This window comes from Pseudomonas sp. 273 (assembly GCF_029201425.1).
Classification (GTDB): domain Bacteria; phylum Pseudomonadota; class Gammaproteobacteria; order Pseudomonadales; family Pseudomonadaceae; genus Pseudomonas; species Pseudomonas delhiensis.
Genome location: NZ_CP116775.1, coordinates 5979152 through 6204642 on the forward strand (window position 1 = coordinate 5979152; position 225491 = coordinate 6204642).

Below are 225491 nucleotides of genomic sequence, written 5' to 3' on the forward strand. Positions count from 1 at the left end.
CCCATCCGCGAGTTGTTCGCCGGGGTGCCGGAAGCCCGCTCGCGCGGCTACGGCCCGGGGCGCTTCTCGTTCAACGTCAAGGGCGGCCGCTGCGAGGCCTGCCAGGGCGATGGCGTGATCAAGGTGGAGATGCACTTCCTGCCGGACATCTACGTACCCTGCGACGTCTGCAAGGGCAAGCGCTACAACCGCGAGACGCTGGAGATCCGCTACAAGGGCAAGAGCATCACCGAGGTGCTGGACATGACCATCGAGGACGCCCGGGCGTTCTTCGACGCCGTTCCGGCCATCGCCCGCAAGCTGCAGACGCTGATCGACGTGGGCCTGTCGTACATCAAGCTGGGGCAGAGCGCGACCACCTTGTCCGGCGGCGAGGCGCAGCGGGTGAAGCTGTCCCGCGAGCTGTCCAAGCGCGATACCGGCAAGACCCTGTACATCCTCGACGAGCCGACCACCGGCCTGCACTTCGCGGACATCCAGCAGTTGCTCGACGTGCTGCACCGCCTGCGCGACCACGGCAACACAGTGGTAGTGATCGAGCACAACCTGGACGTGATCAAGACCGCCGACTGGCTGGTCGACCTCGGCCCCGAAGGCGGCTCCAAGGGTGGCCAGATCATCGCCAGCGGCACGCCGGAGCAGGTGGCGGGGATGGAGGCGTCGCACACCGGGCGCTTCCTCAAGCCGCTGCTGGAGCGCGATCGGGCCTGACAGGAAAAAGCCCCGCCGAACAGACTGTGTGAAAACACGCTGAGAGCAAGGCCAAGCCAACGCCCCGACTGGTTCGGGGCGTTGGCTTTTCTGGGGAACATCAGGCCATCAATTCGATCAAGCGACGAGCACCGAGTACCTGGATCGCACGCTTGAGGTTGTAGGCCTGCACGGCCAGGGCCATTTCCGTGCTGGCGCCCCCTAACTGCCGTAGCAGGAAGCGGCCGTTGCCAAATATCCACTGCTTCAGGTTGCCGAAGGGGTGTTCAACGATGGATCGGCGCTTGGCCATCATGTCCGGTCGGGCCTTCAGGCGTTGCTGCATACGCTCGAAAGCCGACTCATGGGCGTGACGCGGGTGAGATGACGGCGCTTGCTGTTCGTACAGCGCGACTGCAAAGGGCAAGCGCAGCAATCGCCGCTGATCGCGTAAATCCTCTCCATGCCGCGTACCTGCTTGAGGAGGAGCCACTGGCCTGCCGGGCACTGGTAGCGGTCGTGCTCCGCGTCGTAGGTAAAGACGCTGCGATCGAACAGTTCCATGCCCTTGCCGTGGTTGTTGATACCACGGTTCAGCGGCACATACGCGGTGATGCCCGCCTCTTCGCAAGCATGGAACTGCTCGCCATTGGAGTAACCGGCGTCTGCCGTGACCGTCAGCTGTGCCTGCGCCAGCACCGCTTGGCTGGCTTCGGCCATCGGCTGCAGTTGGCGAGTGTCATTGCCGTCCCGGGTCACCTCGTGGTGCAGCACTAGGCAATGCTTGTCATCGACGGCGCTTTGCACGTTGTAGGCGACCCGCGCCCCCTGCTGGGTTCGCATCAACTGGGCATCGGGCTCGCCGATCACGAATTGCTCCAGCCCCTGGGCCTGCATCAGGACCTGGCAGGTCAGGTTGTCAGCATGCCGAGCCTGCAACTGTTCGAGGGCGGTCTTGACGGCCCCCCGGTCGATCCCTTCGCCGGCTTCGGCGCGGTCGGCTTCATCCAGATCGCTCAGATAACGAGCGATCTCGGCCTCCAGTCTGGCTTGCTGACGCTTGAGCCGCGCCAGGCTCAAGTGCTTGCGTCGTGAAGCCACCGCCTGAAACTTGCTGCCATCGATAGCCACCAACTGACCACCGATCAGCCCGACCTGACGGCAGAACTGCACAAAGGCACGGCAGGTTGCCTGGAACGCCACACCGTTGTCTTTACGGAAATCGGCAATGGTCTTGAAGTCCGGTACCAGTTGGCCCAGCAACCACATCACTTCGACATTGCGCTGGCACTCGGCCTCCAGTCGGCGCGAGGAACGGATTCGATGGAAGTAGCCATACAGGTACAGCTTGAGCAAGTCGGCCGGATCATAGGCCGGACGTCCAACCTTGCTAGCTCGCGCCTTGCTGAAGCCCAGTCTGTGCAAATCCAGCCGCGCCACGTAGGCCTCGATCACGCGGACCAGATGTTCTTCGGGGACCAGTTCATCCAGACACACTGGAAACAAGCTGCCCTGATCACGCCCTTCACCGCGGATATAGCCCATAAACGACAATGCCCGTATCGATCGATACGGGCATTGTCTTGGGCTTGCACTCAGACTGCTAGGTTTTCACACAGTCTGCGAAGCGGGGCTTTCTCTTTTCAGCCGACGAACATCAGGCCAGGTCGAAGCGGTCCAGGTTCATCACCTTGGTCCAGGCGGCGACGAAGTCCCTGACGAATTTCTCCTTGGCATCGCTGCTGGCGTAGACCTCGGCCAGCGCACGCAGCACCGAGTGCGAACCGAAGATCAGGTCGGCACGGGTGGCGGTCCACTTCGGTTCGCCGCCCTTGCGGGCGCGGCCTTCGAAGACTTCCGCCGAGCCGTCCACAGGCGCCCAGACGGTGCCCATGTCCAGCAGGTTGACGAAGAAGTCGTTGCTGAGCACGCCGGGCTTGTCGGTGAACACGCCGTGGGCGCTACCATCGTAGTTGGCACCCAGCATGCGCAGGCCGCCGACGAGCACAGTCAGCTCCGGAGCGGTCAGGGTCAGCAGCTGGGCCTTGTCGACCAGCAGTGCCTCGGTGGAGGTACCGGGATTGGCGCTCTTGTAGTTGCGGAAGCCATCTGCGATGGGCTCCAGCACCTCGAAGGATTCGACGTCGGTCTGGTCCTGGCGAGCGTCCACACGGCCCGGTGCGAAGGGCACGTCGACATTCACGCCAGCAGCCCTGGCGGCCTGCTCGACGCCCACGTTGCCGGCCAGCACTATCACGTCGGCCAGCGATGCCTTGCCGGTGCTCCTCTGGATCTCGTCGAGCTTGGCCAGCACCTTGGCGAGTTGCGGCGGGTTGTTGACTTCCCAGTCCTTCTGCGGCGCCAGGCGAATGCGCGCGCCATTGGCACCACCGCGCTTGTCGCCACCGCGGAAGGTGGAGGCCGAGGCCCAGGCGGTGGACACCAGCTCGGCGGTCGACAGGCCGGACTCGGCGATCTTCGCCTTCAGCTCGGCGATGTCCGCGGCGCTGGGGTTGTGCGTGGCCGGCGGCAGCGGGTCTTGCCAGATCAGGTCTTCCTTCGGCACTTCCGGGCCGAGGTAGCGGGCCTTCGGCCCCATGTCGCGGTGGGTCAGCTTGAACCAGGCGCGGGCGAAGGCGTCGGCGAAGGCCTGCGGATCGTTGAGGAAGCGCCGCGAGATCTTTCCGAACTCGGGGTCGAAGCGCAGGGTCAGGTCGGTGGTGAGCATGGTCGGCTTGCGCTTCTTCGACGGGTCGAAGGGATCGGGGATGATCTCCGGCGCGTCCTTGGCGACCCACTGGATGGCCCCGGCGGGCGAGCGGGTCTGCTCCCATTCGTACTTGAACAGGTTCTCGAAGAAGAAGTTGCTCCACTGGGTGGGAGTCTGCGTCCACACCACCTCGATGCCGGAGGTGATGGCGTCGGCACCGCTGCCGGAGCCGTAGCTGCTGGCCCAGCCGATGCCCTGCTGCTCGATGGAGGCGGCTTCGGGTGCCGCGCCCACGTTATCGGCCGGGCCGGCGCCGTGGGTCTTGCCGAGGGTATGGCCACCGGCGATCAGGGCGACGATTTCCTCGTCGTTCATCGCCATGTTGCCGAAGGTCGCACGGATGGCCGGCGCGGCCGAGAGCGGGTCGCCGCTGGCGTTCGGGCCTTCCGGGTTCACGTAGATCAGGCCCATCTCGGTGGCGGCCAGGGGGTTCTTGGCCAGGGCCTCGGGGTCGCGGTGCACCAGCCAGGCTTTCTCGTCCCCCCAGTTGACGTCGGTGTCCGGCTCCCAGACATCGTCACGGCCGGCGCCGAAACCGAAGGTACGGAAACCCATGGTTTCCAGGGCCACGTTGCCGGCGAGCACCATCAGGTCGCCCCAGGAAATCTTCTGCCCATATTTCTGCTTGATCGGCCAGAGCAGGCGCCGCGCCTTGTCCAGGCTGACGTTGTCCGGCCAGGAGTTCAGCGGTGCGAAGCGTTGTTGCGCACGGCCGGCGCCGCCGCGGCCGTCGGCGATGCGGTAGGTCCCGGCGGCGTGCCAGGCCATGCGGATCATCAGGCCGCCGTAGTGGCCCCAGTCGGCCGGCCACCATTCCTGGGAGTCGGTCATCAGGTGTTTCAGGTCGGCCTTCAGGGCCGAGTAGTCGAGTTTCTTGAACTCGTCGCGATAGTTGAACTTCTCACCCAACGGGTTGGATCTTTCCGAATGCTGGTTCAGCACTTCCAGCTTCAGTTGATTCGGCCACCAGTCCTGGTTGGTGGTGCCGCCACCAGCAACATAATGGAACGGGCATTTCGCTTCATTCGACATTGCTTTCTCCTTTGTCCTCATCGGGTCGGTCTGATCGACAGCTTGCCGACGGTGGGTTAAGACTAGTACCGCTCCGCTGGAGGGACCAATTTATGAAAAGCAACGGTGCGATAGTTTTTATCTCTTACCAGAACCGCGCCTGATAGCGTCCCGAACAGCGGCAATACAGCACTGCAATCCTCCCGGCAGCGCGTAGTGGCAACAAAAAAGCCCCTGCGTCCGGCGGGCGCGAGGGGCTTCTTTCAGTGCGGGTGGAACCTCATATCTGCGACTGCAGGTAGTTCTCCAGGCCTATCTTGGCGATCAGCCCGAGTTGCTGCTCCAGCCAGTAGGCATGGTCTTCCTCGGTGTCGGCCAGTTGGGTCTTGAGGATGTCGCGGCTGACGAAATCCTTGTGCTGCTCGCAAAGGGCGATGCCCTTGGCCAGGGCTGCGCGCACCTGGCGCTCCAGCTTGAGGTCGGCCTCGAGCATCTCCGGCACGGTACGGCCCGCGTGGATATCGTCGGGGCGCATGCGCGGCGTGCCCTCCAGCAGCAGGATGCGGCGGATCAGGGCATCGGCGTGCTGGGTTTCCTCTTCCATCTCGTGGTTGAGGCGCTCGTAGAGCTTGGCGAACCCCCAGTCCTCGTACATGCGCGAGTGGATGAAGTACTGGTCACGCGCGGCCAGCTCGCCAGTCAGCAGGGTATTGAGGTAGTCGATTACTTCAGCATGGCCTTGCATCAGTCAGCTCCATGAATCCGATGAGGAATTGAAGAGAATTGGCTCCTCGACGACCATGATCCGCGTCAAGTCGAGGATAGTCCCGACGGCGCGGCAGCGCCTCACCAGGCACGTGGACCATGGGGCCGAAGGGAACGAGATACATTTCCGGCGGGCAATAAAAAACCGGGCCTGGGCCCGGTTTTTCACGAGTGGCTTTCGCCTTACTCGGCAGCTTCAACCGCTTCGCCGCCTACAGCACGATCAACCAGCTCGACGTACGCCATGGGGGCGTTGTCGCCAGCGCGGAAACCGCACTTGAGGATGCGCAGGTAGCCGCCCGGACGGTTGGCGTAGCGCTTGCCCAGCTCGTTGAACAGCTTGCCTACGGCTTCTTTCGAACGAGTACGGTCGAAAGCCAGACGACGGTTGGCGACGCTGTCTTCCTTGGCCAGGGTGATCAGCGGCTCGGCAACGCGGCGCAGTTCCTTGGCTTTGGGCAGGGTGGTTTTGATCAGCTCGTGCTCGAACAGCGACACAGCCATGTTCTGGAACATGGCCTTGCGGTGCGAGCTGGTACGGCTCAGGTGACGACCACTTTTACGATGGCGCATGGTTCAATTCCTTTCCAAACTTTACGTTCGGTAGCTACGACGATCAGGCAGTAGCCTTGTCGTCTTTCTTAAGACTTGCCGGCGGCCAGTTGTCGAGGCGCATACCGAGGGACAGACCGCGAGAGGCCAGGACGTCCTTGATTTCGGTCAGGGACTTCTTGCCCAGGTTCGGAGTTTTCAGCAGCTCTACTTCGGTGCGCTGGATCAGGTCACCGATGTAGTAGATGTTCTCCGCCTTCAGGCAGTTGGCCGAACGAACGGTCAGCTCCAGGTCATCGACCGGACGCAGCAGGATCGGATCGATCTCGTCTTCCTGCTCTTCAACGACGGGCTCGCTGTCGCCCTTGAGGTCCACGAACGCTGCCAGCTGCTGTTGCAGGATGGTAGCGGCGCGACGGATAGCCTCTTCGGGGTCCAGGGTGCCGTTGGTTTCCAGATCGAGGACCAGCTTGTCCAGGTTGGTACGCTGTTCGACACGGGCGTTCTCGACCACGTAGGCAACACGACGTACGGGGCTGAACGAGGCGTCGAGCTGCAGACGGCCGATGCTGCGGCTTTCGTCTTCATCGCTCGAGCGGGCATCAGCCGGCTCGTAGCCACGGCCACGAGCGACTTTCAGCTTCATGTTCAGCGCGCCGTTATCGGCCAGGTGGGCGATAACATGGTCACCGTTGACGATCTCGACATCATGATCCAGCTGAATATCGGCAGCGGTCACCACACCCGAGCCCTTTTTCGCCAGGGTCAGCGTCACTTCGTCACGGCCGTGCAGCTTGATGGCCAGACCTTTCAGGTTGAGCAGGATCTCGATGACATCTTCCTGCACACCTTCGATCGCCGAGTACTCGTGGAGTACGCCGTCGATCTCGGCCTCGACCACTGCGCAGCCAGGCATGGAGGACAACAGGATGCGACGCAGCGCGTTGCCCAGGGTATGGCCGAAGCCACGCTCGAGAGGCTCGAGCGTGATCTTGGCGCGGGTTTGGCTGACCACCTGCACATCGATGTGGCGGGGGGTCAGGAACTCATTTACCGAACTCTGCATGGATGCACCTATTTTCTAGCCCTTACTTGGAGTAGAGCTCGACAATCAGGTTTTCGTTGATGTCGGCGGACAGATCGGCGCGAGCCGGAACACTCTTGAAGGTACCGGACTTCTTGTCGGCGTCCACTTCGACCCATTCAACGCGGCCGCGCTGGGCGCACAGGTCCAGGGCTTGGGCGATACGCAGCTGGTTCTTCGACTTCTCGCGAACAGCAACGACGTCACCGGCCTTGATCTGGTAGGACGGGATGTTGACGGTCTGACCGTTCACGCTGATGGTCTTGTGGGACACCAGCTGACGGGATTCCGAACGGGTGGAACCGAAGCCCATACGGTAGACGACGTTGTCCAGACGGCATTCCAGCAGTTGCAGCAGGTTCTCACCAGTGGAGCCCTTGCGGCGGGAAGCCTCTTGGTAGTAACCACGGAACTGACGCTCCAGAACACCATAGATGCGGCGAACTTTCTGCTTCTCACGCAGCTGCAGACCGTAGTCGGACAGACGGCCACGGCGAGCGCCGTGCTGGCCAGGAACCTGTTCGGCCTTGCACTTGGAGTCCAGAGCGCGAGCGCCGCTCTTCAGGAACAGGTCGGTGCCTTCACGGCGAGACAGTTTGCATTTGGGACCAATGTAACGAGCCATTTCTCACTGTCTCCTATTACACGCGACGCTTTTTCGGCGGGCGGCAGCCGTTGTGCGGGATCGGGGTTACGTCGGTAATGCTGGCGATCTTGTAACCGCAGGCATTCAGCGCACGAACAGCCGATTCGCGACCCGGGCCCGGGCCTTTGACGTTGACGTCAAGGTTCTTCAGACCGTATTCCAGAGCAGCCTGGCCGGCACGCTCGGCCGCTACCTGGGCAGCGAACGGGGTGCTCTTACGCGAGCCGCGGAAACCCGAACCACCGGAAGTGGCCCAGGACAGGGCGTTGCCCTGACGGTCGGTGATGGTAACGATGGTGTTGTTGAAGGACGCGTGGATATGCGCGATCCCGTCAACCACCGTCTTTTTGACTTTCTTACGAGGACGAGCAGCAGGTTTTGCCATGACTATATTCCTAAGCGATTACTTGCGGATCGGCTTACGCGGGCCCTTGCGGGTGCGCGCGTTGGTCTTGGTACGCTGACCGCGAACCGGCAGACCGCGACGATGACGCAGACCGCGGTAGCAACCGAGGTCCATCAGACGCTTGATGTTCATGTTGATTTCGCGGCGCAGGTCACCTTCGGTGGTCAGCTTGGCCACCTCGTTGCGCAGCGAATCGATCTGCTCTTCGCTCAGTTCCTTGATCTTCACTACCGGGCTGATGCCGGTGGCAGCGCAGATGCTCTGTGCGGTGGTGCGACCGACACCATAGATGTAGGTCAGCGAGATAACAGTGTGCTTGTTATCCGGAATGTTTACGCCTGCAATACGGGCCATTCAGAAAAACTCCAATTGACAGCTACCCGGCGCCCAGGAAGCCAAGAAAGGGCGCGGATATTAGCGCTGTAATAACAAATAATCAACCCGGCAGCGCACTAGCTGCCGGGCTATAACGCGTGGTTCACACTCAGCCTTGGCGCTGCTTGTGACGCGGCTCCGCGCTGCAGATCACGCGAACGACGCCTTCGCGACGGATGATCTTGCAGTTGCGGCACAGCTTCTTAACCGATGCACGAACTTTCATCAGTGACTCCTACTAACCTTACGGGCCGGTCAGCGCAGCATGCTGCTGCCGCCATAACCCTTCAGGTTGGCTTTCTTCATGAGGGATTCGTACTGGTGAGAAACGAGGTGCGATTGTACTTGGGCCATAAAGTCCATCACAACCACGACCACGATCAGCAACGAGGTCCCGCCGAGGTAGAACGGAACGTGAGCAGCCACCACCAGGAACTGGGGCAACAGGCACACCGCCGTCATGTACAGGGCACCGAACATGGTCAAACGGGTCAGCACGCCATCGATGTAGCGAGCGGACTGTTCGCCCGGACGAATACCCGGAATAAATGCACCGGACTTCTTGAGGTTTTCCGCCACGTCCTTGGGATTGAACATCAGCGCTGTGTAGAAGAAGCAGAAGAAGATGATCCCTGCACTAAACAGCAGAATGTTCAGCGGCTGCCCCGGCGCGATCGCTTGCGCGACGTCCTGCAGCCAACCCAGGCCCTCCGACTGACCGAACCAGGCGCCCAGGGACGCCGGGAACAGCAGGATGCTGCTGGCGAAGATGGCCGGGATCACGCCCGCCATGTTCACTTTCAGCGGCAGATGGCTGGTTTGCGCGGCAAACACCTTGCGACCTTGCTGGCGCTTGGCGTAATGCACGGCGATGCGGCGCTGACCGCGCTCGATGAACACCACGAACGCGATGATCGCGACGGCCAGCAGGCCTACGGCGATCAGGGCGAAGATGTTGATGTCACCTTGGCGGGCGGACTCGAAGGACTGCCCGATAGCGCGCGGCAGGCCGGCGACGATCCCGGAGAAGATCAGCATGGAGATACCATTGCCGACGCCCCGCTCGGTGATCTGCTCGCCCAGCCACATCATGAACAGCGCACCCGCCACGAAGGTGGTGACTGCCACGAAGTAGAAGCCGAAGTCATTGGAGAAGGCCACGCCCTGGCTGCCCAGACCAACGGCCATGCCGATGGCCTGGACCAGTGCCAGGACGAGCGTTGCGTAGCGGGTGTACTGGCTGATCTTGCGACGCCCAGACTCACCCTCTTTCTTCAACTGCTCCAGCTGCGGGCTGATAGCGGTCATGAGCTGCATGATGATCGATGCCGAGATGTACGGCATGATCCCCAGTGCGAAGATGCTCATGCGCTCCAGCGCGCCGCCGGAAAACATGTTGAAGAGGCTAAGAATGGTCCCCTCGTTCTGCCGGAACAGTGCCGCCAAGCGATCGGGGTTGATGCCCGGAACCGGGATGTGCGCACCTATCCGATAGACGATGATCGCCAGGAACAGGAAACGCAGACGTGCCCAGAGCTCGGACAGACCGCCACCGTTGCTCAGCGCAGAGAGAGCACCTTGCTTAGCCATTTAGTCCTCGATTTTGCCGCCAGCTGCTTCGATAGCCGCACGAGCGCCCTTGGTGGCGCCGATGCCTTTCAGGGTGACCGCGCGGGCAACTTCACCGGACAGCACGACTTTGACGCGCTGTACGTTGCGGTTGATCACGTTGGCATCCTTCAGGGCCTGCACGGTGACGACTTCGCCTTCGACCTTGGCCAGCTCGGAGGTACGAACCTCGGCGCGATCCAGGGCTTTCAGGGACTTGAAGCCGAACTTCGGCAGACGGCGGTGCAGCGGCTGCTGGCCACCCTCGAAGCCCGGGGCGATGGTGCCGCCGGAGCGAGAGGTCTGACCTTTGTGACCACGGCCACCGGTCTTGCCCAGACCGCTACCGATGCCACGGCCCGGACGCAGCTTCTCGCGACGGGCACCCGGCGCGGAACGCAGATCGTTCAGTTGCATGGATTAACCCTCCACACGCAGCAGGTAGTAGGCCTTGTTGATCATGCCGCGGTTCTCAGGAGTGTCCTGAACTTCGACGGTATGATTGATGCGACGCAGGCCCAGGCCTTTGACGCAAGCCTTGTGATTGGCCAGACGGCCGTTCAGGCTTTTGATCAGGGTAACTTTGACAGTTGCCATGGTTAGAGAATCTCCTCGACGCTCTTGCCACGCTTGGCCGCTACCGACTCAGGGGACTGCATGTTCTTCAGGCCCTTGAAGGTGGCGTATACCACGTTGACCGGGTTGGTCGAACCGTAGCACTTGGCCAGAACGTTCTGCACACCGGCCACTTCCAGGACGGCACGCATGGCGCCGCCGGCGATGATGCCGGTACCTTCGGAAGCCGGCTGCATGTACACCTTGGAGGCGCCATGGGCGGACTTGGTCGGGTACTGCAGGGTGGTGCCGTTCAGATCCACCTGGATCATGTTGCGGCGAGCAGCTTCCATGGCCTTCTGGATGGCGGCCGGCACTTCACGTGCCTTGCCACGACCGAAGCCAACACGGCCTTTGCCATCGCCAACCACGGTCAGCGCGGTGAAGGCGAAGATACGGCCACCTTTTACGGTTTTGGCGACGCGGTTAACTTGAACCAGCTTCTCGATGTAGCCTTCGTCGCGCTTTTGATCGTTGTTTGCCATAACTTAGAACTCCAGACCGCCTTCGCGAGCGGCATCAGCCAGGGCCTTGATACGGCCGTGGTACTTGAAGCCAGAACGGTCGAACGCCACCTGAGTGACGCCGGCAGCCTTGGCGCGTTCGGCGACCAGTTGACCAACTTTCTTGGCTGCGTCGACGTTGCCGGTGGCACCTTCGCGCAGTTCCTTGTCCAGGGTCGAGGCGCTGGCCAGGACCTTGCCGCCGTCGGCCGCGATGACCTGGGCGTAAATGTGCTGGGAGGAGCGGTACACGCAAAGGCGTACGGTTTCCAGCTCGCGCATCTTCAGGCGTGCCTTGCGAGCGCGACGCAGACGGGTTTCTTTCTTGACGCTCATTTGCTATGCCCTACTTCTTCTTGGCTTCTTTACGAAGTACGACTTCGTCGGAATACCGCACACCCTTGCCTTTGTAAGGCTCCGGCGGACGGAAGTCGCGAATTTCCGCGGCGACCTGGCCGACCAGCTGCTTGTCGATGCCCTTGATCAGGATATCGGTCTGGCTGGGGGTTTCAGCGATGATGCCGGCGGGCAGTTCGTAATCAACCGGGTGGGAGAAGCCGAGAGCCAGGGACAGCACTTGGCCTTTGGCCTGCGCTTTGTAACCAACGCCGACCAGCTGGAGCTTGCGCTCGAAGCCCTGGCTGACGCCGATCACCATGTTGTTGACCAGGGCGCGGGTGGTACCGGCCATGGCGCGGGTCTGCTGGTCGCCGTTACGGGCGGCGAAACGCAGCTCACCGTTGTCCTGGATGACTTCTACGGACGGATGGACCTTCAGCTCGAGGGAGCCTTTGGAGCCCTTGACCGAGAGTTCCTGGCCAGCCAGCTTGATTTCGACACCGGCGGGCAGCTTGACGGGGTTCTTAGCAACGCGAGACATGCTGATTCCCCTTAGAACACAGTGCAGAGCACTTCGCCACCGACGCCTGCGGCACGGGCGGCACGGTCAGTCATCACACCCTTGTTGGTGGAGACGATCGATACACCCAGACCGCCGCGAACTTTCGGCAGCTGATCTACGGACTTGTACTGGCGGAGGCCAGGACGGCTGATGCGCTTCACTTCTTCGATGACAGGCTTGCCTTCGAAGTACTTCAGCTCGATGGAAAGCTGAGGCTTGGCCTCGGCGCTGACTTGGAAGTCCGCAATGTAGCCTTCGTCCTTGAGGACTTTGGCTACAGCCGCCTTCAGCTTGGAAGACGGCATGCTCACGACGGTCTTTTCAGCCATCTGGGCATTACGGATGCGAGTTAGCATGTCTGCTAACGGGTCCTGCATACTCATGGGCTTAATGCTCCTGATACAAAAGATAAGCCTTAACGAAACTCACCCACAAAAGACCAGGCGAGATAAACCCCTGGCTCGGGGGAGCCGGGTATTCTAGAGATCGCTCAAAAACGAATCAAGCCCCACGAGGGGGCTTGATTCGTTAAGCGATCAACGGAGTCGTTGCCGGCTCCGCTTGCCGACTTACCAGCTGGCTTTCACCAGGCCCGGTACGTCGCCGCGCATGGCGGCTTCACGCAGCTTGTTACGGCTCAGGCCGAACTTGCGGTAGAAGCCGTGCGGACGACCGGTCAGGCGGCAACGGTTACGCAGGCGGCTGGCGCTCGCGTCACGCGGTTGCTTCTGCAGGGCGACCTGCGCATTCCAACGCTCTTCCTGGGAGGAGTTCGGATTAGCGATGATCGCTTTCAGCTCGGCACGCTTCTGGGCGTACTTGGCTACCGTGCGCTGACGCTTCAGCTCACGGTTTTTCATGCTCTCTTTGGCCATGGTCCTACTCCAATCAGTTGCGGAACGGGAAGTTGAAGGCGCGCAGCAGAGCGCGACCTTCATCATCCGTACGGGCGGTGGTGGTCAGAGTGATGTCCATGCCGCGCAGAGCATCGATCTTGTCGTAATCGATTTCCGGGAAGATGATCTGCTCTTTCACGCCCATGCTGTAGTTGCCGCGGCCATCGAAGGACTTGGCATTCAGGCCGCGGAAGTCACGCACGCGCGGCAGCGAGATGGCGAGCAGGCGGTCCAGGAATTCGTACATGCGGTCGCCACGCAGGGTGACCTTCACGCCGATCGGCCAGCCTTCACGGATCTTGAAGCCGGCGATGGACTTACGAGCGTAAGTCACGACCGGCTTTTGGCCTGCGATCTTTTCCAGATCGGCCACGGCGCTCTCGATGACTTTCTTGTCACCGACAGCTTCGCCAAGACCCATGTTCAGGGTGATTTTGGTAACGCGCGGAACTTCCATCACGTTCGCCAGCTGAAGCTCTTGCTTCAGCTTGGGCGCGATTTCCTTCCGGTACAGTTCTTTCAATCGTGCCATGGTATCTACCTACTCCCTCAAGCCTGGACCGGTTTCTGGGTCGACTTGAAGACACGAACCTTCTTACCGTCTTCTACCTTGAAGCCAACGCGGTCAGCCTTGCTGGTTTCCGGGTTGAAGATGGCGACGTTGGAGACGTGCAGAGGCGCCTCCTTCTCGACGATCCCGCCTTGCTGGTTGAGCATGGGGTTGGGCTTGGTGTGGCGCTTGATCAGGTTCACGCCGCCAACGACCAGACGGTCGTCAGCGAGAACTTTCAGCACCTTGCCACGCTTGCCCTTGTCCTTGCCGGCAATGACGATGACTTCGTCGTCACGACGAATTTTTTGCATGACGGCTACTCCTTACAGCACTTCAGGGGCGAGCGAGACGATCTTCATGAACTTCTCGGTACGAAGTTCACGAGTCACGGGCCCGAAGATACGGGTGCCGATCGGCTCCTGCTTGTTGTTCAGCAGGACGGCGGCGTTACCGTCGAAGCGGATGATGGAGCCGTCGGTGCGACGAACGCCGTGCTTGGTGCGAACGACCACGGCAGTCATGACCTGGCCTTTCTTCACCTTGCCGCGCGGAATCGCTTCCTTGACGGTGACTTTGATGATGTCGCCAATGCCGGCGTAGCGACGGTGGGAACCGCCGAGCACCTTGATGCACATTACGCGACGCGCGCCGCTGTTGTCAGCGACATCGAGCATGGATTGAGTCTGAATCATTATCTATCTCCGACCCTTAGACTTCCACCGCGCGCTCGACGATATCAACCAGGGTCCAGGCCTTGGTCTTGGCCAGCGGACGGGTTTCGCGAATGGTGACCAGGTCACCAATGCGGCACTGATTGGTTTCGTCGTGGGCGTGCAGCTTGGTCGAACGCTTCACGTATTTGCCGTAGATCGGGTGCTTGACGCGACGCTCGATCAGAACGGTGACGGTCTTGTCCATCTTGTCGCTGACGACGCGGCCGGTCAGCGTACGGACGGTTTTCTGAGCTTCAGCCATGTTCACTTACCTGCTTGCTGATTGAGCACAGTTTTGACGCGAGCGATGTCGCGCTTCACCTGCGAGAGCAGGTGGGACTGCGCCAACTGGCCAGTTGCCTTCTGCATGCGCAGATTGAACTGGTCGCGCAGCAGGCCGAGCAGTTGCTCGTTCAGCTGCTCCACGGATTTCTCACGAAGTTCATTCGCTTTCATCACATCACCGTCCGCTTAACAAAGGAGGTGGCGAGCGGCAGCTTTGCAGCAGCCAGGGCGAATGCCTCACGCGCCAGCTCTTCGGATACACCCTCGATCTCGTACAGGACCTTGCCCGGTTGAATCTGGGCTACCCAGTACTCGACGCCGCCCTTACCTTTACCCATACGTACTTCCAGGGGCTTCTTGGTAACCGGCTTGTCGGGGAATACGCGGATCCAGATCTTGCCGCCACGTTTTACGTGACGGGTCAGCGCACGACGTGCGGACTCGATCTGACGCGCGGTGAGACGGCCACGGCTGGTCGCCTTGAGAGCGAACTCGCCGAAGCTGACTTTGCTACCGCGATGAGCCAGGCCACGGTTGTGACCGGTCATTTGCTTGCGGAACTTCGTACGCTTAGGTTGCAGCATTTGCGTACTCCTTACTTAGCAGCTTTTTTACGAGGAGCGGGCGCTACCGGCTTGAGCTCTTCCTGGCGGCCACCAATGACCTCGCCCTTGAAGATCCAAACCTTGACACCGATCACACCGTAGGTGGTGTGCGCTTCGTAGGTTGCATAGTCGATATCGGCGCGCAGGGTGTGCAGGGGCACACGACCTTCGCGATACCATTCGGTACGAGCAATTTCAGCGCCGCCCAAACGACCGCTCACCTGGATCTTGATGCCCTTGGCACCAATACGCATGGCGTTCTGTACGGCGCGCTTCATGGCGCGACGGAACATGACGCGGCGTTCCAGCTGCTGAGCTACGCTCTGCGCAACCAGCATGCTATCGAGTTCCGGCTTGCGGATTTCCTCGATGTTGATGTGCACGGGCACACCCATTTGCTTGGTCAGGTCCTGACGCAGCTTCTCGACATCCTCACCTTTCTTGCCGATCACGATACCTGGACGGGCGGTGTGGATGGTGATGCGTGCGGTTTGAGCCGGGCGATGGATATCGATACGGCTTACGGACGCGCTTTTTAGTTTGTCTTGGAGGTACTCACGAACCTTCAGGTCGGCGAACAGATAATCGGCGTAAGTGCGCTTATCTGCGTACCAAACGGAGGTGTGCTCCTTGACGATACCCAGGCGGATGCCATTGGGATGTACTTTCTGACCCATCTGATCGACTCCGTTACTTGTCCGCAACCTTGACAGTGATATGGCAAGACCGCTTGACGATGCGATCAGCACGGCCTTTGGCGCGCGGCATGATGCGCTTGAGCGAACGACCTTCGTTGACGAAGACGGTGGAGACCTTCAGGTCGTCCACATCAGCGCCTTCGTTGTGCTCAGCGTTGGCAACAGCCGACTCCAGCACTTTCTTCATGATCTCGGCGGCTTTCTTACTGCTGAAAGCCAGGAGGTTGAGCGCTTCGCCCACCTTCTTCCCGCGGATCTGGTCGGCGACCAAGCGGGCTTTCTGGGCGGAGATACGAGCGCCCGACAGCTTAGCGGCTACTTCCATCTTCCTTACCCCTTAACGCTTGGCTTTCTTGTCCGCAGCATGCCCACGATAAGTGCGGGTAGCAGCGAACTCGCCGAGTTTGTGACCGACCATGTCTTCGTTGACCAGGACCGGCACGTGTTGACGGCCGTTGTGGACAGCGATGGTCAGACCAACCATATGCGGCAGAATCATCGAACGACGCGACCAGGTCTTGATCGGCTTACGGTCGTTCTTTTCCACCGCCACTTCGACCTTCTTCAGCAGGTGAAGATCGATAAAAGGACCTTTTTTCAGAGAACGCGGCACTGTCGTATCCCTCTATTTACTTGCGGCGACGGACGATCATGTTATCGGTACGCTTGTTCGCGCGAGTCTTCTTACCCTTGGTCTGAAGACCCCACGGCGATACCGGATGACGACCAGCAGAGGTACGACCTTCACCACCACCATGCGGGTGGTCGACCGGGTTCATGGCGACACCACGAACGGTCGGGCGAATGCCGCGCCAGCGCTTGGCACCGGCCTTGCCCAGCGAACGCAGGCTGTGCTCGGAGTTCGAGACTTCACCCAGGGTCGCACGGCAGTCAGCCAGGACTTTGCGCATTTCACCGGAACGCAGACGCACGGTTACGTAAGCGCCTTCACGGGCTACCAGCTGGGCCGAGGCGCCAGCGGAGCGAACCAGCTGGGCGCCTTTGCCCGGCTTCAGCTCGATACCGTGGATGGTGCTACCAACCGGGATGTTGCGCAGCGGCATGTTGTTGCCAGCCCTGATCGGAGCGCCGATACCGGAGATCAGTTGATCGCCAGCCACCACGCCTTTGGGGGCGATGATGTAACGACGCTCGCCGTCCGCGTATTTCAGCAGAGCGATGTGAGCGGTACGGTTCGGATCGTATTCCACGCGCTCGACGATGGCAGGGATGCCATCCTTGTTGCGGCGGAAGTCGACCAGACGGTAGTGCTGCTTGTGACCACCGCCGATGTGGCGGGTGGTGATACGACCGTTGTTGTTACGGCCGCCCGACTTGGACTTCTTCTCGACCAGGCCAGCGAACGGAGCACCCTTGTGCAGGTTCTGGTTCACGACCTTGACGACGAAGCGACGACCAGCGGAAGTCGGTTTGCATTTAACGATTGCCATGATGCACCCCTTTACTCAGCGCCAGCTGCGAAATCGAGATCTTGGCCGGGCTGAAGGGCGATGTACGCCTTCTTCCAGTCGTTACGCTTGCCCAGGCCGCGAACGGTACGCTTGGTCTTGCCCTGAACGTTCAGGGTGGTGACGCGACGTACTTTCACGCCGAACAGGCTTTCGACGGCCTTCTTGATTTCCAGCTTGGTTGCATCAGTGGCAACCTTGAAAACGAATTGGCTCTTGCCGTCCGCAAGCCCGGTGGCTTTCTCGGAAACATGCGGGCCCAGCAGCACTTTGAATACGCGTTCCTGGTTCATGCCAGCAGCTCCTCGAACTTCTTCACGGCGGACACGGTGACGAGCACCTTGTCGTAGGCGATCAGGCTGACCGGGTCGGAACCCTGGACGTCGCGTACATCGACGTGCGCCAGGTTGCGCGCAGCCAGGTACAGGTTTTCATCAACGCCATCGGTGACGATCAGCACGTCTTTCAGGCCCAGGCCGTCCAGCTTGCTGACCAGACCTTTGGTTTTCGGTGCATCGACGGCGAAGTCGGCAACGACAACCAGGCGGTCCAGACGGACCAGCTCGGAGAGGATGGAGCGCAGGGCTGCGCGGTACATCTTCTTGTTGAGCTTCTGGGAGTGATCCTGCGGCTTGGCGGCGAAAGTGGTGCCGCCCCCACGCCAGATGGGGCTGCGGATGGTGCCAGCGCGAGCACGACCGGTGCCCTTCTGACGCCACGGCTTCTTGCCGCCACCGGAAACTTCGGAACGAGTCTTCTGAGCACGGGTGCCCTGACGGCCGCCAGCCATGTAGGCGACGACAGCCTGGTGAACCAGAGTCTCGTTGAATTCGCTGCCAAAGGTACGCTCGGAGACTTCGATAGCCTGAGCGCCGTTCACATTAAGTTGCATCTCAGCTTCCCCTCTTAACCGCGAGCCTTGGCTGCCGGACGCACGAACACGTCACCACCGGTAGCGCCGGGAACGGCACCCTTGACCAGCAGCAGATTACGTTCGGCATCGACACGCACGACCTCAAGGGATTGAACGGTTACGCGCTCAGCACCCATGTGACCGGACATTTTCTTGCCCTTGAACACTCGACCAGGAGTCTGGCACTGGCCGATCGAACCCGGGACGCGGTGGGAAACGGAGTTACCGTGGGTATTGTCCTGACCACGGAAGTTCCAGCGCTTGATGGTACCGGCGTAGCCTTTACCCTTGGACTCGCCGGTAACGTCTACCAGCTGGCCCGCCTGGAACAGATCGACGGAGATGGAATCGCCTGCCTTGAACTCCTCTTCGCCCAGACGGAATTCCCACACGCCGCGACCGGCGGCGACATTCGCCTTGGCAAAGTGACCGGCCTGGGCCTTGGTCACGCGAGAAGCACGACGCTCGCCGGCAGTCACCTGCACAGCGCGATAGCCATCGGTCTCTTCGTTCTTGAACTGGGTGACGCGATTCGGCTCGACCTCAATGACCACGACCGGAATGGAGACACCATCTTCGGTGAAAATGCGGGTCATGCCGCACTTACGACCGACAACACCAATTGTCATCTTAAGAACCTCTTTAGTGTACGGGGCTTTCACCCGCTATGGCCGCCCATTTCAGAGCGTTACACGACCAATGCCGAAGGCATTAGCCGAGGCTGATCTGTACTTCGACGCCAGCAGCAAGGTCGAGCTTCATCAGCGCGTCGACGGTCTTGTCGGTCGGCTGAACGATGTCGAGCACACGCTTGTGGGTACGAATTTCGTACTGGTCACGAGCGTCCTTGTTGACGTGCGGGGAAATCAGCACGGTGTAACGTTCCTTGCGGGTCGGCAGAGGAATCGGACCACGCACCTGAGCGCCAGTACGTTTCGCGGTTTCCACGATTTCCTGGGTAGATTGGTCGATCAGGCGATGGTCAAAAGCCTTCAACCGAATACGGATTTGTTGATTTTGCATTTGACCTCAGACTCCAAGTTGCCATTCCCAACGGGCGGACTCCGCCCGTTAAAAGGAGGCGCAATTGTACGGATGCCCCTGGAGGGTGTCAATATTTAACCAATCCAACGAAAAAGGGGCCCCGAAGGGCCCCTTTTCCTCATGCGCTAGATCAAGGATTACTCGATGATCTTGGCAACCACGCCGGCACCAACGGTACGGCCGCCTTCGCGGATCGCGAAGCGCAGGCCGTCTTCCATGGCGATCGGGGCGATCAGGGTGACGGTCATCTTGACGTTGTCACCCGGCATTACCATCTCGACGCCTTCCGGCAGCTCGCAGTTGCCGGTCACGTCGGTGGTACGGAAGTAGAACTGCGGACGGTAGCCCTTGAAGAACGGGGTGTGACGACCGCCTTCTTCCTTGGACAGCACGTACACTTCGCACTCGAACTTGGTGTGCGGCTTGATGGTGCCCGGCTTGGCCAGAACCTGGCCACGCTCCACGTCTTCACGCTTGGTGCCGCGCAGCAGGACGCCGACGTTCTCGCCAGCACGACCTTCGTCGAGCAGCTTGCGGAACATTTCCACGCCGGTGCAGGTGGTCTTGGTGGTCGGACGGATGCCGACGATTTCCACTTCTTCCTGGACCTTGACGATGCCGCGCTCGACACGACCGGTCACCACGGTGCCACGGCCGGAGATCGAGAACACGTCTTCGATCGGCATCAGGAAGGGCTGGTCGATGGCACGAACCGGCTCGGGGATGTAGGAGTCCAGGGTTTCCACCAGCTTGCGCACGGCGGAAACGCCCATCTCGTTGTCGTCCTGGCCGTTCAGGGCCATCAGCGCGGAACCAATGACGATCGGGGTGTCATCGCCCGGGAAGTCGTAGGTGTTCAGCAGGTCGCGAACTTCCATCTCGACCAGTTCCAGCAGCTCGGCGTCGTCGACCATGTCGGCCTTGTTCAGGAACACGACGATGTAGGGAACGCCTACCTGGCGGGACAGCAGGATGTGCTCGCGGGTCTGCGGCATGGGGCCGTCGGCAGCCGAGCAAACCAGGATCGCGCCGTCCATCTGGGCAGCACCGGTGATCATGTTCTTCACGTAGTCGGCGTGGCCCGGGCAGTCTACGTGAGCGTAGTGGCGTACCGGCGAGTCGTATTCGACGTGCGAAGTGTTGATGGTGATACCACGGGCTTTCTCTTCCGGCGCGTTGTCGATCTGGTCGAAGGCGCGAGCGGAGCCACCCCAGGTCTCGGAGCAGACCTTGGTCAGAGCAGCGGTCAGAGTGGTCTTACCGTGGTCAACGTGACCGATGGTGCCGACGTTGACGTGCGGTTTGTTACGTTCAAATTTTTCCTTAGCCACGACAGTAACCTCTTACTTAAAGGGCTGAATCAAGCTTGTTTTTTAACCAGCGCTTCGACGATGTTCGACGGAGCTTCGGCGTATTTGGAGAATTCCATGGAGTAGCTCGCGCGACCCTGGGACATGGAACGTACGTCGGTCGCATAACCGAACATCTCGCCCAGCGGAACCTCGGCACGGATAACCTTACCGGAAACCGAGTCTTCCATCCCCTGAATCAGACCGCGACGACGGTTCAGGTCGCCCATCACGTCGCCCATGTAGTCCTCAGGAGTCACCACTTCCACCTTCATGATCGGCTCGAGCACCTTGCCGCCGCCCTTCTGGGCCAGCTGCTTGGTCGCCATGGAAGCAGCGATCTTGAACGCCATCTCGTTGGAGTCGACGTCGTGGTAGGAGCCATCGAACACGGTGGCCTTCAGGCCGATGAGCGGATAGCCGGCGACGACGCCGTTCTTCATCTGCTCTTCGATGCCCTTCTGGATCGCCGGGATGTATTCCTTCGGAACCACACCACCCACGACTTCGCTGGTGAACACCAGGCCTTCGGTGATGTTGCCCTTCTCGTCCACATCCGGAGTCGAGAAGCGGATCCAGCAGTGACCGAACTGACCGCGACCACCGGACTGGCGAACGAACTTGCCTTCGATCTCGACGTTGTCCTTGGAGATGGTTTCGCGGTAGGAAACCTGCGGCTTGCCGATGTTGGCCTCGACGCCGAACTCGCGCTTCATGCGGTCGACGAGGATGTCCAGGTGCAGCTCACCCATGCCGGAGATGATGGTCTGGCCGGTTTCTTCGTCGGTCTTGACGCGGAACGACGGGTCTTCCTGGGCCAGCTTGCCGAGGGCGATGCCCATCTTCTCCTGGTCGGCCTTGGTCTTCGGCTCTACAGCTACCGAGATGACCGGCTCCGGGAAGTCCATGCGCTCGAGGATGATCGGCTTCTCGATGTCGCACAGGGTGTCACCGGTGGTGACGTCCTTCATGCCGATCAGAGCCGCGATGTCGCCAGCGCGCACTTCCTTGATCTCGTCACGCTGGTTGGCGTGCATCTGCACCATACGACCAACGCGCTCTTTCTTGCCCTTCACGGAGTTGATGACCGACTGGCCGGACTCCAGGACGCCCGAGTAGACGCGGACGAAGGTCAGGGTACCGACGAACGGGTCGGTAGCGATCTTGAACGCCAGGGCGGAGAACGGAGCGTTGTCGTCAGCCGGACGCTCGTCGTGGATTTCGTTGCCATCAGTGCTGTCCGGGTGGACGCCCTGGATGGCCGGAATCTCGGTCGGAGCAGGCAGGAAGTCGATGACGGCGTCCAGAACCAGGGGCACGCCCTTGTTCTTGAAGGACGAACCGCAGACCGCCGGAACGATTTCGCAGGCGATGGTACGCTGGCGCAGGCCGGCCTTGATCTCTTCGATCGACAGCTCACCTTCTTCCAGGTACTTGTTCATCAGCTCTTCGTTGGCCTCGGCAGCAGCCTCGACCATGTTGTTGCGCCATTCGTTGGCCAGGTCCAGCAGCTCGGCGGGAATCTCTTCCTCGCGGTAGCTGGTGCCCTTGTCGTCTTCGTTCCAGTAGATGGCCTTCATCTTCATCAGGTCGATCTGACCCTGGAAGTCATCTTCTGCACCGATGGCCAGTTGAACCGGAACCGGGGTGTGCCCCAGGCGGTTCTTGATCTGACCGACGACGCGCAGGAAGTTGGCACCGGCGCGGTCCATCTTGTTCACGTAGACGATACGCGGAACGCCGTACTTGTTGGCCTGACGCCATACGGTTTCGGACTGCGGCTCAACGCCGGAGGTGCCGCAGAACACCACGACAGCACCGTCCAGCACGCGCAGGGAACGCTCCACCTCGATGGTGAAGTCCACGTGGCCGGGGGTGTCGATGACGTTTACGCGGTATTTGTCGTACTGGCCGCGCGAACCTTCCCAGAAGGTCGTGATCGCAGCGGAGGTGATGGTGATGCCACGCTCCTGCTCCTGCACCATCCAGTCGGTGGTAGCAGCGCCGTCGTGTACCTCGCCCATCTTGTGGCTGAGACCTGTGTAGAACAGGATCCGCTCGGTAGTGGTGGTCTTGCCCGCGTCGACGTGGGCGCAGATACCAATGTTCCGGTAGCGGTTAATTGCTGTGGTACGAGCCATAAAGCCCTCGCAAAAGAATGGAAGCCGCGATTAGAAGCGGTAGTGGGAGAAGGCCTTGTTGGCTTCAGCCATACGGTGCACGTCTTCACGCTTCTTGACGGCGGCGCCTTTGCCTTCGGCGGCATCCAGCAGTTCGCCGGCGAGGCGCAGGGCCATGGACTTCTCGCCGCGCTTGCGCGCGTAGTCCACCAGCCAGCGCATGGCCAGGGCATTACGACGGGACGGACGTACTTCGACCGGAACCTGGTAGGTAGCACCGCCGACACGGCGGGACTTCACTTCGACCAGCGGAGCGATGGCGTCGAGAGCTTTCTCGAAGAGTTCCAGGGGGTCACCTTTACTGCGCTCTTTGACCTTGTCCAGAGCACCGTAAACGATACGCTCGGCAACGGCTTTCTTGCCGCTTTCCATCACGTGGTTCATGAACTTGGCCAGAATCTGGCTTCCGTATTTCGGATCGGCCAGGATCTCACGTTTGGCCGCTACACGACGTCTTGGCATTGATAAGCCCTCAAACGGTCTTCAGGTTAGCCCGGGACTGCAACACTTTGGTTACGCGCCCGACCTTACTCTTATCGACTCAGCAAATAGGAAAAAACGATTACTTCGGACGCTTGGCGCCGTACTTGGAACGACCCTGCTTACGATCCTTGACACCCGAGGTGTCCAGCGAACCGCGCACGGTGTGGTAACGCACACCCGGAAGGTCCTTTACACGACCGCCACGGATCAGCACTACGCTGTGCTCTTGCAGGTTGTGACCTTCACCACCGATGTACGAAGTGACTTCGTAGCCGTTGGTCAGACGCACACGGCACACTTTACGCAGTGCCGAGTTCGGCTTTTTCGGCGTGGTGGTGTATACGCGGGTGCATACGCCACGACGTTGCGGGCAGTTCTGCAGCGCCGGCACGTCGCTCTTGTCGACCATGCGCTTGCGCGGCTTACGCACCAGCTGGTTGATAGTTGCCATCTATAGCTCCACTGATTGTCTTACGACACTTAAACGAAATGGCAGAGCAAGCGCCCTGCCAATTTTCGGGGTACAAAATACTAAAGAGCTTCCAGCACCCCGTCAAGACAAAGCCCCGGCTGTCAAGACAGCCGGGGCTTCGGTCAAGGCTTAGTTGCCACTCAGGTTGAGCGCTTCGGCCAGTGCTGCTTCGGCTTCGCTGGCGCTCACACGCTGCGGTTTGCCGAGTTCGCGCTGACGCTTGCGCTCGCTGTGGTAGGCCAGGCCGGTACCGGCCGGGATCAGGCGACCGACCACCACGTTTTCCTTCAGGCCGCGCAGGAAGTCGCGCTTGCCGGTGACCGCCGCCTCGGTGAGGACGCGGGTGGTCTCCTGGAAGGAGGCCGCGGAGATGAACGACTCGGTCGACAGAGAGGCCTTGGTGATACCCAGCAGGACGCGCTCGTACTTGGCCGGGAACTTGTCCACGGTGGCCAGCACTTCGTTCTCTTCCAGCACCTGGACCAGTTCGACCTGGTCGCCCTTGATGAAGGAGGAGTCACCCGACTCGGCCACTTCGACCTTGCGCAGCATCTGCCGCAGGATGGTCTCGATGTGCTTGTCGTTGATCTTCACGCCCTGCAGGCGGTACACGTCCTGGATCTCGTTGACGATGTACTTGGCCAGCGAGCTGACGCCGAGCAGACGCAGGATGTCGTGCGGGTTGCTCGGGCCGTCGGAGATCACTTCGCCACGGCTGACCTGTTCACCTTCGAACACGTTCAGGTGACGCCACTTCGGAATCAGCTCCTCGTACGGATCGGTACCGTCGGTGGGCGTGATGACCAGGCGGCGCTTGCCCTTGGTTTCCTTGCCGAAGGAGATGGTGCCGCTGATTTCCGCCAGGATCGAAGGCTCTTTCGGACGACGCGCCTCGAACAGGTCGGCAACGCGCGGCAGACCACCGGTGATGTCGCGGGTCTTCGACGTTTCCTGCGGGATACGCGCGATAACGTCACCGACACGCACCTTGGCACCGTCGTTCAGGTTGACCAGGGCGTTGGCCGGCAGGAAGTACTGGGCCGGTACGTCGGTACCCGGCAGCAGCAGGTCCTTGCCCGCGGCGTCGATCAGTTTCACGGCCGGACGGATGTCCTTGCCCGAAGCCGGGCGATCCTTCGGATCCATCACCTCGATGTTGGTCAGGCCGGTGAGTTCGTCGGTCTGGCGCTTGACGGTGATGTTCTCTTCCATGCCGGCGAAGGCAACGGTACCGTCCATCTCGGTGACGATCGGGTGGGTGTGCGGGTCCCACTTGGCGACGATGGCGCCCGGGTCGACCTTGTCGCCTTCCTTGACCGAAATCACCGCACCGTACGGCAGCTTGTAGCGCTCGCGCTCGCGACCGAAGTCGTCGGCCACGGCCAGCTCGCCGGAACGCGATACCGCCACCAGCGCGCCGTCGGCACGCTCGACGTGCTTCAGGTTGTGCAGGCGGATGGTGCCGCCGTTCTTGACCTGGACGTTGTCCACGGCGGAGGTCCGGCTGGCCGCACCACCGATGTGGAAGGTACGCATGGTCAGCTGGGTACCCGGCTCACCGATGGACTGGGCGGCGATGACGCCGACCGCTTCACCGATGTTGACGCGGTGGCCACGGGCCAGATCGCGGCCGTAGCACATGGCGCAGATGCCATGGCGGGTTTCGCAGGTGATCGGCGAACGCACCACGACTTCGTCGACGCTCATCTGCTCGAGGAAATCGACCCACTTCTCGTCGATCAGGGTGCCGGCCGGCACGATGACGTCATCGCCACCGGGCTTGAACACGTCACGCGCGATCACGCGGCCGAGCACGCGCTCGCCCAGCGGCTCGACGACGTCGCCGCCTTCGATGTGCGGGGACATGACCAGGCCATGCTCGGTGCCGCAGTCGATCTCGGTAACTACCAGGTCCTGGGCCACGTCGACGAGACGACGGGTCAGGTAACCGGAGTTCGCGGTCTTCAGTGCGGTATCCGCCAGACCTTTACGCGCACCGTGGGTGGAGATGAAGTACTGGAGTACGTTCAGGCCTTCACGGAAGTTCGCGGTGATCGGCGTCTCGATGATCGAGCCGTCCGGCTTGGCCATCAGGCCGCGCATGCCGGCCAGCTGACGGATCTGGGCCGCGGAACCCCGCGCACCGGAGTCCGCCATCATGTACATGGAGTTGAAGGACTCCTGGTCGACTTCCTTGCCCTCGCGGTCGATGACCTTCTCTTTCGAGAGGTTGGCCATCATCGCCTTGGACACTTCGTCGTTGGCCTTCGACCAGAGGTCGATCACCTTGTTGTACTTCTCGCCCTGGGTTACCAGGCCGGAGGCGTACTGGCTCTCGATCTCCTTCACTTCCTCGGTGGCGGCGTTGATGATGCGCGCCTTCTCGTCCGGGATGACGAAGTCGTTCACGCCGATCGACACACCGGAGATGGTCGAGTAGGCGAAGCCGGTGTACATCAGCTGGTCGGCGAAGATGACGGTGTCCTTCAGACCCACCACGCGGTAGCAGTGGTTGATCAGCTTGGAGATCGCCTTCTTCTTCATCGGCTGGTTGACCACGTCGTACGGCAGACCTGCCGGCACGACCTGGAACAGCAGGGCACGGCCGACGGTGGAGTCGACGATGCGGGTGTTGGCGACCAGTACGCCGTCCTCACCCTTGACCTTCTCGTTGATGCGCACTTTCACGCGGGCGTGCAGGGACACCTGGCCGCTGCGGTAGGCGCGGTCGACTTCCTGCAGGTCGGCGAAGGCCATGCCCTCGCCCTTCGCGTTCACGGCTTCACGGGTCATGTAGTACAGACCCATCACCACGTCCTGCGACGGCACGATGATCGGCTCGCCGTTGGCGGGCGAGAGGATGTTGTTGGTGGACATCATCAGCGCGCGCGCTTCCAGCTGGGCCTCGAGGGTCAGCGGGACGTGGACGGCCATCTGGTCACCGTCGAAGTCGGCGTTGTAAGCCGCGCAGACCAGCGGGTGCAGCTGGATCGCCTTGCCTTCGATGAGCACCGGCTCGAACGCCTGGATGCCCAGACGGTGCAGGGTCGGTGCGCGGTTCAGCAGCACGGGGTGTTCGCGGATGACTTCGGCGAGAACGTCCCAGACCTCGGGCAGTTCGCGCTCGACCATTTTCTTCGCGGCCTTGATGGTGGTAGCCATGCCACGGGCTTCGAGCTTGCCGAAGATGAACGGCTTGAACAGCTCGAGGGCCATCTTCTTCGGCAGACCGCACTGGTGCAGGCGCAGGGTCGGGCCGACGGTGATTACCGAACGACCGGAGTAGTCCACGCGCTTGCCGAGCAGGTTCTGACGGAAGCGACCTTGCTTGCCCTTGATCATGTCGGCCAGGGACTTCAGCGGGCGCTTGTTCGAGCCGGTGATGGCGCGACCGCGGCGACCGTTGTCCAGCAGGGCGTCGACGGCTTCCTGCAGCATGCGCTTTTCGTTGCGCACGATGATGTCCGGCGCGGCCAGGTCGAGCAGGCGCTTCAGACGGTTGTTACGGTTGATCACCCGGCGGTACAGATCGTTCAGATCCGAAGTCGCGAAGCGGCCGCCATCCAGCGGAACCAGCGGACGCAGGTCCGGCGGCAGCACCGGCAGGACGGTCAGCACCATCCACTCGGGATGGTTGCCGGAGCCCTGGAAGGCTTCCATCAGCTTCAGGCGCTTGGACAGCTTCTTGATCTTGGTTTCCGAGTTGGTCTGCGGAATCTCTTCGCGCAGGCGGCCGATCTCGTGCTCCAGGTCGATCTGGTTGAGCAGCTCGCGAACCGCCTCGGCGCCCATGCGCGCGTCGAAGTCGTCACCGAACTCTTCGAGGGCTTCGAAGTACTGCTCGTCGTTCAGCAGCTGGCCCTTCTCCAGGGTGGTCATGCCCGGGTCGATCACCACGTAGCTCTCGAAATAGAGCACGCGCTCGATGTCACGCAGGGTCATGTCCAGCAGCAGGCCGATACGGGACGGCAGGGACTTCAGGAACCAGATGTGGGCGACCGGCGAGGCCAGCTCGATGTGGCCCATGCGCTCGCGGCGCACCTTGGCCAGCGCGACTTCGACGCCGCACTTCTCGCAGATCACACCGCGGTGTTTCAGGCGCTTGTACTTACCGCACAGGCACTCGTAGTCCTTCACCGGGCCGAAGATCTTGGCGCAGAACAGGCCATCGCGCTCCGGCTTGAAGGTACGGTAGTTGATGGTCTCCGGCTTCTTAACTTCGCCGAACGACCAGGAACGAATCATCTCGGGCGAGGCCAGACCAATACGGATGGCATCGAACTCCTCGATTTGACCCTGGTTTTTCAACAGATTGAGCAAGTCTTTCAAGGCCTTTCCTCCTCACGGACCCGGTGCGGCGGCTAGCCGCCGCACCGTTTATCGTCACGTGTTATTCGGTTTCCAGTTCGATATCGATGCCGAGCGAGCGGATCTCTTTGATCAGCACGTTGAAGGACTCGGGCATGCCGGCCTCCATGCGGTGATCCCCGTCCACGATGTTCTTGTACATCTTGGTACGGCCGTTCACGTCGTCCGACTTCACGGTCAGCATTTCCTGCAGGGTGTAGGCGGCGCCGTAGGCTTCCAGCGCCCAGACCTCCATCTCCCCGAAACGCTGGCCACCGAACTGCGCCTTGCCACCCAGCGGCTGCTGGGTAACCAGGCTGTAGGAGCCGGTGGAACGTGCGTGCATCTTGTCATCGACCAGGTGGTTCAGTTTGAGCATGTACATGTAGCCGACGGTGGTCGGACGCTCGAACTGGTTGCCGGTGCGGCCGTCGAACAGGCGCATCTGGCCGCTCTCCGGCAGGTCGGCCAGCTTCAGCATGGCCTTGATCTCGCGCTCCTTGGCACCGTCGAACACCGGGGTAGCCATGGGCACGCCGCCCTTGAGGTTGTTGGCCAGCGCGACGATCTCGTTATCGGACAGCTCTTCCAGGCTCTCCTGGCGACCACCGATCTCGTTGTAGATCTCGTTCAGGAACTGGCGCAGCTCGGCGATCTTGCGCTGCTCTTCGAGCATGCGGTTGATCTTCTCGCCCAGGCCCTTGGCCGCGAGGCCCAGGTGGGTTTCGAGGATCTGACCGACGTTCATGCGCGAGGGTACGCCCAGCGGGTTCAGGACGATGTCCACCGGGGTGCCGTTGGCGTCGTGCGGCATGTCCTCGACCGGCATGATCACCGAGACCACACCCTTGTTACCGTGACGGCCGGCCATCTTGTCGCCCGGCTGGATGCGGCGCTTGATGGCGAGGTAGACCTTGACGATCTTCAGCACGCCCGGCGCCAGGTCGTCGCCCTGCTGCAGCTTGCGCTTCTTGTCCTCGAACTTGTCGTCGAGCATCTGACGGCGGTCGCTGAGGTAGGCCTGGGCCTTCTCCAGCTGCTCGTTCAGGGCGTCTTCGGCCATGCGCAGCTTGAACCACTGGCCGCGCTCGAGACCGTCGAGGTACTCGTCGGTGATCTCGGTGCCTTTCTTCAGCGCCGGGCCGCCATCGGCGACGGCGCCGACCAGGGCGGAGCGCAGACGCTCGAAGGTGGCGCCTTCGACGATGCGGAACTCTTCGTTGAGGTCCTTGCGGATCTCGTCCAGCTGCATCTTCTCGATGGACAGGGCGCGACTGTCGCGCTCCACGCCGTCACGGGTGAAGACCTGGACGTCGATCACGGTGCCCTTGGTGCCGGTCGGCACGCGCAGGGAGGTGTCCTTCACGTCGGACGCCTTCTCACCGAAGATCGCGCGCAGCAGCTTCTCTTCCGGCGTCAGCTGGGTCTCGCCTTTCGGGGTGACCTTGCCGACCAGGATGTCGCCAGCCTGCACTTCGGCGCCGACGTAGACGATGCCGGCTTCGTCCAGCTTGTTCAGCGCGGCCTCACCCACGTTCGGGATGTCCGCGGTGATTTCCTCTGGGCCGAGCTTGGTGTCACGGGCAACGCAGGTCAGTTCCTGGATGTGGATCGTGGTGAAACGATCTTCCTGGACCACGCGCTCGGACAGGCAGATGGAGTCTTCGAAGTTGAAGCCGTTCCAGGGCATGAACGCGACGCGCATGTTCTGGCCCAGGGCCAGTTCACCCATGTCGGTGGACGGACCGTCGGCGAGGATGTCGCCGCGGGCGATCACGTCACCCTTGCTGACCAGCGGACGCTGGTTGATGCAGGTGTTCTGGTTGGAACGGGTGTACTTGGTCAGGTTGTAGATGTCGACGCCGGCTTCGCCGGTCTCGACTTCGTCGTCCGCCACGCGCACCACGATACGGCTGGCGTCGACCGAGTCGATCACGCCACCGCGGCGAGCCACGACGCAGACACCGGAGTCACGGGCGACGTTGCGCTCCATGCCGGTACCTACCAGCGGCTTGTCGGCGCGCAGGGTCGGAACGGCCTGACGCTGCATGTTCGAACCCATGAGCGCACGGTTGGCGTCGTCGTGCTCGAGGAACGGGATCAGCGAGGCAGCGACGGAAACGACCTGCTTCGGCGAAACGTCCATGAGGGTGACGTCTTCCGGCGCCTTCACGGTGAATTCGTTCAGGTGACGTACGGCGACCAGCTCGTCGATCAGATGGCCCTGCTCGTCCAGGGTCGCGGACGCCTGGGCGATCACGTGGTCGGCCTCTTCGATAGCGGAGAGGAACACGATCTCGTCGCTGACCAGGCCTTCCTTCACCACGCGGTACGGGCTTTCCAGGAAGCCGTACTTGTTGGTGCGGGCGTAGGTCGCCAGGGAGTTGATCAGACCGATGTTCGGACCTTCAGGGGTTTCGATCGGGCACACGCGGCCGTAGTGGGTCGGGTGTACGTCACGAACCTCGAAGCCCGCGCGCTCACGGGTCAGACCGCCCGGGCCGAGTGCGGAGACACGGCGCTTGTGGGTGATCTCGGAGAGCGGGTTGTTCTGGTCCATGAACTGCGACAGCTGGCTGGAGCCGAAGAACTCCTTGATCGCGGCGGCCACCGGCTTGGCGTTGATCAGGTCCTGCGGCATCAGGCCTTCGCTTTCGGCCATGGACAGGCGTTCCTTGACCGCGCGCTCGACACGCACCAGGCCCACGCGGAACTGGTTCTCGGCCATCTCGCCGACGCAACGGACGCGACGGTTGCCCAGGTGGTCGATGTCGTCGACGATGCCCTTGCCGTTACGGATGTCGACCAGGGTACGCAGTACGTCGACGATGTCTTCCTTGCTCAGCACGCCCGGACCTTCGATCTCGCTGCGGCCGATACGGCGGTTGAACTTCATGCGGCCGACGGCGGACAGGTCGTAGCGCTCGGCGCTGAAGAACAGGTTGCCGAACAGGGTCTCGGCGGCTTCCTTGGTCGGCGGCTCGCCCGGGCGCATCATGCGGTAGATCTCGACCAGGGCTTCGAGCTGGTTGCCGGTGGAGTCGATCTTCAGGGTGTCGGAGATGAACGGGCCGCAGTCGATGTCGTTGGTGTACAGGGTTTCCAGGCACACGACCTGGGCCTTGGCGATCTTCGCCAGGACGTCGACGGACAGCTCGGTGTTGCACTCGGCGATGATCTCGCCGGTAGCCGGGTGCACGACAGCCTTGGCCACGGTACGGCCAATGAGGTAGTCGAAGGGCACTTCCAGCTCTTTGATGCCAGCCTTTTCCAGCTGGTTGATGTGGCGTGCGGTGATACGGCGGCCCGCTTCGACGATGACCTTGCCGGCGGCATCCTTGATGTCGAAGCTGGCGATTTCGCCGCGCAGACGCTGCGGCACCAGTTCCAGACGCAGACCTTCGCCTTTGATGTGGTAGACGTTGGTCGCGTAGAAGGCATCGAGGATCTCCTCGGTGCTATAGCCCAGCGCGCGCAGCAGGACGGACGCCGGCAGCTTGCGGCGACGGTCGATACGGACGAACACGCAGTCCTTCGGATCGAACTCGAAGTCCAGCCAGGAACCGCGGTAGGGAATGATGCGCGCGGAGTACAGCAGCTTGCCGGAGCTGTGGGTCTTGCCACGGTCGTGGTCGAAGAACACACCCGGGGAACGGTGCAGCTGGGAAACGATGACGCGCTCGGTACCGTTGATGATGAAGGTACCGTTCTCGGTCATCAGGGGGATTTCCCCCATGTAGACTTCCTGTTCCTTGATGTCCTTGATCGCTTTGCTCGACGACTCTTTGTCGAAGATGATCAGGCGCACTTTCACCCGCAGCGGGACGGCGAAGGTCACACCGCGCAGCACGCACTCCTTGACGTCGAAGGCCGGCTCACCCAGGCGATAACCGACGTATTCCAGGGCAGCATTGCCGGAATAGCTGATAATCGGGAAAACGGACTTGAAGGCCGCATGCAGACCGATGTCGCGGATCTGATCCTTGCTTGCACCTGCCTGCAGGAATTCGCGATAGGAATCCAGCTGGATGGCCAGCAAATACGGCACATCCATGACGTCCGGCAACTTGCTAAAGTCCTTGCGGATACGTTTTTTCTCAGTGTATGAGTAAGCCATCAGCGTTCCCCAGCTTGGTCACCTGCTTGTTTGGCCTCTCCCACGGGAGCAGCCGAAAAATCGTGCAAACCTGGCGTTTGCGCCACCCCTGAGGGTGGGAGTTTTCCGTTATGGGAGGGAGCCTGTCGGCACCCCACCCAGAACGGAAAAAGGCCGGTGGCAAAAGCCACCAGCCATCAGCCTGTCGCTTGACGCTCGGGCTGTAGACGCAAGGGGCGAGCTTACTTGAGCTCGACCTTGGCGCCAGCTTCTTCCAGGGCTTTCTTGGCAGCTTCGGCCTCTTCTTTCGAAGCGCCTTCCTTGACCACGCCCGGGGCGCCGTCAACGACAGCCTTGGCTTCTTTCAGGCCCAGGCCGGTCAGTTCACGAACGACCTTGATCACGTTCACTTTCTTGTCGCCGGCTTCGGCCAGGACGATGGTGAACTCGGTCTGCTCTTCGGCAGCGGCAGCGGCAACAGCCGGGCCAGCGGCAACAGCGGCAGCAGCGGTAACGCCGAACTTCTCTTCCATCGCCTTGATCAGTTCAACGATCTGCATGACGGACATTTCGGATACGGCGTTGATGATGTCTTCGTTGGTCAGAGCCATGACTCTAATTCCTGTATTGGGTGACGGCGCTCGCGCCATCGATTAAACAAAAAAGGTTTGAAAGCTACCGGTTGCCTTAGGCTGCGGCGGCTTCTTTCTGGTCACGAATTGCCGCCAGAGTACGAGCCAGCTTGCTGGTAGCGCCTTGGATCACGCTCATCAGCTGTGCAACGGCTTCGTTGTAGGTCGGCAGGGTTGCCAGAACGTCGATCTGATTGGCTGCGAGGAATTGACCCTCGAACGCGGCCGCCTTGATCTCGAACTTGTCCTGACCCTTGGCGAACTCCTTGAAGATACGAGCGGCAGCGCCCGGATGTTCGTTGGAGAAAGCGATCAGGGTCGGGCCCTTGAACGTGTCGTTGAGCACTTCGAACTGAGTGCCTTCAACGGCGCGCTTGAGCAGGGTGTTGCGTACGACTTTCACGTACACACCAGCTGCGCGGGCCTCTTTACGGAGTCCGGTCATTGCGCCGACGGTCACGCCACGGGCATCAGCCACGACAGCGGACAGACCGGCTTTGGCAGCCTCGTTGACTTCAGCGACGATGGCCTTCTTGTCTTCGAGTTTGATTGCCACGGGTTTACTCCTGGATGTTACCGATACGTCCAGCCGGAGCCGGACGGCGTTTTGGTGTCTGATTCGGTCAACGAATCGGGAGCACCATCTGCGTAGGCTTGTGGTTTAAGGCTTGCGCCGCCTACGGTCTTGGACAGCCCCCGCCAGGCAGGGACCCCAATACCTGCGGGTGATGGGCCAGGCCCACCACCCGACTTTGTCTTATCAGCCTTCCAGGGAAGCCTGATCGATCTGCAGACCCGGGCCCATGGTGGTGCTCAGGGTCACGCGCTGAACGTACACGCCCTTGGAGGAGGCGGGCTTCAGGCGCTTCAGGTCAGCCAGCAGAGCTTCGACGTTCTGCTTCAGCTTGACCGGCTCGAAATCGATCTTGCCAACGGAGGCGTGGATGATGCCGTTCTTGTCGGTACGGAAGCGAACCTGACCAGCCTTGGCGTTCTTCACGGCAGTGGCTACGTCCGGGGTCACGGTACCGACCTTCGGGTTCGGCATCAGGCCGCGCGGGCCGAGAACCTGGCCCAGTTGACCAACGACGCGCATCGCGTCCGGGGAGGCGATGACCACGTCGTAGCTCAGGTCACCAGCCTTCATTTCGGCAGCCAGCTCGTCCATGCCGACCTTGTCGGCGCCTGCAGCCAGAGCGGCTTCGGCAGCCGGGCCCTGGGTGAAGACGGCGACGCGGACGCTCTTGCCGGTGCCGTTCGGCAGAACGGTGGCGCCACGAACGACCTGGTCGGATTTACGCGGATCGACGCCCAGGTTGATGGCGATGTCCACGGACTCCTTGAACTTGATGGTCGACAGCTCGGCCAGCAGTTTGGCGGCGTCTTCGAAACCGTATTGCTTGCCGGCCTCGATTTTCTCGGCGATAGCCTTTTGGCGCTTGGTCAGCTTAGCCATTACACACCCTCCACGTTGAGGCCCATGCTACGCGCGGAACCGGCGATGGTACGCACGGCCGCATCCAGGTCAGCTGCGGTCAGATCGGCCTGCTTGGCCTTGGCGATCTCTTCCAGCTGAGCACGGGTAACGGTGCCCACTTTCTGGCTGTTCGGGCGACTGGAACCGCTGCTGATGCCAGCAGCTTTCTTCAGCAGCACGGAGGCCGGGGTGCTCTTGGTTTCAAAGGTGAAGCTGCGGTCGCTGTAAACGGTGATGATCACCGGAGTCGGCAGACCGGGCTCCATGCCCTGGGTCTTGGCGTTGAACGCCTTGCAGAACTCCATGATGTTCACGCCGTGCTGACCCAGAGCCGGACCAACCGGCGGCGACGGGTTGGCTTGACCAGCCTTGACCTGCAGCTTGATGTAAGCCTGAATTTTCTTAGCCATGTGCTACTCCAGTTACGGGTTCTAGCGCCCCAAGGGCTCCCCGGTTGCTTTCGCGTTTATCCCAATGACGACAAAACCCCGCAGCCTTTGGCTGCGGGGTGGGGGATGCGTTGTGCCGGTCAGACTTTCTCGACCTGGCTGAACTCCAGCTCCACCGGGGTGGAGCGACCGAAAATGAGCACCGCGACCTGGATCCGGCTCTTTTCGTAGTTGACCTCTTCGACCACGCCATTGAAGTCCGCGAAGGGACCGTCGATGACGCGAACGGTTTCGCCCGGCTCGAAGAGCGTCTTCGGCTTGGGCTTGTCGCCACTGTCGGCGACGCGACGCAGGATGGCCTCGGCCTCCTTGTCGGTGATCGGAGCCGGCTTGTCGGCGGTACCGCCGATGAAGCCCATGACGCGAGGAGTGTCCTTGACCAGGTGCCAGGTACCCTCGTTCATCTCCATCTGGACCAGCACATAGCCGGGGAAGAACTTGCGCTCGCTCTTGCGCTTCTGGCCGTTACGCATCTCCACGACTTCTTCCGTGGGAACCAGAATCTCGCCGAACTCGTCTTCCATGCCGGCCAGCTTGACCCGCTCGATCAGCGAGCGCATGACATGCTTCTCGTAACCCGAGTAGGCATGCACAACGTACCAACGCTTAGCCACGGAACACCCTTAACCTACGATCATGGAAACCAACCAACCCAGCAGGGAGTCGAGCCCCCACAGCAGCAGCGCCATAACCAGCACTACCGCGACCACGATCATGGTGGTCTGAGTCGTTTCTTGGCGAGTCGGCCATACGACCTTGCGAATCTCGGCACGCGCTTCTTTCGCCAGGGTGAAGAAGGCACGACCCTTGATGGTCTGCAGCGCCACGAAACCAGCGACAGCCGCCAGAACCAGGATACCGAGCACGCGATAAAGGAGCGGTTGAGCGGAGTAATACTGGTTGGCGACGACGCCGACCACGACAACCACTGCGACCAAGAGCCACTTCAAGATATCGAAACGCGACTCTTTGGCTTCTGCCTTCGCATTCATCTGCTGGGAATCCCGTTGAAGAAATGCCAAATTCCGTCGAGAAATTTGGCAGGCCAGGAGGGAATCGAACCCCCAACCTGCGGTTTTGGAGACCGCCGCTCTGCCAATTGAGCTACTGGCCTAGAACAAAGTCAGGCCGACCATTATGCCGGCCTGAGAGGGAAAGATCAATCGATTATTCGATGATCTTGGCAACCACGCCGGCGCCAACGGTACGGCCGCCTTCGCGAATCGCGAAGCGCAGGCCGTCTTCCATGGCGATCGGGGCGATCAGGGTGACGGTCATCTTGACGTTGTCACCCGGCATTACCATCTCGACGCCTTCCGGCAGTTCGCAGTTGCCGGTCACGTCGGTGGTACGGAAGTAGAACTGCGGACGGTAACCCTTGAAGAACGGGGTGTGACGACCACCTTCTTCCTTGGACAGCACGTACACTTCGCACTCGAACTTGGTGTGCGGCTTGATGGTGCCCGGCTTGGCCAGAACCTGGCCACGCTCTACGTCTTCACGCTTGGTGCCGCGCAGCAGGACGCCGACGTTCTCGCCAGCACGACCTTCGTCGAGCAGCTTGCGGAACATTTCAACGCCGGTGCAGGTGGTCTTGGTGGTCGGACGGATGCCGACGATTTCCACTTCTTCCTGGACCTTGACGATACCGCGCTCGACACGACCGGTCACCACGGTGCCACGGCCGGAGATCGAGAACACGTCTTCGATCGGCATCAGGAAGGGCTGGTCGATGGCACGAACCGGCTCGGGGATGTAGGAGTCCAGGGTTTCTACCAGCTTGCGCACGGCGGAAACGCCCATCTCGTTGTCGTCCTGGCCGTTCAGGGCCATCAGCGCGGAGCCAACGACGATCGGGGTGTCATCGCCCGGGAAGTCGTAGGTGTTCAGCAGGTCGCGAACTTCCATCTCGACCAGTTCCAGCAGCTCGGCGTCGTCGACCATGTCGGCCTTGTTCAGGAACACGACGATGTAGGGAACGCCTACCTGACGGGACAGCAGGATGTGCTCGCGGGTCTGCGGCATGGGGCCGTCGGCAGCCGAGCAAACCAGGATCGCGCCGTCCATCTGGGCAGCACCGGTGATCATGTTCTTCACGTAGTCGGCGTGGCCCGGGCAGTCTACGTGAGCGTAGTGGCGTACCGGCGAGTCGTATTCGACGTGCGAAGTGTTGATGGTGATACCACGAGCTTTCTCTTCCGGCGCGTTATCGATCTGGTCGAAGGCGCGAGCAGAGCCACCCCAGGTCTCGGAGCAGACCTTGGTCAGAGCAGCGGTCAGAGTGGTCTTACCGTGGTCGACGTGGCCGATGGTACCGACGTTGACGTGCGGTTTATTACGTTCAAACTTCTCTTTAGCCATTTTGACCGTCTCCCACTAGGAATTGAGAAAGCCGTATCACCGATAAAACAAAGGCAGATACTTTCATATCTGCCTTTGTTAAGTGGAGCTCATGAGCGGATTTGAACCGCTGACCTCACCCTTACCAAGGGTGTGCTCTACCAGCTGAGCTACATGAGCAAACATAAGCAGCAAGTCTGGAGCGGGTAGCGGGAATCGAACCCGCATCATCAGCTTGGAAGGCTGAGGTTCTACCACTGAACTATACCCGCGGAGCCTGACGCTCACGCTTGAAACTGGTGGAGGGGGAAGGATTCGAACCTTCGAAGTCTGAGACGTCAGATTTACAGTCTGATCCCTTTGGCCGCTCGGGAACCCCTCCGAGTGAGGCGGCATTCTACAGAGTGCCACCGCGTTGTCAACAGTTTTTTCTTTAAAAACTTGAGCTTAGCTCTTCGACAACGGCTTCTAGAAATTCCCCTTTCAGGTCCCCCCTTCGAAGCGGGCGCCATTCTATGCAAACTATTCGGCGGTTGCAACGCTTTTGCACGGCATTGTTTGCCTTTGCAATTCAGGGAAGTCCACGACCAGCTGACGCAGCAGACTGTCGTCCGCCAGGCGCCGACTCTCGGGGGCGACCTGTACCCAGAACTCATGGCGGTTGCGCCCCAACTCCCGCACCAGGGCGTCGTACCCGGCGGCCTTCAGGCGCTCGACGACCCCGTCGGCCGAATCCTTGCGCTGGAATATTCCCAGGGAAATGCCGTCAGCGAGGTCACCCTCGGTGATGATGTAGCTGTCGATCTTGCGCGCCTGCAGTTCGCGCAGCTGCCAGAGCGAGGCCTGGCGCGACGCCAGGGGCGGCAGGTAGACCCAGTAGTCGGTCCCGGCGGCGGCGTCGACCTTCTGCCGGCTCACGTGCATGTCGAGGCTGGTGAGGCGCTGCTCGAGCGCCCTGGCCCGGTTCTCGTCGGAGAAGGGGCCGAAATAGAGGCATGCGCTCTCCTGCGCCGGCGGCGCCGCGGCCGCCTCCGACTGGCGCCGCTGCGCGGACTCCGGCGACTCGCTGAGCAGGCGGATGTTCTTCTGCTCGCTGCGGTACAGGCTCAGGGGCGCGATCTCCTTCGCCCGCAGGGGCGTCTGCTGCTGATGCCAGATGAAGTAGAAGGCGTTCAGCACCAGGAGGAACAGAAAGAACCAACGCATGAGGGGCACTACTCCAGCGGGCAGGCGATGGCCAGCCCGGTAAAGACCAGGTCGGGCAGGATCCGCGCCTGGGGCAGTTCGTCCTTGACCAACTCGGCATCTCCACCGGTGAGGAACACGGCGCAGTCGCCGCCGAGCAGCTCGCGGGCCAGGTGATATTGCTCGCGCACGAAACCACGCAGCATCAGCAGGCAGCCCCGCTCCACCGCCTCGGCGGTCTCACGCCCCGGCGACAGCCCCTGCAGGGCTTCGCGAGCTGCAGCGTCGTCGTAGCGGATACGCCGGGTATGGGTGCGCAACTGGCTGCGCATCAAGGGCATGCCCGGGCAGATATAGCCCCCAGGTGCTGCCCGGCCGCATCCACCAGGTCGGAGGTGACCGCGGTGCCCAGGTCCAGCACTAGGCACGCACCGCCCGCCAGCTTGTAGCCGGCCACCAGGGCCACCCAGCGATCCAGGCCGAGCCGCTGGTATTCGCGATAGCCATTGCGGACGCCGGCCAGGACCTCGGCCGGTTGCGCGATGCTGGCGGCTATGCCGAAAGCGTCATTCAACGCCTGCACGAGCGATGCCGTTTCCTGCTCACTCCGCACGCTGACCAGGCGGCAATGACGCAGCGCGAGCCCCTCGCAGCCACACAGCCGCTCGAGCAGCGCGGCGTCGGAGTCCGCGACGCCGAAGGCTACGGTCGTCAGCCCCGCGACGCGGATCACCCGCCATTTGATCAGGCTATTGCCACAGTCCAGTTCAAGAATCATCAGACAACCTCAGGCTCAACTCGCCCCCGCTGAAGCGGATTTCCACGCCATCGACCTCGAGGCGCAACGCCCCCTGCTCGTCGATCCCCAGCGTACGGCCGACGATACGTTTGGCAGCGGTCGAAAGCACGACATCGCGCCCCTGCCACAGATGGAAGGACTCCCACTCCCGCTGGCTGGCCGCGAAGCCCTGTTCGCGATGACGAGCCAGGTGCCACTCCAGCTCCTTGCTCAGCGCGGCGAGCAGTTCGTTGCGATCCACCGGACGCCCCGCAGCTTCGCGCAAGGACGTCCAGGGCTGGTCGATACCTTCCGCCGCGCGCATGTTCACATTGATGCCGATGCCGATGGCCACGCTGCACAGGTCCGCAGGGTCGCCGGTCAACTCCAGGAGGATGCCGGCCAGCTTCTTGCCGTCGAGCAGAATGTCGTTCGGCCACTTCAGGCCGACACCGGCAATACCGAGCGACTGGATGGCGCGTACCACGGCAAGGCCGACGACCAGGCTCAACCCCTCCAGCTCCTTGGGCCCACCCCTCACGGAGATGCCAAGGGTGCAATAAAGGTTGGCACCGAACGGGCTCACCCAGGCGCGCCCACGCCGCCCCCGCCCCGCCGTCTGCCGCTCGGCCACTATGGCGAAGGGCGTGGCGGCGCCAGCATCCAGGCGGCGCATGACTTCGGCATTGGTCGAGTCGACCGAGAACAGCACGTCCAGCGGCCAGGGTGCCCCCACCCGCTGCGGCTCGATGGCCATCAGCGGCTCCGCCAGGCGATAGCCGCGACCGCGCACGGACTGCACTTCCAGCCCGAACTCGCTCTCCAGGCCCTGCAGGCGCTTCCAGACGGCACTGCGACTGACACCCAGCGCCGCCCCCAGCTCCTCACCGGAATGGAATCGACCATCGCCCAGCAATTTCAGCAATGTCTGCATATCGCGTCCCGCCACAATAAGGCACGCATGATATAGAGGCGCTTTCCGCTTGCCTATGCACTAGCGGCGAGCGAAACGACGGGAGACGCCCGGAATCGGGCAATGGGCCGGATAGAAATCGGAAAGACCGGAAGCAGGAGGAGCCGCTGCTGCTCCTGCAGGGTGAATAACCGTTCGCAGTTATCCGCCGGTGGCGTTGGCGCAGGGGCTCGATGGCGGATAACGCTTGGGGCGTTATGCGCCCTACGATGATTGCCGGCAGCAGCGATATTTCGGTCAGACGTAGGGCGAATAACCGTTCGCGGTTATCCGCCGGTGGACTTGCGGCATCGCCGGCCTGCCGGCCGGATCGCGGACGGAGTCCGCTCCTACGGGCACATGGCGCACAGAGTAACTGTAGGAGCGGGCCCTGCCCGCGATTCGCGCGCAGGGCGCGCTCCTACAGGGGAAGCCGGAGGTGGGCATGGCGTAGGAGCGGACCTTGTCCGCGATTGGTTTTCCCCGCGCCAAAGCAAAACCCCCGACCAGCCAGGCTGATCAGGGGTTTTGGGATAGGTGCTTGACGATGACCTACTCTCACATGGGGAAACCCCACACTACCATCGGCGATGCGTCGTTTCACTACTGAGTTCGGGATGGGATCAGGTGGTTCCAACGCTCTATGGTCGTCAAGCAATTCTTTCGGATGCTCGTGGCTTGCGCTCACGCTCATCCCGATTCGGGTATGTGACAGGTATTTGCGGTTCTCACGAACTTTCGGTTCGTCGACTTCACCGTCCAACACACAAATTGTTTGGGTGTTATATGGTCAAGCCTCACGGGCAATTAGTATCGGTTAGCTCAACGCCTCACAGCGCTTACACACCCGACCTATCAACGTCGTAGTCTTCGACGGCCCTTCAGGGGAATCAAGTTCCCAGTGAGATCTCATCTTGAGGCTAGTTTCCCGCTTAGATGCTTTCAGCGGTTATCTATTCCGAACATAGCTACCCGGCAGTGCCACTGGCGTGACAACCGGAACACCAGAGGTTCGTCCACTCCGGTCCTCTCGTACTAGGAGCAGCCCCTCTCAAATCTCAAACGTCCACGGCAGATAGGGACCGAACTGTCTCACGACGTTCTAAACCCAGCTCGCGTACCACTTTAAATGGCGAACAGCCATACCCTTGGGACCGGCTTCAGCCCCAGGATGTGATGAGCCGACATCGAGGTGCCAAACACCGCCGTCGATATGAACTCTTGGGCGGTATCAGCCTGTTATCCCCGGAGTACCTTTTATCCGTTGAGCGATGGCCCTTCCATACAGAACCACCGGATCACTAAGACCTACTTTCGTACCTGCTCGACGTGTCTGTCTCGCAGTCAAGCGCGCTTTTGCCTTTATACTCTACGACCGATTTCCGACCGGTCTGAGCGCACCTTCGTACTCCTCCGTTACTCTTTAGGAGGAGACCGCCCCAGTCAAACTGCCCACCATACACTGTCCTCGATCCGGATAACGGACCAGAGTTAGAACCTCAAGCATGCCAGGGTGGTATTTCAAGGTTGGCTCCACGCGAACTGGCGTCCACGCTTCAAAGCCTCCCACCTATCCTACACAAGCAGGCTCAAAGTCCAGTGCAAAGCTACAGTAAAGGTTCACGGGGTCTTTCCGTCTAGCCGCGGATACACTGCATCTTCACAGCGATTTCAATTTCACTGAGTCTCGGGTGGAGACAGCGCCGCCATCGTTACGCCATTCGTGCAGGTCGGAACTTACCCGACAAGGAATTTCGCTACCTTAGGACCGTTATAGTTACGGCCGCCGTTTACCGGGGCTTCGATCAAGAGCTTCGCTTTCGCTAACCCCATCAATTAACCTTCCGGCACCGGGCAGGCGTCACACCCTATACGTCCACTTTCGTGTTTGCAGAGTGCTGTGTTTTTAATAAACAGTCGCAGCGGCCTGGTATCTTCGACCGGCGTGGGCTTACGCAGTAAATACTTCACCCTCACCGGCGCACCTTCTCCCGAAGTTACGGTGCCATTTTGCCTAGTTCCTTCACCCGAGTTCTCTCAAGCGCCTTGGTATTCTCTACCCGACCACCTGTGTCGGTTTGGGGTACGGTTCCTAGTTACCTGAAGCTTAGAAGCTTTTCCTGGAAGCATGGCATCAACCACTTCGCTCTCTAAAAGAAAGCTCGTCATCAGCTCTCGGCCTTGAACACCCGGATTTGCCTAAGTGTTCGGCCTACCACCTTAAACTTGGACAACCAACGCCAAGCTGGCCTAGCCTTCTCCGTCCCTCCATCGCAGTAACTAGAAGTACAGGAATATTAACCTGTTTCCCATCGACTACGCTCTTCAGCCTCGCCTTAGGGACCGACTAACCCTGCGTCGATTAACGTTGCGCAGGAACCCTTGGTCTTTCGGCGTGGGAGTTTTTCACTCCCATTGTCGTTACTCATGTCAGCATTCGCACTTCTGATACCTCCAGCAAGCTTCTCAACTCACCTTCACAGGCTTACAGAACGCTCCTCTACCGCGCATCTTGCGATGCACCCGTAGCTTCGGTGTATGGTTTGAGCCCCGTTACATCTTCCGCGCAGGCCGACTCGACTAGTGAGCTATTACGCTTTCTTTAAAGGGTGGCTGCTTCTAAGCCAACCTCCTAGCTGTCTAAGCCTTCCCACATCGTTTACCACTTAACCATAACTTTGGGACCTTAGCTGACGGTCTGGGTTGTTTCCCTTTTCACGACGGACGTTAGCACCCGCCGTGTGTCTCCCACGCTGACACTTCCAGGTATTCGGAGTTTGCATCGGTTTGGTAAGTCGGGATGACCCCCTAGCCGAAACAGTGCTCTACCCCCTGGAGTGATACGTGAGGCGCTACCTAAATAGCTTTCGAGGAGAACCAGCTATCTCCGAGCTTGATTAGCCTTTCACTCCGATCCACAAGTCATCCCCTGCCTTTTCAACGGAAGTGGGTTCGGTCCTCCAGTCAGTGTTACCTAACCTTCAACCTGCTCATGGATAGATCGCCCGGTTTCGGGTCTATACCCAGCGACTAAACGCCCTATTAAGACTCGCTTTCGCTACGCCTCCCCTATTCGGTTAAGCTCGCCACTGAATATAAGTCGCTGACCCATTATACAAAAGGTACGCAGTCACCCAACAACGTGGGCTCCCACTGCTTGTACGCATACGGTTTCAGGTTCTATTTCACTCCCCTCTCCGGGGTTCTTTTCGCCTTTCCCTCACGGTACTGGTTCACTATCGGTCAGTCAGTAGTATTTAGCCTTGGAGGATGGTCCCCCCATGTTCAGACAACGTTTCACGTGCGCCGTCCTACTCGATTTCACTTCCTGGAACCTTTCACATACGGGGCTATCACCCACTATGGCCGCACTTTCCAGAGCGTTCTGTTAGATTCCAAGAAGCTTAAGGGCTAGTCCCCGTTCGCTCGCCACTACTAAGGGAATCTCGGTTGATTTCTGTTCCTCAGGGTACTTAGATGTTTCAGTTCCCCTGGTTCGCCTCACACACCTATGGATTCAGTGTGTGATAACCAGCTTGTGCTGGCTGGGTTCCCCCATTCAGAGATCTCCGGATCACAGTCTGTTTGCCGACTCCCCGAAGCTTATCGCAGGCTACCACGTCTTTCATCGCCTCTGACTGCCAAGGCATCCACCGTATGCGCTTCTTCACTTGACCATATAACCCCAAGCAATCTGGTCATACGTCTCGAACGTGAAGACGACATTCGCCGAAAATTCGCGCTTGAACTCGCAAATTTTACCTTGACTTGAACAATCCCCAGTGAAAGAGATCATTCAGTCTACTTCTATCACATACCCAAATTTTTAAAGAACGGTTCTGGCACAAAGACCAGACATCAATGTTCGCAGCGGAACACTCATGTCTGAGCTTTCGACGATTTCGGAGATGGTGGAGCCAAGGAGGATCGAACTCCTGACCTCCTGCGTGCAAAGCAGGCGCTCTCCCAGCTGAGCTATGGCCCCCTCTTTTCCAACGATTGGTGGGTCTGGGCAGATTCGAACTGCCGACCTCACCCTTATCAGGGGTGCGCTCTAACCGACTGAGCTACAGACCCATATAGGGTTGCCTAACCGTCGCTTACCAGTGAATCAAGCAATTCGTGTGGGAGCTTATGAGAAAGCCGGGATCTTCGATTAAGGAGGTGATCCAGCCGCAGGTTCCCCTACGGCTACCTTGTTACGACTTCACCCCAGTCATGAATCACTCCGTGGTAACCGTCCCCCCGAAGGTTAGACTAGCTACTTCTGGAGCAACCCACTCCCATGGTGTGACGGGCGGTGTGTACAAGGCCCGGGAACGTATTCACCGTGACATTCTGATTCACGATTACTAGCGATTCCGACTTCACGCAGTCGAGTTGCAGACTGCGATCCGGACTACGATCGGTTTTGTGGGATTAGCTCCACCTCGCGGCTTGGCAACCCTCTGTACCGACCATTGTAGCACGTGTGTAGCCCTGGCCGTAAGGGCCATGATGACTTGACGTCATCCCCACCTTCCTCCGGTTTGTCACCGGCAGTCTCCTTAGAGTGCCCGGCATAACCCGCTGGTAACTAAGGACAAGGGTTGCGCTCGTTACGGGACTTAACCCAACATCTCACGACACGAGCTGACGACAGCCATGCAGCACCTGTGTTCCGATTCCCGAAGGCACTCCCGCATCTCTGCAGGATTCCGGACATGTCAAGGCCAGGTAAGGTTCTTCGCGTTGCTTCGAATTAAACCACATGCTCCACCGCTTGTGCGGGCCCCCGTCAATTCATTTGAGTTTTAACCTTGCGGCCGTACTCCCCAGGCGGTCGACTTATCGCGTTAGCTGCGCCACTAAGATCTCAAGGATCCCAACGGCTAGTCGACATCGTTTACGGCGTGGACTACCAGGGTATCTAATCCTGTTTGCTCCCCACGCTTTCGCACCTCAGTGTCAGTATCAGTCCAGGTGGTCGCCTTCGCCACTGGTGTTCCTTCCTATATCTACGCATTTCACCGCTACACAGGAAATTCCACCACCCTCTACCGTACTCTAGTCAGGCAGTTATGGATGCAGTTCCCAGGTTGAGCCCGGGGATTTCACATCCATCTTACCAAACCACCTACGCGCGCTTTACGCCCAGTAATTCCGATTAACGCTTGCACCCTTCGTATTACCGCGGCTGCTGGCACGAAGTTAGCCGGTGCTTATTCTGTTGGTAACGTCAAAACTACAAGGTATTAGCTTGCAGCCCTTCCTCCCAACTTAAAGTGCTTTACAATCCGAAGACCTTCTTCACACACGCGGCATGGCTGGATCAGGCTTTCGCCCATTGTCCAATATTCCCCACTGCTGCCTCCCGTAGGAGTCTGGACCGTGTCTCAGTTCCAGTGTGACTGATCATCCTCTCAGACCAGTTACGGATCGTCGCCTAGGTGAGCCATTACCCCACCTACTAGCTAATCCGACCTAGGCTCATCTGATAGCGTGAGGTCCGAAGATCCCCCACTTTCTCCCGTAGGACGTATGCGGTATTAGCGTCCCTTTCGGAACGTTGTCCCCCACTACCAGGCAGATTCCTAGGCATTACTCACCCGTCCGCCGCTGAATCCGGAAGCAAGCTCCCTTCATCCGCTCGACTTGCATGTGTTAGGCCTGCCGCCAGCGTTCAATCTGAGCCATGATCAAACTCTTCAGTTCAATACTGATCGGGTTTTGAGAAAACCCTAAACTTGGCTCAGCAATCGCAAAAAACTCTCGAATTCACGAGTGTTACTTGTGATGCTGATAATCTTGCGATCACCAGTCTTAGCTCACAAGCACCCACACGAATTGCTTGATTCAACTTGTTAAAGAGCAGTGGTTGATTCTTTCGTCTCAACCGAGGCCGCGCATTCTACGCCAACCTCTTATTCCGTCAAGCGTTATTTTCAGAATTTTTCGTTCCTACTCAACCGCTTGCGCTTTCGATCGGCCGAAGCTTCTCGTCAGCGGGAGGCGCATTCTACAGCGTTCAAAATCGCTGTCAAGCACCTCGGCGATCTTCCTTTTCGGCCCGCTGCCGGAGCAGCTGTTGAACCGAAAGGCGGCAAGTGAATCACCTGCCCGACCACCACTCTCAACTTCGAACCTACTTAAGTGCTTGATTTTCAAGCTCTTTCAGCGCTTCGTCGCTGGGAGTGGTGCGCATTATAGGGACTTCAGAAGGCCCGTCAACACTTTTCTGAAAGTTTTCACTCGGCCAGCAGAGTGACCTTCGCGAACGCCTTCTTGCCAGCCTGCACTATATGAGTAGCGCCTACCTTGAAGACGAAGCTGCGATCCACGGCATGGCCATCGACACGCACGCCGCCGGCGCCCAGCAGGTCGCGCGCCACGGCGGAGTTCTTCACCAGGCCGGCACGGTTCAGCACGGCGCCGATGGGCAGGTCCTCGGTGGCGGCCACCTCCACTTCCGGGATGTCTTCCGGCAGCTCGCCTTCCTTGAGACGATTGCCCGCGGACTTGTGGGCGTTGGCGGCGGCTTCTTCGCCATGGAAGCGGGCGACGATCTCCTCCGCCAGCTTGATCTTGACGTCGCGCGGGTTGGCACCGGCCTCGACGTCCTTGCGCAGGGCATTGATCTCGTCCATCGAACGGAAGCTGAGCAACTCGAAGTAACGCCACATCAGCGTGTCCGGAATGGAAACGAGCTTGCTGTACATGACGCCCGGCGCTTCCTGGATGCCGATGTAGTTGCCCAGGGACTTGGACATCTTCTTCACCCCGTCCAGCCCTTCCAGCAGCGGCATGGTCAGGATGCACTGCGGCTCCTGGTCGTAGGCGCGCTGCAGCTCGCGCCCCATGAGCAGGTTGAACTTCTGGTCGGTACCGCCCAACTCGACGTCGGCGCGCAGCGCTACCGAGTCGTAGCCCTGCACCAGCGGATAGAGGAACTCGTGGATGGCGATGGACTGGTTGCTGGCATAGCGTTTGCTGAAGTCATCGCGCTCGAGCATGCGGGCAACGGTGTACTGGGAGGCGAGACGAATGAAATCGGCCGGAGTCAGCTTGTCCATCCAGGTGGAGTTGAACGCCACCTCGGTCCTGGCCGGGTCGAGGATCTTGAAGACCTGGGACTTGTACGTCTCGGCGTTCTCCAGCACCTGCTCGCGGGTCAGCGGCGGACGGGTGGCGCTCTTGCCGCTGGGGTCGCCGATCATCCCGGTGAAGTCGCCGATGAGGAAGATCACCTGATGACCCAGGTCCTGGAACTGGCGCAGCTTATTGATAAGGACGGTGTGACCGAGGTGCAGGTCCGGCGCGGTCGGGTCGAAGCCCGCCTTGATCCGCAGCGGCTGGCCGCGCTTGAGCTTTTCGACCAGCTCGGCTTCCACCAGGAGTTCATCCGAACCACGCTTGATCAGCGCCAGCTGCTCTTCGACCGACTTCATCACAGTTCCCGTTCCGTTTTTCCGGCAATCAAAAGGGAACCAACCATACAAGATCGGACACTAAAAACAAGTTTTGCCCGGCGTACGGGGAAATGGCGTCAAACCCTGGGCGATAGACTTGCTTCGAGGGGAATTTGGTTATATTTTAGGCAGTTATTTCACATTCCAAAAACACCACTCACGCCATGACGCAATCGAATCAGAAAGCGCCCTACTATCCGAAGAGCCATCTGCTGGCCGCAAGCGGTGTAGCAGCGCTCCTCAGCCTGGCTCTGCTGGTGTTCCCCTCGAGTGAAGTCGAGGCGAAGAAGACCACGCTCAACCTGGAGCTGGACAGCGGTGCCGACCGCATCATTCAGGAAAAAGACGACCTGCGAAGCCCGCAGGTCACCGAGGGCGAAGGCTCCCCCTTCGCCCGGATCGAAGGTCAGAACGAAAACGACAGCGCCGGAAAAGACGCGGAAGAAGAAAAGAAAGAACTCAAGGCTTCCAACGACAGCCAACCCGCCACGCCCGCCGAACCGGCCTGGAAGCGCGTGACCGTGGGCAAGGGCGACACCCTCTCCACCGTCTTCGCCAAGGCGGGCCTGCCGGCCGGCCTGGTGCACGACGTGCTGGCCAGCAGCAAGGACGCCAAGCAGTTCACCCGCCTGGACGTCGGCCATGAAGTCGAGTTCCTGATCAGCCCGCAAGGCGAGCTGCAGAGCCTGCGCATCAAGCAGAGCGACCTGGAGACCATCAGCCTGAACAAGTCCGCCAAGGGCTATGCGTTCAAGCGCGATCTGGTCAAGCCGGACGTGCACACCGCCTACGCCCATGGCCGCATCGACAGCTCGCTGTTCACCGCGGGCAAGGAAGCCGGCCTGTCCCATGACCTGATCATGGCCCTGGCGAACATCTTCGGCTACGACATCGACTTCGCCCTCGACCTGCGCGAAGGCGACCAGTTCGACGTGATCTACGAGAAGAAGGTGGTCAACGGCCGCCAGGTGGACACCGGCAACATCCTCGCCGCGCGCTTCATCAACCGCGGCAAGGAATACACCGCGGTGCGCTTCACCAACAAGACCGGCAACACCAGCTACTACCGCGCCGACGGCACCAGCATGCGCAAGGCGTTCATCCGCACCCCGGTGGACTTCGCCCGCATCAGCTCGCGCTTCTCCATGGGGCGCCTGCACCCGATCCTGAACAAGATCCGCGCACACAAGGGCGTCGACTACGCCGCCCCCATCGGCACGCCGATCAAGGCCACCGGCGACGGCAAGGTGGTCGAGGCCGGGCGCAAGGGCGGCTACGGCAACGCCGTGGTCATCCAGCACGGTTCGACCTACCAGACCGTCTACGGCCACATGAGCCGCTTCGCCAAGGGCATCCGCAGCGGCGTCGCGGTCAAGCAGGGGCAGATCATCGGCTACGTCGGCATGACCGGCCTGGCCACCGGCCCGCACCTGCACTACGAGTTCCATGTGAACGGCCAGTATGTCGACCCGCTGAGCGCCAAGCTGCCGATGGCCGACCCGCTGGCCGGTCCGGACCGCAAGCGTTTCATGGCCCAGACCCAGCCGCTGATGGCACGCATGGACCAGGAGAAGCCCACCTCCCTGGCCATGAACAAGCAGCAAGAGCAGCAGCGCTGAGCCATGGCGCTCTACCTGGGGGTGATGTCCGGCACCAGCCTCGATGGCCTGGACATCGCCCTGGTCGAGCAGGGTGAAAACGCCACCACCCTGCTCGCCTCCCACTACATCCCCATGCCCCCGGACCTGCGCGCCGAACTGCTGGCCCTGTGCGCCAGCGGCCCCGACGAGATAGCCCGCGGCGCCTGCGCCGAGAACGACTGGGTGCGCCTGGCCGCCCAGGGCATCCAGGAACTGCTGCAACGCCAGCGACTGACACCCGCTGCCATCCGCGCCGTCGGCAGCCACGGCCAGACCGTGCGCCACGAACCGCAGCGCGGCTTCACCGTGCAGATCGACAACCCCGCCCTGCTCGCCGAGCTGACCGGCATCGACGTGGTGGCCGACTTCCGCCGCCGCGACGTCGCGGCAGGCGGCCAGGGCGCGCCGCTGGTACCGGCCTTCCACCAGGCGCTGTTCGGCAACGAAAGACAGCGAGCCGTGCTGAACGTCGGCGGCTTCAGCAACGTCTCGCTGCTCGCCCCCGGCGAGCCGGTACGCGGCTTCGACTGCGGCCCGGGCAACGTGCTGCTGGACAGCTGGATCCACGACCAGCGCGGCGACGCCTACGACCGCGACGGCGCCTGGGCGGCCAGCGGCCAGGTGAATGCCGAACTGCTGCAGCGCTTCCTCGCCGACGACTTCTTCGCCACCCGCGGGCCGAAGAGCACCGGTCGCGAACGCTTCAACCTGCCCTGGCTGAAAGCGAAGCTGGCCGAAGGCCCCGCCCTCCCCGCCGAGGACGTGCAGGCCACCCTGCTGGAGCTCAGCGCCCGCAGCATCGCCGAATCCCTGCTGCATGCGCAGCCGGGTTGCGAGGAAGTGCTGGTGTGCGGCGGCGGCGCCTTCAACGGCGCGTTCATGGCGCGGCTGGCGGCGCACCTGCCCAAGGCGAAGGTGGCCAATACCGCGGATTACGGCGTGGCGCCGGAATGGATGGAAGCCATGGCCTTCGCCTGGCTGGCGCACCGCTTCCTCGAGCGCCTGCCCGGCAACCGCCCGGAAGTCACGGGCGCGGCCGGGCCGCGGATACTCGGCGCCCTCTACCCCGCCTGAACAAACGAAAACGCCGCGCAGATGCGCGGCGTTTCGTCGTTACGGCCGACTCAGATCGAGAACGACTGACCGCACCCGCAGGTGGTGGCGGCGTTCGGGTTCTTGATCACGAAGCGCGAACCTTCCAGGCCTTCCTGGTAGTCCACCTCGGCGCCGGCGAGGTACTGGAAGCTCATCGGGTCGACCACCAGGCTGACGCCATCGCGCTCCACCACGGTATCGTCATCCGCGGTGTCCTCGTCGAAGGTGAAGCCGTACTGGAAGCCCGAGCAGCCGCCGCCGGTGACGAAGACGCGCAGTTTCAGACGCGGATTGCCTTCTTCGTCGATCAGCGTCTTCACCTTGTGCGCGGCCCCGTTGGAGAAGATCAGTGGGGTGGGGGTGAAGGTCTCGATGGTCATGTCAGATGTCTCCCGGCCGAGGCCGTACGTTACAACATTGCGGGCTATTATCCGCTTACCCGAGAAAAATGGTCAACTAAGCCAGGTCAATCCTTCGTCGAACATCCCCCGGGGACGGGCTCCCGCAATGGGAGCCCGGGCTCGCCTCAGGGCAGCAGGGCCACGTTGGACAGGCCCAGACGCTCGTCCAGGCCGAAGAGGATGTTCATGTTCTGGATGGCCTGGCCGGAGGCGCCCTTGACCAGGTTGTCGATCACCGACAGCACCACCACCAGGTCGCCGCCCTGCGGGCGGTGCACGGCGATGCGGCAGACGTTGGCGCCGCGCACGCTGCGGGTCTCCGGGTGGCTGCCGGCCGGCATCACGTCGACGAAGGGCTCGTTGGCGTAGCGCTCCTCGAACAGCTTCTGCAGGTCCACGCCACGATCGGCCACCTGGGCGTAGAGGGTGGCGTGGATGCCGCGGATCATCGGCGTCAGGTGCGGGACGAAAGTCAGGCCGACATCACCCCCGGCGGCGCGGCGCAGGCCCTGGCTGATTTCCGGCAGGTGGCGGTGGCCCTTGACCGAGTACGCCATCATGCTCTCGCCGGCCTCGCAGAACAGCGAACCGACCTTGGCGCCACGGCCGGCGCCGCTGACGCCGGACTTGCAGTCGGCGATCAGCCGCGAGGTGTCGGCCAGGCCGGCTTCCAGCAGCGGGATGAAGCCCAGCTGGGCGGCGGTGGGGTAGCAGCCGGGCACGGCAATCAGGCGCGCCGACCTGATCGCCTCGCGGTTGACTTCCGGCAGGCCGTAGACGGCCTCGGGCAGCAGCTGCGGCGCGCCATGGGGCTGGCCGTACCACCTGGCCCATTCCTCGGCATCCTGCAGGCGGAAGTCGGCGGACAGGTCGATGACGCGGGTGCCGGTGGCCAGCAGCTCGCCGGCCAGGGCATGGGCGACACCGTGCGGGGTGGCGAAGAACACCACGTCGCAGGCACCCAGGCGCTGCACGTCCGGCACGCTGAAGGACAGGTAGTCGTAGTGGCCTCGCAGGTTCGGGTACATGTCGGCGACCTTCACGCCCTCCTCGGAGCGCGAGGTGATCACCTCGACGCGCGCCTCGGGATGCTGGGCCAGCAGACGCAGCAGCTCCACACCCGTGTAACCCGTACCACCTACGATACCGACCTTGATCATCTGTCCGTCACTCCGCCAATAAGGGGCTCACTCAGAGCCGCCCATGATAAGAGCGCGGGCCCCGCATGAACAGGCCGAAGCGCCGCGGGCGACGAGTCGCCGGCAGCGGCGTGCGACTTCGCGGGGATGACGCTGGCACGGGGCTGCCACTACTATCAGCGCAACCGTGACCCGAGGAGCTATCGATGCTGTATCTGTGGATAAAGGCCCTGCACATAGTCGCAGTGGTCTGCTGGTTCGCCGGCCTGTTCTACCTGCCGCGCCTGTTCGTCTACCACGCCATGAGCGAGGACGCCGCCAGCCGCGAGCGCTTCCAGGTCATGGAACGCAAGCTGTACCGCGGCATCATGGGCCCGTCGATGGTCCTGACCATCCTGCTCGGCGCCTGGATGCTCTACCTGACCCCGGGCTGGCTGAGCCAGGGCTGGCTGCACGCCAAGCTGACCCTGGTGGTCCTGCTGATCGGCTACCACCACGCCTGCGGCGCCATGCTCAAGCGCTTCGCCCGTGGCGAGAACCGCCGCAGCCACGTGTTCTTCCGCTGGTTCAACGAAGTCCCTGTGCTTTTCCTGCTGGCCATCGTCATTCTGGTAGTGGTCAAACCTTTCTGAATCCTGTCCGGAGCCTCCCATGTCCCTGCCCGCCCTGCTCGACCGCCGTCTGCGCCTGCCCCTGGTGGCGGCGCCCATGTTCCTGGTGTCCAACCCGCAACTGGTGCTGGCCTGCTGCCACAGCGGCATCGTCGGCAGCTTCCCGGCGCTGAACCAGCGCGAGAGCAGCGGCTTCAAGGCCTGGCTGGAAGAGATCGAGGCCAGCCTGGCCGACGCCCCGCAGGCGGCGCCCTACGCCGTGAACCTCATCGTCCACCACAGCAACCCGCGCCTGCAGGCGGACCTGGCGCTGTGCGTGGAGCACCGCGTGCCCATCGTCATCACCAGCCTGGGCGCGGTGCGCGAGGTGGTCGATGCGGTGCACAGCTATGGCGGCCTGGTGTTCCACGACGTGACCACCCGCCGCCATGCGGAGAAGGCGGCCGAAGCCGGGGTCGACGGGCTCATCGCGGTGGCCGCCGGCGCCGGTGGCCATGCCGGCACCTGGAGCCCCTTCGCCCTGGTCGCGGAGATCCGCCAGTTCTTCGACAAGACGCTGCTGCTGGCGGGCTGCATCAACCGCGGGCACGAGATCCTGGCGGCGCAGATACTGGGCGCCGACCTCGCCTACCTGGGCACGCGCTTCATCGCCACCCGCGAGAGCAACGCCTCCACGGCCTACAAGAAGATGCTGCTGGAAGCCCGCGCCGCCGACATCATCCACACCCCGGCGGTCTCCGGCGTGCCGGCCAGCTTCATGCGCCAGAGCCTGGAGGCCGCCGGCTTCGACATGGCGCGCCTGAACGAGAATGGCGAGCTCAACTACGGCGAGAAACTCAAACCGGTCAACGACGAGGCCAAGGCCTGGAAGACCGTCTGGTCCGCCGGCCAGGGCGTGGGCAACATCAGCGACCTGCCGTCGGTGGACGAACTGGTGGCGCGCCTGGACCAGGAGTACCGCGACGCCCTCCAGCGCGGCGGCGCCCTGCCCGGCCTGCTGCGCCCCTGAACGGGGCTCGCAAATCCGCGCATGCTGGCTTGTTGCCCCCAGGGCCTGCGTTTAGGCTGTAGCCAAATGCTGCAGCCCAACCAACCGACAAGGACGCCTCTCGATGGATGAAACGCGCTACAAGATCGTGTTCGACGGCACGTTGATGCCGCAAACGCCGCTGGAAACCGCCAAGGAAAACCTCGCCCGCCTGTTCAAGAGCGACCTGGCGCGCATCGAGGCGCTGTTCAGCGGGCAACTGGTCGTGCTCAAGCGCGACCTTTCCGAGGGCGAGGCCGACAAGTACCTGCAGGCGCTGCACAACGCCGGCGCCCAGGCGCGCAAGGAGTCCGACCTGGTGTCCAGCCTGTCGCTGGTGGAGACCGAGGATCATCCCGGCGCCGCGAGCCTGGCCGCGGCAGCCACGGAACCGGCGGCCGACGCCCAGCGGATGACCTGCCCCAAGTGCGGCCACGAGCAGGCCAAGGCCAGCGAGTGCGGCGCCTGCGGCATCATCATCGACAAGTACCTGGCGCGCCAGGCCGAGCTGGCCGCCACCCAACCCGCGGAGCCGGCCCCCGCCGCGCCGCGCGCCCAGTCGCCCTACGCCACCCCGCAGGCCCCGGTCGGCGAGGCGCTGCCGGAATACGGCGAGCTGCAGTACTTCAGCGTCCAGGGCCGCATCGGCCGGGTGCGCTACCTGGGCTGGAGCATGGCCATGATCCTCGCCCTGATCCCGGCCTTCGCGCTGTTCGCCGCCCTCACCGCGGTGTCCCACACGCTGGGTGGACTGGTGCTGATCGCCGCCTGCGTCGGCATGGCCGTGGTCAGCATCTTCTTCGGCGTGCAGCGCCTGCACGACATCGGCTGGTCCGGCTGGCTGTGGCTGCTCAACTTCGTTCCCGTGGTGGGCAGCGTCATGGCCCTGCTGATGCTGCTGGTGCCGGGCACCACCGGCGCCAACCGCTACGGCCCGCCGCCGCCGCCCAACAGCCGCGGCGTGGTGGCCCTGGCCTGGGCGTCGATCCTGGTGCCCATCGTCGGCATTCTCGCCGCGATCGCCATCCCGGCCTACCAGGGCTATCTCACCCGTGCCCAGGAAGCGGCCTACAGCCAGGATCAGGACTACGACTCGGCGGCGACCGCCGAGCCCCAGGCCGACGACGAGGGCGACGAGGACGCCAGCGCCGTGGATACCGACGAGCCCTCGGAGCAATAGCCCACGGCAATGGGGCGCGCTAGAATCCGCGCCCCATTCCGGAGACCCATCGATGCCACGCTATGCCCTGATCACCGGCGCCTCCAGCGGTATCGGCCTCGCCCTGGCCGAGGCCCTGGCGCGCCGCGGCCAGGCCCTGATCCTGGTGGCGCGCCAGCGCGATGCCCTGGAAAGCATCGCCTATGAGCTGGCCCAGCGCTTCGGCGTGGATGTGCTGTTCCGTATCTGCGACCTGTCCGAGCCGCTGCAGCTGTCCGGGCTGCTGCACGAGCTGGAGCAGTCCGGCCGGCAGATCGAGCTGCTGGTGAACAACGCCGGCTTCGGCAGCGGCGGCGCCTTCGTCGAGCAGGACTGGTCCCGCGAGCAGGAGATGATCGAGCTCAACGTCCTCGCCCTGGCGCGCCTGTGCCACGCCATCGGCGGGCAGATGGCGCGCAGCGGCGGCGGGCAGATACTCAACGTGGCTTCGGTGGTCGGCTTCATGCCCGGCCCGTGGATGAGCAACTACTACGCCAGCAAGGCCTACGTCCTGCACCTGTCCGAGGCGCTGCGCTCCGAGCTCAAGCGCCACGGCGTCAAGGTCTCGGTGCTGTGCCCGGGGCCGACGCGCACGGCCTTCTTCCGCAATGCCAGCGTGGAGGCCACACGCCTGGACGGCAGCAAGCTGATGATGAGCCCCGAGGAAGTGGCGCTGATCACGGTGAAGGCCCTGCAGCGCAACAAGGCCATCATCATCCCCGGCTGGCGCAACCGCCTGATGGCCTGGAGCCCTCGCCTGGCGCCGCGCTGGCTGGTGCGCTGGATCGCCGGGCGGGCCAACCGCTCGGTCCTGCCGTTGCGCTAGGCCGGCCACGGCGGGCTGGGTTCCCCGGGCGCGGCCGGCTAAACTGCGGACCATCGCCCCCTACCGGAGGACATCCCATGGACTGCCTGTTCTGCAAGATCGCCGCGGGGGAAATCCCGGCGCGCAAGCTCTACGAAGATGACCAGGTCATCGCCTTCCACGATATCGGCCCGCAGGCGCCGGTGCATTTCCTGGTGGTGCCCAAGCGCCACATCGCCACCCTCAACGACCTGGAGGAGGCCGACAAGCCGCTGGCCGGGCACATCCTCCTCACCGCCCAGCGCCTGGCCGCCGAGCAGGGCTGCGCGGAAGGCTTCCGGGTGGTGATGAACTGCAACGACCTGGGCGGCCAGACCGTGCACCACATCCACATGCACGTCCTCGGCCAGCGCCAGATGCACTGGCCACCGGGCTGAGCCGCCAGGCGCCGGGCGGCCGCGCAGCCGCCCCGCCGCAAGACCTGTCATCGGCAATCCGTTAAACTGGCCGCTGTTTTCCCTTTCGGAGGTGCGCCATGTCCGCCGACCGTCACTATTCCCCCGCCGACCGCTTCCTGCTGCAGGCCGATGCCGCGTTGCGCACCCTGCTGCCCTTCAGCGGTCACCCGGCGCGCCCGTCGCCGGCCATCGTGCAGCCCGACGCCGAACTCGACGAGGCCGACAGCCGCCACATCGCCGGGCTGATGCGCATCAACCACACCGGCGAGGTCTGCGCCCAGGCGCTGTACCAGGGCCAGGCGCTGACCGCCAAGTTGCCGCAGGTGCGCAAGACCATGGAGGAAGCCGCCGACGAGGAAGTCGACCACCTGGCCTGGTGCGAACAGCGCATCCGCGAACTGGGCAGCCGCCCGAGCCTGCTCAACCCGCTGTTCTACGGCCTGTCCTTCGGCGTCGGCGCGGCGGCGGGGCTGATCAGCGACCGCATCAGCCTGGGCTTCGTCGCGGCCACCGAGGACCAGGTGTGCAAGCACCTCGACGAGCACCTGGAGCAACTGCCGGCCGAAGACCAGAAGAGCCGCGCCATCCTCGAGCAGATGCGCGTGGACGAGGAACACCACGCCAACAGCGCCATCGACGCCGGCGGCGTGCGCTTCCCGGCGCCGGTGAAGTTCGGCATGTCGCTGCTGTCCAAGGTCATGACCAAGACCACCTATCGCATCTAGGCGGCAGGCGGCAGGCAAGAGCGCGAGGGGCGCCCTTCGTAGGAGCGAGCTTGCTCGCGAACGATTCCGCGCCGGAGCCCGGTTCGCTCGCTCCTGCCTGCAGCCTGCCGCCTGAAGCCTGCAGCCGCCTCAGCGCGGCATATTTCGGCCGTAGAAGATCTCCAGCATCTCGTGGCGGACGCGCTCTTCCACCTGCTTGCGCTGCTCCGCCGAGAGGTTGCTGGTAGCGTCGCCGAACAGGTAGTTGTCCAGGTCGAACTGCTTGAGCAGCATCTTGGTGTGGAACAGGTTCTCCTGGTACACGTTCACGTCGGTCATCTGGTAGGCCTCGTACGTGTCGTCGGAGAGGTAGTTCTGGATCGAGTTGATCTCGTGGTCGATGAAGTGCTTCTTGCCCTCCACGTCGCGGGTGAAGCCGCGCACGCGGTAGTCCACGGTGACGATGTCCGAATCGAACTGGTGGATCAGGTAGTTGAGCGCCTTCAGCGGCGAGATCACCCCGCAGGTGGAAACGTCGATGTCCACCCGGAAGGTCGCGATGCCTTCCACCGGATGGATCTCCGGGTAGGTGTGCACGGTGATGTGGCTCTTGTCCAGGTGCGCCAGTATGGTTTCCGGTAGCGGCCCGGGGGACTCCTCGATCTGGCTGTCGGTCGGGGTGACCGGCTGCTCGGAGATCAGGATGGTAACGCTGGCGCCTTGGGGGTCGTAGTCCTGACGGGCAATGTTCAGGATGTTGGCGCCGATGATGTCGACGACATCCGTGAGGATCTGCGTCAGACGCTCGGCATCGTACTCTTCGTCGATGTACTGCACGTAGGCCTGCTGGTCTTCCGGCGTCTCGGCGTAGCAGATGTCGTAGATGTTGAAGCTCAAGGTCTTCGTCAGGTTGTTGAACCCGTGGAGCTTGAGTTTGCTTTTCACCGTGGGGAACTCTCTTCAATGCGGCTCTGCCGCGTGGTTGAGCATGCCCGTCAGATGCATACGGCGCACCTGCGTAGGACGGTTTACACCTCTTCGCGTTGGCGATTGTGGTTGCTTGGTTTGGGGCCTGGCCCCGAAAAAAGGTGGCGCATTATGCAGAGGTCGGGCGACCTCTGCCAGCCTTTACGCCACCGCCATGACGATCACGTGACGAGGGGAATCAGCCGAGCTCGACGATCTCGTAGTCGTGGGTGATCGCCACGCCCGCGCGGCCTAGCATGATCGAGGCCGAGCAGTACTTCTCCGCCGACAGCTCGACGGCGCGCTTGACCTGGGCTTCCTTCAGGCCACGGCCCTTGACCACGAAATGCACATGGATCTTCGTGAACACCTTCGGGTCCTCGTCGGCGCGTTCGGCCTCGAGGAAGGCCTCGCAGCTCTCCACCGGCTGGCGGCCCTTCCTGAGGATGCTTACCACGTCGAAGTTGGTGCAGCCGCCCAGGCCGAGCAGCAGCATTTCCATCGGGCGCACGCCCAGGTTGCGGCCACCGGCATCGGGCGGACCGTCCATCACCACCACATGACCGCTGCCGGATTCACCGAGGAACATGGCCTCGCCGGCCCACTGGATTCTCGCTTTCATGCAAAGGCTTCCGCCGGAAAAAAAAGGGGGCGCCAGCTTACCACAAGGCCTGGAATGCTCAGGCGATGTTGACCAGGTCTCAATTCGAGCCCTGATACCCTAACGTTCTATTATGCTGGCGTCATTTTACTGGCACACTCCTGAGGTTAAATTGACGGCCCGACCAGCTTTCGATTGTCGGCGCCAGGGCGTCTGTTTAAGCTCTTGCCATTAAAAAGACCGCCGGCCATTGTAGCGGCGGCACCGATGCTCGGGGGAGAGCATCGTAAAGTCACGGTAATCCAGCCAAGGACGACACATAACAACTCGACAAAGCGCCTGTCGTGCACAGGGCCATTCTTATAATTTCGGGACTCGGGCATGGTAGCTATTACCCTTACACCCAAACACAAAAACCTCGACAAGTTGCTCGCACACTGTCACCGCCGCCGCTACACCCCCAAGAGCACCATCATCTACGCCGGGGATCGTTGCGAAAGCCTGTTCTTCATCATCAAGGGCTCGGTCACCGTCCTGATCGAGGACGACGACGGCCGCGAAATGATCATCGGCTACCTCAACAGCGGGGACTTCTTCGGCGAGATGGGGCTGTTCGAGAAGGACGGCAGCGCCGCCCAGGAACGCAGCGCCTGGGTTCGCGCCAAGGGCGAGTGCGAGGTGGCGGAAATCAGCTACACCAAGTTCCGCGAACTCTGCCTGCAGGACCCGGAGATTCTCCTCACCCTCGGCAGCCAGATGGCCGAGCGCCTGCGCAAGACCACGCGCAAGGTCGGCGACCTGGCCTTCCTCGACGTCACCGGGCGCGTCGCCCGCACCCTGCTGGACCTGTGCCAGCAGCCGGACGCCATGACACACCCCGACGGCATGCAGATCAAGATCACCCGCCAGGAGATCGGCCGTATCGTCGGCTGCTCGCGGGAGATGGTCGGCCGCGTGCTGAAGAGCCTGGAGGAACAGGGCCTGGTGCACGTGAAGGGCAAGACCATGGTGGTGTTCGGCACCCGCTGAACACCAGATGCGAAAAGGCCGGCGAATCAGGCTGTGTGAAAACCCGAGCGGCTCTTCGAAGAGAGCGTTCCTACGTGAAATCTGAAGAGGCTTGGCTATTCAGCCAATCCAGAATCCGCGTAGAAACGCGAAATCCAGGTTGTTTTTTAACCAGCGGGACCGATCCTGAGGTTTTCACACAGCCTGGAATGCCGGCCTTTTTCATTGCGCGGCGCGCGGGCTCAGTCCGGGTCGGCGCCCAGCACCACGCTGCGGCGCTCGGGGAAGAACAGGCGCTTGAGCTCGACGCCCGGGTCGTCGGCACGCATGAAGGCCTCGCCGACCAGGAAGGCGTAGACCTCGTTGACCTCCATCAGCTCGATGTCGGCGCGGTTGAGGATGCCGCTCTCGGTCACCACCAGGCGATCGCGGGGGATCTCCGGCAGCAGATCGAGGGTGGTGTCCAGGCTGACCTCGAAGGTGTGCAGGTTGCGGTTGTTGATGCCGATCAGCGGGGTGTCCAGGGTCTTCAGCGCGCGCTCCAGCTCATCGCCGTCGTGCACCTCGACCAGTACGTCGAGCTGCTGCTCCCTGGCCACCGCGGCCAGTTCGGCCATGCGCGCGTCGTCCAGCGCGGAGACGATCAGCAGGATGCAGTCGGCGCCGATGGCGCGGGCCTCGACCACCTGGTAGGGGTCGATCATGAAGTCCTTGCGGATCACCGGCAGCGCGCAGGCGGCGCGGGCCTCCTGCAGGTAGGCGTCGCTGCCCATGAAGTAGTCGATGTCGGTCAGCACCGAGAGGCAGGTGGCACCGCCCTCCTGGTAGCTGCGGGCGATGTCCGCGGGCGAGAAGTTCTCGCGCAGCACGCCCTTGCTCGGCGAGGCCTTCTTCACCTCGGCGATCACCGCCGGCTGCTTGCGCTGGGCCTGCGCCAGCAGCGCCGCGGCAAAACCGCGCGGGGCGTCGGCGGCGCGGGCGCGCTGCTCCAGCTCGGCGAAGGAGACGTGCGCACGGCGCTCGGCGACTTCCTCGGCCTTGCGGGCCAGAATCTTCTGCAGAACCGTGGGCACAGTCACTGTGCATTCTCCTCTCGGTAAACGGCGGTAAAGGCGGCCAGTTCGTCCATTTTTTCCCGGGCCAGGCCGGTGTGCAGGGCATCGTGGGCCAGGTGCATGCCCTCGTGCAGCGAACTGGCGAGGTCGGCGGCGTAGAGCGCGGCGCCGGCGTTGAGCACGATCAGCTCCGCGGCCTTCTGCCCGGCCTCGGTCCTGCGCCGGCCGAGGGCGTCGCGGATCAGCTCCAGGGACTGCTGCGGGCTGTCGACGGTGAGGCCGATCAGCGTCTGGCTGCGGATGCCGAAGTCTTCCGGCTTCACTTCGTACTCGCGCACCTCGCCGTCCTTGAGTTCGGCGACGTGGGTGGCGGCGGCCAGGCTGAACTCGTCCAGGCCGTCGCGCGAATGCACCACCAGCACGTGCTCGCTGCCCAGGCGCTTGAGCACCTCGGCCAGCGGCCGGCACAGGGCCTGGTTGAACACGCCGACCACCTGGTGGCGCACGCCCGCCGGGTTGGTCAGCGGGCCGAGCATGTTGAACAGGGTGCGCAGGCCCAGCTCACGCCGCGGGCCCGCGGCGTAGCGCATGGCCTTGTGGTGGACCTGGGCGAACATGAAACCCACGCCGACGCTCTCGATGCAGCGGGCCACCTGCTCGGACTTCAGGTCCAGGTAGATGCCGGCGGCCTCCAGCAGGTCGGCGCTGCCGCTCTTGCCGGACACGGCGCGATTGCCGTGCTTGGCCACCTTGCCCCCGGCGGCGGCGACCACGAAGGCCGAGGCCGAGGAGACGTTGAAGATGTTGGCGCCGTCGCCGCCGGTGCCGACCACGTCGACCACGCGGTCCAGGCTCTGCAGCTTCACGCCGTCGGCCAGCTCGCGCATCACCGAGACCGCGCCGACGATCTCGTCGATGGTCTCGCTCTTCATGCGCATGCCCATGAGGAAGGCGCCGATCTGCGCGTCGGTGCACTGGCCGGTCATGATCTCGCGCATGACCGCCTGCATTTCCTCGGTGGAGAGGTCGAGCTGGTTGACCACGCGGTCGAGGGCTTCCCTGATGTTCATGCGCGCACCCCGCCCTGTTGCTTGAGGAAGTTGGCCAGCATCTCGTGGCCCTGCTCGGAAAGTATGGACTCGGGGTGGAACTGCACTCCCTCGACGTTCAGCGTCTTGTGGCGCAGGCCCATGATCTCGTCCACGGAGCCGTCGTCATGGGCGGTCCAGGCGGTGATCTCCAGGCACTCGGGGAGCGTCTCGCGCTTGACCACCAGGGAGTGGTAGCGCGTCTGCGTCAGCGGGTTGTTCAGGCCGGCGAACACGCCCTGGTCGTTGTGGAACACCGGGCTGGTCTTGCCGTGCATGACCTGGCGCGCGCGCACCACGTCGCCGCCGAAGGCCTGGCCGATGGACTGGTGCCCCAGGCACACGCCCAGCAGCGGCAGCTTGCCGGAGAAATGCCGGATCACCTCCAGGGACACGCCCGCCTCGTTGGGGGTGCAGGGCCCGGGGGAGAGCACGATGCGCTCGGGGTTCAGCGCGGCGATCTGCTCGACGCTCATCTCGTCGTTGCGAATGACGTGGATATCGGCCTTCAACTCGGCGAAGTACTGCACCAGGTTGTAGGTGAAGGAGTCGTAGTTGTCGATCATCAGCAGCATGTCTGCTCGGACCTCAATGATTGCACTGCTTTCGATTCGCGTCGCCGGCGCACCCTGGGCGGCCTGGGCAGGACCTGGCCATTATGCCAGCGGATGGGGGGACGAACGCGGGGAAGGGACCGGCGCGAGGGCCGGGAAAGAAGGAATCAGGCGCGCCAGCGCCAGCGGGCGAATGCCTTGAGGAGGGAGATGAGGATGCTGTTGCGGTGAATCACGGTAGCGATCTCGCCAAATGATTGCCGAACAGTAGCCGATGGCCGCCCGGCAACGCAAGCCGCACGGGCCCGCGCGGCGCCTGAAGCCGGCGGGCGGCTAGCGGCAGGCCTGCAGCGCGGCGCGCAGGCGGGCCTCGTAGCCCAGGTGCTGCTGGCGCTCGGCGAGCAGTGCGCGGACCTTGGCCTGCAGGCCGTCCGCCTTCGCCAGGCCGGTGGTCGCCCAGACCGGTTCGGCGACCATGGGCGCGCGGCAGGGAACCGCGATCGGCACCTCCACCCGCACGCTGCGCGGCTCCGGCGCCGGACGGCTGGAACAGGCCACTAACAGAAGCGCCCCGGCCAACAAGCAGACTCGCATGGCGATGCTTCCTCTTGGGTGCAGGGACAGCGGTGGGTCATTGAGGGGCTGCCGTGGGTACGGCCTGGCTGGCCGTCAGGCAGTCGCCCACCACAGCCCGCATGCGGTGAGATTGATGAGCATGTGAGGGAAGAGCAGCAGTTGGACCGCGCGTAGATGGCTGCGGCTGCGCCAATGGAGATACAGGTAGGAGGCGATCAGGAAGAACGCCACCACGCCGATACCCCAGGTGAGCCTGACACTGGAATGCGCCGCGGCCCAGCCCAGGGCGACCAGGACGGCGACGGCCACCGGGCGCCCGATGAGCAGCCTGAAGAACTCCAGGCTCAGCACCAGCAGCACCGTTTCGATGAGAGGTGCCAACAGGACCACGCTGACCAGGTCGATGGTGGTGGGCGACGAATCGTCGATTTCCGGAACGCTGACGAAGCCGTAGGTCAACATCAGTAGCAAGGAGGAAATCACCATCGCTACCATGGCGACGAGCGAGGACTGCAGGGCAACGGAATTTTCGGAGGTCAGGTAGGCGTGGAGCCGGGCCGCGTACTTCATCTCAACTCAGTGGCTGCGCGATTGCTCAGCAAGGTTCTACACGCAAGGCCTGGGTGGGACAAGACGTTGCGGCGTTCTCCAGCCTGACGATGGCGTCACGCGTTTCTATGGTGACCGAAGTCGCTGCATCGATGTCACTCTCGCAGGCACCGCACTCGATGCAACTGACAGGCTCGTAGACAATCCGGGTACAGGGTTTGCTGGAAAGCGCCTTGTCCACTGCCGCTCCAGCTATTCCACCGGCGATTGCCGCCTTCAGTTCCTGGGCAAGCGCCTTGAGCAGGTTGGCCATGGGTTTTCTCCTTCAAGGTTCAATGTGAATGGGTAGGGAGCGCCAGCTCCCGGTCGATCAATTGCCGTGCTACAGCGCAGTCCTCACCGTCGTTGTGCCCGGCGAGCAAGCGCTGCGCGTTGGCCTCGTAGGCATCAGCCTCAGCCTGGGCCGTGCGCAAGGCCCGGGTCGCCGCCTGTTCGCGCAACTGCGCGCTGAGCGCGAGCTCCCCCAGGCGACGGTTCTGCTCCATGACCCGTTGCTCCAGCGTGCTGCGGCGCTCGGCGCAACGCGCCGCCTCCAGGTTCGCGGCCTCCAGCCGTGGACGGAAATGCTGCGCCGCGAACCAGGCGCCGCCGGCTACACCGATCAGGCCCAGCACCAGCATCGCGACCAGCTTGCCGTAAAGGCTCATCCCAGCACCTCCTGCGCCCGGCGCCACAGCTTCTGGCGCTCGGCCAGACCATTGAGGCCACCGTTGATGCGCCGGGTGAGGTCCTCGAAGCGCCCGGCGTCGGCCAGTTCGTTCAGGCCCTCGGCCGCCCACCACCAGGCTGCCGACTCGCAGGCCCAGCGCGGTTCGCCGAGCAGTTGCGGCTGTGCCTCGAAAGGCTGGCCCAGGGCCGCGCCAACGCGCCGGTAGTTGGCGCGCCCGGTGACCTGCAGCAGGCCCCGGCCGCGATAGCGCCAGCCATCGCCGGAGGCCTCGTCGCCGTTGCCGTTGCGCCCGGCGTAGGCGCAGTCGGCGATGGCCTGGGGCTGATAGGCCAGCCGGCAGGCCAGCGCGGTCGGCTTGCCGGCGGCGTTGCGGAAGCGCCGCGGCCAGGTGTCCGCCAGGCCCTGGGCGCTGTAGGCGAGGTTTTCCACCAGGCGCGTGAGCCCGGCGCTCTCGTGGCCGACCTGGGCGAGGAAGGCGGCGGTGCGCGCCGGCCTGCCCAGCCCGTGGGCACGCATCGCCGGCACCAGCCAGGGCAGGACCGGGCCGGCGCGGGGAAACAGCTGCAGCAGCTGTTGGTCAGTGATCTCCATGCCGTCCTCCCTCAGCTGCGCCCTTTGCCGCTGGCGGCATCGGCCTTGCCCTGGGCGCCGCCGTTGCAGGTGATGGTGGTGCTCCAGCCGCTGGCATCCAGGCGCTGTTCCACCGAGTCAGTGAGGAACTCGCCGTCCAGGCCGTCCTTGAAGCCGCTCAACCGCACGCTGCGCTCGGCGAACAGGTCGCTGCGCCCGGACAACTGCAGGCGCACGAAGGCGCTGCCACGGTTGAAGTCGGCCAGCCGTGCCCTGGCCGCCTGCTCGGCGGCGCCACGGTCCGGGTAGGGGTGGCGGTCGGCGAACTCGGCGCCGACGCCCTCCGGCGCCTTCGGGTTCTCCAGCACCACCTGGCGCATGGCGCCGCTGGCCGGGTCCTGGTAGCGGGTCTTCACCCTGCGGTAGACGGTGCGGTCGTCGAGGCGCAGGTCGAAGGACCCGACGTCGCCCGGCATCAGCTCCAGCGTCGCGATGATGTGCCCGGAAGCGCTCTCCCCCGCCTGGCGTGGCAGCACCAGCAACAGGCCGTCGGCCAGCTTGGCGGTGCAGTCGTGCTGGCGGGCCAGGCGGGTGATGAAGTTGAAGTCCGATTCGTTCAACTGCTCCGCGCGGGCGACGCTCACCTGCACCGGGCAGCGCGCGCTCCACTGGTTGCGCGCGGCCAGGTCGAAGACGATCCGCGCCAGGCTGGCGTTCTCCCAGGCGGCGCAGCGGGTGCTCTTGCCGTCGCCGTGCATGTCGCCGGCCCGGCCGCTCAGGGTCAGCCGGCGGGGCGGCCCGTCGAAGCGCAGCGCATCCACCCGGTAACGGCCCATGGGCGCCAGTTCCTCCCCGGCGTAGCCGAGGAAGAGGTCCAGCCACGCGCCGCGCCCGGGCAGGGCGATGGCGCCGTCGCGGTCGTCGAGGACCAGCTCGAAGGTGTCGGACTCCAGGCCCGGCTTGTCGGTCAGGACCAGGCTGAGCAGACGGTCGCTGAGCAGGTGGGTGATGTCGCTGCCGTTGGCGAGCAGACGGAAGGTCGGGCGCACTTCGGGCCTCCGTAAAAGAAAGACCCCGCCGGAGCGGGGTCGGGGGTCAGTCCCACAGGCGAACCCGGGGATCGCTGGGTGGCGGCAGCTCGGGCAGGCGGATCAGCAGCCCGGCGCGCAGCGGTTGGGGCTCATCAGCCAGGCCGGGGTTGGCTTCGAGGACAGCTTCCACGCTGCCCAGCAGGTGCCCGTAGTGGTACTGGCAGAGGCTGTCCAGGCAGTCGCCGTCCGCGGTTCTACAGATCGTCGCCATAGCGGGTGAACTCCAGGGTGAAGGCCTGGCTGCGCGGCACGCCGTCGCTCAGCAGGCTGGATTGGTTCTCGCCGATGCGGGTGATGCACCAGTTGCCCAGCAATTGGCCGGACCAGTTGCTCAGGCTCAGCGGCTCGCGGCGCGCGGCGATGTCGCGCAGCTTCTGCAACTGGCCGACGCCGGCCCCCAGCAGGGTGGCGATGGTGCCGCTCAGGCTCAGCGTCTCCGAGCCCTGCCCCGGCGACTGCAGGGCCGGGCGCCGGTCCAGGCGCGCCTGGGGGACCCAGCTGTACTGGGTATCGCGCACCAGCTTGTCGAAGGCCGCGGTGGACAGGTTGAAGTAGAAGGGCGTGGCGTTGGGCGCCAGCGGCCGCATCACCAGCAGGTGGGGCTGCGGCTTGACCGCTTCGGCCGCCGGCGTGGTCAGCGGCGCCAGCAGCTCGCTGGGGATGATGTTGGCCAGCTTCGGGCTGACCGCCCCGGCAATGCGGTTGATCGCCTGCCCGGCCCGCGCCGCCTGTTGCCCCAGCGCGTCGAGGCGCTCATCCACCCGCTGCACCGCGCGCTCGGCCTTCGAATAGACGGCCACCACCTTGTCCAGCCGCGCGTTGGCCTGGTCGATGCCGCGCATCACCCGTTGCAGCGGTGCCGACACGCCAGGTGGCAGGCCCAGCAGTTTTTCCAGCTGGCCACTGGCGTCCTGTAGCTCGCCGATGGCCTGGTCCAGCGGCTCGAGCGTGCCCTTCAGGTCGCGGCGGCCGGCCTCGATGGCCTGGCCGATGGACCGCAGCCCGGCCTGTAGTTGCTCCATGTAAGCCATGGTGGCTCCTCATTCGTCATGTCGCCGTTCAGAGCCTCGGCAGGTCGAACAGGCTGTCGTTGCGCTGGCGGCTGTTGAATTCGTCGAGCAACCGGCGCAGTTGCGGCAGTAGTTGCTCGGCCAGCAGGCGCGGCTCGAACAGGCCGCCACCGACGTTCAGGGTGATCTGCGGGGAGAAGTGCCAGTTCTGCACCGGCGGTAGCGTCGGCGCGGCGGGCGGCAGCTTCGGCTCGGGCATACGCTCGGCCTTCGCCGCCGCGCTGTCCTTGCCCAGCCAGGCGCCGAGCCTGCCGCCGCCCCAGCCGCCGAGCTTCTCGCCCAGCAGGCCGCCGAGCGCGCCGCCGATGGCCGTGCCCACCACCGGGACTATCGAGCCCACGGCAGCGCCCAGCGCGGTTCCCACCAGGGCGCCGGCGGCACCGCCGTAGCCTTCGCCCTTCTCCTGGGCAGACCCGTCGCTGGCGTAGGTTTCCACGGCTCCCAGCACGGCCAGCCCGGCACTCAGCGGCGCCGCACCGCGCAACAGCAGGCGACCGCCATGGGCCAATCGCGCGCCGCCCTTGCCGGCCGCGTCGAGCACGGCGGGCGGCGCAGCCCCTGCTCCACTCGCCGTGTTGCCTGCAAGCGACGCGATTTCCGGCAGCTTTCCGGCTCCCGCGCCGAGCAGGCCGCCCCTGGCCAGGTTCACCGCCCCGCGCCCCGCATCGAACAACGCCCGAGCGCCCTTGTAGGCACCGAACAGGCCGACCGCCGAGGCCACCACGCCGGGGTTGTCGTTGACCACTTGGGTAGCGCGGCGGAAAGCCTCGGAGCCCATCTCCAGCGCGGGGTCCACATAGGGCACCAGCGCATCGCCGACGGCCCCCAGCAGGCTCTCGCCGGACGCCCGCGCCGCACCAATGCGAGCCGAGGTCGTGTCGTTGCGCTGGAGGAGAACGTTGTCGACCACTCCGCTGGCCTGCAGGGCCTGTCCTTGCAGGTGCTGCAAGGCCTCCCCGCCACCCGAGGCCGGCAGGTGCCCCTTGAGCCCTTCCCCAACCCTTTCGGCCGCCTCTTCGGGCGAGCCGCTCTTGCGCATCTGCAGCGCCAGCATGGCCCCCAGGCGAACGACGGCCTCGCGGCCCTGCCCCTTTTGCGGGCGCGCCCTGGACAGCAGGTCCGGCAGGTAACGCGCCAGGTCCGCCGTCTCGAACTCGCCCTGCTGGCCGAGGAAGGCCAGGGCGTCCAGGGTTTTCGCCAGTTCGGCGGGTGCCTCGATGCCGGCCTTCAGCTGCAGGTTGCGCAGCAGCGCCGCGGTGTCGTCCAGCCCGGCGCCCTGGCTGCGGGCGAACTTCGCCGCCAGCGGCAGGAGCGCCTGGGCGTCCTGCTGCCGCATGCCTCGGTCCATCAGCGCAGCGAGCAGGCTCGCGCTGTCCTCCCGACTCATCCCGCTTTGTTGCGCGCTTTCCTGCACCCGTTGCGACAGCTGCTGCTCCTGCGCGGTGCCAGCGATACCGCCACGGATCGCCAGGGCACGGATGCGCGCCTGGTAGTCCGCGGCGATGCCGATAGGCACGCCCATGGCGCTGCCGAACCTGCCCAGCTCGCCGAGGCGTCGGCCGGCGCTCTCCAGCTGCTGCCAGCCCTGGGCGCGGAGCTCGCTGCCACGCACGCTGCGGCCCAGGCGGTCATACAGCTTCGCCAGGTTGCCCACCTCCAGGCCTTGCCGCCTGAGCAGCGCCAGGTTGCCTTCCAGTGCCCGCAGGGTGATGCCCGCCTGGGCGTCGCCGATGCGGTGCAGGCGCAGGTATTCCGCCTGCAGCTGGCGGGTTTCGCCGACCAGGCCCTGCAGGTCGAAGGCACGCTCGCCGCCACGCCGGAGCGCTTCCAGCCGCGCTCCGGCGTCCGCCACGACCGCCCCGAAACTGGCGTCGAGTACCCCGCCGAGCATGATGCTGATCTTCTGTTTCTCGCTCATCGCTCATCCCATCCATCAAAGGCGGGAGCGGCCCGTGCCGCTCCCGCGCCCTCAGGCCGCGTCCTCGCCCAGCCACCAGAGCAGCTCGCCCTGGCTCATGCCGTCGAGGTCGGCGGCGCCGAAGCCCAGCTCGCGGGCCAGGCGCCGCGCCAGCTCACGCATCCGCGCCGGGCTCGTCGCCGTCTTCGCGCACCAGGCGAAAGTAGGCGCTCTGCAGCCGCTGGTAGTCGCTGAGCTTGAGGCCCTCCAGGTCCTGGGCGCTGACCTGGGCGAGGGAGGCGAACAGTTGCAGTTCGCGCTCCTCCGCATCGCCGCCGACGCGGGTGGCCAGGCGGATGTCGCGCACCGTGGGCGCGCGCAGGCTCAGGCTGTCGACGCTGACGCCGTTGCATTGCGCCGGACGCGACAGGCGCACGGTGGCGGCGTCGGCGCCCAGGCTGAGCCAGGCCGGTTGTGCTTGGGTCATGGCGCGCACCTCACAGGCCGAGGTGGCCGCGCAGGGCGGCCAGTTGGTCGACGCCGTTGATGCGGCGCACCGAGTTCAGCGGGTCGATCTCGTAGACCTCGCGGCCGTCGACCTCCAGCTTGTAGTAGCTGACCACCACGTTGAACTTGAACTCGGCCAGCTCGCCGACCTTCCAGTCGCCCGGGTCGACTTCCTGGAGCATGCCGCGGACGGTGGCGATCACCGGCACGGCATCGCCCTTCTGGCCCTTGAAGGAGCCGCGGAACACGCCGTTGAAGCCGCCCTGGTCGGCCAGGCCAAAGAAGTTCAGCGCCTCGCGGCGGGCGCCATTGGTGGAGAACTTCGCCTCCATCTTCTCCAGGCCCATGTCCAGGGCGATGGGCGCGTCCATGCCGCCGGCCTGGTAGTCCTGGGTCTTGATGCTCAGCTTGGGCAGGGTCAGCGAGGGCACGTCACCGGCGAAGCTGACGCCGTCGACGAACAGGTTGGTGTTGCTCAGGGTTTGCGGAATCATGGGGTGCGCTCCTTAGGCGTCGAGGACTTCGGTGAGCCACTGGTCGGTCACTTCCACGCGGAAGTTGGGGTTCTCGGCGGGCGGAACGTCGGTGAAGCGGATGTTCCAGTACACCTTGCCCTGGGCCAGCTGGCTGGTGGTGTTGAGTTCCGGGTCGGCGTAGACCTCGAAGTCGATCACCGCGCCCTGGTTCTTCAGGTCGCGCATGAAGGCGCGCAGGCCCTCGGTGACGTCCTTGACGTAGGTCTTGGTGATGCCGCGGTCCACCGCCCACTTGTGCCCGGCGAGGATGGCGTCCATCACCAGGTCGAGGGTCCGCACGCGGGTCACGAAGGCCCACTTGGCGTCGCTGGACAGGGTGCGGTTGCCCCACAGGCGGTAGCCGTCGTCGCGGATGATGGTGGTGACGTTGGCGTTGTTCAGCAGGTTGGCGCGGCAGGTCGCGTCGCCGTCGAGGAACTCCACCGGGCGGCCGGTGCCGGTGATGCCGGTCAGCTCCTTGTTCGACGGCGAGGACCAGAAGCCGTACTCGGCATCAGTGCGGGCGAACAGCCCGGCGGCGTAGGCGGAGGCCGGGGCATCGGCGGTGGCGCTGGCCTCGGTGTCCCAGTACTGCACGCCGGGGTCGACCAGGTAGACGCGCTTGCTGCCGAACTCGCCGGCATAGGCGATGGCCGCCTCGTCGGTGCCGTTGGGGCCGTCGACGATGGCGATGGCCCGCAGCTTGCCGGCCAGGGCGTCCATGGCGGTGGCCACGGCCTGGGTGGCCGAATGCTTCGGCGCCACCAGCAGGCGCGGCTGGGCGTTGAAGCGCGACTTGCCATCGAGCAGCGCCTGCAGGCCGGTGCGCTGACCGGTCTCGGTGACGCTGCCGATGATGGCGGAGGTCTGCTGCGCGGCATCCTCGACCGCGGCCACGCCAACCGCGACCACAACCGCGGCGGACTGGGTGAAGATGGCGGTGCAGGCCCTGTAGATCGCAGAACCCGCGCCGAAGGCGGCAGCCGCCTCGCGCAGGCTGGTCAGCAGCACCGGCACATCGGGCTCGGCGGTGGCCGGCGCGCCGGGGGTGAAGGTATCCACCAGGCCGATGATCGAGGACGACGGCAGCGCGATGGTGCGCGCGCCGACGTCGACGTTGGTCACGGTAACGCCGTGAAAGAAGCTCATAGGGTTTTCTCCAGACATAAAAAAACCGCCGGAAGGCGGTTGGTGGATCTGACGCAAACTAGCTGTCAGATAGGGTTCTGCTAAAACGAACTAAGATTTAAAACAGTTTTCACTGCAAGCACTCCAATAGAAAACCAGCATTATCAAGCCAGTTGAGTGCATAGATTCATGCCATAGCCACATCCTTTACTGCCAGCAGGAGCGAGAATCGAATATACAATCACAAATGTACCATCAGTATTCAGGCTCCATGTGAAGACGCCCAAAAAGAGAGGATCATCGGCTGAAAAGCTTCCGACGCCACCAAGCTGGTACTTAGGCCTTGCGCCAACCGGAAGAGTAAAAGCGACACTATTACCCGCCGCCAAAGTTGCTCTACCTATATTGACATTAAGGTAAAGATTTCCATTGGCAGTCCAGTAGCCGCTTACTCCCCTATTGTAAAAACCATTGACTAATGGAAGCGCTATTTGGGATGAGCTGGAAAACCTTGAAAAAGCTGCCTGAACAAATGCCGTGTTTGCCAACTGAGTAGTATTGGTACCGACTGCAGCAGTAGGGGCAGTTGGTATACCGGTAAATACCGGCGAAGCCAACGGCGCCAACCCGGTAGTGATGTTCTGGAACACCAACGCAGTGGCCCCCAGTACGATCGGTGCATTTGCAGTCAATTGCCAAATGCTGTCCGCCTGCGTACTGCCCTCCTCCACTGCTACCGTCAGGTTCGGCGTCACCTCGCTGCTCTCGTCAGCATCCCCCGCCCGCTTCCAGGCGCCACTGGCCGCCAGGTAGATGCCGTTGTCCGGCGCGTTGGTCTGGTTCTTCACCAGCACCCGGTCGCCAGCAGCCAGCGCCACGCCATCCAGCGTCTGCAAACCGCTCAGGGTGATATTCGCCGTAGTCGAAGCACGCACCGACTGTTTCTGATCCAGCTTGTTCATCGCACTGACGATGGCGCTATCCACATACTCGCGGGTAGCCAGCACCACGCTCGGATCGATCTTCAGCTCCACCGAGGCGGTATTGCTGACGATCAGCACCATGCGCACGGTCTGGGTGCGCCCGCTGCCTTCGGCCAGTTGCGGTTTGTAGGACGGCGCGCAGTTGGCGTAGGCGATCAGTGCGCCAGCCTCGTCGTACAGGCCCATCTCGCGGATCCACCAGCCGCCGACGTCCTCGGGGATGACCTGCTCGGCGATGATCTGCGCGGCGTTGGCCGGGTCGATGCTCAGCTGGTTCAGCGGCGCGCGGCGGACTTCGTTGACCAGCGCGGTGCGGCTGGCGTCCGGGGTCGGGACGTTGCCGCCGCCGTCTCCGACGGCCAGTTGGGTGATTTTCAGGGTGGTGCCCAGCGCAGTGGCATTCGCCAGCTTGCCGGCACCGATGGTGGTCAGGAGTGCGTAGTAGGTCACGGCCATGGGTAGACGCTCAGTTGGTCGATGGTGTGTTCCCGGCCGGGCAGGCCGTAGCCGCCGCGGGTCTCGATGACGTCCGGGAGGTAGGGGTAGACGGTGGTGATGTCGCCGTCGTATTGGCCGGAGCCGATGTAGACCGGCCCCTGGGTTTCCAGGCTGATGTCCAGCCCAATGAGGTGGCGGGTCAGCGGCTTCGCGTCGTCGATCAGGCGCTCCACCTCCTGGTACATGGCTTCGCTGATACCGCTGTCGAGCACGCCGATGCGCAGGCGGAAGGTGCCCGGCTCACCCATGGGCGTGCCCTGCCACCACTCGATCACCTCGATCAGGTAGCCCAGCGGCTCGATCACCCGGCGCAGCGCGGCGATGGTGCCCTTGTGCTGGTGGATGCGGAACGCCGCGGCTATCGCCTTGCGCTTCACCGGCTCGGCCCAGTACGGGTCCCAGCGGTCCACCGACCAGGCCCAGGCCAGGTAGGGCAGCAGCGCCAGCGGGCAGCTCTGCGGGTCCATCAGCTCGCGCAGCGGGATCGGCAGGTCGCTCACCTGCACGTCCGCCAGCGCCCGCTCCAGCGGCGTGGCGTTGCTGGGCAGCAGCCGGCTACTCATCGGAACCTCCCACGCTGATGGCGTAGCCGGTGCAATAGGCGGCCTGGGTGGCATCCAGCACCACGTCGGCGGCCGGCTGCGCCAGCTCCACCCGCTGCACGCCTTCCACGTGCAGCGCGGCGAACAGCGCCGAGCGGCGGATGTCGCGGCCGAGCCGGCGCTGGGTGGCGATGTAACCCTGCAGCGAGGCCTCCGCCGCCTGGCGGATCAGCTCGGCCTCTGGCCCCGGGTAGATGTAGAGCACCGCCTGCACTTGGTAGGCCACTATGCTGGCCGACTGCACGGTAACGCGGTCGCCCACCGGCCGTACGTCCTCGTCGGACAGCGCCTGGCGCACCGCCTCGAGGATGTCCTCGGAAGCACTGCCGTCGCCCTCGCGGGACAGCACGCTGATCAGCGCCTCGCAAGGTGCGGGGCTGATGGCCGAAACATCCGCTATGCGCCCGTCGGCGCCCAGCGCGAAGGCCACGTAGGCATTCCGCGGCCCGGCCACCGACAGTTGGTCGAAGGCCAGCTGGGTGCGGTTGCGCAGCGAGTCGTCGCTCTCCAGCACCGCCTCTACTGGCGGCACCGCCGACGGATCGGAGGGCTGGATCACCAGGCGCGCCACGTTATAGCCGGCGGCCAGTTGCTCGAGGTCGCTGCCCGTGGCGTAGGCGAGCATCACCGCCCGCGCGGCGTCGTTGATCCGAGCGCGCAGCAACAGCTCACGGTAGGCCGCCAGCTCCAGCAGCTTGACCACCGGATCGGACTCCAGCGCGGCGTCCCAGCCTTCGCCCACGGCCGCGCGGAAGGCCTCCAGCAGTTCCTGGTAGAGGCTCTCGAAGTCCAGGCTTTCCACCACGTCCGGCGGCGGCAGCTGCGACAGGTCGATGATGCTCATGCCTGCACCTCCAGCTGGAAGCCGTCACCCTGGTAGAGCCCGTTCAGCAGCAGGCTGACGCGGCCATCGAGCACCGCGCTGACCTTCACCGACTGCAGGCGGATGCGTGGCTCCCAGCGCCCGAGGGAGCGGGCGACTTCGGCCTGCACCGCGCTCTTCCAGCCCTCGCTGAGCGGCAGGTCGACCATGCGCCGCAGTTGGCTGCCGTACTCCGGGCGCATGCGCCGGCTGCCCAGGGGCGTGCCGAGGATGTCCTCGACGGACTGTTTCAGGTGCGCCAGGCCGCCCAGGGGCTGGCCGTTGCGCCTGTCCATGCCGATCATGGCCGCGCCCTCCCCTGTGGCGGGCGGTTGTGCTTGCCCATGCTGTTCTCCAGAAACGAAGAGGCCCGCACGCGGCGGGCCTGTGGATGAAAATGGCGGTTCAGTGGGTGTGGTGGTTGCTGTTGCCGGTGGTGTCCATGATCGAGCCGCTGCTGGTGACGTTGCCCTGCACCGCCAGGTTGCCCTGGATGGCCACTTCGCCCTGCAGGCTGATCTGCCCGGCCTTGACGCTGACCGCGGCGTCGCTGACCAGTACCTGCGCGCCGCCCACCTTGACCGTGACGCTGCCGCCGGGCAGCTCGATGCTGTAGCGGTGCGCAGCCCAGTCGTAGCTCAGGCTGCCGCCGTCGGCGAAGCGCCAGGTCTCGACGTGGTCGCGGCTGTCCGCCGGGGCGCCGGCGTCGCCGTACAGGCCGGGCACGAAGGTGCCCATGGCCAGCACGCCGGACGGGCTGAGCAGCACGCCCTGCTCGCCGATGCCCGGCGCCCGCCAGTGCCGCGCGGGGCCGGCGCCCTGGGCGTGCCAGCGAACCCAGGCGCTGGTCCATTCACCGTTGCTGACTCGCACCCGGGCGGCGGCCAGGTCCACCGCGACTACCACGCAGGGCACGATCAGCGAGGCGAGCATGCGGTCGTGCTCGGCGCTCACGTAGGTCAGGTTCATGCCAGGTCCTCCGGGGCGAAGTAGTCGGTTTCATGGCCGGGGCCGGTCTGCGGCTCGATGCCCAGCAGCAGCGAGCCCAGCGGCAGGTCCTCCCAGGGCCATTCCGGCGTGCCCAGCAGCACCGGCTGGTCCCACTCCAGCAGCCAGACGCGGTAGGCCTCGCTGGCTTCGGGCCGGGCCTGGACGAAGCCGGCCGGCTCCAGCGGCAGGTCCCAGGTCTGCGCACGCAGCAGGACGGCGATCAGCGAAGCCAGCTGCAGCGCCAGCACTTCCGCCTCGGCATCGTCGTGCTGCACTAGCAGGCGTGCCTGCAGCCGGCACAGCAGCGCCGTCTCGCCGGTGCCGGGGTCGCGGCCCGGCGCCAGCGCGGCGTATTCCAGCAGCAGCGCGGGCAACGCCGGGGTGGCGGTTCCCAGCGGGCCGCGGCTTATCTGCACCGAGCTCGGCAGTGCGGTGCGCAGCCGCTGCTCGATGGCAGCCAGCAGGCTTTCTAGGGTCAGTTCCTGGTCAGGCATGGCGCCTCCCTTTCCTTGTGTTGATGCATTCAGCGGCGTTCGCGCTCGTCGTCCGGCAACCGGCAGACGCCGAGGCGGCGGGCGGCCCAGCGCTCGTAGAGGCCGACGGCGATCTCGGCGCCGGCCGCCGCGGTCAGGCTGCCGACAGCGGCGCTGAGCAGCAGCGAGGCGCCGCAGGCCAGGGCCAGGAACATCACCGCCACGCCGCAGACGATCGAGGCGCCGGAGCGCAGCGCCAGGCGCCGCAGCAGCCCCCAGCCGCCCAGGCCGGCCTTGTCGGCCCGCCACATCTCGCCGCTGACGCCGCCCACGGCGGCCAGCAGGATCGATACCCACAGCGGCATCTCGGGTTCATTGCCCATGGGCTCACCTTGAAGACAAACGCCCGCGCCGGCGGGCGGAACCGGCGGCTATCAGCCAGCCGGGGATTACGGTCGCAGGCCGCGAAAGCGGACGGCGGAAACGAAAAAGCCCGGCGCTAAGGCCGGGCTCGACGAGGTTTTCAGCGGTGCTCCCTGGGGACGCACCTTTGCAAGATTGATGACTTTGTACCCCCCGATTCCCGGCCGGACAAGGCATTTGCGCCCTGGCACCGCAATAGGTGGGCAATGCACCGGCAACGCACCGGCGATGCACTGCGATTCAGCCCAGGGGCTTGCTCAGCAGCACCGTGGTGAAACCGCTGTGCCATTCCTCGTCGGGGTAGAAGTCGATTTCCGCGTAGCCGTGCCTGGCGTAGAAGGCGCGGCTCTGAGTGTTGAAGGTGTCGGTCTCCAGGCGCGCCTGCGCGTGGCCGGCCGCGGCCATCCGCCGTTCGGCGAAGCGCAGCAGGGCGCTGCCGGCGCCGGCGCGTTGGGCACGGGGCGAGACGTGCAGGGCATCGATGAAATCGTCGCGCCAGTTGACCAGGCCGATGACCTCGCCGCCCAGGCAGGCCAGGTGGAAATGCCCGAGGCGCTCCTGGACGTAGGCGCGGGTACTCCCCGCCGCTTCGAAGCGCGCTCGCGCCTCGGCGGTCAGTTGGGGTTTCCAGGTGGTTTCGTAGGTTTCGCCGAGGATCCGCAGGATCGCCTCGGCATCGGCCGGGCTCGCGGGGCGCAGGGTGAGGGAGGGGCTGTGCATGGCCGCGAGCATAGCGCAGCGGCGCATGGAAAGCCCGGCGCAGGGCCGGGCCCGTAGGGGTCAGGCCACGCGGCGCAGCAGGCGGGCCTGGATGCTCTGGTGCGCCACGTGCAGGCGCAGGTAGAAGGTGTTGCGGCTGCAGCGGCAGTGGCGGTACTTCTGCTCGGGCGCGCTGTCGCGGTTCAGGTAGTGCTCGCTGACCACCTGCTTCTGCTGCTCGGGCAGGCCGTTGACGACCAGGTCCAGCTCGGCGACGCGGTCGAGCAGCACCCGGCTGCCACGGGTGCCGCGGATCATCTCGCCCTTGTTGGCGATCATCAGCGCCAGCAGGTTGCCGCCGGCATAGCCGCCACCGGCCACGCCCGGGCTGTGCATTTCCTCGGCCCAGAGCCTGAGCATTTCATCGATCGGCTTGATCACGTCCACCTCCCGCGCCTTCAGCGGCGCCGTTCCAGTTCATCCAGGGCCTGACAGTCCAGGCAGCGGTTGCAGCCGGGCACCGCCAGGCGGCGGGCCTCGGGGATGGGCTCGCCGCAGACCTGGCAGTCGGCGGCGGCGGGCTCCGGCTCGCTGCCGCGCCGTGCCGCCAGCAGGGCGTCTAGGCGTTCCAGGGCCAGGTCGTTGGCGTAGTCGGCGAGGTCAGCCATGGGCGGCCTCCCCGTGGTGTTGCGCTGGTGCGTTCATGCTTTTCTCCGGGCGACGACCCGCCCTGCGCGTGCCGCCCCGCGGCCGCGATGCCAGGTCATTCGCGTGCTGTTTGTCGATATGTGGCGCCCAGGTGGCGCCACTCGTCATGCGGAGGCGGTGCGCTCCTCGCCCGCCTCCGCCGGCAACCTGCCCCGTGACGCACGGGCCGCAGGCAACCCACGGCTTCCCTGCCGTGGAAGACGGAGGCGCCGGCACCCTCGTGTCGGACCGCGTCCGCCGCCGGCTCGGAAACAACCTTCAGAAGGCCGGCGAAGAGAAAACTACAACCAAAGCTATTTATCGTCAACACCAAAGCTATTTACACTTCCCCGGGACGGGCGGTAGAGTGCCGCCATGAACAGCACAGCCCGCCCCTCCACGCTCGCCGAGCGCCTCAAGCAGGCCATGGCCGCGCGCAACCTCAAGCAGGAGAGCCTCGCCGAAGCGGCAGGGGTCTCGCAGAACACCATCCACAAGCTGACCGCCGGCAAGGCGCAGAGCACCCGCAAGCTGATCGAGATCGCCGCGGCCCTGGGCGTCTCGCCGGTCTGGCTGGGGACCGGCGAAGGCTCGCCGCAGGCCGCCACGCCACCGGCCGACGGCAGCCCGCTGCGCCTGGAGCCGCTGCACCCCTGGGACAACAGCACGCCGCTGGACGAAGACGAGGTGGAACTGCCCTTGTACAAGGAAGTGGAAATGTCCGCCGGCGCCGGGCGCACCGCGGTGCGCCAGATCGAGGGGCGCAAGCTGCGCTTCTCCTACGCCACCCTGCGCGCCGCCGGGGTCGACCCGGACGCGGCCATCTGCGCCCAGCTCACCGGCAACAGCATGGAGCCGCTGATCATGGACGGCTCCACCATCGGCATCGATACGGCGACCACGCACATCACCGACGGCGAGATCTACGCCCTGGAGCACGAGGGCATGCTGCGGGTGAAATTCCTCTACCGCCTGCCCGGTGGCGGCATCCGCCTGCGCAGCTTCAACCGCGACGAGTACGGCGACGAGGAATACGACGCCCAGGCCATCCAGGCCAGCCAGCTGAGCATCATCGGCTGGGTGTTCTGGTGGTCGACGGTGCGCCACCGCCGCGCGCCCACGCTGGTTCGCTGAAGCCCGGAAGAACCCCGCCACGGCGGGGTTTCTTCTGCCCGGATGAAAGGCGGCCCGTGGCGATTGCCAGGAAAAACAACAAAAGCTATATTTCCTCCATCGAACGACAACCGCGAGCAGGAGGAAGCCATGCTGCTGTCGACCCCCGACACCCAACCGGCGCCACGCCAGGAGACCGTGGCGCTGGTCTACCAGATCTTCGGCGACGTGCTGGTGCCCCTGGAACAGGTGCGCGAGCGCTGGTTCCGCAACCTCAACCGGGAGAACTTCGGCAAGGCCCTGGCCTGCGGGCGCATCGCCCTGCCGGTGACCACCCTGGACGACAGCCACAAGGCCATGCAGTACGTGGCGGTGGACCACCTGGCGGCCTACGTCGAGCAGCGCGCCAGCCTGGCCGACGCCGCCCTGGCCCGGCGCCGCGCGGGGCAGCAAGTGTAAGCGAATATGCCGTCGCCACGTAGGAGCGCGCCCTGCGCGCGATTCGCGGGCAGGGCCCGCTCCTACAGCTCCAGGGAAGCACGGCACGTTTTTTCGTAGGAGCGAGCTCCTCGGTACACCCGCCTCCCAGGAACTGTGGAGCGGATCTCATCCGCGAATCGCGCCGGTGGTTACGGCTATCGCGGACAAGGTCCGCTCCTACGGGGAAACCTGCGAGCACAAACGAAAACGCCGTCTCCCCTCCCGGGGAAACGGCGTTCTGCGTTACGACGACAGCGCTCAGTCTTCGAGACGCGCGGTGTGCTCGGCCAGGGCCACCGCGCGGAACATGGCGCGGCGCTTGTTGATGGTTTCTTCCCACTCCAGCGCCGGCACCGAGTCGGCGACGATGCCACCGCCGGCCTGCACGTGCAGTTCGCCGTTCTTGATCACCGCGGTGCGGATGGCGATGGCGGTGTCCATGTTGCCGTTCCACGCCAGGTAGCCCACGGCGCCGCCGTAGACGCCGCGCTTGACCGGCTCCAGCTCGTCGATGATTTCCATGGCGCGGATCTTTGGCGCGCCGGACAGGGTGCCGGCCGGGAGGATCGCGCGCAGGGCGTCCATCGCGCTCAGCTCGGGCTTGAGCTGGCCGTTGACGTTGGAAACGATGTGCATGACGTTGGAGTAGCGCTCGATGACCATCTGCTCGGTGACCTTCACCGAACCGGTCTGCGACACGCGGCCGACATCGTTGCGGCCCAGGTCGATGAGCATCAGGTGCTCGGCGATCTCCTTGGCGTCGGACAGCAGGTCCTGCTCCAGGGCGCGGTCGGCTTCCTCGGTGGCGCCCCGCGGGCGGGTGCCGGCGATCGGGCGCACGGTGACCTCGCCGTCCTCCACGCGCACCAGCACCTCCGGCGAGCTGCCCACCACGTGGAAGTCGCCGAAGTTGAAGAAGTACATGTAGGGCGTCGGGTTGAAGCAGCGCAGCGCGCGGTACAGGTCGATGGGCGCGGCCTTGAAGTCGATGGACATGCGCTGCGACGGCACCACCTGCATGCAGTCGCCGGCCAGGATGTATTCCTTGACGGTGTCCACCGCGCGCTCGTAGTCCTCGCGGGTGAAGCTGGCGCGGAACTGCGGCTCGGGCGCGTTGACCGCGGCGAAGTCCAGGCCCTTGCGCGGGGTGATCGGCTGGCGCAGGCGCTCCAGCAATTGCTCCAGGCGCGCCAGGCCCTTGTCGTAGGCGTCCGCCTCGGCCGGGTCGGCGAGGACGATGGCGTGCAGCTTGCCGGCCAGGTTGTCGAAGACGACCACGGCGTCGGAAACCATCAGCAGGATGTCCGGGTTGCCCAGCGGGTCCGGGTTCGGGCACTGCGCCAGGCGCGGCTCGACGTAGCGCACGCAGTCGTAGCCGAAGTAGCCGACCAGCCCGCCATTGAAGCGCGGCAGGCCCGGCAGGGTCGGCACGCGGTAGCGCTCCTTGAACTGCTCGACGAAGGCCAGCGGGTCCTCGCAGTCGAAGCGTTCGCTTTCCACGCCGTCGACGCTGACGCTCACGCTGTGGCCGTACACCCGCAGCACGGTGCGGCACGGCAGGCCGATGATGGAGTAGCGGCCCCACTTCTCGCCGCCCTGCACCGATTCCAGCAGGTAGCTGTTGGCGCCGTCGGCGAGCTTCAGGTAGATCGACAGCGGGGTGTCGAAGTCGGCGAGGGTTTCGCAGGTCAGGGGAATGCGGTTGTAGCCTTCGGCGGCCAGCCGCTGGAATGCGTCGCGGTTCATGAGCGGTCTCGAGCAGTGATTCGGATCGGGCGGTGCAAACGGGCGCCGGGAAGTCCGGCCGGAGGAATGTCAGGCGCGCCAGCGCCAGCGGGCCAGGGCCTTGATGACTTTCATCCAGAGTTTGCGGGGAGCCGTATCCAGCACGTTGGGGTCTCGATGGGCGGGGTTGGAACCGTCGTCCGGCAACACTATCGCTTTGCCCGGGTCGAAGCAAGGCAGCAGTTGGCGCAGGTCATCCAGCACCAGGCTCGGCTGTTCCTCGGCGATCGGCCGGCCGTGGTTGTAGCCGTAGGTCAGGCCGACGCTGCGCACGCCGGCGGCCTTGGCGGCCAGCACGTCGTTGCGCGAATCGCCGACGAACAGCGCTTCGCCCGGCGCGACGCCGGCGGCCTTCATCACGAACAGCAGCGCGGCCGGGTCGGGCTTCTGCTGCGGCAGGGTGTCGCCGCCGACGATCCAGCGGAAGAACTTGCCCAGGCCCATCTCGTCCAGCAGCGGGGCGACGAAGCGCTCGGGCTTGTTGGTGATCAGCGCCAGCTCCACGCCCTGTTTCTTCAGCCACTTCAGGGTGTCCACCACGCCCGGGTAGACCTCGGTGAGCGCGTGGCTGCCGGCGTAGGCGTCCATGAACAGCGCCAGGGCGCGTTCGGTGTCTTCCTCACCGACGCCGTCATGCTCGATGCCGCCGGCCAGGGCGCGGCGCACCAGGACCCGGGCGCCGTTGCCGACCCAGTGGCGCACCTGCTCCAGCCCGGCGGGAGCCCGGCCCATGGCGAGCAGGGCCTTGTCCACCGCGGCGGCGAGGTCCGGCACCGAGTCCACCAGGGTGCCGTCCAGGTCGAACATCACCAGGCGCGGCAGGCGCCCGGCGAACAGCGCTTGGGCGGCGCTCATCACTTGCCGACCTGCGCCAGCTCGGCATGCATGGCGCGGATGACCTCGGCGTAGTCGGGGGCGTTGAAGATGGCCGAACCGGCGACGAAGGTGTCGGCGCCCGCCGCGGCGATCTCGCGGATGTTCTTCACGTTCACCCCGCCGTCGATCTCCAGGCGGATGTCGCGGCCGGAAGCGTCGATCAGCGCGCGCGCCTCGCGCAGCTTGTCGAGGGTGCCGGGGATGAACTTCTGCCCGCCGAAGCCGGGGTTCACGCTCATCAAGAGGACCATGTCGATCTTGTCCATCACGTACTTGAGCGCGTCCAGCGAGGTGGCCGGGTTGAACACCAGGCCGGCCTTGCAGCCGCCGTCCTTGATCAGTTGCAGGGAGCGATCGATGTGCTGGCTGGCTTCGGGGTGGAAGGTGATGTAGGTGGCGCCGGCCTCGATGAAGTCGCCGATGATGCGGTCCACCGGGGATACCATCAGGTGCACGTCGATGGGCGCGGTGACGCCGTACTTGCGCAGCGCCGAGCAGACCATCGGGCCGATGGTCAGGTTCGGCACGTAGTGGTTGTCCATCACATCGAAGTGGACGATGTCGGCGCCGGCGGCGAGCACCTTGTCCACGTCCTCGCCCAGGCGGGCGAAGTCGGCGGAGAGGATCGACGGGGCGATGGCGTAGGGTTGCATGGCGCACCTCTGTGGGCGGAATCACGGATGGCGCGCATTGTAGCCGCTCGGAGCGAGCGAGGGGGATCGAGGCAATGGTTGTAGGAGCGAGCCTGCTAGCGAACATTGGTTCGCGAGCAAGCTCGCTCCTACAAAGAGCAGAGGATCAGGTGGTGGGCGCGGTGCGCAGTTTCTCGCTGCGGCCGCGCAGCCATTCCAGGGTCAGCAGGAGCAGGACCGAGAAACCGATCAGCAGGGTCGCCGCGGCGGCGATGGTCGGGCTGAGGTTCTCGCGAATGCCGCTGAACATCTGGCGCGGCAGGGTGGCCTGCTCGGGGCCGGCGAGGAACAGCGTCACCACCACTTCGTCGAACGAGGTGGCGAAGGCGAAGAGCGCGCCGGAGATCACCCCCGGGGCGATCAGCGGCAAGGTCACCTTGAAGAACGTCAGCACCGGCGGCGCGCCGAGGCTGGCGGCGGCGCGCACCAGGTTCTGGTTGAAGCCCTGCAGGGTCGCCGACACCGTGATGATGACGAAGGGTACGCCCAGCACCGCATGCACGATGATCAGCGAGATGTAGCTGTTGCCCAGGCCCAGCGGGGCGAAGAACAGGTAGGCGGCCACGCCGATGATCACCACCGGGACCACCATCGGCGAGATCACCAGGCTCATCACCAGGGCCTTGCCGCGGAACTCGCCGCGGGTCAGGCCGATCGACGCCAGGGTGCCGAAGACCATCGCCAGCAGGGTGGCCGCCGGGGCCACGATCATGCTGTTGGTCAGCGAGCGCATCCATTCGGCGCTGTGGAAGAAGTCGGCGTACCAGCGCAGCGAGAAGCCCTGCAGCGGGTAGACCAGGAAGGTGCCGGAGTTGAACGACAGCGGCACTATCACCAGCACCGGCAGCACCAGGAACAGCAGCACCAGGCCGCAGAGGATGCGCAGGGTGTAGAACCACACGCGCTCGACCGGGGACATGTAGGGACTCAGCATCTTCTTTTTCTCCTCAGCCCAGGCGCAGGCGGCTCGCGCCCACCAGCCAGCCGTAGATCACGTACAGCACCAGGGTGGCGAACAGCAGCAGGCCGCCCAGGGCCGTGGCCATGCCCCAGTTGATGGTGGTGTTGGTGTAGAAGGCGACGAAGTAGCTGACCATCTGGTCGTTCGGGCTGCCCAGCAGGGCCGGGGTGATGTAGTAGCCGATCGACAGGATGAACACCAGCAGGCACCCGGCGCCGACGCCGGCCACGGTCTGCGGGAAGTAGACCTTCCAGAAGGCGGCGAACGGGTGGCTGCCCAGGGAGATGGCCGCCCGCATGTAGCTGGGCGAGATGCTCTTCATCACGCTGAAGATCGGCAGGATCATGAACGGCAGCATGATGTGCACCATGGCGATGTAAACGCCGGTGCGGTTGAACACCAGTTGCAGCGGCTGGTCGATCAGGCCCAGCTTGAGCAGCGCGCCGTTGATCAGCCCGCCGGACTGCAGCAGCACGATCCAGGCCGCCACGCGCACCAGGATGGAGGTCCAGAACGGCAGCAGCACCAGGATCATCAGCAGGTTGCTCTTGCGCGTCGGCAGGTTGGCCAGCAGGTAGGCCAGCGGGTAGGCCAGCAGCAGGCAGATGATGGTGATCACCGCGCCCATCCAGAAGGTGCGGGCGAAGATGTCCAGGTAGATGGACTGGTCCGGGGTGGCCGGGGCCAGTTCGCCGAGGTCGTCGATGCGGTGGTCGAGGGCCGCGAGCAGGTAATAGGGGGTGATGCTGCTGGCGTTGCGGCGGATCACCTGCCAGTAGGCCGGATCGCCCCAGCGCTCGTCGATGGTCTCCATGGCGTCCTTGTAGGAAGCCGGTTGCTCCTTGAACGGCAGGGCGCGGGCGGTCTTGGCCATCAGGCTGCGGTAGCCGGCCAGTTCCATGTTCAGGCGCTTGGAGAGGTCACCGATGGTCTGATTCTTGCGCGCGGCATAGAGGTCTTCGCTCAGGGCCTGGTAGACCGCGTCCGGCGGCAGCGACTTGCCGTCCCAGGTGGTGATGGCGTTGACCGTCTTGGGCAGCGAGCCGACCACTTCGGGGTTGTACACGCTCTTGTAGAGCAGCGCGGCGATCGGCACCAGGAAGGTCAGCAGGAGGAACAGCAGCAGCGGCAGGACCAGCGCCTGGGACTTCAGGCGGTTCATCCGCTCCGCACGCGCCAGGCGCTGCTTCAGGGTGGGGCCGGCGACCTCGTTCAAGGACACAGCGGTGGCCATAGCGAACTCCGGTAAAACGGGCCGCCCGCGAGGGCGGCCAAGGTGTGGTGTATCGGGTGTGTCACGGCGAGCGCCGCCGCACCGGGCGCTTTCCCCGGCGGGAGCGGCCCGCAGGGCCTGCGGGCCGTGGCGACATCGCCGCGGTTGCCGCCCGTGCGGGCGGCGGGGCCTGCCTTACTTGGCGGCCCAGGCGTTGAAGCGCTGTTCCAGCTGCTCGCCGTAGTCGGCCCAGAAGGTCACGTCCATGCCCACCTGGTTGGCGATGTTTTCCGGGGTGGTCGGCATGTTGGCCTGCACGCCCTTGTCCAGCAGGCTCACGGTGTTCTTGTTCACCGGGCCGTAGGCGATGTTCTCGGCGTAGATCTTCTGCTGCTCGGGCTTGACCGAGAAGGCGATGAACTTCAGGGCCTCTTCCTTCTTCTTGTCGCCTTTCGGGATGGCCCAGGCGTCGAAGTCGTAGATGCCGCCGTTCCACACGACCTTCAGGTTGCTTTCCTTCTGCACCGAGGCGATGCGGCCGTTGTAGGCCGAGCTCATCACCACGTCACCGGAGGCGAGGTACTGCGGCGGCTGGGCGCCGGCTTCCCACCACTGGATGCTCGGCTTGATCTCGTCGAGCTTCTTGAAGGCGCGGTCCTGGCCTTCCTTGGTGGCCAGCACCTTGTACACGTCCTTGGGCGCGACGCCGTCGGCCATCAGGGCGAATTCCAGGGTGTACTTGGCGCCCTTGCGCAGGCCGCGCTTGCCCGGGTACTTCTTCAGGTCCCAGAAGTCGGCCCAGCCGGTGGGGGCGGTCTTGAGCTTGTCGGCGTTGTAGGCCAGCACGGTGGACCACACGAAGAAGCCCACGCCGCAGTTGCTCACGGCGCCCGGAACGTAGTCCTCGGCCTTGCCGAGGATGGCCGGGTCGATTTCCTCGAACATGCCTTCGTCACAGCCGCGGGCCAGTTCCGGCGACTCCACCTCGACCAGGTCCCAGGTCACGCTGTTGGTGTCGACCATGGCCTTCACCTTGGCCATCTCGCCGTTGTACTCGCCGGCGACGATCTTGTTGCCGGTGGCTTTCTCGAAGGGCTGGTAGAAGGCCTTGGCCTGGGCATCCTTGTTGGCGCCGCCGAAGGAGATCACGGTCAGGTCGGTGGCCGCCATGGACTGCGCGGCGCAGGCCAGGCCGAGGGTCAGCGCGGCGAGCTTGAGGCCGGTCTTCGACGGGTGGAACGGGGACTTCGACATTATTCTTCTCTCCACAGTGTGCTGGTTTGTTTTTCTTCGAATCAGGCCGCCGAGAGCGGGTCGAGGGCACGCACGTGCTCCACGGCCCAGCCCAGCGGTACCACATCACCCACGCCCAGCGCGGGGTCGAGCTCGGCGATCGGCTGCTTGACGAAGAAATCGGTGCGGCCGCAAACCTCCAGGCGGATGCGCACGTGGTCGCCAAGATAGATGAACTCGGCCACACGGCCGGAGAAGCGGTTCACGCAGCTCTCGCTGTGCCCGTTCAGGCGCACCCGCTCGGGGCGGATCGACAGGCTGACGGCGTCGCCGGGCTGGCCGACGTTGACCGCCAGCGCCTCGACCTTCTCGCCGCGCGCCAGTGTCACCACGCAGCGCTCACCGTCGTGGCTGTGCAACTGCCCGGCGATACGGTTGTTCTCGCCGATGAAGTTGGCCACGAAGGAGTTGCGCGGGTGTTCGTAGAGTTCGTGGGGCGGTGCGATCTGCTGGATCTCGCCCTGGTGGAAGACCGCCACGCGGTCGGACATGGTCAGCGCCTCGCCCTGGTCGTGGGTCACGTAGACCACGGTCACGCCCAGGCGCTGGTGGATGTGCTTGATCTCCATCTGCATGTGCTCGCGCAGCTGCTTGTCGAGCGCACCCAGGGGTTCGTCCATCAGCACCAGCTGCGGCTCGAAGACCAGCGCCCGGGCCAGGGCCACGCGCTGCTGCTGGCCGCCGGAGAGCTGCGCCGGGTAGCGCCCGCCGAAGGCGTCGAGCTGGACCATGGACAGCGCGCGCTTGACGCGCTCGGCCACGTCGGTCTTGCTCATGCCGCGCACCGACAGCGGGAAGGCCAGGTTCTCGGCCACGGTCATGTGCGGGAACAGGGCATAGTTCTCCGATGTCGCGCTTGTGCGGGGGGACGTTGTTGATGGAGCGGCCGGCCAGCTGGATCTCGCCGGAGGTGGGGGTTTCGAAACCGGCCAGCATCATCAGGCTGGTGGTCTTGCCGGAACCGGACGGGCCCAGCAGGGTGAGGAATTCGCCCTTGCGAATATCCAGGTTGAGGTCTTTGACGATGAGTGTCTCGCCGTCGTAGCTCTTCTGGACGCCACGGAAGCTGACCAGCACATCGTTCGCCTGAGTCTCGGCCATAACCGCACCTTTTGTATTTGTAAGAAATTGCCGTGAAGCAAGACTAGAGAAGCCTGCGGTGCGCGCAAATCGGGCGGGAAGAGAAGTTGTTATAAGGGTAGAAGAGGATCGCCTGTAGGGCGATCCCTACACGAAAAGTGTGGCTATCAGTCGCAGAAAGCCGGTGCCGCATTGGTTGCGACACCGGCATATCCAATAGCGACCGTTTGCCCGCTCCGGAGCGGAGCGAAGCAGATCGCGCAGCGTCTCAGCGCTTGGCCCAGTCCTGGAAGCGCTTCTCCAGGGCGTCGCCATGCTCGGCCCAGAAAGCCACGTTCATGCCCAGCGCGTCGGCCATGTTGGCCGGCGCCGTGGGCAGGTTGGCGGCCACCTGCGGGTCGAGCTGTTCCACCGCCTTGCGGTTGGTCGGGCCGTAGGCGATGTTCTGCGCGTAGACCTTCTGCTGCGCCGGCTGGCTGGCGAAGGCGATGAACTTCTCCGCCAGCTCCTTCTTCCACACCCCGGACGGCAGCGCCCAGAAGTCGAAGTCGTAGATGCCGCCGGCCCAGGCCATGCGCAGGCCCTTCTGCTCGGGCTGGGCCGCGGCGATGCGGCCATTGTAGGCGGAGCTCATGACCACGGTGCCGTCGGACAGGTCGCGCACCGGGTCCTGCCCGGACTTCCACCAGTGGATGTAGGGCTTGATCTCGTCGAGCTTGCGGAAGGCGCGGTCGACGCCGCCCTGGGTGCCGAGCACCTGGTAGACGTCCTTGGGCGCCACGCCGTCGGCCATCAGGGCGAATTCCAGGCTGTACTTGGCGCCCCAGCGCAGGCCGCGCTTGCCCGGGTACTTCTTCAGGTCCCAGAAGTCGGCCCAGCCCTGCGGCTTGCCCTGCAGCTTGTCCTGGTTGTAGGCCAACAGGGTGGTCCAGACGAAGACGCCAACACCGCAGGGCTGCACCGCGCCGGGCACGTAGTCGGCGGGGTCGCCGATCAGGCGCTGGTCGAGCTTCTGGAACAGGCCTTCCTGGCAGCCGCGGGCCAGTTCCGGCGCCTCCACCTCGACCACGTCCCAGGACACATGGCTGATCTCCACCATCTGCCTGAGCTTGTCCAGGTCGCCATTATAGGAGCCGTGCACCACCGCCGTGCCGGTGGCCGCCTTGAAAGGTTCGTAGAAGGCCTTCTCCTGGGCCGCCTTGTTGGCCCCACCGAAGGAAATCACCGTCACGTAGTCCGCCAGCGCCGGCGTGGCGACAGTCCCCAGCAGGCCGGCCAGCAGCCCGCCCCGTACCGCTCGCAACAACATCCCTTTTCTCCTTGTTCTGATGAGATACCCCACTGAGCGGGCAATGATTCCCTTTCGCCAGCCGGCGAGGTAGCCGGGCGTTGCAAAAACCGGAAGGGACTCACATAAGCGCTGGCGGAATCACCCCGCCGCGCACCAGCTCAGACCAGCTTGTGCTCCACCGCATACTTGACCAGGTCGGCCACCGAGTGCGCGCCGAGCTTCTGCATCAGCCGCGCCTTGTGGGTGCTGATGGTCTTGCTGCTGACCGCCAGGTGCTGGGCGATCTCGTTCACGCCCTCGCCCTTGACCAGGCGCTCGAACACCGAGAACTCGCGCTCGGACAGCAGCGCGTGGGGCGGCCGCGAGTCGGTCAGGCCGACCTCGAAGACCATGCGGTCGGCCAGTTCGGGGTCGATGTAGCGGCCGCCGCTGGCGACCTTGCGGATGGCGGTGAGCAGTAGCGCCGGGTCGCTGTCCTTGGTGGCGTAGCCGGCGGCGCCGATCTTCAGCGCGCGGGCGGCCATCTGCACCTCGTCGTGCATGGACAGCATGAGGATCGCCGGCGGCTCGTTCAGCGCGCGAATCCGCGGGATGGCCTCCAGGCCGTTCATGCCGGGCATGGAGATATCCAGCAGGACCACCTCGCAGGGCACCTGGCGCAGGGTTTCGAGCAACTGCTCGCCGTTGGTGGCCTCGCCCACCACCTGCAGGTCCTTGGCCATGCCGATCAGTTGCTTGATGCCCTCGCGGACGATGGTGTGGTCTTCGGCCACCAGTACTCGAATCACGCTGCCCTCCCCGAACAGACAAAACCGCGCCGGCCCTTCACGCCTCCGGCAACTCCCCCGCATCCAGCGGCACGCGCACCCGCAGGCTGCTGCCCTCCCCCGGCTGGCTGTCGATCTCCAGCTCGCCACCGAGCATCAGTACGCGCTCGCGCATGCCGACCAGGCCGAAGGAGCTGCCGCCCCAGGCCGCCGCGGTATCGAAGCCGCGGCCATCGTCGCTGATGCTCAGGCAGAGTTCGTCGCCCTCCACCCGCAGGGCCAGTTCGACAGTATGCGCCTGTGCGTGGCGCATGACATTGGTCAGCGCCTCCTGGAGGATGCGGAACAGCCCGATGGCCTTGGCGTCGCCGAGGCGCGGCGGGTTCTCCGGCACCTCCACCAGGCAGGGGATGCCGGTGCGCGTCTCGAAGCGCCGCGCCTGCCACTCCAGCGCAGAGCCGATGCCGGCGTCGAGGATCGGCGGGCGCAGGGCCGAGGCCACGTCGCGCACCAGCTGGAACAGTTGCGCGATGAGCTTCTTCATGTTGCCCAGGCGTTCGCTCAGGCCCGGGTCCAGCTCGCCGTAGCCCAGCTCGCACATGGAGGTTTCCAGCTTGAGCACGGTCAGCACCTGGCCCAGCTCGTCGTGCACTTCCCGGGCAATGCGCGCCTTCTCTTCCTCGCGCACGCTCTCCAGGTGCGCCGACAGCTCGCGCAGCTGCGCCCGTGATTGCGCCAGCTCCAGTTCGATCTGCTTGTTCTCGCTGATGTCCCAGACCACGCCGTCCCAGGCCAGCCGGCCGTCCTCCAGATGCCGGGCGGTGGCCTTGATGTCCACCCAGCGCGGCTCGCCGGAACGGGTGAGGATACGCCCCTGCCAGTGCCAGTTCTTGCCGCCGGCCACCGCTTCCAGCTGGCTGGCCAGGTAGCCGTCGCGGTCCCCCGGATGCACCAGGCCGAGGATGCCCAGGCCGCTTTCGCGCAGGTAGCCGGGGGAATAGCCCAGCGAGGCCTCGCTGCCGCCGCTGATGAAGCTGAGGTGGGCGAAGTCGGAGCCGCCCGGGGCGCTGGGCTCCAGGCGGAACACCAGGCCGGGGACGTTGGCGGCGATGCCCTGCAGGCGCGCTTCGCTCTCTTCCAGGGCGGCGCGGGCACGGCGGCGCTCGGTGGCATCGTTGAGGAACACCAGCAGGTATTCCGAGCCGCCGAAGCGCAGGAAACTCAGCGACACCTCCGCCGGCAGCCACTGGCCGTCGGCGCGGCGCAGGTGGCTTTCGAAGCTCAGCGGGCCCTCTTCGCTGTTGCGCGCGCGGCGCCAGAGGTCGAGCCAGGCGTCCATGCCCAGGCTGGGTTCGAAGTCCGCCAGGGGGCGCTCTATCACCTCGCCGGGGCATAGCCGAGCATGTCCTCGGCGGCGCGGTTGGCATAGCGCACGTGGCTGTCCCAGTTGACCCAGAGGATGCCCACGGTGCTGCTGTCGATGGCGAACTGGGTCAGGCGCAGGGCTTCCTCGGCCGCCTGGCGCAGCTCCATGTCGCGGCGCGCGGCGAGCAGGCGCTGCTCCAGCACGTTGCGCTGGCGGCGCAGCCAGAGCGCGGTGGCCAGGGCCAGGACCAGCAGCAGGCCGAGGAGGATGCAGAGGTTCTGCCAGAAGCCGGGGGACTGCCCCAGGCGCGGGTACTGCGGCTGCAGCCAGCGCTCGTGCAACTGGTCCAGTTGCTTGGCCGGCAGGGCGCGCAGGCTGGCGTCGAGGATGCCGGCCAGTTCCGGCAGGTCGCGGCGGGTGGCCAGGCGCAGCAGCTGTGGATAACCGATGTCGGCCACCACGCGGAAACCGGAGAACTCGACCTCGCGGCTGAGGCGGGCCAGGTGCGCCTCGTCGACCACCGCGTAGCCGGCGTCCTGGCCGAGCACCCGGCGCAGGGCTTCGCGGTCGCTGTCGGTGAGTTGCAGGGCGAGGCTCGGGTAGGTCCCGCGCAGGTAGTCGGACACCGGCCCCGGGCCGCGCAACGCCACGGGTTCGAGCTCGCCCAGGCGCTCCAGTTCGACGGAGCCGGGGCCGTCGCGGAAGCCGATGAGCAGGCGCGGCACCCGCAGGTAGGGGTCGGAGAACAGCCAGTCGCGCAGGCTGCCGGGGGTCTGGCCGAGCCCCGGCGCCAGGTCGACTTCTCCGGCGCGCGCGGCACGCTCCAGTTCGTCCTGGTCGGCATAGACGCGCCACTGCAGGCTCACCTGCAGCGCGCCGGCGATCCAGTCGAGCAGCTCGACGTGGGCGCCGGAGAGCTGCTGCAGGCGCCGGTCCTGCTGGGCGTAGGGCGCATCCAGGACCACGCCGACGCGCAGCTGCGGGTGCGCCTGCAGCCAGGCGCGCTGGGCGGCATCCAGGGGCACGCCGGCCGGCACCTCCTGCGCCGCGCCCCACAATGGAATGCACAACAGGAACGCCGCCACGGCGCTCCACCACAGTCGTCCCATGCCCGCTCCCCGAGAAAAAAGCGCAGCTACATTACCCCATGGCGAGGGGAACCCGGTAAGGCCGGCGCCTGACAAACCAGGAACAAGGGATTAGTCTGGCCGTTTTGCCAGGCCTGCCCGAGCCATGCAAGGAACCCGCCCCATGCCCCGTCCCGCACAGCCTACCCGCCTCGCCCTCTGCCTGGCCCTGAGCCTGGCGCCCCTGGTTCCGGGCTGGGCCGAAGACGCACCGGCCAGCCCGCCCGGCCCGGCGGTGGCGCCGGCAACGCCCGCTCGCCCGGCCCTGGAGGAGCGCAGCCAGGACGAAGCCAGCGCCCTGCAGCAGCGCCTGCCGCAGAAGCAGCAACAGACCTTGCAGGCCGGCGAGGAAAGCTTCCTCGCCCTGTGGCTGCCGGCCAACGCGCCCCAGGCCGAGGGCGTGGTGATCATCGTCCCCGGCGATGGCGAGAACCCCGACTGGCCGGTGGCCGTGAGTCCACTGCGGCGCAAGCTGCCCGATGCCGGCTGGCAGACCCTCGCCCTCAGCCTGCCCGACCCGCAGGACAGCCAGCCGGTGCCGCGCAAGGAAAGCCCGGACAAGGCCGCCGCCGACAGCGATGCCGGTGCCAGCAGCAAGGACGTCCAGGGCGAAGCCGGCGCCGCCACGCCCACCCCGGAAAGCACCGCCGAGGCCGGCAGCGGTGAGCCGGCCCAGGCCAGCAGCGAGGCGCCACCGGCGCCGGACCCGGCCATCGAGCGGCGCAAGGCCTATGCCGACCGGGTCATGGCACGCATCCAGGCCGGCCTCGACTTCGCCCTGCAGGACAAGCCCAAGAGCATCGTCCTCCTCGGCCACGGCACCGGCGCCTACTGGGCGGCGCGCTACCTGGCCGAGCGCGAGCCCGGCGAGGTGCACAACCTGCTGATCGTCGACGCCGAGGTGCCGCGGGACTTCCGCCCGCCGCTGGAGGACATGGTGCCGCGCCTGCAACTGGCCACCGGCGACTTCTATTACAAGGACAGGCGCACCGACCGCGACGCCGCCAAGGCCCGCCTGCAGGCGAGCCGGCGCGAAACCGGCAAGACCTACGTGCAGGTCGGCATGAACGCCCTGCCGGCCGACCGCGCCACCGAGCAGGACCAGCTCTACCGGCGGATCCGCGGCTGGCTGTCGCTGCACATCAAGCAGGCGTCGGCCGAGTAGGCGGGCCCGCCGCGACGAAACGGCAACGGGCGTCAGCGGAAACCGCGACGCTCGCGCACCACGGCATAGGCCTGCTGGATCTCGCGGGTCTTCTCGGTGGCGGCGGCGATGCGCGCCTCGCCGGCGCCGGCCAGCTTGTCCGGGTGGTGCTGGCTGATCAGGCGGCGGTAGGCGCGCTTGATCTCCTCCACCGGGCTGTCGTCCTCCACCCCCAGCAGGCGCAGAGCCTGGCGATAGCTTTCCGCACGGCTCGGCGACGCGCGCAGGGCCTCGACGCCGGCGGCCAGGGACAGCACAGTGGCGCGCGGCAGGCCGAAGCCCTCGCCCCAGCGCAGGATCAGTGCCTTCTCCGCCGCGCTCGGCGCGCCGGCCGCCCAGGCCATGCGCCAGCAGGCCTGCAGCAGGCCGTCGACGCTCGGCCGCTGGCCACGGTACTGGCTGATGCCCTCCTCCAGGCGCGGCCCGCCCTGCTTGCCGCGCCCGAAGGCGTCGATGGCACGCAGCCGCCCGGGCTCGTCCAGGCCCATGCGCAGCATCTCCGCGCGGGCCTGCTGGATATGCGCGTCCAGCACGCGGCCACGGCTCTTGGCCAGGCGGCCGAGCAGGAGGAACAGCAGCTCCTCCTCCGACACCCGTGCGCCGCCACGCAGCTCGTCGAGGAACTCGCGCCAGCCGCGCCGGCGCAGGCGACGGTCGAGCACCTGCCCGAGCAGGCCGCCGAGCATGGCCCCGGGGATGCTCGCCAGCGCCCAGCCGGCGACTATGCCTATCAGGGTGCCCGGCCAGAACATTCAGCCGGCCGCCAGCAGACGTTCGACTTCGGCCAGGCGCTCGTGGGTGCCGACGTCCACCCAGCGCCCGCGGTGCAGCTCGCCACTGACACGCCCGGCCGCCATGGCCTCGCGCAGCAGCGGCGCCAGCTTGAAGGCGCCGCCCGTGCAGCCGTCGAACAGCGCCGGGTGCAGCACGGCGATGCCGCTGTAGGTGTAGCTGGGCTCGCCCTCGCGGTAGTCGCTGGCGCGCCCGCCCTCCAGGCGGAAGTCACCCCGGGCGTTGTGCCCCGGGTTGTCCACCAGCACCAAGTGCGCCAGGTCGCCCTCGGCCAGCGCGCCCTGCAGGCGCGCGTAGTCGAAGTCGGTCCAGATGTCGCCGTTGACCAGAGCGAAAGGCGCCTCGCCGAGCAGCGGCAGGGCACGGAAGATGCCGCCGCCGGTCTCCAGCGGCTCGCCCTCGGCGGAATAGCGGATGCCGACGCCGAAGCCCGAGCCATCGCCGAGGTAGTCCTCGATCTGCTGCCCCAGCCAGGCATGGTTGATCACCAGGTCGTGGAAACCGGCGCGGCGCAGGGCCAGCAACTGGTGCTCGATCAGCGGCCGGCCGCCGGCCGGCACCAGCGGCTTGGGCGTGTGCAGGGTCAGCGGGCGCAGGCGCTCGCCCTTGCCGGCGGCGAGGAGCATCGCCTTCATGGCACCACCGGTTGCGGCAGCTCGGCGAGCAGCGCACCCAGGTCGGCCAGCTCGGGCCGGCGGGCGACGACGCTGTCGAGGTAGCGGAAGAAACGCGGCACGTCTCCCAGGTAGCGCGGCTTGCCGTCGCGGTGGCAGATGCGCGCGAAGATGCCGATCACCTTCAGGTGACGCTGCACGCCCATCAGGTCGCTGGCGCGGAAGAATTCCTCGAAGGTCGGCGGCAGCGGAATGCCGGCGGCCTGGGCCTTGCGCCAGTAGCGGCTGAGGCCGTCGTGCACGCGCGGCTCGGGCCAGCTGAGGAAGGCGTCCTTGTACAGGCAGGTGACGTCATAGGTCACCGGCCCGTAGACGGCATCCTGAAAATCCAGGATGCCGGGGTTCGGCTCGCTGAGCATCAGGTTGCGCGGCATGTAGTCACGGTGCACCAGCACCCGCGGCTGCTCCAGCGCGCTGGCCACCAGGCGGTCGCAGGTGCGCTGCCAGCGCGCCAGTTGCTCGCCCTCCAGCTCGATGCCCAGGTGACGGCCCAGGTACCACTCGGGGAACAGGCCCAGCTCGCGGCGCAGCAGCGCCTCGTCGTAGGCCGGCAGGCGGCCTTCGGCCGGCACCCGCTGGAAGGCCACCAGGGCGTCCAGGGCGTCCTCGAAGAGTTCCTCGGCATTCTGCGGGTTGAGCACGTCCAGGTAGGTCTGGCGGCCCAGGTCGTCGAGCAGCAGCAGGCCCTGCTCCAGGTCCTGGGCGAGAATCCGCGGCACGTGCACCCCGGCCTCGGCGAGCATGCCGGCCACCTTGACGAAGGGGCGGCAGTCTTCCTGGGGCGGCGGCGCGTCCATGACGATCAGCGTGCGGCCCCCGCCCTGCCAGCGGAAATAGCGGCGGAAGCTGGCGTCGCTGCTGGCCGGGGTGAGCTCGGCGGGCGGCACCGCCCCCCATCCCTCGGCACTGAACACTACGGGTAAACAAGAGTCCAACCAGCGATTCAGAAGCTGGTAACGGGCATCCTCAGACATCTTTTGGGGTTCTCCACGGCCCTAGCCGTTGCGCGGGTCATGCTTTATTATCCAGCATCTTTTTGAGCCCATCGAGTGGCTATGGCCGATCTGGCCGATGGCTCGCAGGAAGCCCGGATTAACAAGATGGCAGTGATTCTCCCCGTGTTCCGTAGAAAGTTCCCCTTACTGGTGACCGGTGGCCTGCTGGCTATGCAGCCGCTCGCTTCCTCGACCGCCACGGCGGCCGAACAGTTCAACTGCACCCCCTCCGGCGGTAGCTGGGACTGCGCCTCGCAGCAGCCGGCCAGTGCCCTGCCGCCGCGCCCGGAGCATACCGAAAGCTCGGTCAGCACCCCTTCCAGCGCCAGCGGCGAAGGTGCTGCCGTCGCCGCCGGTGCGGCTGCCGGCGCCGAAGAGCCCAAGCAGAAGCTGGTCACCGAGAGCGGCGGCAAGGGCCTCAAGTCGCGCAGCGCCGACTACAGCCACCTAGACTGGGTCCCGCGGGAGAAGCTCACCGCCGCCCAGTTGGCGGAGGTCGGCCCGTACTGCAGCGGCGCCTACATCGAACCCACCCGCCCGGGCATGAACGACAAGACCCCGCGTGACGAGGCTCCGACCTACGTCTCGGCGAAGGTCTCGCGCTACGAGCAGGAAAGCCAGGTCGCCACCCTGGCCGGCAACGTGGTCCTGCGCCAGGGCAGCATGCAGGTGGAGGCCGACGAGGCCAACCTGCACCAGGCGGAGAACCGCGGCGAGCTGGCCGGCAACGTGCGCCTGCGCGACAACGGCGCGCTCATCGTCGGCGACCACGCCGACCTGCAGCTGGACAACGGCGAGGCGAAGATCGACAACGCCGAGTACGTCATGCACCAGGCCCAGGTCCGCGGCAGCGCGCTCTACGCCAAGCGCCAGGAAGACGCGATCATCCAGCTCAAGGACGGGACCTACACCCGTTGCGAGCCGGGCAGCAACTCCTGGTACGTCAAGGGCAACAACATCAAGCTGAACCCGGCCACCGGCTTCGGCACCGCGACCAACGCGACCCTGCGGGTGAAGGACATTCCGGTGTTCTACACTCCCTACATCTATTTCCCGATCGACGACCGCCGCCAGTCCGGCTTCCTGCCGCCTACCCTGGGCAGCACCAGCGACACCGGCATGTTCGTGGTCACCCCGTACTACTTCAACCTGGCGCCGAACTACGACGCCACGCTGTTCCCGCGCTACATGGCCAAGCGCGGCCTGATGATGGAAGGCGAGTTCCGCTACCTGACCCACAGCAGCGAGGGCCAGGTCACCGCCGCCTATCTGAACGACAAGGACGACGACCGCGAGGGCCAACCGCACTTCACCGACCAGCGCTGGATGTACGGCTGGAAGAACACCAGCGGCCTGGATTCGCGCTGGCTGGCGCAGGTCGACTACACCAAGATCAGCGACCCGTACTACTTCCAGGACCTGGACACCTCCCTGGGCCTGGGCTCGCCGACCTACGTGAACCAGCAGGGCGCCCTGACCTACCGCGGCGACGACTTCACCGCGCGCCTCAACGCCCAGGCCTACCAGCTGGCCACCGTGACCGACGTCACCCCCTACGACCGCCTGCCGCAGCTGACCCTCGACGGCCGCCTGCCGTTCAACCCGGGTGGCCTGGACTTCACCTACGGCAGCGAACTGGTGCGCTTCGACCGCAACCTGGACGAAGACGTCTACTTCGACGCCGACGGCAACAAGCTCGGTCAACGCCCGGACGTGAACATCTCCGGCCTGGCCCGGGCCACTGGCGACCGTGCGCACTTCGAGCCCGGTATCAGTCTGCCGCTGGCCAGCAGCTGGGGCTTCCTGACGCCGACAGTGAAAGGCCTGTATACCAAGTACGACCTGGACCTGGATAGCCAGGGCAAGACACAGCTGAACAGCTCGACCAACTACGGCGAAGTCAGCTACGACAGCAGCCCCGACCGCTCGCTGCCGCTGGCCAAGCTCGACGGCGGCCTGTACTTCGACCGCGACACCAGCTTCGGCGGCACCAAGTTCCGCCAGACCCTGGAGCCGCGCGCCATGTACCTGTACGTGCCGTACCGCAACCAGGACAACCTGCCGACCTTCGACACCGGCGAGTTCAACTTCAGCTACGACTCGCTGTGGCGCGAGAACCGCTTCACCGGCAAGGACCGCATCGGCGATGCCAACCAGCTGTCCCTGGGCGCCACCTCGCGCTTCATCGAGGACAACGGTTTCGAGCGCGCCTCGGTCAGCGCCGGCCAGATCTACTACTTCTCCGACCGCCGCGTGCAACTGCCAGGCCTGACCGAGAAGTACATCCGCAACTACAACCTGGCCCACCCGAACAGCACGATCGACAACCCCGATGCGGACACCTGGCGCTCGCCGTACGCGCTGCAAGGCGTCTACCGCTTCGACCACGACTGGCGCGTCAGCTCCGACTTCAACTGGAACCCGAACACCCACCACACCGACAACGGCAGCGTGATGTTCCACTACCAGCCCGAAGCCGAGCCGCAGAAGGTGTTCAACGCCGGCTACCGCTACCGCGCGGACAGCAAGTCGTTCGACCCGAACCTCGGCCGCTTCAGCTACAACAGCGACGAGTACAAGATCGAGCAGCACGACTTCTCGGTCATCTGGCCGATCGTTCCGCAGTGGAGCGCCATCGCCCGCTGGCAGTACGACTACAACCAGAGCCGCACCCTCGAGGCCCTCGGCGGCTTCGAATACGACAGCTGCTGCTGGAAGCTGCGACTGGTCAACCGCTACTGGCTGAAGTACGACGACAACGAGTTCGTCACCGCCGAATCGAAAGCCGACCGCGGCATCTTCCTGCAAATCATCCTGAAGGGCCTTGGCGGCGTTGTAGGCAACCAAGTCGAAGGCTTCCTCGACCAAGGCATCCAAGGTTATCGTCAACGTGAAGACAGCTCTATGTAATGCCCTGCGCCCGCTGATGCTGGGCGCCCTGCTGGCCTGCTCCGCAGCCCACGCCGAAGTCACCCCGCTGGACCGCGTCGTGGCCATCGTCGACAACGACGTGGTCATGCAGAGCCAGCTCGACCAGCGCCTGCGCGAAGTCCGCCAGACCATCGAGAAACGCGGCGCGCCGCTGCCGCCCGAGCATGTGCTGACCCAGCAGGTGCTCGAGCGCCTGATCATCGAGGACATCCAGCTGCAGATCGGCGAGCGCTCCGGCATCCGCATCACCGACGAGGAGCTGAACCAGGCCATGGGCACCATCGCCCAGCGCAACAACCTGAGCCTGGACCAGTTCCGCGCCGCCCTCTCCCGCGACGGCCTGTCCTACGACGACGCCCGCGAGCAGGTGCGCCGCGAGATGATCATCAGCCGCGTGCGCCAGCGCCGCGTGGCCGAGCGCATCCAGGTCAGCGACCAGGAAGTGCAGAACTTCCTGGCCTCGGACCTGGGCAAGATCCAGCTCTCCGAAGAGTATCGCCTGGCCAACATCCTCATCCCGGTGCCGGACGGCGCTTCGCCGGAAACCCTCCAGGCCGCCGGCAGGCAGGCCCAGGAGGTCTACCAGCAACTCAAGCAGGGCGCCGACTTCAACCAGCTGGCGATTTCCCGCTCGGCCGGCGACAACGCCCTGGAAGGTGGCGAGATCGGCTGGCGCAAGGCCGCCCAGCTGCCCTCGCCGTTCGACGGCATGGTCGGCAGCCTGGCCGTGGGCGACGTCACCGAGCCGGTGCGCACCCCTGGCGGCTTCATCATCCTCAAGCTGGAAGAGAAGCGCGGCGGCAGCAAGATGGTGCGTGACGAGGTGCATGTCCGCCATATCCTGCTCAAGCCCAGCGAAATCCGCAGCGACGAAGAAACCCAGAAGCTGGCGCAGAAGCTCTACGAGCGCATCCAGGGTGGCGAGGACTTCGGCAAGCTGGCCAAGCAGTTCTCCGAAGACCCGGGCTCGGCGCTGCACGGCGGCGACCTCAACTGGGTCGACCCGGAGTCCCTGGTTCCGGAATTCCGCGACGTGATGAACAGCATCCCGCAGAACCAGCTGTCCAAGCCGTTCCGCTCGCCGTTCGGCTGGCACATCCTGGAAGTCCTCGGTCGCCGCGCCACCGACAGCAGCGACAAGTTCCGCGAGCAGCAGGCCGCCCAGGTCCTGCGCAACCGCAAGTACGACGAGGAACTGCAGGCCTGGTTGCGGCAGATCCGCGACGAAGCCTACGTCGAGATCAAGCTGTAAGCCCCGCAAGCGACACAGGAACCCGGCCCCAAGGCCGGGTTTCTTTTTGCCCGCGCCACGCTTCGGCGTAGAGTGGGCCCATACCGAACAACCCCGGCTGCCCGGTGCGGCCGATGCCCCAGAGACACCGCCATGCAAGCCCCCAAGCCATTCGCCCTGACCCCCGGAGAGCCGGCCGGCATCGGCCCGGACCTGTGCCTGCTGCTGTCCCGCGAGGCCCAGCCGCACCCGCTGGTGGCCATCGCCAGCCGGCAGATGCTGGCCGAGCGCGCCGCCCTGATGGACCTGGACATCCAGTTGCTGGAGACCGGCCCCGGCCAGTGGCCACAGGCGCCCGCCCCGGCCGGCGCGCTCTACGTCTGGGACACCCCGCTGGGGGCGCCGGTGCAGGCCGGCCGGCTCGACCCGGCCAACGCCGGCTATGTGCTGCAAACCCTGACCCGCGCCGGCCAGGGCTGCCTGGACGGCAGCTTCGCCGGGATGATCACCGCGCCGGTGCACAAGGGCGTGATCAATGAAGGCGGTGTGGCCTTCTCCGGGCACACCGAGTTCCTCGCCGAGCTGACCCACACCCCGCAGGTGGTGATGATGCTCGCCACCCGTGGCCTGCGCGTGGCGCTGGTGACCACCCACCTGCCGCTGCGCGAGGTGGCGGACGCCATCACCCCGGAACGCCTGGAGCGTGTCGCCCGCATCCTCCACGCCGACCTGCGCGACAAGTTCGGCCTGGCCGAGCCGCGCATCCTGGTCTGCGGCCTCAACCCCCACGCCGGCGAGGGCGGCCACCTGGGCCACGAGGAAATCGACGTCATCGAGCCCACCCTGGAGCGCCTGCGCGCCGAGGGCATGCAACTGGTCGGCCCGCTGCCGGCCGACACCCTGTTCACCCCCAAGCACCTGGAACACTGCGACGCCGTGCTGGCCATGTACCACGACCAGGGCCTGCCGGTGCTCAAGTACAAGGGCTTCGGCGCGGCGGTGAACGTCACCCTGGGCCTGCCGATCATCCGCACCTCGGTGGACCACGGCACCGCCCTGGACCTGGCCGGCACCGCCCGCATCGACGGCGGCAGCCTGCAGGTGGCGCTGGAGACGGCCTACCAGATGGCCGAGGCGGGCGGAGCCCGTCGTTAAGGCGGCAGGCGGCAGGCGGCAGGCGGCAGGCGGCAGGCAAGGATGCCCGCGGACGGTACAACTGGTAAAATTTCCCCCTTTGACCCGCTTTGGCTCTAGCCTGTCGCTTGCAGCTTGCAGCTTGAAGCCTGGAGCCGCCTTTATGTCCGAGCTTTTCCAACATCGCGCGCGCAAGCGCTTCGGCCAGAACTTCCTGCATGACGCCGGGGTGATCCACCGCATCCTGCGCGCCATCGCGCCCAAGGAAGGCCAGCACCTGCTGGAGATCGGCCCGGGCCAGGGCGCCCTCACCGAGGGCCTGGTGGACAGCGGCGCGCAGCTCGACGTGATCGAGCTCGACCTCGACCTGATCCCCCAGCTGAAATACCGCTTCGGCCTCAAGCCGAACTTCCGCCTGCACCAGGGCGACGCCCTGAAGTTCGACTTCGCCACCCTGCCCCTGGCCGGCGAGAAGCTGCGGGTGGTGGGCAACCTGCCCTACAACATCTCCACGCCGCTGATCTTCCACCTGCTGGAGCACGCCGGGATCATCCAGGACATGCACTTCATGCTGCAGAAGGAAGTGGTCGAGCGCCTGGCCGCCGAGCCCGGCGGCGGCGACTGGGGCCGGCTGTCGATCATGGTCCAGTACTTCTGCAAGGTGGACTACCTGTTCACCGTCGGCCCGGGCGCCTTCAACCCGCCGCCCAAGGTGGAATCGGCCATCGTCCGCCTGGCGCCGTACGCCGAGCTGCCGCACCCGGCCAAGGACCACCGCCTGCTCGAACGCATCGTCCGCGAAGCCTTCAACCAGCGCCGCAAGACCCTGCGCAACACCCTGCGCAGCCTGATGTCCATCGAAGACATCGAAGCCGCCGGCGTCGACCCCAGCCTGCGCCCGGAGCAGCTGGACGTGGCCGACTTCGTGCGCCTGGCCAACCGCCTGGCGGAACTGGCCCCCGAGCAGTGAAACCCTCGACGAGACGCCCGAGCCGAGCATGAGCGATCCCCGATACCAGATTTGCGTCAGCGTCACCACCCGCCACCTGCCCGAGCAATCGCAGCCGGAGCAGCAGCGCTACGTCTTCGCCTACACGGTGACCATCCACAACCAGGGCGAGCAGGCGGCCAAGCTGCTCAGCCGCCACTGGATCATCACCGACGGTGACGGCCACGTGCAGGAAGTGCGCGGTGCCGGCGTGGTGGGCGAGAAGCCGCTGATCGAGCCGGGCGCCAGCCATACCTACACCAGCGGCACCGTGCTGGCCACCAAGGTGGGCAGCATGTCCGGCAGCTACCAGATGGTCGCGGCAGATGGCCATCATTTCGACGCCGATATCCCCGTGTTCCGCCTCGCCGTCCCGGGGGCGCTGCACTGATGGCCACCTACGCCGTGGGCGACCTGCAGGGTTGCCTGGAACCGCTCAAGCAACTGCTGCAGCGCGTGGCCTTCGACCCCGCCCGCGACAAGCTGTGGCTGGTCGGCGACCTGGTCAACCGCGGCCCGCAGTCGCTGGAGACCCTGCGCTTCCTCTACGCCATGCGCGACGCCGTGGTCTGCGTGCTGGGCAACCACGACCTGCACCTGCTGGCGGTGGCCTGCAACGCCGAGCGCCTGAAGAAGGCCGACACCCTGCGCGAGATCCTCGAGGCGCCGGAGCGCGACGACCTGCTCGACTGGCTGCGCAACATGCCCCTGGTGCACCACGACGCCGAGCGCGACATCACCCTGGTGCACGCCGGCATCCCGCCGCAGTGGAGCATCGAGAAGTCCCTGCAGCGCGCCGCCGAGGTGGAGGAGGCCCTGCGCGACGACCAGCGCCTGCCGCTGTTCCTCGAAGGCATGTACGGCAACGAACCGGCCAAGTGGGACAAGAAGCTGCACGGCATCGACCGCCTGCGGGTGATCACCAACTACTTCACCCGCATGCGCTTCTGCACCCCCGACGGCAAGCTCGACCTGAAGAGCAAGGAAGGCCTGGGCACCGCGCCGGAAGGCTACGCCCCCTGGTTCAGCTACCCCGAACGCAAGGCCGCCGGGCGCAAGATCATCTTCGGCCACTGGGCGGCGCTGGAAGGCCAGTGCGACGTGCCCGGCCTCTACGCACTGGACACCGGCTGCGTGTGGGGCGGTAGCATGACCCTGCTGAACGTCGACAGTGGCGAACGCATCACCTGCAATTGCGCCGGCAACGCCGCGTAAGAGAGTAGAGAACATGAGCGAATTCAAGCGCATAGCCCCCGAACAGGCCCAGCAGCTGCGCCAGGCCGGCGCCCAGGTGGTGGACATCCGCGACCCGCAGAGCTACGCCATGGGCCACGTGAGCGGCTCCCGCCACATCGACAACTACTCGGTGGCCGACTTCATCCGCCAGGCCGACCTCGACGCCCCGCTGCTGGTGTTCTGCTACCACGGCAATTCCAGCCAGAGCGCAGCCGCCTACTTCATCCAGCAGGGCTTCACCGACGTATACAGTGTCGACGGCGGCTTCGAGCTGTGGCGCAGCGTCTATCCCGCGGATACCAGCAGCGGCCAGGCGGACTGAGGGGCCTGGCCGAGGTTCCACAAATAAATCTGTAACTTCTCACTCGATTCCCCTTTACAGGCCGGATAACGAACTATCCTTTTCCTCAGGCCATCCAAAAGGGGAGAGCCGGCCCACCGGCTTCCGGGAATCGGCAGTGACCATTCGGGGCGGTTCAGGGCGCAAGCCAGGTACCGTTGGAGTTCTGGGGGAAATTCGCCGGCCACGCTGGCAGCCCGTCCGCACCCACTCACACCGATCCCGTGCCGGCTCCATGCATCGAGCGAGGAGACGTCATGAGTATTTTCAGTCACTTCCAGGAACGCTTCGAAGCGACCCGCCAGGAGGAATACTCCCTCCAGGAGTACCTGGATATCTGCAAGCAGGACAAGACCGCCTATGCCACCGCGGCCGAGCGCATGCTGATGGCCATCGGCGAGCCGGAACTGCTGGATACCTCCACCGACCCACGGCTGTCGCGCATCTTTTCCAACAAGGTGATCCGCCGCTACCCGGCGTTCGCCGACTTCCACGGCATGGAAGAATGCATCGACCAGATCGTCGCCTTCTTCCGTCATGCGGCCCAGGGCCTGGAAGAGAAGAAACAGATCATCTACCTGCTGGGCCCGGTGGGCGGCGGCAAGTCGTCCCTGGCGGAAAAGCTCAAGCAACTGATGGAGAAGGTGCCCTTCTACGCCATCAAGGGCTCGCCGGTGTTCGAATCGCCCCTGGGGCTGTTCAACCCCGATGAGGACGGTGCCATCCTCGAGGAAGACTACGGCATCCCGCGGCGCTACCTGCGCTCGATCATGTCGCCGTGGGCGACCAAGCGGCTCAACGAGTTCGGCGGCGACATCAGCCAGTTCCGCGTGGTCAAGCTGTACCCCTCGATCCTCAACCAGATCGCCATCGCCAAGACCGAACCCGGGGACGAGAACAACCAGGACATCTCCGCCCTGGTGGGCAAGGTGGATATCCGCAAGCTGGAGGAATTCCCGCAGAACGACGCCGACGCCTACAGCTACTCGGGCGCGCTGTGCCGGGCCAACCAAGGCCTGATGGAATTCGTCGAGATGTTCAAGGCGCCGATCAAGGTCCTGCACCCGCTGCTGACCGCTACCCAGGAGGGCAACTACAACAGCACCGAGGGCCTGGGCGGGCTGCCCTACAGCGGCATCATCCTCGCCCACTCCAACGAATCGGAGTGGCACAGCTTCCGCAACAACAAGAACAACGAGGCCTTCATCGACCGTATCTACATCGTCAAGGTCCCGTACTGCCTGCGCGTCACCGACGAGATCAAGATCTACGACAAGCTGCTGATCAACAGCTCGCTGGCCCACGCGCACTGCGCCCCGGACACCCTGAAGATGCTCTCGCAGTTCTCCGTGCTGTCGCGCCTGAAGGAGCCGGACAACTCCAACATCTACTCGAAGATGCGCGTCTACGACGGCGAGAACCTCAAGGACACCGATCCCAAGGCCAAGTCGATCCAGGAATACCGCGACGCCGCCGGGGTCGACGAGGGCATGGCCGGGCTTTCCACCCGCTTCGCCTTCAAGATCCTCTCCAAGGTGTTCAACTTCGACCCCCACGAGGTGGCGGCCAACCCGGTGCACCTGCTCTACGTGCTGGAGCAGCAGATCGAGCAGGAACAGTTCCCGCCGGAAACCCGCGAGCGCTACCTGCGCTTCATCAAGGAATACCTGGCGCCGCGCTACGTGGAGTTCATCGGCAAGGAAATCCAGACCGCGTACCTTGAGTCCTACAGCGAATACGGCCAGAACATCTTCGACCGCTACGTGCTCTACGCCGACTTCTGGATCCAGGACCAGGAATACCGCGACCCGGAAACTGGCGAAATCCTCAACCGCGCCGCCCTCAACGAGGAGCTGGAGAAGATCGAGAAACCCGCCGGCATCAGCAACCCGAAGGATTTCCGCAACGAAATCGTCAACTTCGTGCTGCGCGCCCGCGCCGGCAACAACGGCAAGAACCCCAGCTGGCTGTCCTACGAGAAGCTGCGCGTGGTGATCGAGAAGAAAATGTTCTCCAACACCGAGGACCTGCTGCCGGTCATCAGCTTCAACGCCAAGGCCAGCAAGGAGGACCAGCAGAAACACAACGACTTCGTCCGGCGCATGGTCGAGCGCGGCTACACCGAGAAACAGGTACGCCTGCTGTCGGAATGGTATCTGCGGGTACGCAAGTCGCAATAAAGCAGCCCCAAGCTATAAGCAATAAGCTGCAAGCCAGAGCAAGTATCGCTTGTGGCTTGCAGCTCAAAGCTTGAAGCTGGCCCGGAGGGCCCTATGAGCTATGTCATCGACCGGCGTCTGAACGGCAAGAACAAGAGCACGGTGAACCGCCAGCGCTTCCTGCGGCGCTACCGTGAGCACATCAAGAAGGCGGTCGAGGAGGCCGTCAGCCGGCGTTCCATCACCGATATGGAGCACGGCGAGCAGATCAGCATCCCCGGCCGCGACATCGACGAACCCATCCTGCACCATGGCCGTGGCGGGCGGCAGACCATCGTCCACCCGGGCAACAAGGAATTCACCACCGGCGAGCACATCGCCCGGCCCCAGGGCGGCGGCGGTGGCCGTGGCGGCGGCAAGGCCAGCAACCAGGGCGAGGGGATGGACGACTTCGTCTTCCAGATCACCCAGGAGGAATTCCTCGACTTCATGTTCGAGGACCTGGAGTTGCCCAACCTGGTCAAGCGCCACATCACCGGCAGCGACACTTTCAAGACCGTGCGCGCCGGCATCAGCAACGACGGCAACCCCTCGCGCATCAACATCGTCCGCACCCTGCGCTCGGCCCACGCCCGGCGCATCGCCCTGACCGGCTCCACCCGCGGCAAGCTGCGCGCCGCCGTGGCCGAGCTGGAACGGCTCAAGCGCGAGGAACCGGACAACCTCGGCGACATCCAGGCGCTGGAGCAGGAAATCACCCGGATGCGCGCGCGCATCGACCGCGTGCCCTTCCTGGACACCTTCGACCTCAAGTACAACCTGCTGATCAAGCAGCCCAACCCCACCTCCCAGGCGGTGATGTTCTGCCTGATGGACGTCTCCGGCTCCATGACCCAGGCGACCAAGGACATCGCCAAGCGCTTCTTCATCCTCCTGTACCTGTTCCTCAAGCGGAACTACGAGAAGATCGAGGTGGTGTTCATCCGCCACCACACCAGCGCCCGCGAGGTGGACGAGGAAGAGTTCTTCTACTCCCGGGAAACCGGCGGCACCATCGTCTCCAGCGCGCTGAAGATGATGCAGGAGATCATGGCCGAGCGTTACCCCACCCACGAGTGGAACATCTACGCGGCCCAGGCCTCGGACGGCGACAACTGGAACGACGATTCGCCCGTCTGCCGCGATATCCTGATGAAGCAGATCATGCCGTTCGTGCAGTACTACACCTACGTCGAGATCACCCCGCGCGAGCACCAGGCGCTGTGGTTCGAGTACGAACGGGTGCGCGAAGCCTTCGAAGACAGCTTCGCCCAGCAGCAGATCGTATCCGCCGCGGACATCTACCCGGTGTTCCGCGAACTGTTCCAGAGGAGGCTAGTCGCATGAGCAAGCGCCAGCCCATCGCCACCGGGTCGGAATGGACCTTCGACCTGATCCGCCAGTACGACCGGGAGATCAGCCGTATCGCCGAGCGCTACGCGCTGGACACCTACCCGAACCAGATCGAAGTGATCACCGCCGAGCAGATGATGGATGCCTACGCCTCGGTCGGCATGCCCATCGGCTATAACCACTGGTCCTATGGCAAGCATTTCCTCAGCACGGAAAAGAACTACAAGCGCGGGCAGATGGGCCTGGCCTACGAGATCGTCATCAACTCCGACCCCTGCATCGCCTACCTGATGGAGGAGAACACCCAGTGCATGCAGGCGCTGGTGATCGCCCACGCCTGCTACGGGCACAACAGCTTCTTCAAGGGCAACTACCTGTTCCGCACCTGGACCGACGCCAGTTCCATCATCGACTACCTGGTGTTCGCCAAGCAGTACATCATGCAGTGCGAGGAGCGCTACGGCATCGACGCGGTGGAAGACCTGCTGGACTCCTGCCACGCCCTGATGAACTACGGCGTCGACCGCTACAAGCGGCCCTACCCCATCTCCGCCGAGGAAGAGCGGCAGCGCCAGAAGGAACGCGAGGAACTCATCCAGCGCCAGGTCAACGACCTGTGGCGGACCATCCCGCGCGCCGCCGGCAAGGACAAGGAACAGGAACTGGCGCGCTACCCCAGCGAGCCGCAGGAGAACATCCTCTACTTCATCGAGAAGAACGCCCCGCTGCTGGAGCCCTGGCAGCGCGAAGTGGTGCGCATCGTGCGCAAGGTGGCGCAGTACTTCTACCCGCAGCGCCAGACCCAGGTGATGAACGAGGGCTGGGCGACCTTCTGGCACTACACCCTGATCAACGACCTCTACGACGAGGGCCTGGTCACCGACGGCTTCATGATGGAGTTCCTCCAGTACCACACCAGCGTGGTCTACCAGCCCGGCTTCGACAGCCCCTACTACAGCGGTATCAACCCCTATGCCCTGGGCTTCGCCATGTACCGCGACATCCGCCGCATCTGCGAGGAACCCACCGAGGAAGACCGCCGCTGGTTCCCGGACATCGCCGGCAGCGACTGGCTGGCCACCCTGAAGTTCGCCATGAAGAGCTTCAAGGACGAGAGCTTCGTGCTGCAGTTCCTCTCGCCCAAGGTGATCCGCGAGTTCAAGCTGTTCAGCATCCTCGACGACGACCAGAAGGACGACCTGCTGGTCGACGCCATCCACGACGACGACGGCTACCGCAAGATCCGCGAGACCCTCGCGGCGCAGTACAACCTGGGCAACCGCGAGCCCAACGTGCAGATCTGGAACGTCGACCGCCGCGGCGACCGCTCCCTGACCCTGCGCCACCAGCAGCACGACCGCCAGCCGCTGGGCGAGTCCACCGAGGACGTGATGAAGCACCTGCACCGCCTGTGGGGCTTCGACATCCACCTGGAAACCCTCAACGGCGAGCAGGTCGTGCAGACCCACCACATGCCCCCAAAGGGTGAACGCGAGAACGAGGACGGCTACCCGCGGCTGGACCTGATCATCCCGCCCATTTGATCGGTTGACCGCCCCCGGGGCAGGACCGAGCATAGCGCCAAGCCCAGCCGAGGTCGCCATGCGTCTCTTCGCCATCCTCCTGCTCTGCCTCGCTCTCGCGACCTGCACCACGCAGATCCCCCAGGCCCGGGTGACCCAGGCGGCGGACAGCCGCCTGGCCGGCCTGCAGACCTTCCAGCTGATGCCCCCGGAAAACGCCGTCGACGCCCTGCCCTACGCCAACCGCTACCCGCTGATCAACGCCTGGCTGCGCCAGGGCCTGGAGCAGCGAGGCTACCGCGAGGCCAGCAGCGCGCAACTGCGCGTCTACTACTGGCTGGCCCTGCGCGACGCGCCGCTGGAATTCAAGGTCGACGTGCCGCCGCCCCAGGCCCTGGGGCCCTACCTCGCCATCCACCGCCTGCGCGACGAGACCGGCACCCTGCGCGTGCGCCTGACCGACCTGCAGGACCAGGTGCTCTGGGAAGGCACCGTCAGCACCGGCCTGAGCCCGGCGCATGCCAGCAGCGAACTGCTGCGCCACGCGGTGGAGGCGTTGGTCGAGCAGATTCCCCAAGCCACCCCGTAGGAGCGGACCTTGTCCGCGATAGCCGGAGGTTCCGGCGCGATTCGCGGATGAGATCCGCGCGGCCGCCCCACCCACGCAATTCCCTGTAGGAGCGGGCCCTGCCCGCGATTCGCGCGCAGGGCGCGCTCCTACAGGCTTGCCCCCCACGCCCCGAAGCCCGAAGCTATCCCCCTGACAGGAGAAAGCTTCATGCAGATCTACAAGGTAGGCGGCGCCGTGCGTGACCGTCTGCTCGGCCAGCCGGTCAGCGATACCGACTGGGTCGTGGTCGGCGCCAGCGCCGAAGACATGCTCGAGAAGGGCTACCGCCCGGTGGGCGCCGACTTCCCGGTGTTCCTCCACCCGCAGACCGGCGAGGAATACGCCCTGGCTCGCACCGAGCGCAAGAGCGGCCGCGGCTACGGCGGCTTCACCTTCTACGCCAGCCCCGACGTGACTCTGGAAGAAGACCTGGTACGCCGTGACCTCACCATCAACGCCATGGCCGAGGACGATAACGGCCGGCTGGTCGACCCCTACGGCGGCCAGCGCGACCTCGAGGCCCGCCTGCTGCGCCACGTCTCCCCGGCCTTCGTCGAGGACCCGCTGCGGGTGCTGCGCGTGGCCCGCTTCGCCGCGCGCTTCGCGCCGCTGGGCTTCAGGGTCGCTGACGAAACCCTGGCGCTGATGCGCGAGCTATCCGAATCCGGCGAGCTGGAAGCCCTGACGCCCGAGCGCAGCTGGAAGGAAATCTCCCGGGCCCTGATGGAAGCGCGGCCCGACGTGTTCATCCAGGTGCTGCGCGACTGCGGCGCCCTGGCCGTGCTGATGCCCGAGGTCGACGCCCTGTTCGGCGTGCCGCAACCCGCGCAACACCACCCGGAAATCGATACCGGCGAGCACCTGCTGGCCGTGCTGCGCCAGTGCGCCGAGCACCGCCAGCCACTGACGGTGCGCTGGGCCTGCCTGCTCCACGACCTGGGCAAGGCGCGAACCCGCCAGGAGGACTGGCCGCGGCACATCGCCCACGAACACCTGGGCCTGCCGCTGATCGACGCGGTCAATGCCCGCTTCAAGGTGCCACGCGACTGCCAGGAACTGGCGCGCCTGGTCGGCGAGTACCACACCCACGCCCACCGCGCCCTGGAACTGCGGCCGAACACCCTGCTGGAGCTGTTGCAGGCCTTCGACGTCTACCGCCGGCCACAGCGCTTCGAGGAATTCATCGCCGCCAGCGAAATGGACGCCCGCGGCCGCCACGGCCTGGAAAAGCGCGCTTATCCACAGGCCGACTACCTGCGCGGCGCAGCCAAGGCGGCCCGCGAAGTGGCGGTGCAACCGCTGCTGGAGAAAGGTTTCAAAGGCGCGGAACTGGGCGAAGCGCTCAAGCGCGAGCGTCTGAAGGCGCTCAAGGCCTACAAGACCGCACACGCCCCGCAGGCAGACCTGTAGAACAGATATGCCCAGGGTTCGCGAGCAAGCTCGCTCCTACGAAAAGCAGGCGGCTCCAGCCCGGCGGATAGCCGCGATCCCGTAGGGCGGATAACGCGAAGCGTTATCCGCCCTACGGATCAGGCCGCCGGATGCGCCGCGATCAGCGCCGCCGGCGTCAGCTCGGTACCGCGCCACTGGAAAGGCACCGGCCACAGGCGCTGGTCGATGTCCGCCTCGGCCCAGAGGCTGGCGAAGTCACGGCCGGCCCCCGGGTGCAGCACCTGCGGCGCCAGCAATGCCAGGGGCCAGAGCACGAAGGCGTTCTTCAGCACCTCGGCGCGCGGCAGCACCAGGCCGTCGAACTCGCCGTGCAGGTCGCCGTAGAGCAGCACGTCGATGTCCAGCGGCAGGCCCTTGCGTTCCGGCGCATAGCGGCCGTTGTCGGCCTCGATGTGCTTCAGCCGCAGGCTCAGCTCGGCCAGCGGCAGCTCGGTCTCGCCGCTCACCACCAGGTTGATGAAGGGGCCGCTGCGGATGCCCACCGGCTCGCTTTCGAACACTGGCGAGCAACGCAGGTCGTGGACGAAGCCGGTAAGCGCCTCGAGCCCGGCGTGCAGATGGCGCTCGCGCTCGATGTTGCTCCCCAGGCCGAGGAAGACAGTGGTCAGCGGCATCCGCGTTCGATCTCCACGCCAACGCCGGCGGCAGCGGCGACCGCTCCCGGCTTGGTCACCCGCAGGCGCAGCCACTGGATGCCGAATTCGGCCATCAGCAGCGCGGCCAGGCGCTCGGCGAAGGTTTCCACCAGTTGGAAATGCGCATCGCGGGCGAACTCGCCGATGCGCTCGGAAAGCACTGCGTAGTCCAGCGCCTTGGCGATGTCGTCATCGGCCGCCGCCGGGCGGATGTCCCAGCCCAGGTCCAGGTCCAGGCGCAGGCACTGGCGTATCCCCCGCTCCCAGTCGTAGACGCCGATCACGGTGTCGACTTCCAGGCCCTCGATAAAAACTCTGTCCACTTACTGCTGCTCCAAGGCCAGTGCACGACAAGCGTACGCCACCCCGCTAGAATCGGGGACAGTCTCGTCCCCGGTGGAAACCATGGTCTGGCTCTTGGCGATCCTCGCCTACCTGCTCGGCTCGCTGTCCTTCGCGGTACTCCTCAGTCGCCTGTTCGGCACCGCCGACCCGCGCGCCGGCGGCTCCGGCAACCCCGGCGCCACCAACATGCTGCGCCTGGCCGGGAAAAAGGCCGCCATCCTCACCCTCGTCGGCGACCTGGCCAAGGGCCTGGTGCCGGTGCTCGTCGCCCGCCTGTTCGGCCTGGGCGCGATGCAGGAGGCCTGGGTCGGCGTGGCGGCGGTGATCGGCCACCTCTACCCGCTGTACTTCAACTTCCGTGGCGGCAAGGGCGTGGCCACCGCCGCCGGCATGCTCCTGGCGCTCTACCCGCCGGCCGCGCTGCTCGCTGCAGTGGCCTGGCTGCTCACCTTCAAGCTCTCCCGCACCAGCTCGCTGGCCTCGCTGGTCGCCACCCCGCTCACCCTGCCACTACTGGCCTGGCAACTGCCGGCGGCGCTGCTGCCGATGACCTTCCTCACCGGGCTCATCGTCTGGCGCCACCGCGGCAACCTGCGCGACCTGCTGGCCGGGCGCGAGAGACATTTCTAGGATTGGGAGCTTCAGGCTGCAAGCCTCAAGCTGCAAGCGAAAAATGGCACCACGCCGCTTGTAGCTTGCAGCCTGTCGCTTGCAGCCATCTTTTTTATACCGCCGGCAACGACTCCATCGGCCAGCGCGCGCGCACGTCGATGGCCGGGCCGTCGTGCTGGCCGGCCAGCAGGCGCTGGCAACCGGCGTAGGCGATCATCGCGCCGTTGTCGGTGCAGAACCGTGGACGGGCGTAGAACACCTGGCCACGGAGTTCGCCGAGCATCTTCTGCAGGTGCTCGCGCAGGGCGCGGTTGGCGCTGACCCCACCGGCGATCACCAGGTTATTCAGGCCGGTCTGCTTGAGGGCGCGGCGGCACTTGATGGTCAGCGTCTCGACCACCGCCTGCTGGAAGGCCAGGGCGATGTCGCAGCGCGTCTGCTCGCCGTCGTCGCCCGCCTCGCGGCAGCGCTGCCAGGTGTTCAGGGCGAAGGTCTTGAGGCCGCTGAAACTGAAATCCAGGCCGGGGCGGTCGGTCATCGGCCGCGGGAAGACGAAGCGCCCCGGGGTGCCTTTCTCCGCCAGGCGGGCGATCTCCGGGCCGCCGGGGTAGCCCAGGCCGAGCAGCTTGGCGGTCTTGTCGAAGGCCTCGCCGGCGGCGTCGTCCAGGGATTCGCCCAGCAGCTGGTAGCGGCCGATACCATCCACCCGCACCAGTTGGGTGTGGCCGCCGGAAACCAGCAAGGCGACGAACGGGAATTGCGGCGGCTGCTCTTCCAGCATGGGCGCCAGCAGGTGGCCTTCCATGTGGTGCACGCCGACGGCCGGTATGCCCCAGGCGAACGCCAGGGCCTGGGCGCAGGAGGCGCCGACCAGCAGCGCGCCCACCAGGCCGGGGCCGGCGGTGTAGGCGATGGCGTCGATCCCGCTCGGCGGGCAGCCGGCCTCGTCGAGCACCTGGCGGATCAGCGGCAGCATGCGCTTGACGTGATCGCGCGAGGCCAGCTCGGGCACGACGCCGCCGTAGACGCGATGCAGGTCGATCTGACTGAACAGCGCGTCGGCCAGCAGGCCGCGTTCGCTGTCGTAGAGGGCGACGCCGGTTTCGTCGCAAGAGGTTTCCAACCCCAGCACACGCATGGGTTCGAGCCTTCAGTTCTGGGCAAATGAGAAGCGGCGGATGATAATCGCCCGCTGCGGACGCCGACCAGCGTTTTTCGATCGGAGGCTTTGCATTCCTGAGCCCGAACCGTTAATATCCGCAACCCTTGAAAACCGCCGTCTCCCGTGCCTACTGCCAGGAGCGCGATAAATCCCCGGTAATCATTGAAGGTACGACCTGGATGCCCGCCGTCAAAGTTAAAGAGAACGAACCCTTCGACGTAGCCCTGCGTCGTTTCAAGCGCTCCTGCGAAAAAGCCGGTGTACTGGCTGAAGTCCGTAGCCGCGAGTTCTACGAAAAGCCCACCGCCGAGCGCAAGCGCAAGGCCGCTGCCGCTGTCAAGCGTCACGCCAAGAAAGTGCAGCGCGAACAGCGCCGCCGCGAGCGCCTGTACTGAGTTCGACTCAGCCGCACGCTCTGCACATCGCCCGGCCCACTCGCCGGGCGAGTGCCTGAAAGGCTACACCGCACTCCGATTCGCGCCTGGCGAAGCTCGGAGTTTTTTGCTTTTCACGCCCCATGAAATGCCATACTCCAAGCCAGCCTTGGGTGTATGCCTGGGTCCATCCTGCGTCCCGACGAGTCTATGGCCGGCCTGATTCCGCAATCCTTCATCGATGACCTGCTCAACCGCACCGACATCCTCGATGTGGTGAGTTCGCGCATCCAGTTGAAGAAGACCGGCAAGAACTACAGCGCCTGTTGCCCGTTCCACAAGGAGAAGACACCCTCCTTCACGGTCAGCCCCGACAAGCAGTTCTACTACTGCTTCGGCTGCGGCGCCGGCGGCAATGCGCTGGGCTTCATCATGGACCACGACAACCTGGACTTCATCCAGGCCGTCGAGGACCTGGCCAAGCGCGCCGGCATGGACGTACCCCGCGAGGAAGGCCGGCGCGGCAAGCCGCGGCAGCCGACCGACTCGCCGCTGTACCCGCTGCTGAGCGCCGCCGCCGACTACTACCGCCAGGCGCTGAAGAGCCACCCGGCGCGCAAGGCCGCGGTGGAATACCTCAAGGGCCGCGGCCTGACCGGCGAGATCGCCCGCGACTTCGGCCTGGGCTTCGCCCCGCCGGGCTGGGACAACCTGTTCAAGCACCTGGGCGGCGACAACCTGCAGCTCAAGGCCATGCTCGACGCCGGCCTGCTGGTGGAGAACCCCGACAGCGGCAAGCGCTACGACCGCTTCCGCGACCGGGTGATCTTCCCCATCCGCGACAGTCGCGGGCGGGTGATCGCCTTCGGCGGCCGGGTGCTGGGCGACGACAAGCCCAAGTACCTGAACTCCCCGGAAACCCCGGTGTTCCACAAGGGCCAGGAGCTCTACGGGCTGTTCGAGGCGCGCAAGAACAATCGCGATCTCGACGAGATCATGGTGGTGGAAGGCTACATGGACGTGATCGCCCTGGCGCAACAGGGCATCCGCAACGCCGTGGCCACCCTCGGCACCGCCACCAGCGAGGAACACATCAAGCGCCTGTTCCGCCTGGTGCCGAACATCCTGTTCTGCTTCGATGGCGACCAGGCCGGGCGCAAGGCCGCCTGGCGCGCCCTGGAATCGGCCCTGCCGAACCTGCAGGACGGCCGCAAGATCCGCTTCCTGTTCCTCCCCGAGGGCGAGGACCCGGACAGCCTGGTCCGCGCCGAAGGCCCCGACGCCTTCCGCGCGCGCCTGACCCACCAGGCCCAGCCGCTGGCCGACTACTTCTTCCAGCAGCTGACGCAGGAAGCCGACCCCAGCACCCTGGAAGGCAAGGCGCACCTGGCGACCCTGGCCGGCCCGCTGCTGGAGAAGATACCCGGCAACACCCTGCGCCTGCTGATGCGCCAGCGCCTGGGCCAGATCACCGGCCTGAGCGGCGAGGCGCTGAACCAGTTGAACGCGCCGCGCGCCAGCGGCGGCCAGGGGCACGGCCAGGCCACGCCGAACGCCGCTGCGGACAGCCACGCGCACGAATACAGCGACTACGATGTAGGCCACTTCGCCGATCACGGCGAGCCCAGCTACCAGGACAGCGCCAGCTATTTCGAGGCGCCGTCGGATTTCGCCGGTGGCAAACCGGGCAAGAAGCCCTGGAAAGGCGAGCGCAAATGGGATGGCAAAGGAGGCAAGAGCGGCAAGCGCGGCGACTTCGCCCCGCGCCAGCCGCGCACCGAGATCAGCGTCGAATCCCCCACCCTGACCGCGCTGCGCACCCTGCTGCACCACCCGCAACTGGCGCAGAAGGTCGAGGACGCCAGCCATTTTGCCAACGAAGGGCAGACCTACTCGCAACTGCTGGCGGCGCTCGTCGAAGCGCTGCAGAAGAACCCGAAGCAGCGCTCGATGCAGTTGATCGCGCGCTGGCACGGTACCCCGCAAGGGCGCCTGCTGCAGGCCCTGGCGGAAAAGGAATGGCTGATCGACCAGGGCAATCTTGAAAAGCAGTTCTGCGACACCATTACTACACTTGCACACAGTCAGCTGCACAACAGCCGCGAGGCGCGGCTGCGCAGCGTGATGCAGAAGAGCCCCAGTGAACTGACTGACGAAGAGAAAGCTCTATTGAGGGAACACTTCAGCAACGCCTCTTCACCAGGCCCCCAGAGCTGAACTGGCGCCTGAAGCCTCGAATCTGGTATAATCCTCGGCTTATTTCAGCCCGCCAAGACCTTCAGTGGATAGGGTGTTATGTCCGGAAAAGCGCAACAGCAATCTCGTCTCAAAGAGTTGATCAGCCGTGGTCGTGAGCAGGGCTACCTGACTTACGCGGAGGTCAACGACCACCTGCCGGAGGATATTTCCGATCCGGAACAGGTGGAAGACATCATCCGCATGATCAACGACATGGGGATCAACGTATTCGAGACAGCCCCGGATGCGGATGCCCTGTTGCTGGCCGAAACCGATACCGACGAAGCCGCCGCCGAGGAAGCCGCCGCCGCGCTGGCCGCGGTGGAGAGCGACGTCGGCCGCACCACCGACCCGGTGCGCATGTACATGCGCGAGATGGGTACCGTGGAGCTGCTGACCCGCGAAGGCGAGATCGAGATCGCCAAACGCATCGAGGAAGGCATCCGCGAGGTCATGAGCGCCATCGCCCAGTTCCCTGGCGCGGTGGACGGCATCCTCGCCGAATACCAGCGGGTGGTCAGCGAAGGCGGCCGCCTGTCCGACATCCTCAGCGGCTACATCGACCCGGACGACGGTTCGGTGCCCGCCGAGGAAGTGGAACTCGACCTCAAGGACAGCGCTGGCGCCAAGGCCAAGGATGACGAGGAAGAGGACGAGGAGTCCGAAGACGACAGCGAAGACGAAGGCGACGGCGGTCCGGACCCGGAAGAGGCCGCGCGCCGCTTCGGCCTGGTCGCCGATCAGCTGGACAAGACCAAGAAGGCACTGAAGAAGCACGGTCGTGGCAGCAAGCAGGCCGACGCGGAAATGCTCGCCCTGGCCGAGCTGTTCATGCCGATCAAGCTGGTGCCCAAGCAGTTCGACGTCCTGGTCGCCCGCGTCCGCGATGCCTTGGACCAGGTGCGCCGCCAGGAACGCGCCATCATGCAGCTGTGCGTGCGTGACGCGCGCATGCCGCGCGCCGACTTCCTGCGCCTGTTCCCCGGCCAGGAAACCGACGAATCCTGGATCAACGGCGTGCTCAAGGCCAAGCCGAAATACGCCGAAGCCCTGGAGCGCGTGAAGGACGACGTCATCCGCAACCAGCAGAAGCTCTCCGCGCTGGAAAGCAACGTCGACCTCAAGGTCGCCGAGATCAAGGACGTCAACCGCGCCATGTCCATCGGCGAGGCCAAGGCCCGCCGCGCCAAGAAGGAAATGGTCGAGGCCAACCTGCGTCTGGTGATCTCCATCGCCAAGAAGTACACCAACCGTGGCCTGCAGTTCCTCGACCTGATCCAGGAAGGCAACATCGGCCTGATGAAGGCGGTGGACAAGTTCGAATACCGCCGCGGCTACAAGTTCTCGACCTACGCCACCTGGTGGATCCGCCAGGCGATCACCCGTTCGATCGCCGACCAGGCGCGCACCATCCGTATTCCGGTGCACATGATCGAGACGATCAACAAGCTCAACCGCATTTCCCGGCAGATGCTCCAGGAAATGGGCCGCGAACCGACCCCGGAAGAGCTGGGCGAACGCATGGACATGCCGGAAGACAAGATCCGCAAGGTCCTGAAGATCGCCAAGGAACCGATCTCCATGGAAACCCCGATCGGTGACGACGAAGACTCGCACCTGGGCGACTTCATCGAGGACTCCACCATGCAGTCGCCCATCGAAGTGGCGACCAGCGAGAGCCTCAAGGAAGCCACCCGCGAAGTCCTCGCCGGCCTCACCGCCCGGGAAGCCAAGGTGCTGCGCATGCGCTTCGGCATCGACATGAACACCGACCACACCCTCGAGGAAGTCGGCAAGCAGTTCGATGTGACCCGCGAACGTATCCGCCAGATCGAAGCCAAGGCGCTGCGCAAGCTGCGCCACCCGTCGCGAAGCGAACACCTGCGCTCCTTCCTCGACGAGTGATCGAAGAACCCCCGGCACAGCCCGGGGGTTTTTCTTTCAGGGATACTGGCAGGGGGCTACTGGAGCGACGAGGGCCCGACTACACTTCGGCGTATCCCTCCCCGGATCGAGGCCCTCCATGCCGCGTCTGCAGGTTGTTCTGTTGTGCCTGGCATTCTGGGCTTCCCAGGCGAGCGCGCTCACCCTAACCCCGAGGAGCAGACCTGGCTGCGCCAGCACCCGCAGCTGCGCCTGGGCGTGGATGCCTCCTGGCCACCCTTCGAGTTCCGCGACGACCAGGGCCACTACCAGGGGCTCGCCGCCAGCTACGTGCAACTGATCAGCGAACGCCTGCAGGTCGGCATGCAGCCCAGCGAGCCGAGCAGCTGGAGCGAGGTCCTGCAGCAGGCGCGCGACGGCCAGGTCGACCTGCTGCCGGGCATCATGGCGACGCCGGAACGCAGCGAATACCTGACCTTCACCCGCCCCTACCTGGACTTCCCCATCGTCATCCTCGCCCGCAGGGATGGCCCCAACCCGGAAAACCTGAGGGCGCTGTACGGCCTGAAGGTCGGCGTGGTCGACCACTACGCGCCCCATGAACTGCTGATCGCCAAGCACCCGGACCTCAACCTGCTGCCCCTGCCCAGCGTCGCGGCAGCCCTGCAGGCACTGGCCACCGGGCAGGTCGACGCCTTCGTCGGCGACTTCGCCTCCAGCGTCTGGAGCCTGCGCCAGCTCCGCCTCGAAGGCATCCAGATCAGCGGCGAGACGCCCTACCGCTACCAACTGGCCATGGCCGTGCCGCGCAACGACGCGATGCTCGCCGGCATCCTCGACAAACTCTTCGCCGAACTCACCGGCGACGAGGTCGAAGCCCTGCAGGCGCCCTGGGTCGGCGGCCTGCTGGATAACCGGCCGGCCTGGTCGCGGCACCTGCTGACCATCGGCCTGCCGGTGCTGCTGGCGAGCCTGGCGATAGTCGCCGCCCTGGTGGCGATGAACCGCCGCCTGCGCGGCGAAATGGCGCGACGGGTGAAACTCGAACAGGCCCTGCGCGACAGCGAGCAGCACTTCCGCGGCCTGGTCGAGAGCATGGCCGCCATCGCCTGGGAGATGCGCCTGTCGGAAAACCGCTTCACCTACGTCTCGCCCCACGCCCAGGAGCTGCTGGGCTACCCGCAGCACGAGTGGCTGACGCCGGGCTTCTGGCAACGCACCCTGCACCCGGCCGACGCCGAGCAGGCGATGAGCTACTGCTTCTCCGAGAGCCGCGCCGGGCGCAACCACAGCCTGGACTACCGGATGCTCGCCGCCGACGGCCGCGTGGTGTGGATCCGCGACATCGTCACCCTCATCCGCCACGGCGACGAACTCATCCTGCGCGGCCTGATGATCGACATCACCGAGGCCAAGCGCACCGAGCAGGCGCTGCGCCTGTCCGAACAGAAATTCGCCTCGGTGTTCCATCACTGCCCGGACATCATCGTCCTGGCCCGGCGCATCGACGGGCGCCTGCTGGCGGTGAACAGCACCTTCGAGCAGCAGGTCGGCATCCCCGCCAGCGAGGCCCTGGGCAAGACCGCCACCGAGCTGAACATCTGGAGCGAACCGGGCATGGGCCCGCGCATGCTCGAACGCCTGCAGGGCGAGAACCTCAACAACATCGAGATCAGCCTGCATCGCCGCGACGGCGGCCGCTTCACCGCCCTGCTCTCGGCCCAGCGCGTGGCCCTGGACGACACGCCCGCCCTGGTGGTGGTGGCGCGCAACATCTCCCAGCTCAAGCAGACCCAAGAGCAACTGCGCGCCTCCGAGGAAAAATTCGCCAAGGCCTTCCATGCCTCCCCCGACGGCATGCTCATCACCCGCATCCGCGACGGCCTGCTGCTGGAGGCCAACGAAGGCTTCACCCGCATCACCGGCTATGGCCGCGACAGCGCCAGCGAGCGCTCGACCCTGGAGCTAGGCCTGTGGGCCGACCCGCAGGACCGCGAGCGCCTGCTGCAGATGATCCGCGAACGCTCGACGGTGCAGGACTTCACCGCCTTCATCCGCACCCGCGAAGGCGCCGCCCGGCTCTGCGAACTCTCGGCGCACCATATCGTCATCAGCGGCGAAGACTGCCTGCTGACCATCGCCCGCGACATCACCGAACGCCAACAGATGCAGGAAAAGCTCACCCTGGCCGCCACAGTGTTCGAAAGCACCGCCGAAGGCGTGATGATCACCGACGCCAGCCAGCGCATGATCGCGGTCAACCGCGCCTTCAGCGAAATCACCGGCTACGGCGAGGACGAAGTGCTCGGCCAGTCGCCGCGCCTGCTCGCTTCGGGGCAGCACGACAGCAGCTTCTACGTCGCCATGTGGCACCACCTCAACGCCGAAGGCCACTGGCAGGGCGAGATCTGGAACCGGCGCAAGAGCGGCGAGCTCTACCCGGAATGGCTGACCATCAGCGCGGTGCGGGGCAACAACGGCGAAACCAGCCACTTCGTCGGCGTTTTCGCCGACATCTCCACGCTCAAGTACGCCCAGGCCCGCCTCGACTACCAGGCCCACCACGACCCGCTCACCGGCCTGCCCAACCGCCTGCTGTTCGAGACCCGGCTGACCACCGCGCTGAAGGAAAGCCAGGAAGAACAGCAGCTGGGCGCCGTGCTGTTCCTCGACCTGGACCGCTTCAAGCACATCAACGACAGCCTCGGCCACCCGGTCGGCGACCAGTTGCTGAAATCCATCGCCCGGCGCCTGCGCGAACAGCTGCGCGACATCGACACAGTGGCGCGCCAGGGCGGCGACGAATTCATCATCCTGCTGCCCGGCCTGCACCAGGCCAGCGATGCCGAGCACGTGGCGAAGAAGCTGCTGAACTGCTTCAGCCACGCCTTCGTCGCCGACGACAAGGAATTCTTCGTCAGCGCCAGCATCGGCATCAGCCTGTTCCCGGTGGACGGCAAGGACGTCGCCACCCTGGTGAAGAACGCCGACGCCGCCATGTACCGGGCCAAGGCCCAGGGCCGCAACCGCGTCGAGTTCTACACCCGCGAGCTGACCTTCCAGGCCAACGAACGCGTGGCCCTGGAGCACGAACTGCGCCGCGCCCTGGAAACCCACCAGCTGCAGCTCTACTACCAGCCCAAGCAGGCCCTGGACAGCGGTGCGCTGGTGGGCGCCGAAGCGCTGATCCGCTGGAGCCACCCCAAGTACGGCGCCATCCCGCCGGACCGCTTCATCCCCCTGGCCGAGGAAACCGGGCTGATCCTGCCGTTGGGCACCTGGGTGCTGGAAGAAGCCTGCCGGCAGATGAGCCGCTGGCAACAGAGCCACGCCGCCTTCGGCCCGCTGTCGGTGAACCTGGCCGGCGCCCAGCTGTACCAGCACGACGTGGTCGACCAGGTGCGCGAGCTGCTGCAGCGCTACAACCTGCACGCCCCCCGGCTGCAACTGGAAATCACCGAGAACTTCCTGATGCACCAGACCGACGAGGCCCTGGACACCCTGCATGCCCTCAAGGGCCTGGGCGTGCAACTGGCCATCGACGACTTCGGCACCGGCTACTCCTCGCTCAGCTACCTCAAGCAACTGCCGCTGGACATCCTCAAGATCGACCAGTCCTTCGTCCACGGCCTGCCCGACGACCCCCACGACGCCGCCATCGCCCGCGCCGTGATCGCCCTGGGCCGCAGCATGAACCTCACCATCATCGCCGAAGGCGTGGAACGCGAGGAGCAGGAGCGCTTCCTCGCCGAAGAAGGCTGCGACCAGGTCCAGGGCTACGCCCTCAGCCCACCCCTGCCTGCCGAACAATTCGCAGCCCGTTTCCTCACCCCGCTGCAGCCGATTGGCACTGCGCAAGGGACGCCGGTATAATCCGCCGGCCTTCTGGGGGCCTATAGCTCAGTCGGTTAGAGCAGAGGACTCATAATCCTTTGGTCCACGGTTCGAGTCCGTGTGGGCCCACCACTCTTAAATAGCCTGAAAGCCGCGCACTGCGCGGCTTTCACGTTTTCGAGCCCGGGTTTCCTGGAACGAGATCAGCGTTTCAGGGCGGCGATAACATGCTCGGGATCGTTGTGTATCGCCCTCAACAAGGCCTTGGCCGGACCTTCCGGCTCCCGCCTTCCCTGCTCCCAATTCCGCAGTGTACCCAGGGCGACGTCGATCGCCTTGGCAAACGCCGCCTGCGACAGCCCCGTGGCCTGGCGGATGCTTTTGACCTGCAGCGCATCCACATGGAACTCGCGCGAAGGTTGACGCTCGCCGCGGTCGATCTCGTTCATCTGCTCCATGCTTTGAACGAGCCGGCTGAAGAGATTCTTTTCCATCACTGCCACCCTTTGTTGAGATCGCGGAGCACTTTCTTTTCATCCTCGGACAGGTCGTCCTTCACACCTTTCCTATAGATCAATTTATTCGGCTAACCCTCCCAGAAGGGCTTGCCATGCACTCTTCGCTCCCCCGCGAAAAGCCGCCTGATTGCGCAGCGTCTGGTTCAGTTCGAAGACAACTCACGCAGCGCGGCGGTAGCCAGGAAGCCGGAGCGAGAGGCGTAGCGATGGTCGCGCTTCACCCGCTCGTCGATGCGTTGCAGCAGGTTTTCCGGCAGGGTGGCGTTGAAGCGCACGGCCTTGCCCAGGTAGGGGGTGACGTCAAAGTCGACCACCGCCCAGACACCGCCGGCGTAGTCGGGGTTGCCCATGTGGGTGTCCACCTCCTGGGCTTGCGGGAGCGTCTCGTCGTCGGCTACCAGGCCTTCGAAGTGCAGGGCCAGGGCTTCCTGGACGTTTTCCAGCGCCTGGCTGACGGTACCGCCGGCGGAGAAGCAGCCAGGCACGTCAGGGATGGTCACGCCGTAATCCGAGTCGGCGTCCTTGTGCAGAACCACGGGGAATTTCATGTTGATGTCCCCTCCTGAGCTGACGGCCGACTCATCGCAGGCCGGCCTGGCGCAGAATGCTGTTCACGGTCCCGATCGGCAGGTTGCTCCTGGGGTGGGGAACCGTCACCCACCCCTTCTTGGTGAAATGCCGGAACTGGTGATGACCGCCTTTCACCTCAACCAGGAACCAGCCATCCGCCCGGATCAACTCCATGATTTCTCGACTGCGCATCGCCCCTCCGCCCAGCCTTGGTGTGTATGCTACACATCAAGGCTATGACTATCTACACACACTACACACCCAACTTTCGACCTTGCCGTCAGGTGCTCCGCCGCAATTGAAGAGCGCCAGGGCTTTGGGCGGTGCAATGGGCTTGGCAGCAGCTGAAAACAGGGAAATTTCCTGCGAGGCATTGGCGTTGCTGTCTTACGAGACGGCTGCGTAGCGTTCCACCTGCCACGGATCAGACGTGGCCGGGAGTGGAATCCTGCTAGCAACCATCGCAATACACGCCATAGCGGAGTTCTTCGGCGTTTACCGAATGATCTTCGGCTGTCTATGGCGGGCCGTGCGAGGCGGGCTTTTGCCCGACCGGTTGGTTGCTTCCGGGATTCCACCCTTGCACGGTCCGCCTCCCTTCTCCGGATTGCCTGGGTGGCGGCTTCTTCGATGCAGCAAGGAGCGACAGCATGACCCTTTCTTCTACTTCCGATTCCGTTCTCGTCCCTTCCGTTTTCCTGCGCCATCGCCGGCCCCTGAGGGCGGTACTGATCGAGAACCAGGCGTGGTTCGTCGGGCGGGACCTGGCGCGGCTGACCAACAGCCATGTGTCCACGCGGGTTATCCACAAACTGGATGCCGACCAGCAGCGGTTCGAGTGCCTGCAGGCGGCTGGCGGAGAGGTGACGCGTGAGTGGCTGGTCAGCGAGAGCGGCGTTTATGCGCTGCTGATGGTGCATTTCTATCACCCGGAGAACCGGGGCTTGCGGCAATGGTTGAGCAATGAGGTGGTGCCGGCGCTGCGGGATGCGCGGCAGGGTGATCCGGATTTGCCGCGGCGGCGGGTGAAGCGGGTGCAGGGGCAGCATCTGAGCGTGCTGGATTGGCAGGGGATGTTGTGGGTGCGGTTTGGGGATGCGGTGGAGTTGATGGAGCGGGAGGTGCGGCGGGAGTCGTAGGGTGCCAAGGTTGGCTCAGGTGCGGTCTTTGATTTGGATTCCCTCTCCCCAGCCCTCGGCTACGCGCCCCGCCCTGAAGGGAGAGGGGGCTTGTGCGTGCCGAGAGAGGGAGTGGTTTCAGTTGGAAACCGCCGGAGCTGCCGGCTGACTCCAGAATGACAGCGTCTGCCCAACGGTCCCCTCTCCCTTCAGGGAGAGGGTTAGGGAGAGGGCTGCCGGGCCTCACTCTAGCGCCAACAGCCTTGACCGGGCCCCACCTCACCGCTTCGCAATGATGTAAACCGCATGCACGATACCGGGGATGTACCCCAGCAGCGTCAGCAGGATGTTCAGCCAGAACGCCCCGCCGAAGCCGACCTGGAGGAACACGCCCAGGGGCGGGAGGATGATGGCGATGAGGATGCGGATCAGGTCCATGGCTATTGCTCCTTGTAGCGGCATTCACTGACACCTGCATCGACCACGGCGGCCTGGCTGGCGTTCCATCCTTTTGCGCCATCGGCTGGACCGGGTGCCCCCGGCGGGCCATAGTTGTGTGCAGGCTTCGGCCAGTGCGTGCCGAAAAGGTGCAACCCCGCTCAAGCGCCCCTCGGGCGCCCCCCCACTCACCCGATGGCCGGCAAGGTCCGCTTCTTGCAGCGATCGCCGGGTATCCGCCGCATCCATCGGCATGGTCACCTTTCTACACAGTCCGTCGGCTTCGACCAATGATAGGTTGCACCCGGTTGCACCTTTTTCGTCCGACGTTTAAATTCTCGCCACATTTCCGCCGTGCCCACTTTCAATAACAGGTACAACCATGGCCACCACCACCCTTGGCGTGAAGCTCGACGACGCCACCCGTGAACGCCTCAAGCAAGCCGCCCAGGCCATCGAGCGCACGCCGCACTGGATCATCAAGCAGGCGATCTTCAACTACCTGGAGCAGATCGAGGGTGGTCTCTCCCCCGCCCAGCATTCCGGCCTGGCCGCCGCGGCCGGCGGGGAATCGCTGGAGGCGCTGAACGAGCAAGGCCTGCAGGTGTTCCTGGACTTCGCCGAGAGCATCCTGCCGCAGTCGGTGCTGCGCGCCGCCATCACCTCCGCCTACCGCCGCCCCGAGACCGAGGCGCTGCCGATGCTGCTGGAGCAGGCCCGCCTGCCCCAGGACAAGGCCGAGGCCGCCAACAAGATGGCCCTGGGCATCGCCGAGAAGCTCCGCAACCAGAAGAGCGCCGGTGGCCGCCAGGGCCTGGTGCAGGGCCTGCTGCAGGAGTTCTCGCTGTCGTCCCAGGAAGGCGTGGCGCTGATGTGCCTGGCCGAGGCGCTGCTGCGCATCCCGGACAAGGCCACCCGTGACGCGCTGATCCGCGACAAGATCAGCAACGGCAACTGGAGCCAGCACCTGGGCCAGAGCCCGTCGATGTTCGTCAACGCGGCCTCCTGGGGCCTGCTGATCACCGGCAAGCTGGTGTCCACCCACACCGAGGCGGGCATGACCTCCTCGCTCAACCGCATCATCGGCAAGAGCGGCGAGCCGCTGATCCGCAAGGGCGTGGACATGGCCATGCGCCTGATGGGCGAGCAGTTCGTCACCGGCGAGACCATCGGCGAAGCCCTGGCCAACGCCGCGAACATGGAAAGCCGCGGCTTCCGCTATTCCTACGACATGCTCGGCGAAGCCGCACTCACCGATGAGGACGCCAAGCGCTACCTGGCCTCCTACGAGCAGGCCATCCACGCCATCGGCAAGGCCTCCCACGGCCGCGGCATCTACGAAGGCCCGGGCATCTCCATCAAGCTGTCGGCGCTGCACCCGCGCTACAGCCGCGCGCAGTACGAGCGGGTGATGGAAGAGCTGTACCCGACCCTGCTGGGCCTGACGCAGATGGCCAAGCAGTACGACATCGGCATCAACATCGACGCCGAGGAAGCCGACCGCCTGGAAATCTCCCTCGACCTGCTCGAGCGCTTGTGCTTCGAGCCATCGCTGAGCGGCTGGAACGGCATTGGCTTCGTCATCCAGGCCTACCAGAAGCGCTGCCCGTACGTGATCGACTACGTCATCGACCTGGCCAAGCGCAGCCGCCACCGCCTGATGATCCGCCTGGTGAAGGGCGCCTACTGGGACAGCGAGATCAAGCTGGCCCAGGTCAACGGCCTGGAGGGCTACCCGGTCTACACCCGCAAGCCCTACACCGACGTTTCCTACATCGCCTGCGCGCGCAAGCTGCTGGCGGTGCCGGAAGCCATCTACCCGCAGTTCGCCACCCACAACGCCCACTCGCTGTCGGCCATCTACCAGATCGCCGGGCAGAACTACTACCCCGGCCAGTACGAGTTCCAGTGCCTGCACGGCATGGGCGAGCCGCTGTACGAGCAGGTGGTGGGCAAGGTCGCCGACGGCAAGTTCAACCGCCCGTGCCGCATCTACGCCCCGGTCGGCAGCCACGAGACGCTGCTGGCCTACCTGGTGCGCCGCCTGCTGGAGAACGGCGCCAACACCAGCTTCGTGAACCGCATCGCCGACCACAGCATCTCGCTGCAGGACCTGGTGCTGGACCCGGTGCAGCAAGTCGAGCAGATGGCCGCCCAGGAAGGCACCCTCGGCCTGCCGCACCCGCGCATCCCGCTGCCGCGTGACCTCTACGGCGAAGGCCGGGCCAACTCCGCCGGCCTGGACCTGGCCAACGAACACCGCCTGGGCTCGCTGTCCTCGGCGCTGCTGACCAGCACCAACCAGGCCTACGTCGCCCAGCCGGTGCTCGGCGGCGACGCCCCCGCCCCGGCCGCCGCCGAGGCGCTGCGCAACCCCGCCGACCACCGCGACCTGGTTGGCCAGGTGCACGAAGCCAGCGAGGCCGACGTCAACAACGCCCTGCTCTGCGCCCAGGCCAGCGGCCCGATCTGGCAATCGACCCTGCCGGAAGAACGCGCCGCCGTGCTGGAGCGCGCCGCCGACCAGATGGAAGGCGAGATGCAGCAGTTGATGGGCCTGCTGGTGCGCGAGTCCGGCAAGACCTTCGCCAACGCCATCGCCGAGGTGCGCGAGGCGGTGGACTTCCTGCGCTACTACGCGGCCCAGGCCCGCGCCTTCGCCAACGACAGCCACCGCCCGCTGGGCCCGGTGGTGTGCATCAGCCCGTGGAACTTCCCGCTGGCGATCTTCAGCGGCCAGGTGGCCGCCGCCCTGGCCGCCGGCAACACCGTGCTGGCCAAGCCGGCCGAGCAGACCCCGCTGATCGCCGCCCAGGCCGTGCGCATCCTGCTCGAAGCAGGCGTGCCGGCCGGCGTGCTGCAGCTGCTGCCGGGCCGCGGCGAGACCGTGGGTGCCCGCCTGGTGGGCGACGAGCGCGTGCGCGGCGTGATGTTCACCGGTTCCACCGAGGTGGCCGGCATCCTCCAGCGCAACATCGCCGGCCGCCTGGACGCCCAGGGCCGCGCCATTCCGCTGATCGCCGAGACCGGCGGGATGAACGCGATGATCGTCGACTCCTCGGCCCTGGCCGAGCAGGTGGTGGTGGACGTGATCAACTCCGCCTTCGACAGCGCCGGCCAGCGCTGCTCGGCCCTGCGCGTGCTGTGCGTGCAGGCCGACGTGGCCGACCGCGTGGTGCAGATGCTCAAGGGCGCCATGGCCGAATACACCCTCGGCTCGCCGGAACACCTGAACGTGGACATCGGCCCAGTGATCGACGCCGAGGCCAAGGGCAACATCGACCGCCACATCCAGGCCATGCGCGACAAGGGCCGCAAGGTCTTCCAGGCCGCCCGGGTGAATGGCGACGTGCTCAAGCGCGGCACCTTCGTGGTGCCGACGCTGATCGAGCTGGACAGCTTCGACGAGCTCAAGCGCGAGATCTTCGGCCCGGTGCTGCACCTGGTGCGCTACGAGCGCTCCGACCTGGACCAGTTGCTGGCGCAGATCAACGCCTCCGGCTACGGCCTGACCCTCGGCGTGCACACCCGCATCGACGAGACCATCACCCAGGTGGTGGGCAGCGCCCACGTCGGCAACCTGTACGTGAACCGCAACATCGTCGGCGCGGTGGTCGGCGTGCAGCCCTTCGGCGGCGAAGGCCTGTCCGGCACCGGCCCGAAGGCCGGCGGCCCGCTGTACCTGTACCGCCTGCTGTCGACCCGCCCGCGCGACGCGGTGGCCAACCAACTGGCCGGCGACAACGTGCAGGCCCTGCCCCGCCCCGCCGAGCGCGAGAAAGCCCTGCAGGCGCTGCGCGACTGGGCGGCCAGGCAGGAGCCGGAACTGGCGAAGGTGGCGGACGAGTTCGCCAGCCTGGCGCAGAGCTACGCCTGCCACGTGCTGACCGGCCCGACCGGCGAGCGCAACACCTACACCCTGCTGCCGCGCGAGCGCGTGCTGAACCTCGCCGAGGAGAGCGCCGACCTGCTGGTGCAGCTGGCCGCCACCCTGGCGGTGGGCAGCCTGGCGGTATGGCCGGCAAGCCAGCGCGAGCTGCGTGACAGCCTGCCCAAGGAAGTGCAGAAGCGCATCGAGCTGGTCAACGACTGGACCGCCGCCGAAGCCGCCTTCGACGCCATCCTGCACCACGGCGATTCCGACCAGCTGCGCGAGGTGTGCGAGCAGGCCGCCAAGCGCAAGGGCGCCATCGTCGGCGTGCACGGCCTGGGCAAGGGTGAAACCGATGTACCGCTGGAACGCCTGCTGGTGGAGCACGCCCTGAGCGTGAACACCGCGGCCGCCGGCGGCAACGCCAGCCTGATGACCATCGGCTGATGTGAAAGCGGCGCCCTACCCGGGCGCCGCCTGCGATACCCGCGCCCTTGCGGCGCGAACCGCGCTACCGCCCTCGCCGAGGGGCTACCCGCCCGGTAGCGCGGCTTCCCACTGCGGCCCTGCAGGCCACGCGTCCACCCAAACGGTGGACGCCGCGGCAGCGCTACCCGCGCCGCCGCTTTCCCTTCACAGGAACCAGCGGTACTCCCGCGCACTCACCTCGTCCATGAACTCCAGGTGATCGTGGCGCTTGTTCTCGCAGTAGACGAAGACGAACTCGCTGCCGAGCCCTTCCTTCACCGCCGGATGGTTCTCCATGGCCGCCACCGCGCCGAGCATGTCGCGGGGGAAGTCGATGCCGCTGTCGCGGTCTTCGTTCAGCGGGGCGATGGGCTCCTTGCCCGCTTCCAGACCGTATTCCATGCCGGTGAGGATGGCCGCCAGCACCAGGTAGGGGTTGGCGTCGGCCCCGGCGAGGCGATGCTCGATGCGCAGGTTCCTGCCATCGGACTCGGGGATGCGGATGCACGCATCGCGGTCCTCGAAGCCCCAGCTGGCCTTGCTGGCAGCGTTCACCCGCGAGCCGTAGCGGCGGTAGGCGTTGTGGTTGGCGGCGAAGATCGGCATGCAATGCGGCAGCAGCTCCAGGCAGCCGGCCACGGCGTGGCGCAGCGGGCGCTGTTCGTCGCCGTCGAGCAGGTTGCGGCCGTCACGGTCGTAGAGGCTGACGTGCACGTGCATGCCGCTGCCCGGCGCGTGCAGGTAGGGTTTGCTCATGAAGCTGGCGCGGTGCCCATGCTTGAGTGCCACGCCGCGGGTGGCGCGGGTGAACAGCGCGGCCTGGTCGGCGGCGTGCAGGCCGTCCTCGCAGTGGGCGAAGTTGATCTCGAACTGGCCGGGGCCGATCTCGGCGGTGATCACGTTGGCGTCCACGCCCTGCTCGCGCGAGGCCTCGACTATCTCGTGGAGCACGTCGGAGAAGCGCGACAGACGCTCGATGTGCATGTTCGGCTGGTCGTCCTCGTCCTCGCACAGCGGGTCGCGCGGGTACTGCGGCAGGCCGTCCCTGAGCTTCTTGTCGAACAGGTAGAACTCCAGCTCGAAGGCCACCACCGGGCGGATGCCCTTGCCTTCCAGGCGCTTGAGCACGCGCGCCAGCACTTCCCGCGGCTCGAACTCGATGGGCGCCTCGGTGCCGTCGGAGCTGATGATCATCTGCCCCAGCGGCTGGTTCTCCCAGCGCACCGGCTTGAGGCTGCCGGGGATCAGCCGGCGCGGCGCGTCCGGGTCGCCGTCGTTGAAGCAGTAGTCGCCGATCGGGTGCAGGCCGCCCTGCACGCCCAGCAGCACGCAGTTCTGCGGCAGCTTCAGGGGCGAGCCGGCAGCGACTTTCTCCAGCATGTCCACCGGGTAGCGCTTGCCGTAGAAGTGCCCGGGGATGTCCAGGCAGATCAGGTCGACGTAGCGCACGTCCGGGTTCTGGGCGCGGAAGGCGCGTACTTCGCTGAGCAGGTCGGGGAAGGTTTGGCGGTTCATCTTCTTGGTGCCTGTGTGTCAGGCGCAGCCGGATGCCTTCAGGTGAAGATCCAGAGCACCCTCGTTGGTTTGTCTGTCAGGTTGCCGTAGCGGAATTTCGCGTGCGGCGGCAGCTGGAAGCTGTCGTTGGGGTAAAGGGTGACGGTCTCGTCCTGGTACCAGAGGGTCAGTTCGCCCTCCAGCACGAAGCCGCCCTGCTCGGAGCTGTCGTTGAGGTGGTCCTCGCCGCTGGTGGCGCCGGGGGCGAGGATGCTGTCGAGCATGGAGAAGCCGCCGGACATGTTCGGCGAGGCGAGGATGTCGGTGATGCCGCCGGCGTAGTACAGCGTGCGGCGGTCGGCCGGGCGCGTCACCCAGGCCAGCTCGCGGGCAGGCCCCTCGGCGTAGAAGTAGGTGGTCGGCACGCCGAGGGCTTCGCTGATGGCAGTGAGGTCGGCCACGGTCGGGCGCGACAGGCCACGCTCGACCTGGGAGAGGAAGCCCACCGAGCGGCCGATGCGCTCGGCCAGGGCGCCGAGGGTCAGGTTCTTGTGCTTGCGCAGGTCGCGGATCAGGGTCGCGAGGTGTTCGTTCTGGTGTTCTTGCATAGGCGCTGCCCGGCTCTGTTCAGAAGAAGTCCCGCAAGCGATACCAGGCTTTGCCGACGGCTTCCAGTGGCGCGGCGAAGCGTTGGCCACCGGGGAAGCCGGGATTGCTCAGGCGCTGGTACAGGTCGAGCTCCTCGCCGTACCCCAGCATGGCCTGGCTGACCGCGCGGGCGGCGGCCAGGCTGGGCAGCACGCCATGCCCGGAATAGCCCTGCAGCCAGTAGAGGTCGCCGCGGCGGCCGACGTCCGGGGTGCGCCGCATGCTGCAGTCGATGTGCCCGCCCCAGGCGTATTCCAGCTCCACCCCGCGCAGTTGCGGGAACACCCGCTCGACGTAGGGCCGGGTGGCCGCGCGGATGTCCGCGGGCATGCCGCCCAGGTAGGTGCAGCCGCCGCCGAACAGCAGGCGGTGGTCGGGGGTCAGGCGGAAGTAGTCGAGGACGAACTGGTTGTCGGTGACGCAGCAGTTCTGCGGCAGCAGCGAATGCGCCAGCTCCGCGCCCAGGGGCGCGGTGGCGACCTGGTAGGTGCCCACTGGCAGGATGCGCGCGGAGACTTCCTTGTCCAGGCCGTCGATGTAGGCGTTGCAGGCCAGCACCAGGGCGGCGCAGCGGATGCTGCCGTGCTCGGTCTCGACGACGTAGCCGTTGCCCTGCTCGCTGTAGCGCAGCGCGCGGGTCTGCTCGAAGATGCGCCCGCCGGCCCTCTCCAGCGCGCCGGCCAGGCCGTAGGCCAGCTTCAGCGGGTTGAGGTGCGCGGAATTCGGGTCGTACAGGCCGGCCAGGTAGCGTTCGCTGGCGATCCACTGCGGCAGCTCGGCGCGGGAAACCATCTGCAGGCCCTCGTAGCCCCAGCGGCGCGCGGCCTCGCCCTGCCATTCCTCGAGCATGCCGACGCGGCGCGGCAGCACGGCGGTCCACAGGTGGCCGACGCGGTAGTCGCAGTCGAAGCCGTGGCGCTGCGGCAGGTCGCGCATCTCGCGCGCCGCCCAGAGCATGCCCTGCCACAGGCGCAGGGCGCCTTCATGGCCGAGGTCGGCCTCGATCGGGCCGAGGTCGCTGGACCAGCCCGGCAGCGCCTGGCCGCCGTTGCGCCCGGAAGCCGCCCAGGCGATGCGGCTGGCCTCGATCACGCAGACCTGGCGGCCGCCCTCGGCCAGCTGCAGCGCGGTATGCAGGCCGCTGAAGCCGGCGCCGATCACCAGCACCTCGACCTCCAGCGCATCCGTCAGCTGCGCGCGGGGCTGCAGCAACTCCGGGTTGGCGGCGGCGTAGTAGGTGCCGACGGGCTGGCTGGATTGCAGGAACATGGCGACCTCGTGAAATTGTCATGCTTGTTTTTCATGAAAACTAACACAACGAATTTCACGAAGCCAGCCCGGCGCGAATTCGACCTGACCTGCGGCAATGCAATCCCGGGAAAAACCGCCGGCGCCTTGGCATTGGCCCGCCCCGTGCCCATCTACCTCCCGAGCCCATCCACAGCGGGGCCGAACCGTCCACGCGGATGACAGATGCCCATCTGTTGCTATGTTCTTAGAAGGCCGCCGGACGCGGTTAGCGCTGGTGTACAGGGGATAACCGGATGAATCAGATGCTGAAGCCGCAACCGTACTGCAAGAACTGCCGTCTGGCGCCGCCCACCCTCAGCGACGACAAGATCCTCGAGCTGGAAGCCATCATCAGGCCCGGCCACCTGCTGCACAAGGGCGACCACCTGTTCCGCCAGGGCGACACCTTCCACAACGTCTACCTGGTGCGCTCCGGCTCGCTGAAGACGGTGACCACCAACGAGCAGGGCCTGGAGAAGATCACCGGCTTCTACTATGCCAACGAGATCTTCGGCTTCTCCGGCATGGACGAGGGGCGCTACCCGGTGTCGGCCATCGCCCTGGAAAGCCCCCTGTGCAGCGAGATTCCCTTCGACCAGCTGGAGCAGTTGTCGCAGCAGATCCCCGGGCTGTCGCACCAACTGCTGCTGATGATGAGCCGCAAGATCCGCGAGGACCAGCAGATGAAGCTGCTGCTCTCGCGGCTCAACGCCGACTCGCGGATCGCCGCCTTCCTGCTGAACATCTCGGCGCACTTCCGCGAGCGCGGCTTCTCGGCCCTGCGTTTTCGCCTGAGCATGTCGCGCCACGAAATCGGCGACTACCTGGGGCTGGCGGTGGAAACCGTGTCGCGCAGCTTCACCCGCCTGCAGAAGAACGGCCTGCTGCGGGTCAACGGGCGGGAGACGGAGATCGTCGACTTCACCGAGCTGTGCGCACTGGCGGGGGGCGAGATCGAACTGTAACGCCTTTATCGCGGACGGAGTCCGCTCCTACGGGAGCATGCTGATAGCATACGGCCGCGCCAGGTTTCTTTCGTAGGATGGGTTGAGCCTTCGCTCAACCCATCCTACGGTGTGTGTTCACCTGAGGATGTAGGAGCCCTGCCCGCGATTCGCGCGCAGGGCGCGCTCCTACATGGGGTACGCCATGGCTGATGCAGCGTAGGAGCGGATTCATCCGCGATGCGGCCGACAGGCCGCCTTCGGTCTCGGGGCGCAACGCCCCGGCCGGGAATAAAAGCCGCCCCGATGGACCAAAACGACGTCCGGGGCGGGCGCGAGGCAGGTTGTGGGCAGCCGCCGCGTCAGGCGGGGCCGCTGCCCAGGCATTCGGGGCCCTGCAGGCGGGCCGTCCAGTCTTCCACCACGCCACTGGCCAGGCGTTGCGCGGCGGTCTTGCGCCAGCGCAGCGAGAGCGCGTCGCACGCCATCATCTGGCGCAGGCCGCAGGGCTCCAGCGGTTCGCCGAAGTACCAGCGCAACAGGCTGGCCACGCTCAGCTGCGGGTAGTGCCGCTGCACCAGCTCCAGCGGCGCGGCGGCGCTGACCATGCCGGCGCGGCGCACCCGGTAGAACCAGCCGCAGCGGCCCTGCTGCTGCAGCTCCAGCGGCAGTTCCGGGAGGTTCCAGCGACGCCCCAGGCGGTAGCACGGCGAGCGCGGCTGGCTGACCTCGATCAGCGCCTCGCCCCAGCGGAACAGGTCGCCGATGCACACGTCGGCCTCGTTCACGCCGAAGGTCGAGAGGTTCTCGCCGAAGGCCGGTTGCTGCCAGCGCTGCTGCGGGTGCTGCTTGCGCCAGTGGCGGTAGTGCTCGGCCGGGTAGTGGTGCAGCGCACGGTCGAGGCCGCCGTGGTGGCGCAGGTCGGCCTGTTCGTCGCCGGGCAGGCCTTCGCTGCCCAGCCAGACTTCCTCGCGGGTTTCCAGCTTGTCGATGGCGCTGACCAGGCCGCCCCAGCACTCTTCGACTTTGCCTATGAAAACACCCTGGATGACGATGCCTTCCACCTTTGTCTACCCGTCTGCAGCAGCGGACAGGCACTAGACTAGAGCCTCGGATAGGTACCTATCCATTTCGATTTTCCAGTTTCGTTGATAAGCCGCGCTTATGGATTTCCGCCAGCTCCGCTATTTCGTCGCGCTCTACGAGGAAGGCCACGTCGGCCGTGCCGCCGAGCGCCTGGCCCTGTCGCAACCGGCGCTGTCACAGCAGATCCGCCAGCTGGAGCGGAGCCTCGACGTGGCCCTGTTCCAGCGCATCGGCAAGCGCCTGGTGCCGACGGCGGCGGCGCACACCCTGTACAACCATGCCGTGCCCCTGCTCGAAGGCCTGGAGCGCGCCCACGAGGCCCTGCGCGGCTTCCGCGGGCAGGCCGCGCGCAGCCTGGCCATCGGCGTGCTGCAGACGGTGAACGCCAGCCTGGTGCCCCACCTGGTGGAACGCCTGCACGCCGCGCAGCCGCACCTGCAGGTGCGCATCTACGAGCTGTCCGGGGTGGAGATCGAGCGCCGGCTGCTGGCCGGGCAGCTGGATATCGGCATCGGCTTCCTGCCGCCGCGCCAGCCGGCGCTGCATGGCGTGGAGCTGTACCCGGACGAGCTGCAGCTGGTGATCCCCGCCGACCACCCGTTGCGCGAGTTCAAGAAGGTGTCCCTGGCCCAGGCCGCGGAACTGCCGATGCTGCTGCTGGGCGAGGAATTCCGCGCCCGGCAGATCTGGCAGGAGCAACTGGCCGCCATCGGCCGCCGGCCACGGGTGCAGGCCGAGCTGAACCACATGAGCGGCATCCTCGACAGCCTGCCCCACAGCCGCTTCGCCACGGTGCTGCCGGGCCGCGCGCGACAGCTGCACAGCAACCGCGACCTGCTGTGGAAGCCGTTGAGCGAGCCGCGCATCCCGCTGAGCGTAGGCCTGGTGTACCGCGACGCGCAGCGCCAGCACAGCACGGTGGAGCTGCTGCGCTCGCTGCTGGAAGGCGCGGTGCAGAGTTTTTCGTAGAGCCCCGCGCCGAGATGCTCTTCGTAGGAGCGGAGCTTCTCCGCGATAGCCGGGCGTCCCGGCACGGATCGCGGATGAGATCCGCTCCTACGCCGCCCCACCCACGCCATTCCCCTTGTAGGAGCGCGCCCTGCGCGCGAATCGCTACAGTCGGCTGGGTGGGGAAAAACCGCAGGCAAAGAAAAACCCCGCCTTGCGAGCGGGGTTTTGCAGACCGATATCCTGACGTCCATGCTGGCCACCGTCCATGGTGGAATCCCTATCTTTCCGTTTTGTCGTCGGCGCTTCCTGCGCAGTGTCCTGACTGGAAACAAGATTACTCGCCAGCCCTCGTCGTCGATAGACGCCAAATGACACCACGACGTGTAAGCCTAGGCTTACAAAGCGTTGCCCCGCTGAAACGACAAGGCCCCGCCGAAGCGGGGCCCTGCCTGCCTGCACGGCTTAGAACTGCGCGGCGTCGAGCAGGTACAGCGACTCACTGCCGGCTTTCACCGAGGCGCTCAGCGAGTGGATGCGCGGCAGCAGACGGGCGAAGTAGAAGCGCGCGGTACCCAGCTTGCTGGCGTAGAAGTCGTCCTGCCCTTCCTTGCCCTGCGCGGCGCGAGCCATCAGCGCCCACATGTAGGCGTAGGCGGTGTAGCCGAACACCTGGAGGTATTCCACCGAGGCGGCACCGATCTCGTTGGGGCTGGCCTTGGCGCGGTCCAGCACCCAGGCGGTCAGCTCTTCGAGGTTCTGCACGGCAGCGTTCAGCGGGCCGGTGAACTCGGCCAGCTCGGCGCCGGCCGAGGCGGTGAAGGCTTTGATCTCGTCGGTGAAGTGCTTGGCGAAGGCGCCACCGCTACCGACGATCTTGCGGCCCATCAGGTCCAGCGCCTGGATGCCGTTGGTGCCTTCGTAGATCTGGGTGATGCGACAATCCCGGACAAGCTGCTCCTGGCCCCACTCGCGGATGAAGCCATGGCCGCCGAACACCTGCTGGCCGTGGACGGTGGTTTCCAGGCCCATGTCGGTGAGGAAGGCCTTGGCCACCGGGGTCAGCAGGGCGACCAGGTCCTCGGCGCGCTTGCGCACGGTGGGCTCTTCGCTGTACTTGGCGGTGTCCAGCTGCATGGCGACGTAGCTGGAGAAGGCGCGGCCGCCCTCGTTCAGCGCCTTCATGGTCAGCAGCATGCGGCGCACGTCCGGGTGCACGATGATCGGGTCGGCCGCCTTGTCCTTGGCCACCGGGCCGGTGGGCGCGCGGCTCTGGATGCGCTCGCGGGCGTATTCCACGGCGCTCTGGTAGGAGCGCTCGCCGGTCGCCAGGCCCTGGATGCCTACGCCCAGGCGCTCGTAGTTCATCATGGTGAACATGGCCGCCAGGCCCTTGTTCGGCGCATCGACGATCCAGCCGGTGGCGCCGTCGAAGTTCATCACGCAGGTGGCCGAGGCCTTGATGCCCATCTTGTGCTCGATGGAGCCGCAGCTCACGGCGTTGCGCTCACCGAGCGAGCCGTCCTCGTTGACCAGCACCTTGGGCACCAGGAACAGCGAGATGCCCTTGGAGCCGGCCGGCGCGTCGGGCAACTTGGCCAGCACCAGGTGGATGATGTTCTCGGCCAGGTCGTGCTCGCCGCCGGTGATGAAGATCTTGGTGCCGCTGACCTTGTAGCTGCCGTCGGCCTGGGGCTCGGCCTTGGTGCGGATGATGCCCAGGTCGGTGCCGGCGTGGGGCTCGGTCAGGCACATGGAACCGGCCCAGGTACCGGCGTACATGTTCGGCAGGTACTTGCCCTTGAGTTCTTCGCTGGCGTGGTTGAGCAGCGACAGGCAGGCGCCAGCGGTCAGCATCGGATAGAGGCCGAAGGACAGGTTGGCCGCATTGACCATCTCCTCGACCTGCGCACCGATGACCTTGGGCATGCCCATGCCGCCGAATTCCGGCGCGCCGCCCACGCCCACCCAGCCGCCTTCGGCGTAGGTGCGGTAGGCCTCGGGGAAGCCGGCCGGGGTCTTCACGCCCTCGGCGCTCCAGCTGCAGCCTTCTTCGTCGCCGCTGCGGTTCAGCGGGGCGATCACGCCCGCGGTGACCTTGCCGGCTTCCTCGAGGATGGCGTTGGCGGTGTCGACGTCCACCGTCTCGGCCAGACCCGGCAGCTCGGCCCAGAGCTTGCCCACCTCGAAGACTTCGTGGAGGACGAATTGCATGTCGCGCAGCGGTGCTTTGTAGTCAGCCATGTAGGAATCCTCGAGCGAAACAACGGCTGAACAAGCAGCCAGCGGTATTCAGGATAGGACGTACGCAAGGGTACGCCGGCGGAGTTTACCCCGACAACTCCCCAGAGCCATAGCGTCATATTGTGAACGAATTGTTAATCATCGGTCACACCATATGCGCCCACCGGACAGCCAGCGGCCCCGGCCGCCACGAGGGGCGACCGGGGCCGCGGTTGGCGCATCAGAGGGCGAACTGCTCGGCGGACAGGCGCATCAGGCTTTCGCCGCCGGCCTCCACCGCCGCCTTGTGCGCGGCCGCGCGCGGCAGCAGGCGGGCGAAGTAGAAGTCCGCGGTGGCCAGCTTGGCCTGGTAGAAACCGGCTTCGCTGCTGCCTTGCTCCAGCTTGCTCCGGGCCACCAGGGCCATTTGCAGCCAGAAGTAGCCGAGGGTGACGTAGCCGGAGAACATCAGGTAGTCCACCGCCGCCGCGCCGACTTCGTCGGGGTTCTTCATGGCGGCCATGCCGACCTTCTGCGTCAGTTCACCCCACTGCTTGTTCAGCGCCGCCAGCTGCGCTACCTGGGCCTTCAGCTGCGGGTGCTCGGCATTGGCCTGGCACAGCTGGTGGACCAGCTTGGTGAAGCCCAGCAGCAGCTTGCCCTGGCTGCCGAGCACCTTGCGCCCAAGCAGGTCCAGCGCCTGGATGCCGTTGGTGCCTTCGTAGATCGGGGCGATGCGACAATCCCGGACAAGCTGCTCCATGCCCCACTCGCGGATGAAGCCGTGGCCGCCGAACACCTGCATGCCGTGGTTGGTGACCTCCAGTCCGGTTTCGGTCATGAAGGCCTTGCAGATCGGGGTGAGGAAGGCCAGCAGGTTGGCCGCCTGCTCGCGTTCCTCGGCGCTTTCGGAAAGGTGCTCGATGTCCAGCAGTTGCGCGGTGAAGTAGGCCAGGGCGCGGTTGCCCTCGTTGAAGGCCTTCATGGTCAGCAGCATGCGCCGCACGTCCGGGTGCACGATGATCGGGTCGGCCGGCTTGTCCGGCGCCTTGGGCCCGGTCAGGGCGCGCATCTGCAGGCGCTCGCTGGCGTACTTCACGGCGCCCTGGTAGCTGGTCTCGCCGAGGCACAGGCCCTGCATCCCGGTGCCCAGGCGCGCGTGGTTCATCATGGTGAACATGCAGGCCAGGCCCTTGTTGGCCTCGCCGATCAGGTAGCCGGTGGCGCCGTCGAAGTTCATAACGCAGGTGGCCGAGGCCTTGATGCCCATCTTGTGCTCGATGGAACCGCAGCTCACCGCGTTGCGCGCGCCGGCCTCGCCGCTGGCGTCGAGGCTGAACTTGGGCACGATGAACAGCGAGATGCCCTTGGTGCCGGCCGGGGCGTCGGGCAGCTTGGCCAGCACCAGGTGGATGATGTTCTCGCTCATGTCGTGCTCGCCGGCGGAGATGAAGATCTTGGTGCCGCTGATGGCGTAGCTGCCGTCGGCGTTGGGCACGGCGCGGGTCTTGATGATGCCCAGGTCCGTGCCGCAGTGCGGCTCGGTCAGGCACATGGTGCCGGTCCAGGTGCCGGCGGTCATGCGCGGCAGGTAGGCCTGCTTCTGCTCGGCGCTGCCGTGTGCGTGGATGGCGGCCATGGCGCCCTTGGTCAGGCCCGGGTACATGCCCCAGGAGCAGTTGGCCGCGCCGATCATCTCGCTGACCAGCAGGCCGAGGGACGGCGGCAGGCCCTGGCCGCCGTACTCGGGGTCGGACGACACGCCATTCCAGCCACCCTCGACGTACTGCGCGAAGGCTTCCTTGAAACCCTTGGGCGTGGTCACCACGCCGTTGTCGAAGTGGCAGCCCTCCTCGTCGCCGGAACGGTTCAGCGGCGCCAGCACCTGCTCGCAGAACCTGGCCCCTTCCTCGAGGATCGCGGCGACCATGTCCGGGCTGGCATCGGTCGCGCCCAGGGCCTGGTAGCGGCCGGCGAAGTCGAAGACTTCGTCGATCAGGAAACGCACGTCGCGCAGGGGTGCCTTGTACTCGGGCATGGCAGTTCTCCAGTCGGTTCGGCGCCGGAACGGCGCGGATAGACCCTGAACCTACTGTGCGCCGGAAAGCGGCGGCAATCACTCTGCGCGCGATGAATGCGCGGCCATAACCGGGCCCGGCCTCGGGCCGGCCGCACCACCCCGCGACGGCCCCGGCCATACGCTGCAACGCGGTACTCGCGGCCTGCACGGGCACAAAAAAGCCCGCCATCAGGGCGGGCTTCCTGCACGGGAGAGCCGATCAGGCGAAGACCACTTCCACCCGCCCCTCACGGCGTGAACGGGGCGCGGCCTTGACCACGATCTGGACGTCACGTCCGAGCCGGGCCAGGCAGTCGATCATCTTGGCCTCGCTGATGCCTCTGAACTTCCCACGCAACATGTCGGAAACCTTGGGCTGGGGAAGCCCGAGGATTTCCGCGGCCTGGGTCTGTGTCAGGTGGCGAGCCTTGATGATGCTGCCGATCTTGGATGCCAGCCTGGCCTTGACCTGCATCTCGCCGGCATCGTCCCTGCCGAGGTCGGCATAGACGTTGCCGCTACCTTCTTCGAACTCAATCATTTTCTACGCTCTTCGCATGGGCTTCCGCGTCTTTCAGCCTTTTCTTGATCAGCGCTATGTCGTGCTGCGGAGTCTCTATGCCTCTGGTCGATTTCTTCTGGAAGCAGTGCAGAGCATAGACCGCTGCTGCAAGTTTCACCGTGTAGACCGCTCGATAGGTGTCGCCGTCGTAATCCTCGACGACTTCCAGCACTCCAGCGCCCGAGAAGCCCTTCATCGGCTTGGCCTGGGGATGCTTGCCGCCCTCCTGGGCCTGGTGCAGGGCGAAGCCAAATACATCCTGGACATCCTCGGGCATGTCCAGAAGGTCCTTCTTGCTGCTGCCCATCCAGATCAACGACTTCACTGATGGCTCGGCTTTCCCATGAACGGCCGAACGAATCTATACCCATATTGGTATAGCGATCAAGCCGGGCCACGATCGCGAGTGGAGCAGGCTCGGAAATGAAAACACCCTGCGGGAGCTTGGCTCGCAGGGTGTCGGGTGCCTCCGTGGACAGCCCGCCAAGGGGCGGGCTGGTGCCAGCGGCGCTATCAGTAACCGAGGGAGAAGTCTTCCTCGGCCATGTCCATCAGGTTGCCGGCGCCGGACAGCATGGTGGCGACGTGGGTGCGGGTACGCGGCAGGATGCGCTGGAAGTAGAAGCGCGCGGTTTGCAGCTTGGCCTTGTAGAAGGCCTCCTCGCCGGTGCCGGCGGCCAGTTTCTCGGCGGCCAGGCGTGCCATGTCGGCCCAGAAGTAGGCCAGGCAGGCGTAGCCGGAGAACATCAGGTAGTCCACCGAAGCGGCGCCGACTTCCTCGCGGTCCTTCATGGCGGCCATGCCGACCTTCATGGTCAGTTCGCCCCACTCCTTGTTCAGCGCGGCCAGCGGCGCGACGAATTCCTTGACGGCGTCGTTGCCTTCGTTGGCCTGGCAGAACTTGTGCACGATCTTGGTGAAGCCCTTGAGCGCCTCGCCCTGGGTCATCAGTACCTTGCGGCCCAGCAGGTCCAGCGCCTGAACGCCGGTGGTGCCTTCGTACAGCATGGAGATGCGGCTGTCGCGGACGTTCTGTTCCATGCCGTGCTCGGCGATGAAGCCGTGGCCGCCATAGATCTGCACGCCGTGGTTGGCCGACTCGAAGCCGACTTCGGTCATGAACGCCTTGGCGATCGGGGTGAGGAAGGCCAGCATCGCGTCAGCGGCTTTCTTCTCTTCTTCGTCCTGGCTGCGCTGGACGATGTCCACCTGCTTGGCGGCGAAGTACAGCATGGCGCGGTTGCCTTCGGCGAAAGCCTTGGCGGTCAGCAGCATGCGCCGCACGTCCGGGTGCACGATGATCGGGTCGGCGGCCTTTTCCGGGGCTTTCGGGCCGGTCAGCGAACGCATCTGCAGACGCTCGCGAGCGTAGGCGATGCCACCCTGGAAACCGATCTCGGCGTGGGCCAGGCCTTGCAGCGCGGTACCCAGGCGGGCGGTGTTCATGAAGGTGAACATGCAGTTCAGGCCCTTGTTCGGCGGGCCGATCAGGAAGCCGGTGGCGGCGTCGAAGTTCATCACGCAAGTGGCGTTGCCGTGGATGCCCATCTTGTGCTCGATGGAGCCACAGGACACGGCATTGCGCTCGCCTACGCCGCCTTCGGCGTTGGGCAGGAACTTCGGCACGATGAACAGCGAGATGCCCTTGGTGCCCTGGGGGGCGTCGGGCAGGCGGGCCAGCACGATGTGGACGATGTTGTCGGCCATGTCGTGTTCGCCGGCGGAGATGAAGATCTTGGTGCCGGTGACCTTGTAGGTGCCGTCGGCCTGGGGCTCGGCCTTGGTGCGCAGCATGCCCAGGTCGGTGCCGCAGTGCGGCTCGGTCAGGCACATGGTGCCGGTCCACTCGCCGGACACCAGCTTGGTCAGGTAGGTGGCCTGCTGTTCCGGGGTGCCGTGGGCGTGCAGGGTGTTCATGGCGCCGTGGGACAGGCCCGGGTACATGCCCCAGGACCAGTTGGCCTGGCCGACCATCTCGCTGATGGCCATGCCCAGGGATTCCGGCAGGCCCTGGCCGCCGTGCTCGACGTCATGGGCCAGGCTCGGCCAGCCGCCCTCGACGAATTGCTGGTAGGCCTCCTTGAAGCCGGTGGGGGTCTTCACGCCCTCGGGGCTCCAGGTGCAGCCTTCCTGGTCGCCGACGCGGTTCAGCGGGGCGATCACCTGTTCGCAGAACTTGGCACCCTCTTCGAGGATGGCATTGACCATGTCCGGCGTGGCGTCCTGGGCGCCCGGCAGGTTCTGGTAGTGCGCTTCGTAGCCCAGCAGCTCGTCGCGAACGAAACGGATATCACGCAAGGGGGCCTTGTAATCAGGCATAGCGGTAAACCTCTACGAAGGGTTCTGGTTAATGGGCGACCGATGCTTGCGGTCGCTGTGCGGGAGCGTTCCCGGCCGCCCAGCCGATGCGCCGTGCGCCTCGACTCTCAAACAGGCGTTTGAAACATACGTTTACGCCCTACCCTTGTCAAGCGCGCAAGCCGACCGCCCGGTCACGCGCGAGGGCACGGGCCAGAGCGCTGCGTTCGCGGGTATCGATAAGCACAAGTAAAGCCCAGCCACGGGCCGCCGACAGGTGACGGCCCGAAGATGCTGAAAGGAAATTCTGAAGGGAGGAAAGGCGTCAGACGCTGATGTCGATCAGCGTCCCGAGGGTTTCGTCGGCGGTCTGCAGGACGCGGCTGGACGCCAGGGCGGCGTACTTGCTCATTTCCATGTCCACCACGGGGCGGGCGATGTCGTCCTGGGCCACGGGCTGCGCGGCCACCTGGGCGGCGGCGCGGTCGACCTGCTGCAGGCCGCGCTGCAGCCCCTGCAGACCGGTACTGAATGCGTTACCGGAGATTTCCATGGTCGATCTTCCTCGGTGGAACCTGCCGCCTATTCAAACAGGATCGTCGGTGATATTCAAAGGCCATCAGTCCGGAAGATCGAGGATCCCCAGGTCCAGGTGCCCGGCCACGGCGAACGGCGTGGGCGCGGCCAGGCGCGGCATGCGGCCGATGCAGGGCGCCGGCAGGCGTTCGGCGAGGGTCGCCAGATTCTCTTCCAGGCGCGAGGTCTGTGGGTCGACGATGTTGGCCACCCAGCCGGCCAGCGGCAGGCCGTCGCGCAGGATGGCCTCGGCGCTGAGCACCGCGTGGTTGATGCAGCCCAGGCGCACGCCCACCACCAGGATCACCGGCAGGTCGAGGAGGATGGCCAGGTCCGACAGGCTCTCTTCGCCGGCCAGGGGCACGCGCCAGCCGCCGGCGCCTTCCACCAGGGTGAAGTCGGCGCCGCGTGCCAGCACGTGGCGCACCGGCCCGGCCAGGGTGTCGACGTTCAGCGCCACGCCGACCTCGCGCGCCGCCAGGTGCGGGGCGATGGCCGGCTCGAAGGCGAAGGGGTTCACCTCCTCGTAGGCCAGCGGCAGGCTGCACTCGCCCAGCAGGGCCAGGGCGTCGCCATTGCGCAGGCCCTCGGGGCGGCGCTCGCAGCCGGAGGCCACCGGTTTGGCGGCGGCGGTGGACATGCCAGCCATGCGCGCGGCATGCAGCAGGCCGGCGGCGATGGTGGTCTTGCCGATTTCGGTGTCGGTGCCGGTGATGAAAAACGCGTGTGGCATGGGGTTCCTCTGGAAACGCCCTTGTAGGAGCGAGCTTGCTCGCGAACAGCCCGAGACGGGTTCGCGAGCAAGCTCGCTCCTACGAAGAGATGGGTTTGCGCAGGATGACCTGGACCACCCTGTAGGTCGCCGGCAGCCCCCCGGGCTGGCGGAAGCGTTCGTAGGCCTCGATCAGCGCCCGCACCCTGGCCCGCCCGGTCAGGCCGTCGGGGCGGCCGGGGTTGAGGTTGTGGGCACCCAGGGCCTTGAGTTCGTGGGTCAGGCTGCGCAGGTCGGGGAAGTGCAGCACGCGGTCCTCGGTGGCCAGCTGCAGCACTTCCAGCCCGCTCGCCGCGCACTGCGCCTGGTAGTCGGCGAAGGCGCGGAAGCGGTTGACGTGAACGAAGCCGTCCACCGCCTGCCAGCTGGCGCGCAGCTCGCCCAGGGTGCCGACGCACAGGCTGCTGAAGGCGAACACGCCGCCCTCGCGCAGCACCCGGCGCGCCTCGCCGAGCACCGCCGGCAGGTCGGCGCACCACTGGATGGCCAGGCTGGAGAACAGCAGGTCGCAGCACTCGCCGCGCAGCGGCAGGCGCTCGGCGTCGCCACCGATGAACTGCTGCGCGCCGCCGTGCTCGCGGGCGTGGCGCAGCATGCCTTCGGCGATGTCCACGGCCAGCCCTTCGGCCTCGCCGAAGCGCCGGGCCAGGGCCCGGCTGAAGTGGCCGGTGCCGCAGCCCAGGTCGAGCCAGCGGCGCACCGCCAGGTCGGCCGGCAGCCGCGCCAGCAGGCCTTCGCCGACGCCGCGCTGCAGTTCGGCCACGGCGTCGTAGGTGGCTGCCGCGCGGGAGAAGGAAGCGGCGACCTGGCGCTTGTCCGGCAGCGCGCCGCCCAGGGGATCAGACATCGTCGCCCTCGTGGATGAAAGTCAGGATGGCCGCGGCCACCTCGTCCGGGCGCTCCAGCGGCAGGCCGTGGCTGGCGCCGGCGATGGTGCTCACTTCCACGTCCGGCAACCAGCCCAGCAGGGCGTCGGCGGCGCCGGCCGGGACCAGGGCGTCGTTGCCGGCGAACAGGTGCAGTTGCGGGCCGTCGTAGCGCTCCAGCGCCGCGCGGGTGTCCAGGCGCCCCAGCAGTTGCAGGCCGGCGCTCAGCGCCCCGGCCTCCAGCGCCGGCAGCGCCACCTGCAGTTGCCGCGCCAGGGTGCGGGCGTCGCGGGCGCCCTGGCTGACCAGCAGGGTGAAGCGCTTGCGCGTCAGTTCCGGCTCCAGCAGGAAGGCCTCGAAGAAATCCTCGAAGACGCTGTTGGGCATGGCCTGCGGCCAGTCGTCCAGTTGGCGGAAGCTGGCGTTGGCGGCCAGGGTGATCAGGCCCCGGCAGGCCTGGCCGCGGCGCGCGGCCAGCTCGGCGGCGAGCATGCCGCCCAGCGACCAGCCGGCCAGCCAGCTGCCTTCGGGCAGTTCGTCGTCCAGCTCGTCCAGCCATAGCGCCGGGTCGGCTTCGCGCGGCAGCGGCTCGATGGCCACGTGCAGGTGCGGCGCCTGCTCCAGCAGGGCGTCGCGCAGCGGCTCCAGGGGCGCGCAGCCCAGGCCCCAGCCGGGCAGCAGAATCAGTTGGTCACGCATCCTCGCCCTCCTCGGCGTCGAGTTCCGCCAGCAGGCTGCTGGAGACCTGGCGCCAGCTCTGCTCCAGGGCTTCGAGCAGGCGGTCGACCTGCTCCTCGCTGTGGCTGGCGCTGAAGGTCACGCGCAGCCGCGCACTGCCGGCCGGCACGGTCGGCGGGCGGATGGCGCCGACCAGGATGCCGTGGTCGCGCAGCGCCGCCGACAGCGCCATGGCCTGGCGGCTGCCGCCGATGAGAATCGGCTGGATCGGCGTGAAGCTGTCCATCAGCGTCAGGCCGATGGCCTCGGCGCCGCGGCGGAAGCGTGCGACCAGCTGGCCCAGGTGCTCGCGGCGCCAGTTCTCGCTGCGCAGCAGCTCCAGGCTCTTCAGCGTGGCGCAGGCCAGCGCCGGCGGCTGGCTGGTGGTGTAGATGTACGGGCGGGCGAACTGGATCAGCGTCTCCACCAGCTCCTCGCTGCCGGCGACGAAGGCGCCGGCGGTGCCGAAGGCCTTGCCCAGGGTGCCGACCAGCACCGGCACGTCATCCAGGCCCAGGCCGAAGTGCTCGACGATGCCGCCACCGCCGGCGCCCAGCGGGCCGAAGCCATGGGCGTCGTCGACCATCACCCAGGCGCCGCGGCGCCTGGCCTCGGCACACAGGACCGGCAGGTCGGCGAGGTCGCCGTCCATGCTGAACACGCCGTCGGTGACCACCAGGGTATTGCCCTCGGCCTTGCCCAGGCGCGTGGCCAGGCTGGCTGCGTCGTTGTGCAGGTAGCGCGAGAAGCGCGCGCCGCTGAGCAGCCCGGCGTCCAGCAGCGATGCGTGGTTGAGGCGGTCTTCCAGCACGGTGTCGCCCTTGCCCAGCAGCGCGGTCACCGCTCCCAGGTTGGCCATGTAGCCGGTGGAGAACAGCAGCGCCCGCGGCCGCCCGGTGAATTCGGCCAGGGCCAGCTCCAGCTCGTGGTGCGGCCCGCAGTGGCCGTTGACCAGGTGCGAGGCGCCACCGCCCACCCCCCAGCGCTCGGCGCCGGCACGCAGCGCGGCGATCACCTCGGGGTGGTTGGCCAGGCCCAGGTAGTCATTGGAACAGAAGGCCAGCATCGGCCGGCCGTCGACCCGCACCAGCGGGCCCTGCGGCGACTCCAGCAACGGCCGCTGGCGGTAGAGATCGTCCGCCTGGCGCTGGGCCAGGCGGGCGGCGAGATCGAAGGACATAAAGCAGGCTCCAGGCGGCAGGCTATAGGCTTCAGGCTAAACCACAGCCGGCCATGACGCTCTCGCTGTGGCCTGCCGCCTGTAGCCTGCAGCCGCTCTCAGACTGCCGCGTCGTAGAACAGCTGCGAATCGCGCTGCTCGACCAGAGCCTGCTCGATGGCGGCCTGGTGCACCTCGTCGGCGTGCTCCTCGCGCGCCTCGGGCTTGATGCCCAGGCGGGCGAACAGTTGCATGTCCTTGTCGGCCTGCGGGTTGGTGGTGGTCAGCAGCTTCTCGCCGTAGAAGATCGAGTTGGCGCCGGCCATGAAGGCCAGGGCCTGCATCTGCTCGTTCATCTGCTCGCGGCCGGCGGACAGGCGCACGTGGGACTTGGGCATCATGATCCGGGCCACGGCCAGGGTGCGGATGAAGTCGAAGGGGTCGACGTCCTTCTCTTCCGCCAGCGGGGTGCCCTTCACTTTCACCAGCATGTTGATCGGCACCGACTCCGGGTGCTCGGGCAGGTTGGCCAGCTGGATCAGCAGGCCGGCGCGGTCGGCCACCGACTCGCCCATGCCGAGGATGCCGCCGGAGCAGATCTTCATCCCCGCCTCGCGCACGTAGGCCAGGGTCTGCAGGCGCTCGCCGTAGGTGCGGGTGGTGATGATGTTGCCGTAGAACTCCGGCGAGGTATCGAGGTTGTGGTTGTAGTAGTCCAGCCCGGCCTCGGCCAGGGCCTGGGTCTGCTCCTGGGTCAGCTTGCCGAGGGTCATGCAGGTTTCCAGGCCGAGGCGCTTCACGCCCTTCACCATTTCCAGCACGTAGGGCATGTCCTTGGCCGAGGGGTGCTTCCAGGCCGCGCCCATGCAGAAGCGGGTGGAGCCGATGGCCTTGGCCTCGGCGGCCGCTTCCAGCACCTTCTGCACTTCCATCAGCTTCTGCTTGTCCAGGCCGGTGTTGTAGTGGCCGGACTGCGGGCAGTACTTGCAGTCTTCCGGGCAGGCGCCGGTCTTGATCGACAGCAGGGTCGAGACCTGCACGCGGTTCGGGTCGAAGTGCGCGCGGTGCACCGTCTGCGCCTGGAACAGGAGGTCGTTGAAGGGCTGCTCGAAGAGCGCCTTCACTTCGGCGAGGGTCCAGTCGTGGCGGGTGACGATGGATGCGGATGCACTCATGGGGAATTCCTTCGGACGCGGGCTGACGCCTCGTTGTTCTCGACCACCACGGCTGGCGCGGCGGTTCAGGCTTTGGAGGCATGATATGTAAGCCTTGGTCGCTGTCAACCAAGATGAAGTCACAAGTCGACAAGTGACTACTAATTGATCAACCCCGAACCACGGCGGCGCCCGGCGCGGAAGCCGCCGGTCACGCCACCGTGGCGGCCAGCTAGGCCAGGAAGAAGCGGTACAGGTTTTCCAGCTGCTGCTTGTAGCGACGCCGCGCCGCCAGCGCCTCCTCCAGGGTGATGGCGACGAAACGGGCCTTCTGGTTGGGCTGCAGCTGCGCCATGCGGTCGAGGTCGGCGCTGATCACCGTGCCGATCATCGCGTAGCCGCCGCCGGACACCGCGTCGCGGTGCAGGACGATGGGCTCCAGGCCGCCGGGCACCTGGATCGAGCCGATCGGGTAGCAGGCGTCGACGATGTTCGACGGGTCGGAACCGGCGCCGAACGGCTGCTCGCGAGGCTCGAAGGCCAGCGGCGTGCCGCCCTTGAAGCGGAAGCCGGTACGGTCGGCCTCGGAGCCGACGGTCCAGGTATCGGCGAAGAACTGCTCGGCGGCCTGCGCCGTCAGGCGATGGTGGTAGAGCCCCGGCACCACCCGCAGGCTGACCTCGCCGCCGACCTCGATCTGCAGCGAACGCGGCAGCGCCAGGCCCTCGCGGCCAGCACCGACGGGGGCGCCCAGGGGCAGCTCGTCACCGGCCTGCAGGCGCCGCCCGGCGAAACCGCCGATGCTGCCCAGGCCATAGGTGGAGCGGCTGCCCAGCACCTCGGGCACCTCGATGCCGCCATCGATGGCGATGTAGCCGCGGGCGCCGGCCTTGATGAAGTCGAAGCCCAGCACCTGCCCGGCGCGCACGCGGAAGGCGCTGTCCAGGGGCATCTCGGCGCCGTCCAGGCGCGGCGTCATCGCCGCGCCGCAGACCGCCACCAGGGCGTCGCGGCGGAACTCCAGCTGCGGCCCGAGCAGCGTGCATTCCAGTGCCGCGGCGGTCGCCGGGTTGCCCACCAGCAGGTTGGCCGCGCGCAGGGCGTATTGGTCGAGCGCGCCGGAGGGCGGGATGCCCAGGTGGTAATAGCCTTCGCGGCCGGCATCCTGCACCGAGGTGGCGAGGCCGGGCTTGAGCACCTTAAGCGACATGGAGCACCTCCTGCAGTCGTTGCTTGCAGCCTTGCGGGTCGGCCAGGAAAGCGTCGAGGTCGAACTCGACCGGGCGGATGCGCAGCGCGAAGCTGCCCGCCTCCACCTCGGCGACCGCGCGGTCGTACTCGGCACGATCGATGGGCCGGAACTGGACGATGTCGCCGGCGCGGAAGAACACCATGGAGTCACGCAGGTAGCCCAGGCGTTGCTGCGGGTCGTAGATGGGCGCCGGGGTGACGCCGAACATCTGGTAGCCGCCGGCGCCGCGCACCGAGTAGATGCAGCCGAAGCAGCCGCCGTGGCCGAGGGTCAGCCTCGGCGTATCGGTGCGCGGACGCAGGTACTTGGGCACCTGCAGTTGCCGCTCGCGCTCGACCATCTGGTACATGAACGGCAGGCCGGCGACGAAGCCGACCATGGAGACGAACCAGGGCGTGCCGCTGTGCGCCTCGATGAACGCCTGGGCGTCCTGGTAGCCGTTGATTCGCGCCGCGTATTCCAGGTCGGTGGAGGCCGGGTCCTGGTGGCGGTCGCGGAAGCGCATCAGCGTCTCGTGGGTCCAGGGGTCGTTGTACAGCACCGGGATCTCGATGATCCGCGTGCGGATGCTGCGCTCGGTGGTGGCATGGGCCTCCAGCTCGCGCACCTGCTCCAGCAGCGCCTGCGGGGCCACCTGGTCGGGGTCGAAGCGGACCTGGAAGGAGGCGTTGGCCAGGCACACGTCGAGCACGCCGGGGATGGCCCGGCGCTCGATCGCCCGGGTGATGGCCATGCCGCGGAAGAAGGCCTCCAGCGACATGGATTCGGCGACCTCGGCGAACAGGTGCTCGTCGCCGCCGAAGCTGTAGCGGATCTGCTCGTGCATGTCACACCTCCAGGGCGGCGGCGCGCTCGGCCAGCCAGGTTTCCAGGGTGCCGGTGTCGAACTGCGCAGCGCGCACGCGCGGCTCCGCCAGCAGCCAGCGGTGCAGCGACAGGGTGGTGGCCATGCCGCTCAGCTCGGTCTCGTCCAGGGCCTTTTGCGCACGGGCGAAGGCTTCCTCGCGGTCCTTGCCGTGGACGATGATCTTCGCCAGCAGCGAGTCGTAGTAAGGCGGTACGCGGTACCCGGGATACAGGTGGCTGTCCACCCGCACGCCGTCGCCCTGGGGCCAGCCGAGGCCCTCGACCGTGCCCGGGCAGGGGAAGAAGTTGCGCGCCGGATCCTCGGCGTTGATGCGCATCTCCAGCGCCGCGCCGTTCAGGCGGATGTCTTCCTGGCGCAGCGCCAGCGGCTCGCCGCCGGCGATGCGCAGCATGGCCTGGACCAGGTCGATGCCGGTGACCATCTCGCTGACCGGGTGCTCGACCTGGATGCGGGTGTTCATCTCGATGAAGAAGAACTCGCCGCTGTGCGAATCGAACAGGTATTCCAGGGTGCCGGCGCCGCGGTAGCCGAGGCTCTGCGCCAGGCGCACGGCGCTGGCGCAGAGCGCCTCGCGCTGGGCCTCGCTCAATGCCGCCGAGGGTGCCTCCTCGAAGACCTTCTGCCGGCGCCGCTGCAGCGAGCACTCACGCTCGAACAGGTGCACCGCGCGCTGGCCGTCGCCGAGGATCTGCACCTCGATGTGCCGCGCCTGGCGGATGAAACGCTCCAGGTACACCGCGCCGGAACCGAAGGCCGCCTGGGCCTCGCGCTGGGCGATGGGGAATTCGCGGCGCAGCTCCTCGGCGTCGTGGGCGATGCGGATGCCGCGCCCGCCGCCACCGGCCGAAGCCTTGACCAACAGCGGGTAGCCGACCGTTTCGGCACAGCGCAGCGCGGCCTCGACGTCCTCCAGTTCGCCCGGCGAACCCGGTACCACCGGCACCCCGGCGGCCATGGCCGTGCGCCGCGCCTCGGCCTTGTCGCCCATGCGGCGGATGGTCCGCGCATCGGGGCCGACGAAGACCAGCCCGGCGGCGTTGACCGCCTCGGCGAAGTCGGCGTTCTCGGAAAGGAAGCCGTAGCCGGGGTGGATCGAGTCCGCCCCGCTGTCGCGCGCGGCCTGCAACAGCGCCTCGGCGTTCAGGTAGCTGCGGTCGGCGCGGGCCGGGCCGATGATGCGCACCTCGTCGGCCTGGCGCGCGGCCAGCGAGTCGGCGTCCGCCTCGCTGCACGCCGCGACCGTGGGGATGCCCAGGGCCCGCGCCGCGCGGATGATGCGCACGGCGATCTCGCCGCGGTTGGCCACCAGCAGTTTCTTCAGCATGGCCGGGCCCTCACGCGTCGCCGTCGATGGTCGCCAGGGCCTGGCCCGGCTCGATCGGCTCGCCATCCTCCACCAGGAAGGCGCGCAGGGTGCCGGCGCATTCGGCCTGCACCTCGGAGAACTGCTTCATCACTTCCACCAGGCCGATCACGCTGCCCGGCTCGACGCGCTGGCCGGCTTCGGCGTAGTTGGGCGCATCCGGGCTCGGCTTGCGGTAGAAGGTGCCCGGCAAGGGCGACTGCACGGTATGTTCGGCCATGACTGTTCCTCATTGTTCGAATGTATGGATGGCAGATGCAGTGATGGAAGGCCCCGCCAGGCGGGGCGGCGCTCAGCGCGGCGCCTCGATGCGGATGCCGGCGCCCAGCAGGGCGGCGCGTGTCGCCTCGACCAGCGCCAGGGCGCCGGGGGTGTCGCTGTGGATGCAGATGGAGTCGAAGGCGATGGCGATGTCCTCGCCCTCCACCGTGCGCACCCGGCCCTCCTGGCAGGCGCGCAGCACCTTGGCGGCCACCTCCTGGGGATCAAGTGCGCGCACCCGGCGGATGAAGACGATGGAGCCGCTGCGGTCGTAGTCGCGGTCGGCGTAGAACTCGCGCACCACCGGCTGGCCCAGTTCCTGCGCGGCGCGCCAGGTGGCCGAGCCGTCCATGCAGAACAGCGCCAGCTGCGGGTCGAGGCGCTGCAGGGTGGCGACGAACTCGCGGGCCGCCGCCTCGTCGCGGGCCAGGTGCATGTAGAGCGCGCCATGGGGCTTGATGTGCTGCAGGCTCGCCCCCTGCAGGCGGGCGAACTCACGCAGCGCGCCGAGCTGGTAGAGCATGTCGTTGACCAGTTCGGCGGCCGGCGCGTTGATGTGCCGCCGGCCGAACCCGACCAGGTCGCGAAACCCGGGGTGCGCGCCTATGCCCACGCCATGTTCCAGGGCCAGCTCGACGGTGCGGCGCATGATGCTCGGGTCGCCGGCGTGGAAACCGGTGGCGATGTTGGCGCTGCTGATCAGCGGCATGATCGCCGCGTCCACGCCATCGCCGATGGTCCAGGGGCCGAAGCCCTCGCCCATGTCGGAATTGAGATCGACTGTCTGCATCGCCGCCCGGCCCCTGTATGCGTTGTTGTGAAGGTCGTTGGGGTGACCTTAAGTCGCAGGGGTGTCATTGGGTAGATTTATTATCTTATACAGTAGATTCTGAAAAACAGATACCTACCGGAGCACTGCCCCATGGCTTTCACCCTGCGCCAGGTACGCTACTTCGTGGCCACCGCCGAGGTCGGGCAGATCTCCCAGGCGGCGCTGAACCTGCACATCTCGCAATCGGCCGTGACCAGCGCCATCCAGGAACTGGAGGGCCTGCTGGGCGCCGCGCTGTTCACCCGCACGGCCCAGGGCATGACCCTCACCGACAACGGCCGGCATTTCCTCAACCACGCCTATTCCATCCTGCGCAGCGTCGAGGACGCGCTGAACAGCCCGCTGCCGGACACCCACCTCAGCGGCAGCCTGAACGTGGCGGCCAGCTACACCGTGATGGGCTACTTCCTGCCGCACCACCTGCAGCGCCTGTCGCAGTGGTACCCGGACCTGAGGCTGCACCTGCACGAGCAGGAACGGGTGGACATCGAGCGCGGCCTGATCGAAGGACGCTACGACATGGCCGTGGTGCTCACCGGCAACCTCACCGAGCCGCAGATCACCGCGGAGACGCTGTTCAGCTCCACCCGCCGCCTCTGGCTGCCGATACGCCACCCGCTGGCCGAACGCACGGCCGTGGGCCTGGCCGAGGTGGCCGGCGAGCCGTACATCATGCTGACCGTCGACGAGGCGGGCGAATCCTCCATGCGCTACTGGCAGCACAGCGGCCAGCAGCCGCGGGTGATCCTGCGCACAAGCTCGGTGGAGGCGGTGCGCAGCATGGTCGCCAACGGTTCCGGCGTGGCCATCCTTTCCGACCTCGTCTACCGTCCCTGGTCACTGGAGGGCAAACGCATCGAGACGCTCACGCTGGTCGACGCGGTGCCCTCGATGAGCGTCGGCCTGGCCTGGCACCGCGACCGCGAGTTCACCCCGGCGATGAAGGCGTTCCGCGAATACTTCCGGCAGTCCTTCCTGGCGCCGCAACTGAGCAGCACACGGCGCTGAACCCGGCGGCCCTCGCGCCACTCCAATGGGCGGAACACTGGGAAAACGATACGGACATGGAAACAGAAGGCGTTTTCGACTGGCTCGGCCAGACACTCGGCAAGGCGATCCGCTTCGTCGTCGACCTCCTCTCCGGCCTGCTGGGCAGCATCTGGGCGGCCATGGACCAGTTCCTCCACGGCCTGGCCCGGGCCATCGGAATGGACGTGTCGATCTTCAGCTTCGTCCTACTCTTCCTCGGCCTGTTGCTGCTCTACAGTGGCATCCGCGCCTTCGTCCGGCGCTCGTTCTTCGGCGGCATCCTGCTCACCGTGCTCGGCCTCATCGTGATGAGCTGGCTGATCCACTGAGCGTCCGCCGGGGCATCACCCGGAGGACGCCACCCTGCTCACGTTCGCCCGCCTGCGCGCCCTCCTCGCGCCACCCCTGGACTGCCTGTTCTGCGGCGGCCCTGCCGATACCGGCCTGCCGCTGTGCGCCGGCTGCGATGCCGACCTGCCCTGGCTGGGCGGCCACTGCGGCACCTGCGCCCTGCCGCTGCCGGAACACGGCCTGACCTGCGGCGAATGCCTGCGCCGGCCGCCGCCCTTCGAACAGGTGCTGGCGCCCTGGCGCTACGCCTTCCCGGTGGACGGCGCCATCACCCGCTTCAAGCACCAGGCCGACCGGCCCCTGGGGCGGCTGCTGGGCCAGTTGCTGGGGCGCCACCTGCGGCATGCCTTCGCCGAGGGCCTGCCGCTGCCCGACCTGCTCCTGCCGGTGCCCCTGGCCCCGCGCCGGCAGCGCCGGCGCGGCTTCAACCAGGCCGAGCTGCTGGCCCGCAACCTGGCCGCGGAGCTCGGCCTGCCCTGGCGCCAGCCGCTGCGCCGGGTGCGCGACACTCCGGCGCAGCAGGGCCTGGACAAGGCCGAGCGACGGCGCAACCTGCGCCAGGCCTTCGCCCTGGACGACGCTACGGCCCTGCGCGGCCTGCACCTGGCGCTGGTGGACGACGTGCTGACCACCGGCGCCACCGCCACGGCCCTGGCGCAGCTGCTGCGACGTGCCGGCGCAGAGCGGGTGGACGTCTACTGCCTGGCCCGCACGCCGAAGCCGGGCTGAACCCGCGGCGGGCATCCGACGGATTCCCCTTGCCTTTTGCCGGCGCAGCTACCAGCCTCGCCCTATCGCGAACACAACAACGAAAACGATGACCAGCCTCAGCCTCCTCACCCAGCACGTCACCCGCCGCCCGCAACGCATCGCCCTGCTCGCGCAGATCGCCGCGCTGGGCTCCATCACCCAGGCCGCCAAGGCCGCCGGCATGAGCTACAAGACCGCCTGGGATGCGGTGGACGAGCTGAACAACCTGGCCGAACGCCCGCTGGTGGAACGCAGCGTCGGCGGCAAGGGCGGCGGCGGCGCGCGCCTGACGCCGGCCGGCGAGCGCCTGCTGGCGCTGTACCAGCGCCTGGAGGAGCTGCGCGAGCGCATGCTCGAAACCATCGAGGAAGACGGCGAGGACCTGGAGCTGATCGGCCGCCTGATGCTGCGCACCAGCGCGCGCAACCAGTTGCACGGGCGCGTCTGCAGCATCGAGCCGGCGGGGCTGAACGACCTGGTCGGCATCGACCTGCCCGGCGGCGCGCGCATCCACGCGCGCATCACCCGCGAAAGCACCGAGAAGCTGGAACTGCGCGAAGGCCTGCCGGTGATCGCGCTGATGAAGGCCGGCTGGCTCTACGTCGACCTGCCGCAGATCGAGTGCCCGGCCGGGCTCAACGCCCTGGAGGGGCGGGTCGAGGACATCCGCGAGGCCGGCGACGGCCCCAGCGAGGTGCGCATCCAGCTGCCCGGCGGGCAGATGCTCTGCGCCCTGGTGGACCAGGAACGCATCGACATCCTCCGCCTGGCCCCCGGCAGCCGGGTGCGCACGCAGTTCTCCCCGGCGCAGGTGATCCTCGGCACGCCGGTCTGAGCGAAGCCTGCCTTGAGTCAACGGCCGGCGCCGGCGGTGGGGTTCCAATAGGCCATCCCACTGCCCGGAGCCCCCGCCCATGCGCCGCTTCCTGATCCCCCTGCTGCTGATGTGCAGCGCCCTGTTGCCATCGATCGGCCAGGCCACCCCCGACGTCCTGCGCGTGGCCAGCGGCCACCAGCCGATGGCGGCCCTGGAGGCGCTGGCCGACCAGTACCAGTTGCAGACCGGCAACAAGGTCCTGCTGATCGAGGGCGACAGCGCCGAGCTGGCCCGCGACATCGGCCAGGGCATGCCCTTCGACCTGTTCTTCGCCGATGACGGCGCCCACGGCGTGCAGGCGCTGCATGCCCAGGGCCGCGGCGAAGCGCCGCGACCCTATGCCTGCGCCCCGCAGGCGCAGTATTACCTGGTGCTGGTGGAAGGCCCGCGGCACGTGCTGGCGGAACGCTTCTTCAGCTACCTGAAGGCGCACCCCGAGGCGCTGGCCAAGGCCGGCTTCCACTTCGGCGCCTGCAGCAACTGACGACACCCACGTAGGATGGCGTTGAGCGAAGCGATACCCATCGTTTTCGCAAGCTCGACCCATCCTGCGAAGAGTCCCCCAGGCGTAATGGCGCAGGAGCCAGCAATCCCACGGCGGTGTGCGTAGACTAGGGGCCTGTTCACAGTCCTGGATCGCCGCCATGTCCCATCCCTTCTCCGCCCTCACGCCCGACCTGGTCCTCGACGCGGTGGAAAGCCTGGGCTACCTCAGCGACGCGCGGGTGCTGGCGCTCAACAGCTACGAGAACCGCGTCTACCAGGTGGGCATCGAGGACGAGCAGCCGCTGATCGCCAAGTTCTACCGCCCCGGGCGTTGGAGCGATGCGGCTATCCGCGAGGAGCACGCCTTCTCCGCCGAGCTGGCCGAATGCGAGGTGCCGGTGGTGGCGCCGCTGGTGCGCGACGGCGAAAGCCTGTTCGAGTTCGCCGGCTTCCGCTTCGCCCTGTTCCCCCGCCGTGGCGGCCGCGCCCCGGAGCCGGGCAACCTCGACGAGCTGTACCGCCTGGGCCAGTTGCTCGGCCGCCTGCACGCGGTAGGCGCCACGCGCCCCTTCGAGCACCGCGAGCAGCTGACTGTGGATAACTTCGGCCACCAGTCCCTGGCCACCCTGCTGGAAGGCAACTTCGTACCCAAGAGCCTGCTGCCGGCCTACGAGTCGGTGGCCCGCGACCTGCTCAAGCGCCTGGACGCCCTGTTCGCCGACAACCGCTATACCTCCATCCGCCTGCACGGCGACCTGCACCCGGGCAACCTGCTGTGCCGCGACGAGGCCTACCACATGGTCGACCTGGACGATTGCCGCATGGGCCCGGCGGTTCAGGACCTGTGGATGATGCTCGCCGGCGAGCGCCAGGAGCGCCTGCTGCAACTCTCGGAGCTGATCGACGGCTACCAGGAGTTCCACGACTTCGACCCGCGCCAGCTGCCGCTGATCGAGGGCCTGCGCACCCTGCGCCTGATGCACTACAGCGCCTGGCTGGCACGGCGCTGGGACGACCCGGCGTTCCCGCCGAGCTTCCCCTGGTTCGGCAGCGAGCGCTACTGGGGCGAGCAGGTGCTGGTGCTGCGCGAGCAGATGGCGGCGCTGGACGAGGAGCCGCTGCGGTTGTTCTGAACCATCCTGCCGCGCTCCTACGACCATGCTCGACCGTAGGGCGAATAACCGTTCGCGGTTATCCGCCGCCGGCCGGAACACCGGTGTCCGGGACCATTGGCGGATAACGCCGTAGGCGTTATGCGCCCTACGGGTTGCAAGGGGGCGGCGTTGGCGGGGTTGAGCGAAGCGATACCCATCGGAACCCAATAGACGGTTGCTCCCACGGTTTGGCCGAGGCGTAACATCCGCTTTACGGCCAATTCCCCGCACCACCCGGCAACGGAAACTGAACACACAGACAACATCGGCCGCGCCCCCTAGAATGGCGCGGCCACTCTTCTCTACTGCCGCAAGGACGTCCGATGGCCACCGCCAATCCCCGCCGGGGCTATGCCCTGGGCCTGACCGCCTATGTCATCTGGGGACTCTTCCCGGTCTACTTCAAGCTGCTGGAACGCATTCCCGCCCTGGAAATCATCACCCACCGGGCCATCTGGTCGGCGCTGTTCGGCGCCGCGCTGCTGCTGGTGTGGAAGCACCCCGGCTGGTGGCGCGAACTGCGCGAAAACCCGCGGCGCCTGGCCGTGCTCGGCGCCAGCGGGGTGCTGATCGCCAGCAACTGGCTGGTCTACGTCTGGGCGGTGAACAACGGGCACATGCTCGAGGCCAGCCTGGGCTACTACATCAACCCGCTGATCAACGTGCTGCTCGGCCTGGTGGTGCTGCGCGAGCGCCTGCGCCCGCTGCAATGGGTGGCCGTGGGCCTGGCCGCCCTCGGCGTGGCCCAGCAGGTCTGGCAACTGGGCAGCCTGCCCTGGGTGTCGCTGGCGCTGGCGCTGACCTTCGGCTTCTACGGGCTGATCCGCAAGCAGGCGCCGGTGGACGCCCTGCCCGGCCTGGTGGTGGAAACCTGGATGCTGCTGCCGCTGGCCCTGGTCTGGCTGCTGCTGTTCGCCGACGGCCCCAGCGCCCACCTGGACTTCTGGAGCAGCCCGCAGGCGCTCTGGCTGGCCGCCGCCGGCCCCGTCACCCTGGTGCCGCTGGTGTGCTTCAACGCCGCCGCCCGCCACCTGCCCTACGCGACCCTGGGCTTCCTGCAGTACATCGCGCCGACCCTGGTGCTGCTGCAGGCCGTCCTGCTGTTCGGCGAGCACCTCAACCCGACGCGCCTGGTCGCCTTCGGCTGCATCTGGGCGGCGCTGGTGGTGTACAGCGTGGACATCTGGTACCGCCTGCGGCGCGCCTGATCATTTCCTGAGCGATAGCTTGCAGGCCCCGTCCGGCGGGGCCTGCAGCCAGGCATCCGGAACTTTTCCACAGTTTCATCCAGCGCTGGCGGGGATAACCCCGCAATGCCGCAGCCGGACCGAAGCGCCGTGGCAACGACAGCGATGGCTGCTCAGAACGCGTACAAATGCCTGCAGGGCACGTGGCCAAAGGCCGCCGACGATCTACCCAAGGGTTTTCCACAGGGCTTTCCCGGGTTTCTGTGCAGGACCACGACGGGCCTGGCGCTTTTTTGAGCACTCCTCGCGAAACCAGCATCCACGCAGCCTGTAGCCAGGCATACAGCAGTTGCCCACAGCGCGACCCACGGTTTTTGTGCAAAGACGTGGATAAGCCGCCCACCCCGGCGGCCGCCCCGGGCACGGATCATTTTCTGAGCGAACCGCCAGAGGTCACGCACAGCTTGACGTACAGCCATCCATCCACAGCCAACCAACAGGACAACCCACGGTGATTGTGGGCAACCCGTGGCGACCTGTTCACAGCGAAGCACTGCGCCTGAAACGCCGCCATGCGGGCCTTCCAGCGTTCAACGCACATTTCCTCAACAGACTTATGCACAGGCCGCCGGTATTTTTCCGCGCCTCAGTCCTCCTTGTGGAAATTCAGGTCCACCATGAGGTCGTCGGCCAAGGCCTCCAGGTGCTGCTGCAACTGTTCCAGCGGCAACGTCAGCGGCACCGCCAGCACCGCATCGGCGTGGAACAACGGCTCGCCGCTCATGGGCGCCGGCAGCACCTCGGTGGTCAGCCGCTCCAGGTTGACGCCGTGCTCGGCCAGCAGGCGGGTGATGTCGCGGACGATGCCGGGGCGGTCGTTGCCCACCAGGTCGAGGTGGATCGGCTTCCAGTTGCAGGAGGGCTCGATGCCGCTGTCGGCCAGCAGCACGCGGATGCCGTGGTCGCCCAACTCCTGCAGGCCTTCCACCAGTTCGTCGTAGCCTTCGGCCGGCACCGCCACCCGCAGGATGCCGGCGAACTGCCCGGCCATGCGCGACATGCGGCTTTCCAGCCAGTTGCCGCCGTGGCCGGCGATGCATTGGGCGATGCGTTCCACCAGCCCCGGCTGGTCCTGGGCGATGATGGTGAGCACGAGATGGTTCATGGCAGCCTCCTGCGTCGATGCGTCAGCCCCGGGCCTCGCCCAGGTCCAGCCAGTAGGTGTAGAAACGTTCGTCACGCTGGTAGCCCAGGCGCTCGTAGAGGCCCTGGGCATTGCGGTTGTCCTTCGCCGTTTCCAGTTGCAGGCCGCAGGCACCGCTGGCCTCGGCGTGGACGCGGGCGGCGTTCATCAGCGCCTCGCCATGGCCGTCGCGGCGGGCCGCCGGCAGTACGTAGAGGTCGCTGAGCAGCCAGGCCGGGCGGAGTGCAAGGGAGGCGAAGAAGGGGTACAACTGGACGAAGCCCAGGCCCACGCCGTCGATGCTGCGCGCCAGGTAGATCACCGATTCGCCGCGCTCCAGGCGCTGGGCGAGGAACCCGCGGACGTCCGCCGGGGGCGCCGGCACTTCGTAGAAGTCCAGGTAGCCGGCGAACAGCGGGACCAGCTCGTCGAGGTCGGCAAGGGTGGCGCGGGCGATGGGCATGGTGATCCTCCGAGGGTGAAGCTTGAGTATAGGCCGCGGCGCGGAGCCAGCTGCGACGGGGCGTCGCAGGTTCCTCGCCGAATAAATCGTGTACTGTTTTCAGATTTATCTGGAACAATTCACAAGTTTTTTGCGAACATTGTTGCTGCTACGTGACTGAGATGCGTTCTTTGGTCTAACCGCGACGCAAGCCCACTGATTTTTCCCACGGCATCATGTAGTATTCCGCGGCTCGGACTACAAGGCGTCTTGCCTGGGTTCCGAGCTGGTCCTGAGCAGAGTGAGGCAAGCAATGACTGAACGCGTTCAAGTCGGTGGCCTGCAGGTCGCCAAAGTCCTGTTCGACTTCGTCAACGACGAAGCCATCCCCGGTACCGGCGTAGACGCCGGCAAGTTCTGGGCAGGCGTGGAGGCCGTGGTCAACGACCTGGCCCCGAAGAACAAGGCCCTGCTCGCCAAGCGCGACGAGCTGCAGGCCAAGATCGATGGCTGGCACCAGGCTCGCGCCGGCCAGGCCCATGATGCCGCGGCCTACAAGGCCTTCCTGCAGGAGATCGGCTACCTGCTGCCCGAAGCCGAAGACTTCCAGGCCAGCACCCAGAACGTCGACGAAGAAATCGCCCACATGGCCGGCCCGCAGCTGGTGGTGCCGGTGATGAACGCACGCTTCGCCCTGAACGCCTCCAACGCCCGCTGGGGCTCGCTGTACGACGCGCTCTACGGCACCGACGCCATCAGCGAAGAGAACGGCGCCGAGAAGGGCAAGGGCTACAACAAGGTCCGCGGCGACAAGGTCATCGCCTTCGCCCGCGCCTTCCTCGACGAGGCCGCGCCGCTGGAAGGCGGTAGCCACGTCGACGCCACCGCCTACACCGTGAACAACGGCGCCCTGGTGGTCACCCTGAAGAACGGCAGCCAGACCGGCCTGAAGAACGCCGCCCAGTTCATCGCCTTCCAGGGCGAAGCGGCCAAGCCGCAAGCCGTGCTGCTCAAGCACAACGGCCTGCACTTCGAAATCCAGATCGACCCCACCAGCCCGATCGGCCAGACCGACGCAGCCGGCGTGAAAGACGTGCTGATGGAGTCCGCGCTGACCACCATCATGGACTGCGAAGACTCGGTCGCCGCGGTCGACGCCGACGACAAGGTGATCATCTACCGCAACTGGCTGGGCCTGATGAAGGGCGACCTGGCAGAAGAAGTCAGCAAGGGCGGCAGCACCTTCACCCGCACCATGAACCCGGACCGCGTGTACACCAAGGCCGACGGCTCGACGCTGACCCTGCACGGCCGCTCCCTGCTGTTCGTGCGCAACGTCGGTCACCTGATGACCAACGATGCCATCCTCGACAAGAACGGCAACGAGGTTCCCGAAGGCATCCAGGACGGCCTGTTCACCAGCCTGATCGCCATCCACAACCTCAACGGCAACACCAGCCGCAAGAACACCCGCACCGGCTCGGTGTACATCGTCAAGCCGAAGATGCACGGCCCGGAAGAAGTCGCCTTCACCAGCGAGCTGTTCAGCCGCGTCGAGGACGTCCTCGGCCTGCCGCGCAACACGCTGAAGGTCGGCATCATGGACGAGGAGCGCCGCACCACCATCAACCTCAAGGCCTGCATCAAGGAAGCCCGCGAGCGCGTGGTGTTCATCAACACCGGCTTCCTCGACCGGACCGGTGACGAGATCCACACCTCCATGGAAGCCGGCGCCGTGGTGCGCAAGGGCGCCATGAAGACCGAGAAGTGGATCGGCGCCTACGAGAACAACAACGTCGACGTCGGCCTGGCCACCGGCCTGCAGGGCAAGGCGCAGATCGGCAAGGGCATGTGGGCCATGCCGGACCTGATGGCCGCCATGCTCGAGCAGAAGATCGCCCACCCGCTGGCCGGCGCCAACACCGCCTGGGTGCCCTCGCCCACCGCGGCCACCCTGCACGCGCTGCACTACCACAAGGTCGACGTGTTCGCCCGCCAGGCCGAACTGGCCAAGCGCGCACCGGCCTCGGTCGACGACATCCTGAGCATTCCGCTGGCGCCGAACACCAACTGGAGCGCGGAGGAGATCAAGAACGAGATCGACAACAACGCCCAGGGCATCCTCGGCTACGTGGTGCGCTGGATCGACCAGGGCGTCGGCTGCTCCAAGGTGCCGGACATCAATGACGTCGGCCTGATGGAAGACCGCGCCACCCTGCGCATCTCCAGCCAGCTGCTGGCCAACTGGCTGCGCCACGGCGTGATCACCGAGGAGCAGGTGGTCGAGAGCCTGAAGCGCATGGCTGCGGTGGTCGACCGGCAGAACGCCAACGACCCGCTGTACCGCCCGATGGCGCCGAACTTCGACGACAACGTGGCCTTCCAGGCCGCGCTGGAACTGGTGGTCGAAGGCACCAAGCAGCCCAACGGCTACACCGAGCCGGTGCTGCACCGCCGTCGTCGCGAGTTCAAGGTGAAGAGCAAGGCGAAAAACGGCCTCTGATTCGCGCCAGCGTGAGCTGAAAAACCGCCCTTCGGGGCGGTTTTTTCATTTCTGGCCCGCCTTTTCCCCGAAAACCGACAGGCGCCGATTGCGCAGGCTGGTTGCACTTTGCGATCATTTGCGAATAGTTATCGTTTTGTCGTTCATTCCGAATCGGGGTGGGGGAGCAAAGGTGTCGGCAGTCCAGACTGGCAATGGCGAATTCGTAGGCGCGCTCTACCGCGACCATCGCGACTGGCTGCTCGCCTGGCTCAATCGCAGCGTCGGCTGTCCGCAGCGCGCCGAGGACCTCGGCCAGGACACCTTCGTGCGCATCCTCGGCCGCCGCGAGCTGCCCAGCCTGCGCGAGCCGCGGGCCTTCCTGGTGACCGTGGCCAAGGGCCTGCTGGTGGACCACTGGCGCCGCCAGGCGCTGGAGCAGGCCTACCTCGACGAACTGCTGCAGCTGCCCGAGGCCGAGCAGCCCTCGGTGGAAACCCAGTTCCTCATCCTCGCCGACCTGCGCGAGATCGACCGCCTGCTGGGCAAGCTGTCCAGCCGCGCGCGCAGCGCCTTCCTGCTCAACCGCCTGGATGGCCTGGGCCACGCCGAGATCGCCGAGCGCCTGGGCGTGTCGGTCCCCAGGGTGCGCCAGTACATCGCCCAGGGCCTGCGCCAGTGCTACATCGCCCTGTACGGCGAGCCGACATGAAGGGCCCGGTCTCCGTCCGCATCCTCGACGAGGCCATCGCCTGGCAGCTGCGCCTGGGCTCCGGCGAGGCCCGTGCCGAAGACGAAGCCGCCTTCGCCCACTGGCACGCCGCCCACAGCGAACACGCCCGCGCCTGGCACCAGTTGGGCATGCTCGACCACAACCTGGGCGCGGCCGCCGCCCCCGCGGCGCGCAGCGCCCTGCTGCGGGCGCCGGGCGAGTCGCGGCGCAAGCTGCGGCGGCTGGCCGGCACCGGCCTGTCGCTGCTGCTGGCCGGGATGCTGGCCCTCGGCGTGGGCAACCGCTACCTGCCGCTGCGCTACGCCCTGGCCGACGTGGTCACCGGCACCGGCGAGCTGCGCGAACTGCGCCTGCCCGACGACACCCTGGTGCAACTGGACAGCCGCACCGCCCTGGACATCCGCTTCGACGCCAGCGAGCGGCGCATCGTCCTGCTCGACGGCGAAATCATGGTGCAGACCGCCCACGGCGACAGCCGCCCGTTCATCGTCGAGACCCGCGACGGCCGCCTGCGCGCCCTGGGCACCCGCTTCCTGGTGGAGCGCCGGGCCGACGGTACCCTGCTCAGCGTGCTGCAGTCCGCGGTGGCGGCCAGACCCGAACGGGGCCGCGACGAAACCGTCATCCCCCAGGGGCGCCACGTGCTGGTGCGCGCCGACGGCCTGGGGCCGCTGGAAGCCAACAGCGCCACCGCCGACGCCTGGACCCACGGCATGCTGGTGGCCGACAACCTGCGCCTGGCCGACCTGCTGGAGAAACTCGGCCAGTATCGCAGCGGCTACCTCGGCCTGGACCCGGCGCTGGCCGACATGCGCATCAGCGGCAGCTTCTCCCTGTGCGACACCGACCTGGCCCTGGATTCGCTGCCGCCGAGCCTGCCGGTGCGCATCGAGCGCCACGGCGACTGGTGGGCGAAGGTGGTGCCGCGCGGCTGAGCCTGCCGGCCGCGCGAAATGCTCTTCGTAAAAACGCTCTTCGTAGGAGCGAGCTTGCTCGCGAATGGCATTTACCGGGGACAACGGTGCTTCGGATTTGCTCCGCTCCCTCTCCCCAACCCTCTCCCTGAAGGGAGAGGGTACTGTCCGGCATGAACGGGAAGTTCGGCGCAAACCTGAGACGACCTTGTCCGCGATAGCCGAACGCCCCTTGATCACGCTGTATCGGACTGGAAATAGGCCCCGCGAAATTTTTTTCGCACAGCCCTATCACTTTTCGATTCTCGACCGGCAATCAGGCGAACGAAACATATTCACACCCAGGAGTGAATCCCCGATGCCGTCCCCCACCATGGCCTTCCGCCCGCACCTGCTGGCCGCCGCCATCCTCCTCGCCAGCCCGCTGGCTTCCGTCGCCGCCGACGCCGTACGCGACTACCAGTTGCCCGCCGCCCCGCTGGCCAGCACCCTCAACCGCATCGCCGCGGAAGCCGGGATCAGCCTGAGCCTCGACCCAGCCCTGGCCAGCGGCCGCAGCGCCCATGCCGTGCAAGGCCGCTACGACGGCCTCGGCGCCCTGCGCCAGGCACTGGAAGGCACCGGCCTGGAACTGGTGGAGAACGCCTCCGGCAGCTACAGCGTGCGCCCGCTGCCCAAGGACACTTTGGCCATGGGCGCCACCACCGTGAGCGCCGTGCAGGAAGATCCGGACGGCCCGGCCGTCGGCTACCTCGCCACCCGCACCCGCGCCGGCACCAAGACCGACAGTTCGATCCTGGAAACGCCCAGGTCGGTCTCCGTGGCCACCCGCGAGCAGATGCAGGACCGCAACGTGCAGAACCTCGACGACGCGGTGCGCTACATGCCCGGCGTGATCGCCAGCAGCTACGGCAGCGACACCCGCGCCGAATGGCTGAAGGTGCGCGGCTTCGAGCCCACCCAGTTCCTCGACGGCCTGCCCCTGCCCAAGGGCTCCTACACCATGCCCAAGCTGGAGACCTGGGACCTGGAGCGCGTCGCCCTGCTGCGCGGCCCGGCTTCCTCGCTGTACGGCCAGACCCCGCCCGGCGGCCTGCTGGACATGGTCAGCCGCCGCCCGCAGGAGGAAAGCAGCCATGAAGTGCAGCTGCAGGTCGGCAGCTACGAGCACAAGCAGATTGCCTTCGACAGCACCGGCAAGATCGACGACCAGGGCCAGATGCTCTACCGCGTCAGCGGCGTGGTCCGCGACAGCAACACCCAGGTCGAGCATGTCGACAGCAAGCGCTACAACATCGCGCCGAGCGTCACCTGGAACTTCAGCGACGACACCCGCCTGACCTTCCTCTCGCAGTTCAACCGCGACGATACCGGCATCACCAGCCAGTTCCTGCCGCTGCAGGGCACCAAGCTGTCGACCCCGGCGGGCAAGGTGAAATTCCACGAGAACCTGGGCGACCCGGACTGGGAATTCTACGACAAGACCTACTACGCCCTGGGCTACGCCTTCGAGCACCGCATCAACGACGTCTGGCAGTTCCGCCAGAACCTGCGCTACACCAAGAGCGACCTGTCGTTCCAGGGCATCACCGCCGGCGGCTGGGCCACCGCGGTGAGCGACGACGGCACCCTGGCGCGCGGCGCCAACGTGGTCAACGAAGACATCAGCCAGTTCGCCATCGACAACAACTTCCAGGCCGACTTCGCCACCGGCCCGGTCAAGCACACCCTGCTGCTGGGCCTGGACCACCAGCGCGCCAACACCAACTACCAGTGGCTGTACGGCAGCGCGCCGAGCAGCAACATCAAGCAGCCGATCTACGGCCAGGATTTCAGCAACGTCGCCTACACCGCGTACAACGACTACGACCAGAAGATGCGCGACACCGGCCTCTATGCCCAGGACCAGATGGCCCTGGACAACTGGCGCCTGACCCTCGGCGGCCGCCAGGACTGGGCCCATACCGGTTCGAAGTTCTACAACGCCGGCGGCGCCACCGACACCCGCCGCGACAGCCAGTTCAGCGGCAACGCGGCGCTCAGCTATGTGTTCGAGAATGGCCTGGCGCCCTACGTGTCCTACGCCGAGTCGTTCCAGACCGAGGCCGGCGGCAACAACGGCGCCGCCTTCGAGCCGAGCACCGGCAAGCAGTACGAAGTGGGCGTGAAATACCAGCCGACCGGCAGCAACCTGCTGCTCAGCGCCGCCGTCTACGACCTGACCCGCCAGAACATCGTGCTCTCCGATTCCCTGGGCCGCAGCAGCCCGGTGGGTGAGGCGCAGGTCCGCGGCTTCGAGCTGGAGGCGGTCGGCGACGTCACCGAGAACCTCAAGATCACCGCCGCCTACACCTACTCCAACAGCAAGATGACCAAGGTCGCCAACCCGCTGGACAAGAACCGCCCGCTGCCGCTGACCCCGGAGAACCAGGCCTCGCTGTGGGCCGACTACACCTGGCACCAGGGGCTGCTCGACGGCTTCGGCGTCGGCTTCGGCACCCGCTACGTGGGCGAGACCGACAACATCGCCATCGGCAGCATGGGCTACGTGCGCGACAAGTCGGACGGCCACACCGGCTCCTACACCCTGTACGACGCCGCGGTGCGCTACGACCTCGGTCGCCTGGACAGCAACCTCAAGGGCCTGAGCGTGGCGGTGAACGCCAACAACGTGTTCGACAAGGAGTACATCTCCACCTGCGACGGCTTCTACTGCTACTACGGTGACCGTCGCAACGTGGTCGCCAGCCTCGACTACAAGTTCTGACCTCCGGCCGCCCTCCCCACGGCGCGTCCCCGCGCGCCGTTCGCCTCCCGGCGCGTGGCGCGCTACAGTGCGCCTTCCAACGGCCACGCCCGGGAGCACCCCCATGCCGCAAAGCCCGCGACTCCTGCCCGCCCTGCTCGGCCTCCTGCTGAGCTGCACCGCCCACGCCGCAGACCCGCAGTACTACCCCCTGAGCAAAGGCAGCGCGCCCCAGGCCGTGGCCATGCTCGACGACGGCCGGCTGTGGTACGTCGCCGGGGGCAATGGTTCGCTGGGCCGCTTCGACCCGCAGAGCGGCCAGGACGAGCAGGTCAGCCTGGGCCAGGGCTCGCTGCCGCGCGCCGTGCTGGCCGGCCCGGATGGCGAGGCCTGGATCGCCGACAGCGGCCTCAACGCCCTGGTCCGTGTCGACCCGGACCGCCTCGGCAGCGAGGTGGTGCCGTTGCCCAAGGAGGCCGCCGACGCCGGCCTGGACAGCCTGGCCTACGATGACGACCACGACATCTGGTTCACCGGCGCGAAGGGCTTCTATGGCCGCATCGACCCCGCCACGCGCAAGCTCGAGGTCTGGGCCACGCCCGGCGGCAAGAGCGCCCAGGGCCTGGCGGTGGCGCCCGACGGCCAGGTCTGGTACGCCTCCGCCGACGACGGCAGCATCAACCGCATCGCCCCCCTCGGCCAGGCCGTCACCCGCTTCCCGCTGCCCGAACAGGGCGCGCGACCGCAGCAACTGGGCGCCGACTCCATCGGCCGGCTGTGGGTCAGCGAAGCCGGCAGCGGCCGGCTCGGCCGCTTCGACCCCAGCGACGGCAAGTGGAAGAGCTGGCGCCTGCCCGGCGACCACCCGCAGCCCGGCGCGCTCTACGTCGATGCCATGGACCGCGTGTGGCTCAGCGACCCGGGCGGCGACGCCGTGTTGCGCTTCGACCCGCAGAGCGAGAAATTCACCGCCTACCCCAGCGACCAGGCCGAGGCCCGGGTCAGCCAGCTCAGCGGCCGTCCCGGCGAGGTCTGGGGCGCCGACGCCGGCAGCGACCGCCTGCTGGTCATCCGCGAATAACCAGGAGATGCCATGAGCCCCACCCTCACCCTGTTCCACGCCCCCGCCTCGCCCTTCGTGCGCAAGGTCATGGTGCTGCTGCACGAGACCGGCCAGCTCGACAAGGTGCGCCTGCAGGCCGCCAGCCTCAGCCCGGTGAGCCCGGACGCCGGCGTCAACGCCTGCAACCCGGCGGGCAAGATCCCCTGCCTGCGCCTGGCCGACGGCCAGGCCCTGTACGACAGCCGGGTGATAGCCGAATACCTCGACCAGCAGCACACCGGCGAACCGCTGGTCCCCCGCGAAGGCCCGCAGCGCTGGCAGCGCCTGACCCTCGCCGCGCTGGCCGACGCCGTCATGGACGCCGCCGTGCTGAGCCGCTACGAAACCTTCGTGCGCCCCGAGCAGAAGCGCTGGGACGACTGGCTGCAGGGCCAGCAGCAGAAGATCGAGCGTGCCCTGGAGCACTTCGAGAACGAGGCCTTCGCGATGCTGAACGAGCGCTTCGACATCGTCGCCATCGGCCTGGCCTGCGCCCTGGGCTACTTCGACTTCCGCCGCCCCGACTGGGCCTGGCGCGAACGCTACCCGAAGCTGGCGGCCTGGTACGCCGAGGCCGCCAGGCGCCCCTCCCTGCAGGCCACCCAGCCGGCCTGACGGATCGGCACGGCGGATAACGCTGACGCGTTATTCGCCGCGGGCAGCAGGGCCAGGCTGGGCGCGCCCCCCGCCCTTCGTAGGAGCGAGCTTGCTCGCGAACCCTTCCCCGCGCACCCGCAACACCAGGCCGGCGATCCGCCGGGCCAGGCGCCGGCCGGCCCGGCGCTCCTCGCGCAACCCGCCCCAGGCGCTCACCGGCGCGCTCCCGGCAGTACAGCAGTCAGCAGCTGCATGGCGGCCTCCTTCAGCCTTCGTGGCTCACTTCGTCCAGGGAAAACCGCGGCTCAGCGCGCCGGCCGACGCCGTACCAGTCCAGCCGGCGGGTCAGCGCCATCACCCCGGCGAGCACCGCGAACAACAGCAGCGAGCCCATCAGCAGCGCATAGTCCTCGGCCCGCAGCAGGCCATAGAGCATGGCGTAGAGCAGCCCCAGGCCGGCGCCGAAGGCGCAGCCGCGCACCACGCTGCGCAGCACCGTGCACAGGTAGAAGCCGATCAATGCCACGCAGGCGCCGGCGGAGGCCAGGTAGGCACGCTCGAAGCCGACGTGCTCGGCCAGCGACAGCAACAGCAGGTAGAACAGCGCCAGGGCCAGGCCCACCAGGGCGTACTGCACCGGGTGCAGGGCCAGGCCCTTGAGCACCTCGAAGAGGAAGAAGCCGGCGAAGGTCAGGCCGATGAACAGCAGCGCGTACTTCAGCGCGCGATCGGCCTTGAGGTACTGGTCCACCGGGTCCACCAGGCTGACGCCGAAGCCGCGCGAATCGAAGGTGTCGCAGCCCTTGCCGGCGAAGCAGTTCTGCAGCGCCTCCTCCATGCTGCTGGCGAAGAAGCTGGTGCGCCAGCGCGCGCTGAAGCCGTCGGCGCCGATGCTGCGCTCCACCGGCAGGAACTCGCCGCCGAAGCTGGGGTGCGGCCAGTCGGCCTTGAGGTTGACCTGGCTGTCGCGGCCCACCGGGGTGATGTCCAGCCGCGAGCTGCCCAGCAGGGCCAGTTCGAAGGCGTAGTCGAAGCGCTGTTCGGCGGCGCTGGCGTCCAGCGGCAGGGGCGCGTGCACGCCCTCGCCCAGGCGCTGCGAGCGGCTGCCGGGGGCGAAGTCAAGGGTGCGGCCGTCGAGGCTCAGCTTGAGTGCATTCTGGATGCCGCGCACGTCGCTGATGCCCACCGCCAGGAACGGCTGCTCGAAGCGGTAGCTGCCCAGGTCGTCGCGCACGCCGTAGTGCGCCGGCACCACGAAACTGCCGCTGACGCGGCTTTCCAGGTGGTACAGGCGCGCCTCGTAGATGCCGCGGTGGCGCAGCTCGGTGCTCATCTGGCCGTCGACCAGGAAGGTCTCCGGCAGGAAGTACAGGCGCCCGCGCTTCTCCCGCTGCACCTGCACGCGGGTGCCGCTGCGCTCGTCGCGCTCCCACTCCAGCACCTGGCGCACGTAGGGCACCACCAGCAGCGGCCCGCGCAGGCGCTGGGCGTAGGCGGAACTGCGGGCGATGTCCTGCAGCACGCCGTCACGGTAGGCCTGCCGCTCCACGACCAGGCCATCGATCATCAGCAGGGGGACCAGCAGCAGGAGCATGAGCACGGCGATGGCGCCGAGCTTGAAAAGCAGGGGGCGGTTCATGGGGGCTCTCCGGGGTTGGGGTGGTGGAGAGTCTGATTGGCGTAGGTGGAGGGTTTGTGGAGCGGGAATGGGGAGATTGTGGGGATTGTGTGGGGGCTGGCTTCGGTGTGGTGGGTGGGCGCCTTTCCCTCTCCCTAACCCTCTCCCTGAAGGGAGAGGGGACCGTTCGGAGCGCTTGGATGCTCTGGAGTTCGCCGGATGCCGTGACGCCCGGCTGAAGCCTTGCTTTCAGCCGGCACGGACAAGCCCCCTCTCCCTTCAGGGCGGGGCGCGCAGCCGAGGGCTGGGGAGAGGGGCTCTCAGGCTCTTCCCTTGTCAGCCAGCCGGCAACTCCAACCAAGCCTTCACCCCACCCTCGACATTCCCCACTCCCAGCCTCCCACCATGCAACCCAGCCACCTCGGCAACGAAGTTCAGCCCAAGCCCGGTGCTCTTGCGCCCCGTCCCCGGCCGCGGCAGGGAATAGAACCGCTCCGTCAGCCGCTCCAGCGCATAGTCCGGAATCGCCGGCCCCTCGTTGAACAGCGCCAGGCGCCAGCTTTCCCCCTCGCGCAGGGCGCTGAAGCGGATCAGGCCACCAGCCGGGGTGAAGTCCAGGGCATTGTCCAGCAGGTTGCCCAGCGCCTGGCGCAGCAGGAAGCGCTCCCCCACCACCAGCGCTTCCATTGGCACCGCGTTCTCCGCCCGCAAGCCTTCCAGGCGCGCCAGGTTGGCCTGCAGCAGTTCCGCCACCAGTTCGTGCAGGTTTACCGATTCGCTTTCCTCCAGGCCCTGGCGCTGTTCCACCTGGGCCAGGTTCAGCAGGCGCTCCACCAGTTGCTGCAGGCGCTGGCTCTCGCCGGCGATGTTGCCGACGAAGCGCTCGCGCTGCGCCGCCGGCATCTCGCCTTCGAGCAGTTCGGCGGCGCCGCGGATGGCCGCCAGCGGGCTCTTCAGCTCGTGGGTCAGGGTGTGCACGTAGCGCTCGACGTAGGCCTTGCCCTCCAGTTGCACGCGCATGCGCTCCACCGCCTCGGCCAGTTGCGCCATCTCGCCGCCGCGGTAGCGCGGCAGTTCGGCGCGGCGGCCCTCGCTGACCGCCTGGGCGTAGCGGGTAAGCTTGCGCAGGGCGCCGCTCAGCCACCAGGAAAGCAGCCCGCCGACCAGCAGGCCGAGCACCACCAGGCCGCCGCCGAGCCAGGCCAGGCGCCGCTGCGAGCGTTCGATGTAGGGTTGCAGGGTGCGGTTGGGCTTGGACACCGAGACCACGCCGATGATCTTCTCGCCATCCTTGATCGGCGCCGCCACGTACATCACCGAGGAGTCCGGGTCGTCCGCCGACTCGCGGCTGGAGCGCGCGCCGTACTTGCCCTGCAGGGTCAGGTAGACGTCGTTCCAGCGCGAGTAGTCCTGGCCCACCGCCTCGCCGGCCGAGTCGAGCAGGACGATGCCACGGGCGTCGGTGACGTAGATGCGGTGGTTCACCGCGTTCTTGCGCACGCCCCAGATGTCCGCCTGGGGGCTGCGCGCGCCGTAGGCCTTGAGCAGCTCGGGGAGCTGGCTGTGGACCAGGGTGCCGTGCTTCAGGTCGTCGCGCAGCACCTCGGCCAGCAGGTTGGCGGTGTCCACCAGGGTTTCCTCGGTGGACTGGCGCACCCCGGGGCGGATCTCGTCCATCACCGTGCTCAGCACGAAGTAGGCGGTCAGCCCGACGAACAGGAAGTACGCCAGGAAGATCCGCACGCCCAGCGGCATCAGGCCTTCTCCGCCGCGTAGCTGTAGCCCAGGCCGCGGTGCGTCTGGATCGGCTCGGCATCCGCGGCCACCTGGCGCAGCTTGGCGCGCAGGCTCTTGATGTGGCTGTCGATGTTGCGCTCGTAGCCGGCCTGGGCCGCCACGCCCAGGGCCTGCAGCAGCAACTCGCGGCTGAACACCCGGCCCGGGCGCGCCAGCAGCGCCTGGAGCAGGCGGAATTCATGGAGGGTGAGGTTCAGCGCCTGGCCGCGGTAGTGGATCAGGAAGCGCGCCTCGTCCACCTGGAAGGGCCCGGCCGGCGCCGCTTCGGCGCTGGCGCGGGGCGGGCCGCGGCGGAGGATGGCCTTGACCCGCGCAGCCACCTCGCGCGGGCTGAAGGGCTTGACCACGTAGTCGTCGGCGCCGATCTCCAGGCCCACCACGCGGTCGATCTCGGCGTCGCGGGCGGTGAGGAAGATCACCGGCACCTCGGAGAAGCGGCGCAGTTGGCGGCAGGCCTCGAAGCCGCTGATGTCGGGCAGGCCGACGTCGAGGATGACCAGGTCGAAGGCCTCCTCGCGCAGGCGCTGCAGGGCCTCGCCGGCCAGGCTCAGCCAGGTGGCGGCGAAGCCTTCGGCCTGCAGGGCGTAGAGCAGGGTGTCGGCGATGGCGGCTTCGTCTTCGACGATGAGGATGTGCGGCATGGCTTCCGTGCGCGGGGGTGGCGGTCCTCCATCAAGCCGCAAGGCCCGCGCCCCGTCAATCGGCTTCGCGGCCACCCGCGCAGTTGGGCTTGCCGGCGGCGAAGCGCTCGCTGGCGTCCACCGCGGCGTGGAACTTGCGCAGGCCCTTGGCGCCCATCAGGAAGGGATAGTTGAAGCGGCTGCGGTCGGTGAGGTTGACCTCGATCACCTGCTGGTCGCCGCCCAGGCACACCGGCAGCAGGATCACCGGGCGCTCGCTGAGGCCGCCGGCGCGTTCCTCCTCGTCGTCCTCGCCGGCTTCGTCGGCGCGGTTCTTGATCTTGGAGATGCGCGCCAGCTTGTGCTCGTACTGCGAGTCGCCGCCGTCCTTGGTGGCCAGGCGGAAGCGCACCCACTGCTCGCCGTCGCGCTGGAACAGCTGGATGTCCTTGGCCGACAGCGACGAGGTGTAGGCGCCGGTGTCCATCTTGGCCTGCAGCGTCTGGCTCAGCTCGGGCAAGCCGACCCATTCGTAGCGCCCATAGAGCTTGGGCTCGGCGGCGAGGGCCAGGCCGGGCAGGACGAGCAGCGAAAGCAGGGCGGGAACGGGTTTCACGGGAATCTCCAGGGCAGTTCGGGATGCATGGCGCATAGGACTACCACGCCGGCCCGGGGTTCGCCAGCGGCCACCGTCAGCCGTCGAACAGCGAGCCGCGGCGGCGGTCCAGGCCGCTCCACAGCGTCTCCAGGTTGCGGAAGCCCCACTGCGCCGGTGACTCGCGGCCGACGATGCGCTCGCGGCCCTTGAGCTTCGCCAGGTCGAGCACTTCCTGGGGAATCGCCGCGCGCGTGCGGACCGAATAGAACACCTTGAGCACCGGGGTGAGCAGCGACTCGGGATGCTGCTCCAGCACCACCGCCAGGCGCTCGCTCTCCAGGCGCACCAGCGAGCCCACGGGGTAGATCCCCAGGCATTTGACGAAGGCGCGGAACACCTGCTCGTCCAGGTGCGTGCCGCACCACTGGCCCATGCGCCGGATCGACTCGGCGGGGTCCCAGCCGGCCTTGTAGGGGCGGTCGGAGGTGATGGCGTCGTAGATGTCGCAGACCGCGCCCATGCGCGCGAACAGGCTGATCTGCTCGCCGGCCAGGTGGTGCGGGTAGCCGCTGCCGTCGAGCTTCTCGTGGTGGTGCAGGCACACGTCCAGCACCAGGGCGCCGACCTGGCGGCCCTGGATGAGGATGTCCAGGCCGCGCCGCGGGTGCTCGCGGACCCGGGCGAACTCCTGCTCGTCCAGGCGCCCCGGCTTGTTCAGCAATTCCATGGGCACGTGCATCTTGCCGATGTCGTGCAGCAGCCCGGCCACGCCCGCCTCGCGCACCAGCGCCTCGTCCAGGCCGAGCTGGCGCGCCAGGGCGATCATCAGCGCGCAGACCGCCACCGAGTGCAGGTAGGTGTATTCGTCGGCGTTCTTCAGCCGCGCCAGGCTGATCAGCGCATTGGGGTGGCGCTGCACCGAGGCGGCGATCTGCTCCACCAGCTCCTGGGCGTGGCCGGCGCTCACCGCCTTGCCCATGCGCGCGTCCTGGAACATTTCCATGACCGCGCGCTTGGACTGTACGCACAGCCGGTGCGCCGCGCGCAACTCGTCCTCCATGGCGCGCCAGGGCTTCTCCGGCGGCGCTGCGGGCGAAACGGGTGGCGGCGCCGTAGCAGGCTCCCCAGGGGCCAGTACGGGGCGGGGCGAAAGGCCCTTGCCCGGGTCGATCAGCACCTCGAGCACGCCGCTCTCGCGCAGGCGCCTGAGGTCCTCGGGGTCTTCCAGCAGGAAACGCCGGCGCCAGAACGGGTGGTCCATCCATGAGCCGCACAGTTCGTGGAGGTACATACCGAGGGTCACGTCCCTGACCGGCAGGCGTACATAGAAGGAATCGGGCATGGCAGGCAATCGTCGGGGCAGTTCCCCTGAGCATAGTGCGCCGGCGCACGTTGCGGCAGGGGGTGGCTTGGGCTGGCCACGCCGCCTGCGTATCATGGCCGCGCCAACCGGAACAAGGAATCGCACCGCCATGTGGGCCACGCTGACCGGCATAGTCACCACCCTCCTGCTGCTGCTCAACACCCTGATCCTGATCGGCCCGATGCTGCTGATCGCCCTGCTCAAGCTGCTGCTGCCGGGCAAGGCGCTCAAGGACGCCTGCTCCAACGGCGTGATGTGGATCGCCGAGACCTGGGCGGAGATCGACAAGGCCATCTTCGCCCTGATGACGCCCACCGTCTGGGACATCCGTGGCGGCGACCAGCTGCGCCGCGACACCTCCTACCTGGTGGTGAGCAACCACCAGTCCTGGGTCGACATCCCCGCACTGGTCCAGGCCTTCAACCGCAAGACGCCCTACTTCAAGTTCTTCCTGAAGAAGGAGCTGATCTGGGTGCCCTTCCTCGGCCTGGCCTTCTGGGCCCTGGACTACCCCTTCATGAAGCGCTACTCCAAGGCCTTCCTGGAAAAGAACCCGCACCTGAAGGGCAAGGACCTGGAGATCACCAAGGCCGCCTGCGAGAAGTTCAAGGGCATGCCGGTGACCGTGGTGAACTACCTGGAAGGCACCCGCTTCACCCCGGCCAAGCAGGCCCGGCAGCAGTCGCCGTACCAGAACCTGCTCAAGCCCAAGGCCGGCGGCGTGGCCTTCGTGCTGGCCGCCCTGGGCGAGCAGCTGGACGCCATGCTCGACGTCACCGTGGTCTACCCAAAGGGTCCCAAGCCGGGCTTCTGGGACCTGCTCAGCGGCAAGGTGCCGCGGGTGATAGTCGATATCCGCACCCTCGGGATCGACCCTGCGCTGTGGCAGGGCGACTACGAGAACGATGCGGAATTCCGCCAGTACGTGCAGGCCTGGGTGTCGCGCCTGTGGGAAGAAAAGGACGCACGCATCGACGCGTTGCGCGCCGAGTTCTGAGCTAGACCGCTTTGCCGGCCACGGCGGTGGCCGGGGCTGCAGGCAGCGGGGTGCTTTCCCAGAGCTTGCCGAGGGTGCCCAGCAACTGGCTGTTCAGCCCCTGCTTGACCAGGTAGTCGAGCATCACCGTGGCGAACTGGTCGACCATGCCCTCGCTCATGCCCAGCACGTTGAACACCTGGTCGACGTCCTGCAGGTTCTGGATGCCGCCGAGCAACTGCCCGGCGCCGCCCAGCAGGGCGCCGATGCCGCCGCCGAGGGTGCCCGAGGACAGCTGGTCCAGCCCCGGCAGGCTCTTCTGCAGCTGCGAGCCCTGGCTGTCGTCGAGGCGGTTCATGGCCAGGCCGATCAGCGCGCCGGCGCCACCGATGGCCTGCTCGTCGCTGATGTTCAGGCGCTGGCCGAGGGTTTCCACCAGGCCGTTGGCGGCCGTTGCCGCGGCGCCGGACTCGGCGCCGGGGATTTCCTCGAAGGTCTCGGCGGCGGCCGGGAAGGCCGCCAGCCAGGCGCAGGCGGCGAGGATGGGAAGGGCTCGGGCGATCATCGGGGGCTCCGCGGCAGACAGGTCCCGCCTCGGCATGGGCGGTCAGCGGATTTGACTGGCAGCCGTGCCCTTCGTTCCGGACGCCCCTACGTTGTTTGCAGAACGCGCCGAAGTGCTTTCGTAGGAGCGAGCTTGCTCGCGAATGAGCCCCGCGGCGGAATCTGTTCGCGAGCAAGCTCGCTCCTACGAGAAGCCGTGCCACCGGTATGGTAGGAGCGGGCCCTGCCCGCGATTCGCGCGCAGGGCGCGCTCCTACAGTAAACGTCGCGGCGCTTAGCTGCCCACGCCCCACAGGCTACCCAGGCTGCCCAGCAGGTCGCTGCTCACGCCCTGCTTGCCGAAGTAGTCCAGCAGCACGCCGGCGAACTTGCCGGTCATGCCCTGGTCCATGCCCAGGGTGCTGAAGGCGCTGTTCACGTCGCCCATGCTGTTGACGTTGCCCAGCAGGCCCTTGGCGCCGGCGCCGCCGAGGTTGCCCAGGGTCCCGCCGAGGCCGCCCAGGGCGTTGGCGCCGCTGAGCTTGTCCAGCCCAGGCACGCTCTGGATCAGTTGCGAATAGTCGCCGCCGCTGAGCTTGTTCTTGGCCAGGCCGAGCAGCGCGCCGGTGCCGCCGACGGCCTGTTCGTCGCTGACGCCCAGCTGCCCGGTGAGGGCGCCGAGCAGGCCGCTGGTCTGCGGGGTGGAAGCCACCTGGCCCGGGTTGCCGCCCTCGGCCACGCCGGACACCGCCTTGGCGGCGTCGCCAAGGTTGAAGGCGAAGGCGGAACTGGCGGCGAGCAGCGCCGCGGCGGCGCAGGTGACACGGAATCTGACGGTCATCGACATCTCCTGATGCAGTGGCGTGCGGCGCCGAAGGTGCGCCGCACGCTGGTTGGACTGGCGCCGGGTGCCATTGTTCCGCCACCGCGGCGCAATCTTGCGCCCCTTCCGGCATGCCCGCGGGGCGCCGCGAAAGCCCCTTCAGGTCTAGCACAGGGCCGCCGCCGCGCCAGCGCGGCCGAACAGCGCAAAGGCTCTGGCGCGCCCCTCGCGCAGCACTGCCCTCCCCGCCTATGCTTGCGGGAGCCGAACAAGGACCCATCATGAGCGAGCCCTTCATCCTCACCCCGCGCATCGCCCGCATCCTCCCCTGGCTGGTGGCCGTCGCCTTCTTCATGCAGGCGCTGGACGGCACCATCCTCAACACCGCGCTGCCGAGCATGGCCCGTTCGCTGGACGAGGACCCGCTGCGCATGCAGGGGGTGGTCATCGCCTACCTGCTCACCGTGGCCCTGCTGATTCCCGCCTCCGGCTGGATCGCCGACCGCTTCGGCACGCGCCGGGTGTTCATCTTCGCCATCTTCCTGTTCAGCCTCGGATCGCTGTTCTGCGCGCTCTCGCCAAGCCTCGGGGTGCTGATCATCGCCCGCGTGGTGCAGGGCCTGGGCGGCGCGCTGATGATGCCGGTGGGGCGCCTGGTGATCCTGCGCGTGTACCCGCGCAGCGACCTGGTGCGGGTGCTCAGCTTCGTCACCATCCCCGGCCTGCTCGGCCCGCTGACCGGCCCGACCCTGGGCGGCTGGCTGGTGGAGTACGCCAGCTGGCACTGGATCTTCCTCATCAACATCCCGGTCGGGCTGCTGGGCATCGTCTTCGCCATCCGCCTCATGCCCGACCTGCGCGGCGCCGCGCTCAGCCGCTTCGACGGCCCCGGCTTCCTGCTCTTCGGCGGCGCCATGGTGCTGATCACCATCGCCCTGGAAGGCCTGGGCGAGCTGCACATGCCCCACGTGCGGGTGGTGATGCTGCTGATCGGCGGCCTGGTCCTGCTCGCCGCCTACTGGCTGCGCGCCCTGAACGTCGAGGCGCCGCTGTTCCCGCCCAGCCTGTTCAAGACGCGCACCTTCGCCGTGGGCGTGCTGGGCAACCTGTTCGCCCGCCTGGGCAGCGGCTCGCTGCCATTCCTCACGCCCCTGCTGCTACAGGTCGGCCTGGGCTTCGCGCCGGCCAAGGCGGGCATGACCATGATCCCGCTGGCCGCCATGGCCATGGTCGTCAAGCCGCTGGCCAAGGGCATCCTCGACCTGTTCGGCTACCGCCGCCTGCTGGTCGGCAACACCCTGCTGCTGGGCGCGCTGATCGCAGGCCTGGGGCTGATCGACCAGGACACCCCGTACCCCTGGCTGCTGATCCACCTGGGACTGCTCGGCGGGGTCAACTCGCTGCAGTTCACGGCGATGAACACCCTGACGCTGATCGACCTGCGCGACGACAACGCCAGCGCCGGCAACAGCCTGCTGTCGGTGGTGATGCAACTGTCCATCGGCCTCGGCGTGGCCTGCGCGGCCGCGCTGCTGGGCGGCTTCAAGAGCGATGTCGAGATCAACGCCGGCGACGTGCTCGGCGCCTTCCACGCGACCTACCTGAGCGTGGGGCTGATGTCGATGGCGGCGGCGGCGATCTTCTTCCAGCTGGCCCGCGACGATGGCCGCTCGGCCCAGGCGCCGCGGCGCCTGGAGCCCGACGACGGGCATTGAGTCAGGGCTTGCAGGTGGGCGGCGTGGTCAGCGTCTTCGACACGTCCACCGCGCCCAGGTGCTCCAGGCTGCGCCGCCCCAGCAGCACCGGGTAGTCGCTGCCCTCGCGGTCGGTGAGGGCGAACTGCTCGCGGTAGACCTTGTCGCCCAGGCACAGGTCCATGCTCACCACCGGGCGATGCTCGATGCCGTTGGCGCCGCGGACCTTGAGGGTGCGCTCGATGGGCCGCTCGAAGGGCAGGCGCTGCACCTGGCCGCTCGCCACGTCCTTGACCAGGATGTCGTACTGCACCCAGCGCTGCTCGTTCTTCCTGATCCGCACCAGGTTGCGCGCGTCCATCACCGAGGTCTGCACGCCGGTGTCCAGGCGCACCTTGAGCAGCACGTTCTCCGGCATCAGCCTGGCCTGCTCGACCCAGCCCCAGGTGGCCGGCTGCGCGGCGAACAGCGAGGGGCAGGAGAAGGCCAGCAACAGGCCGGCGAGGCGCAGCTTCATGGATCGGGCTCCGGGGTCGGGGGCAATGGCAGTACAGATCGGTTATGCCAATCAGGCAACAAAAAACCCCGGATGTTTCCATCCGGGGTTTTCGGCGACGCCAGGGAATCTTAGTTGATTACCTGAACGCGCTCGGCCTGCATGCCTTTCTGGCCTTGCACGACTTCGAAGCTGACCTTCTGGCCTTCGGCCAGGGTCTTGAAGCCGTGGCCTTCGATGGCGCGGAAGTGAACGAATACGTCCGGGCCGCTCTCAGGGGTGATGAAGCCGTAGCCTTTGGTCTCGTTGAACCATTTGACGGTGCCGTTCTGACGATTCGACATGGTGTTCTCCTTGGAACGTAGATGTAGAAATAGCCACAAAAGAGTGGCAGGAACTGAGTTGCAAGGAGTTACAAGGAGTCGAGCAGGACGGGGTGGAATAACCGACCGCATCAGGTCACGATCGACGGCGACCCATGCAAACACAGTGGAGGCACTCTACGATAAAAATCTGCGGAAAGCGAATCTGTATAAAAATACACTATCCAACCGCCCGTCCGTTTCAGACGAATGGTGACCGAGGCCAGTGACTTCGCGGGTTTTGGCGGTTTCTCCAGGGTCCCGTGGCACCGCTGCTGCTACACTGCGCGCCCACACGCCTGTCGGGTTTTTCCTTCGTGACCTCCACCGCCTTCTCCAGCCTGCCCCTCTCCGCCGACCTGCTCGCCAACCTCGAGGCCCTCGGCTACGCCGAGATGACACCGATCCAGGCCGCCAGCCTGCCAGTCATCCTCAAGGGCCGCGACCTGATCGCCCAGGCCAAGACCGGCAGCGGCAAGACCGCGGCCTTCGGCATCGGCCTGCTCAGCCCGCTGAACCCGCGCTACTTCGGCTGCCAGGCGCTGGTGCTGTGCCCGACCCGCGAGCTGGCCGACCAGGTGGCCAAGGAAATCCGCCGCCTGGCCCGCGCCGCCGACAACGTCAAGGTGCTCACCCTCTGCGGCGGCGTGCCCTTCGGCCCGCAGATCGGCTCCCTGGAGCACGGCGCCCACGTGGTGGTCGGCACCCCGGGGCGGGTGCAGGAACACCTGCGCCGCGGCTCCCTGGTGCTCGACGGGCTGAACACCCTGGTGCTGGACGAGGCCGACCGCATGCTCGACATGGGCTTCTACGACAGCATCGCCGACATCATCGGCCAGCTCCCGGCGCGCCGGCAGAGCCTGCTGTTCTCGGCCACCTACCCGGCCGGCATCGAGCAACTGGCGGCGAAATTCCTGCGCCAGCCCGAGCGCGTGGAAGTCGAGGCCCTGCACGACGACAGCCAGATCGAACAGCACTTCTACGAAATCGACCCGCGCCAGCGCATGGACGCCGTGGTACGCCTGCTGCAGCACTTCCGCCCGCAATCCGCCGTGGCCTTCTGCCACACCCGCCAGCAGTGCGTGGAGCTGGCGCAGGCGCTGGATGCGCAGAAGATTTCTGCCCTGGCCCTGCACGGCGACCTGGAACAGCGCGAGCGCGACCAGGTGCTGGCAATGTTCGCCAACCGCAGCTGCAGCGTGCTGGTGGCCACCGACGTGGCCGCCCGCGGCCTGGACATCGAGGGCCTGGAGGCGGTGATCAACGTCGAGCTGAGCCGTGACGCCCAGGTCCACGTGCACCGTATCGGCCGCAGCGGCCGCGCCGGCGAGAAGGGCCTGGCGCTGTCCCTGGTGGCCCCGGCCGAGGCCTCCCGCGCCCAGGCCATCGAAGACCTGCAGGGCGCCCCGCTGAACTGGGAGCGCATCGACTTCCTGCGCGCCAACCCCGCGCCCCTGCTGCCGCCGATGACCACCCTGAACATCGCCGGCGGACGCAAGGACAAGCTGCGCCCCGGCGACATCCTCGGCGCCCTCACCGGCGAGGCCGGCCTGCCCGGCAGCGCGGTGGGCAAGATCGCCATCTTCGACTTCCAGGCCTACGTGGCGGTGCAGCGCGACCAGGCCAAGGCGGCGCTCAAGCGCCTGCAGGAAGGCAAGATCAAGGGGCGGTCGTTCAAGGTGCGGATTCTCTGAGGCGCGGGGTTCTTCGGAGGAGCGAGCTTGCTCGCGAATGGGGTTTCCCGGTCACAACGGTGCGTGAGATCACCGCCCTCCCCTCTCCCCAGCCCTCTCCCTGAAGGGAGAGGGGCTAGCCCGTGCCGAGAGACGTGATGGTTTCAGCTGGAAACCTTCGGTGTTGCCGGCTAACTCCAGAACACCCAGCTCTGCCCAACGGTCCCCTCTCCCTTCAGGGAGAGGGTTAGGGAGAGGGCGCTCTTCGGGGCAGACACCATTCGCGAGCAAGAACTAGGCGTCCCCCTCGCTCCTATGAAACGCTTCCCACCCGCGACCGATAGCCGCGCGCCAGGCGATCCGCTAGTCTCAGCGCAGAGACACTCGGAAGTCCCCGACGCGCATGCTTTCCTCCCCGTTGTTCGAGTCCCTGCGGCGCCTGTGGGCGCTGGACAAGTTCGCCTACAGCCTGCGGGTGACCATCGCCCTGGCCGGGGCCATGGCCGCCTGCCTGCTGCTGGGCCGCACCGAGCTGGTGATCCCGCTGTTCCTGGGCATCATCGCCAGCGCCCTGGCCGAGACCGACGACCACTGGCTGGGCCGCCTGCAGGCGCTGCTGGTGACCCTGGTGTGCTTCCTCATCGCCGCGCTGGCGGTGGAGCTGCTGTTTCCCTACCCCTGGCTGTTCGTCGGCGGCCTGGCCCTGTCGGCCTTCGGCATGACGCTGCTGGGCGCGCTGGGCGAGCGCTATGCGGCCATCGCCTCGGCCACGCTGATCCTGTCCATCTACACCATGATCGGCGTCGACCAGCGCGGCGGCGCCCCCGGCGACCTGTGGCAGGAACCGCTGCTGCTGGTGGCCGGCGCGGCCTGGTACGGCGCGCTCTCGGTGCTGTGGAACGCGCTCTTCGCCAACCAGCCGGTGCAGCAGGTGCTGGCCCGCGCCTACTTCGAGCTGGGCGAGTACCTGAAGATCAAGTCGACGCTGTTCGAGCCGCTGCGCCAGCTCGACGTCGAGGGCCGGCGCCTGGCCCTGGCGCGGCAGAACGGCCGCCTGGTGGTGACCCTCAACCAGGCCAAGGAGACCATCCTCAGCCGCCTCAGCCACGGCCGCCCGGGGCCCAAGCTGAGCCGCTACCTGAAGCTCTACTTCATCGCCCAGGACGTCCACGAGCGCGCCAGCTCCTCGCACTACCCCTACAACCGCCTGGCCGAGGCCTTCTTCCACAGCGACGTGCTGTTCCGCTGCCAGCGCCTGCTCAACCAGCAGGGCAAGGCCTGCCAGGCGCTGTCGCGGGCCATCCGCCTGCGCCAGCGGTTCGACTACAACGACAGCGAGCAGGCCCTGGCCGACCTGCAGGCCTCGCTGGAATACCTGCGCCAGCAGGGCAACCCGGCCTGGCGCTCGCTGCTGCGCTCGCTCGGCGCCCTGGCCGCCAACCTCGCCACCCTGGACCAGAAGCTCAGCGGCGCGAGCAACCCCGACGCCCTCGCCGAGGAACAGGACAGCGCCCTGCTGGACCGCTCGCCGCGTTCGCTGCGCGACGCCTTCGAACGCATCCGCCAGCAGCTCACGCCCACCTCGCTGCTGTTCCGCCATGCCCTGCGCCTGGGCCTGACGCTGACCGCCGGCTACGGCGTGCTGCACCTGATCCACCCGACCCAGGGCTACTGGATCCTGCTGACCACGGTGTTCGTCTGCCAGCCCAACTACGGCGCCACGCGCATCCGCCTGGTGCAGCGGATCCTCGGCACCCTGGTCGGCCTGGTGGCCGGCTGGGCGCTGATCGACCTGTTCCCCAACCCGCTGGTGCAGTCGCTGCTGGCGGTGGTCGCCGGGGTGGCCTTCTTCGCCACCCGCAGCACCCGCTACACCCTGGCCACCGCGGCCATCACCCTGCTGGTGCTGCTGTGCTTCAACCAGGTGGGCAACGGCTACGGGCTGATCCTGCCGCGCCTGTTCGATACCCTGCTGGGGGCCTTCATCGCCGGCCTGGCGGTGTTCCTCATCCTCCCCGACTGGCAGGGCCGGCGCCTGCACAGCCTGGTCGGCAACACCCTGGCCTGCAACGCCCGCTACCTGCGCGAGGTCATGCAGCAGTACGCCAGTGGCAAGCGCGACGACCTGGCCTACCGCACCGCCCGGCGCAACGCCCACAACGCCGACGCCACCCTCTCCACCACGCTGTCGAACATGCTTCTGGAGCCGGGCCACTTCCGCAAGGACGCCGAGCTGGGCTTCCGCTTCCTGGTGCTCTCGCACACCCTGCTCAGCTACCTCTCGGCCCTGGGCGCGCACCGCGACCGCCTGCCGGAGTCGCCGGCCAACGCGCTGATCGACGAGGCGGCCGCACAGCTCACCGCCAGCCTCGACGACATCGCCGCCAGCCTCGCCCAGCGCCGCCCGGTGGCCATCCACAGCGACGCCGAGGAAGACCTGGCCAAGCGCCTGGAACAGGTGCCCGAAGAGCTGGAAGACCCTCAGCGCCTGGTCCAGACCCAGCTGGCGCTGATCTGCCGCGAGCTGGCGCCGCTGCGCAGCCTGGCCGCGCACCTGCTGAAGAAGGAAATCGGCGCCGAGCAGGAAGCGGCCGCCTGAGCCCGGCTCAGGGCCCGCGCAGGCTCATGAAGGCGTCGTAGCTACCGTCCTCGCGCATCAGCCGCAGTTCGCGATTGAAGTCCTCGACTATCTGCGCATGGCGCGGGTTGGCGCGGCTGACCAGGATGTGCAGCGGGTTCTCCGCCAGCGGCTGGGGCAGGAACTCCAGCTTGTCGCGCTCGGCCCTGAGGTCGTGCTCGAGGATGTAGCGGGCGGTCCACTCGTCCTCCAGGGTCAGCTCGACACGCCCGGCCACCACCATCATCGCGGCGTTGGGGAAGGACAGCACCGGCACCTTGTTCAGCCGGCGGTCCTCGTTGAACTCGGGGGTGTAGCTGTAGCCGCGGACCACGGCGATGCGGAAGGGATAGAGGTCGGCCAGGCGGTCGAAGACGATGGGCGAGCCCTTGCGCTTGAGAAAACGCAGGCGGTTCACCAGGTAGGGCTCGGAATACTGCCCGAAGGCTTCGCGCTCGGCGCTGTACCAGGAGTCCACCAGCACGTCGTACTCGCCGTTGCGCACCCCGTGCAGGGCGCGCGGCCAGGGCACCTCGGCGTAGTGGATGGCGTAGCCGGCGCGGGTCAGCGCGGTGCTGACGAAATGCACCGCCAGGCCGCGGCCGGGCATCTGCGCGTCGGCGTAGGGCGGCCAGCGGTCGGCGACCAGGTTCAGCGGCTCCTCGGCCTGGGCGCAGAGCGGCAGGAGCAGGGCGATCAGCAGGGCACGCAGCAGCATGGCTCTCCTTGCAAGGCCCGCGCCCCGCTGCTGGCGAGCGGGCGGACTCAGAACAGCATCGCCGCGCGTAGGCTCATCCCTCCACCCGCTTCAGGCAGGACACCGAAGGAATAGGCACTGTCTGGCGACCCCTCAAGGAACAGATTGTAGGTGAAGTTGGCGGCGAGGTTGCCCACCGCCATGCCCACCAAAGTATCGGTCGGGTAGTGCTTGGAGCCTTCCACCCGGGCCAGGGCGGTCAGCCCGTCCACCGTGTAGAGCCCGGCCTTGGCGGTGAAGCGCAGGGTCGGGTCCATGTCGATGTAGTCCAGGTTGCGCCGGGTGAAGCTGTTGTGCACGGCGGTCACGGCCGTGTGCTTGGAGGGGAAGGAGTCGTCGGGAATGCCGTCGGGGCGGTCGCGCCCGGACACCTCCTTCCACTCCTCCACCAGGCCGGTCACGGCGTAGCGGTCGGTGGCCAGCAGCGCCAGGTTGCGCCCGCGCCAGCTCCACTTCTCCTCCCCCTCGCTGCCCCTGGGCGCGGCCACCAGGCCGGTGACCACGCTCAGCGCGGTGCTGGCGTTGAGCATGTGGTCGGCGGCGGAGTTGGCGTCGCCGCCGAACAGCCATTCGTGGTTGGCCGCGGACTTCTGCCACTTGTGGTCCCAGTTGCCGGCGGCGATCACCGCGGCGCCGGCCACCGGCGCCCAGGTGCCGGGGTCGAGCACGGCGCGCTGGGCGGAGTCGCCGACGCGCGACCAGCTCATCTGGGGAGCGCCGGCGCAACCGGCGACGAGGGCGGATGACAGCAGGGTCAGGGCCGCGAGGGTACGGTAGCTCATGGTTTCCCCCCGTAACCCGTCCGCAAGGGGACGGTAACGAATTTTCAGAAAACCTAGAGGGTAGACGCCTCCGCCCTATCCGACATGCCTTCAGTCAATTCTTAGTCTGTCCGTTTGTTTCGAGTAGCCCCTTGAGCAGGTCGATGGGCATCGGGAAGACGATGGTGGAGTTCTTGTCGCCGGCGATGCTGCCCAGCGTCTGCATGTAGCGCAGCTGCATGGCGCCGGGCTGGCGGGCCAGCATCTCGGCGGCCTGCATCAGCTTCTCCGAGGCCTGCAGCTCGCCCTCGGCGTGGATCACCTTGGCCCGCCGCTCGCGCTCGGCCTCGGCCTGGCGGGCGATGGCGCGGACCATGGACTCGTTGAGGTCGACGTGCTTGATCTCGACGTTGGCCACCTTGATGCCCCAGGCATCGGTCTGCGCATCCAGCACCTTCTGGATGTCGACGTTCAGGCGCTCGCGCTCGGCCAGCATCTCGTCCAGCTCGTGCTTGCCGAGCACCGCGCGCAGCGTGGTCTGGGCCAGCTGGCTGGTGGCGGCGAGGAAGTTCTCCACCTGGATGATGGCCTTCTGCGGGTCGAGCACGCGGAAGTACACCACCGCGTTGACCTTCACCGAGACGTTGTCGCGGGAGATCACGTCCTGCGGCGGCACGTCGAGCACCACGGTGCGCAGGTCGACGCGGACCATCTGCTGCACCACCGGGATCACCAGCACCAGGCCGGGGCCCTTGACCTTCCAGAAGCGGCCGAGCTGGAACACCACCCCGCGCTCGTATTCGCGCAGGATGCGCAGGGCGCTGGCCACCAGCATCAGCAGCAGGACCAGTGCCACCAGCAGTCCGAAGGGAATACCCATCAGTCACCTCCCGATTCGTCGTCGGCCGCCACCTCCAGGCGCAGGCCGTCGCGCGCCAGCACCTTCACCCGCTGGCCGGCGCGCAGGGTCCGGGCGCAGCGGACCTGCCACTGTTCGCCCTGCAGTTGTACCCAGCCGGCGTGGGCATCCTCGTCGGCCACCGCATCCACGGTCGCCAGGCTGCCCACCAGGCCAGCCGCGCCGCTGACCACCTGGCGCCGCCGGCTCTTCAGCGCCACGCCCAGCACCCCGGCGATGAACAGCGCGCTCACCGTGGCCACGCCGAGGATCAGCCCCAGGGGAATGCCGAAGCCCGGCGCCTCGGTGTCCAGCAGGATCAGCCCACCGATCACGAACGCGGCGATGCCGCCAATGCCCAGGCTGCCATAGCTGGGTACGAAGGCCTCGGCGGCCATGAAGGCCAGGCCGAGGACGATCAGCGCCACCCCCGCGTAGTTCACCGGCAGCAGCTGCATGGCGTAGAGCCCGAGCAGCAGGCAGATGCCGCCGAGCACGCCGGGCAGCGCAAGGCCCGGGTTGGCGAATTCGAAGATCAGCCCGTACACGCCGATCATCAGCAACAGCAGCGCCACGCTGGGGTCGGTGATCACCGCCAGCAGGCGGGTGCGCCAGTCGGCCTGGTGTTCGACCCAGGCGAGGCCGGCGCTGTGGAGGGTCACCGCCTGCCCCGCCACCTGCACCTTGCGCCCGTCGATGGCGCGCAGCAACTGGTCGAGGTCGCCGGCCTGGAGCTCGACCACCTTCTGCTTCACGGCTTCCTCGGCGGACAGGCTGACCGCCTCGCGCACCGCGCGCTCGGCCCATTCGGCGTTGCGCCCGCGCAACTGCGCCAGGCCGCGGATGTAGGCCGCCGCATCGTTGACCTGCTTGCGCTTGAGGGTGTCTTCCTCGCGCGGGGCCTGCTTGCCATCCTTGCCCTGCGGCGTATCCGGCGCGGAGGGTGCTCCGCCGATCTGCACCGGGGTGGCGGCGCCCAGGTTGGTGCCCGGGGCCATGGCGGCGAGGTGGCAGGCGTAGAGGATATAGGTACCGGCGCTGGCCGCCCGCGCGCCACCGGGGGCGACGTAGCCGACCACGGGAATGGGGCTGGTGAGGATCGCCTTGACGATGTCGCGCATGGCGCTGTCCAGCCCGCCCGGGGTGTCCAGGCGCAGCACCACCAGCGGCGCCCCCTCGTCCGCGGCACGCTGCAGGCCGCGCACCAGGTAGTCGGAAGTCGCCGGGCCGATGGCCCCGTCCACCGTCAGCACCACCGCCGGCGGGGCCGCCAGCGCCCCGGCCGCGAACAGCAGCAGGCAGAAAGCGCAGCGGCGAATCAGCGTGGACATGGCACGCCTCCCCGGCCAGGGCCGAAGCGGCACCGCGGCGAATGAAGTGACGGCGCCTTCCTACAGCATAGCCCCCTGGCCCGCGGTGCCCGTGGCAGGCTGTTGCAGGGTGTTTTGCTGGAGAACGCCTAGCCGGCTTCTCGTAGGAGCGAGCTTGCTCGCGAAGGGGCCCCCCGGTGATTCCGCTGCCTTGGCTTGGCTCCGCTCCCTCTCCCTAACCCTCGGCTGCGCGCCCCGCCCTGAAGGGAGAGGGGACCGTTCGGAGTGCGCTGATGTTTCGGCGTTAGCTGGCTAGCACAGGGACTACCGGCTGAAACCAAGCCTTCTCTCGGCACGGACTAGCCCCCTCTCCCTTCAGGGAGAGGGCTGGGGAGAGGGTACGGAGGTCAGCCCGACTACATGGCTGCCGGCCTGCACCCTTCGCGAGCAAGCTCGCTCCTACAAGAGCCCAGAAACGAAAACGCCGTTTCCCCCTCACGGAAGAAACGGCGCTTTTGCCTTCGGCCTCAGGCCGAAGAGAGCGGCCCGGTCAGCCCTTGAACACGTCTTCCACCGACTGCAGCGGATAGTGTTTCGGGTACGGCAGGGTAGCCACGCCGCTCTCGATGGCAGCCTTGGCCACTGCATCGGAGACCACGGTGATCAGGCGCTTGTCCATGGGTTTCGGGATGATGTACTCACGGCCGAACTCCAGGGAGGACACGCCGTAGGCCTCGCACACGTCCTTGGGCACCGGCTCCTTGGCCAGGTCGCGCAGGGCCAGGGCGGCGGCGATCTTCATCTCTTCGTTGATGCGGGTGGCGCGCACGTCCAGGGCACCGCGGAAGATGAAGGGGAAGCCCAGCACGTTGTTCACCTGGTTCGGGTAGTCCGAACGGCCGGTGGCCATGATCACGTCGTTGCGGGTGGCGTGGGCCAGTTCCGGCTTGATCTCCGGGTCCGGGTTGGAGCAGGCGAACACGATCGGGTTCGGCGCCATGCGCTTGAGGCCTTCGGCGCTCAGCAGGTTGGCGCCGGACAGGCCGACGAACACGTCGGCGCCGTCGAGGGCGTCGTCCAGGGTGCGCTTGTCGGTCTCGGTGGCGAACACCGCCTTGTACTGGTTCAGGTCGGTGCGGCCGGCGTGGATCACGCCCTGGCGGTCGATCATGTAGATGTTCTCGACCTTGGCGCCGATGCTCACCAGCAGCTTCATGCAGGAGATGGCGGCGGCGCCGGCGCCCAGGCAGACGATCTTCGCGCTTTCCAGGTTCTTGCCGGCGATTTCCAGGGCGTTGAGCATGCCGGCGGCGGTGACGATGGCGGTGCCGTGCTGGTCATCGTGGAACACCGGGATGTCGCACTGCTCGATCAGCGCGCGCTCTATCTCGAAGCACTCCGGCGCCTTGATGTCTTCCAGGTTGATGCCGCCGAAGGTGATGGAGATGCGCTTGACGGTGTCGATGAAGGCCTGCGGGCTCTCGGCGTCGACCTCGATGTCGAACACGTCGATGCCGGCGAAGCGCTTGAACAGCACGCCCTTGCCTTCCATGACCGGCTTGGAGGCCAGCGGGCCGAGGTTGCCCAGGCCGAGGATGGCGGTGCCGTCGGAGATCACCGCGACCAGGTTGCCCTTGCCGGTGTACCTGTAGGCCAGTTCGGCGTCACGGGCGATCTCGCGGACCGGCTCGGCCACGCCCGGGCTGTAGGCCAGCGACAGGTCGCGGGCGGTGACGGTCGGCTTGGTCAGCTCGACGCTGAGTTTCCCAGGGCGGGGTTGCGCGTGATATTCGAGGGCAGCGGTCTTGAGATCAGACATTTTTGGCACTTCCGCTTTATTGCTTTGTTGGACAGACGGGCGACCGAGCATACGCGGGAAGAAAGCGCCTGCCAAGATAGCTTCAGGGCTGTGGTGTCAATGCTGCTAACGCACGATTTTCAACCATTCCCCGGGTTTTGGCTGACCAGTTGGATACAAATCGTTGAGCAATCGTATACGAGAAATCGCATCAGATTCCGGCTCGTTTCCGCCCTTTGCCAGCTGTTCCAGGCCTTGCCCGGCCTTCGCCTGGACCAGTTGCAGGCGCCGCGGTTCGGCCAGTTTCCGTTCGTCGGCGCGCAGCGGGCGGAAACTGCGGATCACCGAGAGGAACTCGGCGTCGCGGCTTTCCAGCGAGGCGCGGCCTTTGACCACACCCACGAACAGGTAGGCGCCCTGGTCCTTGTAGATCACCGCCACGCGCCGCGCGGGCGAACCGGGGATCACCGCGGCGGCGCCCTTCAGGCCGGCCTGGTTCAGTTCCTGCTCGTCGGCCAGGCGGCCGCCGGCGCCCTTGCGCAGGTAGTCCAGCGGGCTCAGCTGGCCATCGCGCGGCACCAGCTTCATGCCGATGTAGGCCTGCTGGTCCTCGGGGTAGCCGATCAGCGCGGTGGGCTGGTTGAGCATGCCCCAGCCGGTGGGATAGCTGAGGGTGAAGCCCAGTTCGCCGTGGTAGAAGCTTTGCCCGCGGCGGATGCCGGACTCGGCGGAATCGCCGAAGGGCATGCCGTCGATGGCCTTCAGGTAGCGGTCGCGGCCGACCTCCTGCTGCCCGCCGGCCAGGGCCTGGGCCGGGCCCAGCACCTCCTGCAGGCGCCGGTCGTTGTCCGGGTGGGTGTCGAACAGGCCGTGGTAGCCCACCGGCTGCACCGCCTCGCCCTTGGCCTGGGCGACCTGGCGGGCGTAGTCCTCCTGGTTCTTCAGCACCCGCACCACCTGGATCATCGCCTTGGGGTCGTAGCCGGCGCGGGCCAGGTACTTGGCACCCAGGCCGTCGGCCTGCAGCTCCATGTCGCGGCCGTAGCCGCGCACCACGGCGGTGCCCAGGACGTTGGTCAGGTCGCCGGCGGCGCTGACCCCGGTGCCAATGGCCACGGCCGCGCCGAGCACGTTCCAGGCGCTGGCCTGGCTCTGCTGGCGCACGCTGTGACGGGCGGTGACGTGGCCGATCTCGTGGCCCAGCACCGCGGCCAGCTCGGCTTCGGAATTCAGGTAGGCCATCAGCCCGCGGTGGATGTAGATGTAGCCGCCGGGCAGGGCGAAGGCGTTGATGTCGGGGCTGTCGACCACGGTGAAATGGTACTGCAGGGTGGGCCGGTCGCCGACCCGGGCGACGCGCTCGCCCACCTGCTGCACGTAGGCCTGGAGCTTCTCGTCGGCGTAGCGCGGGTACTGCTTGGCCGCCTCCTGGCTGGCCTGGCGGCCGAGGGCCAGCTCGTCCTGCTCGCTCATGGTGACGAAGTCGGTCTCGCCGGTGGCGGGGTTGACCGCGCAGCCGCCCAGCACGCCGCTCAGCGCGAACAGGCAGGTCAGCAACAGCATCCTTGTCGGGGTCATGGCAGCAGCTCCAGCATGGCCGGGTCGGTGATGGGCAGCATCCAGCGTGCCTGCCCCGGTTTTACTGCGCCCCGTGCGGCGCGGTCAATCACCCAGCCGCGCGCCTCCAGGGTGCGGCCCGGCAGGGCGTCGAGGGTGCGCTTGTCGAAGGCCCTGACCAGTTGCGGCGCGATGCGCAGCACCAGCGGGCCGTCCATCTCCAGCCACAGCCCGCCGCGGTTGCGCTGCACCTGGGCGACGCGCCCGCGGACGATGGCGAAGCCGCTCTGCCGCAGGGCCTGGGCATCCTGCACCGGCGGGTGCTTCCACAGCCCGCGGCCGGCCTTGCGGGCCTGGCGCTCGGCGGCCTGCTGGCAGGCGGTCAGCTCGGTGTTGGGCGCCACCGCCACCAGGTAGCCCAGGCCTTCGGCCAGCAGTTGCGCCTCTATGTTGTTGCCCTGGCGGTCGTAGAGGTGCGCCAGGGTGCGGCCGTAATGGTCCTTGGCCTGGCGTCCGAGCTGCAACCCTAATTCGCCGTCGTTGGCCGCCACCAGGGCCTGCAGGCGCTGCCGCGCGGCCTCGGCGAAGGGCTCGGTGCTGCGCCCGCCGTGGGCCAGCTCCGGGGCGTTGACGCCGATCAGGCGCACGTTGCGGCCGTCTGCCAGCCTCAGCGTATCGCCATCCACCACCCGTGCCACGCGCACCGTGTCGGCACCACCGGGCGCCGGGCAGGAGGCCGCCTGCGCCTGCGCACCCAGGCAAATCGCGAGCACAAAAAAGGCGCCCCGCAGGGGCGCCTTTTTCAGCAGATCGGGAAAGGCCATCGGGCTTTTCCGGAAATCGCTATTACTTCTTGCCACCGAACATGGCGAAGCGCTGGTTGAAGCGGTCGATACGACCACCGGTGTCAACCACTTTCTGCTTGCCGGTGTAGAACGGGTGGCACTCGGAGCACACGTCCAGGTGGATGCCTTTGCACAGGGTCGAACGGGTCTTGATCACGTTGCCGCAGCTGCAGGTGGCTTCGATGTCTTCGTAAGCGGGATGGATTTCCGGTTTCATCTTGAACTTCCTCAGGTAGGGGTGCCGCCACCCAGTCTCTGTCAGAAGCCGAGCCACGATCGACGAGGACCGCAGGCGGGATCTATTTACCGGGCACCGCACGCAAATTAAGGGCGTGGATCATACCAGAGACGCGAATCAACGCAAGCCGGCGCATCGACCGACCGTCGCCGCCACCGGCAAATGCTAACATCCCCGCTCCCGCCGCCTCGGAAACCGCCGCGTGCCCCAACCCAGCATCCTGCGCCTCGCCCTGCCCTCGCCGCTGCGCCGCCTGTTCGACTACCTGCCGCCGCGCGGGGTGGACCCCCGGCACCTGCAGCCCGGCGTGCGCCTGCGCGTGCCCTTCGGCCGCCGCGAGATCGTCGGCGTGCTGGTGGAGCTGGCGGACACCTCGGAAGTGCCCGAGGACAAGCTGCGCCCGGCGCTGGCCGTGCTCGACCGCGAGCCGCCGATGCCGGCGCACCTGCTGGAGCTGTGCCGCTGGACCGCGCAGTACTACCAGCACAGCCTGGGCGACACCCTGTCCTGGGCCCTGCCCAACCTGCTGCGCCAGGGCGAGCCGGCCGAGGCGCGGGTGCAGCGCTTCTGGCTCGCCGCCCCGGGGCGCGCCTCGACGACCCGCGCCTGGCCCGCGCGCCACGCCAGCGCCAGGCCCTGCAGACGCTGCAGCAGCACCCCCACGGCGTGCTCCACGAACTGCTCGGCCAGCTGGACATCAACAAGGACAGCCTCGACCTGCTGGTGGAAAAGGGCCTCGCCACCCAGGAGAGCCGCCGCCACGTGCCGGCGGAGCACCACGGCGGCTGGCTCGCCCAGGCCGAGCTGCCGCTCAACGCCGAGCAGCGCGCCGCCTGCGAGGCCGTGCGCGCTGGCTTCGGCGCCTTCCACAGCTACCTGCTGGCCGGCGTCACCGGCAGCGGCAAGACCGAGGTCTACCTGCAGTTGATCCACCAGGTGCTGGAGGCCGGCAAGCAGGCGCTGGTGCTGATCCCGGAGATCAACCTCGGCCCGCAGACCCTCAGCCGCTTCGAGCGCCGCTTCAACGCGCGCATCGCCCTGCTGCACTCGGCGCTGACCGACCGCGAGCGCCTGGACGCCTGGCTGGCGGCGCGCGACGGCGAGGCGGACATCGTCATCGGCACCCGCTCGGCGCTGTTCACCCCGCTGAAGAACCCGGGGCTGATCATCATCGACGAGGAGCACGACGCCTCCTATAAACAGCAGGAAGGCCTGCGCTACCACGCCCGCGACCTGGCCCTGGTGCGCGCCCGCCTGGAGAAGGTGCCGATCCTGCTCGGCTCGGCCACGCCCTCGCTGGAAAGCCTGCACAACGCCGCCAGCGGCCGCTATGGCCTGCTGCGCCTGACGCAGCGCGCCGGCGGCGCCCAGGCGCCGAAGTTCCAGCGCCTGGACGTGAAGAGCCTGCCGCTGGACGCCGGCCTGTCGATGCCGCTGCAACGGGCCATCGGCGAGACCCTCGGCGCCGGCCAGCAGGTGCTGGTGTACCTGAACCGCCGCGGCTTCGCCCCCACCCTGCTGTGCCACGACTGCGGCTGGATCAGCCAGTGCCCGCGCTGCGACGCGCGCATGACGCTGCACCAGGGCTCCGGCGAGCTGCGCTGCCACCACTGCGACCACCGCGAGCGCCCGCCGCGCCAGTGCCCCAAGTGCAACCAGCTGGACCTGCGCCCGGTGGGCGCCGGCACCGAGCGCGCCGAGGAGCGCCTGCGCATCCTCTTCCCCGACTACCCGGTGCTGCGCATCGACCGCGACAGCACCTCGCGCAAGCACGCCATGCGCGACCTGTTCGCCACCATCAACAAGGGCGAGCCGTGCATCCTGGTGGGTACCCAGATGCTCGCCAAGGGCCACCACTTCCCGCGGGTGACCCTGGTGGCCATCCTCGACGCCGACGGCGGGCTGTTCTCCGCCGACTTCCGCGCCAGCGAGCGCATGGCCCAGCAGATCGTCCAGGTCGCCGGCCGCGCCGGGCGCGCCGAGGAGCCCGGGCGGGTGCTGATCCAGACGCACCTGGCCGACCACCCGCTGCTGGTGCAGCTCACCGAGCAGGGCTACTTCGCCTTCGCCGACCAGGCCCTGGCCGAACGCCGCGCCGCCGGCCTGCCGCCCTTCTGCCACCTGGCCCTGCTGCGCGCCGAGGCGCACAAGCCGGGCCAGGCCGAAGGCTTCCTCGAAGAGGCCTGCGCCGAGGCCGAGCGCCTGCAGGCGCAGCTGGGCAGCGAGGTCGAGCTGCTCGGCCCGGTGCCGGCGCCCATGGAACGCCGCGCCGGCCGCTTCCGCGCCCAGCTGCTGCTAATGAGCAGCGCCCGCGTGCCGCTGCACCGCCTGCTGTCGTGCTGGCTGCCGATCCTCGAAACCATGCCCGGCGGGCGCCAGGTGCGCTGGTCGCTGGACGTCGACCCGATCGATTTATTTTAGAAAGCGGCTGCAGGCTGCAAGCGACAGGCTGCAAGCGAAAAGCGTGTGGGCATGGCGGAAATCAAGGCCCGGAAGGGCTTTTGCTTGTAGCTTGCTGCTTGAAGCTTGCCGCTGCGCCCCCGGGCGCCGATAATGCGCGGTTCTGAGCCAGATATGCGGTCGCCGCCCCGAGTTGCGCGCGAGCACGGAGAAAAGCCATGAAAGACACCATCCGCCAGCTGATCCAGCACGCCCTCGCCAGCCTCGTCGAGGACGGTACCCTGCCGGCCGGGCTGACCCCGGACATCCAGGTCGAGACCACCAAGGACCGCAGCCACGGCGACTACGCCAGCAACATCGCCATGATGCTGGCCAAGCCCGCCGGCATGAAGCCGCGCGACCTGGCCACCAAGCTGGTCGCCGCGCTGCCGGCCAACCCGCAGGTGGCCAAGGTGGAGATCGCCGGCCCCGGCTTCCTCAACTTCTTCCAGGACCAGGCCTGGCTGGCCGCCAGCCTCGACGCCGCCCTGCGCGACGACCACCTGGGCGTGCGCAAGGCCGGCCCGGCGCAGCGCGTGGCCGTCGACCTGTCCTCGCCGAACCTGGCCAAGGAGATGCACGTCGGCCACCTGCGCTCGACCATCATCGGCGACGCCGTGGCCCGCGTACTGGAGTTCCTGGGCGACACCGTGATCCGCCAGAACCACGTCGGCGACTGGGGCACCCAGTTCGGCATGCTGCTGGCCTACCTGGAAGAGCAGCCGGTGGACGCCCAGGCCGAGCTGCATGACCTGGAAGTCTTCTACCGCGCCGCCAAGAAGCGCTTCGACGAGTCAGCCGAGTTCGCCGACCGCGCCCGCGAGCTGGTGGTCAAGCTGCAGGCCGGCGACGCCGAGTGCCTGCGCCTGTGGACGCGCTTCAACGAAATCTCCCTGTCGCACTGCCAGAAGGTCTACGACCAGCTCGGCGTGAAGCTGACCATGGCCGACGTCAAGGGCGAGAGCGCCTACAACGACGACCTCGCCAACGTGGTCGACGAGCTCAAGGCCAAGGGCCTGCTGACCGAGGACGACGGCGCCCTGTGCGTGTTCCTCGACGAGTTCAAGAACGCCGAGGGCAACCCGCTGCCGGTGATCGTGCAGAAGGCCGGCGGCGGCTACCTGTACGCCACCACCGACCTGGCCGCCATGCGCTACCGCCACAAGGTGCTGCACTGCGACCGCGTGCTGTACTTCGTCGACCAGCGCCAGGCCCTGCACTTCCAGCAGGTGTTCGAGGTGGCCCGCCGCGCCGGCTTCGTCCCGGCCAGCATGGACCTGGAGCACATGGGCTTCGGCACCATGAACGGCGCCGACGGCAAGCCCTTCAAGACCCGCGACGGCGGCACCGTGAAGCTGATCGACCTGCTCGACGAAGCCGAAGAGCGCGCCTACACCCTGGTCAAGGCCAAGAACCCCGAGCTGGGCGACGACGAGCTGCGCCACATCGCCCATGCCGTAGGCATCGGCGCGGTGAAGTACGCCGACCTGTCGAAGCACCGCACCAGCGACTACAGCTTCAACTTCGAGCAGATGCTCAGCTTCGAGGGCAATACCGCGCCCTACCTGCTCTACGCGTACACCCGCGTGGCCAGCATCTTCCGCAAGCTGGGCAAGGGCTATGACGAAGTCGGCGGCCAGATCGTCCTGGAAGCCCCGCAGGAACAGGCCCTGGCCGCGCAGCTGGCGCAGTTCGGCGACCTGCTCAACAATGTGGCGCTCAAGGGCGTGCCGCACATCCTCTGCGCCTACCTGTACGAACTGGCCGGGCTGTTCTCCAGCTTCTACGAGCACTGCCCGATCCTCGCCGCACAGACCCCGGAGCAGCAGGAAAGCCGCCTGAAACTGGCCGCACTGACGGGCCGCACCCTCAAGCAGGGCCTGGAGTTGCTGGGCCTGGAAACCCTGGAACGCATGTAACCCTCCATGGCGAAGAAGAAACCCGCTCCCAAGCGCGGCGCCAGCCGCTACCAGGCCCCGGCCAAGAAGACCTCGGTCCCCGGCTGGGTCTGGCTGGTCGCAGGCCTGGCCATCGGCGGCTTCATCATGTTCCTGATGAAGCTGGAACCGGGCCGCAACGAAGTCCGCCGGGAAAAACCCGAGCAGCAGAAGCCTGGTATCGCCCAGGGCGCCAAGCCGGCCACCCCGGCGCAGCAGCCCTCGGCGGTGGCGGTGAAGCCCAAGTACGACTTCTACACCCTGCTGCCGGGCTCGGAAGTGGTGGTGCCGCCGGAAGCCGTGCCGGAGAAGCCGCAGACGCCGACGGTGGTCAGCACCCCGGAGGAGGCGGCGAAGATCGACGCCGCCCGCGCCCAGGCCGCGCTCAACGGCCAGGTCCCGCCGCCGCCCGCGGTGGTCAAGCCGGCCACGCCGCCGGCGCAGCCGCAGCAAGCGGCAGCGGCGCAGCAGCCCGCCACCCAGGCCAAGGCCACGCCCCCGGCGACAGCCACGGCCCCGGCGAGCAAGCCGATCGCCCCGCCGGCGGTGGCCGCCACCCAGTTCTTCCTGCAGGCCGGCTCGTTCCGCAAGCAGGCCGACGCCGACCGCGTGCGCGCCCAGGTGATCCTCCTCGGCCAGAGCGCGCGGGTGGAATCCGGCGCGGTGCGCGACGAGACCTGGTACCGGGTGATGGTCGGCCCCTACAGCGACCGCGCCCAGGTCTCGGCGGCGCAGAAGCAGCTGTCGGCCAACGGTTTCAGCAACCTGCTGTTACAGCAACGCCAGACCCGCTGAAGCCCCGCGCGGGCCCGCCCCCCGGCGGGTTCGCGCGGCACTCTCCGGGCAGCGCCGGAAAGGTACGTCCGTCACCCTGCCTTGAAGGCCGCATCCTTCATCCCCATATGACTCCGCATTCGGGCACCAATGCCCCGCTGTGTGGAGAACTCCCCCTTGACCACTATCGTTTCTGTCCGCCGCAACGGCAAAGTCGTCATGGGCGGCGACGGCCAGGTTTCCCTTGGCAACACCGTCATGAAAGGCAACGCGAAGAAGGTCCGCCGCCTCTACCACGGCCAGGTGCTGGCCGGTTTCGCCGGCGCCACCGCCGACGCCTTCACCCTCTTCGAGCGTTTCGAGCAGCAGCTTGAAAAACACCAGGGCCACCTGGTCCGCGCCGCCGTCGAGCTAGCCAAGGACTGGCGCACCGACCGCTCCCTGAGCCGCCTGGAGGCCATGCTGGCGGTGGCCAACAAGGACGCCTCGCTGATCATCACCGGTAACGGCGACGTGGTCGAACCCGAGCACGGGCTGATCGCCATGGGCTCCGGCGGCGGCTTCGCCCAGGCCGCGGCCATGGCCCTGCTGCAGAAGACCGACGAGAGCATGGGCGCCCGCGAGATCGCCGAGACCGCGCTGAACATCGCCGGCTCCATCTGCGTGTTCACCAACCAGAACCTCACCATCGAGGAGCTCGACAGCGCCGTCTGAGGCCCTGTCGCTCCGGAGTAGCCGAACAAATGTCCATGACTCCCCGCGAGATCGTCCACGAACTCAACCGCCACATCATCGGCCAGGACGACGCCAAGCGCGCCGTGGCCATCGCCCTGCGCAACCGCTGGCGGCGCATGCAGCTGCCGGCCGAGCTGCGCGCCGAGGTCACGCCGAAGAACATCCTGATGATCGGCCCCACCGGCGTCGGCAAGACCGAGATCGCCCGGCGCCTGGCCAAGCTGGCCAACGCCCCGTTCATCAAGGTGGAAGCGACCAAGTTCACCGAGGTGGGCTACGTCGGCCGCGACGTCGAGTCGATCATCCGCGACCTGGCCGATGCCGCGATCAAGATGCTCCGCGAGCAGGAAGTGCAGAAGGTCAAGTACCGCGCCGAGGACGCCGCCGAGGAACGCATCCTCGACGCCCTGCTGCCGCCGGCGCGCACCGGCGGCTTCGGCGACGAGCCGGCGCGCGAGGACTCCAACACCCGCCAGCTGTTCCGCAAGCGCCTGCGCGAGGGCCAGCTGGACGACAAGGAAATCGACGTGGAAGTGGCCGACGTCCCGGCCGGCGTGGAAATCATGGCGCCGCCCGGCATGGAGGAGATGACCAACCAGTTGCAGAACCTGTTCTCCAACATGGGCAAGGGCAAGCGCAAGACGCGCAAGCTGAAGGTCGCCGAGGCCATGAAGCTGATCCGCGACGAGGAAGCCCAGCGCCTGGTCAACGAAGAGGACCTAAAGGCCCGCGCCCTGGAGGCGGTGGAGCAGAACGGCATCGTCTTCATCGACGAGATCGACAAGATCGCCAAGCGCGGCAACGTCGGCGGTGCCGACGTTTCCCGCGAGGGCGTGCAGCGCGACCTGCTGCCGCTGATCGAGGGCTGTACCGTCAATACCAAGCTGGGCATGGTCAAGACCGACCACATCCTGTTCATCGCCTCGGGCGCCTTCCACCTGTCCAAGCCCAGCGACCTGGTGCCGGAACTGCAGGGCCGCCTGCCGATCCGCGTCGAGCTCAAGGCCCTGACCCCGGACGACTTCAAGCGCATCCTGCGCGAGCCGCACGCCTCGCTCACCGAGCAGTACACCGCGCTGCTGAAGACCGAGGGCCTGGATATCGCCTTCGCCGACGACGGTATCCAGCGCCTGGCGGAAATCGCCTGGCAGGTCAACGAGAAGACCGAGAACATTGGCGCCCGCCGCCTGCACACCCTGCTGGAACGCCTGCTGGAGGAAGTCTCCTTCGACGCGGCCGACCTGGCCAGCGAGCACAGCGACAAGCCGATCGTGATCGACGCCGCCTACGTCAACGGCCACCTGGGCGAGCTGGCGCAGGATGAGGATCTGTCGCGGTATATTCTCTAAGAGCGGCGGCAAGCTGCAGGCTACAAGCTGCAAGCAAGAGCGAAGAGCCGGTGGCCTCACCGTCGCTGCAGGCAATAGCGACGGGCTGATCCCCCTGTAGGAGCGAGCTTGCTCGCGAACCAGACCTGGCACCGTGCCAACCCGGTTCGCGAGCAAGCTCGCTCCTACGAAGAGCCGCCTGTAGCCTTTAGCCGGAGTTTCCCATGCATATCCCCTCTGCCATCCAGCTGCACAAGGCCTCGCGCACGCTCACGCTGAAGTACGGCGAGCAGTCCTATGACCTCTCCGCCGAGTTCCTGCGCGTGCACTCGCCCTCGGCCGAGGTGCAGGGCCATGGCAACCCGATCCTCCAGGTCGGCAAGCTGAACGTCGCCCTGGTCGGTTTGGAGCCGGCCGGGCAGTACGCGCTCAAGCTGACCTTCGACGACGGCCACGACAGCGGCCTGTACAGCTGGGACTACCTCTACCAACTGTGCACCCGCAAGGACCAGCTGTGGGCCGAGTACCTCGCCGAGCTGGCCGCCGCCGGCAAGTCCCGCGACCCCGACGAGTCGGTGGTCAAGCTGATGCTCTGAACCCACCTTTGCGCCGGTTTACCGGCCGCCGCCGCGCCAGCATCCTCCTGCCCCCGATCAGGGCACGTCATTTGCAACATTCGCCCTGCACACTGGAAACCGCGTGTTTCCTGTGTCCGGGCTGCGGACGAGCGAGCGCTCTAGGGCGCGTTTTCTAATCTTTCGCGACATACTCGGGCGCAGGGAACCACGCTGCACCAGCTTGCGCGGCGGGAGAATCTCGGGTAACCAAGTCAGTGCAACGCCGTTGCAGACGCGGGCCCCGGACCCCCAGCGATGCCGCCAAGTGTTGACATGCGTGGAGCCTGCTCCACGTTCCGCTAACCCGAGCAGTACTTGGCCCGTCACCTAGGTGCAGCCCCGCCAGTATTCGTCTCAGGACAATGGAGCGTCGCCGATGACCGAAAAGAAGAACAACGATCTGTCCCAGCAAGCCGCGGAAAACACCCTGAACCTCAACCCGGTGATAGGCATTCGCGGCAAGGATTTGTTGTCCACTGCCCGCATGGTGCTGCTGCAGGCCCTCAGGCAGCCCTTCCACAGCGTCAAGCACGTCGGCCATTTCGGCCTGGAGCTGAAGAATGTCCTGCTCGGTACCTCGGACCTGCGCCCGGCCGACGACGACCGCCGCTTCAACGACCCGGCCTGGAGCCAGAACCCGCTGTACCGCCGCTACCTGCAGACCTACCTGGCCTGGCGCAAGGAGCTGCACCAGTGGATCGGCAACAGCGACCTGTCGCCCCAGGACATCAACCGCGGCCAGTTCGTCATCAGCCTCATGACCGAAGCCATGGCGCCGACCAACACCCTGAGCAACCCGGCCGCGGTCAAGCGCTTCTTCGAGACCGGCGGCAAGAGCCTGCTCGACGGCCTCAGCCACCTGGCCAAGGACCTGGTGAACAACGGCGGCATGCCCAGCCAGGTCAACATGGGCGCCTTCGAGGTCGGCAAGAACCTGGCCACCACCGAAGGCGCGGTGGTGTTCCGCAACGACGTGCTGGAGCTGATCCAGTACCGCCCGATCACCGAGAGCGTGCACGAGCGCCCGCTGCTGGTGGTGCCGCCGCAGATCAACAAGTTCTACGTCTTCGACCTGTCGCCGGAGAAGAGCCTGGCGCGCTTCTGCCTGCGCAACCAGGTGCAGACCTTCATCGTCAGCTGGCGCAACCCGACCAAGGCCCAGCGCGAATGGGGCCTGACCACCTACATCGAGGCGCTCAAGGAAGCCATCGACGTGGTCCTGGCCATCACCGGCAGCAAGGACCTGAACATGCTCGGCGCCTGCTCCGGCGGCATCACCACCGTCACCCTGCTCGGCCACTACGCGGCCCTGGGCGAGGAGAAGGTGCACGCCTTCACCCAGATGGTCAGCGTGCTCGACTTCGAACTGGACACCACCGTCGCCCTGTTCGCCGACGAGAAGACCCTCGAGGCCGCCAAGCGCCGCTCCTACCAGTCCGGCGTGCTGGAAGGCAAGGACATGGCCAAGGTGTTCGCCTGGATGCGCCCCAACGACCTGATCTGGAACTACTGGGTCAACAACTACCTGCTGGGCAACGAGCCGCCGGCCTTCGACATCCTGTTCTGGAACAACGACACCACGCGCCTGCCGGCCGCGCTGCACGGCGAACTGGTGGAGATGTTCAAGACCAACCCGCTGGCCCGCCCCGGTGCGCTGGAAGTGGGCGGCACGCCCATCGACCTCAAGCAGGTCACCTGCGACTTCTACTGCCTGGCCGGCCTCAACGACCACATCACCCCCTGGGAAGCCTGCTACCGCTCGGCGCGCCTGCTCGGCGGCAAGTGCGAGTTCATCCTCTCCAACAGCGGGCACATCCAGAGCATCCTCAACCCGCCGGGCAACCCCAAGGCACGCTTCATGACCGGCCCGGACCTGAGCGTCGATCCCAAGACCTGGCAGGAGAATTCCAGCAAGCACGCCGACTCCTGGTGGCTGCACTGGCAACAGTGGCTGGCCGAGCGCGCGGGCAAGCTGAAAAAGGCGCCGACCGCCCTGGGCAACAAGGCCCACCCGGCTGGCGAAGCATCCCCCGGCACCTACGTACACGAACGATGAAGACAGAAAACCTACCCGAAGCCACGCCGGAACGGCAGGTGCCGGCGCAACCCGAGCCGGCGCCGCCGGCCGCGCGTCGCCGCAAGGCACGCGCCGCCGCCCCGGAAGCCGAAGCGCAGCAACCGGCCGAGGCCCGCGCACGCGTGCTCGCGCCGCAGCCCTTCATATTCCGCACCATCGACCTGGACGGGCAGACCATCCGCACCGCCGTGCGGCCGGGCAAGGGCCACATGACGCCGCTGCTGATCTTCAACGGCATCGGCGCCAACCTGGAGCTGGTGTTCCCCTTCGTCGCCGCGCTGGACCCGGACCTGGAGGTGATCGCCTTCGACGTGCCCGGCGTCGGCGGCTCGTCCACGCCGAGCACGCCCTACCGTTTCCCCGGCCTGGCCAAGCTGGCGGCGCGTATGCTCGACTACCTGGACTACGGCCAGGTCACCGCCATCGGCGTGTCCTGGGGCGGCGCCCTGGCCCAGCAGTTCGCCCACGACTACCCCGAGCGCTGCAAGAAGCTGATCCTCGCCGCCACCGCCGCCGGGGCGGTGATGGTCCCGGGCAAGCCCAAGGTGCTCTGGCGCATGGCCAGCCCGCGGCGCTACATCCAGCCGTCCTACGGCGCGCACATCGCCCCCGACATCTACGGCGGCGCCTTCCGCCGCGACCCGAAGCTGGCCATGGCCTTCGCCGCCAAGGTGCGTTCCTCGGGCAAGCTGGGCTACTACTGGCAGCTGTTCGCCGGCCTGGGCTGGACCAGCATCCACTGGCTGCACCACATCCGCCAGCCGACCCTGGTGCTGGCCGGCGACGACGACCCGATCATCCCGCTGGTGAACATGCGCCTGCTGGCCTGGCGCATTCCCAACGCGGAGCTGCACGTGATCGACGACGGCCACCTGTTCCTGGTGACCCGCGCCGAGACGGTGGCGCCGATCATCATGAAGTTCCTCGCCGAGGAACGGCAGCGCGCGGTCATGCACCCGCGGCCGTTCGCCCCCAAGGCCGGCTGACCCCCGGCCTGGATCATCGCCTCGTAACAGTGCACGTTCATCGTCGATGGCCGGCAGGCGCGTCGATTCGTGCCTATGCTTCAGCTCTTGCGCGCGTCAGGAACGCGCCTGCGCCGATTCTGGTACGGGCCTTGCTGCGCCCGACTCACGACGGTTCTTTTCCCAGGGAGCGCTGCACATGCGAGAGAACTCCAGCACCGGCAGGCTGCCGGCCCCCGCCGACTTCATGAACGCCCAGAGCGCCATGGTCGGCCTGCGCGGCAAGGACATGCTGTCCACCCTGCGCCAACTGGCCTTCCAGGGCGTGCGCCGGCCGCTGCACAGCGCCCGCCACCTGGCGGCCTTCGGCAAGCAGATGGGCCACGTGCTGCTGGGCGACTCGCCGCTGCAGCCCAACCCCCAGGATGCCCGCTTCCAGGACCCGTCCTGGCGCCTCAACCCCTTCTACCGGCGCACCCTGCAGGCCTACCTGGCCTGGCAGCAGCAGTTGCTGGCATGGGTCGACGAAAGCGACCTGGACGGCGACGACCGCACCCGCGCACGCTTCCTGCTGTCGCTGTTCGCCGACGCCATGGCGCCGACCAACAGCCTGATCAACCCGCAGGCGGTCAAGGAGCTGTTCAACACCGGCGGGCAGAGCCTGCTCAAGGGCGGCCGCCACCTGCTCGACGACCTGCTGCACAACGGCGGCATGCCCAGCCAGGTCAACAAGCACGCCTTCGAGGTCGGCCGCAACCTGGCCACCACGCCGGGCGCCGTGGTGTTCCGCAGCGAGGTGCTCGAACTCATCCAGTACAAGCCCCTGGGCGAGCACCTGCATGCCAAGCCGCTGCTGATAATCCCTCCGCAGATCAACAAGTACTACATCTTCGACCTGAGCCCGGAGAAGAGCTTCGTCCAGTACGCCCTGAAGAACAACCTGCAGCTGTTCATGGTCAGCTGGCGCAACCCCGACGCGCGCCACCGCGAATGGGGCCTGTCGACCTACGTGAAGGCCCTCGACGAAGCCATCGAGGTGGCCCGCTCGATCAGCGGCAGCCGCAGCGTCAACCTGATGGGCGCCTGCTCCGGCGGCCTGACCATCGCCGCGCTGCAGGGCCACCTGCAGGCCCGCCGGCAGCTGCGCAAGATCGCCAGCGCCACCTACCTGGTGAGCCTGCTGGACAGCCAGGTGGAAACCCCGGCGGCGCTGTTCGCCGACGAGCAGACGCTGGAAAGCACCAAGCGCCGCTCCTACCAGCACGGCGTGCTGGAGGGCAAGGACATGGCCAAGGTGTTCGCCTGGATGCGCCCCAACGACCTGGTGTGGAACTACTGGGTCAACAACTACCTGCTGGGCAAGCTGCCGCCGGCCTTCGACATCCTCTACTGGAACAACGACAACACCCGCCTGCCGGCCGCCCTGCACGGCGACTTCCTCGACTTCTTCAAGCACAACCCGCTGGCCCGCCCGGGCGCCATGGAGGTGTGCGGCACCTCCATCGACCTGAAGAAGGTGGCGGTGGACAACTTCCACGTCGCCGGCATCACCGACCACATCACCCCCTGGGACGCGGTCTACCGCTCGGCCCTGCTGCTGGGCGGCGACAGCCGCTTCGTGCTGTCCAACAGCGGGCACATCCAGAGCATCCTCAACCCGCCGGGCAACCCCAAGGCCTGCTACTTCGAGAACGGCAAGCTCAGCTCCGACCCGCGCGCCTGGTACTACGACACCCAGCGCCAGGAAGGCAGCTGGTGGCCGCTGTGGCTGGCGTGGATCCAGGAGCGCTCGGGCGAACGCCGGCCGGTGAGCTTCGAACTGGGCAATGCCGAGCACCCGCCGATGGAAGCGGCGCCGGGGACCTATGTGCACGAGCGGTGAGCGGCCGTTGCGCATCCTGACACGACACCCCGTAGGATGGGTGGAGCGAAGCGATACCCATCGCCACAACGCAATGGAGCGATCCGGGAATACCGGAGTCAAGGCCGGCCCCGCCCCTCTCCCTAACCCTCTCCCTGAAGGGAGAGGGGACCGTTCGGCGTGCTCGGATATTTCAGAGTCAGCCGGCAGCTCTGCAGCTTCAGGCTAAAGCTATGCTCATCTCGGCACGGGCTAGCTCCCTCTCCCTTCAGGGAGAGGGCTGGGGAGAGGGAGCGGAGGCGGGGCCAACTTGGGACTACCGGGCAACCCCCTTCGCGAGCAAGCTCGCTCCTACGAAAAGCCGTGCCCGCCCGTATGGTAGGAGCGGACTCTGTCCGCGATAGCCGGATCGCCCCTATGAAGCCCCACGAAAACCCCGCCCCATCACGCTTTCGAGGGACTGGCCGGCGGCTCCCGCCACGGTTATCGTCGAACCTCCCGAAGCCGGAAGCAGCACACGGATGAAAACCCGCGACCGCATCCTCGAATGCGCCCTGCTGTTGTTCAACGAACAGGGCGAACCCAACGTCTCCACCCTGGAGATCGCCACCGAGCTGGGCATCAGCCCCGGCAACCTGTACTACCACTTCCACGGCAAGGAGCCGCTGGTGCTGGCCCTGTTCGCCCGCTTCGAGGAGGAACTGCAGCCGCTGCTCGACCCACCCGCCGACGCACGCCTGGGGGCCGAGGACTACTGGCTGTTCCTGCACCTGATCGTCGAGCGCCTGGCGCACTACCGCTTCCTCTTCCAGGACCTGTCCAACCTGGCCGGGCGCCTGCCCAAGCTGGCCCGCGGCATGCGCAGCTGGCTCAACGCGCTCAAGCGCACCCTGGCCGCCCTGCTGGCCCGGCTCAAGGCCGGCGGCGAGCTGACCAGCGACACCGACGCCCTCGGCCAACTGGTGGAGCAGATCACCCTGACCCTGCTGTTCTCCCTGGACTACCAGCGCATCCTCGGCCGCGAAGGCGAGATACGCCTGGTGGTCTACCAGGTGATGATGCTGGTGGCGCCGCACCTGCGCGGCGATTCGCGGCTCGCCGCCGAGCGCCTGGCGCAGCGCTACCTGAACGCCTGAAATGAAGACGCCCGGCACGGGGCCGGGCGTCGGGTACCACGGGTAACGCGTCAGGCCTGGGTCGGCGGCGTGGCCGGAGCCGCTACCGGAGCAGCCGGAGCTGCCGCAGCCGGCGCCGGAGTGGCCGCCGGAGCCGGAGCCGCGGCCGGCGTGGCCGGTGCTGCCGGCTTGGCCACCTTCGGCGCGGCGGGCTTCTTCGCCGCCGGCTTCTTCACCGCAGCAGGCTTGGCAGCGGCCGGCTTGGCAGCGGGTTTCGCAGCAGCCGGTTTCGCCGCAGGCTTGGCGGCAGCCGGTTTCGCCGCGGCCTTCGCAGCAGCAGGCTTGGCGGCCGGCTTGGCTGCAGGCTTCGCCGCTGCCTTGGCCGCGGCCGGTTTGGCCGCCGGCTTCGCAGCCGGTTTCGCAGCAGCCTTGGCAGCAGGCTTGGCCGCCGCGGTCTTGGCGGCCGGCTTGGCTGCGGGCTTCGCTGCAGCCTTGGCCGCAGGTTTCGCAGCGGCCTTGGCGGCGGGCTTGGCCACCGACTTGACGCTGACGCCGGTGAGTTTCTCGATCTGCCTGGTCAGGGTCTCGACCTTCGCATGCAGGTCCTTCACCTCGTTGCGGCTCGGCACGCCCAGGCGCGAGATGGCGCTGTTCAGGCGCTTGTCGAACGCCTCTTCCAGCTCACCCCACTTGCCCAGGGCGCGGTCCTTCACCTCGTCGACCTTGGAACGCGCCGAACGGGCGGTGGACTTCACCGCGCCGACGGACTTGTCGACTTCGGTCCGGGCCTGCTTCTCGGCCTTCTCGCCATCCTTGACCAGGGTCTCGAACAGCTTGCTGCCGTCCTTGCTGACCTTCGAGTAGGCCCCCAGACCAGCCAACCAGATTTGCCGCGAGTACTTCTCGATCTCGCCGACCCACCCGGACTCTTTTTTATCGGTAGTTTTCTTGCCAGCCATCCCGCTCTCCTCAATGAGTTTTCGCGACACGCTCGAGCACCGCGCTCAGCTCGTCAAGCTTAGCAGAGAGCGCCTCGACATCCTGCCGCGACGGAATGCCCATGCGGTTCAGCGCGGAGGCCACGCGGCTGTCGAAAGCCTTCTCGACCTTGTCCAGTTGCACCTCGAACTTGTCCTTCACCAGCGACACGCTGCTCTTGACGCTGTCGTTGGCCGACTCGACCTGCTCGGTCACCAGCTGGCGGCCCTTGGTTTCCAGGCCTTCGCCTTCCTTCACCAGCGACTTGAAGTACCCGGTGCCTTCGGCGCCGACGCGCGCATAGGCGCCCAGGCCGGCCAGCCAGATCTGGCGGGCGTAATGCTTGACGTCGGTGATCAGGGACGACTCGCTGACGGCTTTCTCGACTTTCTTCTTGCTGGCGACCTTGGCCATGATGGTTTCCTCACACTGTTCTCGGGGGTCCGTAGAGGCCCGCAGCGTTGCGAGCTTGAGTGCAAGGTATCGGGGAAAATTAGAAAACACATACCAGGGAGGCGGCAGGCGGCAGGCTTCAAGCTGCAGGCAAGAGCGGAGGTGCTTCGCCTGTAGCCTGTAGCCTGCCGCCTGTAGCCCTCTGGAATCAGGCCAACGCCTTGTCCAGCGCGCGTTCGATCTCGCCCTTGAGCATCCCGCCCATGGCCGACAGCAGCAGGCCCAGCTTGACCTCCACCGCCACGCGGTCGTCGCCCACCTCGATGCGTCCGTCCACGCCGCTGCGCCTGAAGGTCAGCGTGTCGCCCTGCCACTCGTAGCTCACGCCGTGCTCGCGGGCCAGCTTCTCGGCCAGCTTCTGGGCCTTCTCGCGGGCGGCTTCGCGGCCGAGGGAATGGGGGCGTTCGACGTGGATGCGGGACATGGGTGGCTCCGGTATGACAGACCGGTGGATGATACGCCGCACGACGTTTCGCCGCACCCCGCGCCACGGGGCGGCGTTTTCCCCACATCCTGTTAGAATGGCCGCCACTGACTTCCAGGGTAGAAACGCCATGAGCGAGCCGCGCAAACCCGCCGGGGACCAAGGCCCCGCCGACCCCACCACGCACTTCGGCTACAAGACCGTGCGCGAGAGCGAGAAGGCCGAGAAGGTCGCCGAGGTGTTCCACTCGGTCGCCGCCAAGTACGACCTGATGAACGACCTGATGTCCGGCGGCGTCCACCGGCTGTGGAAGCGCTTCACCATCGAGCTGTCCGGCGTGCGCAGCGGCAACCGCGTGCTCGACATCGCCGGCGGCACGGGCGACCTGACCCGCCAGTTCTCGCGCCTGGTCGGCCCCACCGGCGAGGTGGTGCTGGCGGACATCAACGCCTCCATGCTCAAGGTCGGCCGCGACAAGCTGCTGGACAGCGGCGTGGCCGGCAACGTCAGGTTCGTCCAGGCCGACGCCGAGAAGCTGCCCTTCCCGGACAACCACTTCGACTGCGTGAGCATCGCCTTCGGCCTGCGCAACGTCACCCACAAGGACGCCGCCATCCGCTCCATGCTGCGGGTGCTCAAGCCGGGCGGGCGCCTGCTGGTGCTGGAGTTCTCCAAGCCCACCAGCAGCCTGCTGTCCAAGGCCTACGACGCCTACTCCTTCACCCTGCTGCCGCTGATGGGCAAGCTGGTCACCAACGACGCCGACAGCTACCGCTACCTGGCCGAGTCGATCCGCATGCACCCGGACCAGGAAACCCTGAAGTCGATGATGGTCGAGGCCGGCTTCGACCGCGTCACCTACCACAACATGACCGGCGGCGTGGTCGCCCTGCACCGCGGCATCAAGCCCTGAGATGGCGCTCCTGACCCAGGCGCTGCTGGCCAGCGCCGAAGCCGGCGTGAACCGCGTGCTGCGCCTGGACGGCGTGGCCCTGCAGCGCCTCGCCCGGCTGGCCGGGCGGGTCCTTGAAGTGGACTGCCAGGCCCCCGTGCTGCGCCTGTTCATCCTGCCCGACGCCGACGGCCTGCACCTGGCCGCGCGCCACGAGGCCGCGGTGGATTGCACCCTGCGCGCCCCGGCCGGGCGCCTGCTGCAGCTGGCCCTGGCCGCCGACAAGACCAGCGTGCTGCACAGCCCGGAAGTGGAGATGGGCGGCGACAGCGCCCTGCTGCTGGAGCTGGCCGACATCCTGCAAAGCCTGGAGCTGGACTGGGAATACGAAGTGCAGCGCTGGCTCGGCCCGCTGCCCGCGCAACTGCTCGGCAGCCGCCTGCGCGGCGGCGCGCGCTGGGCCGGCGACAGCCTGGAAAGCCTGCGCCTGAGCCTGGCCGACTACCTCGCCGAGGAAAGCCGCACCCTGGTCGGGCGCAACGAGGCCGAAGCCCGCTTCGCCGAACTCGACCAGCTGAAGATCGCCCTCGACCGCCTCGACGCGCGCCTGGCGCGCCTGTCCAAGAAGCCGAAACCCGACGCATGAAGCTGCTCGCCTTCCGCCGCCTGCTGCGCATCCAGAGCGTGGTGATCCGCTACCGCCTCGACGACCTCATCCTCGAACTGCCGATGCTGCCCTGGTACCTGCGCCTGCTCGGCGGCCTGCTGCCCTGGCGCTGGCTGCCGCGGCGCAAGCTGGAGCTGTCCCGCGGCGAGCGCATCCGCCTGGCCCTGGAGGGCCTGGGGCCGATCTTCATCAAGTTCGGGCAGATCCTCTCGACCCGCCGCGACCTGCTGCCCGACGACATCGCCAACGAGCTGGCGCGCCTGCAGGACAAGGTTCCGCCGTTCCCGCCGGAAGCCTCGGTGGCGCTGATCGAGGAACAGTTGGGGGCCAGGGTCGAGCAGGTCTTCGCCCGCTTCGAGCGCGAACCGCTGGCCTCGGCCTCGGTGGCCCAGGTGCACGCCGCGCAGCTCAAGAGCGGCGAGGAAGTGGTGGTCAAGGTGATCCGCCCGGGCCTGAAGCCGGTGATCCGCGCCGACATCGCCTGGCTGTTCATCCTCGCCCGCCTGGCCGAGCGCATGTCCAGCGACGCCCGCCGCCTGCACCCGGTGGAGGTGGTCAGCGACTACGAGAAGACCATCTACGACGAACTCGACCTGCTGCGCGAGGCCTCCAACTCCAGCCAGCTGCGGCGCAACTTCGACGGCTCGCCGCTGCTCTACGTGCCCCAGGTGTACTGGGACTGGTGCCGGCCCAAGGTGCTGGTGATGGAGCGCATCTACGGCATCCCGGTCACCGACCTGGACACCCTGCGCGACCAGCGCACCGACTTCAAGGCCCTGGCCGAGCGCGGCGTGGAGATCTTCTTCACCCAGGTGTTCCGCGACAGCTTCTTCCACGCCGACATGCACCCGGGCAACATCTTCGTCAGCACCCGCACACCCTGGAGCCCGCAGTACATCGCGGTGGACTGCGGCATCGTCGGCAGCCTCACCGACGAGGACCAGGACTACCTGGCGCGCAACCTGATCGCCTTCTTCAAGCGCGACTACCGCAAGGTCGCCCAGTTGCACATCGACTCCGGCTGGGTGCCGGCGGAAACCCGCGTCAACGACTTCGAGGCGGCCATCCGCACGGTGTGCGAGCCGATCTTCGAGAAGCCGCTCAAGGACATCTCCTTCGGCCAGGTGCTGCTGCGCCTGTTCCAGACCGCTCGGCGCTTCAACATGGAAGTGCAGCCGCAGCTGGTGCTGCTGCAGAAGACCCTGCTGAACATCGAGGGCCTGGGCCGCCAGCTCTACCCCGAGCTGGACCTGTGGACCACCGCCCAGCCCTTCCTCGAGCGCTGGATGCGCGAGCGCGTCAGCCCCGCCCAGCTGCTGCGCAACGCCCAGCAGCACATCGAACAGTTGCCGCACCTGGCGCAGATGACCCGCGACACCCTGGAGCGCCTGGCGCAGCCGCAGGAGCCGCAAGCGGCCGGCGCGCAGCCCCTGGCCGGCGCCTGGGTGCCGCGGCTTATCGGCGCAGTGCTGGTGGCCGGCGCCACCCAGATCGGCCTGGCCACCCACAGTATCGAGGCCTGGCCGGCCTGGGCCATGCTGGCCGGTGGTCTGTATCTGATCCTGCGCCGATAGCCAGTCGTCGCCACTGCTGGCACACTTGGGAATCACCGAAACTGCCGCGGGGCGCGAGAACGCCCGCTGTACGGAAGCGAAGATGAAAGACTGGCTGGACGAAATTCACTGGAACGCCGACGGCCTGGTGCCGGCGATCGCCCAGGACCACAAGACGGGCCGCGTGCTGATGATGGCCTGGATGAACCGCGAATCCCTGGCCCTGACCGCCGCCGAGGGCCGCGCCATCTACTGGTCGCGCTCGCGCGGCAAGCTCTGGCGCAAGGGCGAGGAATCCGGCCACGTGCAGAAGCTGCACGAACTGCGCCTGGACTGCGACGCCGACGTCGTCATCCTGATGGTCGAGCAGGTCGGCGGCATCGCCTGCCACACCGGCCGCGAAAGCTGCTTCTACCGGGTCTACCAGGACGGCGGCTGGAAGGTCGTCGACCCGGTGCTCAAGGACCCGCACGCCATCTACGACAAGCCGGGGCACAGCCATGAGTGACAACACCCTCGCGCGCCTGGCCGAGGTGCTGGAGGGGCGCAAGAATGCAGCCCCCGAAAGCTCCTACGTGGCCAGCCTGTACCACAAGGGACTGAACAAGATCCTGGAAAAGGTCGGCGAAGAATCGGTGGAAACCATCCTCGCCGCCAAGGACGCCGCGCAGAGCGGCGACTGCACGGACCTGATCTACGAAACCGCCGACCTCTGGTTCCATTCCCTGGTCATGCTCGCCGCCCTCGGCCAGCATCCCCAGGCGGTGCTGGACGAGCTGGAGCGCCGTTTCGGCCTCTCCGGCCACGACGAGAAAGCTGCGCGCCAGCCGTCGGCCTGAACCCGATTACTTCGAGGAGAACAAGATGGGCATCTTTGACTGGAAACACTGGGTCGTCATCCTGATCGTGGTGGTGCTGGTATTCGGCACCAAGCGCCTGAAGACCCTGGGCTCGGACGTCGGCGAGGCGGTCAAGGGCTTCCGCAAGGCGATGAACACCGAAGAGGAAGACAAGCCCCAGCAGCCGCCGGCCAACCCGCCGCTGAACCAGCCCCACACCATCGACGCCCAGGCGCAGAAGGTCGAAGAGCCGCAGCGCAAGGACTGATGGGATAGAACGCCATGTTCGGAATCAGCTTCAGCGAACTGCTGCTGGTGGGCCTGGTCGCCCTGCTGGTGCTCGGCCCCGAGCGCCTGCCCGGTGCCGCGCGCACCGCGGGCCTGTGGATAGGCCGGCTGAAACGCAGCTTCAACGCGATCAAGCAGGAAGTGGAGCGTGAACTGGGTGCCGACGAAATCCGCCGGCAGCTGCACAACGAGCACATCCTGCAGATGGAGCGTGAAGCGCAGAAGCTGATGGCGCCGCTCACCGGCCAGCAGCCGCCGGCCGAAACCGCTGCGCAGGCCGAGCCCACGGCAGCGCCGGCGCCGCCCACCATCGCGCCGAACAGCCGCCTGGCCAACATGCCCGGCGTCGGCATCCCGGCCGCGCCCGAGGCGCCCGCCGCCGACGCCGCGCCTGCCGCTCCCGAGGCCCCGGCCGCGCCTGCCGCCGCCCAGACGCCTCCTCCGTCCGAGACGCCGCGTACCCCATGAGCGACGAAAAACCCGAACAGCCCGAAAACGACCAGGAAATGCCCCTGGTCTCGCACCTGACCGAGCTGCGCACGCGCCTGCTGCGCTGCGTGGTGGCGATCTTCGTGATCTTCATCGGCCTGCTGTACTTCTCGCAGAAGATCTACGCCCTGGCCTCCGCGCCGCTGCGCCGCTTCCTCCCGGAAGGCGCGACCATGATCGCCATCGACCCGGCCTCGGCGTTCCTCGCGCCGCTGAAGCTGACCATGATCGTCGCCGTGCTGCTGGCCATGCCGGTGATCCTGGCGCAGATCTGGGGCTTCATCGCCCCCGGCCTGTACAAGCACGAGAAGCGCGTGGCCCTGCCGCTGCTGGCCTCCAGCGTGGTGCTGTTCTACACCGGCATGGCCTTCGCCTACTTCCTGGTGTTCCCGTTGATGTTCCACTTCTTCCTCGGCCAGGCCCCGGAAGGTGTGACGCCGATGACCGACATCAACAGCTACCTGGACTTCCTCACCCTGCTGTTCGCCTTCGGCGTGGCCTTCGAGATCCCCGTGGCCACGGTGCTGCTGGTGTGGATCGGGGTGGTCGACGTGGCCTACCTGAAGAAGATCCGCCCCTACGTCATCATCGGCTGCTTCGTGGTCGGCATGGTCCTCACCCCGCCGGACCCGATGTCGCAGACCCTGCTCGCCGTGCCCATGTGGATGCTGTTCGAGGCCGGGGTGCTGTTCAGCCGGCTGATCCGCAAGCGCAACCGCGACGAGGATGCGCAGCCCGAAGAGAAAGGCGACCAGCCGCCGGCAACGCGCCCGTGAACCTGCTGCTGCTGGACGACGCCGACTTCGTCGCGGCGGACCGCGTGTTGCTGCGCGACCGCCGCCTCACCCACCTGCATGAAGTGCACCGCGCCGAGAGCGGCGACAGCCTGCGCGTCGGCCGCCTGGGCGGGCTGATGGGCGAAGGCCGCCTGCTGAACCTTTCGCGCGACGAGGCCGAGCTGCAGGTGAGCTTCACCCAGGCGCCGCCGGCCAAGCTGCCGCTGACCCTGCTGCTGGCCCTGCCGCGGCCGAAGATGCTGCGCCGCGTGCTGCAGACCGTGGCCGCCATGGGCGTGCCGCGCCTGGTGCTGCTGAACAGCTACCGGGTGGAGAAGAGCTTCTGGCAGACGCCCTTCCTGGAGCCGGCGGCCATCCGCGAGCAGCTCGTCCTCGGCCTGGAGCAGGCCCGCGACACCGTGCTGCCCGAGGTGATCATCGAGAAGCGCTTCAAACCCTTCGTCGAGGACCGCCTGCCGGCCCTGGCCGCCGGCAGCCTGGGCCTGGTCGGCCATCCCGGGCCCTGGCCGGACTGCCCGCGGGCGGTCGAGCAGGCCGTGACCCTGGCCATCGGCCCCGAGGGCGGCTGGATTCCCTACGAGGTCGAGAAACTGCGCGAGTCCGGCCTGGCCCCGGTGCAGCTTGGCGAGCGCATCCTGCGCGTGGAAACCGCGGTCACCGCCCTGCTGGCCCGGCTGTTCTGACCTGAAGGCCCGCGACAGCCCCAACGGGGATCGTCTGTCAGAAATTTACTAAAGAAATTTCAGATTCGTGTCGCCCCGCCGATATGTCAGGCATTGGTCGATCGGCAGCCGCACCACGCGGCGGCCGCTGCCCCACAGTCCCCTGGAGCGCCGCGTTCATGTCCCGCTGGTTCAGCAATCTCACGGTCAACTGGAAACTCGCCATCGGCTTCGGCCTGGTGCTGCTGCTCACCCTGCTCATCGCCCTGACCGGGGCGCTCAACCTGAACAGCCTGATCTCCCGCGGCGACAAGCTGGGCGAGATCTCCAACCTGCTGGGCCTGACCAAGGACCTGCGCACCGCGCGCCTGAAGTACCAGGCCAGCCGCGCGGCGGATGATGCCAAGCTGGTGGAGCAGAGCATCGACCAGCTGGACCGCCAGCAGCAGCGCGTCGGCCAGTTGCTCGACGACGCCGTCGACCTGGAGAAGGTCGAACAGCAACGCCAGCTCACCAAGCAGTACCGCACCCTGTTCAAGAGCCTGCAGAAGTCCTTCGACAGCCGCGACAGCGCGCGCAAGACGCTGATCCGCAAGGCCTCGGTGGTCACCCAGGGGCTGGAGCTGGTGGAGCAGCACCTGGTGGAGACCGGCAGCGTCGAGTCCCTCAAGGCCCTCGCCGACGTCTCCGAGCTGGGTCGCCAGGTGATGGACGCCCGCTTCCAGGTGCTGAGCTACACCGCCAACGAGGACCCCAGCCTCGAACAGGGCGCGATCAGCGCCCTGGAGCAGGTCACCGCCACCGTGGAACAGCGCGCCCAGGCCGCCGTGCCCGAGCAGCAGGCCAACTACCAGGCCGTGGTGAACGCCCTGCACGACTACCGCAAGGCGCTGGACCGCTACCGCAACGAAGTCAACGGCAGCCAGCAGGCGCGCAACCAGATGCGCGACAGCGGCCTGCTGATCGAGAAACTCAGCGTCGAGCTGAGCGACGAGCAGACCGCCAAGCGCGATGAGGACGCCAGCCACGCCAAGCAACTGCTGGCCCTGGCCTCGCTCATCGTCCTGGTGCTGGGCGTGCTGGCGGCCTGGCTGATCACCCGGCAGATCGTCCTGCCGCTGCGCCAGTCGCTGGCCGCCGCCGCGCGCATCGCCGACGGCGACCTCAGCCAGGAGCTGCGCATCGAGCGCCGCGACGAGCTGGGCCAGCTGCAGGCCAGCATGCAGCGCATGAGCCAGTCGCTGCGCGAGCTGATCGGCCGCATCCACGACGGCGTCACCCAGATCGCCAGCGCCGCCGAACAGCTCTCGGCGGTCACCGAGCAGACCAGCGCCGGGGTGAACAACCAGAAGAGCGAGACCGACCAGGTGGCCACGGCGATGACCGAGATGGCCACCACCGTGCTGGAAGTGGCGCGCAATGCCGAGGAAGCCTCGGAGGCCGCCAGCGCCGCGGACCGCGAGGCCGGCGCCGGCGCCCAGGCGGTCAGCGAGGCGGTCGGGCAGATGGACCGCCTGGCCGGCGAGGTCGGCCGTTCCAACGAGGCGGTGCAGCAGCTCAAGCGCGAGAGCGAGAAGATCGGCAGCGTGCTCGACGTGATCAAGGCGGTGGCCGAGCAGACCAACCTGCTGGCGCTCAACGCCGCCATCGAGGCGGCCCGCGCCGGCGACGCCGGGCGCGGCTTCGCCGTGGTGGCCGACGAGGTTCGCGCCCTGGCCCGGCGCACCCAGCAGTCCACCGAGGAGATCGAGGAACTGATCGCCGGCCTGCACAGCGGCACCCAGCAGGCCGTGCAGCGCATGGAAAGCAGCCGCGCGCTCACCGACAACACCCTGGACCTGGCGCGCCGCGCCGGCGAGCGGCTGGAGGCGATCACCCGCACCGTCTCCGGCATCCAGTCGATGAACCAGCAGATCGCCGCCGCCGCCGAGCAACAGAGCGCGGTGGCCGAGGAGATCAACCGCAGCGTGCTCAGCGTGCGCGACATCTCCGAGCAGACCGCCGCCGCCAGCGAGGAGACCGCCGCCTCCAGCGTCGAGCTGGCGCGCCTGGGCAACGAGCTGCAGGGCCTGGTCGGGCGCTTCCGCCTCTGAGTCCTCTCCCCCTCCGGCCCGCCGTCCTGGCGGGCCTTTGCCGACGTACGAAAAATTACGAATCTGGCACTGAAGTTTCAGACAAAATCGCCGATAAGCTGTGACGCACACAGATGCGTCCCGAAAAAGTCCCTCGCCTGCACGACAAGAAGAACGACAAAACAGCCTGCATTTCCGGCTTCGGGCCCGTCCCGCGGCCTCGTCTGCCTGGAGTATTCGACATGTACGATTGGCTGGTCCTTCAGCTCGGCCGCATGAACGTCAGCCTCAAGCTCACCGTGGGCTTCGGCATCTGCCTGCTGCTGACCCTGCTGGTGCTGCTCGGTGGCATCGAGGGCCTGAACGAACAGGGCGCCCACAGCGAACGCCTGACCCACATCGGCCAGCTCGACGGTGGCGCCCGCCAGGCGGAACTGGCGCGCCTGCGCTACCAACTGGACGGCAGCGCGGAACAGGCCCAGCGCCTGCGCACGGTGCTGGGCGAGCTGCAGGCCGGCAGCGAGCGCCTGGCCCGCGACGGCTTCGCCGGGCCCCGCCTCGACGACCTGCGCCAGGCCCTCGCCGCCTATGCCCAGGCCGCCGACGACCTGCTGCGCGCCGACCCGCAGCAGCGCGGGCAGGCCAACCCCGCCCTCGACAGCCGTGCCGAAGCCCTGTTCCGCGCCAGCGGCGCCCTGTTCGACGAGGGCCTGCGCCAACGCGACGCCGCGGCCGGCCAGGCGCAATGGCGCCAGGCGCTGACCGCCCTGTTCGCGCTGTTCTTCGGCGCCCTCTCGGTGTGGGCGATCAACCGCCAGATCGTCCGCCCGCTGCACGAATCCCTCGAACTGGCCGAGCACATCGCCCAGGGCGACCTGTCCCGCGACCTGGTCGGCGACCTGCACCTGCAGCGCCGCGACGAACTGGGCCAGTTGCAGCGCACCATGCTGCGCATGCGCGACAGCTTGGGCGAGCTGATCGGCCACATCGGCGGCAGCGTCGGCCAACTGGCCAGCGCCGCCGACCAACTGTCGGCAGTCACCGAACAGACCCGCGCCGGCGTCGACAGCCAGCGCCTGGAAACCGAGCAGGTGGCCAGCGCCATCGAGGAAATGGCCGCCACCGTGCAGGAGGTCGCGCGCAACGCCGAGCAGGCCTCCGGCGCCGCCCGCCAGGCCGATGCCCAGGCCCGCGACGGCGAGCAGGTGGTCGGCCAGGCCATCGCCCGCATCGACCAACTGGCCGCCGAGGTGGAGCGCTCCACCCAGGCCATGGCGCGCCTGCGCGGCGACAGCGGGAAGATCGGCAGCGTGCTCGACGTGATCAAGTCGGTGGCCGAGCAGACCAACCTGCTGGCCCTCAACGCCGCCATCGAGGCGGCCCGCGCCGGCGAGGCCGGGCGTGGCTTCGCCGTGGTCGCCGACGAGGTGCGCGCCCTGGCCCAGCGCACCCAGCAGTCCACCGCCGAGATCGAGGCGCTGATCGCCGCCCTGCAGCGCGGCGCCGAGGACGCCGCGCAGTGCATGGACGACAGCCGCCAGCTCACCGGCGACTCCGTCGAGCTGACGCGCCGCGCCGGCGACGCGCTGTCGGCCATCGCCCGCAGCGTGGCGCAGATCCAGGACATGAACCTGCAGATCGCCTCCGCCGCCGAACAGCAGAGCAGCGTCGCCGCCGAGATCAGCCGCAGCGTCGGCCAGGTCCGCGACATCGCCGAGCAGTCGGCCGCCGCCAGCCAGCAGACCGCCACCTCCAGCAACGAGCTGGCGCGCCTGGGCGGCGACCTGCAGGGCCAGGTCGGGCGCTTCCGCCTGTAACAGGATTGCAGCGGACAAGCAGGCGGCGCATGGGATAGGCTGGGGGCTCTCGCCCAACCGGAGAGTGACCATGCGCCCGCTGACCATCGACCTCGACGAACTCGCCGTCGCCCTCGACACCAGCGACATCGAGCACTACCTGGACCTGGGCAGCGGCCAGGTGGTGCCGCTGCTGACCGACGCTCCCGACCCGGACCTGCTGCTCCTGCTGGAGCAGGACCCGGAGCGCCTGCTGCCGATCGAGCCGCTGAGCAGCCGCGAATCCCTGGAACTGATGCGCGACTTCCTCCGCGAGGTCGGCGAACCCCACGCCTACGCCGCCATGGCCTCGGCCCTGGAAGGGCGCAAGCCGTTCAAGGCCTTCCGCCACGTGCTCATGGGCTACCCGGACCTGCTCCAGGCCTGGTACGACTACCAGGCCGAGCGCCTGCGCGAATGCGCCCTGGACTGGCTCGCCGACCACGACATCCGCCCGGCGGGCCAAGGCGCCGCGTTGTAGGGCGCATAACGCCTACGGCGTTATCCGCCGCTTGGCCGTGATCCCCGGCGGCTCCGGGGTTGACCTTGGCATTGGCTGTGGCGCCGGTGTATCGGCGGATAACCGCGAACGGTTATTCGCCCTACGCCATTCCCCTGCCCGCGCCTACAAAAACGAAAACGCCACCCCGAGGGGCGGCGTTTTCGTTTGGCCGTGGCCTCAGCCCTTGGGCTGCGGCTTCGACTGTTGCTGCGCGGTGCTTTCCTGCCAGCCGCCGCCGAGCGCCTTGTACAGGTTCACCTCGCTGGTGAGCTGGTTCAGGCGGTCGGTGATCAGCTGCTGCTGGGCGCTGAACAGCGAGCGCTGGGCGTCGAGCAGGGTCAGGTAGTTGTCCACACCGGTGCGGTAGCGCTTCTCGGCCAGGCGGTAGTAGTCCTCGCTGGCCTTGACCAGGGCCCGCTGGGCGGTCAGCTGGTCGCCGTAGGTGCCCCGTGCGGCCAGGCCGTCGGCGACTTCCGAGAAGGCGGTCTGGATGGCCTTCTCGTACTGCGCGACGTAGATGTTCTTCTGCACCTTGGCCAGGTCCAGGCTGGCCTTCAGGCTGCCGGCGTTGAAGATCGGCAGGCTGATGGACGGCTTGAACAGCCAGGTGCCGGAACCCGCGTCGAACAGGCCGGACAGATCCGGGCTCAGGCTGCCGGCGTTGGCGGTCAGGCTGATGCTCGGGAAGAACGCGGCGCGCGCCGCGCCTATGTTGGCGTTGGCCGCCTTGAGCTGGTGCTCGGCCTCGAGCACGTCCGGGCGCCGCTGCAACAGGTCCGAGGGCAGCCCGGCCGGCACCTGGGCCAGCACCTGCTGCTCCAGGTCCATGCCCTGCGGCAGGTCGGCCGGCACGCCGCTGCCCAGCAGCAGGGTCAGGGCGTTCTGGTCCTGGGCCACCAGGCGGGTGTACTGCGCCAGGGTCGCCCGCGCGCTTTCCACCGAGGTCTGTGCCTGGCGCAGGTCCAGGGCCGAAGCCACGCCGACCTCGTTGCTGCGCTTGGTCAGGTCGTAGGTCTTCTGGTAGGTGGCCAGGGTGTCGCGGGTCAGCTGCAGCTGGGCCTGGTCGGCGCGCAGCGTCAGGTAGGCGTTGGCGACGTTGGCCACCAGCGCGGTCTGGGTGCTGCGGCGCGCTTCCTCGGTGGCCAGGTACTGCTCCAGGGCCTGGTCGCGCAGGCTGCGCAGGCGGCCGAAGAGGTCGACTTCCCAGGCGGTGACGCCCAGGGTGGCACCGTACTGGCTGCTGATCATGTCGTTGCCGGTGGTCGACACCCGCTCCGGCAGGCGCTGGCGCGAGCCGCTCACGTCAGCGCTCACCGCCGGGAACAGCTCGGCGCGCTGGATGCGGTACTGCGCCTGGTAGGCCTCGACGTTCAGCGCGGCGACGCGCAGGTCGCGGTTGTTGTCCAGGGCCACTTCGACCAGGCGACGCAGCTGCGGGTCGCTGAAGAAGCTCTGCCAGTCGAGGTCGGCGGCAACGCTCGCGCCGCCGCCCTGGGCGCCGGCATAGGCCGGGCCCTGGGGTAGGCCTGGGCTACCGGCGCCTCGGGGCGCTGGTAGTCCGGGATCAGCGAGCAGCCGGACAGCGCGGCTGCCGCCAGGGCCAGGGTGAGTAAGGACTTTCTCATATCAATGCCCCTTCTCGGTGGTCGCCTGTTGCTTGGACGCCTTGTCCTTGAACAGGGTACTGACCACCACGTAGAACAACGGCACCCAGAAGATCGCCAGCACGGTCGCGGTGACCATGCCGCCGATCACCCCGGTACCGATGGCGTGCTGGCTGCCGGAGCCGGCGCCGCTGGAGATCGCCAGCGGCACCACGCCGAGGATGAACGCCAGCGAGGTCATGACGATCGGGCGCAGACGCATGCGGCAGGCCTCGATGGCCGCGTCGACGATGTGCTTGCCCTCGCGCTCGTGCAGTTCCTTGGCGAACTCCACGATGAGGATGGCGTTCTTCGCCGACAGGCCGATGGTGGTGAGCAGGCCGACCTTGAAGAACACGTCGTTGGATAGCCCGCGCATCGAGGTGGCCAGCAGCGCGCCGATGATCCCCAGGGGCACCACCAGCATCACCGAGAACGGGATCGACCAGCTCTCGTACAGCGCCGCCAGGCAGAGGAACACCACGATGGCCGAGAGCACGAACAGCGAGGTGGTCTGCGAGCCGGCCAGGCGCTCCTCGTAGGACAGGCCGGTCCAGGAGTAGCCGATGCCCTTGGGCAGTTGCTGGACGATCTCTTCCACCGCCGCCATGGCCTCGCCGGTACTGCGGCCGGGGGCCGGCTCACCGAGGATTTCCATGGCCGGCACGCCGTTGTAGCGCGCCAGCTTCGGCGAGCCGTAGGTCCACTTGCCGGTGGCGAAGGCGGTGAAGGGCACCATCTCGCCACTGGCGTTGCGTACGTACCACTTGGCCAGGTCTTCCGGGCTCATGCGCGCACCGGGCTCACCCTGGGCATACACCTTCTTCACCCGGCCACGGTCGATGAAGTCGTTGATGTACTTCGAACCCCAGGCGATGGAAATGGTGCTGTTGATGTCCGCCAGCGAAACGCCCAGCGCGCTGGCCTTCTCGTCGTCGATCAGCAGCTGGTACTGCGGCTCGTCGTTCAGGCCGTTGGGGCGCACGCGCTGCAGCACGGGGTTCTGCGAGGCGAGCTGGAGGAACTTGTTGCGCGCCTGCATCAGCGCCTCGTGGCCGACGCCGGCCTGGTCCTGCAGGTAGATGTCGAAGCCCACGGCGTTGCCCAGCTCCAGCACCGCCGGCGGGGCGAAGGCGAAGACCATCGCGTCCTTGATGCTGAAGAAGTAGTGCTGGGCGCGATCGGCCACGGCGAACACGCTGTTCTCCGAGCCCGGGCGCTCTTCCCAGGGCTTCATCATGATGAAGGCCATGCCCGAGCTCTGGCCGCGGCCGGCGAAGTTGAAGCCGGTGACGGTGAACACCGAGTTGACCGCCTGGCCTTCCTTGTCCAGCAGGTACTCGCGCATGTGGTCGACCACCTTCTGCGTACGCTCGGCGGAGGAGCCCGGCGGCGTCTGCACCTGGGCGAAGAGCACGCCCTGGTCCTCGTCGGGGAGGAAGGCGGTGGGGATGCGGGTGAACAGCCAGGCCATGCCGATGACGATCACCACGTACAGCAGCAGGTACGGCGAGCGGTGCTTGAGGATCGAGGTGACGCCGCGCTCGTAGCCGTGGGTGGTGTCGATGAACTTGCGGTTGAACCAGCCGAAGAAGCCGCGCTTGTGCTCGCCATGGTCGCCCTTCTGGATGGGCTTGAGCATGGTGGCGCACAGCGCCGGGGTGAGGATCAGCGCCACCAGCACCGACAGGGCCATGGCCGAGACGATGGTGATGGAGAACTGCCGGTAGATCACCCCGGTGGAGCCGCCGAAGAAGGCCATCGGCAGGAACACCGCGGAGAGCACCATGGCGATGCCCACCAGCGCGCCCTGGATCTGCCCCATGGACTTGCGCGCCGCCTCCTTGGGCGGCAGGCCTTCCTCGGCCATCACCCGTTCGACGTTCTCCACCACCACGATGGCGTCGTCCACCAGCAGGCCGATGGCCAATACCATGCCGAACATGGTCAGGGTGTTGATCGAGAAGCCGAACGCCGCCAGCACGCCGAAGGTACCCAGCAGCACCACCGGCACGGCGATGGTCGGGATCAGGGTGGCGCGGAAGTTCTGCAGGAACAGGTACATCACCAGGAACACGAGGAGGATCGCCTCGCCCAGGGTCTTGACCACTTCATGGATGGAAGCGGAGACCACCGGGGTGGTGTCGTACGGGTAGACCACCTTCATGCCCTCGGGCATGAAGTCCTGCAAACGGCCGATGGTGGCGCGGATCGCCTTGGCGGTGTCCAGCGCGTTGGCGCCGGTGGCCAGCTTGATGGCGATGCCCGAGGCCGGCTTGCCGTTGAACTGCGCGTTGATGCTGTAGTCCTGGCCGCCGAGAGCCACCCGGGCGACGTCCTTCAGGCGCACCTGGGAGCCGTCGGTGTTGACCTTGAGCAGGATGTCGCCGAACTGCTCGGCGGTCTGCAGGCGGGTCTTGCCGATGATGGTCGCGTTGAGCTGCTGTCCCGGCAAGGCGGGCAGGCCGCCCAGCTGGCCGGAGGAGATCTGCACGTTCTGCGCCTGCACCGCGGTGACGATGTCGTTGGGCGTCAGCTGGTAGCTGTTGAGCTTGGCCGGGTCCAGCCAGATGCGCATGGCGTACTGCGAACCGAACACCTGGAAGTCGCCCACGCCCGCGGTCCGCGACAGCGGGTCCTGGATGTTGGAGACGATGTAGTTCGACAGGTCTTCCTTGGTCATGCTGCCGTCTTCGGAGACGATGCCGACGACCATCAGGAAGTTCTTCACCGCCTTGGTCACGCGGATGCCCTGCTGCTGCACTTCCTGCGGCAGCAGCGGCGTGGCCAGCTGCAGCTTGTTCTGCACCTGGACCTGGGCGATGTCCGGGCTGGTGCCCTGATCGAAGGTCACGGTGATGGTCATGCTGCCGTCGGAGTTGCTCTCCGAGGAGATGTAGCGCAGATGGTCGAGACCGTTCATCTGCTGCTCGATCACCTGGACCACCGTGTCCTGCACGGTTTCCGCGGAGGCACCCGGGTAGCTCACCTGGATGGCGATCGCCGGCGGGGCGATGGCCGGGTACTGGTTCACCGGCAGCGAGAGGATCGACAACCCGCCCGCCAGCATGATCACCAGGGCTATAACCCAGGCGAAGATAGGCCGGTCAATGAAAAACTTCGACATTGCGAAACCCCTTGGTTAACCCTGGCTGTCCGAGGCGGCGGGCGTGCCGGCCTCAGGCGCGGGGGCGACGTTCTTCGCCGGCACGGCCTTGGCCTGGGCGCCGGGCTGGACGTACTGCAGGCCCTCGGTGATCAGGCGGTCGCCGGGCTTGAGGCCCTCGGTGACCAGCCAGTAGGCGCCCACGGTGCGGTCGGTCTTGATGTTGCGCAGCTCGACCTTGTCGTCGGCGCCCAGCACCAGGGCGGTGGGCTGGCCGCGCAGGTCACGGGTGACGCCCTGCTGGGGCGCGAGGATGGCCTTGTCCTTCACCCCTTCCTGCAGCACGGCATGCACGAACATGCCCGGCAGCAGCTCATGCCTGGGGTTGGGGAACACGGCGCGGACGGTCACCGAACCGGTGCCCTGGTCCACCGAGACCTCGGAGAACTCCAGCTTGCCTTCCTGCGGGTAGGCCGAACCGTCCTCGAGGAACAGCTTGACCTTGGCGGCATTGTCGCCGGCCTTCTGCAGGTTGCCGGCGGCCAGCTCGCGGCGCAGGCGCAGCAGCGAGGTGGACGGCTGGGTGACGTCGACGTAGATGGGGTCGAGCTGCTGCACGGTGGCCATGGCGGTGGCCTGGCCGTTGGTCACCAGCGCGCCCTCGGTCACCGCCGAGCGGCCGATGCGCCCGGAGATGGGCGACAGCACCTTGGTGTAGCGCAGGTTGATCTGCGCCTGGTCCACCGCGGCCTTGGCCTGCAGCGCGGCGGCCTGGGCATCGGCGTACTGCTGCTTGCTCACCGCCTCGTCGGCCACCAGCAGCTTGTAGCGCTCGGCCTGCTGCTGGGTGGACATCAGGTTGGCCTTGGCGCTCTGGTAGGTGGCTTCGTAGGTGGCCGGGTCGATCTGGTACAGCTGCTGGCCTTCCTTGACGTCGCTGCCTTCCTTGAAGAGGCGCTTGAGAATGATGCCGTTGACCTGCGGGCGTACCTCGGCCACGCGGAACGCCGTGGTGCGACCGGGCAGCTCGGTGCTCAGCGGCACCGTCTGGGCCTGCAGGGTCACCACCCCGACCTCCGGGATCTGCGCCTGCTGCGGGGCCTCGTTCTTGCCGCAGGCGGCAAGGGTCGCCATGGCGACGAGCAGGGCGCAGACCAGGGCGCGCTTGGCTGGCGTTCGTTGCATATCGTTGTCCTCGTAAGCGAAAGCATCCGGCACCACGGCAGGCAGCCGGGCCGGAAAGGCTGGCAAAATACTTACATTCAGGTTTGTTTGTAAACGTCCGAAAGCCCTGTCAGAAAAGCACTGAAACGTTTTAGCCGATGGCTGATAGTTTCCTGCTGTCTCCGGTCGGGCGTGAGCGGCTTGTTATAAAGTTGATAGCGTCAACTAAAATAAGGAAAATGAATCGGCCGATCAATCGGCTTTACATTCCGTTTACCCCGTCCAGGCCATGACCCGCCCCGTGAATCCCGACCTGCCACAGAACCTGATGGCGCTCTTCGAGCATCTGCGCACCCAGCTGCAGATGGGCCTGCACGCCCAGGGCATCGACCTGGCGCCGCCGGACATCCGCCTGCTGGAGCTGATCGGCGAGGCCGAGGGCCTCAACCTGCAGGACGTCGGCCGGCAGATGTGCCGCGACAAGGCGCTGATCACCCGCAAGGTCCGCGAGATGGAGAGCCGCGGCCTGGTGCGGCGCGAGCGCAACCCGGGGGACCAGCGCAGCTTCCAGCTGTTCCTCACCGAGGCCGGCAAGGTCGTTCACGCACAGGCCCAGGCCATTCTGGCACGCACCCATGACAGCCTCTTTGCACCACTGGACGCCGACGAGCAACGCTGCATGGCGCAGCTGCTGCAACGCTGCCTGGACGCCCAGCAGGAGCTGCCCCGCTAACGAAAACGCCGGCTTGCGCCGGCGTTTCGCTGCAGCTGCGTCTTATTGACGCACACCCTCCACCGACAGCGTCAGCTCGACTTCCTGGGAAGCCGGGCCGAGGTCGCGCTGGATGTTGAAGTCCTTCAGCTTCAGGGTGGTGGTGCCGAGGAAGCCGGCGCGGTAGCCGCCCCACGGATCATCGCCCTGGCCGATCAGTTCGGCCTTGATGGTGACCGGCTTGGTCACGCCGTTGAGAGTCAGGTTGCCGCTGATCTCGGCGTTCTTGCCATCGGCCTTCACACCGGTGGACTCGAAGGTCGCGGTGGGGTTCTTCGAGACGTTCAGGAAGTCGCCGCTGCGCAGGTGCTTGTCACGCTCGGCGTGGTTGGTGTTCACGCTGTTGGTGTTGATGGTCACCTTGACCTTGTCGGCGGCCGGGTTCTTCTCGTCGAAGGTGAAGGCGCCGTCGAAGTCGTCGAAGCGGCCGTACAGCCAGCTGTAGCCCAGGTGCTGGATGCGGAACTCGATGAAGGCGTGCTGGCCTTCCTTGTCGATCTTGTAGTCGGCGGCCATGGCCTGGCCGGCGCTGAACAGGGCGGTACCCAGGGCCAGGGCGGCGAAAGTCTTCTTCAGCATGGTGATCTCCGTATGGTGAGAGGTGGGGTCAATCCGTGGAACGGCCGAGCATGCGGGTAAGGGTCGCATCGCGGTCGAGGAAATGGTGCTTGAGCGCCGCCAGGGCGTGCAGTACGGCGAGGACCACCAGGGCCCAGGCCAGGTACAGGTGGATGGCGCCGGCGGTGTCGGCCTGCTCGGGCAGCCCGCTGAGGGTCGCCGGCACGTCGAACCAGCCGAACACGCTGATGGGTTTGCCCTCGGCGGTGGAAATCAGGTAGCCGGCGACTATCACCGCGACCAGCAGCCCGTACAGGGCCAGGTGGCCGAGCTTGCTGGCCTTGCGCGTCAGCGCGCCATGGTTGGCCGGGGCCGGCGGCGGCGGGCTGAGGAAGCGCCAGGCGATGCGCACGATCAGGGCGATGGCCAGCAGGATGCCGATGCTCTTGTGGATTTCCGGGGCGCGGTGGTACCAGGTGTCGTAGTAGTCCAGTTCGCGCATCCACAGGCCCAGGCCGAACAGGCCGAAGACCACCAGGGCGCTGCCCCAGTGCAGGAAGAGACTGACCAGACCGTAACGGGAGGGCGAATTACGCCATTGCATCGAGAGGTTTCCTGATAAAGCCGGAGCGTCAAGACTAGCGGCAAAACGATCGGATAAAAGTGGAAATTACTGCTTTGAAACATCGATTCACAAGATAGATTCGCTGGCTAATGACCATTCCAGAGCCTCCAGGGCGTTTTACGGGATAACACCCAGGGTACGGGAATTATTCGATGCAAAAGCAAAGGGGCGCCCGCGGGCGCCCCTTTCCACGGCCGGAGCCGCGGCTCAGAACATGTCGGTGAACCAGGAGAAGGCGCCTTTCTTCTTGCCCTCGCCCGCGGCCGGTGCCGCCGACGCTTCGCTGGCCTTGGCCGGCGCGGGGATGCTGATGCTCTTGCCGTCGGCCAGGTCGCGCAGTTGCGCGGCGGCGCGCTTGCCGCTGCGCAGGGCGCCCTCGATGGTGCCCGGGTAGAGCGCGTCGGTGTGCTCGCCGGCGAAGGCGACGCGCGGCAGCGGCTGCTCCCAGGCGCGCCAGAAGCGGCTGATCTGCCCCGGGCCATAGGCCAGGTAGGAGCCGCCGGTGCTGACGTCGGTGCTGTAGCGGCGCATTTCATAGCCGGAGTAGGCGCCACGCATCTTCGGGTAGTACTTGTTCATGCGGATCAGCACCTGGTCGACCATCTGCCGGTCGCCGAAGGCCTGCAGCACGCGGGCGTTGTCGCCGGAGAGGTTGATCAGCACGTTGGCGCCGCCCTTGAGCGCGGGCTCCACCCAGATCATGCCCAGGCCCTGGTCGCTGTAGATCTCGCCGGACAGGCGCGACTTGTCGTCCCACACCGGGCGCTTGAACTTCAGCAGGATCTGGTCGCGCCAGCCGTAGTTGGTGTTCTTCAGCGCCTCCTGCTGCTTGGCGCTCAGGCCCGGGGTCAGCTGGATCTGGCCGAGGGCGCGCAGCGGCACGGCGAGCACCGCGTAGTCGGCCTTGTAGCCGGTGGCGCCGGCCTTGACGGTGACGCCGTCCTTGTCCTGCACGATGGCGCTGACGCGGGCGTTGGTCTTGATGGTCTTCAGCTGCTTGACGAAGGCCTCGGCAAGCACCTGGCTGCCACCGGGCAGGCGCGCGGCGCGCAGGTCGCGGTCGTCGACGTTGCGGTACACCCGGCCCTGCTGGGCGAGGTACAGCAGCGACAGGCGCGAGGGCTCGTCGTAGTGCGAGCGGATGCGCTGGTTGACCAGCAGGCGCGCGGTCGGCGACAGGTTCAGCTTGTCCAGCCAGCGGGCGACGTTGAGCTGGTCGAGGGCGAACAGGGTCTTGTTGGCCAGCGGGTCCAGCGGGTCGTCGATGGACGCCGCGAGGTCGTTCAGCGACTTCTCGAAGCGCTCGAGGTCGG

At 66.5% G+C, this 225491-nt stretch carries 211 protein-coding genes, 7 tRNA genes, 3 rRNA genes and 8 pseudogenes (2 of these 229 running past the window's edge); 75 read left to right on the forward strand and 154 right to left on the reverse strand.

What is annotated here, in order from left to right; all coding sequences use genetic code 11:
* Positions 1-711 carry the final stretch of an excinuclease ABC subunit UvrA gene (gene uvrA / locus PKO50_RS27320; protein ID WP_275627798.1) on the forward strand. Its footprint begins 2145 nt before the window's first position, so the window shows 711 of its 2856 coding nt (coding positions 2146-2856); its start codon lies beyond the left edge, outside the window; it ends in the stop codon at positions 709-711.
* Positions 712-811: 100 nt separating this feature from the next.
* Here the strand turns inward: uvrA and PKO50_RS27325 are convergent.
* The 57 genes and pseudogenes from PKO50_RS27325 to tyrS form a co-directional block, all read right to left on the reverse strand.
* Positions 812-2235, reverse strand: a pseudogene (locus PKO50_RS27325) (IS1182 family transposase).
* A gap of 112 nt (positions 2236-2347) precedes the next feature.
* Positions 2348-4492, reverse strand: coding sequence for a catalase/peroxidase HPI (katG, locus tag PKO50_RS27330; protein ID WP_275627799.1), 2145 nt, complete (start codon positions 4490-4492; stop codon positions 2348-2350).
* 259 nt (positions 4493-4751) lie between these two features.
* Positions 4752-5216 carry a bacterioferritin gene (gene bfr, locus PKO50_RS27335; protein WP_275627800.1) on the reverse strand — a complete coding sequence of 155 codons (465 nt, stop codon included), beginning with the start codon at positions 5214-5216 and terminating at the stop codon, positions 4752-4754.
* 203 nt (positions 5217-5419) lie between these two features.
* Positions 5420-5809 carry a 50S ribosomal protein L17 gene (gene rplQ / locus PKO50_RS27340; RefSeq protein WP_089393437.1) on the reverse strand — a complete coding sequence of 130 codons (390 nt, stop codon included), beginning with the start codon at positions 5807-5809 and terminating at the stop codon, positions 5420-5422.
* A gap of 43 nt (positions 5810-5852) precedes the next feature.
* Positions 5853-6854 carry a DNA-directed RNA polymerase subunit alpha gene (gene rpoA, locus PKO50_RS27345; protein ID WP_009617182.1) on the reverse strand — a complete coding sequence of 334 codons (1002 nt, stop codon included), beginning with the start codon at positions 6852-6854 and terminating at the stop codon, positions 5853-5855.
* Positions 6855-6876: 22 nt separating this feature from the next.
* Complete coding sequence (gene rpsD, locus PKO50_RS27350) at positions 6877-7497, reverse strand: 30S ribosomal protein S4 (RefSeq protein ID WP_109935924.1); 621 nt, start codon at positions 7495-7497, stop codon at positions 6877-6879.
* Between the two features lie 16 nt (positions 7498-7513).
* Complete coding sequence (gene rpsK, locus PKO50_RS27355) at positions 7514-7903, reverse strand: 30S ribosomal protein S11 (RefSeq protein WP_003093689.1); 390 nt, start codon at positions 7901-7903, stop codon at positions 7514-7516.
* An 18-nt stretch (positions 7904-7921) separates the two neighbouring features.
* Positions 7922-8278, reverse strand: coding sequence for a 30S ribosomal protein S13 (gene rpsM, locus PKO50_RS27360; protein WP_074985975.1), 357 nt, complete (start codon positions 8276-8278; stop codon positions 7922-7924).
* A 130-nt stretch (positions 8279-8408) separates the two neighbouring features.
* The gene (rpmJ, locus tag PKO50_RS27365) at positions 8409-8525 is read right to left on the reverse strand and encodes a 50S ribosomal protein L36 (RefSeq protein ID WP_002555468.1); all 117 of its coding nucleotides are present in this window, start codon (positions 8523-8525) and stop codon (positions 8409-8411) included.
* A 29-nt stretch (positions 8526-8554) separates the two neighbouring features.
* A complete protein-coding gene (secY, locus tag PKO50_RS27370) occupies positions 8555-9889 on the reverse strand; it encodes a preprotein translocase subunit SecY (RefSeq protein ID WP_009617177.1) in 1335 nt (444 codons plus the stop codon).
* The gene (gene rplO / locus PKO50_RS27375) at positions 9890-10324 is read right to left on the reverse strand and encodes a 50S ribosomal protein L15 (protein ID WP_009617175.1); all 435 of its coding nucleotides are present in this window, start codon (positions 10322-10324) and stop codon (positions 9890-9892) included.
* A 3-nt stretch (positions 10325-10327) separates the two neighbouring features.
* On the reverse strand, positions 10328-10504 hold the full coding sequence (gene rpmD / locus PKO50_RS27380; protein ID WP_009617174.1) for a 50S ribosomal protein L30: 177 nt from the start codon (positions 10502-10504) through the stop codon (positions 10328-10330).
* Positions 10505-10506: 2 nt separating this feature from the next.
* Positions 10507-11007, reverse strand: a complete 501-nt coding sequence (gene rpsE / locus PKO50_RS27385) for a 30S ribosomal protein S5 (RefSeq protein WP_009617173.1) — start codon at positions 11005-11007, stop codon at positions 10507-10509.
* Between the two features lie 3 nt (positions 11008-11010).
* On the reverse strand, positions 11011-11361 hold the full coding sequence (rplR, locus tag PKO50_RS27390) for a 50S ribosomal protein L18 (RefSeq protein WP_109935923.1): 351 nt from the start codon (positions 11359-11361) through the stop codon (positions 11011-11013).
* 10 nt (positions 11362-11371) lie between these two features.
* Positions 11372-11905, reverse strand: a complete 534-nt coding sequence (rplF, locus tag PKO50_RS27395; protein ID WP_109935922.1) for a 50S ribosomal protein L6 — start codon at positions 11903-11905, stop codon at positions 11372-11374.
* A gap of 11 nt (positions 11906-11916) precedes the next feature.
* A complete protein-coding gene (gene rpsH, locus PKO50_RS27400; protein WP_109935921.1) occupies positions 11917-12309 on the reverse strand; it encodes a 30S ribosomal protein S8 in 393 nt (130 codons plus the stop codon).
* Positions 12310-12495: 186 nt separating this feature from the next.
* Entirely contained in the window at positions 12496-12801 is a 306-nt protein-coding gene (rpsN, locus tag PKO50_RS27405) for a 30S ribosomal protein S14 (RefSeq protein WP_009617169.1), read from the reverse strand.
* 13 nt (positions 12802-12814) lie between these two features.
* Positions 12815-13354 (reverse strand): 50S ribosomal protein L5, encoded by a 540-nt coding sequence (rplE, locus tag PKO50_RS27410; protein WP_089393439.1) that lies wholly within the window; start codon positions 13352-13354, stop codon positions 12815-12817.
* A 17-nt stretch (positions 13355-13371) separates the two neighbouring features.
* Positions 13372-13686: a 50S ribosomal protein L24 gene (gene rplX / locus PKO50_RS27415; RefSeq protein WP_009617167.1), complete on the reverse strand. Its 315-nt coding sequence runs from the start codon at positions 13684-13686 to the stop codon at positions 13372-13374.
* Positions 13687-13698: 12 nt separating this feature from the next.
* A complete protein-coding gene (rplN, locus tag PKO50_RS27420) occupies positions 13699-14067 on the reverse strand; it encodes a 50S ribosomal protein L14 (protein WP_003093714.1) in 369 nt (122 codons plus the stop codon).
* 16 nt (positions 14068-14083) lie between these two features.
* Positions 14084-14350 (reverse strand): 30S ribosomal protein S17, encoded by a 267-nt coding sequence (gene rpsQ / locus PKO50_RS27425; RefSeq protein ID WP_009617165.1) that lies wholly within the window; start codon positions 14348-14350, stop codon positions 14084-14086.
* 2 nt (positions 14351-14352) lie between these two features.
* Positions 14353-14544 (reverse strand): 50S ribosomal protein L29, encoded by a 192-nt coding sequence (rpmC, locus tag PKO50_RS27430; protein ID WP_009617164.1) that lies wholly within the window; start codon positions 14542-14544, stop codon positions 14353-14355.
* Positions 14544-14957: a 50S ribosomal protein L16 gene (rplP, locus tag PKO50_RS27435; protein WP_009617163.1), complete on the reverse strand. Its 414-nt coding sequence runs from the start codon at positions 14955-14957 to the stop codon at positions 14544-14546. Before rplP ends, rpmC begins: the two co-directional genes overlap by 1 nt.
* Positions 14958-14968: 11 nt before the next feature.
* Positions 14969-15655: a 30S ribosomal protein S3 gene (gene rpsC, locus PKO50_RS27440; RefSeq protein ID WP_009617162.1), complete on the reverse strand. Its 687-nt coding sequence runs from the start codon at positions 15653-15655 to the stop codon at positions 14969-14971.
* A gap of 13 nt (positions 15656-15668) precedes the next feature.
* A complete protein-coding gene (rplV, locus tag PKO50_RS27445; RefSeq protein ID WP_003103908.1) occupies positions 15669-16001 on the reverse strand; it encodes a 50S ribosomal protein L22 in 333 nt (110 codons plus the stop codon).
* Positions 16002-16013: 12 nt separating this feature from the next.
* Entirely contained in the window at positions 16014-16289 is a 276-nt protein-coding gene (gene rpsS, locus PKO50_RS27450) for a 30S ribosomal protein S19 (protein ID WP_003093734.1), read from the reverse strand.
* 16 nt (positions 16290-16305) lie between these two features.
* A complete protein-coding gene (gene rplB / locus PKO50_RS27455; RefSeq protein WP_089393441.1) occupies positions 16306-17127 on the reverse strand; it encodes a 50S ribosomal protein L2 in 822 nt (273 codons plus the stop codon).
* Positions 17128-17138: 11 nt separating this feature from the next.
* On the reverse strand, positions 17139-17438 hold the full coding sequence (gene rplW / locus PKO50_RS27460) for a 50S ribosomal protein L23 (RefSeq protein WP_009617150.1): 300 nt from the start codon (positions 17436-17438) through the stop codon (positions 17139-17141).
* On the reverse strand, positions 17435-18037 hold the full coding sequence (rplD, locus tag PKO50_RS27465) for a 50S ribosomal protein L4 (protein WP_009617148.1): 603 nt from the start codon (positions 18035-18037) through the stop codon (positions 17435-17437). Before rplD ends, rplW begins: the two co-directional genes overlap by 4 nt.
* Before the next feature lie 14 nt (positions 18038-18051).
* Positions 18052-18687 (reverse strand): 50S ribosomal protein L3, encoded by a 636-nt coding sequence (rplC, locus tag PKO50_RS27470; RefSeq protein WP_275627801.1) that lies wholly within the window; start codon positions 18685-18687, stop codon positions 18052-18054.
* A gap of 82 nt (positions 18688-18769) precedes the next feature.
* Positions 18770-19081 (reverse strand): 30S ribosomal protein S10, encoded by a 312-nt coding sequence (rpsJ, locus tag PKO50_RS27475; RefSeq protein WP_003243886.1) that lies wholly within the window; start codon positions 19079-19081, stop codon positions 18770-18772.
* 158 nt (positions 19082-19239) lie between these two features.
* A complete protein-coding gene (gene tuf / locus PKO50_RS27480; protein WP_009617114.1) occupies positions 19240-20433 on the reverse strand; it encodes an elongation factor Tu in 1194 nt (397 codons plus the stop codon).
* A gap of 29 nt (positions 20434-20462) precedes the next feature.
* Entirely contained in the window at positions 20463-22592 is a 2130-nt protein-coding gene (gene fusA / locus PKO50_RS27485; protein ID WP_275627802.1) for an elongation factor G, read from the reverse strand.
* 30 nt (positions 22593-22622) lie between these two features.
* Positions 22623-23093 carry a 30S ribosomal protein S7 gene (rpsG, locus tag PKO50_RS27490; protein WP_009617132.1) on the reverse strand — a complete coding sequence of 157 codons (471 nt, stop codon included), beginning with the start codon at positions 23091-23093 and terminating at the stop codon, positions 22623-22625.
* 100 nt (positions 23094-23193) lie between these two features.
* On the reverse strand, positions 23194-23565 hold the full coding sequence (gene rpsL / locus PKO50_RS27495) for a 30S ribosomal protein S12 (protein WP_009617130.1): 372 nt from the start codon (positions 23563-23565) through the stop codon (positions 23194-23196).
* A gap of 150 nt (positions 23566-23715) precedes the next feature.
* Positions 23716-27915: a DNA-directed RNA polymerase subunit beta' gene (gene rpoC, locus PKO50_RS27500; protein ID WP_109935919.1), complete on the reverse strand. Its 4200-nt coding sequence runs from the start codon at positions 27913-27915 to the stop codon at positions 23716-23718.
* A gap of 61 nt (positions 27916-27976) precedes the next feature.
* Positions 27977-32050, reverse strand: a complete 4074-nt coding sequence (gene rpoB / locus PKO50_RS27505) for a DNA-directed RNA polymerase subunit beta (RefSeq protein ID WP_275627803.1) — start codon at positions 32048-32050, stop codon at positions 27977-27979.
* A gap of 221 nt (positions 32051-32271) precedes the next feature.
* A complete protein-coding gene (gene rplL / locus PKO50_RS27510; RefSeq protein ID WP_009617125.1) occupies positions 32272-32640 on the reverse strand; it encodes a 50S ribosomal protein L7/L12 in 369 nt (122 codons plus the stop codon).
* 76 nt (positions 32641-32716) lie between these two features.
* Positions 32717-33217 carry a 50S ribosomal protein L10 gene (rplJ, locus tag PKO50_RS27515; protein WP_009617123.1) on the reverse strand — a complete coding sequence of 167 codons (501 nt, stop codon included), beginning with the start codon at positions 33215-33217 and terminating at the stop codon, positions 32717-32719.
* A gap of 204 nt (positions 33218-33421) precedes the next feature.
* Positions 33422-34117: a 50S ribosomal protein L1 gene (rplA, locus tag PKO50_RS27520; protein WP_074986520.1), complete on the reverse strand. Its 696-nt coding sequence runs from the start codon at positions 34115-34117 to the stop codon at positions 33422-33424.
* Entirely contained in the window at positions 34117-34548 is a 432-nt protein-coding gene (rplK, locus tag PKO50_RS27525; RefSeq protein WP_089393447.1) for a 50S ribosomal protein L11, read from the reverse strand. Before rplK ends, rplA begins: the two co-directional genes overlap by 1 nt.
* Positions 34549-34667: 119 nt before the next feature.
* Positions 34668-35201 carry a transcription termination/antitermination protein NusG gene (nusG, locus tag PKO50_RS27530; RefSeq protein WP_009617117.1) on the reverse strand — a complete coding sequence of 178 codons (534 nt, stop codon included), beginning with the start codon at positions 35199-35201 and terminating at the stop codon, positions 34668-34670.
* Positions 35202-35210: 9 nt separating this feature from the next.
* On the reverse strand, positions 35211-35579 hold the full coding sequence (secE, locus tag PKO50_RS27535) for a preprotein translocase subunit SecE (protein WP_275627804.1): 369 nt from the start codon (positions 35577-35579) through the stop codon (positions 35211-35213).
* Between the two features lie 46 nt (positions 35580-35625).
* Positions 35626-35701 (reverse strand) — tRNA-Trp (locus PKO50_RS27540).
* A 53-nt stretch (positions 35702-35754) separates the two neighbouring features.
* Positions 35755-36948 (reverse strand): elongation factor Tu, encoded by a 1194-nt coding sequence (tuf, locus tag PKO50_RS27545; RefSeq protein ID WP_109935920.1) that lies wholly within the window; start codon positions 36946-36948, stop codon positions 35755-35757.
* Positions 36949-37031: 83 nt separating this feature from the next.
* Positions 37032-37107, reverse strand: a tRNA-Thr gene (locus PKO50_RS27550).
* A gap of 18 nt (positions 37108-37125) precedes the next feature.
* Positions 37126-37199: transfer RNA gene (locus tag PKO50_RS27555), tRNA-Gly, on the reverse strand.
* A 25-nt stretch (positions 37200-37224) separates the two neighbouring features.
* Positions 37225-37309, reverse strand: a tRNA-Tyr gene (locus PKO50_RS27560).
* Positions 37310-37449: 140 nt separating this feature from the next.
* The gene (locus PKO50_RS27565) at positions 37450-38133 is read right to left on the reverse strand and encodes an SPOR domain-containing protein (RefSeq protein ID WP_275627805.1); all 684 of its coding nucleotides are present in this window, start codon (positions 38131-38133) and stop codon (positions 37450-37452) included.
* An 8-nt stretch (positions 38134-38141) separates the two neighbouring features.
* Positions 38142-38890 (reverse strand): annotated as a pseudogene (locus tag PKO50_RS27570) (pantothenate kinase).
* On the reverse strand, positions 38880-39824 hold the full coding sequence (birA, locus tag PKO50_RS27575; RefSeq protein ID WP_275627806.1) for a bifunctional biotin--[acetyl-CoA-carboxylase] ligase/biotin operon repressor BirA: 945 nt from the start codon (positions 39822-39824) through the stop codon (positions 38880-38882). Before birA ends, PKO50_RS27570 begins: the two are co-directional and overlap by 11 nt.
* Positions 39825-40381: 557 nt before the next feature.
* Positions 40382-40497: ribosomal RNA gene (gene rrf, locus PKO50_RS27580) — 5S ribosomal RNA — on the reverse strand.
* A gap of 131 nt (positions 40498-40628) precedes the next feature.
* Positions 40629-43519 (reverse strand): 23S ribosomal RNA (locus PKO50_RS27585).
* A 232-nt stretch (positions 43520-43751) separates the two neighbouring features.
* Positions 43752-43827: transfer RNA gene (locus PKO50_RS27590), tRNA-Ala, on the reverse strand.
* A gap of 15 nt (positions 43828-43842) precedes the next feature.
* Positions 43843-43919: transfer RNA gene (locus tag PKO50_RS27595), tRNA-Ile, on the reverse strand.
* A gap of 80 nt (positions 43920-43999) precedes the next feature.
* A 16S ribosomal RNA gene (locus PKO50_RS27600) occupies positions 44000-45536 on the reverse strand.
* Together the 16S, 23S and 5S rRNA genes with 2 tRNA genes alongside form the textbook arrangement of a ribosomal RNA operon.
* A 533-nt stretch (positions 45537-46069) precedes the next feature.
* On the reverse strand, positions 46070-47269 hold the full coding sequence (tyrS, locus tag PKO50_RS27605; RefSeq protein ID WP_275627807.1) for a tyrosine--tRNA ligase: 1200 nt from the start codon (positions 47267-47269) through the stop codon (positions 46070-46072).
* A 185-nt stretch (positions 47270-47454) separates the two neighbouring features.
* Between tyrS and PKO50_RS27610 the strand changes: the two genes are divergently transcribed.
* Together PKO50_RS27610 and PKO50_RS27615 are read left to right on the forward strand one after the other, a co-directional pair.
* The gene (locus PKO50_RS27610; RefSeq protein WP_275627808.1) at positions 47455-48909 is read left to right on the forward strand and encodes a peptidoglycan DD-metalloendopeptidase family protein; all 1455 of its coding nucleotides are present in this window, start codon (positions 47455-47457) and stop codon (positions 48907-48909) included.
* A gap of 3 nt (positions 48910-48912) precedes the next feature.
* Positions 48913-50004 carry an anhydro-N-acetylmuramic acid kinase gene (locus PKO50_RS27615; RefSeq protein WP_275627809.1) on the forward strand — a complete coding sequence of 364 codons (1092 nt, stop codon included), beginning with the start codon at positions 48913-48915 and terminating at the stop codon, positions 50002-50004.
* Positions 50005-50054: 50 nt separating this feature from the next.
* Here the strand turns inward: PKO50_RS27615 and erpA are convergent, their stop codons facing one another.
* Both erpA and argC read right to left on the reverse strand, forming a co-directional pair.
* Positions 50055-50405: an iron-sulfur cluster insertion protein ErpA gene (gene erpA, locus PKO50_RS27620; RefSeq protein ID WP_009615673.1), complete on the reverse strand. Its 351-nt coding sequence runs from the start codon at positions 50403-50405 to the stop codon at positions 50055-50057.
* Between the two features lie 146 nt (positions 50406-50551).
* Entirely contained in the window at positions 50552-51586 is a 1035-nt protein-coding gene (gene argC / locus PKO50_RS27625; protein ID WP_275627810.1) for an N-acetyl-gamma-glutamyl-phosphate reductase, read from the reverse strand.
* 188 nt (positions 51587-51774) lie between these two features.
* Between argC and hemJ the strand changes: the two genes are divergently transcribed.
* From hemJ to coq7, 6 genes are all read left to right on the forward strand, one after another.
* A complete protein-coding gene (hemJ, locus tag PKO50_RS27630) occupies positions 51775-52197 on the forward strand; it encodes a protoporphyrinogen oxidase HemJ (protein ID WP_275630536.1) in 423 nt (140 codons plus the stop codon).
* A 19-nt stretch (positions 52198-52216) separates the two neighbouring features.
* Positions 52217-53185: a nitronate monooxygenase family protein gene (locus PKO50_RS27635; protein ID WP_275627811.1), complete on the forward strand. Its 969-nt coding sequence runs from the start codon at positions 52217-52219 to the stop codon at positions 53183-53185.
* Between the two features lie 103 nt (positions 53186-53288).
* Positions 53289-54383: a DUF805 domain-containing protein gene (locus tag PKO50_RS27640; protein WP_109934857.1), complete on the forward strand. Its 1095-nt coding sequence runs from the start codon at positions 53289-53291 to the stop codon at positions 54381-54383.
* A gap of 52 nt (positions 54384-54435) precedes the next feature.
* Positions 54436-55227, forward strand: coding sequence for an SDR family oxidoreductase (locus PKO50_RS27645; protein ID WP_109934858.1), 792 nt, complete (start codon positions 54436-54438; stop codon positions 55225-55227).
* Between the two features lie 77 nt (positions 55228-55304).
* Positions 55305-55643 (forward strand): histidine triad nucleotide-binding protein, encoded by a 339-nt coding sequence (locus tag PKO50_RS27650; protein WP_009615667.1) that lies wholly within the window; start codon positions 55305-55307, stop codon positions 55641-55643.
* Positions 55644-55741: 98 nt separating this feature from the next.
* On the forward strand, positions 55742-56389 hold the full coding sequence (gene coq7 / locus PKO50_RS27655) for a 2-polyprenyl-3-methyl-6-methoxy-1,4-benzoquinone monooxygenase (protein WP_275627812.1): 648 nt from the start codon (positions 55742-55744) through the stop codon (positions 56387-56389).
* A 129-nt stretch (positions 56390-56518) separates the two neighbouring features.
* On the opposite strand, the gene speD is transcribed toward coq7, so the two are convergent.
* Both speD and PKO50_RS27665 read right to left on the reverse strand, forming a co-directional pair.
* On the reverse strand, positions 56519-57313 hold the full coding sequence (speD, locus tag PKO50_RS27660; RefSeq protein ID WP_275627813.1) for an adenosylmethionine decarboxylase: 795 nt from the start codon (positions 57311-57313) through the stop codon (positions 56519-56521).
* 220 nt (positions 57314-57533) lie between these two features.
* Entirely contained in the window at positions 57534-57956 is a 423-nt protein-coding gene (locus tag PKO50_RS27665; RefSeq protein ID WP_109934860.1) for an OsmC family protein, read from the reverse strand.
* 360 nt (positions 57957-58316) lie between these two features.
* Here PKO50_RS27665 and crp point away from each other — a divergent pair, with 360 nt between their 5' ends.
* Positions 58317-58964, forward strand: coding sequence for a cAMP-activated global transcriptional regulator CRP (gene crp, locus PKO50_RS27670; RefSeq protein WP_043269230.1), 648 nt, complete (start codon positions 58317-58319; stop codon positions 58962-58964).
* 221 nt (positions 58965-59185) lie between these two features.
* On the opposite strand, the gene trpC is transcribed toward crp, so the two are convergent.
* From trpC to PKO50_RS27795, 25 genes and pseudogenes are all read right to left on the reverse strand, one after another.
* Entirely contained in the window at positions 59186-60022 is an 837-nt protein-coding gene (gene trpC / locus PKO50_RS27675; protein ID WP_109931826.1) for an indole-3-glycerol phosphate synthase TrpC, read from the reverse strand.
* Positions 60019-61068, reverse strand: a complete 1050-nt coding sequence (trpD, locus tag PKO50_RS27680) for an anthranilate phosphoribosyltransferase (protein WP_089392992.1) — start codon at positions 61066-61068, stop codon at positions 60019-60021. Before trpD ends, trpC begins: the two co-directional genes overlap by 4 nt.
* Positions 61065-61661 carry an aminodeoxychorismate/anthranilate synthase component II gene (locus PKO50_RS27685; RefSeq protein ID WP_275627814.1) on the reverse strand — a complete coding sequence of 199 codons (597 nt, stop codon included), beginning with the start codon at positions 61659-61661 and terminating at the stop codon, positions 61065-61067. Before PKO50_RS27685 ends, trpD begins: the two co-directional genes overlap by 4 nt.
* Before the next feature lie 312 nt (positions 61662-61973).
* Entirely contained in the window at positions 61974-62234 is a 261-nt protein-coding gene (locus tag PKO50_RS27690; protein ID WP_275627815.1) for a hypothetical protein, read from the reverse strand.
* A 75-nt stretch (positions 62235-62309) separates the two neighbouring features.
* Positions 62310-62786, reverse strand: a complete 477-nt coding sequence (locus PKO50_RS27695) for a hypothetical protein (protein WP_275627816.1) — start codon at positions 62784-62786, stop codon at positions 62310-62312.
* A gap of 25 nt (positions 62787-62811) precedes the next feature.
* Entirely contained in the window at positions 62812-63078 is a 267-nt protein-coding gene (locus PKO50_RS27700) for a hypothetical protein (RefSeq protein WP_275627817.1), read from the reverse strand.
* 19 nt (positions 63079-63097) lie between these two features.
* A complete protein-coding gene (locus PKO50_RS27705; RefSeq protein ID WP_275627818.1) occupies positions 63098-63472 on the reverse strand; it encodes a hypothetical protein in 375 nt (124 codons plus the stop codon).
* A complete protein-coding gene (locus PKO50_RS27710; RefSeq protein WP_275627819.1) occupies positions 63469-64086 on the reverse strand; it encodes a glycoside hydrolase family 19 protein in 618 nt (205 codons plus the stop codon). The genes PKO50_RS27705 and PKO50_RS27710 overlap by 4 nt, the downstream gene beginning before the upstream one ends.
* Positions 64087-64097: 11 nt before the next feature.
* Complete coding sequence (locus tag PKO50_RS27715; RefSeq protein WP_275627820.1) at positions 64098-65114, reverse strand: contractile injection system protein, VgrG/Pvc8 family; 1017 nt, start codon at positions 65112-65114, stop codon at positions 64098-64100.
* A 46-nt stretch (positions 65115-65160) separates the two neighbouring features.
* The gene (locus PKO50_RS27720; RefSeq protein ID WP_009615647.1) at positions 65161-65367 is read right to left on the reverse strand and encodes a tail protein X; all 207 of its coding nucleotides are present in this window, start codon (positions 65365-65367) and stop codon (positions 65161-65163) included.
* Entirely contained in the window at positions 65351-66187 is an 837-nt protein-coding gene (locus PKO50_RS27725) for a phage tail protein (RefSeq protein WP_275627821.1), read from the reverse strand. The genes PKO50_RS27720 and PKO50_RS27725 overlap by 17 nt, the downstream gene beginning before the upstream one ends.
* A gap of 28 nt (positions 66188-66215) precedes the next feature.
* Complete coding sequence (locus PKO50_RS27730) at positions 66216-68144, reverse strand: phage tail tape measure protein (protein ID WP_275627822.1); 1929 nt, start codon at positions 68142-68144, stop codon at positions 66216-66218.
* A 154-nt stretch (positions 68145-68298) separates the two neighbouring features.
* Positions 68299-68610, reverse strand: coding sequence for a phage tail assembly protein (locus PKO50_RS27735; protein WP_275627823.1), 312 nt, complete (start codon positions 68608-68610; stop codon positions 68299-68301).
* Between the two features lie 10 nt (positions 68611-68620).
* Positions 68621-69124, reverse strand: a complete 504-nt coding sequence (locus PKO50_RS27740) for a phage major tail tube protein (protein WP_275627824.1) — start codon at positions 69122-69124, stop codon at positions 68621-68623.
* 12 nt (positions 69125-69136) lie between these two features.
* A complete protein-coding gene (locus PKO50_RS27745) occupies positions 69137-70294 on the reverse strand; it encodes a phage tail sheath family protein (RefSeq protein WP_275627825.1) in 1158 nt (385 codons plus the stop codon).
* Positions 70295-70785: 491 nt separating this feature from the next.
* Positions 70786-71712 (reverse strand): annotated as a pseudogene (locus PKO50_RS27750) (phage tail protein); the annotation flags it as partial.
* Positions 71703-72317 (reverse strand): phage tail protein I, encoded by a 615-nt coding sequence (locus PKO50_RS27755; protein WP_275627826.1) that lies wholly within the window; start codon positions 72315-72317, stop codon positions 71703-71705. The pseudogene PKO50_RS27750 and the gene PKO50_RS27755, both read right to left, overlap by 10 nt.
* Positions 72310-73200, reverse strand: a complete 891-nt coding sequence (locus PKO50_RS27760; protein WP_275627827.1) for a baseplate J/gp47 family protein — start codon at positions 73198-73200, stop codon at positions 72310-72312. Before PKO50_RS27760 ends, PKO50_RS27755 begins: the two co-directional genes overlap by 8 nt.
* Complete coding sequence (locus PKO50_RS27765; RefSeq protein ID WP_275627828.1) at positions 73197-73523, reverse strand: GPW/gp25 family protein; 327 nt, start codon at positions 73521-73523, stop codon at positions 73197-73199. The genes PKO50_RS27760 and PKO50_RS27765 overlap by 4 nt, the downstream gene beginning before the upstream one ends.
* 100 nt (positions 73524-73623) lie before the next feature.
* Positions 73624-74181 (reverse strand): phage baseplate assembly protein V, encoded by a 558-nt coding sequence (locus tag PKO50_RS27770; protein ID WP_275630537.1) that lies wholly within the window; start codon positions 74179-74181, stop codon positions 73624-73626.
* A gap of 2 nt (positions 74182-74183) precedes the next feature.
* Complete coding sequence (locus PKO50_RS27775; RefSeq protein WP_275627829.1) at positions 74184-74702, reverse strand: hypothetical protein; 519 nt, start codon at positions 74700-74702, stop codon at positions 74184-74186.
* 29 nt (positions 74703-74731) lie between these two features.
* A complete protein-coding gene (locus tag PKO50_RS27780) occupies positions 74732-75064 on the reverse strand; it encodes a phage holin family protein (RefSeq protein WP_089392987.1) in 333 nt (110 codons plus the stop codon).
* A gap of 280 nt (positions 75065-75344) precedes the next feature.
* Positions 75345-75824 (reverse strand): GNAT family N-acetyltransferase, encoded by a 480-nt coding sequence (locus PKO50_RS27785; RefSeq protein WP_275627830.1) that lies wholly within the window; start codon positions 75822-75824, stop codon positions 75345-75347.
* A 60-nt stretch (positions 75825-75884) separates the two neighbouring features.
* The gene (locus tag PKO50_RS27790) at positions 75885-76244 is read right to left on the reverse strand and encodes a hypothetical protein (protein ID WP_109932925.1); all 360 of its coding nucleotides are present in this window, start codon (positions 76242-76244) and stop codon (positions 75885-75887) included.
* A 17-nt stretch (positions 76245-76261) separates the two neighbouring features.
* On the reverse strand, positions 76262-76471 hold the full coding sequence (locus PKO50_RS27795; protein ID WP_009615610.1) for a TraR/DksA C4-type zinc finger protein: 210 nt from the start codon (positions 76469-76471) through the stop codon (positions 76262-76264).
* A gap of 394 nt (positions 76472-76865) precedes the next feature.
* Between PKO50_RS27795 and PKO50_RS27800 the strand changes: the two genes are divergently transcribed.
* Entirely contained in the window at positions 76866-77624 is a 759-nt protein-coding gene (locus PKO50_RS27800) for a helix-turn-helix transcriptional regulator (protein WP_253412636.1), read from the forward strand.
* A 129-nt stretch (positions 77625-77753) separates the two neighbouring features.
* The gene (locus PKO50_RS27805; protein ID WP_275627831.1) at positions 77754-78062 is read left to right on the forward strand and encodes a pyocin activator PrtN family protein; all 309 of its coding nucleotides are present in this window, start codon (positions 77754-77756) and stop codon (positions 78060-78062) included.
* Between the two features lie 279 nt (positions 78063-78341).
* On the opposite strand, the gene trpE is transcribed toward PKO50_RS27805, so the two are convergent.
* The 10 genes and pseudogenes from trpE to PKO50_RS27855 form a co-directional block, all read right to left on the reverse strand.
* Positions 78342-79829 carry an anthranilate synthase component I gene (gene trpE, locus PKO50_RS27810; protein ID WP_109931806.1) on the reverse strand — a complete coding sequence of 496 codons (1488 nt, stop codon included), beginning with the start codon at positions 79827-79829 and terminating at the stop codon, positions 78342-78344.
* A 69-nt stretch (positions 79830-79898) separates the two neighbouring features.
* Complete coding sequence (locus tag PKO50_RS27815) at positions 79899-80723, reverse strand: phosphoglycolate phosphatase (protein ID WP_275627832.1); 825 nt, start codon at positions 80721-80723, stop codon at positions 79899-79901.
* Positions 80723-81397: a ribulose-phosphate 3-epimerase gene (gene rpe / locus PKO50_RS27820; protein WP_275627833.1), complete on the reverse strand. Its 675-nt coding sequence runs from the start codon at positions 81395-81397 to the stop codon at positions 80723-80725. Before rpe ends, PKO50_RS27815 begins: the two co-directional genes overlap by 1 nt.
* A gap of 145 nt (positions 81398-81542) precedes the next feature.
* Entirely contained in the window at positions 81543-82370 is an 828-nt protein-coding gene (locus PKO50_RS27825) for an ABC transporter permease (protein ID WP_074984321.1), read from the reverse strand.
* Between the two features lie 13 nt (positions 82371-82383).
* Entirely contained in the window at positions 82384-83631 is a 1248-nt protein-coding gene (locus PKO50_RS27830; RefSeq protein WP_109931801.1) for an ABC transporter permease, read from the reverse strand.
* A gap of 174 nt (positions 83632-83805) precedes the next feature.
* The gene (locus PKO50_RS27835) at positions 83806-84864 is read right to left on the reverse strand and encodes an ABC transporter substrate-binding protein (RefSeq protein ID WP_275627834.1); all 1059 of its coding nucleotides are present in this window, start codon (positions 84862-84864) and stop codon (positions 83806-83808) included.
* 41 nt (positions 84865-84905) lie between these two features.
* Positions 84906-86004: pseudogene (locus tag PKO50_RS27840) on the reverse strand (ABC transporter ATP-binding protein).
* 247 nt (positions 86005-86251) lie between these two features.
* On the reverse strand, positions 86252-87289 hold the full coding sequence (locus PKO50_RS27845; protein ID WP_275630538.1) for an ABC transporter substrate-binding protein: 1038 nt from the start codon (positions 87287-87289) through the stop codon (positions 86252-86254).
* Between the two features lie 143 nt (positions 87290-87432).
* Positions 87433-88062, reverse strand: a complete 630-nt coding sequence (locus PKO50_RS27850; protein ID WP_109931797.1) for a response regulator transcription factor — start codon at positions 88060-88062, stop codon at positions 87433-87435.
* Positions 88063-88099: 37 nt separating this feature from the next.
* Positions 88100-90516, reverse strand: a pseudogene (locus PKO50_RS27855) (PAS domain S-box protein).
* Between the two features lie 142 nt (positions 90517-90658).
* On the opposite strand from PKO50_RS27855, the gene PKO50_RS27860 reads away from it, so the two are divergent.
* Positions 90659-91699 carry an alpha/beta hydrolase family protein gene (locus tag PKO50_RS27860; RefSeq protein ID WP_275627835.1) on the forward strand — a complete coding sequence of 347 codons (1041 nt, stop codon included), beginning with the start codon at positions 90659-90661 and terminating at the stop codon, positions 91697-91699.
* Positions 91700-91731: 32 nt separating this feature from the next.
* On the opposite strand, the gene PKO50_RS27865 is transcribed toward PKO50_RS27860, so the two are convergent.
* The 3 genes from PKO50_RS27865 to PKO50_RS27875 are packed head-to-tail and all read right to left on the reverse strand — an operon-like array spanning position 91732 to position 94178.
* Complete coding sequence (locus PKO50_RS27865) at positions 91732-92490, reverse strand: DnaJ domain-containing protein (protein ID WP_275627836.1); 759 nt, start codon at positions 92488-92490, stop codon at positions 91732-91734.
* Positions 92491-93165, reverse strand: coding sequence for an N-acetylmuramate alpha-1-phosphate uridylyltransferase MurU (murU, locus tag PKO50_RS27870; protein ID WP_109931789.1), 675 nt, complete (start codon positions 93163-93165; stop codon positions 92491-92493).
* A complete protein-coding gene (locus tag PKO50_RS27875) occupies positions 93162-94178 on the reverse strand; it encodes a phosphotransferase (RefSeq protein ID WP_275627837.1) in 1017 nt (338 codons plus the stop codon). The genes murU and PKO50_RS27875 overlap by 4 nt, the downstream gene beginning before the upstream one ends.
* Positions 94179-94304: 126 nt before the next feature.
* Between PKO50_RS27875 and PKO50_RS27880 the strand changes: the two genes are divergently transcribed.
* From PKO50_RS27880 to PKO50_RS27935, 12 genes are all read left to right on the forward strand, one after another.
* Positions 94305-97109, forward strand: coding sequence for an LPS-assembly protein LptD (locus PKO50_RS27880; RefSeq protein WP_275627838.1), 2805 nt, complete (start codon positions 94305-94307; stop codon positions 97107-97109).
* Positions 97090-98382 carry a peptidylprolyl isomerase gene (locus tag PKO50_RS27885; RefSeq protein WP_275627839.1) on the forward strand — a complete coding sequence of 431 codons (1293 nt, stop codon included), beginning with the start codon at positions 97090-97092 and terminating at the stop codon, positions 98380-98382. The genes PKO50_RS27880 and PKO50_RS27885 overlap by 20 nt, the downstream gene beginning before the upstream one ends.
* Positions 98383-98514: 132 nt before the next feature.
* Complete coding sequence (gene pdxA / locus PKO50_RS27890; RefSeq protein WP_275627840.1) at positions 98515-99516, forward strand: 4-hydroxythreonine-4-phosphate dehydrogenase PdxA; 1002 nt, start codon at positions 98515-98517, stop codon at positions 99514-99516.
* 142 nt (positions 99517-99658) lie between these two features.
* Entirely contained in the window at positions 99659-100465 is an 807-nt protein-coding gene (gene rsmA, locus PKO50_RS27895; RefSeq protein ID WP_275627841.1) for a 16S rRNA (adenine(1518)-N(6)/adenine(1519)-N(6))-dimethyltransferase RsmA, read from the forward strand.
* A gap of 28 nt (positions 100466-100493) precedes the next feature.
* Positions 100494-100874 (forward strand): Co2+/Mg2+ efflux protein ApaG, encoded by a 381-nt coding sequence (gene apaG, locus PKO50_RS27900; protein WP_089392966.1) that lies wholly within the window; start codon positions 100494-100496, stop codon positions 100872-100874.
* Positions 100874-101698, forward strand: a complete 825-nt coding sequence (locus tag PKO50_RS27905) for a symmetrical bis(5'-nucleosyl)-tetraphosphatase (protein WP_109931780.1) — start codon at positions 100874-100876, stop codon at positions 101696-101698. Before apaG ends, PKO50_RS27905 begins: the two co-directional genes overlap by 1 nt.
* Positions 101699-101711: 13 nt before the next feature.
* Positions 101712-102041: a thiosulfate sulfurtransferase GlpE gene (glpE, locus tag PKO50_RS27910; protein ID WP_275627842.1), complete on the forward strand. Its 330-nt coding sequence runs from the start codon at positions 101712-101714 to the stop codon at positions 102039-102041.
* 275 nt (positions 102042-102316) lie between these two features.
* Positions 102317-104239, forward strand: a complete 1923-nt coding sequence (locus PKO50_RS27915) for a PrkA family serine protein kinase (protein ID WP_109931776.1) — start codon at positions 102317-102319, stop codon at positions 104237-104239.
* Positions 104240-104332: 93 nt separating this feature from the next.
* Positions 104333-105604: a YeaH/YhbH family protein gene (locus PKO50_RS27920; RefSeq protein WP_058487628.1), complete on the forward strand. Its 1272-nt coding sequence runs from the start codon at positions 104333-104335 to the stop codon at positions 105602-105604.
* Positions 105601-107154, forward strand: coding sequence for a SpoVR family protein (locus PKO50_RS27925; RefSeq protein WP_009615572.1), 1554 nt, complete (start codon positions 105601-105603; stop codon positions 107152-107154). The genes PKO50_RS27920 and PKO50_RS27925 overlap by 4 nt, the downstream gene beginning before the upstream one ends.
* A 58-nt stretch (positions 107155-107212) precedes the next feature.
* A complete protein-coding gene (locus PKO50_RS27930; RefSeq protein ID WP_275627843.1) occupies positions 107213-107722 on the forward strand; it encodes a DUF4136 domain-containing protein in 510 nt (169 codons plus the stop codon).
* A gap of 189 nt (positions 107723-107911) precedes the next feature.
* Entirely contained in the window at positions 107912-109153 is a 1242-nt protein-coding gene (locus PKO50_RS27935) for a multifunctional CCA addition/repair protein (protein ID WP_275627844.1), read from the forward strand.
* Positions 109154-109272: 119 nt separating this feature from the next.
* Here PKO50_RS27935 and folK read toward each other — a convergent pair whose 3' ends face one another.
* Together folK and folB are read right to left on the reverse strand one after the other, a co-directional pair.
* Positions 109273-109809: a 2-amino-4-hydroxy-6-hydroxymethyldihydropteridine diphosphokinase gene (folK, locus tag PKO50_RS27940; RefSeq protein ID WP_275627845.1), complete on the reverse strand. Its 537-nt coding sequence runs from the start codon at positions 109807-109809 to the stop codon at positions 109273-109275.
* Positions 109800-110153: a dihydroneopterin aldolase gene (folB, locus tag PKO50_RS27945; RefSeq protein WP_089392959.1), complete on the reverse strand. Its 354-nt coding sequence runs from the start codon at positions 110151-110153 to the stop codon at positions 109800-109802. Before folB ends, folK begins: the two co-directional genes overlap by 10 nt.
* A gap of 82 nt (positions 110154-110235) precedes the next feature.
* On the opposite strand from folB, the gene plsY reads away from it, so the two are divergent.
* Positions 110236-110805: a glycerol-3-phosphate 1-O-acyltransferase PlsY gene (plsY, locus tag PKO50_RS27950; protein WP_089392958.1), complete on the forward strand. Its 570-nt coding sequence runs from the start codon at positions 110236-110238 to the stop codon at positions 110803-110805.
* A gap of 94 nt (positions 110806-110899) precedes the next feature.
* On the opposite strand, the gene tsaD is transcribed toward plsY, so the two are convergent.
* Positions 110900-111925 carry a tRNA (adenosine(37)-N6)-threonylcarbamoyltransferase complex transferase subunit TsaD gene (tsaD, locus tag PKO50_RS27955; protein WP_275627846.1) on the reverse strand — a complete coding sequence of 342 codons (1026 nt, stop codon included), beginning with the start codon at positions 111923-111925 and terminating at the stop codon, positions 110900-110902.
* Positions 111926-112128: 203 nt separating this feature from the next.
* Here tsaD and rpsU point away from each other — a divergent pair, with 203 nt between their 5' ends.
* From rpsU to PKO50_RS27980, 5 genes and pseudogenes are all read left to right on the forward strand, one after another.
* Positions 112129-112344, forward strand: coding sequence for a 30S ribosomal protein S21 (gene rpsU, locus PKO50_RS27960; RefSeq protein WP_003085057.1), 216 nt, complete (start codon positions 112129-112131; stop codon positions 112342-112344).
* Positions 112345-112533: 189 nt separating this feature from the next.
* Positions 112534-114540: a DNA primase gene (dnaG, locus tag PKO50_RS27965; protein WP_109931767.1), complete on the forward strand. Its 2007-nt coding sequence runs from the start codon at positions 112534-112536 to the stop codon at positions 114538-114540.
* Positions 114541-114618: 78 nt separating this feature from the next.
* Complete coding sequence (rpoD, locus tag PKO50_RS27970) at positions 114619-116466, forward strand: RNA polymerase sigma factor RpoD (protein WP_275627847.1); 1848 nt, start codon at positions 114619-114621, stop codon at positions 116464-116466.
* 118 nt (positions 116467-116584) lie between these two features.
* A pseudogene (locus tag PKO50_RS27975) lies at positions 116585-120318 on the forward strand (EAL domain-containing protein).
* Between the two features lie 16 nt (positions 120319-120334).
* A tRNA-Ile gene (locus tag PKO50_RS27980) sits at positions 120335-120411 on the forward strand.
* Positions 120412-120482: 71 nt separating this feature from the next.
* On the opposite strand, the gene PKO50_RS27985 is transcribed toward PKO50_RS27980, so the two are convergent.
* From PKO50_RS27985 to PKO50_RS27995, 3 genes are all read right to left on the reverse strand, one after another.
* On the reverse strand, positions 120483-120773 hold the full coding sequence (locus tag PKO50_RS27985; RefSeq protein ID WP_089392953.1) for a helix-turn-helix domain-containing protein: 291 nt from the start codon (positions 120771-120773) through the stop codon (positions 120483-120485).
* A 167-nt stretch (positions 120774-120940) separates the two neighbouring features.
* Positions 120941-121345 (reverse strand): type II toxin-antitoxin system HicB family antitoxin, encoded by a 405-nt coding sequence (locus tag PKO50_RS27990; protein WP_275627848.1) that lies wholly within the window; start codon positions 121343-121345, stop codon positions 120941-120943.
* Between the two features lie 31 nt (positions 121346-121376).
* Positions 121377-121559, reverse strand: coding sequence for a type II toxin-antitoxin system HicA family toxin (locus PKO50_RS27995; RefSeq protein WP_275627849.1), 183 nt, complete (start codon positions 121557-121559; stop codon positions 121377-121379).
* Between the two features lie 458 nt (positions 121560-122017).
* On the opposite strand from PKO50_RS27995, the gene PKO50_RS28000 reads away from it, so the two are divergent.
* Positions 122018-122506, forward strand: coding sequence for a Bro-N domain-containing protein (locus PKO50_RS28000; protein WP_275627850.1), 489 nt, complete (start codon positions 122018-122020; stop codon positions 122504-122506).
* A gap of 258 nt (positions 122507-122764) precedes the next feature.
* Here the strand turns inward: PKO50_RS28000 and PKO50_RS28005 are convergent, their stop codons facing one another.
* The gene (locus tag PKO50_RS28005; RefSeq protein ID WP_009615518.1) at positions 122765-122923 is read right to left on the reverse strand and encodes a YqaE/Pmp3 family membrane protein; all 159 of its coding nucleotides are present in this window, start codon (positions 122921-122923) and stop codon (positions 122765-122767) included.
* A 382-nt stretch (positions 122924-123305) separates the two neighbouring features.
* Here PKO50_RS28005 and putA point away from each other — a divergent pair, with 382 nt between their 5' ends.
* Complete coding sequence (putA, locus tag PKO50_RS28010; RefSeq protein WP_275627851.1) at positions 123306-127241, forward strand: trifunctional transcriptional regulator/proline dehydrogenase/L-glutamate gamma-semialdehyde dehydrogenase; 3936 nt, start codon at positions 123306-123308, stop codon at positions 127239-127241.
* 186 nt (positions 127242-127427) lie between these two features.
* Here the strand turns inward: putA and PKO50_RS28015 are convergent, their stop codons facing one another.
* Genes PKO50_RS28015 through PKO50_RS28025 form a run of 3 tightly spaced genes read right to left on the reverse strand, consistent with a single transcriptional unit; the run spans position 127428 to position 130673 of the window.
* Positions 127428-128777, reverse strand: a complete 1350-nt coding sequence (locus PKO50_RS28015) for a glutamine synthetase family protein (RefSeq protein WP_109931755.1) — start codon at positions 128775-128777, stop codon at positions 127428-127430.
* 38 nt (positions 128778-128815) lie between these two features.
* Positions 128816-129364 (reverse strand): XRE family transcriptional regulator, encoded by a 549-nt coding sequence (locus tag PKO50_RS28020; protein ID WP_043319201.1) that lies wholly within the window; start codon positions 129362-129364, stop codon positions 128816-128818.
* A gap of 19 nt (positions 129365-129383) precedes the next feature.
* Positions 129384-130673, reverse strand: a complete 1290-nt coding sequence (locus PKO50_RS28025; RefSeq protein WP_275627852.1) for an FAD-binding oxidoreductase — start codon at positions 130671-130673, stop codon at positions 129384-129386.
* A 275-nt stretch (positions 130674-130948) separates the two neighbouring features.
* On the opposite strand from PKO50_RS28025, the gene PKO50_RS28030 reads away from it, so the two are divergent.
* Positions 130949-131659 (forward strand): helix-turn-helix domain-containing protein, encoded by a 711-nt coding sequence (locus PKO50_RS28030; RefSeq protein WP_275627853.1) that lies wholly within the window; start codon positions 130949-130951, stop codon positions 131657-131659.
* A gap of 341 nt (positions 131660-132000) precedes the next feature.
* On the opposite strand, the gene PKO50_RS28035 is transcribed toward PKO50_RS28030, so the two are convergent.
* Positions 132001-132702 (reverse strand): MOSC domain-containing protein, encoded by a 702-nt coding sequence (locus PKO50_RS28035; RefSeq protein ID WP_089392944.1) that lies wholly within the window; start codon positions 132700-132702, stop codon positions 132001-132003.
* A 100-nt stretch (positions 132703-132802) separates the two neighbouring features.
* On the opposite strand from PKO50_RS28035, the gene PKO50_RS28040 reads away from it, so the two are divergent.
* Positions 132803-133693, forward strand: a complete 891-nt coding sequence (locus tag PKO50_RS28040) for a LysR substrate-binding domain-containing protein (RefSeq protein WP_275627854.1) — start codon at positions 132803-132805, stop codon at positions 133691-133693.
* Positions 133694-134137: 444 nt separating this feature from the next.
* Here the strand turns inward: PKO50_RS28040 and PKO50_RS28045 are convergent, their stop codons facing one another.
* The 16 genes from PKO50_RS28045 to PKO50_RS28120 all read right to left on the reverse strand — a co-directional run bounded on the left by PKO50_RS28045 (position 134138) and on the right by PKO50_RS28120 (position 150592).
* On the reverse strand, positions 134138-135916 hold the full coding sequence (locus tag PKO50_RS28045; protein WP_109931745.1) for an acyl-CoA dehydrogenase C-terminal domain-containing protein: 1779 nt from the start codon (positions 135914-135916) through the stop codon (positions 134138-134140).
* Positions 135917-136136: 220 nt separating this feature from the next.
* Complete coding sequence (locus tag PKO50_RS28050) at positions 136137-137933, reverse strand: acyl-CoA dehydrogenase C-terminal domain-containing protein (protein ID WP_275627855.1); 1797 nt, start codon at positions 137931-137933, stop codon at positions 136137-136139.
* A gap of 241 nt (positions 137934-138174) precedes the next feature.
* Positions 138175-138495, reverse strand: a complete 321-nt coding sequence (locus tag PKO50_RS28055; RefSeq protein WP_089392940.1) for a helix-turn-helix transcriptional regulator — start codon at positions 138493-138495, stop codon at positions 138175-138177.
* Positions 138488-138823 carry a type II toxin-antitoxin system RelE/ParE family toxin gene (locus PKO50_RS28060; RefSeq protein WP_275630539.1) on the reverse strand — a complete coding sequence of 112 codons (336 nt, stop codon included), beginning with the start codon at positions 138821-138823 and terminating at the stop codon, positions 138488-138490. The genes PKO50_RS28055 and PKO50_RS28060 overlap by 8 nt, the downstream gene beginning before the upstream one ends.
* A gap of 206 nt (positions 138824-139029) precedes the next feature.
* Positions 139030-140835 (reverse strand): phenylacyl-CoA dehydrogenase, encoded by a 1806-nt coding sequence (locus tag PKO50_RS28065; protein ID WP_109931741.1) that lies wholly within the window; start codon positions 140833-140835, stop codon positions 139030-139032.
* Between the two features lie 304 nt (positions 140836-141139).
* Positions 141140-141367 (reverse strand): hypothetical protein, encoded by a 228-nt coding sequence (locus PKO50_RS28070; protein WP_089392938.1) that lies wholly within the window; start codon positions 141365-141367, stop codon positions 141140-141142.
* Between the two features lie 66 nt (positions 141368-141433).
* On the reverse strand, positions 141434-142123 hold the full coding sequence (bioD, locus tag PKO50_RS28075) for a dethiobiotin synthase (RefSeq protein ID WP_275627856.1): 690 nt from the start codon (positions 142121-142123) through the stop codon (positions 141434-141436).
* Positions 142124-142202: 79 nt separating this feature from the next.
* Positions 142203-143009, reverse strand: coding sequence for a malonyl-ACP O-methyltransferase BioC (bioC, locus tag PKO50_RS28080; protein ID WP_275627857.1), 807 nt, complete (start codon positions 143007-143009; stop codon positions 142203-142205).
* A complete protein-coding gene (locus PKO50_RS28085; protein WP_275627858.1) occupies positions 143002-143727 on the reverse strand; it encodes an alpha/beta fold hydrolase in 726 nt (241 codons plus the stop codon). Before PKO50_RS28085 ends, bioC begins: the two co-directional genes overlap by 8 nt.
* The gene (gene bioF, locus PKO50_RS28090; protein WP_275627859.1) at positions 143720-144925 is read right to left on the reverse strand and encodes an 8-amino-7-oxononanoate synthase; all 1206 of its coding nucleotides are present in this window, start codon (positions 144923-144925) and stop codon (positions 143720-143722) included. The genes PKO50_RS28085 and bioF overlap by 8 nt, the downstream gene beginning before the upstream one ends.
* A 98-nt stretch (positions 144926-145023) precedes the next feature.
* The gene (gene bioB, locus PKO50_RS28095; protein WP_275627860.1) at positions 145024-146079 is read right to left on the reverse strand and encodes a biotin synthase BioB; all 1056 of its coding nucleotides are present in this window, start codon (positions 146077-146079) and stop codon (positions 145024-145026) included.
* Positions 146080-146290: 211 nt separating this feature from the next.
* Positions 146291-147268, reverse strand: coding sequence for a biotin-dependent carboxyltransferase family protein (locus PKO50_RS28100; protein WP_275627861.1), 978 nt, complete (start codon positions 147266-147268; stop codon positions 146291-146293).
* A complete protein-coding gene (locus PKO50_RS28105) occupies positions 147258-148136 on the reverse strand; it encodes an allophanate hydrolase subunit 1 (RefSeq protein WP_275627862.1) in 879 nt (292 codons plus the stop codon). The genes PKO50_RS28100 and PKO50_RS28105 overlap by 11 nt, the downstream gene beginning before the upstream one ends.
* Position 148137: 1 nt before the next feature.
* A complete protein-coding gene (locus PKO50_RS28110; RefSeq protein ID WP_275627863.1) occupies positions 148138-149502 on the reverse strand; it encodes an acetyl-CoA carboxylase biotin carboxylase subunit in 1365 nt (454 codons plus the stop codon).
* Between the two features lie 10 nt (positions 149503-149512).
* Complete coding sequence (locus PKO50_RS28115) at positions 149513-149761, reverse strand: acetyl-CoA carboxylase (RefSeq protein ID WP_089392929.1); 249 nt, start codon at positions 149759-149761, stop codon at positions 149513-149515.
* Positions 149762-149833: 72 nt separating this feature from the next.
* Positions 149834-150592 carry a 5-oxoprolinase subunit PxpA gene (locus PKO50_RS28120; RefSeq protein WP_109931725.1) on the reverse strand — a complete coding sequence of 253 codons (759 nt, stop codon included), beginning with the start codon at positions 150590-150592 and terminating at the stop codon, positions 149834-149836.
* A gap of 132 nt (positions 150593-150724) precedes the next feature.
* Between PKO50_RS28120 and PKO50_RS28125 the strand changes: the two genes are divergently transcribed.
* From PKO50_RS28125 to rarD, 7 genes are all read left to right on the forward strand, one after another.
* On the forward strand, positions 150725-151642 hold the full coding sequence (locus PKO50_RS28125) for a LysR family transcriptional regulator (RefSeq protein ID WP_109931723.1): 918 nt from the start codon (positions 150725-150727) through the stop codon (positions 151640-151642).
* 56 nt (positions 151643-151698) lie between these two features.
* Positions 151699-151992 carry a hypothetical protein gene (locus PKO50_RS28130; RefSeq protein ID WP_109931721.1) on the forward strand — a complete coding sequence of 98 codons (294 nt, stop codon included), beginning with the start codon at positions 151699-151701 and terminating at the stop codon, positions 151990-151992.
* 52 nt (positions 151993-152044) lie between these two features.
* The gene (locus PKO50_RS28135) at positions 152045-152743 is read left to right on the forward strand and encodes a ComF family protein (protein ID WP_256595807.1); all 699 of its coding nucleotides are present in this window, start codon (positions 152045-152047) and stop codon (positions 152741-152743) included.
* Between the two features lie 88 nt (positions 152744-152831).
* Positions 152832-153599, forward strand: a complete 768-nt coding sequence (locus PKO50_RS28140) for a TOBE domain-containing protein (protein ID WP_109931718.1) — start codon at positions 152832-152834, stop codon at positions 153597-153599.
* Between the two features lie 79 nt (positions 153600-153678).
* The gene (locus tag PKO50_RS28145; RefSeq protein WP_109931716.1) at positions 153679-154125 is read left to right on the forward strand and encodes a substrate-binding domain-containing protein; all 447 of its coding nucleotides are present in this window, start codon (positions 153679-153681) and stop codon (positions 154123-154125) included.
* Positions 154126-154285: 160 nt separating this feature from the next.
* The gene (locus PKO50_RS28150) at positions 154286-155260 is read left to right on the forward strand and encodes a serine/threonine protein kinase (RefSeq protein WP_275627864.1); all 975 of its coding nucleotides are present in this window, start codon (positions 154286-154288) and stop codon (positions 155258-155260) included.
* Between the two features lie 344 nt (positions 155261-155604).
* Positions 155605-156489, forward strand: a complete 885-nt coding sequence (gene rarD, locus PKO50_RS28155; RefSeq protein ID WP_275627865.1) for an EamA family transporter RarD — start codon at positions 155605-155607, stop codon at positions 156487-156489.
* A 625-nt stretch (positions 156490-157114) separates the two neighbouring features.
* On the opposite strand, the gene PKO50_RS28160 is transcribed toward rarD, so the two are convergent.
* Together PKO50_RS28160 and PKO50_RS28165 are read right to left on the reverse strand one after the other, a co-directional pair.
* On the reverse strand, positions 157115-157633 hold the full coding sequence (locus PKO50_RS28160) for a glycine cleavage system protein R (RefSeq protein WP_043269369.1): 519 nt from the start codon (positions 157631-157633) through the stop codon (positions 157115-157117).
* Between the two features lie 22 nt (positions 157634-157655).
* Complete coding sequence (locus PKO50_RS28165) at positions 157656-158114, reverse strand: N-acetyltransferase (RefSeq protein WP_275627866.1); 459 nt, start codon at positions 158112-158114, stop codon at positions 157656-157658.
* A gap of 292 nt (positions 158115-158406) precedes the next feature.
* Here PKO50_RS28165 and PKO50_RS28170 point away from each other — a divergent pair, with 292 nt between their 5' ends.
* The 6 genes from PKO50_RS28170 (at position 158407) to PKO50_RS28195 (ending at position 166685) form a co-directional block, all read left to right on the forward strand.
* The gene (locus tag PKO50_RS28170) at positions 158407-160596 is read left to right on the forward strand and encodes a malate synthase G (RefSeq protein WP_275627867.1); all 2190 of its coding nucleotides are present in this window, start codon (positions 158407-158409) and stop codon (positions 160594-160596) included.
* 172 nt (positions 160597-160768) lie between these two features.
* Complete coding sequence (locus tag PKO50_RS28175) at positions 160769-161287, forward strand: RNA polymerase sigma factor (RefSeq protein ID WP_009615470.1); 519 nt, start codon at positions 160769-160771, stop codon at positions 161285-161287.
* Positions 161284-162243, forward strand: coding sequence for a FecR family protein (locus PKO50_RS28180; RefSeq protein WP_275627868.1), 960 nt, complete (start codon positions 161284-161286; stop codon positions 162241-162243). The genes PKO50_RS28175 and PKO50_RS28180 overlap by 4 nt, the downstream gene beginning before the upstream one ends.
* A 337-nt stretch (positions 162244-162580) precedes the next feature.
* Positions 162581-164989 carry a TonB-dependent siderophore receptor gene (locus PKO50_RS28185; protein WP_275627869.1) on the forward strand — a complete coding sequence of 803 codons (2409 nt, stop codon included), beginning with the start codon at positions 162581-162583 and terminating at the stop codon, positions 164987-164989.
* A 103-nt stretch (positions 164990-165092) separates the two neighbouring features.
* A complete protein-coding gene (locus tag PKO50_RS28190) occupies positions 165093-166049 on the forward strand; it encodes a lyase (protein ID WP_275627870.1) in 957 nt (318 codons plus the stop codon).
* 12 nt (positions 166050-166061) lie between these two features.
* On the forward strand, positions 166062-166685 hold the full coding sequence (locus PKO50_RS28195; protein WP_275627871.1) for a glutathione S-transferase N-terminal domain-containing protein: 624 nt from the start codon (positions 166062-166064) through the stop codon (positions 166683-166685).
* A 247-nt stretch (positions 166686-166932) separates the two neighbouring features.
* Here PKO50_RS28195 and creD read toward each other — a convergent pair whose 3' ends face one another.
* The 5 genes from creD to PKO50_RS28220 all read right to left on the reverse strand — a co-directional run bounded on the left by creD (position 166933) and on the right by PKO50_RS28220 (position 172642).
* The gene (gene creD / locus PKO50_RS28200) at positions 166933-168306 is read right to left on the reverse strand and encodes a cell envelope integrity protein CreD (RefSeq protein ID WP_275627872.1); all 1374 of its coding nucleotides are present in this window, start codon (positions 168304-168306) and stop codon (positions 166933-166935) included.
* 315 nt (positions 168307-168621) lie between these two features.
* Positions 168622-170040, reverse strand: a complete 1419-nt coding sequence (gene creC / locus PKO50_RS28205; RefSeq protein WP_275627873.1) for a two-component system sensor histidine kinase CreC — start codon at positions 170038-170040, stop codon at positions 168622-168624.
* A complete protein-coding gene (gene creB / locus PKO50_RS28210; RefSeq protein WP_109935140.1) occupies positions 170040-170723 on the reverse strand; it encodes a two-component system response regulator CreB in 684 nt (227 codons plus the stop codon). Before creB ends, creC begins: the two co-directional genes overlap by 1 nt.
* A 55-nt stretch (positions 170724-170778) precedes the next feature.
* Positions 170779-171318, reverse strand: coding sequence for an ATP-dependent zinc protease (locus tag PKO50_RS28215; RefSeq protein WP_109935139.1), 540 nt, complete (start codon positions 171316-171318; stop codon positions 170779-170781).
* A gap of 76 nt (positions 171319-171394) precedes the next feature.
* Positions 171395-172642, reverse strand: coding sequence for an HD-GYP domain-containing protein (locus PKO50_RS28220; RefSeq protein ID WP_275627874.1), 1248 nt, complete (start codon positions 172640-172642; stop codon positions 171395-171397).
* A 130-nt stretch (positions 172643-172772) separates the two neighbouring features.
* Here PKO50_RS28220 and PKO50_RS28225 point away from each other — a divergent pair, with 130 nt between their 5' ends.
* Complete coding sequence (locus PKO50_RS28225; protein WP_275627875.1) at positions 172773-173660, forward strand: acyltransferase; 888 nt, start codon at positions 172773-172775, stop codon at positions 173658-173660.
* 1 nt (position 173661) lies between these two features.
* Here the strand turns inward: PKO50_RS28225 and PKO50_RS28230 are convergent, their stop codons facing one another.
* Positions 173662-174204 carry a DUF2780 domain-containing protein gene (locus PKO50_RS28230; protein ID WP_275627876.1) on the reverse strand — a complete coding sequence of 181 codons (543 nt, stop codon included), beginning with the start codon at positions 174202-174204 and terminating at the stop codon, positions 173662-173664.
* A 273-nt stretch (positions 174205-174477) separates the two neighbouring features.
* Entirely contained in the window at positions 174478-175023 is a 546-nt protein-coding gene (locus tag PKO50_RS28235; RefSeq protein WP_275627877.1) for a DUF2780 domain-containing protein, read from the reverse strand.
* A gap of 263 nt (positions 175024-175286) precedes the next feature.
* Between PKO50_RS28235 and mdtD the strand changes: the two genes are divergently transcribed.
* On the forward strand, positions 175287-176720 hold the full coding sequence (mdtD, locus tag PKO50_RS28240; protein WP_275627878.1) for a multidrug transporter subunit MdtD: 1434 nt from the start codon (positions 175287-175289) through the stop codon (positions 176718-176720).
* A 1-nt stretch (position 176721) separates the two neighbouring features.
* Here the strand turns inward: mdtD and PKO50_RS28245 are convergent, their stop codons facing one another.
* Positions 176722-177216, reverse strand: a complete 495-nt coding sequence (locus PKO50_RS28245; protein WP_275627879.1) for a RimK/LysX family protein — start codon at positions 177214-177216, stop codon at positions 176722-176724.
* Between the two features lie 110 nt (positions 177217-177326).
* Positions 177327-177539, reverse strand: coding sequence for a cold-shock protein (locus PKO50_RS28250; protein ID WP_009615451.1), 213 nt, complete (start codon positions 177537-177539; stop codon positions 177327-177329).
* 335 nt (positions 177540-177874) lie between these two features.
* Here PKO50_RS28250 and dbpA point away from each other — a divergent pair, with 335 nt between their 5' ends.
* Both dbpA and yccS read left to right on the forward strand, forming a co-directional pair.
* A complete protein-coding gene (dbpA, locus tag PKO50_RS28255; protein WP_275627880.1) occupies positions 177875-179251 on the forward strand; it encodes an ATP-dependent RNA helicase DbpA in 1377 nt (458 codons plus the stop codon).
* A gap of 382 nt (positions 179252-179633) precedes the next feature.
* Positions 179634-181829, forward strand: a complete 2196-nt coding sequence (yccS, locus tag PKO50_RS28260; RefSeq protein WP_109931887.1) for a YccS family putative transporter — start codon at positions 179634-179636, stop codon at positions 181827-181829.
* A gap of 7 nt (positions 181830-181836) precedes the next feature.
* Here yccS and PKO50_RS28265 read toward each other — a convergent pair whose 3' ends face one another.
* The 8 genes from PKO50_RS28265 to rpmE form a co-directional block, all read right to left on the reverse strand.
* On the reverse strand, positions 181837-182565 hold the full coding sequence (locus tag PKO50_RS28265) for a transporter substrate-binding domain-containing protein (RefSeq protein WP_109931885.1): 729 nt from the start codon (positions 182563-182565) through the stop codon (positions 181837-181839).
* A 47-nt stretch (positions 182566-182612) separates the two neighbouring features.
* Positions 182613-183386 (reverse strand): phosphatase PAP2 family protein, encoded by a 774-nt coding sequence (locus PKO50_RS28270; RefSeq protein ID WP_275627881.1) that lies wholly within the window; start codon positions 183384-183386, stop codon positions 182613-182615.
* 94 nt (positions 183387-183480) lie between these two features.
* Positions 183481-184248, reverse strand: a complete 768-nt coding sequence (locus tag PKO50_RS28275; protein ID WP_109931881.1) for a slipin family protein — start codon at positions 184246-184248, stop codon at positions 183481-183483.
* Positions 184245-185594 carry a nodulation protein NfeD gene (locus PKO50_RS28280; protein WP_275627882.1) on the reverse strand — a complete coding sequence of 450 codons (1350 nt, stop codon included), beginning with the start codon at positions 185592-185594 and terminating at the stop codon, positions 184245-184247. The genes PKO50_RS28275 and PKO50_RS28280 overlap by 4 nt, the downstream gene beginning before the upstream one ends.
* 529 nt (positions 185595-186123) lie before the next feature.
* Positions 186124-187392 (reverse strand): malic enzyme-like NAD(P)-binding protein, encoded by a 1269-nt coding sequence (locus PKO50_RS28285; protein WP_109931877.1) that lies wholly within the window; start codon positions 187390-187392, stop codon positions 186124-186126.
* A 105-nt stretch (positions 187393-187497) separates the two neighbouring features.
* Positions 187498-188934, reverse strand: coding sequence for a M48 family metalloprotease (locus PKO50_RS28290; RefSeq protein ID WP_275630540.1), 1437 nt, complete (start codon positions 188932-188934; stop codon positions 187498-187500).
* A gap of 11 nt (positions 188935-188945) precedes the next feature.
* Positions 188946-189752: a thermonuclease family protein gene (locus tag PKO50_RS28295; protein WP_275627883.1), complete on the reverse strand. Its 807-nt coding sequence runs from the start codon at positions 189750-189752 to the stop codon at positions 188946-188948.
* Between the two features lie 22 nt (positions 189753-189774).
* Positions 189775-189990, reverse strand: coding sequence for a 50S ribosomal protein L31 (gene rpmE, locus PKO50_RS28300; protein ID WP_109931871.1), 216 nt, complete (start codon positions 189988-189990; stop codon positions 189775-189777).
* Between the two features lie 223 nt (positions 189991-190213).
* Between rpmE and PKO50_RS28305 the strand changes: the two are divergent.
* From PKO50_RS28305 to PKO50_RS28350, 10 genes and pseudogenes are all read left to right on the forward strand, one after another.
* Positions 190214-192432: pseudogene (locus PKO50_RS28305) on the forward strand (primosomal protein N').
* Between the two features lie 197 nt (positions 192433-192629).
* The gene (argS, locus tag PKO50_RS28310; RefSeq protein ID WP_275627884.1) at positions 192630-194369 is read left to right on the forward strand and encodes an arginine--tRNA ligase; all 1740 of its coding nucleotides are present in this window, start codon (positions 192630-192632) and stop codon (positions 194367-194369) included.
* Positions 194370-194375: 6 nt separating this feature from the next.
* Positions 194376-195182, forward strand: a complete 807-nt coding sequence (locus PKO50_RS28315; protein WP_275627885.1) for an SPOR domain-containing protein — start codon at positions 194376-194378, stop codon at positions 195180-195182.
* A gap of 156 nt (positions 195183-195338) precedes the next feature.
* On the forward strand, positions 195339-195875 hold the full coding sequence (gene hslV / locus PKO50_RS28320) for an ATP-dependent protease subunit HslV (protein WP_089392892.1): 537 nt from the start codon (positions 195339-195341) through the stop codon (positions 195873-195875).
* 29 nt (positions 195876-195904) lie between these two features.
* A complete protein-coding gene (hslU, locus tag PKO50_RS28325; RefSeq protein WP_275627886.1) occupies positions 195905-197245 on the forward strand; it encodes an ATP-dependent protease ATPase subunit HslU in 1341 nt (446 codons plus the stop codon).
* 203 nt (positions 197246-197448) lie between these two features.
* Positions 197449-197820, forward strand: a complete 372-nt coding sequence (locus PKO50_RS28330; RefSeq protein WP_109931861.1) for a DUF971 domain-containing protein — start codon at positions 197449-197451, stop codon at positions 197818-197820.
* Between the two features lie 397 nt (positions 197821-198217).
* Complete coding sequence (gene phaC, locus PKO50_RS28335; protein WP_109931859.1) at positions 198218-199897, forward strand: class II poly(R)-hydroxyalkanoic acid synthase; 1680 nt, start codon at positions 198218-198220, stop codon at positions 199895-199897.
* A complete protein-coding gene (gene phaZ, locus PKO50_RS28340) occupies positions 199894-200904 on the forward strand; it encodes a poly(3-hydroxyalkanoate) depolymerase (RefSeq protein ID WP_275627887.1) in 1011 nt (336 codons plus the stop codon). Before phaC (PKO50_RS28335) ends, phaZ begins: the two co-directional genes overlap by 4 nt.
* A 178-nt stretch (positions 200905-201082) precedes the next feature.
* Positions 201083-202765, forward strand: coding sequence for a class II poly(R)-hydroxyalkanoic acid synthase (gene phaC / locus PKO50_RS28345; protein ID WP_275627888.1), 1683 nt, complete (start codon positions 201083-201085; stop codon positions 202763-202765).
* Between the two features lie 500 nt (positions 202766-203265).
* Positions 203266-203880, forward strand: a complete 615-nt coding sequence (locus PKO50_RS28350; RefSeq protein ID WP_109934982.1) for a TetR/AcrR family transcriptional regulator — start codon at positions 203266-203268, stop codon at positions 203878-203880.
* 50 nt (positions 203881-203930) lie between these two features.
* On the opposite strand, the gene PKO50_RS28355 is transcribed toward PKO50_RS28350, so the two are convergent.
* The 3 genes from PKO50_RS28355 to PKO50_RS28365 all read right to left on the reverse strand — a co-directional run bounded on the left by PKO50_RS28355 (position 203931) and on the right by PKO50_RS28365 (position 205714).
* Positions 203931-204818, reverse strand: coding sequence for a phasin family protein (locus tag PKO50_RS28355; RefSeq protein ID WP_275627889.1), 888 nt, complete (start codon positions 204816-204818; stop codon positions 203931-203933).
* Positions 204819-204828: 10 nt separating this feature from the next.
* Positions 204829-205251, reverse strand: a complete 423-nt coding sequence (locus PKO50_RS28360) for a phasin family protein (protein WP_089392885.1) — start codon at positions 205249-205251, stop codon at positions 204829-204831.
* 187 nt (positions 205252-205438) lie between these two features.
* Complete coding sequence (locus PKO50_RS28365; protein ID WP_089392884.1) at positions 205439-205714, reverse strand: polyhydroxyalkanoic acid system family protein; 276 nt, start codon at positions 205712-205714, stop codon at positions 205439-205441.
* 130 nt (positions 205715-205844) lie between these two features.
* Between PKO50_RS28365 and ubiE the strand changes: the two genes are divergently transcribed.
* The 12 genes from ubiE (at position 205845) to PKO50_RS28425 (ending at position 216289) form a co-directional block, all read left to right on the forward strand.
* A complete protein-coding gene (gene ubiE / locus PKO50_RS28370; RefSeq protein WP_109933643.1) occupies positions 205845-206627 on the forward strand; it encodes a bifunctional demethylmenaquinone methyltransferase/2-methoxy-6-polyprenyl-1,4-benzoquinol methylase UbiE in 783 nt (260 codons plus the stop codon).
* Between the two features lies 1 nt (position 206628).
* Positions 206629-207252, forward strand: coding sequence for an SCP2 sterol-binding domain-containing protein (locus PKO50_RS28375; RefSeq protein WP_275627890.1), 624 nt, complete (start codon positions 206629-206631; stop codon positions 207250-207252).
* Positions 207249-208847 carry a ubiquinone biosynthesis regulatory protein kinase UbiB gene (gene ubiB / locus PKO50_RS28380; RefSeq protein ID WP_275627891.1) on the forward strand — a complete coding sequence of 533 codons (1599 nt, stop codon included), beginning with the start codon at positions 207249-207251 and terminating at the stop codon, positions 208845-208847. The genes PKO50_RS28375 and ubiB overlap by 4 nt, the downstream gene beginning before the upstream one ends.
* Before the next feature lie 82 nt (positions 208848-208929).
* Entirely contained in the window at positions 208930-209334 is a 405-nt protein-coding gene (gene hisI, locus PKO50_RS28385) for a phosphoribosyl-AMP cyclohydrolase (protein ID WP_058487683.1), read from the forward strand.
* Complete coding sequence (locus tag PKO50_RS28390) at positions 209327-209665, forward strand: phosphoribosyl-ATP diphosphatase (RefSeq protein WP_009615404.1); 339 nt, start codon at positions 209327-209329, stop codon at positions 209663-209665. The genes hisI and PKO50_RS28390 overlap by 8 nt, the downstream gene beginning before the upstream one ends.
* 25 nt (positions 209666-209690) lie before the next feature.
* Positions 209691-209933, forward strand: a complete 243-nt coding sequence (locus PKO50_RS28395; RefSeq protein WP_089392879.1) for a twin-arginine translocase TatA/TatE family subunit — start codon at positions 209691-209693, stop codon at positions 209931-209933.
* A gap of 14 nt (positions 209934-209947) precedes the next feature.
* Complete coding sequence (gene tatB, locus PKO50_RS28400) at positions 209948-210421, forward strand: Sec-independent protein translocase protein TatB (protein WP_275627892.1); 474 nt, start codon at positions 209948-209950, stop codon at positions 210419-210421.
* Positions 210418-211218, forward strand: coding sequence for a twin-arginine translocase subunit TatC (tatC, locus tag PKO50_RS28405; protein WP_074984215.1), 801 nt, complete (start codon positions 210418-210420; stop codon positions 211216-211218). Before tatB ends, tatC begins: the two co-directional genes overlap by 4 nt.
* A complete protein-coding gene (locus PKO50_RS28410) occupies positions 211215-211922 on the forward strand; it encodes a 16S rRNA (uracil(1498)-N(3))-methyltransferase (RefSeq protein WP_275627893.1) in 708 nt (235 codons plus the stop codon). The genes tatC and PKO50_RS28410 overlap by 4 nt, the downstream gene beginning before the upstream one ends.
* Before the next feature lie 158 nt (positions 211923-212080).
* Complete coding sequence (locus tag PKO50_RS28415; RefSeq protein WP_275627894.1) at positions 212081-213994, forward strand: methyl-accepting chemotaxis protein; 1914 nt, start codon at positions 212081-212083, stop codon at positions 213992-213994.
* Positions 213995-214215: 221 nt separating this feature from the next.
* Positions 214216-215790 (forward strand): methyl-accepting chemotaxis protein, encoded by a 1575-nt coding sequence (locus PKO50_RS28420; protein ID WP_275627895.1) that lies wholly within the window; start codon positions 214216-214218, stop codon positions 215788-215790.
* A gap of 70 nt (positions 215791-215860) precedes the next feature.
* Entirely contained in the window at positions 215861-216289 is a 429-nt protein-coding gene (locus PKO50_RS28425) for a UPF0158 family protein (RefSeq protein ID WP_275627896.1), read from the forward strand.
* A gap of 198 nt (positions 216290-216487) precedes the next feature.
* On the opposite strand, the pseudogene PKO50_RS28430 reads toward PKO50_RS28425, so the two are convergent.
* The 3 genes and pseudogenes from PKO50_RS28430 to mexA all read right to left on the reverse strand — a co-directional run bounded on the left by PKO50_RS28430 (position 216488) and on the right by mexA (position 222244).
* A pseudogene (locus PKO50_RS28430) lies at positions 216488-217935 on the reverse strand (AdeC/AdeK/OprM family multidrug efflux complex outer membrane factor).
* Position 217936: 1 nt separating this feature from the next.
* Positions 217937-221080 (reverse strand): efflux RND transporter permease subunit, encoded by a 3144-nt coding sequence (locus PKO50_RS28435; protein ID WP_275627897.1) that lies wholly within the window; start codon positions 221078-221080, stop codon positions 217937-217939.
* A 15-nt stretch (positions 221081-221095) separates the two neighbouring features.
* Positions 221096-222244, reverse strand: coding sequence for a multidrug efflux RND transporter periplasmic adaptor subunit MexA (gene mexA, locus PKO50_RS28440; RefSeq protein ID WP_275627898.1), 1149 nt, complete (start codon positions 222242-222244; stop codon positions 221096-221098).
* Positions 222245-222512: 268 nt separating this feature from the next.
* Here mexA and PKO50_RS28445 point away from each other — a divergent pair, with 268 nt between their 5' ends.
* On the forward strand, positions 222513-222956 hold the full coding sequence (locus PKO50_RS28445; protein WP_089390927.1) for a MarR family transcriptional regulator: 444 nt from the start codon (positions 222513-222515) through the stop codon (positions 222954-222956).
* A gap of 42 nt (positions 222957-222998) precedes the next feature.
* On the opposite strand, the gene PKO50_RS28450 is transcribed toward PKO50_RS28445, so the two are convergent.
* From PKO50_RS28450 to PKO50_RS28460, 3 genes are all read right to left on the reverse strand, one after another.
* The gene (locus tag PKO50_RS28450; protein WP_109933632.1) at positions 222999-223574 is read right to left on the reverse strand and encodes a YceI family protein; all 576 of its coding nucleotides are present in this window, start codon (positions 223572-223574) and stop codon (positions 222999-223001) included.
* A gap of 28 nt (positions 223575-223602) precedes the next feature.
* A complete protein-coding gene (locus tag PKO50_RS28455; protein ID WP_089390929.1) occupies positions 223603-224157 on the reverse strand; it encodes a cytochrome b in 555 nt (184 codons plus the stop codon).
* A 228-nt stretch (positions 224158-224385) separates the two neighbouring features.
* Positions 224386-225491, reverse strand: partial view of a flavin monoamine oxidase family protein gene (locus tag PKO50_RS28460; RefSeq protein ID WP_275627899.1) — the 3' portion only. 379 nt of this gene lie beyond the right edge of the window; 1106 of the gene's 1485 nt are visible here — the last part of the coding sequence; its start codon lies beyond the right edge, outside the window; its stop codon occupies positions 224386-224388.

Coding starts and splice junctions, on each gene's coding strand:
- katG (WP_275627799.1), bottom strand. CDS start 4,492: ATGTCGAATGAAGCGAAATGCCCGTTCCATTATGTTGCTGGTGGCGGC.
- bfr (WP_275627800.1), bottom strand. CDS start 5,216: ATGCAAGGCCATGCTGAAGTAATCGACTACCTCAATACCCTGCTGACT.
- rplQ (WP_089393437.1), bottom strand. CDS start 5,809: ATGCGCCATCGTAAAAGTGGTCGTCACCTGAGCCGTACCAGCTCGCAC.
- rpoA (WP_009617182.1), bottom strand. CDS start 6,854: ATGCAGAGTTCGGTAAATGAGTTCCTGACCCCCCGCCACATCGATGTG.
- rpsD (WP_109935924.1), bottom strand. CDS start 7,497: ATGGCTCGTTACATTGGTCCCAAATGCAAACTGTCTCGCCGTGAAGGC.
- rpsK (WP_003093689.1), bottom strand. CDS start 7,903: ATGGCAAAACCTGCTGCTCGTCCTCGTAAGAAAGTCAAAAAGACGGTG.
- rpsM (WP_074985975.1), bottom strand. CDS start 8,278: ATGGCCCGTATTGCAGGCGTAAACATTCCGGATAACAAGCACACTGTT.
- rpmJ (WP_002555468.1), bottom strand. CDS start 8,525: ATGAAAGTTCGTGCATCGGTTAAGAAGCTGTGCCGCAACTGCAAGATC.
- secY (WP_009617177.1), bottom strand. CDS start 9,889: ATGGCTAAGCAAGGTGCTCTCTCTGCGCTGAGCAACGGTGGCGGTCTG.
- rplO (WP_009617175.1), bottom strand. CDS start 10,324: ATGCAACTGAACGATCTGCGTTCCGCGCCGGGTGCCCGTCGCGAGAAG.
- rpmD (WP_009617174.1), bottom strand. CDS start 10,504: ATGGCAACTGTCAAAGTTACCCTGATCAAAAGCCTGAACGGCCGTCTG.
- rpsE (WP_009617173.1), bottom strand. CDS start 11,007: ATGGCAAACAACGATCAAAAGCGCGACGAAGGCTACATCGAGAAGCTG.
- rplR (WP_109935923.1), bottom strand. CDS start 11,361: ATGAGCGTCAAGAAAGAAACCCGTCTGCGTCGCGCTCGCAAGGCACGC.
- rplF (WP_109935922.1), bottom strand. CDS start 11,905: ATGTCTCGCGTTGCTAAGAACCCCGTCAAGCTGCCCGCCGGTGTCGAA.
- rpsH (WP_109935921.1), bottom strand. CDS start 12,309: ATGAGTATGCAGGACCCGTTAGCAGACATGCTAACTCGCATCCGTAAT.
- rpsN (WP_009617169.1), bottom strand. CDS start 12,801: ATGGCCAAAGAGAGCATGAAAAACCGTGAGCTGAAGCGTCAGCGCACG.
- rplE (WP_089393439.1), bottom strand. CDS start 13,354: ATGGCACGATTGAAAGAACTGTACCGGAAGGAAATCGCGCCCAAGCTG.
- rplX (WP_009617167.1), bottom strand. CDS start 13,686: ATGCAAAAAATTCGTCGTGACGACGAAGTCATCGTCATTGCCGGCAAG.
- rplN (WP_003093714.1), bottom strand. CDS start 14,067: ATGATTCAGACTCAATCCATGCTCGATGTCGCTGACAACAGCGGCGCG.
- rpsQ (WP_009617165.1), bottom strand. CDS start 14,350: ATGGCTGAAGCTCAGAAAACCGTCCGTACGCTGACCGGCCGCGTCGTC.
- rpmC (WP_009617164.1), bottom strand. CDS start 14,544: ATGAAAGCGAATGAACTTCGTGAGAAATCCGTGGAGCAGCTGAACGAG.
- rplP (WP_009617163.1), bottom strand. CDS start 14,957: ATGCTGCAACCTAAGCGTACGAAGTTCCGCAAGCAAATGACCGGTCAC.
- rpsC (WP_009617162.1), bottom strand. CDS start 15,655: ATGGGTCAGAAAGTACATCCCAATGGCATCCGCCTGGGTATCGTCAAG.
- rplV (WP_003103908.1), bottom strand. CDS start 16,001: ATGGAAGTAGCCGCTAAGCTGTCGGGCGCTCGTATCTCCGCCCAGAAA.
- rplB (WP_089393441.1), bottom strand. CDS start 17,127: ATGGCAATCGTTAAATGCAAACCGACTTCCGCTGGTCGTCGCTTCGTC.
- rplW (WP_009617150.1), bottom strand. CDS start 17,438: ATGAACCAGGAACGCGTATTCAAAGTGCTGCTGGGCCCGCATGTTTCC.
- rplD (WP_009617148.1), bottom strand. CDS start 18,037: ATGCAACTTAATGTGAACGGCGCTCAGGCTATCGAAGTCTCCGAGCGT.
- rplC (WP_275627801.1), bottom strand. CDS start 18,687: ATGACAATTGGTGTTGTCGGTCGTAAGTGCGGCATGACCCGCATTTTC.
- rpsJ (WP_003243886.1), bottom strand. CDS start 19,081: ATGCAAAATCAACAAATCCGTATTCGGTTGAAGGCTTTTGACCATCGC.
- fusA (WP_275627802.1), bottom strand. CDS start 22,592: ATGGCTCGTACCACAGCAATTAACCGCTACCGGAACATTGGTATCTGC.
- rpsG (WP_009617132.1), bottom strand. CDS start 23,093: ATGCCAAGACGTCGTGTAGCGGCCAAACGTGAGATCCTGGCCGATCCG.
- rpsL (WP_009617130.1), bottom strand. CDS start 23,565: ATGGCAACTATCAACCAGCTGGTGCGTAAGCCGCGCAAGCGCATGGTC.
- rpoB (WP_275627803.1), bottom strand. CDS start 32,050: ATGGCTTACTCATACACTGAGAAAAAACGTATCCGCAAGGACTTTAGC.
- rplL (WP_009617125.1), bottom strand. CDS start 32,640: ATGGCTCTGACCAACGAAGACATCATCAACGCCGTATCCGAAATGTCC.
- rplA (WP_074986520.1), bottom strand. CDS start 34,117: ATGGCTAAGCTGACCAAGCGCCAAAAGGCTATCGCCGAGAAAATCGAG.
- rplK (WP_089393447.1), bottom strand. CDS start 34,548: ATGGCTAAGAAAATTCAGGCTTACATCAAGCTGCAGGTCAAGGCTGGT.
- secE (WP_275627804.1), bottom strand. CDS start 35,579: ATGAATGCGAAGGCAGAAGCCAAAGAGTCGCGTTTCGATATCTTGAAG.
- tuf (WP_109935920.1), bottom strand. CDS start 36,948: ATGGCTAAAGAGAAGTTTGAACGTAATAAACCGCACGTCAACGTCGGT.
- PKO50_RS27565 (WP_275627805.1), bottom strand. CDS start 38,133: ATGCGTTGGTTCTTTCTGTTCCTCCTGGTGCTGAACGCCTTCTACTTC.
- birA (WP_275627806.1), bottom strand. CDS start 39,824: ATGCAGACATTGCTGAAATTGCTGGGCGATGGTCGATTCCATTCCGGT.
- tyrS (WP_275627807.1), bottom strand. CDS start 47,269: ATGAAGTCGGTCGAAGAGCAGCTGGCGCTGATCAAGCGTGGTTCGGAT.
- PKO50_RS27610 (WP_275627808.1), top strand. CDS start 47,455: ATGACGCAATCGAATCAGAAAGCGCCCTACTATCCGAAGAGCCATCTG.
- PKO50_RS27615 (WP_275627809.1), top strand. CDS start 48,913: ATGGCGCTCTACCTGGGGGTGATGTCCGGCACCAGCCTCGATGGCCTG.
- erpA (WP_009615673.1), bottom strand. CDS start 50,405: ATGACCATCGAGACCTTCACCCCCACCCCACTGATCTTCTCCAACGGG.
- argC (WP_275627810.1), bottom strand. CDS start 51,586: ATGATCAAGGTCGGTATCGTAGGTGGTACGGGTTACACGGGTGTGGAG.
- PKO50_RS27635 (WP_275627811.1), top strand. CDS start 52,217: ATGTCCCTGCCCGCCCTGCTCGACCGCCGTCTGCGCCTGCCCCTGGTG.
- PKO50_RS27640 (WP_109934857.1), top strand. CDS start 53,289: ATGGATGAAACGCGCTACAAGATCGTGTTCGACGGCACGTTGATGCCG.
- PKO50_RS27645 (WP_109934858.1), top strand. CDS start 54,436: ATGCCACGCTATGCCCTGATCACCGGCGCCTCCAGCGGTATCGGCCTC.
- PKO50_RS27650 (WP_009615667.1), top strand. CDS start 55,305: ATGGACTGCCTGTTCTGCAAGATCGCCGCGGGGGAAATCCCGGCGCGC.
- coq7 (WP_275627812.1), top strand. CDS start 55,742: ATGTCCGCCGACCGTCACTATTCCCCCGCCGACCGCTTCCTGCTGCAG.
- PKO50_RS27665 (WP_109934860.1), bottom strand. CDS start 57,956: ATGAAAGCGAGAATCCAGTGGGCCGGCGAGGCCATGTTCCTCGGTGAA.
- crp (WP_043269230.1), top strand. CDS start 58,317: ATGGTAGCTATTACCCTTACACCCAAACACAAAAACCTCGACAAGTTG.
- trpD (WP_089392992.1), bottom strand. CDS start 61,068: ATGAACATCAGGGAAGCCCTCGACCGCGTGGTCAACCAGCTCGACCTC.
- PKO50_RS27685 (WP_275627814.1), bottom strand. CDS start 61,661: ATGCTGCTGATGATCGACAACTACGACTCCTTCACCTACAACCTGGTG.
- PKO50_RS27690 (WP_275627815.1), bottom strand. CDS start 62,234: ATGCGAGTCTGCTTGTTGGCCGGGGCGCTTCTGTTAGTGGCCTGTTCC.
- PKO50_RS27695 (WP_275627816.1), bottom strand. CDS start 62,786: ATGAAGTACGCGGCCCGGCTCCACGCCTACCTGACCTCCGAAAATTCC.
- PKO50_RS27700 (WP_275627817.1), bottom strand. CDS start 63,078: ATGGCCAACCTGCTCAAGGCGCTTGCCCAGGAACTGAAGGCGGCAATC.
- PKO50_RS27705 (WP_275627818.1), bottom strand. CDS start 63,472: ATGAGCCTTTACGGCAAGCTGGTCGCGATGCTGGTGCTGGGCCTGATC.
- PKO50_RS27710 (WP_275627819.1), bottom strand. CDS start 64,086: ATGGAGATCACTGACCAACAGCTGCTGCAGCTGTTTCCCCGCGCCGGC.
- PKO50_RS27720 (WP_009615647.1), bottom strand. CDS start 65,367: ATGGCGACGATCTGTAGAACCGCGGACGGCGACTGCCTGGACAGCCTC.
- PKO50_RS27725 (WP_275627821.1), bottom strand. CDS start 66,187: ATGGCTTACATGGAGCAACTACAGGCCGGGCTGCGGTCCATCGGCCAG.
- PKO50_RS27730 (WP_275627822.1), bottom strand. CDS start 68,144: ATGAGCGAGAAACAGAAGATCAGCATCATGCTCGGCGGGGTACTCGAC.
- PKO50_RS27735 (WP_275627823.1), bottom strand. CDS start 68,610: ATGACCCAAGCACAACCGGCCTGGCTCAGCCTGGGCGCCGACGCCGCC.
- PKO50_RS27740 (WP_275627824.1), bottom strand. CDS start 69,124: ATGATTCCGCAAACCCTGAGCAACACCAACCTGTTCGTCGACGGCGTC.
- PKO50_RS27745 (WP_275627825.1), bottom strand. CDS start 70,294: ATGAGCTTCTTTCACGGCGTTACCGTGACCAACGTCGACGTCGGCGCG.
- PKO50_RS27755 (WP_275627826.1), bottom strand. CDS start 72,317: ATGAGTAGCCGGCTGCTGCCCAGCAACGCCACGCCGCTGGAGCGGGCG.
- PKO50_RS27760 (WP_275627827.1), bottom strand. CDS start 73,200: ATGAGCATCATCGACCTGTCGCAGCTGCCGCCGCCGGACGTGGTGGAA.
- PKO50_RS27765 (WP_275627828.1), bottom strand. CDS start 73,523: ATGATCGGCATGGACAGGCGCAACGGCCAGCCCCTGGGCGGCCTGGCG.
- PKO50_RS27775 (WP_275627829.1), bottom strand. CDS start 74,702: ATGCCTGACCAGGAACTGACCCTAGAAAGCCTGCTGGCTGCCATCGAG.
- PKO50_RS27780 (WP_089392987.1), bottom strand. CDS start 75,064: ATGGGCAATGAACCCGAGATGCCGCTGTGGGTATCGATCCTGCTGGCC.
- PKO50_RS27785 (WP_275627830.1), bottom strand. CDS start 75,824: ATGCACAGCCCCTCCCTCACCCTGCGCCCCGCGAGCCCGGCCGATGCC.
- PKO50_RS27795 (WP_009615610.1), bottom strand. CDS start 76,471: ATGGCTGACCTCGCCGACTACGCCAACGACCTGGCCCTGGAACGCCTA.
- PKO50_RS27800 (WP_253412636.1), top strand. CDS start 76,866: ATGAACAGCACAGCCCGCCCCTCCACGCTCGCCGAGCGCCTCAAGCAG.
- PKO50_RS27805 (WP_275627831.1), top strand. CDS start 77,754: ATGCTGCTGTCGACCCCCGACACCCAACCGGCGCCACGCCAGGAGACC.
- trpE (WP_109931806.1), bottom strand. CDS start 79,829: ATGAACCGCGACGCATTCCAGCGGCTGGCCGCCGAAGGCTACAACCGC.
- PKO50_RS27815 (WP_275627832.1), bottom strand. CDS start 80,723: ATGAGCGCCGCCCAAGCGCTGTTCGCCGGGCGCCTGCCGCGCCTGGTG.
- rpe (WP_275627833.1), bottom strand. CDS start 81,397: ATGCAACCCTACGCCATCGCCCCGTCGATCCTCTCCGCCGACTTCGCC.
- PKO50_RS27825 (WP_074984321.1), bottom strand. CDS start 82,370: ATGCTGAGTCCCTACATGTCCCCGGTCGAGCGCGTGTGGTTCTACACC.
- PKO50_RS27830 (WP_109931801.1), bottom strand. CDS start 83,631: ATGGCCACCGCTGTGTCCTTGAACGAGGTCGCCGGCCCCACCCTGAAG.
- PKO50_RS27835 (WP_275627834.1), bottom strand. CDS start 84,864: ATGTCGAAGTCCCCGTTCCACCCGTCGAAGACCGGCCTCAAGCTCGCC.
- PKO50_RS27860 (WP_275627835.1), top strand. CDS start 90,659: ATGCCCCGTCCCGCACAGCCTACCCGCCTCGCCCTCTGCCTGGCCCTG.
- PKO50_RS27865 (WP_275627836.1), bottom strand. CDS start 92,490: ATGTTCTGGCCGGGCACCCTGATAGGCATAGTCGCCGGCTGGGCGCTG.
- murU (WP_109931789.1), bottom strand. CDS start 93,165: ATGAAGGCGATGCTCCTCGCCGCCGGCAAGGGCGAGCGCCTGCGCCCG.
- PKO50_RS27875 (WP_275627837.1), bottom strand. CDS start 94,178: ATGTCTGAGGATGCCCGTTACCAGCTTCTGAATCGCTGGTTGGACTCT.
- PKO50_RS27880 (WP_275627838.1), top strand. CDS start 94,305: ATGGCAGTGATTCTCCCCGTGTTCCGTAGAAAGTTCCCCTTACTGGTG.
- pdxA (WP_275627840.1), top strand. CDS start 98,515: ATGCAAGCCCCCAAGCCATTCGCCCTGACCCCCGGAGAGCCGGCCGGC.
- rsmA (WP_275627841.1), top strand. CDS start 99,659: ATGTCCGAGCTTTTCCAACATCGCGCGCGCAAGCGCTTCGGCCAGAAC.
- apaG (WP_089392966.1), top strand. CDS start 100,494: ATGAGCGATCCCCGATACCAGATTTGCGTCAGCGTCACCACCCGCCAC.
- PKO50_RS27905 (WP_109931780.1), top strand. CDS start 100,874: ATGGCCACCTACGCCGTGGGCGACCTGCAGGGTTGCCTGGAACCGCTC.
- glpE (WP_275627842.1), top strand. CDS start 101,712: ATGAGCGAATTCAAGCGCATAGCCCCCGAACAGGCCCAGCAGCTGCGC.
- PKO50_RS27915 (WP_109931776.1), top strand. CDS start 102,317: ATGAGTATTTTCAGTCACTTCCAGGAACGCTTCGAAGCGACCCGCCAG.
- PKO50_RS27920 (WP_058487628.1), top strand. CDS start 104,333: ATGAGCTATGTCATCGACCGGCGTCTGAACGGCAAGAACAAGAGCACG.
- PKO50_RS27925 (WP_009615572.1), top strand. CDS start 105,601: ATGAGCAAGCGCCAGCCCATCGCCACCGGGTCGGAATGGACCTTCGAC.
- PKO50_RS27930 (WP_275627843.1), top strand. CDS start 107,213: ATGCGTCTCTTCGCCATCCTCCTGCTCTGCCTCGCTCTCGCGACCTGC.
- PKO50_RS27935 (WP_275627844.1), top strand. CDS start 107,912: ATGCAGATCTACAAGGTAGGCGGCGCCGTGCGTGACCGTCTGCTCGGC.
- folK (WP_275627845.1), bottom strand. CDS start 109,809: ATGCCGCTGACCACTGTCTTCCTCGGCCTGGGGAGCAACATCGAGCGC.
- plsY (WP_089392958.1), top strand. CDS start 110,236: ATGGTCTGGCTCTTGGCGATCCTCGCCTACCTGCTCGGCTCGCTGTCC.
- tsaD (WP_275627846.1), bottom strand. CDS start 111,925: ATGCGTGTGCTGGGGTTGGAAACCTCTTGCGACGAAACCGGCGTCGCC.
- rpsU (WP_003085057.1), top strand. CDS start 112,129: ATGCCCGCCGTCAAAGTTAAAGAGAACGAACCCTTCGACGTAGCCCTG.
- dnaG (WP_109931767.1), top strand. CDS start 112,534: ATGGCCGGCCTGATTCCGCAATCCTTCATCGATGACCTGCTCAACCGC.
- rpoD (WP_275627847.1), top strand. CDS start 114,619: ATGTCCGGAAAAGCGCAACAGCAATCTCGTCTCAAAGAGTTGATCAGC.
- PKO50_RS27985 (WP_089392953.1), bottom strand. CDS start 120,773: ATGGAAAAGAATCTCTTCAGCCGGCTCGTTCAAAGCATGGAGCAGATG.
- PKO50_RS27990 (WP_275627848.1), bottom strand. CDS start 121,345: ATGAAATTCCCCGTGGTTCTGCACAAGGACGCCGACTCGGATTACGGC.
- PKO50_RS27995 (WP_275627849.1), bottom strand. CDS start 121,559: ATGCGCAGTCGAGAAATCATGGAGTTGATCCGGGCGGATGGCTGGTTC.
- PKO50_RS28000 (WP_275627850.1), top strand. CDS start 122,018: ATGACCCTTTCTTCTACTTCCGATTCCGTTCTCGTCCCTTCCGTTTTC.
- PKO50_RS28005 (WP_009615518.1), bottom strand. CDS start 122,923: ATGGACCTGATCCGCATCCTCATCGCCATCATCCTCCCGCCCCTGGGC.
- putA (WP_275627851.1), top strand. CDS start 123,306: ATGGCCACCACCACCCTTGGCGTGAAGCTCGACGACGCCACCCGTGAA.
- PKO50_RS28015 (WP_109931755.1), bottom strand. CDS start 128,777: ATGAACCGCCAAACCTTCCCCGACCTGCTCAGCGAAGTACGCGCCTTC.
- PKO50_RS28020 (WP_043319201.1), bottom strand. CDS start 129,364: ATGCAAGAACACCAGAACGAACACCTCGCGACCCTGATCCGCGACCTG.
- PKO50_RS28025 (WP_275627852.1), bottom strand. CDS start 130,673: ATGTTCCTGCAATCCAGCCAGCCCGTCGGCACCTACTACGCCGCCGCC.
- PKO50_RS28030 (WP_275627853.1), top strand. CDS start 130,949: ATGAATCAGATGCTGAAGCCGCAACCGTACTGCAAGAACTGCCGTCTG.
- PKO50_RS28040 (WP_275627854.1), top strand. CDS start 132,803: ATGGATTTCCGCCAGCTCCGCTATTTCGTCGCGCTCTACGAGGAAGGC.
- PKO50_RS28045 (WP_109931745.1), bottom strand. CDS start 135,916: ATGGCTGACTACAAAGCACCGCTGCGCGACATGCAATTCGTCCTCCAC.
- PKO50_RS28050 (WP_275627855.1), bottom strand. CDS start 137,933: ATGCCCGAGTACAAGGCACCCCTGCGCGACGTGCGTTTCCTGATCGAC.
- PKO50_RS28055 (WP_089392940.1), bottom strand. CDS start 138,495: ATGATTGAGTTCGAAGAAGGTAGCGGCAACGTCTATGCCGACCTCGGC.
- PKO50_RS28060 (WP_275630539.1), bottom strand. CDS start 138,823: ATGGGCAGCAGCAAGAAGGACCTTCTGGACATGCCCGAGGATGTCCAG.
- PKO50_RS28065 (WP_109931741.1), bottom strand. CDS start 140,835: ATGCCTGATTACAAGGCCCCCTTGCGTGATATCCGTTTCGTTCGCGAC.
- PKO50_RS28070 (WP_089392938.1), bottom strand. CDS start 141,367: ATGGAAATCTCCGGTAACGCATTCAGTACCGGTCTGCAGGGGCTGCAG.
- bioD (WP_275627856.1), bottom strand. CDS start 142,123: ATGCCACACGCGTTTTTCATCACCGGCACCGACACCGAAATCGGCAAG.
- bioC (WP_275627857.1), bottom strand. CDS start 143,009: ATGTCTGATCCCCTGGGCGGCGCGCTGCCGGACAAGCGCCAGGTCGCC.
- PKO50_RS28085 (WP_275627858.1), bottom strand. CDS start 143,727: ATGCGTGACCAACTGATTCTGCTGCCCGGCTGGGGCCTGGGCTGCGCG.
- bioF (WP_275627859.1), bottom strand. CDS start 144,925: ATGTCCTTCGATCTCGCCGCCCGCCTGGCCCAGCGCCAGGCGGACGAT.
- bioB (WP_275627860.1), bottom strand. CDS start 146,079: ATGAGTGCATCCGCATCCATCGTCACCCGCCACGACTGGACCCTCGCC.
- PKO50_RS28100 (WP_275627861.1), bottom strand. CDS start 147,268: ATGTCGCTTAAGGTGCTCAAGCCCGGCCTCGCCACCTCGGTGCAGGAT.
- PKO50_RS28105 (WP_275627862.1), bottom strand. CDS start 148,136: ATGCACGAGCAGATCCGCTACAGCTTCGGCGGCGACGAGCACCTGTTC.
- PKO50_RS28110 (WP_275627863.1), bottom strand. CDS start 149,502: ATGCTGAAGAAACTGCTGGTGGCCAACCGCGGCGAGATCGCCGTGCGC.
- PKO50_RS28115 (WP_089392929.1), bottom strand. CDS start 149,761: ATGGCCGAACATACCGTGCAGTCGCCCTTGCCGGGCACCTTCTACCGC.
- PKO50_RS28120 (WP_109931725.1), bottom strand. CDS start 150,592: ATGCAGACAGTCGATCTCAATTCCGACATGGGCGAGGGCTTCGGCCCC.
- PKO50_RS28125 (WP_109931723.1), top strand. CDS start 150,725: ATGGCTTTCACCCTGCGCCAGGTACGCTACTTCGTGGCCACCGCCGAG.
- PKO50_RS28130 (WP_109931721.1), top strand. CDS start 151,699: ATGGAAACAGAAGGCGTTTTCGACTGGCTCGGCCAGACACTCGGCAAG.
- PKO50_RS28140 (WP_109931718.1), top strand. CDS start 152,832: ATGACCAGCCTCAGCCTCCTCACCCAGCACGTCACCCGCCGCCCGCAA.
- PKO50_RS28145 (WP_109931716.1), top strand. CDS start 153,679: ATGCGCCGCTTCCTGATCCCCCTGCTGCTGATGTGCAGCGCCCTGTTG.
- PKO50_RS28150 (WP_275627864.1), top strand. CDS start 154,286: ATGTCCCATCCCTTCTCCGCCCTCACGCCCGACCTGGTCCTCGACGCG.
- rarD (WP_275627865.1), top strand. CDS start 155,605: ATGGCCACCGCCAATCCCCGCCGGGGCTATGCCCTGGGCCTGACCGCC.
- PKO50_RS28160 (WP_043269369.1), bottom strand. CDS start 157,633: ATGAACCATCTCGTGCTCACCATCATCGCCCAGGACCAGCCGGGGCTG.
- PKO50_RS28165 (WP_275627866.1), bottom strand. CDS start 158,114: ATGCCCATCGCCCGCGCCACCCTTGCCGACCTCGACGAGCTGGTCCCG.
- PKO50_RS28170 (WP_275627867.1), top strand. CDS start 158,407: ATGACTGAACGCGTTCAAGTCGGTGGCCTGCAGGTCGCCAAAGTCCTG.
- PKO50_RS28180 (WP_275627868.1), top strand. CDS start 161,284: ATGAAGGGCCCGGTCTCCGTCCGCATCCTCGACGAGGCCATCGCCTGG.
- PKO50_RS28185 (WP_275627869.1), top strand. CDS start 162,581: ATGCCGTCCCCCACCATGGCCTTCCGCCCGCACCTGCTGGCCGCCGCC.
- PKO50_RS28190 (WP_275627870.1), top strand. CDS start 165,093: ATGCCGCAAAGCCCGCGACTCCTGCCCGCCCTGCTCGGCCTCCTGCTG.
- PKO50_RS28195 (WP_275627871.1), top strand. CDS start 166,062: ATGAGCCCCACCCTCACCCTGTTCCACGCCCCCGCCTCGCCCTTCGTG.
- creD (WP_275627872.1), bottom strand. CDS start 168,306: ATGAACCGCCCCCTGCTTTTCAAGCTCGGCGCCATCGCCGTGCTCATG.
- creC (WP_275627873.1), bottom strand. CDS start 170,040: ATGCCGCTGGGCGTGCGGATCTTCCTGGCGTACTTCCTGTTCGTCGGG.
- creB (WP_109935140.1), bottom strand. CDS start 170,723: ATGCCGCACATCCTCATCGTCGAAGACGAAGCCGCCATCGCCGACACC.
- PKO50_RS28220 (WP_275627874.1), bottom strand. CDS start 172,642: ATGCCCGATTCCTTCTATGTACGCCTGCCGGTCAGGGACGTGACCCTC.
- PKO50_RS28225 (WP_275627875.1), top strand. CDS start 172,773: ATGTGGGCCACGCTGACCGGCATAGTCACCACCCTCCTGCTGCTGCTC.
- PKO50_RS28230 (WP_275627876.1), bottom strand. CDS start 174,204: ATGATCGCCCGAGCCCTTCCCATCCTCGCCGCCTGCGCCTGGCTGGCG.
- PKO50_RS28235 (WP_275627877.1), bottom strand. CDS start 175,023: ATGACCGTCAGATTCCGTGTCACCTGCGCCGCCGCGGCGCTGCTCGCC.
- mdtD (WP_275627878.1), top strand. CDS start 175,287: ATGAGCGAGCCCTTCATCCTCACCCCGCGCATCGCCCGCATCCTCCCC.
- PKO50_RS28245 (WP_275627879.1), bottom strand. CDS start 177,216: ATGAAGCTGCGCCTCGCCGGCCTGTTGCTGGCCTTCTCCTGCCCCTCG.
- PKO50_RS28250 (WP_009615451.1), bottom strand. CDS start 177,539: ATGTCGAATCGTCAGAACGGCACCGTCAAATGGTTCAACGAGACCAAA.
- yccS (WP_109931887.1), top strand. CDS start 179,634: ATGCTTTCCTCCCCGTTGTTCGAGTCCCTGCGGCGCCTGTGGGCGCTG.
- PKO50_RS28265 (WP_109931885.1), bottom strand. CDS start 182,565: ATGCTGCTGCGTGCCCTGCTGATCGCCCTGCTCCTGCCGCTCTGCGCC.
- PKO50_RS28270 (WP_275627881.1), bottom strand. CDS start 183,386: ATGAGCTACCGTACCCTCGCGGCCCTGACCCTGCTGTCATCCGCCCTC.
- PKO50_RS28280 (WP_275627882.1), bottom strand. CDS start 185,594: ATGTCCACGCTGATTCGCCGCTGCGCTTTCTGCCTGCTGCTGTTCGCG.
- PKO50_RS28285 (WP_109931877.1), bottom strand. CDS start 187,392: ATGTCTGATCTCAAGACCGCTGCCCTCGAATATCACGCGCAACCCCGC.
- PKO50_RS28290 (WP_275630540.1), bottom strand. CDS start 188,934: ATGCTGTTGCTGACCTGCCTGTTCGCGCTGAGCGGCGTGCTGGGCGGC.
- PKO50_RS28295 (WP_275627883.1), bottom strand. CDS start 189,752: ATGGCCTTTCCCGATCTGCTGAAAAAGGCGCCCCTGCGGGGCGCCTTT.
- rpmE (WP_109931871.1), bottom strand. CDS start 189,990: ATGAAACCGGAAATCCATCCCGCTTACGAAGACATCGAAGCCACCTGC.
- argS (WP_275627884.1), top strand. CDS start 192,630: ATGAAAGACACCATCCGCCAGCTGATCCAGCACGCCCTCGCCAGCCTC.
- PKO50_RS28315 (WP_275627885.1), top strand. CDS start 194,376: ATGGCGAAGAAGAAACCCGCTCCCAAGCGCGGCGCCAGCCGCTACCAG.
- hslU (WP_275627886.1), top strand. CDS start 195,905: ATGTCCATGACTCCCCGCGAGATCGTCCACGAACTCAACCGCCACATC.
- PKO50_RS28330 (WP_109931861.1), top strand. CDS start 197,449: ATGCATATCCCCTCTGCCATCCAGCTGCACAAGGCCTCGCGCACGCTC.
- phaC (WP_109931859.1), top strand. CDS start 198,218: ATGACCGAAAAGAAGAACAACGATCTGTCCCAGCAAGCCGCGGAAAAC.
- phaZ (WP_275627887.1), top strand. CDS start 199,894: ATGAAGACAGAAAACCTACCCGAAGCCACGCCGGAACGGCAGGTGCCG.
- phaC (WP_275627888.1), top strand. CDS start 201,083: ATGCGAGAGAACTCCAGCACCGGCAGGCTGCCGGCCCCCGCCGACTTC.
- PKO50_RS28350 (WP_109934982.1), top strand. CDS start 203,266: ATGAAAACCCGCGACCGCATCCTCGAATGCGCCCTGCTGTTGTTCAAC.
- PKO50_RS28355 (WP_275627889.1), bottom strand. CDS start 204,818: ATGGCTGGCAAGAAAACTACCGATAAAAAAGAGTCCGGGTGGGTCGGC.
- PKO50_RS28360 (WP_089392885.1), bottom strand. CDS start 205,251: ATGGCCAAGGTCGCCAGCAAGAAGAAAGTCGAGAAAGCCGTCAGCGAG.
- PKO50_RS28365 (WP_089392884.1), bottom strand. CDS start 205,714: ATGTCCCGCATCCACGTCGAACGCCCCCATTCCCTCGGCCGCGAAGCC.
- ubiE (WP_109933643.1), top strand. CDS start 205,845: ATGAGCGAGCCGCGCAAACCCGCCGGGGACCAAGGCCCCGCCGACCCC.
- PKO50_RS28375 (WP_275627890.1), top strand. CDS start 206,629: ATGGCGCTCCTGACCCAGGCGCTGCTGGCCAGCGCCGAAGCCGGCGTG.
- ubiB (WP_275627891.1), top strand. CDS start 207,249: ATGAAGCTGCTCGCCTTCCGCCGCCTGCTGCGCATCCAGAGCGTGGTG.
- hisI (WP_058487683.1), top strand. CDS start 208,930: ATGAAAGACTGGCTGGACGAAATTCACTGGAACGCCGACGGCCTGGTG.
- PKO50_RS28390 (WP_009615404.1), top strand. CDS start 209,327: ATGAGTGACAACACCCTCGCGCGCCTGGCCGAGGTGCTGGAGGGGCGC.
- PKO50_RS28395 (WP_089392879.1), top strand. CDS start 209,691: ATGGGCATCTTTGACTGGAAACACTGGGTCGTCATCCTGATCGTGGTG.
- tatB (WP_275627892.1), top strand. CDS start 209,948: ATGTTCGGAATCAGCTTCAGCGAACTGCTGCTGGTGGGCCTGGTCGCC.
- tatC (WP_074984215.1), top strand. CDS start 210,418: ATGAGCGACGAAAAACCCGAACAGCCCGAAAACGACCAGGAAATGCCC.
- PKO50_RS28415 (WP_275627894.1), top strand. CDS start 212,081: ATGTCCCGCTGGTTCAGCAATCTCACGGTCAACTGGAAACTCGCCATC.
- PKO50_RS28420 (WP_275627895.1), top strand. CDS start 214,216: ATGTACGATTGGCTGGTCCTTCAGCTCGGCCGCATGAACGTCAGCCTC.
- PKO50_RS28425 (WP_275627896.1), top strand. CDS start 215,861: ATGCGCCCGCTGACCATCGACCTCGACGAACTCGCCGTCGCCCTCGAC.
- PKO50_RS28435 (WP_275627897.1), bottom strand. CDS start 221,080: ATGTCGAAGTTTTTCATTGACCGGCCTATCTTCGCCTGGGTTATAGCC.
- mexA (WP_275627898.1), bottom strand. CDS start 222,244: ATGCAACGAACGCCAGCCAAGCGCGCCCTGGTCTGCGCCCTGCTCGTC.
- PKO50_RS28445 (WP_089390927.1), top strand. CDS start 222,513: ATGACCCGCCCCGTGAATCCCGACCTGCCACAGAACCTGATGGCGCTC.
- PKO50_RS28450 (WP_109933632.1), bottom strand. CDS start 223,574: ATGCTGAAGAAGACTTTCGCCGCCCTGGCCCTGGGTACCGCCCTGTTC.
- PKO50_RS28455 (WP_089390929.1), bottom strand. CDS start 224,157: ATGCAATGGCGTAATTCGCCCTCCCGTTACGGTCTGGTCAGTCTCTTC.